The sequence below is a fragment of the Pseudomonas sp. F8002 genome (genome assembly GCF_013385495.1).
Classification (GTDB): Bacteria; Pseudomonadota; Gammaproteobacteria; order Pseudomonadales; family Pseudomonadaceae; genus Aquipseudomonas.
In genome coordinates this window covers 1-213260 of the sequence record NZ_JACAPW010000015.1, presented here as the reverse complement: position 1 = coordinate 213260, position 213260 = coordinate 1, and the positions used below count along the sequence as shown (strand labels likewise).

The window sequence follows — 213260 nt, the reverse complement described above, 5'->3', positions numbered from 1 at the left end:
CAAGCTCCCTCGCCACACAAGCTCCCTGCCACACAAGCTCACTCGCCACACGAATCCCGGGTTATTGGTCTGTCAGGGCAAACTGCGTCAGGCAGAACGTCGCAATGCCCATGTCTTCCAGGCGCTGGGACCCACCCAGCTCCGGCAGGTCAATGATCGCCGCCGCTTCGAAAATCCGTGCGCCCATGCGCCGGGCCAGGTTGGCCGCTGCGATCAGCGTGCCGCCGGTGGCGATCAGGTCATCGAACATCAGTACCGAATCACCTTCACACAGGCTGTCGGCGTGCACTTCCAGGAAGGCTTCGCCGTATTCGGTCTGGTAACTCTCGGCCAGCACGTCAGCCGGCAATTTGCCTTGCTTGCGGAACAGGATCAGCGGTTTGTTCAACTGATAGGCAATGATCGAACCGATCAAGAAGCCCCGGGCATCCATCGCGCCGATGTGGGTGAAGTCGGTTTCGACGTAGCGGTGTACGAAGGTGTCGGCCACCAGGCGCAAGGCCTTGGGCGACTGGAACAGCGGCGTGATATCGCGAAAGATCACCCCAGGCTTGGGGAAGTCGATGACTGGGCGAATCAGGGATTTGATGTCGAACGAATCGAAGACCATCGTCGAGGAGTCCTGGGGAGGAAAGCGGACTCGAAGTATACCTGCGGCCCAGCCGATTGGCTCGGCCGCAAGCGTCTGGATCAACCGTCGAGCGAACCGCCAGCCAATGCGCAGAGCTGGATCGGGTCGAGGATATGCACTTCCTTGCCTTCGGCCGCAATCAACTCGTTCTGCTGGAAGCGGGTGAATACCCGGGACACGGTTTCCACCGCCAGGCCCAGGTAGTTGCCGATTTCGTTGCGCGACATGCTCAGGCGGAACTGGTTGGCCGAGAAACCCCGCGCGCGGAAACGTGCGGAAAGGTTGACCAGGAAAGTGGCAATACGCTCGTCGGCGGTTTTCTTCGACAACAGCAGCATCATCTGTTGGTCGTCGCGGATTTCCCGGCTCATCACGCGCATCAACTGGCGACGCAATTGCGGCAGCTGCAGGGCCAGTTCATCCAGGCGTTCGAACGGGATTTCACACACCGATGTGGTTTCCAGGGCCTGGGCCGACACGGGGTGAATCTCAGTGTCCATGCCCGACAGTCCGACCAGTTCGCTCGGCAGGTGGAAGCCGGTGATCTGTTCTTCGCCGCCATCGCTCAGGCTGAAGGTTTTCAGCGCGCCAGAACGTACTGCATAAACGGAGTCAAACTTGTCGCCCTGGCGAAACAGGAACTCGCCTTTTTTCAGTGGGCGACCGCGTTTAACGATCTCGTCCAGCGCTTCCATGTCTTCCAGATTCAACGAAAGTGGCAGGCACAGGGGGGCCAGGCTGCAATCCTTGCAATGAGCCTGGCTATGAGCGCGCAGTTTAACTGGCTCGGACATTTCTTAAATCCTTGTGGGAAAACACACATAAGACGTAAGGGTACCGCACTGGGGGACGATCAGGCCAGCGTGTACAAAAAAGCAGCAGCGGTATAAAGAATTTTGTATCGAGGTCGATACAAGATTGTCACTCCTAGAGCTGGAGGCTCAGATCATGCTTTCCATTGGCGCAACCAACCCTGCCATTGTTTCTTCGCTAACCGTGCCTGATGCGAAAAAAGACCCCGCTGCAGACGATAAAGACCAAGCGTCTTCGACCGATCGGGCCACTGACACCAAGCCCCAAGGACTGGTGGTGGATATCTCGGGGGCGGGGCTGAAAGCCTCCAAGGCCAGCACCAACTCCAACAAGGACATTGACGACAGCAACCTGAAAGACAACATCAAGCAGCTGTTGAAAATGATTCGCGAGATGAGAAAACAGCTCGCCGAGAAGATGGCTCAGCTCTCAGCTGCCATGTCCGACGCCTCAAAGACACCGCAGGCAAGGCAGGCCAGAGTGGCCGCCTTGCAGAGTGATATCGCGACATTGCAGGCCGGCTTGATGACCGCCCAATCGCAGTTGACCAAGGCCTTGAAGGACGAGTCTCCCGAGTCGCAGCTGGAAGCGATGGCCCTGCTGGCGAAGTAGGACAGGTTCAGATTACCCGCGAAAATCGTTGCCGATTCTGGTGCTCCAGATAGGCATCGAACACCATGCACACCGAGCGTACCAGCAGGCGCCCCGCCGGCAATACGCGGATGCCCTGTGGGTCGAGTTCGATCAGTCCGTCCTCGGTCATCGCCTCCAGTTGCGGCCAGAGCTCGTCGAAATAGCCGCGAAAATCGATGTTGAAGGCCTGTTCGATCTTCTCGAAATTCAGGCTGAACGTGCAGATCAGCTGCTGGATCACTTCCCGTCGCAATCGGTCATCCGTGGTGCATAACAACCCACGGCTGGTGGCCAGTTGCGCGCCGGCGAGGGCGTTCTGGTAGTGGTTCAGGTCGCTGCTGTTCTGGCAGTACAGGTCGCCGATCTGGCTGATCGCCGACACCCCAAGCCCGATCAAATCGCAATGCCCGTGGGTCGTGTAGCCCTGGAAGTTGCGTTGCAGCGTGCCTTCTTCCTGGGCGACGGCCAATTCGTCGTCCGGCAGGGCAAAGTGGTCCATGCCGATGTAGCGGTAGCCCGCCCGGGTCAACTGCTCGATGGTGGTTTGCAGCATCAGCAGTTTTTCCGCCGGGGAGGGCAGGTCGTCGGTGTTGATCCGTCGCTGGGGCATGAACCGTTCCGGCAGGTGTGCGTAGTTGAACACCGAGAGGCGGTCGGGTTGCAGGCTGATGACTTCTTCCACGGTGCGTGCGAAATTCAGCGGTGTCTGCTTGGGCAAACCGTAGATCAGGTCGATATTGATCGAACGAAACTGCAGGGTGCGCGCTGCGTCGATCACTGCGCGGGTTTCTTCCAGGCTTTGCAGGCGGTTCACCGCACGCTGCACTTCGGGGTCCAGGTCCTGCAGGCCGATACTGACGCGGTTGAACCCCAGTTCACGCAGCAGGCCCATGGTCGCCCAGTCGGCTTCCCGCGGGTCGATTTCAATCCCGTAGTCGCCGGAGTCATCGTCCAGCAGGTTGAAGTGCTGGCGCAGGCGGCCCATGACCTGACGCAGCTCGTCATGGCTGAGAAAGGTCGGGGTGCCGCCGCCGAAGTGCAGCTGCTCCACCGGCTGTTTGGGGTCGAGGTGGCACGCCACCAACTGGATTTCCTGCTCCAGGCGTTGCAGATAGGCGTGAGCCCGGCCGCGATCCTTGGTGATGACCTTGTTGCAGGCGCAGTAGTAGCAAATGTTGGCGCAAAACGGCACGTGCACATACAGCGACAGGGGCCGTACGGCCTTGCGGCTGTCGCGCAGGGCGTGGAGCAGGTCGAAGGTGCCGACCTGGCTGTCGAATTGTACGGCGGTGGGGTACGAGGTATAGCGTGGCCCCGCCAGGTCGTAGCGGTGAATCAGATCAGTGTCCCAACGAATGGCGTCGAGCATGCGGGCGTTCCCCCGGATAGGCTAGTGGGCCGAGTCTAGGGGCTGGGTGGGGAAGCCATCTTGATTTGCATCAACGGGGAGCGGCGCTATGCCACATGGCGATCTAGTGGCCCATCAGCCAGTGCTGGTGCGGCCCGGGCAAGGTCCAGATGCCGAACAGCATGACCAGCAGGCCACCGGCCATCCGCACGCTGCGTTTGCGCAATAACGCGGTGACTCGATCAGCGGCTAAGCCCGTGGCCAGCAGTACCGGCCAGGTGCCAAGGCCGAACGCGAGCATCAGCACCGCACTGTCCAGCGCATTGCCCTGGCTGGCCGCCCACAGCAACGTGCTGTAGACCAACCCGCACGGCAACCAGCCCCAGAGCGCACCCAGCAGCAACGCCCGGGGCAGGCTGGACACCGGCAGCAAACGGTTGGCAACCGGCTGGATATGCCGCCACAGGCCGCGCCCGAGGCTTTCGATACGGGTCAGGCCGCTCCACCAGCCGGCCAGGTACAAGCCCATGCAGATCAGCAACAGCCCGGCGAGGATGCGCATGAACATCGCTGCCGGACTGTTGGCCACGGCCCAGCCGGCCAGGCCGATCAGCAAGCCGGCGGTGGCGTAGCTGAGGATGCGCCCCAGGTTGTAGGCCAGCAGCAGGCGAAAGCGCCGACTGCGTTGCTCCTTGGGAATCGCCAGGGTCAGCGCGCCCATCAGGCCGCCACACATACCCAGGCAATGGCCGCCGCCCAGCAGGCCGAGGATCACCGCCGAGACCAGCAGGGGCGCCAGTTCAAGCATGGGGCGGATCTTTCGGCTTGGGCGGTTGTTCAGGGCCGTTGGCTTCATCGACGGCCGCCAGATGGTTCGGGTCCTGGTCATCGAACAGCACGCTGTGGGCCGGGCCATCGAGGTCGTCGTACTGGCCGCTGTCCACCGCCCAGAAGAAGATGTAAATGGCGATGGCCACGATCAACAGCGCCGCCGGGATCATCACGTAAAGAGCTGGCATCTGCACTCCATGCCCGCGCGACTCAAGCCGGCAGCGGGCGGGTTACGGGGGCGGGGCTCACGGCTGGCGTGCTCGGCATGCGAGTCAGGCGCAGGGCATTGAGCACCACGGTCAACGAACTGAGGGACATGCCGATCGCCGCCCAGATGGGAGTGATCCAGCCGAGGGCGGCAAACGGCAACATCAGGCCATTGTACAGCCCGGCCCACAGCAGGTTTTCAATGATTACCCGGCGGGTGCGCCGGGCCAGGGTAAAGGCTTGCACCAGGGCGTCGAGGCGGTTCGACAGCAACACCGCGTCGGCGCTGGTCTTGGCCAGGTCGGTGGCCGAGCCCATGGCCACGCTGATATCGGCGGCGGCCAGCACCGGCACATCGTTGACGCCATCGCCGAGCATCAGCACCTTGCGGCCTTCCTTGTGCAACTGTTGCAGCATTTGCAGCTTGTCATCGGGGCGCAGGCCGCCATGGGCTTCGTCGATGCCCAGCTCGGCGGCGACACTGGCAACCATCGGCGAGCTGTCTCCCGACAGCAGCAACGTGCGCCAGCCGCGTGCCTTGCAGGCGGCGAGCAAGGCGGGCGCGTCGCTGCGCAGGCGGTCATCCAGGACAAACCAGGCCAGGGCGCCGTCGGTGTCGCCCAGCAGCAGCCATTGGCCGGCTTCCTTCGGTGAGGCGGGGAGGGCGCAGCCGCTCAGTTCGCAGACAAAACCCGGCTGGCCAATGCGCAACCGGCGGTCACCGACGCGGCCTTCCAGGCCCAGGCCCGGCGTGCTGAGCACTTCATCCGCCGCCAACGGCGCGCGGCCGAATGCGCGGGCGATCGGATGTTCCGAACGTTGCTCCAGCGCCGCCGCAAGGCTCAGGCACTCGTCGCTGCCCAGCAGGCTCAACGGGCGGATCGCGCGCAACGCCAGGCGACCTTCGGTAAGGGTGCCGGTCTTGTCGAAAATCACCGTGTCGATCTGGTTCAGGCCTTCCAGCACGTGGCCGCGGGTCAGCAGCAGGCCGAGTTTGTGCAGGGTGCCGGTGGCTGCCGTCAGGGCGGTGGGTGTTGCCAGTGAGAGGGCGCAAGGGCAGGTCGCAACCAGCATCGCCAGCACGATCCAGAACGCCCGTGACGAATCCAGCTCCCACCACACCAGGCCGATGACCGCAGCGGCGACCAACGAGCACAACAGGAACCATTGGGCGGCGCGGTCGGCGATCTCCGCCAGCCGGGGTTTCTCCGCCTGGGCCCGCTCCAGCAGGCGCACGATGGCCGACAGGCGCGTGTCGTGGCCCAGGGCGCGGACTTCGACGGTCAGCGCACCTTCGACGTTGAGGGTGCCGGCAGTGACGGCATCGCCGACCTGGCGTGGTTGCGGCAGGTACTCGCCGGTCAGCAGCGATTCGTCGATGCTCGACTGGCCGTCGAGGATGATGCCATCTGCCGGCAGCACCGCCCCCGGATGCACCAGTACCCGGTCGCCCAGGGCCAGTTCGCTGAGCAGGATCCGTTCACTTTGCCCGTCGGCACTCATGCGCAGGCACGAGGCCGGCAACAGGTTGACCAACTGCGCGGTGGCTGCCGCCGTACGTTCCCGGGCGCGACGCTCCAGGTAGCGCCCAGCCAGCAGGAACAGGGCAAACATGCCGACTGCATCGAAATACAGTTCACCGGTGCCGGTGATGGCGGTCCAGATTCCGGCCAGGTAGGCACCGCCAATGGCCAGGGACACCGAAACATCCATGGTCAGGTGGCGGGTGCGCAGGTCGCGCATCGCCCCCTTGAAAAACGGCGCGCAGCTGTAGAACACGATGGGCGTTGTCAGAAACATCGCGACCCAGCGCAGGATCACGTGCAGCTCCGGGCTCAGGTCGATATTGAATTCCGGCCAGGTGGCCATCGTCGCCATCATCGCCTGGAACCACAGCAGCCCGGCCACCCCCAGTTGACGCAGGGCCAGGCGGTTTTCGCTGGCCAGTTGTTCGGCGGCGCGGTCGGCTTGGTACGGGTGGGCGGCGTAGCCGATGTGACGCAACTCGCCGAGCAGTTGGCTCAGGGGCAGTTGCCCATCGGCCCAACGCACGTGCAGGCGGTGGTTGGACAGGTTCAGGCGCGCCTCGGCGACGGCGGGCAGGCTGCGCAGGTGTTTTTCGATCAGCCAGCCACAGGCGGCGCAACTGATGCCTTCCATCAACAGTGTGGCTTCCGACAGGTCACCGTCGTGGCGCACGAAAGGCTTTTGCACATCGGCACGGTCATACAGCGCCAGCTCGTCCACCAGTTGCACCGGCAGCGCCTCGGGGTTGGCCGAGGCTTCGCTGCGGTGCTGGTAATAGCTTTCCAGGCCACCGGCGACAATCGCCTCGGCCACCGCCTGGCAGCCCGGGCAGCACAGCTCGCGGGGCTCGCCGAGGATCACGGCAGTGAACCGGCTGCCGGGCGGCACGGGCAGGGCGCAGTGGTAGCAAGGGGTCGGGGTGGTCATGGCTCAGTTCCGATGATCGTTCCCACGCTCTGCGTGGGAACGCTTCGCTGGACGCTCCGCGTCCGCTCTTGTGACGCGGAGCGTCACGGGATGCATTCCCACGCAGAGCGTGGGAACGATCAAACAGGTGACGCTCTATTTTTTCAGGTCTTCAGCACCCTGCAGCGGCTCGTCGCCCAGCAGCAGGTCCTTGTCATGGCTGACCTGTTCTTCTTCAAACATACGCCAGGTCCGGTCGCCTTCCACCCCCAGCAGCTCGACGAAGCGGCGGCCTTCGACCTTGTCGGTCACCTGGCCGATGTAGCGGCCGGGTTCGCTGTCGCTGCGGGTCAGGATGATCTTGCGATCCTTCTCCGGCTGGGTCGGCGAAATCAGGTTCAGCTCCAGGGTGCCGGGCCCGCTGTTGCCGGTCAGGTGCAATTCGACTTCGCCGGTCAACTCGTCCAGGTGCACCTTGGCCCGCAGTTGCAGAGTCTGGGCCAGCAGTTCGCGGTCCAGGGAACGGTTGATGCCTTTGCCGGCCTCGTAATAGTTGTCGTTGACCAGGTTGTCGGGGTTATTCACCGCGATGGTCACCATGGACAAGGTCAACGTCACCGAGCAGGTCAGGATCCCAATGATGATCCAGGGCCAGAGGTGCTTGTACCAGGGGCTTGCGGCAGTAGCTGCGGGCATTGTTCGGCTCTCTATTAACGGACTTGTGGGCCGATGAATCGGCTCTTGGCTTCAATGTGGACGCTGTCGTCATCGGCATCCCTGAGGATGAATTTCACCTCGTTGGTGCTCGACGGCAGTTGTTCCGGTGCGCTCGACAACTCCACCGGCATGCTGAAGATTTCCCCGGCCGCTACCTTGATCTCGCGCCGGCCTTGCAGCTTGAGGTCTGACAGGCCTGCGGCGTCAAGCACGTAGGTGTGGTCGCGCTGGTCCTTGTTCATGATCTTCAGGCTGTAGACGTTTTCGATCCGGCCCTCGGCGTTTTCGCGGTACAGCACGCGGTCCTTGCTGACGTCGAAACCCACCAGCGAGCGCACGAAGAAGGCGGCCACCAACAGGCTGATCATCGCCAGCAGCACCAGGGCATAACCGATCAGGCGCGGGCGCAGCTTATGGGTTTTCTGCCCGGACAGGTTGTGCTCGGTGGTGTAGCTGATCAGCCCGCGCGGGTATTCCATCTTGTCCATGATGTTGTCGCAGGCGTCGATGCAGGCCGCGCAGCCGATGCATTCAATCTGCAGGCCGTCACGGATGTCGATGCCGGTAGGGCACACCTGCACGCACATCGTGCAATCGATGCAGTCCCCCAAGCCCTGGGCCTTGTAGTCGATACCTTTTTTGCGCGGCCCACGGACCTCGCCACGGCGCGGGTCGTAGGAAACGATCATCGTGTCCTTGTCGAACATCACGCTCTGGAAACGCGCATACGGGCACATGTAGATGCACACCTGCTCGCGTAGCCAGCCGGCGTTGCCGTAGGTGGCGAGGGTGAAGAAGCCGACCCAGAAATACGACCAGCCATCCGCCTGGCCGGTGAAGAAATCGAACACCAGTTCACGGATCGGCGAAAAGTAGCCGACAAAGGTCATGCCGGTGACGAAGCCGATGATCAGCCACAGGCTGTGCTTGCCGAACTTGCGCAGGAACTTGTTGGCGCTCATCGGCGCCTTGTCCAGCTTGATGCGCTGGTTGCGGTCGCCTTCGGTGACCTTTTCGCACCACATGAAGATCCAGGTCCACACGCTTTGCGGGCAGGTGTAGCCGCACCAGACGCGGCCGGCATACACGGTGATGAAGAACAGGCCAAACGCCGCCACGATCAGGATGCCCGACAGCAGGATGAAATCCTGGGGCCAGAAAGTCGCGCCAAAAATGAAGAATTTACGCTCCGGCAGGTTCCACCAGACAGCCTGGTGGCCACCCCAGTTCAGCCACACGGTGCCGAAGTAGAGCAGGAACAAACCGGCCCCCCCGAGCATCCGCAGATTGCGGAACAAACCGGTGAAGGCACGGGTGTAGATTTTCTCCCGCGATGCGTAGAGATCGACGGTGTTATTCGAATTTTTGGCAGGCGGGGTAACGTCATGTACCGGAATCTGGTTGCTCATCATTGCATCCCACGGCAGTGGAGATTTGCCTCGGCCAGTACGTGCCAGCCGGGGTCAAAATAGGGGTGTTGCAGTGGCCTAATGATACGCCCCTGATACCCTTCGACGGGTGCGACCTTTGGTCGCGTTGGGGGAAATCAATTGATGGTGTACGTGATCTGGGTCAATTGACTTGTGAAGTATGGACGGTTTTCGCAGCCTTACCGGTCATTCGTCCCATGGATTGATCAGCGCGACGCCGCTGGATTGAAAGTCGCCAGTGTTGCGCGTGACCACTGTCAGCCCATGAACCAGCGCGGTTGCAGCGATCAGCGCGTCACTTTCGTTGGCCTGGTCTGGCACATGCAAGCTGGCACAGCGCAGGGCAACTGCTGCATCAATCGGCAGGATTCTGGCATCAAACGCCGGCATGACATGGCGCTTGAGCCATGTGCGCAAAACCTTCCCCTGGGCGGGATCACGCCGCTCCATTCGCAGGACCCCTGTTTCCAGTTCCTTCAAGGTAATGGCTGAAATATACATCCGTGGCGCGATGACACTTTTGGCCCAGGCGACGACGTTGGCATCGGCCTGGGGTTTGCGCAGTTCAGAGATGACATTGGTGTCGAGTAGATACATCAAGAGAAGTCCACGGGTCGATGAATGATCACGGCGCGTTCGGTTTCGAACTCGATATCTGCTGCTTCTGGCATCACCAACAGGTCAACGATGTCGGCATTGAGGCCTGTCAGTTTTTGGTAGTCCTCAATGCTTAGCAGTACATGGGCAGGCTTGCCCCGGTCAGTGATAAAAACCGGGCCTTGGCGGGCGGCTTTTTTGGCACCGCTTGTGTCTTGATTGAATTCGCGGCTGGAAATGGTGGTGATGGTCATGGGGGCTAACCTCCTTATGGAGCATGAATGTAGTCACGTTACTACCTACGGTTTTTTTGATCAATCTCAAATGTAGATGCGTTGCTGGCGGTGACGGATTTTTCGACTTGAAAACAAAACGGCTCCGCCAATCTCTACTGGCGGGGCCGTTTTTTATTACCGCTTTTCCTTACACGGCGTCTGGCGGCTTGTCCCCATGGGACAGTCTGTAACCATACGCCGCCAGCAAGTGCACCTTGCCGTTTCCCTTGCAACTCCCTGGTGTTGAGTAAGTAAATCAGGAGAGGTCCACGGGCCGGTGTGTGACGTTTTTAGAGCTGCTTTTTGCTCTGTTAAAAAGCCTACAACGATTGGTTAGGAGGCTGACGCTTCTGCGAGATCAGTTCTTATGCTCAAGAACGCCTTTGTTTACACAGCATGAAACGTTTGTTGTAGGAACGTTAATGGAGTTATTGCCACGCAGGAAATGCCGAGAGATCAACCTGGATCAGCACTCGGCAATGTTTTGTATCTGCGTGCAGCGTTACCGCAACGAAACCTTTGATGAGGCATCGTCATGCGTTATGCATAGGTCCCTTGCACGCCGATAAATTTACTTTGTTTTGACGTTATTTAAATCGAGGAAACCAATGACCATTCAACGTACTAATGACGCGCAAAATGTTGGTGCCTTTCAATCACCGGCTCCGACGCCGCCAGTGTCCTCTGGCATCAGCGTAGAGCAATTCAGTGGTTGGAATGATTATCGGGCGGCCGACCGTCTACTCAGAGACTTTGATAAGTATGCCGACCCTGCGCAACCAGACTACATCACCCGCGACTCACTACGACAGGTGGCGTATTCCTCTGCGCAGAGTAGCTACAGCAGTGACGACATGAATTTTGCCCGTTCGCTGCTGGAAAATCCTGTACTCATGGAGAAACTCGATGGGTACGGAAAGCATAAGCACGATGGGAAAATCGATCGTCAAAGTATCATAACCGTGGGTCAGAATATGGGGTTTCCCCTGGCCACGATGAGTGATAGAGATTTGGCGCAAAAGCTCCTGAATGAATACGACACCTATTATCCAGAGCGCGGTTGGGGTGGGTTTGATCGCAGGACAGGTGTGACATACGGGTCACTGAAAAACATCGCCGATGGGAAACGTCCCGATCGCGGCCCAGATGAAGCGATGGTTGCGCGGGAAATCTTGAGTCGTCCCGAATTGATGGACCAACTAGGTATATCAGATTGGTCTAAATCGGCTGATCGGGGGACGATCAACGCTGCTATTAAAAAAATGGACAAAGTGCATTAAGAACGGTAACGCCTCGTCCTCGGGGTAAGTTGAGTTCCAGCAATATCCCATTACAAAAGCCCCGCGCAGCATTAACTCCGCGGGGCTTTTGGTTTTAATGCTTACTGCTCCTCAGCTGCCTTGTCCCCGTGGGACAGGCTGTAAACATACGCCGCCAGCAAATGCACCTTGTCATTGCCCTGCAATTGCTCCTGCGCAGGCATCTGGCCCTGACGGCCATAACGGATGGTCTGCTGCAGTTGCGCGAAGCTCGAACCGTAGATGAACGCGCCAGGGTGGGTCAGGTCAGGCGCGCCCATGGCGGGTGTACCTTTACCGGCGGGACCGTGGCACGCCACGCAGTTGGCGGCGAAGAGTTTCTCGCCGTTGGCCACGTCTGCCTTCGCGCCTTCCGGCAATTTGCGGCCATCGAGGTTGGTCACCACAAAGCCGGCCACATCGGCCACGCCTTGCTCGCCAATGACTTCGGCCCACGCCGGCATCACCGCGTGGCGGCCCTTCATGATGGTTTCCTTGATGGTGGCCGGGTCGCCGCCCCAGCGCCAGTCGGCGTCGGTCAGGTTGGGGAAGCCGTAGGCACCCTTGGCGTCGGAACCGTGGCACACCGAGCAGTTGGAGGCGAACAGGCGGCCACCCATCTTCAAGGCTTGCGGGTCCTTGGCCACTTCTTCGATCGGCATGGCGGCGAACTTGGCGAAGATCGGCCCGAACCGGGCGTCCGACTTGGCCATTTCCTTTTCCCATTCGTGCACGCCGGTCCAGCCGGTCTGGCCATTGGCAAACGGGGTTTGCTTGTCGTTGTCGAGGTAGTTGTAGCCCGGCAGCAGGCCTTTCCAGTTGCCCAGGCCAGGGTACAGCGCCAGGTAACCGAGGGCGAAGATGATGGTGCCGACGAACAGCATGAACCACCATTTGGGCAGCGGGTTGTCGTACTCCTCGATGCCGTCGAACGAGTGGCCGACGGTTTCATCGGTTTGCTCGGCGCGCTGGCCCTTGCGGGTCGACAGCAGCAGCCAGGTCAGGGCGAAAATGGTACCCAGACTGAGGACTGTGACGTACAGACTCCAGAACGTAGTCATTCTTTGTTACTCCTAGACGCTTCCACGACGTGCTTGATGGCTTCGGGATCATCCGCGAAGGGCAGCAACGTCGCGTCTTCAAACTCCGACTTGCGCTTGGGGCTGAACACCCACAAGGCCAGGCCGATAAAGGCCACCATCACGACAACGGTGCCCAGGCCTCGAATCATCCCGATATCCATTCAGATCACCGTTTGCTTTTGATGATGGTGCCAAGGCCTTGCAAGTAGGCCACCAGTGCGTCCATTTCGGTCTTGCCCTTCACGGCCGCTGCCGCGCCGGCGATGTCTTCGTCGGTGTAGGGCACGCCCAGGGTGCGCAAGACTTCCATCTTCTTGGCGGTGTCCTTGCCGTCGAGTTTGTTTTCGACCAGGAACGGGTACGCCGGCATTTTCGATTCGGGCACCACGTTGCGCGGGTTGTACAAGTGCGCACGCTGCCAGTCATCGGAGTAACGACCGCCGACCCGGGCCAGGTCCGGGCCGGTACGCTTGGAACCCCACAGGAACGGGTGGTCCCACACGCTTTCACCGGCGACCGAGTAGTGGCCGTAGCGTTCGGTTTCGGCACGGAACGGGCGGATCATCTGCGAGTGGCAGCCGACACAACCGTTGGCGATGTAGACGTCGCGGCCTTCCAGTTCAAGGGCGGTGCGCGGCTTCATGCCTTCCACCGGCTTGTTGGTCACGTCCTGGAAAAACAGCGGAACGATCTGGGTCAGGCCGCCGATACTCACGGCGATGACCATGAAGAAGGCCAGCAGGCCGATATTCTTCTCGACTACTTCATGCTTCATCAGTGAGCTCCCACAACGGCGATCTTGGTAGCGGCTTCGGCTTCTACAGGGTCGGAGGCACGCACGGTGCGCCACACGTTGTAGGCCATGAACAGCATGCCGCTGGCAAAGATCGCACCGCCCAGGGCGCGCACGATGTAACCCGGATGGCTGGCTTGCAGCCCTTCGACGAAGGAGTAGGTGAGGGTGCCGTCATCGTTGATTGCACGCCACATCAGGCCTTGGGTGATGCCGTTGACCCACATCGAGGCGATGTAGAGCACGGTACCGATGGTGGCCAGCCAGAAGTGCGTGTTGATCAGGCTGACGCTGTGCATCTGCGCACGGCCGAAGAGTTTCGGGATCATGTGGTACAGCGCGCCGATGGAAATCATCGCTACCCAACCGAGGGCGCCGGCGTGTACGTGGCCGATGGTCCAGTCGGTGTAGTGGGACAGCGAGTTGACCGTCTTGATGGCCATCATCGGGCCTTCGAAGGTCGACATGCCGTAGAACGCCAGGGAGACCACCAGGAACCGCAGGATCGGGTCGGTGCGCAATTTATGCCAGGCGCCCGACAGGGTCATCATGCCGTTGATCATGCCGCCCCAGCTTGGCGCGAGCAGGATGATCGACATCGCCATGCCCAGGGACTGGGCCCAGTCCGGCAATGCGGTGTAGTGCAGGTGGTGCGGACCGGCCCAGATGTACAGGGTGATCAGGGCCCAGAAGTGCACGATGGACAGGCGATAGGAGTAGATCGGACGCTCGGCCTGTTTCGGCACGAAGTAGTACATCATCCCCAGGAAGCCGGTGGTGAGGAAGAAACCTACGGCGTTGTGGCCGTACCACCACTGGATCATTGCGTCCGTCGCACCGGCGTAGGCCGAGTAGGACTTGAAGAAGCTGACCGGCAAGGACGCATGGTTGACGATATGCAGCATCGCCGTCACCAGGATAAATGCCCCGTAGAACCAGTTGCCGACATAGATGTGCTTGGTCTTGCGCTTGACGATGGTGCCGAAGAACACCACTGCGTAGGTCACCCAGACAATCGCCAGCAAAATGGCGATCGGCCATTCCAGCTCGGCGTATTCCTTGGTGGTGGTGTAGCCCAGCGGCAGGGTGACGATCGCGCCCACGATGACCGCTTGCCAACCCCAGAAGGTAAAGGCCGCCAGTGCATCGGAAATCAGTCGCGTTTGGCAGGTTCGCTGCACGACGTAGTAAGAAGTGGCAAACAGTGCACATCCACCGAAGGCGAAAATCACCAGGTTGGTGTGCAACGGGCGCAGGCGTCCAAATGTCGTCCATGGCAGGCCAAAATTCAACTCTGGCCAAACCAGTTGCGAGGCAATGAAAACGCCGAGCCCCATGCCAAGGATCCCCCAGACCACCGTCATGATGGCGAACTGGCGGACTACCTTATAGTTATAAGCAGTCGGACTGATTGCTGTGCTCATTCTAAGGTTCCACGGTTTAGTTTTTTTATAGGGTAAAAATCGGTCGCAAGTATGGAGAAAGCAAGATTCCATTGCAACGCAAGGTGACCTGCGTCAATGCGTTCCAAACCAGATTCTGCGCCCTTTCCATGTTTGGCGTAAGGACAAAATTCAGGGTTAAAAGCTGACGACTTGGACAGGATTTTAAACGGGTCGAAGGTACTTGTAACTGAGTGTGTGTAAACAAGCAGCTCGGGTGACGAATGGCCAGTGGCACGACAGCCGGTAGGTACCAGCCTTTGCGCCTGTCATCGAGCAGAAATGTTTCAACCCATCGAGTGCAAGTCGGCCGTCGACCGGCCAATGCCAGCCCACTGTGCAAACAAGCGTAGACCCGAATGGCAGGAGGGGAAAGTCAGCGATCGGAAGGGTGCGACAATGGGTCGCAAAAAAAGCCGCGCCTGAATCAGGCGCGGCTTTTGGGTGGTGCAGGATTACTCGGGTTGGCTGTCAGGCGTTGCGCCATCAGCATTGTGGGACAGGCTGTAAACATAGGCGGCCAGCAGGTGCACCTTGTCATTGCCTTGCAGTACTTCCTGCGCAGGCATCTGGCCCTGGCGGCCGTGGCGAATGGTCTGCTGCAACTGCGCCAGGCTGGTGCCGTAGATAAAGCCACCTGGCTGCGTCAGGTTCGGTGCGCCCATGGCTTCCACGCCATGGCCTTCCGGCCCGTGGCAGGCGACACAGGTGGTGCTGAATGCCACCTGGCCCGCGGCGACATCCGCGGTGCTGTCCGCCGGCAGCGGCAGGCCTGCCAATTCATGGCGCACATAGGCTGCGACGTTCTTCACACCGTCCTCACCCAGTACTTCACCCCAGGCCGGCATCGCGGCATGACGGCCATTCATGATGGTCATCTTGATTGCATCCGCCGAACCGCCCCAGCGCCAGATGTTGTCTGCAAGGTTCGGGAAGCCGTAGGCGCCCTTGGCGTCCGAGCCATGGCACACCGCGCAGTTGGAGGCGAACAGGCGGCCGCCCATTTTCAGCGCCTGCGGGTCCCTGGCGACTTCTTCCACCGGCATGGCCGCGAATTTGGCGAAGATCGGCCCGAATTTGGCGTCGGCCTTGGCCATTTCCTTGTCCCATTCCTTGGTCTGGGTCCAGCCATCTTCATAGCCCGGCAACACGCCTTTCCAGTTGCCCAGGCCCGGGTAGAGGATCAGGTAGCCGACGGCAAACACCAGGGTGCCGGCGAACAGCATGAACCACCATTGTGGCAGCGGGTTGTCGTACTCCTCGATCCCGTCGAAGGCGTGGCCCATGGTCTGGTCCACGCTGCCCTTGGTCTCGCCCTTGCGGGTGCCGATCAACAGCCAGGTCAGGCCGATCAGGCTGCCGAGGGTCAGTACACAGATCCATGTACTCCAGAAGGTAGTCATGGCCGGTTGCTCCTTGTTGCAGGCTCTTCTTGAGCGTCGGGGGTTGGCGGTAGCGGTTCATCGGCAAACGGCAGCAGGCACGCCTCGGCGAACTCTGCGTTGCGCCGGGAGTTGAACACCCACAGCGACAGGCCGATGAAGGCGATGGCCACGACCAGCGTGCCAAGGCCGCGGATGGTTCCAGCATCGAATTCAAATCCCATGGCTCACCTCTTGCTCTTGATGGCAGTGCCGAGCACTTGCAGGTACGAAACCAGCGCGTCCATCTCGGTCTTGCCCTTGAGGGAGGCCACGGCACCGGCGATGTCGTCGTCGGTGTACGGCACGCCGAGGGTGCGCATCACCTTGAGCTTGGTCTCGGTGTGGCTGCTGTCGACCGGGGCGGTGACCAGCCATGGGTACGCCGGCATCTTCGATTCCGGTACCACGTTGCGCGGGTTGTACAAGTGCGCGCGGTGCCAGTCGTCCGAGTAGCGCGCGCCGACGCGGGCCAGGTCCGGCCCGGTGCGCTTGGAGCCCCACAGGAACGGGTGATCCCACACGCTTTCACCGGCCACCGAGTAGTGGCCATAACGCTCGGTTTCGGCGCGGAACGGGCGGATCATCTGCGAATGGCACTGTACGCAACCTTCGCGGATATAGATGTCGCGACCTTCCAGTTGCAGCGCGGTGTAGGGCTTCATGCCTTCCACCGGCTTGTTGGTCACATCCTGGAAGAACAGCGGCACAATCTGGGTCAGGCCGCCGATACTCACGGCGAGCACCATCAGCAGCATCAGCAGGCCGACGTTCTTTTCAATGGTTTCGTGTTTCATCATCGACTCCTCAGGCCATCTGCGCCGCAGCGGCGACTTCGGCGGGTTGTGCCGAACGCACAGTGCGCCAAGTGTTGTAAGCCATCAGGAACATGCCGCTGAGGAAGATCGCCCCGCCCACCAGTCGCACGATGAAGCCTGGGTGGCTGGCCACCAGGGTTTCGACGAAGGAGTAGGTCAAGGTGCCGTCTTCGTTGACCGCACGCCACATCAGGCCCTGGGCGATGCCGTTGACCCACATCGAGGCGATGTAGAGCACGGTGCCGATGGTGGCCAGCCAGAAGTGCGCGTTGATCAGGCCGAGGCTGTACATCTGCTCGCGACCGAAGATTTTCGGGATCATGTGATACAGCGCGCCGATGGAGATCATCGCTACCCAACCCAGCGCCCCGGCGTGTACGTGGCCGATGGTCCAGTCGGTGTAGTGGGAGAGGGCATTGACCGTCTTGATCGCCATCATCGGCCCTTCGAAGGTCGACATGCCGTAGAAGGCCAGGGAAACCACCAGGAATCGCAGGATCGGGTCGCTGCGCAACTTATGCCAGGCGCCCGACAGGGTCATCATCCCGTTGATCATCCCGCCCCAGCTCGGTGCCAGCAGTACCAGCGACATCACCATGCCCAGGGACTGTGCCCAGTCCGGCAGCGCGGTGTAGTGCAAGTGGTGCGGGCCGGCCCAGATGTACAGGGTGATCAGTGCCCAGAAGTGCACGATGGACAGGCGATAGGAATACACCGGGCGTTCGGCCTGTTTCGGCACGAAGTAGTACATCATCCCCAGGAAGCCGGCGGTGAGGAAAAAGCCTACCGCGTTATGCCCATACCACCACTGCACCATGGCATCCGTCGCACCGCCGTACAGCGAGTAGGACTTGGTCAGGCTGACCGGAATTTCCAGGTTGTTGACGATATGCAGGATGGCCACGGTGATGATGAACGCACCGAAGAACCAGTTACCGACGTAGATGTGCTTGGTGTTGCGCTTCATCACCGTGCCGAAGAACACGATGGCATAGGCCACCCAGACGATGGTGATCAGGATGTCGATCGGCCATTCCAGCTCGGCGTATTCCTTGGAGCTGGTGTAGCCCAGCGGCAAGGTGATCGCGGCCAGCACAATCACCAGCTGCCAGCCCCAGAAGCAGAACTGCGCGATCTTTGGCGCGAACAATTGGGTCTGGCAGGTGCGTTGCACCGAGTAGAAGGAGCTGGCAAACAGCGCGCAACCGCCAAAGGCAAAGATCACCGCGTTGGTGTGCAGCGGGCGCAAGCGGCCGAAACTGGTCCAGGGCAAATTGAAGTTGAGTTCGGGCCATACCAACTGGGCAGCGAGAAAAACCCCGAGCCCCATGCCGACGATGCCCCACACCACCGTCATAATGGCGAATTGGCGGACCACCTTGTAGTTATAGGCGGTACTTAAAGTAGTGTTCATGGTTCCCCATCCACGGTTCAACCCAAGCAAATGCGGCACTTGGGCTGGAGTTATAGGCAGACTAAAAAGCGAGGCAAGCATGGGCAAAGAGCACAAGGCCAGTATTGACGGGGATCAATGGGCGCAGTGTGTGCGGGAACGCGGCTGGTTGTGGAAGGCCGCGACAGGGTCTATCGCGCGTACGCCCGCGACGCTGATCCTGGCCCACGGCGCGGGCGCGCCAATGGACTCGGGCTTTATGGAAGACATGGCTGCACGCCTTGCCAGGCATGGCGTGAACGTATTGCGCTTCGAATTTCCGTACATGGCCCAGCGCCGTGTGGATGGCGGTAAACGTCCGCCGAACCCGGCGCCGAAACTGCTGGAATGCTGGCGTGAGGTGTATGCCGAGGTGCGACGTCATGTCGCTGGGAAACTGGCGGTGGGCGGTAAGTCGATGGGCGGGCGGATGGCCAGTCTATTGGCGGATGAATTGGGCGCGGACGCGCTGGTGTGCCTGGGTTATCCGTTCTATGCGGTGGGCAAGCCGGAGAAGCCACGGACCGAGCACCTGGCCGGGCTGAAGACGCCGACGTTGATTGTGCAGGGTGAGCGGGATGCACTGGGCAATCGGGCGGCGGTGGAGGGGTATGTGTTGTCGCCGAGCATCGAGGTGATGTGGCTGGTGGCGGGGGATCATGATTTGAAGCCGTTGAAGGCTTCGGGGTTCAGTCATGAGCAGCATTTGGAGGCTGCGGCGGTGAAGGTGGCCGGGTTTCTCGGCGCCTGATAGGGCCCTTTCGCGAGCAAGCCCGCTCCCACATTTGAAATGCATTCCAAATGTGGGAGCGGGCTTGCTCGCGAAAGCGGTTTACCGGTTAAAGCGTTCTACCAGCGAATACTGAGTATTGGCGGTATGCGTCAGCTCTTCACTCAACTGCGCCGAATTCAACGCCTGTTCCGACGTCTGGTCCGCCAGCAGCGCAATGGTGCTGATGTTACGGCTGATCTCTTCCGCCACCGAGCTCTGCTCTTCGGTCGCCGCCGCAATCTGCGCCGTCATATCAGTGATGTGCGCCACCGCCTCGCTGATCCCGATCAGCGCCTGATCCGCTTCCATCACCCGTGCCACACCTTCTTCCGCCTGGCGATGCCCGGCGTCCATGGTTTGTACGGCCGCGCTGGCGGTCTGTTGCAGCTTGGCGATCAGCGCATGAATCTGCCCGGTGGACTCGCTGGTGCGCTGGGCCAGTTGCCGCACTTCGTCGGCCACCACCGCAAAGCCGCGACCCATCTCCCCGGCACGGGCCGCTTCGATGGCCGCGTTCAGCGCCAGCAGGTTGGTCTGGTCGGCGATGCCTTTGATCACATCCACCACGCCACCGATTTCGTCACTGTCCTTGGCCAGTTGGGTCACGGTCACGCCGGTCTCGCCCACGGCCACCGACAGGCGCTGAATCGCTTCGCGGGTTTCGCCGGCGATATCACGGCCACGCCCGGTCAGGCGATTGGCTTCCTGGGTGGCATCGGCGGTGCGTTGCACATGGCTGGCGACTTCCTGAGTCGTCGCGGCCATCTGGTTGACCGCGGTGGCCACCTGTTCGGTTTCCACGCGCTGGCGTTCAAGACCGCTGGAGCTGTTATGCGCCAGGGTATTGGACTGCGCCGCCTGGGAGTTGAGGTGTTCAGCCGTGTCCTGCAAACGGGTAAGGCACGTCTTCAGGCGCGCCTCCTGGCTGAGGATCGACATTTCCAGGCGCGCCTGGGCGCCGCGGCTGTCGGTGTACATCTGCGCGATCAGTGGGTCTGAGGTGGTCTGTTCGGCCAGGCGCAGCAAGCGCTTGAGCCCGCGTTGTTGCCAGCTCAGGCCCAACAGGCCCAACGGTACCGACAGCGCCGCTGCCAGGGCAAAGCCCCAGTGGGAATTGAGCCAGACGCCAATCAGGAAGCTCAACTGGCTGACCAGGATAAACGGCAGCCAGTCCTGCAACACCGGCAGCCACTTGTCGCGGCGCGGGATGGCCGGCTTGCCCTGGTTGATGCGCTGGTAAAGCGCTTCGGCACGGCGGATCTGCTCGGCGGTGGGCTTGACCCGCACCGACTCGTAGCCGATCACCTGGTTGCCGTCGAAGACCGGTGTCACATAGGCGTTGACCCAATAGTGATCACCGCTCTTGCAGCGGTTCTTGACGATGCCCATCCATGGCAAGCCTTGTTTGAGCGTGGACCACATGTGTGCGAACACTGCCGCAGGCACATCCGGATGACGAACCAGGTTGTGCGGGGCACGCAGCAGTTCGTCATGGGAAAACCCACTGATCTCGACGAAGGCGTCGTTGCAGTAGGTGATCACGCCTTTGGCATCCGTGGTGGAGATCAACCGTTGCTGAGCGGGGAAGGTACGTTCGCGCTGGGTAACGGGTTGGTTATTACGCATGATTGTTCAATCCGCAAGGCTTTGACAGGTTGTCGACCGTCGCGGGGTTTTATTTAACTTATTTTTTGCAACAATCGGCGCAGCCTCAGCCCGCCAGCATCGGATAGGTAAACAACCCGAAATGCAGCAGGTTCAGCCCGAAGTGCGTAACGATCGCCGCGCCCAATCCGCCAAAGCGATACGCCAGGCCGTAGCCCAGGCCTGCGATGGTCGCCAGCAGGGTCCACTGCCAGCCTGCGCCCAGGTGTACCAGGCCGAACAGCAGGGCGGCCAACAGCAGGGCGAGGTTTTCACCATAGGGCAATTGCTTGAACCGTCGGCTCAGGCCGCCCTGGATATAACCGCGGAACAGCGCTTCCTCCACCAGGGTCACCAGCAGCAGGTTATTCAACACCCACAGCCAGGCCTGCTCCGGCCACTTCGGGGCCCAACTGATGACGCCCAGCAACGCAGCGCCGCCCAGGGCGGCAATCGCCGTCAGTGTCAACGCCAGGGCGGTGGCATAGATCGACAGGCGCAGGGACCGGCGCGCAACAATCCACGGGCAGGCCAGCAGCAGCCAGAAGCCAATCAGCGGCTTGTCCTGGTTCAGGTACATCGAGAAAGGCACGGCGTCGTCCGTAAAGCGCTGCGGCGCGATCCCGCGACCGTTGTAGAACCCGGGCAGCCAATGCATCGCCAGCCCCAGCGCCAGCACGATAAACAGCCCGTGGCCCAGATAGCGTACCCACGGGTTTCGCTGTTGCCGCACGGCAAACCCGGCCAACAGCAGCATGGCGACAGACAGTGCTGCCATTAACCCCAATTGCCCGTAGCTCAAGGCAAGTACATAGCCGATGGAAAGAAGCGCCAGGTACAGCCATGGCAATGCAAGCATGGGGAATCCTTGTGACAGTCAAAATCTGAGGGCGGCAGTATACCGAGCGTCACCGACGGTAAAAATGAAAACACCGCCAGGGAAGGCGGTGTTTTGGGTAGCGCGTGTCAGTTACGAGGCAATCAACTGCCGCAACACGTAGTGCAGGATCCCGCCGGCCTTGAAGTACTCGACCTCATTGAGGGTGTCGATGCGGCACAGCACTTCGACCTTCTCGCTGCTGCCATCCTCACGGGTGATCACCAGCGTCAGGTTCATGCGTGGCTCGATCTCGGCGTGGGTTAGCCCGAGGATGTCGATCTTCTCCTTGCCGGTCAGCTTGAGTGCCTTGCGGTTCTGGTCCAGCTTGAACTGCAGGGGCAGCACGCCCATGCCCACCAGGTTGGAACGGTGAATCCGCTCGAAACTCTCGGCGATCACCGCCTTGACCCCCAGCAGGTTGGTGCCCTTGGCCGCCCAGTCACGGCTTGAGCCGGTGCCGTATTCCTGGCCGGCGATCACCACCAGCGGGGTGCCCGAGGCCTGGTATTTCATGGCGGCGTCATAGATCGGCATTTTCTCGCCGGTAGGGATGTAGATCGTGTTGCCGCCTTCCTCACCGCCGAGCATTTCGTTGCGGATGCGGATGTTGGCGAAGGTGCCGCGCATCATCACTTCATGGTTGCCGCGGCGCGAGCCGTAGGAGTTGAAGTCCCGCGGTTCGACGCCTTGCTCGCGCAGGTATTTGCCGGCCGGGCTGTCGGTCTTGATGTTGCCGGCGGGGGAGATGTGGTCGGTGGTCACCGAGTCCCCCAGCAATGCCAGCACGTTGGCGCCCTTGACGTCTTCGATCACCGGCAGCGGGCCGCCGATGTCGTCGAAGAACGGTGGGTGCTGGATGTAGGTGGAGTCCTTCTGCCACACGTAGGTCGCAGCCTGCGGCACTTCAATGGCCTGCCACTGTTCGTCGCCGGCAAACACTTCGGCGTATTCCTTGTGGAACATCCCGGTGCTGACTTGGGCGACGGCGTCGGCGATTTCCTTGCTGCTGGGCCAGATGTCCCGCAGGTACACCGGTTTTCCGTCAGAGCCGGTGCCCAGTGGTTCGCTGCTGATGTCCATGCGCACGGTGCCGGCCAGGGCATAGGCCACCACGAGGGGCGGGGAGGCCAGCCAGTTGGTTTTCACCAGGGGATGCACCCGGCCTTCGAAGTTACGGTTGCCCGAGAGCACCGAGGCCACGGCCAGGTCGGCTTTCTGGATGGCTTTTTCGATCGGCTCGGGCAGCGGCCCGGAGTTGCCGATACAGGTGGTGCAGCCATAACCCACCAGGTCGAAGCCCAGCTTGTCGAGGTAGTGGGTCAAGCCTGCTGCTTTGTAGTAATCAGTCACGACTTTGGAGCCCGGCGCCAGGGAGGTTTTCACCCAGGGCTTGCTCTTCAGTCCTTTCTCCACGGCCTTTTTCGCCACCAGTCCTGCCGCCATCATCACGCTCGGGTTGGAGGTGTTGGTGCAGGAGGTAATGGCCGCGATCACCACCGCGCCGTTTTTCAGGCGATAGGTCTGGCCTTCGAAGTCGTAGTCGGCTTCACCGATCAGGTCGGCGTTGCCCACCGCAACACCGCCGCCGCCTTCGCTTTCCAGGCGGCCTTCTTCCTTGTTGGTGGGCTTGAATTGCAGGTCGAGGAAATCGCTGAAGGCCTGGCCGACGTTAGGCAGCGAGACACGGTCTTGCGGACGTTTCGGCCCGGCCAGGCTGGCTTCGACGCTGGCCATGTCCAGCGCCAGGCTGTCGGTAAAGATCGGCTCCTGACCTGCATTGCGCCACAGGCCCTGGGCCTTGGTGTAGGCCTCCACCAGTTTGACGGTTTCTGCAGGACGGCCCGACAGGCGCAGGTAGTCCAGGGTTACTTCATCCACCGGGAAGAAGCCACAGGTGGCGCCGTACTCCGGGGCCATGTTGGCGATGGTGGCGCGGTCGGCCAGTGGCAGATCTGCCAGGCCGTCGCCATAGAATTCGACGAATTTGCCGACCACGCCCTTTTTACGCAGCATCTGGGTGACGGTCAGCACCAGGTCAGTGGCGGTGATGCCTTCTTTCAGCTTGCCGGTGAGTTTGAAGCCGATCACTTCCGGGATCAGCATCGAAACGGGCTGCCCGAGCATCGCGGCTTCCGCTTCAATCCCGCCCACACCCCAGCCCAATACGCCGAGGCCGTTGATCATGGTGGTGTGGGAGTCGGTGCCGACCAGGGTGTCGGGGAAGGCATAGGTGCGGCCTTCTTCATCCTTGGTCCACACGGTGCGGCCGAGGTATTCCAGGTTGACCTGGTGGCAGATGCCGGTGCCCGGTGGCACTACGCTGAAGTTGTCGAAGGCGCTCTGGCCCCAGCGCAGGAAGGCGTAGCGTTCGCCGTTGCGCTGCATTTCGATGTCGACGTTTTCCTGGAAGGCGCCGGTGGTGGCGAACTTGTCGACCATCACCGAGTGGTCGATCACCAGGTCCACCGGTGACAGCGGGTTGATGCGTTGCGGGTCACCGCCGGCCTTGGCCACGGCGGCGCGCATGGCGGCCAGGTCGACCACGGCGGGCACGCCGGTAAAGTCTTGCATCAGCACCCGGGCGGGGCGGTACTGGATCTCGCGGTCGGAGCGGCGCTCCTTGAGCCAGGCGGCAATGGCCTTGAGGTCGGCGCCGGTGACGGTCTTTTCGTCTTCCCAGCGCAGCAGGTTTTCCAGCAGCACCTTGAGGGACATCGGCAGCTTGTCCAGATCACCCAGGCTCTTGGCGGCTTCGGGCAGGCTGAAGTAGTGATAGGTCTTGTCGTCGATCTGTAAGGTTTTAAGGGTTCTCAGACTATCAAGGGATGACATTACATGACTCCTTATGGTCCGCACGGCTACGGACCTGACGGGACGAACAGAGCTTACAAATTAGCCCTGTTTTAAGTAGCTGGCTAATTACTGGACTCTATCAATAAGTCCAAGGTTCCGAACTCGGCTATCATGCGCGCGTTTTCATGACAGGCATTGCGCTATAGCAAGCCCGTGATCCAGGAGAGTTGATGAACACCCTTTTTATGCACTGCCGCCCGGGTTTTGAAGGCGAAGTCTGTTCCGAGATCGCGGAACACGCCGCACGCCTGAACGTTTCGGGCTATGCCAAGGCCAAGACCGGCAGCGCCTGCGCCGAATTTGTCTGCACCGAAGAAGACGGCGCCCAGCGCCTGATGCGCGGCCAACGCTTTGCCGAGCTGATCTTCCCGAGGCAGTGGGCGCGCGGGGTGTTCATCGACTTGCCGGAAACCGACCGTATCAGCGTGATCCTCGCGCACCTGCGGGATTTCCCGGTGTGCGGCAGCCTGTGGCTGGAAATGGTCGACACCAATGACGGCAAGGAGCTGTCGAACTTCTGCAAGAAATTCGAAGTTCACTTGCGCAAGGCGCTGATGGCCGCCGGCAAACTGGTGGAAGACGCCAGCAAGCCGCGCCTGCTGTTGACCTTCAAGAGCGGCCGCGAAGTGTTCATGGGCCTGGCCGAGTCGAACAACTCGGCCATGTGGCCGATGGGCATCCCGCGCCTCAAATTCCCGCGGGACGCGCCAAGCCGCTCGACCTTGAAGCTGGAAGAGGCCTGGCACCACTTTATACCCCGAGACCAGTGGGACGAGCGCCTGCACAGCGACATGACCGGCGTCGACCTCGGCGCAGCGCCTGGCGGCTGGACCTGGCAACTGGTCAACCGCGGCATGCTGGTGACCGCCATCGACAACGGCCCGATGGCCGAAAGCCTGATGGACACCGGGCTGGTGCAGCACTTGATGGCCGACGGCTTCATCTACACCCCCAAGCAGCCGGTGGACTGGATGGTCTGCGACATCGTCGAGAAACCGGCGCGCAACGCAGCTTTGCTGGAAACCTGGATTGGCGAGGGACACTGCCGCGAAGCAGTGGTCAACCTGAAGTTGCCGATGAAGCAGCGTTATGCCGAAGTGAAGCGCCTGCTTGAACGCATCGCGGAAGGCTTCAAGGAACGGGGCATCCGGGTGGAGATCGGCTGCAAGCAGCTGTACCACGACCGTGAAGAAGTGACCTGCCATTTGCGCCGGTTGGATGTGAAGAAGCCAAAGGCCCGGTAAACGCTGCTCAATGTAGGAGCGAGCTTGCTCGCGAAAAAACCGAGGGCGCCGCTGGCTACCTGGCGCCCCGCGTTACCGTTAAAATGCCGGCCTGTTTAGGAGTAAACCATGAGCCTGACCCCTGATTTACCCGTCGATGCCGTCCTCGACGCCACCGGCCTCAACTGCCCGGAGCCAGTGATGATGCTGCACCAGCACATCCGCGACCTGGCGCCCGGTGGCTTGCTCAAGGTGATCGCGACCGATCCGTCGACCCGTCGCGACATCCCCAAGTTCTGCGTGTTTCTCGACCATGAACTGGTGGACCAGCAGGAGCAGGCCGGTACCTACCTATACTGGATCCGCAAGAAATCGGCTTAAGCCCGGCGAATCCGCTTGCGTGCGCTGCGCACCAGGCGGATCACCAACATCGCCGCGGCACAGCTCAGGCCCACGATCAGCCCCTGCCACAAGCCGCTCGGGCCGCGGGCGTCGCCCAGCCACTCGGTCAGCCCCAGCGCGTAGCCCACCGGCAAGCCCACGCCCCAATACGCAAACAACGTCAGCACCATGGTCACCCGAGTGTCCTGGTAACCACGTAGTGCGCCGGCGGCCGTGACCTGGATCGCGTCCGAGAACTGAAACAGCGCCGCAAACACAATCAGCATCGCCGCCACCTGGATCACCAGCGGGTCCTGGGTGTAGAGGGTGGCGATCTGTTCGCGAAACAGCAGCATCAGGCTGCAGGACAGGCAGGCATACACCAGCGCCGTGCCCATTCCGACACCTGCGGCAAAGCGCGCCTCACGGGGTTCGCCACTGCCCAGGGCCTGGCCCACGCGCACGGTGACCGCCATGCTCAGGGAGTAGGGGATCATGAACACCAGCGAGCTGAAGTTCAGCGCGATCTGGTGCCCGGCCACCACCGTGGCACCGAGGCTGCCGATCAGCAGCGCGATCACCGCAAAAATGCTCGACTCGGCGAACACCGCGATCCCGATGGGCAAGCCAATGCTCAACACACGCTTGATCACCGACCATTGCGGCCAGTCAAAGCGCTTGAACAGCTCGCTGCTCTGATACACCGGCGCCCAGCGGGTCCAGGCGGCCAGGCCGAGCATCATCACCCACATCACGATCGCCGTGGCCCAGCCGCAACCGATGCCGCCCATGGCCGGCACGCCGAAGTGGCCGTAGATGAACACATAGTTCAGCGGAATATTCAGCGCCAGCCCGCACAGGCCCATGACCATGCTCGGCCGCGTTCGGCCCAGCCCGTCGCTGAAGCAGCGCAGCACGTAATACAACGCAATGGCCGGCATGCCCGAAGCGATGCCGTGCAGGTAGCCCATGCAGGGCTTGATCAACTCGGGATCAACCTTCATCAGGTGCAGGATCGGTTCGGCGCTGATCAGCAACAGCAGCGCGGTAATTCCCACCACCAGTGCCAGCCACATCGACTGGCGCACCAGCGGGCCGATTTCACCGTGGGTGCCGGCGCCAAAGCGCTGGGCGACTTTCGGCGTGGTGGCCAACAGGGTGCCGGTCATCAGCAGGTACACCGGGATCCAGATGGAGTTGCCCAGGGCGACCGCCGCCAGGTCTCGGGAGCTGACACGCCCGGCCATCACGGCATCGACGAACCCCATGGCGGTGGTCGCCAGTTGCCCGATCATGATCGGCAGCGCCAGGGCCAGCAGGTTGCGCACTTCAAGGCTGACGCGGGCGGGGCGAGAAAGGGCGGTGGTGGTTGTGGCAGTGTTCACGTACAGATGTCCGATAGGGGGAGCGCAGGACGGCGCATTCTACGCCTTGACGTGTTGGTCAGGAAAAAACCTGTGTTGTGGATTTGTAAACACATCCCCGCGCAAATGCAGCGTTTTGTGGCGAGGGCGCTTGCTGTGGTGAGGGAGCTTGCTGTGGCGAGGGAGCTTGCTCCCGCGGGGCTGCGCAGCAGCCCCAGAACGGGCAACCGCTGTGTACCTGAAAAAACACGGTGCTGCATTTGGGAGCGCTGCGCACTCCAGCGGGAGCAAGCTCCCTCGCCACAAGGAAAACCGCTGTACACTGCTGATCCGCGAAAGGAGCCTGCCATGCTGATTGTTGCCGACGAAAATATCCCGCTGCTCGATGCATTCTTCGAAGGATTCGGCGAGATTCGCCGGGTTCCGGGCCGGTCCATTGACCGCGCGACGATCGAGCAGGCCGATGTGCTGCTGGTGCGTTCAGTGACCAACGTCAACCGGGCCTTGCTCGAAGGCACGCCGGTGCGGTTTGTCGGCACCTGCACCATCGGCACTGATCACCTCGACCTCGATTACTTCCAGCGCGCCGGCATCCAATGGTCCAGCGCCCCCGGCTGCAATGCCCGTGGCGTGGTCGACTATGTACTGGGCAGCCTGCTGACCCTGGCCGAGATCGAAGGCGCCGACCTGGCCCAGCGCACCTACGGTGTGGTGGGTGCCGGTGAAGTCGGCGGGCGTCTGGTCAAGGTGCTCAAGGCGTTGGGCTGGAACGTACTGGTGTGCGACCCGCCCCGGCAGATCGCCGAGGACGGTGATTACGTCAGCCTGGAGCAGATCGTCGAGCAGTGCGATGTGATCAGCCTGCACACGCCGCTGAACAAATCCGGCAACGGCTCCACCTGGCACTTGTTCGACCGCGAGCGCCTCAACCAGCTCAAGCCCGGTGCCTGGCTGATCAACGCCAGCCGCGGCCCGGTGGTGGACAACGCCGCCCTCAAGGAGGTGCTGCTGGCGCGCGAAGACCTGCAGGCCGTGCTGGATGTGTGGGAAGGCGAGCCCCAGGTGGACGTTGACCTGGCCGACCTGTGTGTGCTGGCCACCCCGCATATCGCCGGCTACAGCCTGGACGGCAAGCAGCGCGGCACGGCGCAGATCTATCAGGCGTTTTGCCAGCATCTTGGTCAGGACCCGACGATTCAATTGAGCGACTTGCTGCCGGAGCCATGGCTGGCCGAAGTCAGCCTCAATGCCAATACCGATCCCGCCTGGGCCCTGGCGACCCTATGCCGCAGCGTGTACGACCCGCGCCGTGATGACGCGGATTTCCGCCGCAGCCTGGTAGGCACAGTGGATGAGCAGCGCAAGGCCTTCGACCTGCTGCGTAAGCACTACCCCGAGCGGCGTGAGATTGACGGCTTGAAAGTGCGGATCAACGGCGAGTCTGCCGCCTTGTCGAGCATCGTGGCAGCATTGGGCGCACAGGCAATCTGAAGGCATAAAAAACCCGGCCATCAAGGCCGGGTTTAAGAGAGCGTGGGCGAATCAGCCTCGCTTGGCAGGCTTGACCAATTTCTGTTCCAGTTCGGCGCACGCGCTCTGGATCATTTCTTCGGTGATTTGCACTTCGCGGCCCTGAGCGTCGATGTACGAGCAAGGCAACTGCTGCGGTTGGCGGATCACTTGAATTTTGGCGTTGCTGCTGTTTTGCAAGGACATGGCCCGTCTCCTCATCAGGTTGTGTACCTACTTTAAAACCCCCGCGTGACCACGTTGTTACAACTCCTTGCGCGGCCCGCAGATCGAATGCCCAGTCCAGCAGAAACCGATACAAATTTCCAGCCGGTCCTTAGACCGATAGCCTCTAGGGCCTAGGTTCGGTGAGCATAATTAACCTGACTCATTGTGATTCGCTCAAGTTCCCCCCATGTAGCAATGCAGGTTCCCGTCTCCAACCTTCAGGTGAAACCCTCCATGCTCTCAGCCCGTCAACGCCGCGCGATTCGCCTGGCCAGTCGCTTCGTCGCTCCCTACCGCTGGCAGGCCCTGGGCGCCTTGTTGGCGCTGATCGTCACCGCCGGCATTACCTTGTCCATGGGCCAGGGTATTCGCCTGCTGGTGGACCAGGGGTTCATGACCCAGTCGCCGCACCTGCTCAACCAGTCCATCGGGCTGTTCATGATCCTGGTGCTGGGCCTGGCGGTGGGCACCTTTGCGCGGTTTTACCTGGTGTCGTGGATCGGCGAGCGGGTGGTGGCGGACATCCGGCGGCAGGTGTTCAACCACTTGATCTACTTGCATCCGGGCTTCTACGAAAACAACCGCAGCTCGGAAATCCAGTCCCGGCTGACCACCGACACCACCTTGCTGCAATCGGTGATCGGCTCCTCGCTGTCGCTGTTCCTGCGCAACGCCTTGATGGTGATCGGCGGGATCGTGCTGCTGTTTGTCACCAACCCCAAGCTCACCAGCATCGTCGTGATAGCGCTGCCACTGGTGCTGGCGCCGATCCTGATCTTCGGCCGCCGGGTGCGCAGCCTGTCGCGCCAGAGCCAGGATCGCATCGCCGATGTCGGCAGCTATGTGTCCGAAACCCTCGGCCAGATCAAGACCGTGCAGGCCTACAACCACCAGGTTCAGGACGAACAGCGCTTCGCGGTGACGGTGGAAGAGGCCTTCACCACCGCCCGCAAACGCATCGTGCAGCGCGCCTGGCTGATTACCCTGGTGATCATGCTGGTGCTGGGCGCCGTGGGCGTGATGCTCTGGGTCGGCGGCATGGACGTGATCGGCGGGCGCATTTCCGGTGGTGAGCTGGCGGCGTTCGTGTTCTACAGCCTGATCGTCGGCAGTGCCGTCGGTACCTTGAGTGAAGTGTTGGGCGAGTTGCAGCGCGCCGCCGGTGCGGCGGAGCGGATTGGCGAATTGCTGCAGTCGAGCAATGAGATCAAGGCGCCCGAAGCCAACGTGATCAAGTTGCCGGAGCGGGTCAGCGGCCGCCTGGAAATCCAGGATTTGCGCTTCTCCTATCCGTCGCGCCCGGATCGTTTTGCCATCGACGGCTTGAGCCTGAGCATCAATGCAGGCGAAACCCTGGCCCTGGTCGGTCCGTCCGGCGCGGGTAAATCGACGATGTTCGATCTGTTGCTGCGTTTCTACGATCCCCAGCAAGGCCGCATCCTGCTTGAAGGCCACCCGCTGACCGAGCTGGATCCGCTGGACCTGCGCCGCTGTTTCGCCCTGGTGTCCCAGAGCCCGGCGCTGTTTTTCGGCAGCGTTGAGGAGAACATCCGCTACGGCAATCCGACGGCCACCTTTACCCAGGTCGAGGAGGCGGCGCGCATCGCCCACGCCCACGACTTCATTTTGCAAATGCCCGACGGCTACCAGACCCACCTGGGCGACGGCGGCATGGGCCTTTCGGGCGGCCAGCGCCAACGCCTGGCCATCGCCCGGGCCTTGTTGGTGGATGCACCGATCCTGCTGCTGGACGAAGCCACCAGCGCGCTGGACGCCCAGAGCGAACACCTGATCCAGCAGGCGCTGCCGCAGTTGATGGAAGGGCGCACCACGCTGGTGATCGCCCACCGGCTGGCCACGGTGAAGAATGCCGACCGGATTGCCGTGATGGACCAGGGCAAGCTGGTGGCGGTGGGGACGCATCAGCAACTGATCGCCAGCAATCCGCTGTATGCACGGCTGGCGGCTTTGCAGTTCAGTGATGGCACTGACGTTGATTGAGGCATTGAGGCTGTGGTGCGAGCGTCCCTTAGGGCATTATGCTGGCTTTCGTTACAGACTTGGATGAGGATATGAGCCGTTATCAACCTCCGTTGACCCTGACTGCCAAGATGTTGAGTCTGGTTGCTGATATCAGTGAGCAGATTGGTCAGCTTTCAGCTGGAGACGACAACCGGCAGACTCCGCAATTGAGGCGTGGCAACCGGATTCGTACGATTCAGGCTTCGCTGGCCATCGAGAACAATACCCTGAGTGTCGAACAGGTGACCGCTGTGCTGGAAGGCAAGCGTGTGCTGGGCTTGCCCCGGGAGATTCAGGAAGTACGCAACGCTTTTTCCGCTTACGAGTCTATGCCGCAGTGGGCACCGGGCGAACGTGCGGACCTGCTACGTGCCCATGAGTTATTGATGTATGGATTGATCGACGATGCGGGTCGGTTTCGTCAGGCGGGCGTAGGGATCTATCGGGGCGAACAGTTGGTGCACATGGCGCCGCCGGCGAGCCGTGTTACGCATTTGGTTGATGATTTACTGAAGTGGCAGTCCGCCTCTGACTGGCATCCACTGATCGTCAGTTGCGTCTTTCACTACGAATTCGAGTTTATCCATCCTTTTGCCGATGGAAACGGGCGCATGGGCCGCTTATGGCAAACCCTGATTCTCAGTCAGTGGCGCCCGGTGCTGGCTTACTTGCCGGTAGAGGCGGTGATTCGGGAGCAGCAGGACGCTTATTACGCCGCATTGTCGGCGGCGGACCAGCAGGCAGAGGCAACTCCCTTTGTCGAGTTCATGCTGCAAGCCTTGAACCTTGCGCTGGCAGAAGCGGTGCAAAGCGAGTCCCCGGCAGTGCCATAAAAAAGCCCGCATCTTTCAATGCGGGCACTTTTCTTTCAGCTTCAAGCTTGTTGCTTGCAGCTGCACCCCTTACTGATCATCAAAATACCGCTCATGCCAGTCCACCAGCGGCTGCGGTGCATTGAGCTTCTGCCCGTAGATCACCGAATAAGACAGCACGTTCTGCACATACTGGCGGGTTTCGTCGAACGGGATGCTTTCCACCCACACATCGAAACTCAGGTGATCGGCGCCGCGCAGCCATTGGCGTACACGGCCCGGGCCGGCGTTGTAGGCGGCGGTGGCGAGCACGCGGTTGCCGTTGAACTGGGCGTGGACCTGGCTCAGGTAGGCGGCGCCGAGCTGGATGTTCTTGTCCGGGTCGAGCACCTGCTGTTGCGAAGCCAGCGGGATGCTGAACTTTCGCGCAGTCTCCTTGGCGGTGCCTGGCATCAGTTGCATCAGGCCGGTGGCGCCGACGCCGGAACGCGCGTCGTCCATGAAGGCGCTTTCCTGGCGGGTGATTGCAAATACCCAGCTGGAATGCACGCCGCGGACCTTGGCTTCGCGCACTAGGGTGTCGCGGTGGGCCATCGGGAAGCGGATGTCCAGGTCGTCCCAGTACTGCGCCTGGCTGATGGTGCGGATCGCCGGGAAGTACCACTTCATGTCGTAGGCCAGCTTGGCCTGGGCGACCATTTCGTCGCGGTTGAAATGCCGGCTGACGTGGTACCACTCGCGGCGGCCATCAACGATCTGGCCACGGGCGTAGAACTCCAGGGCGCGGCGCACGCCCGGTGTGTTGCGTACCTTGTTCATCAGCGCCTGGCTCATCACCAGTGGCTTGTTGTTCAGTTGGTACGGGGACTGGGAGCGATCCGCCGCCAGGAAACCGTAAAAGTCTCGTTCCTTGGCCAGGCCCTTGTACATCACCAGGGCTTGCGGGTTCTTCGGCTCTGCCAGTTCCAGGCTGCGGGCCTGCCAGTAGCGCCAGCGGTTGGTGGTGGCCAAATCCTGGGGCAGCTTGCGGGTCAACTGGTAGGCGTCTTCCCAGCGGGCCAGGCGCAACAGCAGGCGCAGGCGCCATTCGGAAACGGTGTTGTCCCGCAATTCCGGATCGTATTTGGTCATCACGTCGAGGGCACGCGGGTCGTAGCGACGCGCCAGGGTCAGGCCGATTTCCCGGGCGATCGACACTTTTTCGTCACGAGAGAAGTGCATGCTGCTGGCATAACCGTCGAGCAGGGCCATGGCCTTGTCCGGGTCCTGGCGTGCCAGGCGGCGCAGGCCAAGGCCTACGGCATCGGACATGGCTTCGTTGGCCGGCAGGAAGCGCGATGGGTCGCCGAGCATGTCGGGCTTCTGTGCCACGTCCACCATCAGGCGGCCCTGGGCGCCGAGGGTCGGTAGGGTCTTCACCAGGCTGTTGGCCAGCGGATAGTTGCGGGCTTCGGCGGCCAGCTTGGCGCGGTCCCAGATTTTCTGTTCGGTCAGTTGGCCGTCGGCGGCCCACTGGCCAAAGGTGGCATCACAGGCCGCAGGCTGGGATTTACCGGTCAGCCACAGCTTCTCGGTGGTTTTATAGCCTTCGGCTTTTTGGTTGTGGGTCAGCTGGAATTGGCCATGGAGGCAGTCCAGTTCGACGAAATTGAGTTTGGCGTCGTAGTACTTTTCAAAGGTTTGCCAGTCGCCACGGTCGGCCAGCCAGCGCAACCAGCGCAGTTTCATCCAGTTGGCCTGGGGCAGGTCGCCGTTTTTGGCGAGGAATTGTTCGATCTCCTCGTTGCTGGCGGTTTTCAGTCGTGCGGTGAGCTCGTCGTAGGCGAGGTACGGCGTCAACGGGTAGTCGGCCAGGGCCTGGCTGTATTGGAAATACGGGCCGCTGTCGCCTTTGGCGAGGGCTCGTTTGGCTTCATCGTAATATTGACGTTGGGTGGTGAGGTCCACGGCCTGGGCGGATTGAACGGCGGTGGCAGAAAGAAGCAGACAAGATAAAAAGCTGAAAAGGCGACTGCGCATGAGACGTCCGTGCAGAGGAATCTGGACTAGTGCCGACGTCGCCGACACTGATTGCCCCTAGCTTAGCCTTTTGCCCGCAACCGGTGAAAGCTTTGCCGGTCGCTTCGTTCAAGTTCATCTGAAATGTCCAACAGAACGTGTCAGCGGCGAAAATGCCGGCCGCCTCGAGCCCTAAGTCAGGTAGAATGCGCGCCCAGTTTTTGGAGAAGCGTATGACCCTGCTCAAATTCAGCGATGTGTCCCTTGCTTTCGGCGCTATGCCGTTGTTGGACAAGGTGTCCTGGCAGATCGCCCGTGGTGAGCGGGTGTGCATCATCGGCCGCAACGGCACCGGCAAGTCCAGCATGATGAAGCTGGTAAAAGGCGACCAGAAGCCTGATGACGGCTCTGTCTGGCGCGCCCCGGGCCTCAAGATTGGCGAATTGCCGCAAGAATTGCCGGTGGCCGACGGACGGACAGTGTTCGACGTGGTTGCCGAAGGCCTCGATGGCGTGGGCGCACTGCTCGCCGAATACCATCACCTGGCACAGAACTGCGTCACCGAAGAGGACCTGGACAAGTTGATGCACGTCCAGCAAGACCTCGAAGCCCGCGACGGCTGGCGCTTGCAGCAATTGGTCGACAGCACCTTGAGTCGCCTGCAACTGCCCGCCGACAAGACCCTCGCCGAATTGTCCGGCGGCTGGCGTCGCCGCGTCCTGCTGGCCCAGGCCCTGGTTTCCGAACCGGATCTGTTGCTGCTCGACGAACCGACCAACCACCTGGACATCGGCGCAATCGCCTGGCTTGAAGAAGCCCTCAAGGATTTCCAGGGCGCCGTGCTGTTCATCACGCACGACCGTTCCTTCCTGCAGAACCTGGCAACCCGCATCCTCGAGCTGGACCGTGGTGGCCTGATCGACTGGAACGGCGACTACGCCAGTTTCCTGGTGCACAAGGAAGCCGCGCTGTCTGCGGAAGAAACCGCCAATGCCCTGTTCGATAAGAAGCTGGCCCAGGAAGAAGTCTGGATCCGCCAGGGCATCAAGGCCCGCCGCACCCGTAACGAAGGCCGCGTACGTGCCCTCAAAGCCCTGCGCGTCGAGCGCAGCGAGCGCCGTGAACGCACCGGCAAGGCCAATATCCAGCTGGACACCGCCGACAAGTCGGGCAAGCAAGTGATGGTGCTGGAAAACGTCAGCTTCCATCACCCGGACGGCCCGTTCCTGATCAAGGACTTCTCCATGGTCCTGCAGCGCGGCGACCGTATCGGCCTGCTCGGCGCCAACGGTACCGGCAAGACCACCTTGCTCAAGCTGATGCTCAACGGTTTGCAACCGACCAGCGGCACCGTGGAAGAGGGCACCCGCATCGACGTGGCCTACTTCGACCAGTTGCGCCACCAGTTGGACCTGGAAAAAACCGTGATCGACAACGTCGCCGAAGGTCGCGACTTTATCGACATCGACGGCCAGAGCCGCCACGTGCTGAGCTACCTGGGCGACTTCCTGTTCAGCCCGCAGCGTGCACGTACGCCGGTCAAGGCCTTGTCCGGTGGTGAGCGTGCGCGCCTGCTGCTGGCCAAGTTGTTCAGCAAGCCAGCCAACCTGCTGGTACTCGACGAACCGACCAACGACCTCGACGTGGAAACCCTGGAACTGCTGGAAGAGGTCCTGCTGACCTTCAATGGCACCGTGCTGATGGTCAGTCACGACCGGGCATTCCTTGACAACGTGGTCACCAGCACCCTGGTCTTCGAAGGTGAAGGCAAGGTGCGTGAATACGTCGGTGGTTACCAGGACTGGCTGCGCCAGGGCGGCTCGCCGCGCCTGCTGGGCGTGACCGAGAGCAAGTCCGGCAAGGCTGACTTGACCTCGGCCGTGGTTGCTCCAGTGGCTGCTGCTCCGGCACCAGCCCAGGAAGCACCTGCTGCGAAGAAGAAGCTCAGCTACAAGCTGCAACGTGAGCTGGAAGCACTGCCGGGTGATATCGACGCCAAGGAACAGCAGATTGCTGCCGTTGAAGCTGAAATGGCTGACGCGGGTTTCTACCTGCGTCCGGCTGCAGAAACCGCCAAGGTGATTGCATCCCTCGAGCAGCTTAACAGCGAGCTTGAAGCCCTGGTTGAACGCTGGGCCGAGCTGGATGCCTGAGTGATTCAAGCGCAATAAAAAACCCGGCGCTCATTTGTATGAGCGCCGGGTTTTTTGTATGAAACGCGGTTCAGATGTGGGAGCGGGCTTGCTCGCGAATGCGGTGTGTCAGTCCATATATTTGTCGACTGATCCACCGCTTTCGCGAGCAAGCCCGCTCCCACACAAGCCCGCTCCCACATTGGATTGCCGTTGGTCTTACGAGCTCTTGACCAGTTTCACGGCCAGCACATCGCAAGGTGCGCCGTGCAGCACGTCATTGGCGGTGGAGCCCAGCAGCAAGGCCAGGCCGTGACGGCCGTGGCTGCCGACCACGATCAGGTCGCAACCTTGCTCCTTGGCCAGGTGGTGGATTTCCTGGCGCGGCTGGCCGTAGGTCAGGTGGCTCTGGTCTTTTTTCAGGGCAGGGTACTTGTTGATCAGCCGGTCAAGGCGTTCCTTGGCCTGGTCGAACTGCTGCTGTTGCAGTTGGGAAAGGTCCATCGGCACATCGCCGCCAAAGGCCATGGCCATCGGTTCGACGATATGCACCAGGGACAGCTTCACCGAGTCGCCTGCAAGGCCTACGGCCCGCTTGATCACGGGGTCGCATTCTTCGGTCAGGTCCACGGCGACCAGAATATGTTCGTAGGGCATGAGGAGTCCTCCAAGGGAAAGCGATAAGTTCAGTATGGCTGGTTTCAAGCGGATGGGGTTGCGTCAGGTCAAATCCGCTCATCAAGAAATTCGGGAGTACACATATGACGGTCTGGATAGTGGTGTCAATCCTTGCGCTGGTTTTAAGCCCCCTGGCGTGGCTGCGTCCTTCGCGCCATTCGAGCGGGCGCATGGCTTTGCGCATGGAGGCGCGGCGCATTGGCCTGGCCATGCAACTGACGCCCCAGGAATGGCCACACTGGCTCAAGCACGAGCCGCCAAGCCCGTGTGCCCAGTATCACCGGCCACGGCGTGGCACCACGCGGGTGACCTGGAGTTACTGGCAGTTGGAGCCGGGGGTTTGGGTCAATCAGTGGCAGGAAACCTGCGTCGATGAAAAGTTGTTGCCACATTTTGCGACGCTGCCGGCGAACGTCTACAAAGTCGAAGCCGACAAGCAAATGATCACCCTGTACTGGGGCGAGAAGGGCGAGTTGAGCGTGTTGCAGGACATTGACGCGGTGCTCAAGGCGCTGGCCTGAGATTCCTGCGGGCATTAAAAAGCCCGAAAGCATCATCGGGCTGGAGTTGGCCAGGCAGGCCGGTAATTCGTTTTACGTGCCGCTAGCCTAGCCGCATATTCGGTTCTGTACAGCCCTTTAAATCAAAATTCACATTATTGATTTCGCGAATGATTAAGCATTGGCGGGGCGATGCCGGCTGCCCCGGGTTCTGAAATGACTGAAAAGTCGCGTTTTTGCGGCCCTTTCGAGCGATTGACAATTCTTCGGATTTGGCTGAAGGTGACGTACCCAAATCAAACGGGCGTATGAATTGAGCGTTTGTCTTTCAGACCGTTCGTACAGAATCCCGACTATCGCGTTGGCGGGTGTGCCTGGCAAATTGGCGTTAGCATCGACGGAAACGTCAGTGCCTACGCTGAATCCTGCGTCCGACGTGTACTGTTCAGCTTCCATATCGTGGAGATCAGTTGATGATTTACGAAGGTAAAGCCATCACGGTTAAGGCTCTTGAAAGTGGCATCGTCGAATTGAAATTCGACCTCAAGGGTGAGTCCGTCAACAAGTTCAACCGTCTAACCCTGAATGAATTGCGTCAGGCCGTAGACACCATCAAAGCAGATGCTTCGGTCAAGGGCGTGATCGTCTCCAGCGGCAAGGACGTGTTCATCGTCGGCGCTGACATCACCGAATTCGTCGACAACTTCAAGCTGCCTGATGCCGAGCTTGTGGCTGGCAACCTCGAAGCCAACAAGATTTTCAGCGATTTCGAAGACCTCAACGTGCCGACCGTTGCCGCGATCAATGGCATCGCCCTGGGCGGCGGTCTGGAAATGTGCCTGGCCGCCGACTTCCGCGTGATGTCTGCCACCGCGAAAATCGGCCTGCCGGAAGTCAAGCTGGGCATCTACCCAGGCTTCGGCGGTACCGTGCGCCTGCCGCGCATCATCGGTGCCGACAATGCCATCGAGTGGATTGCCGCCGGCAAGGAAAACCGTGCTGAAGACGCGCTGAAAGTCGGCGCCGTGGATGCTGTGGTGACTCCCGACAAGCTGGCAGAAGCCGCGCTGAACCTGATCAAGGGCGCCATCAGCGGCGAATTTGACTACAAGGCCAAGCGTCAGCCAAAGCTGGAAAAACTCAAGCTCAACGCCATCGAACAGATGATGTCGTTCGAAACCGCCAAGGGTTTCGTGGCTGGCCAGGCCGGCCCGAACTACCCGGCGCCGGTTGAAGCGATCAAGACCATCCAGAAGGCCGCGAACTTCGGTCGCGACAAAGCCCTGGAAGTCGAAGCTGCCGGCTTCGTCAAACTGGCCAAGACCTCTGCCGCGCAGAGCTTGATCGGTCTGTTCCTGAACGATCAGGAACTGAAGAAAAAGGCCAAGGCCTACGACGAAATCGCTCGCGACGTGAAACAGGCTGCCGTACTCGGCGCCGGTATCATGGGCGGCGGTATCGCCTATCAGTCGGCGTCCAAAGGCACGCCGATCCTGATGAAAGACATCAACGAGCACGGCATCGAGCAGGGTCTGGCAGAAGCCGCGAAGCTGCTGGTAGGCCGCGTTGATAAAGGCCGCATGACTGCAGCGAAAATGGCTGAAGTGCTTAACGGCATTCGTCCGACCCTGTCCTACGGTGATTTCGGCCACGTCGACCTGGTGGTCGAAGCGGTTGTCGAGAACCCGAAGGTCAAGCAGGCGGTACTGGCTGAAGTTGAAGCCCAGGTGAAAGAAGACACGATCCTGGCGTCCAACACCTCGACCATTTCCATCACCTTGCTGGCCAAGGCCCTCAAGCGTCCGGAAAACTTCGTCGGCATGCACTTCTTCAACCCGGTGCACATGATGCCGCTGGTGGAAGTGATCCGTGGCGAGAAGTCCAGCGAGCTGGCCGTTGCCACCACCGTTGCCTACGCCAAGAAAATGGGCAAGAACCCGATCGTCGTCAATGACTGCCCGGGCTTCCTGGTCAACCGCGTACTGTTCCCGTACTTCGGCGGTTTCGCCAAGCTGGTCAGCGCCGGTGTGGACTTCGTGCGCATCGACAAGGTCATGGAAAAATTCGGCTGGCCAATGGGCCCGGCGTACCTGATGGACGTGGTCGGCATCGACACCGGCCACCACGGTCGCGACGTAATGGCTGAAGGCTTCCCGGACCGCATGAAAGACGACCGCCGCTCGGCGATCGACGCGCTCTACGAAGCCAAGCGCCTGGGCCAGAAGAATGGCAAGGGCTTCTACGCCTACGAGACCGACAAGAAGGGCAAGCAGAAGAAAGTGGCCGACCCATCGGTTCACGAAGTACTCGCGCCGGTCATCTACGAACAGCGTGAAGTGTCCGACGAGGACATCGTCAACTGGATGATGATCGCCCTGTGCCTGGAAACCGTGCGCTGCCTGGAAGACGGCATTGTTGAAACCGCAGCCGAGGCCGACATGGGCCTGGTCTACGGTATTGGTTTCCCTCCATTCCGTGGTGGTGCGCTGCGTTACATCGATTCCATCGGTGTGGCCGAGTTCGTTGCCCTGGCTGATCAATACGCTGATCTGGGCCCGCTGTACCACCCGACTGCGAAGCTGCGCGAGATGGCCAAGAACGGCCAGAGCTTCTTCGGTTAAGTGCCCAGACGACTAGAGCGAGAATATTTATGAGCTTGAATCCAAGAGACGTCGTGATTGTCGACTTCGGTCGTACTCCGATGGGCCGCTCCAAGGGCGGCATGCACCGCAACACCCGTGCCGAAGACATGTCGGCGCACCTGATCAGCAAATTGCTGGAACGCAACGTCAAGGTCGACCCGAACGAAGTCGAAGACGTGATCTGGGGCTGCGTCAACCAGACCCTGGAGCAGGGCTGGAACATCGCCCGCATGGCTTCCCTGATGACGCAGATCCCGCACACCGCTGCCGGCCAGACCGTCAGCCGCCTGTGTGGCTCGTCCATGAGCGCGCTGCACACCGCTGCCCAAGCGATCATGACCGGTAACGGTGATGTGTTCGTGGTCGGCGGCGTGGAGCACATGGGCCACGTCAGCATGATGCACGGTGTCGATCCGAACCCGCACATGTCCCTGTACGCGGCGAAAGCCTCGGGCATGATGGGCCTCACCGCTGAAATGCTCGGCAAAATGCACGGCATTACCCGCGAAGCCCAGGATGCATTCGGCCTGCGTTCCCACCAGTTGGCCCACAAGGCAACCGTGGAAGGCAAGTTCAAGGATGAAATCATCCCGATGAACGGCTACGACGAGAACGGTTTCCTGAAACTGTTCGACTACGACGAAACCATTCGTCCGGACACCACCCTGGAAAGCCTGGCGTCCCTGAAGCCGGCCTTCAATCCAAAGGGCGGCACCGTGACAGCCGGTACTTCGTCGCAGATCACTGACGGTGCTTCGTGCATGATCGTGATGTCGGCCCAGCGTGCCCAGGACCTGGGCATCCAGCCGATGGCCGTGATTCGTTCGATGGCAGTCGCAGGTGTGGACCCGGCAATCATGGGCTATGGTCCAGTACCGGCCACACAAAAAGCATTGAAGCGCGCAGGCTTGACTATCTCCGACATCGACTTCTTCGAGCTCAACGAAGCTTTCGCCGCACAGGCCCTGCCAGTGCTGAAAGATTTGAAAGTGCTCGACAAGATGAACGAGAAGGTTAACCTGCACGGCGGCGCGATTGCCTTGGGTCACCCGTTTGGGTGTTCCGGCGCTCGTATCTCCGGCACGTTGCTGAACGTGATGAAGCAAAATGGCGGCAACCTTGGGGTTGCGACCATGTGCATTGGCCTCGGCCAAGGCATCTCCACCGTCTTCGAACGTATCTAAACGTTTCGTTGACGGAAGCCGGGGCCCAGTGCCCCGGTTTTTGTTTTTTGGAATTTTTTATATTTTTTTTTAACAAATTTTGTAAGAGGGCCAGAGCATGAAAGTCGAACCAGGGCTCTACCAGCATTATAAAGGTCCGCAGTACCGCGTTTTTAATGTGGCGCGGCATTCCGAGACCGAAGAGGAAGTGGTGTTTTACCAAGCACTGTATGGCGATTACGGCTTTTGGGTGCGTCCCTTGAGCATGTTCCTGGAGACCGTCGAAGTTGACGGCGAACAGGTCCCGCGCTTTGCTTTGATCCAGGTCGAACCCAGCCTTTTTTCCGCGCAATAAAGGCAGGCCGCGCAGAATGCTGCGCTTGACCTCACCTTGTTGCCACTATATATAGCGTTGCCGCGTCAGGCGCCAACCGCCTTTCACTTCTCGAATTCAGGAATTTTCCGATCCATGGGCAAATCGCTGGTCATTGTGGAATCCCCGGCTAAGGCCAAGACCATCAACAAGTACTTGGGTAACGAGTACGTGGTGAAGTCGAGTATCGGCCATATCCGAGACCTGCCCACCAGCGGTTCGGCTAGCGCCAGCAAGGAGCCTGCCGCCAAGCGTGGCAAGGCGGCTGCGGGCGAAGGTCCGGTGCTCACGCCTAAAGAGAAAGCGCGCAAGCAGCTGGTCTCGCGCATGGGTGTCGATCCCGATCATGGCTGGAAAGCCAAGTACGAGATCCTCCCGGGCAAGGAAAAGGTCATCGAAGAGCTGCGCCGGCTCGCCAAGGATGCTGACACCATCTATCTCGCAACCGACTTGGACCGCGAAGGGGAGGCTATTGCCTGGCACCTGCGGGAAGCCATCGGGGGTGACGACAGCCGCTACAAGCGCGTGGTGTTCAACGAAATTACCAAGAAGGCGATCCAGGAAGCCTTCTCCAAGCCGGGCGAACTGGACATTGACCGCGTCAATGCCCAACAGGCGCGTCGCTTCCTCGACCGCGTCGTGGGTTACATGGTCTCGCCGCTGCTGTGGGCGAAAATCGCCCGTGGCCTGTCCGCCGGCCGTGTGCAGTCTGTGGCGGTAAAGCTGGTGGTGGAGCGTGAACGCGAGATTCGTGCGTTCAACCCCGAAGAATACTGGGAAGTGCACGCTGACCTGGGCACTGCCAAGGGCAACAACGTGCGCTTTGAAGTGGCCCGCGAGAAAGGCGAGGCCTTCAAGCCGCTCAACGAAGCCCAGGCCATGGCCGCGCTGGAGAAGCTCAAGGCTTCCAGCTACAGCATCGTCAAGCGTGAAGACAAGCCCACCAGCAGCAAGCCGTCGGCGCCGTTCATCACCTCCACCCTGCAACAGGCCGCGAGCAACCGCCTGGGCTTCGGGGTGAAGAAGACCATGATGATGGCCCAGCGCCTGTATGAAGCGGGCTACATCACGTATATGCGTACCGACTCCACCAACCTGTCGCAAGACGCGGTGGCGATGGCGCGTACTTATATTGAAAGCGAGTTCGGCAAGAAGTACCTGCCGGAGAAGCCGAACGTCTATAGCAGCAAGGAAGGCGCACAAGAGGCTCACGAAGCGATTCGTCCCTCCGACGCCAATACCGAGCCAAGCAAGCTGAGCGGCATGGAGCGCGACGCTGAGCGCCTCTACGAGCTGATCTGGCGCCAGTTCCTGGCTTGCCAGATGCTGCCGGCGCAATACCTGTCGACGACTGTCAGCGTGGGTGCTGGTGACTTCGAGCTGCGTGCCAAGGGCCGTATCCTCAAGTTCGACGGTTACACCCGCGTAATGCCGCAAATCGCCAAGCCGGGCGACGACGATGTGCTGCCTGACATGGCTCAGGGCGATGTGTTGAAGCTGATCAAGCTCGACCCGTCCCAGCACTTCACCAAGCCGCCGGCGCGTTATTCGGAAGCGAGCCTGGTCAAGGAGATGGAAAAACGCGGTATCGGTCGTCCTTCGACCTATGCGGCGATCATTTCCACCATCCAGGACCGCGGCTACGTCGCCTTGCACAACCGTCGTTTCTACTCGGAAAAGATGGGCGACATCGTCACCGAGCGCCTGTCCGAGAGCTTCTCCAACCTGATGGACTACGGCTTCACCGCCGGCATGGAAGAGAACCTCGATGACGTGGCCCAGGGCGAACGCGACTGGAAAAACGTGCTCGACGAGTTCTACGGCGACTTCAAGAAGAAACTCGAAGTGGCTGAAAGCGCCGAGAACGGCATGCGGGCCAACCAGCCGGTGATGACGGACATTCCGTGCCTCACTTGCGGCCGCCCGATGCAGATTCGTACCGCCTCCACCGGTGTGTTCCTCGGTTGCTCGGGTTACAGCCTGCCGCCGAAAGAGCGCTGCAAGGCCACCGTCAACCTGGTGCCGGGCGATGAAATCGCGGCCGATGACGAGGGTGAATCCGAGTCTCTGGTATTGCGTGGCAAGCACCGTTGCCCGATCTGCAGCACGGCAATGGATGCCTACCTGCTGGACGAGAAGCACAAGCTGCACATCTGCGGTAACAACCCGGATTGCAACGGCTACGAGATCGAAGAAGGCACTTACCGCATCAAGGGCTACGAAGGCCCGAGCCTGGAATGCGACAAGTGCGGCAGCGAGATGCAGCTCAAGACCGGCCGTTTCGGCAAGTTCTTCGGTTGCACCAACCCGACGTGCAAGAACACCCGCAAACTGCTGAAAAGCGGTGACGCAGCGCCGCCGAAGATGGACCCGGTGAAGATGCCTGAGCTCAAGTGCGAGAAGGTCAACGACACCTACATCCTGCGTGATGGCGCTTCGGGGCTGTTCCTGGCTGCCAGCCAGTTCCCGAAAAACCGTGAGACCCGTGCACCGCTGGTGATGGAGATCGTGCCCCACAAGGACGAGATCGATCCGAAGTACCACTTCCTCTGTGAAGCGCCGAAGAAGGACCCGGACGGTCGCCCGTCCGTAATCCGCTACAGCCGCAAGACCAAGGAGCAGTACGTGCAGACCGAAGTGGAAGGCAAGCCTACCGGCTGGAAAGCGTTCTACGACGGTGGCAAGTGGAAGGTCGAGGACAAGCGCCAGGGCGCTTGATACGATCAGCTACATGCACAAAGGCCGCCTTGATAGGCGGCCTTTTTTTTGCGCTTGCAGTGGCCTTGGCTGATCCGTGACACTGTTCAGCCAGCATCACGCCTTATTCGTTGTGGAGACTGCCTTCATGGCCAACGAACTCTATACCCGTACCAACCAGAAAATTTACTTCGCGGGTTTGTCCCTGGAAGCCCTTGGCCGTGCCGAGGAAGGAAAGGAGATGAACGCTATCGCGCTGGTACAGGCCGGGCGTGAAGCCGCGCTGTTCCACCTGTATGGCGCCTTGCTTGGCTTGTGCCATGAGATTGCCGGGTTCTACCGTCTGCCGCAGGCCGGCTCGCCGCGTGCGGAAATGATCATCCACCGGGATGTGCTGGAGTCCATGGCCATCCCGGAGTTGGCCGAACTGGTGGAGATGGCGCAAAGCCCGGACAGTTGGCTGGCGCGCTTGCTGGTAGCCCACGCGGAGATGTTCCAGCCGCCACGGGTGAAGCACACGCCCAAAGGCGATGTGACCCAGCCGCTGATCGTGGCCGTAAGCCTGGACGAAGAAGGACCCGAGCCGTTGAGCCGGGAAGAGCTGGAAAGCTGGCGGCAGGAGCTGAAGAAGTTGGCCATTCGGTTTCGGGATGGATTGAACGAGTGTTGAAGGCTTCTCGCTGACGCCTACCGCTCTTAGTTGCGAGGGAGCTTGCTCCCGCTGGGTTGCGAAGCAGCCCCAAGGCTTTTCAGGCCTGGCAGTGTCAGCTGTCGGAGGGCCGCGGCTCAGCCCAATGCGGGCAAGCCCGCTCGCCACAAGACTGATATAATGCCGGCCTTTCGTGGAGAACAGACTTTTATGCCAACGTCCTTTCTGGAAATTGTTGAGTTGCCCGACGGCCGAATCGAGCTGCGCCGGGCTGAGGACGAGGGTTCTCTGGTGATCTTGGATTTTTCCGAGGACGCAAAAGCGTTCCTGCAGGGCCAGCACGTGGAAGTGGCAAAAGCCATGTTGAGCGTAGGTGTGCAGATGGCTGGGCGCCTGGCTGAAGGCGAACCGGAAAAGGAAGACGGCCCGCGGATTCTTCACTGAGTCCGTCTGTCGACTTTTTTACAGGCTTCAATTGTGCAGATCGGCTTCTCAATTCTGAAGAAGCCTCGCGTCATGGCGGATCCTGACAGCTGTCAGTTACCCGCGTATCGTTTTATCCCAACCGAATGTTCAAGCTTTGCGCATCACCTGTGCGGGCGGCGCTGATCAGTTGCTGCCTGGCCGCTGTGGTCAGCGGGTTCAGCCAGCTGACCACCGTATGGCTACGGCCCAGGCGCAAGGCTTCGCAGGTCAACTGCTGGGCGCTTTGAGCACCACGGGGTTGCAGCAACAGGATGCGTTCGCGGTTCAGGCCGGCATCCCGCAACCAGGCCTGGGTCAGGCTGGACGGCGGGGCGATCAGCGTCAGCCAGCGGGCGTCCTGTTCCTCGCTCAATTCGCGAAGGATCGGCGCCAACAGGCTCAGGCAGTTCCCGGCAGCACCGCGCAACGACAGTTCACTGAACGCCTCGGGTTCGGCGCTCCAGGGCGCTTCGACCACTTCCTTGAGGATGGGCGCAAGGGGCTGGGCCATAAAGGCCTCAAACAGCGACAGTTGAGTGTGTTGTGGGGTCTGTAGGAACTGCATGATGCCTCCGTTAGCGGCGAATAACGCCGACGCTCAAGCCTTCAATCACCAGGTCCTGATCCTTCAGGTTCACTTCAATCGGCGCGAATTCGGGGTTCTCGGCCAGGAGCCAGACCTTGCTGCCTTCGCGCTTGAAGCGTTTGACCGTCACTTCATCGCCGATACGGGCGACGACGATCTGGCCATTGCGAGCTTCACGTGTGGTGTGGACGGCCAGCAGGTCGCCGTCGAAAATGCCCACGTCCTTCATGCTCATGCCATGGACCCGCAACAGGTAGTCGGCACGGGGATGGAAGAAGGTCGGGTTGATGTTGCAGGATTCCTCGACGTGCTGTTGCGCCAGGATCGGCGCACCGGCTGCGACGCGGCCGATGATCGGCAGTGTCGACTCGTCGGCCTTGGCTTCGAAGCCAGGGATGCGAATACCGCGTGAAGCACCCGGGGTCATCTCGATCGCGCCTTTGCGGGCGAGGGCCTTGAGGTGTTCTTCAGCGGCGTTGGGCGACTTGAATCCCAGTTCCAGCGCAATTTCCGCTCGGGTCGGCGGGTAGCCGTTGTCATCGAGGCAGCGCTTGATAAAAGCCAGAATCTCAGCTTGGCGTGGCGTCAGTTTTAGCATGTTGATCGCTCTGTCTTTTTATACAGTGACTGGGATTATATACAGTGGACTGCGCTTGGCAATCACCGTTTTCAGTCACTCCGCTGGACGGTCGTTTGTCATACGTCCTACAGGCCGAAAACAGCACTGCCTACAGACCTTGGCGAATGTGATTAAATGGCCATGAAATCGGTGACCGACCAGCCGCAAAGCGACCTGCAGGCTTGACAAGACACAGCTTGAAACGTATGTTTCAAACAAGTGTTTGTCAGGCGGAGTAGCCATGGCCCAGTCGGAAACCGTTGAACGCATTCTCGATGCTGCCGAGCAGTTGTTCGCGGAAAAAGGATTTGCTGAAACTTCATTGCGGCTGATTACCAGCAAGGCCGGGGTCAACCTGGCGGCAGTGAACTACCATTTCGGCTCCAAGAAGGCGCTGATCCAGGCCGTGTTCTCACGTTTCCTGGGGCCTTTCTGCATCAGCCTCGACCGTGAGCTGGAACGTCGCCAGGCCAAGCCTGAAAACAAGCCAAGCCTGGAAGACCTGCTGGAGATCCTCGTCGAACAAGCCCTGGTGGTTCAGCCACGCAGCGGCAACGACCTGTCGATCTTCATGCGCCTGTTGGGCCTGGCGTTCAGCCAGAGCCAGGGCCACCTGCGCCGCTATCTGGAAGACATGTACGGCAAGGTGTTCCGCCGCTATATGTTGCTGGTCAACGAAGCCGCCCCGCGTATCCCGCCAATCGAACTGTTCTGGCGCGTGCACTTCATGCTCGGTGCCGCGGCATTCAGCATGTCCGGGATCAAGGCACTGCGTGCGATTGCCGAGACCGACTTCGGCGTCAACACCTCCATCGAGCAGGTCATGCGCCTGATGGTGCCGTTTCTCGCCGCCGGCATGCGTGCCGAAACCGGCGTCACCGACCAGGCCATGGCCGCCGCCCAATTGCGCCCGCGCAGCAAGTCAGCACCGGTCCCGGCCAAGGTTTAACCCCTCCCGGGTGTGCGCGGCCGCTTGCATCCGCTAAGCTAGCCGCCCATGCCGATTTCAGCTATTTATCCACAGCCCGTTGCGCTCGCTGAGCGTCCGTCTCCAGGTTCAATCCTGGCGATGCGATCTCGCGGGGGCTTCGGGCTGCGTGCGTTATTTAAGGAAGCTATATGACCCAAGCCCTGCAAGGCTCTTTGATGGTGGACGTTGCCGGCACCTGGCTGACGGCTGAGGATCGCCACTTGTTGCGTCAGCCCGAGGTGGGCGGCCTGATCATTTTTGCACGCAATATCGAGCATCCTCGGCAGGTGCGTGAATTGAGCGCGGCGATTCGCGCCGTGCGCCCGGACCTGTTGCTGGCGGTCGATCAGGAAGGCGGCCGAGTGCAACGCTTGCGTCAGGGGTTTGTGCGTCTGCCGGCGATGCGTGCCTTGGCCGACAACCCGAATGCGGAGCAACTGGCCGAGCAGTGCGGTTGGATCATGGCAACCGAAGTGCTGGCGGTTGGCCTGGACCTGAGCTTCGCCCCGGTGCTGGACCTCGATTACCAACGCAGCGCCGTTGTGGGCACTCGCGCCTTCGAAGGCGACCCCGAGCGCGCCGCCGTGCTCGCGGGCGCCTTCATCCGTGGCATGAACAGCGCCGGTATGGCGGCCACCGGCAAGCACTTCCCCGGCCACGGCTGGGCCGAAGCCGATTCCCACGTCGCCATTCCCAACGACGAGCGCAGCCTGGAACAGATTCGCACCAATGACCTGGTGCCTTTCGCGCGCCTGAGCAAGCAACTGGCAGCCGTCATGCCGGCCCATGTGATTTATCCACAAGTGGACGCGCAACCGGCCGGCTTCTCCCGGCGCTGGTTGCAGGACATCCTGCGTGGCGAGTTGCAGTTCGACGGGGTGATCTTCAGTGACGACCTGTCGATGGCCGGCGCCCATGTGGTGGGTGATGCCGCCAGCCGTATCGAAGCGGCGCTGACTGCCGGTTGCGACATGGGCCTGGTGTGCAACGACCGCGCGGCCGCCGAGCTGGCCCTGAGTGCTGCCCAGCGCATGAAGGTCACTCCGTCGGCGCGTATCGCGCGGATGCGTGGCCAGGCGGTGGCGTCGACCGAGTACAAGCAGGATCCGCGTTGGTTGGCGGCATTGAGTGCGCTGCGGGATGCTCAGTTGATCGACTGACAACTGCGGTGCGCCCTTCGCGAGCAAGCCCGCTCCCACATCCGACCGCATTCCTCCAGGGTATATGCGGTCAAATGTTGGAGCGGGCTTGCTCGCGAAGGCGATCTAACAGTCAGCGCTTTTCCTGCTTATGAGGCAACGGCGCAAACAACGCCTCGATATCCTCATTCCCCAACTTCCAATCTCCCGTCGTCCGCCCATCCAGAACGCCCGCCGCCAGATCAGACTTTTCCTGCTGCAAATGCTGGATTTTCTCTTCCACGGTGCCCCGGGCAATCATCTTGTACACAAATACCGGCTTCTCCTGGCCGATGCGATACGCACGGTCGGTGGCCTGGTTCTCCGTGGCCGGGTTCCACCACGGGTCGTAGTGAATCACCGTGTCGGCTTCCGTCAGGTTAAGTCCGACGCCGCCTGCCTTCAGGCTGATCAGGAAGATCTGCAGCTTGCCGCTCTGGAAGTCTTTCACCGGCGTGCGCCGATCCCGCGTCTGACCGGTAAGCAGCGCATAAGCCACGCCACGCTTCTTCAACTCGGCCTCGATCAGGCTCAGCATCGAAGTGAACTGGGAAAACAGCAGAATCCTGCGGCCTTCGGCAAACAGCTCTTCGAGCATCTCCATCAAGCTGTCGAGTTTGCCCGAGCTACTGCCCTTTGCCGGCAGGGTTGCATCATTGACCAAGCGTAAATCACAGCACACCTGGCGCAACTTGAGCAGCGCCTCCAGGATGATGATCTGGCTGCGCGCCACACCCTTGCGGGTAATCTCGTCGCGGACTTTCTTGTCCATCGCCAGGCGCATGGTTTCGTACACGTCGCGTTGGGCTTCGTTGAGGTCGACCCAGTGGATGATCTCGGTCTTGGGCGGCAGCTCGGTCGCCACCTGCTCCTTGGTGCGACGCAGCAGGAACGGCTTGATCCGACCATTAAGGTGCTGCAATCGCACATCGCTGCCGCGCTTTTCGATCGGTACGCGGTAATCGCGGTTGAAGCTCTTCACGTCCCCCAGCCAACCCGGCAGCAGGAAGTGGAACAGCGACCACAGCTCGCCCAAGTGGTTTTCCAGCGGTGTACCGCTGAGGCACAGGCGCTGGCGGGCGTTCAGCTCGCGGGCCGCCTGGGCCGCCTTGCTGTTGGGGTTCTTGATGTACTGCGCTTCGTCAAGGATCAGCACGTGCAAGGGCAGGGCGGCCAGTTGCTCGATGTCCTTGGGCAGCAGGGCGTAGGTGGTCAGCAGCAGGTCGTAGTCCTGCAACTGAGGGAAATGTTTCTTGCGCCCCGCGCCGTACAACGCCATGACTTTGAGCTGCGGCGTGAAGTGCGCCGCTTCGTCGAGCCAGTTCGGGATCAGGCTGGTGGGCATCACCACCATGCACGGGCGGTCCAGGCGTCCGGCGATTTTCTCGCTGAGAATATGCGCCAGGGTTTGCAGGGTTTTGCCCAGGCCCATGTCATCCGCGAGAATCCCGCCGACGTCGAGTTGGCGCAGCGACTGCATCCAGCTCAGGCCTTCCAGTTGATAAGGGCGCAACGTTGCGTTCAAGCCTTCCGGCGCTTCGCAGCTGAAATCCTTGATGTCCCGCAGGCGCTGGGCGAAGTTGCGGATCTTTTCGCCGCCTTCCCATTGCAGCGGCAGGTCTTCCAGCGGGTTCAGGCGAATCGCGTCGGCCTTGGCCAGGCGCAGCGCGGTGGTGCCGGGCTCTTGCAGGTAGAACTCGCCCAGGGTCGCCAGTACCGGTTTCAGCCGGCCATAAGGCAGCGCCACTTGCAGCGGGCCGTGGCCGTTGGGCAGGCCGGGAATGTTCACCAGGATCAGTTCGTCATCACGGCGCCGCGCGAGTTTTTCCGGGTTGAGGATCTCGGTGTGAGAGCGCATCAGGTTCAACAGGATCGGCAGCAAACTCAGGCGTTCGCCGTTGACGATGATGCCCAGCTCCAGGTCGAACCAGTCGCGCTCCGGCATCTCATCGACGCTGGCGTACCAGTCGTCGACGGCGCTCAGGTCAAAACCGAAATCTTCGTCGATCTGCAATTCCCAGCCCTGGGCGCGCAGGGTGGGTGACGCATTCAAGGTGAAGTTCAGCCACGCGCTGTCATTGACCATCTCGAACAGCTCGCCGGCGCTTTCCGGCAGGGCCTTGCTCTGGCGGGTGGCGATCTTGAAGCCCAGCAGGCGCAGCTGTTCGCGAAACTGCTGCTCCACCTCGGGGTGGCGCTTGATCCGCAGGCTCTGTTGTTCCTGGCGCACGATAATGTCGGCGTTCTTCTGGCCGCTGACGTAGTTGCCCAAATAGTTGAAGGACAACGCCGCGCGATGCTGGATATAACGCTGCATCTTGCCGTTGCGCGGTTCGAAGGCACTGAACTCGATACTCGCCAGCCACAGGCGCGGCACCGGTTGCACGTCTTCCATCACCACTTGCGGCAACACCACGCGGTTATCCAGCACCGCCTGGAGCTTCTCCAGCAACTCGGCATCCTGGGCCGCCGCCGGGTAGGCCAGGGTTTCCTGGACCTTGAGCAGCACGGCGGCGATGTGTTTGCAGTTGGTGTGCACGGGGCACGTGCAGCGGCTGTCCACCAGGATCAACGTGCCCTTGGCGGATTCGCGCAGCGAAATGGTCTGGCGGTAGACATTGCCACCCGAGCCTTCGCAGCTGGCAATGATGGTGCTGTCGCCGGACTCGACGATACGCACGCGGTTTTCCAGGGCGTAGCGTCGGCCACGCTCGAGGCTTTGCTCTTTAAAGCGATTGGCCCACGAAGGGGCCAGGGGTTTGGTCAACGACGACGTCAGGGGCATGGTGCTGGATCAGTCCTGGACATCGGGCGGTGGAGCGCTGGGCGGCTTGGCGGTCAGCGAAGTGATCTTGATCAGCAGGGCGAGGTGGCCGCCGTCCAGGTAGTTGAGCTGGTTGTTCTTGGTGCGCACGTCTTGCTGGCTGAGGTGTTCGCTGGCGATGACGCTGCCGTTGGCGTCGAACTGGTTGACCCAGAAGTCTGCGTCGATATCGGTAAAGCGTCCAAGCTGCAGGTTCAGGGTACCTTCGATGGGGAACTGGCCGAACTGTTCCTGGCCATCGCTGATGGCCAGCTTCACCGGTTGCTCACCGAGATTCTGTTCCCAGGACTTGTGCAGCAATACGGTGTAGTCGCTGCTGGCTTGCAGCTTCTCGACAATATTGCCCAGTCGTGGCGGGCTCATTTTGTCAGTCCCCAGGCGTGGTGCACCGGCGTCCCAGTTTTCCGGCGCCGCACGGCTGTTGATCACCGGCTCGGCGTTCTGGCGCACCAGGATCATCTCCACCAGGTACGGGCTGTCGGCGAACGCCGAAGGCGCAACGACCACCAACAACAAGCTCAAAATGCGGAACAGGCGCATTGGGGCGTCCTTCAAGCAGATTTCGGGATGAGGCGCTCAAACAGCGCCTCCAGTGTATTAAAGCGTTCTTCGGCGCGTTCCATCGGCACCATGAATTTGAACAGCGTAGCCCCTTCGAACTTGTAGCGATTGGGCTGGCCCTGAATCAGCTTGATCAGCACCAATGGGTCCACCGGCGTCTGCGCTTCGAACTCGATACGCCCGCCTTGCGGGCCGGCGTCGACCTTCTTGATGCCCAGTTGCTCCGCCTGCAATTTGAGCAGGGTCAGGCGCACCAGGTTCTTGGTCGGCTCCGGCAACAGGCCGAAGCGATCGATCATCTCCACTTGAAGGTCCTTGAGACCTTCTTCGTCGGTGGCCGAGGCGATGCGCTTGTACAGGATCAGTCGCGCATGCACATCCGGCAGGTAGTCTTCGGGGATCAGCGCCGGCAGGCGCAGGTTGATCTCCGGGCCGCCACCCAGCGGTTGGTCGAGGTTCGGTTGTTCGCCCTTGCGGATGGACTTCACTGCGCGCTCGAGCATTTCCATATACAGGGTGAAGCCGACGGCCTGGATCTGCCCGCTCTGGCCGTCGCCCAGCAGTTCGCCGGCGCCGCGGATTTCCAGGTCGTTGGTGGCCAGCACAAAGCCGGCGCCGAGGTCCTGGGTGTTGGCGATCGCTTCCAGGCGCTTCTCGGCGTCGGAAGTGATCTGCTGGCGCGGCGGTGTCAGCAGATAGGCATACGCCTGGTGGTGACTGCGCCCGACCCGGCCGCGCAGCTGGTGCAGCTGCGCCAGGCCGAACTTGTCGGCGCGCTCGATGATGATGGTGTTGGCGCTCGGCACGTCGATGCCGGTCTCGATGATGGTCGAGGCGATCAGCACGTTGAAGCGCTTGTGATAGAAGTCGCTCATCACCTGTTCGAGTTCGCGCTCGCGCATCTGCCCGTGGCCGATGGCGATCCGTGCTTCCGGCACCAGTTCGGCGAGGTCGGCGGCGCATTTCTCGATGGTTTTTACATCGTTGTGCAGGTAGTACACCTGGCCGCCGCGCAGCAACTCGCGCAGCAGGGCTTCCTTGACCGTGCTTTTGTTCTGCTCCATGACGAAGGTGCGCACCGACAACCGGCGCGCCGGCGGCGTGGCGATGATCGACAGGTCGCGCATGCCCGACACCGCCATGTTCAGCGTGCGCGGAATCGGCGTGGCGGTGAGCGTCAGGATGTCGACTTCACTGCGCAGGGCCTTGAGCTGTTCTTTCTGGCGAACCCCGAAGCGGTGCTCTTCGTCGATGATCACCAGCCCGAGGTTCTTGATCTTCACGTCATCCGACAGCAGCTTGTGAGTGCCGATGACAATGTCGATCTTGCCTTCCGCCAGGTCGGCGATGGCCGCATTCACTTCCTTGGCCGATTTGAAGCGGCTCATCACCTCCACAGTCACCGGCCAGTCGGCAAAGCGGTCGCGAAAGCTGTTGTAGTGCTGCTGGGCGAGCAGGGTGGTGGGGACGAGGATCGCCACTTGGCGGCCACCGTGCACCGCAATAAACGCTGCGCGCATTGCCACTTCGGTCTTGCCGAAGCCCACGTCGCCGCACACCAGGCGGTCCATCGGCTTGGGCGCCAGCATGTCGGCGCGCACGGCGTCGATGGTGGTTTGCTGGTCCGGGGTTTCTTCGAAGGCGAAGCCGGCGCTGAAGGTGGCGTAGTCGGCTTTTGGGTCGGCAAACGCATAACCTTCGCGGGCGGCGCGGCGGGCGTAGATGTCGAGCAACTCGGCGGCCACATCGCGTACCTGTTCGGCGGCCTTGCGCTTGGCTTTCTGCCAGGTCTCGGAGCCCAGGCGGTGCAGCGGCGCGAGGGCGTCGTCGCTGCCGGTGTAGCGGGCGATCAGGTGCAGGTTGGCCACGGGCACGTAGAGCTTGGCGCCCTCGGCGTATTCCATGGTGAGGAATTCGGCGGCCTGGTTGTCGATCTCCAGGGTCTGCAGGCCCAGGTAACGGCCCACGCCGTGGTCGATATGCACCACCGGCGCGCCTTCGCGCAGCTCGGTGAGGTTCTTGATCACCGCATCGTTGTTGGCATCGGCGCGCTTTTCCCGGCGGCGGCGCTGCATCACCCGCTGACCGAACAGCGGGCTCTCGGCAATCAGTGCCAGGGCCGGGTCGTCCAGCAGCAGCCCTTCGTCCAGCGGTGCGATGGTGATCGCCAGGCGATCCTTGCTCGCGACAAAGTCCGGCCAGCTGTCGACGGTTTTCGGCCGCAGCTTCAGGCGTTCCAGCAACTCCAGCAGCACCTCGCGGCGCCCGGCGGACTCGGCGGTAAACAGCACGCGGCCGGGGAAGTCACCGAGGAAATTCGACAGCGCTTCCAGCGGCTGGTTAGCCTTGGCTTCAATCGCCAGGTTCGGCAGCGCTTGCGCCGGAAAGCGCTCGCGGCCGGCGCCTGCATCCACGTCCTGCTGGCTGGCGACTACCCGCGGCCAGTTTTTCAGGCGGGCGAAGCAGTCTTCCACCGGCAGGAACAGCTCGGCCGGTGGCAATAAAGGACGGGACGGGTCGACGCGGCGTTCTTCATAACGGTTGCGCACGTCATTCCAGAAATTCTCCGCTGCCTGTTCGATGCCTGGCAGCGAGAACACCTGGGTGTCCTGGGGCAGGTAATCGAAGAGCGTGGAGGTTTCGTCGAAGAACAGCGGCAGGTAGTACTCGATACCGGCGGGGGTAATCCCGCTGCTCAAGTCCTGGAAGATCGGGCAGCGACGGAAATCCACGTCGAAGCGCTCGCGGAAACGTGCCTTGAAGCGCGTGACCGCGTCTTTTTGCAGCGGGAACTCCCGGGCCGGCAGCAGCTTGATCGACTGCACCTTGTCGATGGAGCGCTGGTTTTCCGGATCGAAGGTGCGCAGGGTTTCGATTTCGTCGTCGAACAGGTCGATCCGGTAGGGCAGTTTGCTGCCCATCGGGAACAGGTCGATCAACGCGCCACGCACGGCGAACTCACCGTGCTCGTACACCGTGTCGACGCAGCGATAGCCGCTGGCCTCAAGCCGGGTGCGCATTTGCTCCACATCGAGCTTCTGGCCGATATCCAGCACCAGGCTGCTGCCCAGCAGGAACTTGGTCGGTGCCAGGCGGTGCAGGGCCGTGGTGATCGGCACCACCAGCACGCCGTGGGCCAGTTCCGGCAAGCGGTACAGGCTGGCGATGCGCTGGGAAATGATGTCCTGGTGCGGCGAGAACAGATCGTAGGGCAGGGTTTCCCAGTCCGGAAAATGCAGTACCGGCAAATCGGGGGCGAAGAAACTCAGCTCCTGTTCCAGCCGCTCGGCACTTTGGCTGTCGGCGGTGAGCAGCAGGGTAAAGCGCTTGGCAGCGCTGGCAGCCTCGGCGATGGCCAGGCTCAGGGCGGCACCGGGCAGATTGCCCCAGTGCTGTTTACCTGCCGCGGCAGGGAGAAGCGGTAGACGCAGAACGGGCACGGAAGGTTGAGCTCCAAGCGTTGCGACAAAGTCGGTAATTGTAACGGCCCGGAGTGCCGCCTGTCAGTTGCTGACTGAGCCTATTACGGTTTGTAGGAAATGTAGTGGCTAAGACAAACAAAGGTGCCTTTTGACTCATTATGTAGTGCCGAAATCGGTGTATGTTTCGGAGGGTTACGGACACTTTGTCACATTGGTCCAACAGGGGGTGCGCTGGAAGCCGCGTATTTACTGGGCTGCAGAGGGGCGATATTTTTTTGCAAGGGGTTTTGTTGCGGGCCGCGCATTGCTCCGAGGGCGGTCGGGCGGCATAATGTAGCCCCTTTTTTCTGCCCCTACATGTGGAAGGTTCCCGTGACTCAGAAGCCCGACCAGTGTCTTGGTGAATGGATCGACCGTGAAGCACTCGCTGAAGCGATGATTCCGCTTATCGGTCAGCTATACCGCAATAACAACGTGGTGAGCTCGATCTATGGCCGCAGCCTGATCAACCAATCAGTCATCGCGATTCTCAAGGCTCATCGCTTTGCTCGCCATCGTTCTGCCGACGATAGCGAACTCTCCGTCCACGAAACATTCCCTCTGCTTAAAGCCATGAGCGAGCTCAAGCTCGGCGCGGCTTCGGTAGACCTGGGCAAGCTGGCCTATAAATTCCGCAAGGAAGGCGCTGGCCGCACCGCCGAGCAGTTCGTACGTGAAGAAATGGCCGACGTGGTTGGCCAGCAAAACGCCGCAGCCCGCAAAGGCACCGACGTTGTGCTGTACGGTTTCGGTCGTATCGGCCGCCTGCTGGCGCGCATCCTGATCGAAAAAACCGGTGGCGGCGACGGCCTGCGCCTGCGTGCCATCGTGGTGCGTAAAGGTGCTGAAAACGACCTGACCAAGCGCGCGAGCCTGCTGCGTCGTGACTCGGTCCACGGTCCGTTCAACGGCACCATCGTCATCGACGAAGAAAACAACACCATCACCGCCAACGGTAACCTGATCCAGGTGATCTACGCGAAGAACCCGTCTGAGGTGGATTACACCCAGTACGGCATCAAGGACGCACTGCTGGTGGACAACACCGGTGTGTGGCGTGACGCCGAGGGCCTGGGCCAGCACCTGGCGTGCCCGGGTATCGACCGCGTTGTCCTGACTGCGCCTGGCAAGGGCAAGCTGAAGAACATCGTGCACGGCATCAACCACGGTGAAATCACCGCTGACGACAAGATCGTGTCCGCCGCTTCCTGCACCACCAACGCCATCGTGCCGGTGCTGAAGGCTGTGAATGACAAGTTCGGCATCGTTAACGGTCACGTTGAAACCGTTCACTCGTACACCAACGACCAGAACCTGATCGACAACTTCCACAAGGGCGATCGCCGTGGCCGTAGCGCCGCGCTGAACATGGTGATCACCGAGACCGGTGCTGCCACCGCTGCTGCCAAGGCCCTGCCTGAGCTGGCCGGCAAGCTGACCGGTAACGCGATCCGTGTTCCGACGCCGAACGTGTCGATGGCCATTCTCAACCTGAACCTTGAGAAAGCCGCCACCCGTGAAGAGATGAACGAGTACCTGCGCTACATGGCGCTGCACTCCGATCTGCACAAGCAAATCGACTTCGTCAACTCGCAGGAAGTGGTTTCCACCGACTTCGTGGGCTCGCGCCACGCCGGTGTGGTGGACGCTGAAGCGACCATCACTCAAGACAACCGTGTTGTTCTGTACGTCTGGTACGACAACGAATTCGGTTACAGCTGCCAGGTGGTTCGCGTGATGGAAGACATGGCCGGGGTTAACCCGCCAGCATTCCCGCGCTAAGCATCAGCGGTAAATGAAAAAGCCCCGACTGGTTCGGGGCTTTTTTATGTCTGTTGTTTTTGTGTTGTTTGTACCGGCCTCATCGCAGGCAAGCCAGCTCCCACATGTTGATATGTGAATACATTCAAATGTGGGAGCGGGCTTGCTCGCGAAAGCGGCCTATCAAGCGCCGCCGACTATCGAAGCCTGCGCGGTACGCAGTTCATGCCGGTTGCCCTTGAACAGGATCAATGTGGCGATCAAGCCCAGCACCGCCGCGCCGCTGAGCCAGATGCCCGGTGCGGCCTTGTTGTCCAGCACGTGGATCAGGTAGGTACACGCCGCTGGTGTGAAACCACCAAAGGTCGCCGTTGCCAGGCTATAGGCCAGGGAGAAGCCGGTGGTGCGCACTTCTACCGGCATGATCTCGGTCAGCGCTACAACCATCGCGCCGTTGTACGAGCCATACAGGAACGACAGCCAGAGCAGCACGATCAGCAGATGGCTGAAACTCGGGTTGGCCACCAGCCAGGACAGCGCTGGATAAGCGGTGAGGATCGCCAGAATAGTCGCCCCCAGCAGCAGGGGTTTACGCCCGATCTTGTCGGACACCGCCCCCATCACCGGCAGCCAGATGAAGTTCGAGATGCCCACGCACACAGTGACCAGCAGCGCGTCGAAGTCCGACAGGTGCAGTTCGGCCTTGCCGAAGGTCGGGGTGTAGGCGGTGATCAGGTAGAACGACACGGTGGTCATCACCACCAGCGCCATGCCGGCGATGACGATGCCGAAGTTCTGGCCGATCGAGCGGACGATTTCCTGCAGGGTAGGGCGGTGTTTGCGCGCCTGGAATTCCGGGGTTTCTTCCAGGGAGCGACGAATCACGAAGATCACCGGCACGATCAGGCAGCCGATCAGGAACGGCACGCGCCAGCCCCAGTCACCCATTTCTTCCGGGCTGAGCCAGTGGTTCAGGCCTACGCCCAGCAGGCCGGCGAATACCACGGCGGCTTGCTGGCTGGCGGACTGCCAACTGACGAAGAAGCCTTTACGGCCCGCAGTGGCGATTTCCGCCAGGTACACCGACACGCCGCCCAGTTCGACACCGGCGGAGAAGCCTTGCAGCAGGCGGCCGAACAGCACCAGCAACGGCGCCGCGACGCCCAGGGTGGCATACCCGGGAACGCAGGCAATCAGGATGGTACCGGCGGCCATCATCGCCAGGGTGATCACCAGGCCTTTTTTACGGCCGTGACGGTCGATGTAGGCACCGAGGAAAATCGCGCCCAGAGGACGCATCAGGAACCCGGCACCAAAGGTCGCCAGGGACAGCATCAGGGACGCGAACGCGCTGTCGGTGGGGAAAAATGTCTTGGCAATGGCCGTGGCGTAGAAGCCATAGACCATGAAGTCGAACATCTCAAGGAAGTTACCGCTGACAACGCGAAAGATCGCCTTGCCCTTGCCCGTTGTAGTGGACATGTCATGCACTCATTTTGGCTATCTTATTAGTAATCCCTGGTCGCAACCGTCCTTGCTGTTGAAGCTCTGGCACGAGGCTGGCGCTGAACAGTTTTGTAACGATATGTGTATAAGCCACCACAGGCAACAAAAAACCGATAGCAAGCTGGCAAATTGCCGCAGGCCTCCGGGTGATGAAAATCCAATGTGGGAGCGGGCTTGCTCGCGAATGCGGTGTGTCAGTCAGCTTATGAGCCAATGACACACCGCATTCGCGAGCAAGCCCGCTCCCACAGGGTTTTTGCGATCAGTTGAGGAGGGTGTTACGCAGGCTGTCGGACAAGCCTTTTGGTGCCAGCCAGATGCCGAGATAAGCCTTGGCCAGCTCGTCATTGCGACTGCTGAACACCACCGTGCCGTTGATTTCCAGGTTCAGGCCGCGCTGAGGCTGGAAGTCCAGCGCATAACGGTCGCCGCTGCGGATGTTGCGGAAGCTTTTGTGCAATTGATCCAGTTCAGGCTTCAGGCGGGCGAGGGTGGCGGGTGTTTGCTGACGTTCGAGGGTGGCAGTGGCGGCCTTGATCACATCGTTGCGGTCGATATCGCGAAAGTAATACAGCTCCAGGCGCAGGTCTTTTTGCTGATCGAGGGCTTGTTTGGCGCTCAGGTCAGCCGGGGCGAACAATGCCGCCGCATAGACGTCTGCCCACAGGTAGGTCAGGACGGCCTGGTTTTTCAGCACCAGTTGATGAGATTGCGCCGGAAAATCGGCTTGTTTGAGGCGATCAGCCTCATTCGCCAGAACCGGGACCGAAAACATCAGCAATAAACAAATGACGACATGCTTCATAATGGCCAGTCCTGAAAAGGTGCTTGCCTACAGGTTAATTCAATAACGAGCGCCGTGTAGTAAAGGCAAAACTGGCCTACGACGCGACCAAGGGTTAATGTGCGCGACGTTGAGCGTTCTATAGACTGTGCCCCGGCTCACACACTTGAGCCACATTGATCCTTCATGACCGCTGGCCGCGGCATGATTTAGCCAGGCGTCCAACCGTGCGCCCTGGCCTGTTCTGAGGAGTACGCATGGCTGTCTACAACTACGACGTGGTGGTACTGGGTTCCGGCCCAGCTGGAGAAGGTGCGGCGATGAACGCCGCCAAAGCAGGGCGCAAGGTGGCGATGGTCGATAGCCGTCGCCAGGTCGGCGGTAACTGCACCCACCTGGGTACCATCCCGTCCAAGGCCTTGCGTCACTCGGTGCGCCAGATCATGCAGTTCAACACCAACCCGATGTTCCGGGCCATTGGTGAGCCGCGCTGGTTCTCGTTCCCGGACGTGCTCAAGAGCGCTGAAAAAGTCATTTCCAAGCAGGTTGCCTCGCGTACCGGCTTCTATGCCCGTAACCGCGTCGACCTGTTCTTCGGCACCGGCAGCTTCGCCGACGAGCAAACCGTCGAAGTGGTCTGCGCCAACGGCGTGGTCGAGAAGCTGGTAGCCAAGCACATCATCATCGCCACCGGCTCGCGTCCGTATCGCCCGGCGGATATCGATTTCCACCACCCGCGTATCTACGATAGCGACACCATCCTCAGCCTGGGCCACACCCCGCGCAAACTGATCATCTATGGCGCCGGCGTGATCGGCTGTGAATACGCCTCGATCTTCAGCGGCCTGGGTGTATTGGTCGAGCTGGTGGATAACCGCGACCAGTTGCTGAGCTTCCTCGACTCGGAAATTTCCCAGGCGTTGAGTTACCACTTCAGCAACAACAACATCACTGTGCGCCACAACGAAGAGTACGAGCGGGTCGAAGGCCTGGACAACGGTGTGATCCTGCACCTGAAATCCGGCAAGAAGATCAAGGCCGACGCCTTGCTGTGGTGCAACGGCCGTACCGGCAACACCGACAAGCTGGGCATGGAAAACATCGGTGTGAAGGTCAACAGCCGTGGCCAGATCGAAGTCGACGAGAACTACCGCACCTGCGTACCGAACATCTACGGTGCCGGTGACGTGATCGGCTGGCCAAGCCTGGCCAGTGCCGCCCATGACCAGGGCCGCTCGGCCGCTGGCAGCATTGTCGACAACGGCAGCTGGCGCTACGTCAACGACGTGCCGACCGGGATCTACACGATTCCCGAGATCAGCTCGATCGGCAAGAACGAGCACGAACTGACCAAGGCCAAGGTGCCTTATGAAGTCGGCAAGGCGTTCTTCAAGAGCATGGCGCGTGCGCAGATCGCCGGTGAGCCCCAGGGCATGCTGAAGATCCTGTTCCACCGCGAGACTCTGGAAGTGCTGGGCGTGCATTGCTTCGGCTATCAGGCGTCGGAGATCGTGCACATCGGCCAGGCGATCATGAACCAGCCGGGTGAGCTGAATACCCTCAAGTATTTCGTCAACACCACGTTCAACTACCCGACCATGGCTGAAGCCTATCGGGTAGCGGCCTACGACGGCCTCAACCGGCTTTTTTGAGCGGCTCCGGCCGGTGGCCTGAGCCGGCCGGGGAGACCGATTTCAGTAATTCCCGAGGGTGGCAGTGGCCAAACCGGGAAAGTCTGTAATCAGGCTATCTACGCCGAAGTCGGCGAGCCTGCGCATCAGCGCGGGTTCGTTGACGGTCCACACGGACACGTGCAAACCCTGGCGCTGGGCTTTTTCCAGACGCTCAGGGGTGCACAACGTCCAGTTCAACGCCAGAATCTCACAGCCATAGTTGGCCGCGACCTTCAACGGGTCGAGCCAGGCGTATTCGGCTACCAGCCCGCGGGACAGGTCCGGGGTGAGGTCCAGCGCCGCTTTCAACACTTCCCGCGAGCTTGAGGTCACGGTGACCTTGTCCATCAGCCCGAAACGCTGAGCCATTTCCCGGATCGCCAGCACGGTGGTTGCCGCGCGGGTGCGCGATGCGCTTTTGACTTCCAGTTGCCAGTGGTCGAAGTCGCACTGTTCGAACAGCTCTTCCAGGCGCGGGATCGGGCAAGGGTTGACCCAGCCCGGGCCGCCTTTGCGCGCGTCCATCTTGACCAGGTCGGCGGCTGAGTACTCGACGACCTTGCCGCGCCGGTCGGTGGTGCGCTTGAGCGTCGGGTCGTGGATGACCATCAGTTCGCCGTCCATGGACAGGTGCAAATCCAGTTCGCAGCGGCGTACGCCGTGCTTGAGGCATTCCTGGAAGCTGGTCAGGGTGTTTTCCGGTGCTTCGCCTTTGGCACCGCGATGGCCATAAATCAGGGTCACAGTTGCTCCTTTACGCCAGGGTTCCTGGCTGGATGGATGACGCGACGCGCCATTCAATGATCGTATTCAGGTGTCGGATTCGTCGCTTTTTTCCCGCGCCAGGCGCCGTTCCTGGGCCTGTTTCTGCAGGATATAGCGTGCCAGCAACTGGCGTTGGGCATCGGTCATGGCTTCGAATTCCGTGCCGATTTCAAAGCCACCGGTCTTGGCATCGCAATGGGTCACCTTGGCTCGCAGCAACAGCCCGAGGGCTTGCGGCATCAGCACTAGCTTGACCGCCAGGTGGCTGTCGGGCTGGATCGCCGTGGGGTTCAGGAACTCGATGCCGCCTTCGGAAATGACCACGGGCTGCGGCGTACCGATCTCGCCCAGCAGGCTTTGCGCCATGATCTGGCTCAGCAAATCCATGCGTTTGTTCTGCACTTTGAGGAAGGCGGCCAGGGTTCGGTCCCGCTCGCCGATCTGGCGCAGCAGGTGCTGGGATTCGAATTCACTCAGGTGCAACTCGCTGAGCAGATTGAACAGCGGCGAATCATCCAGCAACACTTCCTTGCTCAGCGCTTCTGGGCCCGACAGTGGGGTAATTTCCAGTGCGATCATGTCCTCGATACGGTAGTATTCGCGGCGATCTTCTTCATCTAATGTCGACATGGCGAACCCAAGGCAGCGGTGATGGTCTGAGTGTAAAGCTGCTTACCTGACCCCGCCACAAGGACGTCTTCTTTTCCTCCGAACAAGCCCCGACATGTTCAGACCTCTCTTCGTATTTATTGGCACGCGTTATACCCGTGCAAAACGTCGCAATCATTTTGTGTCGTTCATTTCCCTGACCTCGATGATCGGGCTCGCCCTTGGCGTTGTCGTGATGATTGTGGTGCTGTCGGTGATGAACGGCTTCGATCATGAGATGCGTACCCGCGTGCTGGGCATGGTGCCCCACGCGACCATCGAGTCGGGTGAGCCCATCAGCGACTGGCAAAGCCTGGCCGCGAAGGTCAAGCAGAACCCCAAAGTGCTGGCGGTTGCGCCCTTCACCCAGATGCAGGGCCTGTTGACCAATGACGGCAAGGTGCAGAAAGTCCTGCTCAACGCCATCGACCCGGCGCAGGAACGCAATGTCTCGATCATCGATAACTTCATGCAACAGGGCAAACTGGACGACTTGTCGCCCGGCAGCTTTGGCATCGCTATCGGCGACAAGGCGGCGGCCAAGCTCGGCGTGGGCATCGGCGACAAGCTGACCTTCGTCGCGCCGGAAGTCACCGTGACTCCGGCGGGCATGTTCCCGCGCATGAAGCGCTTTACCGTGGTCGGCATCTTCCATGTCGGCGCCGGTGAGATCGACGGCTACCTGGGCCTGACCAACCTGACCGACCTGGCCCGCCTGCATCGCTGGAAGCCGGACCAGGTCCAGGGCTTGCGCCTGAAATTCAACGACCTGTTCGACGCGCCGCGTACCTCGTGGGAAATCGCCCAGCACCTGGGTGAAAACCAGTACTACGCCCGCGACTGGACCCGTACCCACGGCAACCTGTACCAGGCCATCCGCATGGAAAAAGCCATGATCGGCTTGCTGTTGCTGCTGATCGTCGCCGTCGCCGCCTTCAACATCATCTCCACGCTGGTGATGGTGGTGAACGACAAGAAGGGCGACATCGCGATCCTGCGCACCCTTGGCGCCACGCCGGGGCAGATCATGGCGATCTTCATGGTCCAGGGCACGGTGATCGGCGTCGTCGGCACCTTGATCGGCACCGTGGTGGGGATTCTCGCCGCGCTGAACGTCAGCGCGGCTATCGCCGGGCTGGAAGTGTTGATCGGCCACAAATTCTTGAACTCCGACGTCTACTTCATCGACTACTTGCCGTCCCAGGTGCAGAGCCAGGACGTATTGATGGTCGGCGGCGCCGCGTTGGTCCTGAGTTTCCTTGCCACCCTGTATCCAGCCTGGCGCGCGGCACGTACCCAGCCGGCGCAGGCTTTACGTTATGAGTGAATCGGGCATGAGTGAAAAAGCAATCCTGAGCTGCCGCAACCTGGGCAAATCCTACGAGGAAGGCCCGGAGTCCGTGGTGGTGCTGTCCAACCTGCAGCTGGAACTGCACCCGGGCGAACGCGTGGCGATCGTCGGCAGTTCCGGTTCCGGTAAAAGTACCTTGCTCAACCTGTTGGGCGGCCTTGATACGCCGTCCCAGGGCAGCGTCTGGCTGGCCGGCGAAGAGTTGTCGGCCCTGGGCGAGAAGGCCCGTGGCCAGTTGCGCAACCGTTCGCTGGGTTTTGTGTACCAGTTCCACCACTTGCTGCCCGAGTTCACCGCCCTGGAAAACGTCTGCATGCCGCTGTTGATCGGCAAGACCGCGATCCCGGAAGCACGCCAGCGTGCCCAGGCGTTGCTGGAGCGCGTCGGCCTGGGCCATCGCCTGGAGCACAAACCGGCTGAGTTGTCCGGCGGCGAGCGCCAGCGTGTGGCAATTGCCCGTGCCCTGGTCAACAACCCGGGCCTGGTGATGCTCGACGAGCCGACCGGCAACCTCGACTCCCACACCGCCCAGGGCATCAAGGACTTGATGCTGGAGTTGAGCACCCAGATGCGCACCGCGTTCCTGGTGGTGACCCATGACATGAGCATGGCCCGCCAGATGGACCGTGTGTTGCACCTGCAGGAAGGTCATCTGGTCGCCATCTGACCTGTTTCAAGCCCGGCGCCCGGCGCCGGGTTTTCTATTTTTTCAACGGTGCCCGCGAATGTTCAGACCGTTATCGATTTTCATCGGCACGCGCTATACCCGCGCCAAGCGCCGCAACCGTTTTGTTTCGTTTATCTCGATGACCTCGATGATCGGCCTCGCCCTCGGCGTGCTGGCGATGATCGTGGTGTTGTCGGTAATGAACGGTTTCCAACGGGAAATGAGCTCACGCATCCTCGGCATGGTGCCCCACGCGACCATCGTTGGCGTGAAGCCCATCAGCGACTGGCAGCCGGTAGCAGATGCGGCGATGAAGAATCCGGAAGTCACTGCTGCCGTACCGTTCACACAGATGGACGGCATGCTCTCCTACAAGGGCGCGATGCAGCCGATCGAGATCAGTGGCGTTGATCCGGCCCAGGAAGGCAAGGTGTCGATCGTGGCCCAGCACATCGTCCAGGGCCATCTGGAAGACCTGAAACCGGGCGAGTTCGGTGTGGTGATCGGCGAAATCACCGCCCGGCGTTTTCGCCTGAATGTCGGTGACAAGCTGACCCTGATCGTACCGGAAATCAGCAGTGCGCCCGGTGGCATCACCCCGCGTATGCAGCGTTTGAACGTGGTGGGTGTGTTCAAGGTGGGCGCGGAGCTGGATGGCTCCATGGCCCTGATCCACATGGCCGACGCCGCCGAGATACAGCATTGGGAGCCGAACCAGGTGCAAAGCGTGCGCCTGGCGGTGAAAGACTTGTATGCCGCACCTAAGGTCTCGGCGGATATCGCCGCCAGCCTCGGCGCCGACTACAAGGCCGACGACTGGACCCACACCCAGGGCAGCCTGTTCAGCGCGATGAAGATGGAAAAAACCATGATCGGCCTGCTGTTGCTGATGATCGTCGCGGTGGCGGCGTTCAACATCATCGCGACCTTGATCATGGTGGTGAACGACAAGGGCGCCGACATTGCGATCCTGCGCACCATTGGCGCCACGCCGCGGCAGATCATGGCGATCTTCATGGTGCAGGGGACGGTGATCGGGATCGTCGGTACCTTGATCGGTGGCATCCTCGGCGTGATTGCGGCGCTGAACGTCAGTGAACTGGTGGGTTGGCTGGAGCGGGTCACCGGGCAGCATATCTTCAGTTCGGACGTGTATTTCGTCAGCAACCTGCCTTCGCAATTGCAGGGTGGGGATGTGTTGTTGATTTGCTCGGCGGGGTTTGTGTTGAGCTTTTTGGCGACCATCTATCCGGCGTATCGCGCGGCGAAGATTGAGCCGGCGCATGCCCTCAGGTATTCGTAATTCTTAAGACCGCCTTCGCGAGCAAGCCCGCTCCCACATTTTGACCGCGTTCTTCCTGAATGCACCCGGTCAAAATGTGGGAGCGGGCTTGCTCGCGAAAGGGCCGCTACAGCTTGCATCAATACCCCTGCGGCAACGCCATCACAAACCTCGCCCATCCCGCCCCCGACTCACAGAAAATCCGCCCCCCATGGGCCCGCACAATCGACTGGGTAATCGCCAAACCCAGCCCCGCATGCTCGCTGCTCCCTTCATGACGCGCCGGATCTGCCCGGTAAAAGCGGTCAAACAACCGTGGCAACAATGCCTCGGGAATGCCTTCCCCGGTGTTTTCCACACTCAGCGTCACGCCTTGCATCCCCTCGACAATCCGCACGCTGACTTCGCCACCCGGCGGGGTGAACCGCAACGCGTTATCCAGCAGGTTGGAAATCGCCCGGCGCAACATGCTGCGGTCACCTGAAGTGCTGGCGTTGCCTTCCCGAACCAGCCGCACCTGGACGTCCTCCGCCAGCGGTGCGAAAAACTCCAGCAATGCCTCCACCTCGTCCGCCAGCACCAGGGTTTCGCGCTTGGGCACCAGCAGCCCATGGTCCGCCTTGGCCAGGTACAGCATGTCGTTGACCAACTGCGCCATCCATTGCAGTTCTTCCAGGTTGCTGTGCAGGGCTTCGCGGTAGTCCTCCAGCGCCCGTGGCTGCGTGAGGATGACTTGGGTCTGTGTCAGCAAATTCGACAGTGGCGTGCGCAGTTCATGGGCGATGTCGGCAGAAAACGCCGAAAGGCGCTGGAAGGCATCGTCCAGGCGGCCAAGCATCGCGTTGAAGGACTGGGCGAGTTCCGCCAGTTCGGCGGGCATTTGTTCCTGGGGCAGGCGTTGGGTCAGGGAGTGGGCAGACACGCCGCTGGCGACTTCGCTCATGCGCCTCAGCGGTCGCAACCCGCTGCGGGCGGCCCAGGCGCCGAGCAGGGCGGTGGCCAGGGCGGAAAGGCCGACGGTCAGCCAGATCAGATGCTGCATGCGTTGCAGGAAGTGTTGGTGATGGGTGATGTCGAGCATCAGCGTCAGGCGTGGCGAGTCAGTGTTTCCAGGAATCAGCGGCGCGTTGTACACGCGGTAATCGGTGCCGGCGTTCTGCACGCTGTGCAGGCCAGGCGCCTGGGGCAGGGTGACGCCGGGAGCGCCGTCGAACCAGCGCTGATCGCCGGCGGTGATGCGCAGGGCCAGGTCGGGCTGCCGATTGAGTTCTTCTCGCAGCGTTGTTTCTCGTAAGGCAAATCGTTCTGGCGTGTCGGCACCTTGCAATGTGCTGCGCAGCGCTATCAGCTTGCCGTCGAGCAACTGCTGGTCCAGCTCGATAAAGTGCGCCTCGCTGGCATGGTTGAACAGTACGCCCGCCAGCAGCGAAACCACGGCTGTGCAGCCGGCAAACAACAGCGCCAGGCGGCTGGTCAGGGAAATCCGTTTCATCAACTGAACCGCTCCTCAAGCACGTAGCCCATGCCGCGTACCGTATGGATCAGCTTGTTGGGAAAGTTATCGTCGACCTTCAGGCGCAGGCGGCGGATCGCGACTTCGATGATGTTGGTGTCGCTGTCGAAGTTCATGTCCCACACCTGGGAGGCGATCAGCGACTTGGGCAAGACTTCGCCCTGACGCCGCAGCAGCAGTTCCAGCAGGGAAAACTCCTTGGCCGTCAGGTCGATGCGCTGGCCGTCGCGCTCTACCCGGCGGCGGATCAGGTCCATGCGCAGGTCGGCCAGTTGCAGGCTGGTTTCCTGGGGTGGGCTGCTGCCACGGCGTAACAGGCTGCGCACCCGGGCCAGCAGTTCGGAGAAGGCGAAGGGCTTGACCAGGTAATCGTCGGCGCCCAATTCCAGGCCATGCACCCGGTCTTCCACGGCGTCCCGCGCGGTGAGGAACAGTACCGGCATGTCGAGCCCGGCGTTGCGTACGGCCTGGAGGATCTGCCAGCCATCGCGACCTGGCAGCATCACATCGAGGATCAACAGGTCGTAGTCACCGGTCAGCGCCAGGTGCTGGCCGCTGGTGCCGTCGGCCACCAGCTCGGTGTTGAACCCGGCCTCGGCCAGCCCCTGGCGCAAGTAGTGGCCGGTTTTCGGTTGGTCTTCGACGATCAGCAGTTTCATGGGCGGCTCATGGTTTTACGGGAACACAGACGTTATACCGCGCACATCCGGCAGCAGGCTCAAGCTGACAAAGTTGTAATCTGGCAGTCAGCTGGCTGGCAGCGGCGCGTTCGTAAAGTGTCCCACAGACTGATTCCGAACCTTTGGAGTGTGACCATGTTTTTGCGTAAATCCTGGCTGTTGGCTGGCTGCCTGATGGCGCTGAGTCTTCCGGCGCTGGCTTCCCCGGCTGAAACCTTCGCCTTCGGTGAGGCTGCGCCCGCCGCCAAGGCCACGCGCACGGTGGAAGTGGTGCTGCAGGACATTTCCTTTTCGCCCAAGGCCATCGATGTAAAAGCCGGTGAGACCGTGCGCTTTGTGCTGGTCAACAAAGGCCAGTTGCTCCACGAGTTCAATATTGGCGACGCTGCGATGCACGCCGCGCATCAGCAAGAAATGCTCAAGATGCAGGCCAGCGGCATGCTGACGGCCACCGGCATGGGCAAAATGGACCACAGTGCGATGGGCCACGGCGACATGGGCGGCATGAAACACGACGACCCCAACAGCGTGTTGGTAGAGCCAGGCAAGACCGCCGAGCTGACCTGGACCTTCACCAAGGCCACCGGCTTGGAGTTTGCCTGCAACATTCCGGGGCATTACCAGGCGGGCATGGTCGGCAAGCTGACCGTCAGCCAGTAAGCCATTGACGGGCAAAGGCGGGTAGAATGGCGGCGTTTATTTAGCCAGGTTTCCGCCATGCATCCCGCAGCCGAACATTCGCCGCTGGGCAAGTCCAGTGAATACATCTCCACCTACACCCCGTCGTTGCTGTTCCCGATTCCTCGCGCCGCCAAGTGGGCCGAGCTGGGCCTGAGTGCCGAGACCCTGCCGTATAAAGGCGTGGATTTCTGGAACTGCTTCGAACTGTCCTGGCTGTTGCCATCCGGCAAACCCGTGGTGGCCATCGGTGAATTCAGTATCCCGGCCGACTCGCCGAACATCATCGAGTCGAAGTCGTTCAAGTTGTACCTCAACTCGCTGAACCAGACCGCGTTTGCCGATGTGCAAAGCCTTGAAGCGACGTTGCGCACCGACCTGAGTGCAGCGGCCGGCAAGCCGGTTGGCGTGCGCATCCGCAGCCTGGGCGAGGTTGAAGCCGAAGGCGTGGTCGCGTTGCCGGGTGTGTGCATTGATGACCTGGACATTACCGTCAGCAACTACGAGCACCCGCGCCCGGAACTGTTGCGTTGCGACGATTCGCGCGTGGTGGAGGAGAGCGTCCACAGTCATCTGCTCAAGTCCAACTGCCCGGTGACCAGCCAGCCTGACTGGGGCAGCGTGGCGGTGGAGTACCGCGGCGCGGCGCTGGATCATGCCAGCCTGCTGGAATACCTGGTGAGCTTCCGCCAGCACTCGGACTTCCATGAACAGTGCGTGGAGCGGATCTTTCTCGACCTGCAGCGCTTGCTCAAGCCGCAGAAACTGACGGTGTATGCGCGCTATGTGCGGCGTGGCGGGCTCGATATCAACCCGTACCGCAGCACGGAAGATCTGCAGTTCCAGAACCTGCGCCTGGCTCGACAGTAGCCTTCACCCAAAATAAATGTGGGAGCGGGCTTGCTCGCGAAAGCGGTGTATCAGCCAGCATATGTATCAGCTGACGGACCGCATTCGCGAGCAAGCCCGCTCCCACATTTGTTAGGTGTCGGGCTATTAAATCCCGATGTTACCCAGGGTCACCACAATATTGCGCAAGGTCCCGGCAATGCCCGGGTGCTCCAGTTCGAAGCGTTCTACGGCCAGGTTCACACCGTCGGCGATGCTTGGATCCTGAATGGCACCTTCCAGTGGCTCCTGAACTTCCAGTTCAGCAATCAAATCTCGCAGCTCTTCGCGCTGTTCGAGGGGCATTTCTGGATTCTGATCCAATTGCTCGCGCAAAATTTTGACCTGTTCTTGCAGTTGTTCGCGGGCAGGCATGGCGTTCTTCCTTTTATCGATAGGCACTGACATAGACCGCGGCACGCCGGGAAAGGTCTATGGGCTGACCTGTAGATTAATCCACTGGCGCCGACTGTGCATGATCTCGATCAGGGCTTCTCGCCCTTAAGCTGGCGCAGACTGATGTCGGCCAGGCAGGTCTGCAGTTCGCCCAGGTGGTCAATCACCGAATGCACGCCCAGGCCATAGAGCGCGACAGTGGCTTTTGCGCGCTTATGCTCGCGTTCCTTCTCGGTGAGTGCTTGCCATTGCTGCGGCGAAAGCCCGCACAGTGAGCCACAGGACGCCAGGCCGATGGTCCACAGCCCGGCATTGAGCCCCGATTGCAGCAGGCGTGGCTCGCCGCTGACCAGGACGCAGCCTTCCAGGCGTTCGATATTCAGTTCCATCAGGGCCTGCCAGCAGGCGTGGGGCGCCGGCCAGCGGGTGGAGGAGGGCTTGGCAGCCTTGATCCAGCGGGGTAGCCCGGCGGCCAGCGGTGTGGAAACCGACGCCGGCAACTCGTCCAGCCATGCACAAGGGACGCGCTGTTCTTCGAGGCTGCGCAGGATCTTCAGAGCGCCGACAGTGGCATGGGTATCGCTGGAAGGCGCGGAATCGGCGCGGGCCTGGGAACCAAAGTCCACCAGGCAGCCACTAAGCCCGAACAGTACGGCCGTCAAGGACGGGGTGCTGGCACTAACAATCTCGGCGTGTGGCATTTCGACGTCCCTGAAATAGCAGTGACGCTACCGGACTTGGGTGACAAGCAAGTTACACCCGCAGCAATTGTAGGAATTTTGTGCATTTGCTGAATGACATTTCTGCAAGGCTGCCTAATCTGACACTTCCGTCATATACTGACGGCCTCATTCAGGGCATAGCGCCCATGACAGACCATTCAAGGAGTTCAAGCTATGCGCTGGAGCCAATGTCTAGCTCAGCTGTCCGTATGTGCGAGTATTTTGCTGGTTCCTTTCGTAGCCCAGGCGGCCTCGGAAGATGATCCATGGGAAAGCGTCAACCGCCCGATCTTCACCTTCAACGATACCGTTGATACCTATGCCCTCAAGCCATTGGCTCAAGGCTATCAGTTCGTGACCCCGCAGTTTGTGCAGGACGGGATCCACAACTTCTTCCGCAACATCGGCGACGTCGGCAACTTTGCCAACGATGTGCTGCAACTCAAGCCCCACGCTGCAGGCGTCGACACTGCCCGTTTGCTGATGAACACCACGTTCGGCGTGCTGGGTTTCGTTGATGTCGGCACCAAAATGGGGCTGCAACGCAACGACGAAGACTTCGGCCAGACTCTCGGCTACTGGGGCGTCGACAGCGGTCCTTACGTGATGCTGCCACTGCTGGGCCCAAGCACCCTGCGTGACGCGCCGTCCAAATACGTGGACAGCTACACCCAGCCGTACCGCTACATGAACGATATCGGCTGGCGCAACAGCACCTTCGGCCTGAATATCGTCGACACGCGTGCCAGCCTGCTGTCCTCCGAGAAGCTGATCAGCGGCGACAAATACACCTTCATCCGCAACGCCTACTTGCAGAACCGCGAGTTCAAGGTCAAGGATGGCAAGGTTGTAGACGACTTTTAAGCCTCAGGCTTGAAAGAAGAAGGCGGCCCTCGGGTCGCCTTTTTTGTGGGCGGCATTCGAGGTTTATCCGTGGGTTACGTGCTTACTTTAAGTCGCGGTTTTATGCGTTCTTATAACTACTGGTGATTTGCGATGTAAAGACGCCCGGCGACCATCGCCGTGAGCTTGAAACCCCTGGCGGATGGGAGTACCGTCTGCGCCTTAGAAGGGCACCTCTGCTTTACCTTTGTGCGTCGGCAATAACTCGGCGTTTTGTAGGACAGAGAGGCTAGAAAGCGAATCCAGTAGTAAGCCCGGCCATTGTCGAGCTGCCTACGCCAACCTAATTCTGGCGCCGTTTGCCCACATGCAGAAAACCAGTGCCACGCTGCTGATAATCGATGACGACGAAGTAGTGCGCGCGAGTCTTGCGGCCTATTTGGAAGACAGTGGCTTCAGCGTCCTGCAGGCCAGCAACGGCCTCCAGGGTCTCCAGGTATTCGAGCGCGACAAGCCCGACCTTGTGATCTGCGACCTGCGCATGCCCCAGGTGGGCGGCCTTGAGCTGATCCGCCAGGTAACCGACATCGCCCCGCAGACGCCGGTGATTGTCGTGTCCGGTGCCGGCGTGATGAACGATGCCGTCGAGGCCTTGCGCCTTGGCGCTGCCGACTACCTGATCAAGCCCCTGGAAGACCTGGCTGTGCTGGAGCACTCGGTGCGTCGTGCCCTGGATCGTGCACGGCTGCTGCTGGAAAACCAGCGTTACCGTGAAAAGCTCGAAACCGCCAACCGCGAACTCGAAGCCAGCCTGAACCTGCTCCAGGAAGACCAGAACGCCGGTCGCCAGGTGCAGATGAACATGCTGCCGGTGAGCCCGTGGAGCATCGACGAGTTCAAGTTTGCCCACCAGATCATCCCGTCGCTGTACCTGTCGGGTGATTTCGTCGACTACTTCCGCGTTGATGAGCGGCGTGTCGCGTTCTACCTGGCCGACGTTTCCGGCCACGGCGCCTCCTCTGCATTCGTGACCGTGTTGTTGAAGTTCATGACTACACGGCTGTTGTTCGAGTCCAAGCGCAATGGCACCTTGCCGGAGTTCACCCCTTCGCAAGTGCTGGGCCACATCAACCGGGGCCTGATCAGCTGCAAGCTGGGCAAGCACGTGACGATGGTCGGCGGCGTGATTGATGAAGAAACAGGTCTTTTGACCTACAGCATTGGCGGTCACCTGCCATTGCCGGTTTTATACACTCCAGACAGTGTGCGCTACCTGGAAGGGCGTGGTTTGCCGGTTGGCTTGTTCAATGAAGCCACCTACGAAGACCACATCCTGGAATTGCCGCCGACATTCAGCCTGACGCTGATGTCCGACGGTATCCTGGACCTTTTGCCAGAGCCTACACTCAAAGAGAAAGAAGCCGCCTTGCCCCAACGGGTCAGGTCGGCGGGCGGCAGCCTGGATGGCCTGCGGCAGGTTTTTGGATTGGCCACGCTAGGGGAGATGCCGGATGATATCGCCCTATTGGTGTTGAGCAGGAATCTTTGATGAGTACCGGAAGAATCCAATTCGCCGAGCAAGACGGGACTTTTGTCCTGAAGTTTGTCGGTGAAGTGCGCCTGACCTTGTGTTCGGCGCTGGATGCGACGATTGAGCGGATCTTCACAGCCTTGAATTTCTCGGCGATCGTGATCGATCTGACCGAAACTCGCAGCATCGATAGCACCACCCTTGGGCTGTTGGCCAAGTTGTCCATTCTGTCTCGGCAGAAGGTCGGACTGCTGCCGACCGTCGTCACCACCCACGAAGACATCACCCGTCTGTTGCAGTCCATGGGCTTCGATCAAGTGTTCAACATCGTTGACCGCCCGATCCCGTGCCCGGAATGCCTGACCGACCTGCCGTCCCAGGACCAGTCCGAGGAAGTGGTACGGGTCAAGGTACTGGAAGCCCACAAGATCCTGATGGGCTTGAACGACTCCAACCGCGAGGCGTTCCACGACCTGGTGAATGCGCTGGAGCGGCACTAATTTCCAGCTGAAACACTGTCAAAGTGTGGGAGGGGGCTTGCTCCCGNNCGGGAGCAAGCCCCCTCCCACATTTTTAACTGAGTTCGGCTCGAAATCGGCTAATACAAAAAAAGGGCGGCACCCTCACAGGTGCCGCCCTTTTTGTCGCCGCCGTTTTTAGAGCTTGGCGGTCAACAGCGCTTCGAGTTTTTCCTGGTCGCGGGCGAACTGACGAATGCCCTCGGCCAGTTTCTCGGTGGCCATCGCATCTTCGTTGGATTCCCAACGGAACTGCGCTTCGGTCAAATGCACACGAGCTTCGCCCGCATGGCCTGGCGACAATTTGCGTTCCAGCTTGCCGTTGTCGGCTGCGAGTTTTTCCAGCAGGTCCGGGCTGATGGTCAGGCGGTCACAACCAGCCAGCTCTTCGATCTGGCTCAGGTTACGGAAGCTTGCACCCATTACCACGGTCTTGTAGCCATTGGCCTTGTAGTAGTTGTAGATGCGCGTCACCGACTGCACGCCCGGATCCTCGGAGCCGGTGTAGTCGTTACCGTTGGCCTTCTTGTACCAGTCGTAGATACGGCCCACGAACGGCGAAATCAGGAACACGCCGGCTTCGGCGCAAGCCACGGCCTGGGCGAAGGAGAACAGCAGCGTCAGGTTGGTCTGAATGCCTTCCTTTTCCAGCTGCTCGGCGGCGCGGATGCCTTCCCAGGTGGAAGCGATCTTGATCAGCACGCGGTCACGGCCAATGCCGGCCTTGTCGTACAGGTCGATCAGGCGATGGGCGCGCTTGAGTACCGCGTCAGTGTCGAACGACAGACGGGCATCCACCTCGGTGGAAATGCGGCCGGGCACCACTTTCAGGATTTCCTGGCCGACGGCTACCGCAAAACGGTCGCTGGCCAGGCCTACATCGCCGTTGCAGTCGGCAACAGCCTCATCCAGCAGCTTAGCATAGCCTGGGATCGACGCGGCCTTGAGCAGCAGGGAAGGGTTGGTAGTGGCGTCTTGTGGCTTGAGCTTGGCGAGGGTAGAAAAATCGCCGGTATCGGCTACTACAGTGGTGAATTGCTTGAGTTGTTCCAGCTTGGAAGTCATGGGCGTGCTCTGTCCTGTGGGTCTGATGACATTACCCGAGCGCTGACAGCCGCTCAAGGGCGCAAATGCATTCGATCGTTTGCGAGGGCAACAACCTGAAAACAGCCGTTTGAATCACCGGCCAATGCTCAATAGGAGGCCAAAACAGCCAGCAGGTTCAACCCAACTGCCCGATGACCACCCGATCAAACGGCGGGAGCAGTCTTGCCCCATCTTCCTGACATCCCCCCATCCAAATGTGGGAGCGGGCTTGCTCGCGAAGGCGTCGTGTCAGCCACCCAATAAACCCACTGACACCCAAATCACCGTCCCTCCAGCAACTCCCCAGCCTTATCCAGCAACGCCAACGGATCACTGGCCTTATGAATATCCACCGACAACAACTGCCGAAACTTCCGCGCCCCCGGGAAACCCGTCCCCAGCCCCAGCGCGTGGCGCGTGATGTGATGCATCGAGCCACCTGTCGCCAGGTGTTCGGCAATATAAGGACGCAACTGCGCCAACGCCTCGGCACGGGTGATCACAGGTGCCGTGCTGCCAAACAGCTGCTGATCAACCTCGGCCAGCAAATACGGATTGTGATAAGCCTCGCGGCCCAGCATCACGCCATCGAAGGTCTGCAGATGCTCCTGGCACTGTTCGAGGGTCTTGATGCCGCCGTTGAGGATGATCTCCAGTTCAGGGAAATCCTGCTTCAACTGGGCGGCAACGTCGTAGCGCAAGGGCGGGATGTCCCGATTTTCCTTCGGTGACAGCCCTTCCAGAATGGCGATTCGCGCATGCACGGTAAAACTGGTGCAGCCCGCGTCCTTCACCTGGCCAACGAAATCGCACAGCTCGGCGTAACTGTCCCGGCCGTTGATGCCGATGCGGTGCTTAACCGTTACCGGGATCGAGACGGCGTCCTGCATTGCCTTAACGCAATCCGCCACCAAGGCCGGGTGGGCCATCAAGATCGCGCCGATCATGTTGTTTTGCACCCGGTCGCTGGGGCAGCCGACGTTGAGGTTCACCTCGTCGTAACCGGCGTCCTGGGCCATGCGGGCGCAGGCGGCCAGGTCGGCGGGGACGCTACCGCCCAACTGCAGGGCGAGTGGATGCTCGGCCTCGTTATGGCGCAGGAAGCGTTCGTGGTCGCCGTGGAGGATTGCGCCGGTGGTGACCATCTCGGTGTAGAGGAGGGCGTTTTTGGACAGCAGGCGCAGGAAGAAGCGGCAGTGTCTGTCTGTCCAATCCATCATGGGGGCGACGGAGAAACGACTGGAAAGTGGAGCGGTTTGTAGTGACATTGGGAATCTGAGTCAACGAGGCGAATGGCGCAGTTTATCAGGGATACATCCTGGGTGTGGGGGAGGCGTGTTTCGTGACTTGTACCGCTTGGGGCGGTAATTGCCGTGTGAGGCGCGCGGCCGAGGATCTGTAACACACAGTACGCCAAGCGTAGTAGGGTCTGCCCTCCCCAATATCTCCTGGTTTGCTCAAGGATGGGCCTGGGTCTCCAGCACAGGGTGGTGCTTGAACGCTTCTGAAAACATAGGCACCAAAACATCGCCGCCATGTTCATTCAAGTGATCATCATCCACATAAATAGGTGTGCCGTCGTGGTCGCCAAAGCATCTGCCATCACTGCAAAGATAAGGCAGGGGATCCAGAATTTTCACACCACACTGTTTACTGGCGGCATCCTGTGCTTCCCATACGAAAGCATTGCGTTGCATGTACTCTTCCTGGCTGATGGAAACACGCTTTTCCCCGCCAGGGATGATCGTTCTCCGAACCATGGTTTTCGGTACGTCTATTTTCAGTTCGGGGAACGGACGAACCAGGTAGACAGGTCTGGTTTTCGCAAATTCGCAAGCGGTTGTTATTATCCCCTCTCGCATCTGGGCTAGAAACTCCGGCGTCCTTGAGGTGTATGGTTTGTCGATGTAGAAAACGGGAACGGGCACCTCGGCTTGTCTATCTGGTTCATTTGGACCGAATAGATAAATCGACATTCTGTTGACGATAATAATGGGTACGTTGGCAGGAAGTGTCTTCTGCTTTTCCATCGCCAGCGCTAAAAATTCACTGCACGTGTTGTCTGGATCAGTGATGAGTTTAAGCCCGGTGATTGTTGCGCAGCTATGCAGTTCCCAGTCAAGCACATGCAGATCTTTGCTGGGGAGTGCCCGCTCAACAGCTCTTACTATTGACGCAGCATGACTATCGCCGATAACAATGGCGCCCAACGTGTCGCCACCGTATGTGCATTGAGAGTTGATCACCTTGTTTTTAGTGGCGTTAACGAAGCACTCGGTAAGCCTGGGGTTTCTTAATGCCCCTTCTTGCAGTATTTTTTCAACGCGCTGAGCAAGTTTCCTGGTCGGCACTCCATTATTTTTTTTAATTATGTGGCTCGGGATTATGACCAGAAGTGCCGTGATTAGGATTGCCGCATAAGCGTGGGCGGTTTTTAACTTTTCGAGGTGGAGTTTTGAATTCTTTTCAATTAGTAAATAGGAGATGTGACCCAGTAAAACGGTAATTGTCAGGCCCACTAATGTAGGGATGGCTTCTTTGCGCATCTCAAGAAAAACCAGGGCTGCCACAATCGGCCAATGCCAGAGGTAAAGCGAATAGGAGCGCTCCCCCAGCCACTGGAGGATTTTTAATCGAGTGAATGGCGAGCCTTGGTTGGCGACGGCAATGATAAGCGATGTTCCGATCACCGGGATGAGCGCGTGCCAGCCAGGCCAGGTTACGCTGGGATCCATGAAGGCAATTGAGTAGATGATGAGCGCAAACCCTGCGAGCTCAAGGTATTTAGCAGGTCGTTTGCCGATAGTAATCCGTGTTGCGATCAGAAAAGCGAGTCCGCCTGCGAGCATTTCCCATGCACGCATGGGGAGCAAGTAAAAAGATGCTGATGGATAGGTCGGAGAAAAAATAATGGAGGCAGCCAGTGATGCAGCCATCACTGTGGAAAGCACCACCAAAGTGAAACTGCGTCCGGGACGTAATTTCCATATCGCCAGCAAGAGCAACGGTAGGATGATATAGAACTGCCACTCGACGGATAGCGACCAAGTGTGCAATAGCCATTTGTCGTAGGATGCTACATCGAAGTATCCCGACTCCTGCCAAAACCTGGAATTCGAGCTGAAAGTGAGCGCTGAAATGGTGTGGTAGGCCAAGGTTTTATATTCGCCCTGGACCAAAAAAAACCAACCGAATATGAGCAGCGCAGCACATAGCACTATCAGCGCGGGCAATATTCTCTTCGCACGTGCGAGATAGAATTTAAACAGTGAAAAACCGGTACGGCTTTCTAGCCCCGTCACGATGATGGATGTCATCAAGAAACCGGAGATCACAAAAAAGATGTCAACACCTACGAAGCCGCCGGCAAAGCCTGAAACTCCAAAGTGGTACAGAATAACCGCAACGACGGCCCAGGCTCTCAAACCATTGATATCAGTTCTGAAGCCGCTTGGAGTGGTGGAACGTTGGTTTTTGCTCACTATTGCCCTTCCGAAAGTGGCATGTTGTCTGGCGACTAGCCAAAAAAGGGGGATTTTACCCTGATATCCAGTGGCCGGTAGCGAGACGTTGCGCCATATTTCCAAGGCCGTGAGGCTGCTGCCGCGTGTAAGGACGAGGGGGGCCGCAGTGGATAAGGAGAAGGTTGCACTGTTTAACAGAAATGGCCGCAGGCGCTCGGTGGCCAGTGCCAGAGCTTCAGCCACCCTGGCACGGTTTTCAGCTTATTTCTTCTTTTTGTCGGGCGCCTGAGTCAGCGCCGAAGCCGCCACAGATTTCACATCCGGCGGAGTGGTGGGATCCGCCAGCAGCTTGGCTGCTTTTGAAGCGACGCTTTCACTGGTTTTTTCGTCTTTAGCCATTACTTGAGCTTCCCTCTACGTAGGCCGCAGGTTCATCTGAATTGATGCCTGGTCGGCTTTAATATGTAGGGGCTAACTGTTGATATCGCCAATCAGAATATGTGCCGGGATAATTCGTCGCCAAAACGACATCAACCTGAACCGATCCTGTCCCACGGCAAAGTTTCATAATTCTCACCGGCATTGAGGCCTACGCTCAGCCCATAAGCCCAAAGGGAACTGAAAAATGATCTCCAATTTCGTCAAAGTCGTGATGGTCGCAGGCACGTTGCTCTTGGCCGCTTGTTCGTCTTCGTCGGGTTCATCGGGCATGAGTAGCGACCTGAGCAGCGACCCTTGTTATTCAGGGGGATGCCAGGCGTTTGGCGACCACAGCCCCAGCAAAGCCGCCAAGATGAATTTTGGCGGCAACGCGCTGGGGAGTAGTTACGGGGAGTACGGTTCGGGGTTGATGCATGATGACTGACTGAGCGGGTGGGGCAGTCATTTACTCAGTGACTGACCCACCGCTTTCGCGAGCAAGCCCGCTCCCACATTGGATCGTGGGAGGGCTTTAGTGACCGCCTTTCATACGTCGGGCGATCAAATAGATGCCCAAGCCAACCAGCGCCGTAGCCGCGCCAATGTAGCCCGTGCTGGTCCACCCATACCCCGCCGTAATCGCCATCCCACCGAACCACGGCCCCAGCGCATTCGCCAGGTTGAACGCCGCGTGGTTGGACGCCGCCGCCAGGCTCGGTGCCTCATGCGCAATGTCCATCAAGCGGATTTGCAGCGGCGCGGCCATGGCGATCATGGTGCCGACCAGGCCAATACCCAGCAGTACGCCCCACAGCGAACTCGCGGCGAAGGTGAAGAAAATCAGCACGGCCATCGACCACACCATAATCCAGCCCACTGCGCGAAATTGCAGGCGATCAAACAGCTTGCCGCCGGCGATGTTGCCGATGATGCCGCCTACGCCAAACGCGGCCAGACCGAATGGGATCCACTGCGGCGAGACTTTGGTCACTTCGAGCATGGTCGGCGCCAGGTAGCTGAACACGCAAAACATCCCGGCAAAACCAATAGCGCCAATGGACAGCGCCATCCACACCTGCGGTTTGGTGAAGGCGCGCAGTTCTTTGCGCGGGTCGCTGCGGGGTTCGTCGTGGCGATCCGGTACGAATTGCCAGACCAGCGCGATGGTGCACAGGGCGATGGCACTGACCAGCGCGAACGCCGAGCGCCAGCCAAAGTGTTGACCGAGGAAGGTGGCGATGGGGTTGCCGAGCAGCATGGCCAGGGTCAGGCCCATCATCACGCGGGCGACGGCGCCAGCACGTTTGTCGTTGGGCACCATGCTGGAGGCGACCACGGCGGCGATGCCGAAGTAGGCGCCGTGGGGCAGGCCGCTGATAAAGCGGAAGGCCACCAGCGAACCGAAGGTCGGGGTAAACGCCGTGGCGAGGTTGCCCAGGGCATAAAGGCCCATCAGCAATAGCAGCATGTGTTTGCGCAGCAACTTGGCGCCGAGGATGGCCAGCAGCGGGGCGCCGACCATCACGCCCAGCGCATAGGCGCTGATGGCGTGGCCCACTTGCGGTTCGCTGAGATTGAGGTTGTGGGCGATGTCGGGCATCAGGCCCATGATGGCGAATTCGCCGGTGCCGATCGCAAAGGCGCCCACGGCCATGGCCGCTTCCATTTTGGCGGCGCTGCGCGCGGGCAGCACGTGCCCGGGTGTTTGCTGGATAGTCATGGGTAACTCTGTTTGATGAAGTGCACGAAGGACAGCCGTCGATGCTACGCAAGCAGCGACGAAGGTGTCTAGAACAGCGTGTTGCGCGAGAGTTCCATCGGCGCAAGCAGTGCGGGGCTTTGAGATCCGTCTTATTCAACTACCCTCTCGCCACGCTTACTCTTTTGGCGATGAAGCTCAAACATTTCCTGCAACCACTCGACTCTTCTTTTTCGACGCCCAAGGCCGCGCGCAAGTTGTTGCGGCTGTTTGCCCTGGCATTGGTGCTCGGCGTGTATGTGGGTGCCTACAGCTACTTGCGTGCGGCGTTGAATGAGGAAATTTCGCTACGGCGCAGTTATATGAATGAGGCGATTTCCGATGCGCAGAGTTTTTTTGTCAGCCGCCAGACGCTGCTCAAAAGCCTCGGCCTGTCGACGGTTCGTCATGTCACGCCACCCGTGGGCAACCTCAATAATGTGCCGGCCGAAGAGTTGCACATCACCTTGGGCGAGGCGGGCAATATCTGGAGCCTTTGGCTGACTAGGCGCCTGCTTGATTACCTGCAGGTCAACCAGGTCAACCTGATCTACGTCGCGCAGCGCGCCGAGCCGGTGGTGGAGCGCCTGTTTACCGTTGGGGCGGCCCCGGAGAATGTGCCGCAGCCGGTATTGCAGCGGTTGATGGCGGTGGACACCGGCAAGGTCTCGGTCAGCGATGAGTTGTGGCTGACTGAGCAGAGCCGCCTGGATTCACCGCTATACATCTTCACCCGCCTCGACGACCGTAGCCCCACGTCGGGTTGGCTCGGGCTGGAGGTGGACGGCCCGGACCTGATCAACGCCCTGCAGCATGAAAAAGCCGGGGACTTCATGTTGCTTGACGGCGCCGGGCAGCTGATTTTCAGCAGCACGCCTCATCAACCGTCGGCTGCGCAGGTGCTGCGCCAGTATCACGCCACGGCCAGCTTTGGTTGGGAAGGCAGCCGCTGGCTGCCGGATCGCTTGGCCATTCGCAAGCACCTGGGTTACTCCCAGTGGCAGATCGTCTACAGCCTGGAGCTGAGTTCACTGTTGCCCAGCCTGGCCATGCCGTTGCTGCTGTGCCTGCTGTTGTGCGCAGCGGCCAGCTTGTTGATGGTGCGGTTGGTGCGGCGCATCGATCAGCGTTTGATTATCCCGGCAGCCAATCGCATCGAAGCGCTGGTGGAGAGTGAGGCATTCAGCAGCGCGGTGATTCGTATCGCGCCAGTGGCCTTGTGCGTGCTGCGCCGCAGCGACGGCGAGGTAGTGTTGGAAAACCCCCTGTCCCGGCAATGGCTGGGCAACGGCCACGAGCGCCAGCAACTGTGTCACGGCTGGATTCGCCGCGCGTTCGATGAGTCGGAACAAAGCAGCACCGACGAGCTGCAAATGGCCGACGGTCGTCACCTGTACCTGAGTTTCGCGCCAACCCGTTACCAGCGTGAGGAGGTGCTGATCTGCGCCTTCAGCGACATCACCGAACGCAAGCAGGTGGAGTTGGCCCTGCAGCAGGCGCGCACGCTGGCGGACGCGGCGAATGAGGCCAAGACCCTGTTCCTGGCAACCATGAGCCATGAAATCCGCACGCCATTGTATGGCGTGCTGGGCACCCTGGAATTGCTTGCGCGCACCGACCTTAACAGCCAGCAGCGTGGCTACCTGAATGCCATCGAGGGCTCGTCGGCGAACTTGCTGCAAATGATCTGCGATGTGCTGGACGTGTCGAAAATCGAAGCGGGACAACTGTCCCTAGAGTTCAGCACGTTCTCACCGATCGAGTTGGTGCAGGAAGTGATCCAGGGCTACGCAGGCGCCGCCCAAAGCAAGGGCCTGCAGTTGTTCGCCTGCCTCGACCCGCAGTTGCCCGACCACGTGAGCGGGGATGTCACACGCATCCGCCAGATCCTGAATAACCTGCTGAACAACGCGCTGAAATTCACCGAAAGCGGCCGGATTGTCTTGCGTCTGCGCCTGGAAAGCCGTGAAGGCGAGCGCACGATGTTGCAGTGGCAGGTAGTCGACACCGGCAAGGGCATCGCCGAGGAGGACCAGCGGTACCTGTTCGAGCCGTTCTTCCAGGTCAGCGGCAATGCGAATGTGGTCGCCGGCAGCGGCCTGGGCTTGTCGATCTGCAAGCGCCTGATGCACTTGATGAACGGCACCTTGCGGGTGGTCAGCGAACCGGGCCTGGGCAGCAGCTTTTCCTTCACCTTGCCGCTGGAGCAAGTCAACGACGACGACCAGGCTCCCTGGGCGCAGCCGCTGCTCGGCGAGCGGGTGTATGTGGTGTCGCCGGTGCGTGAGCTGGCGGAAAGTGTTGGCGGCTGGTTGCGTCGCTGGGGCGCGCGCGCGCAACTCGGTGCGCCGGAGTCCGCCGAGGCCGACCCCGGCGCGGTATTGGTCGAGCTGTATCCCGGCCCGACCGAGCCCGACCAGTTGCTGCATTGGTCCGGGCCGCGGGTGATGGCCGCGGTCGACGAGCATGGCGCTTATCCCTGGCAGATCGGCCTGAACAACCTGCAGGCGCTCAACCGCGCGGTCAGCCGCGCCCAGGGCAGCGAAGAGTTGTTGTCGCGGAGGATCAGCGAGAAGCCCACTGAGTTCAGCCTCAACCTGCGCCTGCTGGTGGCCGAAGACAACCTGATCAACCAGTTGATCCTGCGCGACCAGTTGGAAGAGCTCGGCTGCAGCGTGGTGCTGGCCGGCGACGGCATTGAAGCGCTGTCATTGTGGGGTGATACCGCGTTCGACATGATTCTCACCGACGTCAACATGCCACGCATGAACGGCTATGAACTCACCGAACAACTGCGTCGCCTGGGTTGCTCACTGCCGATCATCGGGGCCACCGCCAACGCGATGCTCGACGAAGCCGAGCGCTGCCTGAACGCTGGCATGGATCATTGCCTGGTCAAGCCGTTCACCCTGCGCGCCCTCTACCAGTGCCTGCATCGCTATCAGAGGAGGGTGCTTTGAGCGCCTATCGCGTACTCATCGTGGAAGACCATCCTTTCCAGCATGAGTACTTGATCAACGTCTTCCAGGCCATCGGCGGGTTTGACGTCGATGTGGTCTGGGATGGCGCCACCGCGCTGCAACGCCTGGCCCGACAGCGCTACGATCTGCTGCTCAGCGACTTGATGATGCCGGGGATGGACGGTGTGCAACTGATCCAGCACTTGGCCCGCATGCACGCGCCGCCTGCGCTGGCGCTGATGAGCGTGGCGTCGCGGCGCATGCTGGTGGGCGCCGGGCAGGTGGCCGGGAACCTCGGCCTGACCGTCGCCGGGCTAATCTCCAAGCCGGTGCGCGAACGCGAGGTGCGCACCCTGCGCGATTGCCTCGACAAACTCGCCGAGCAGGCGCGCACGCCGTGTTGCCACCGGGGTGTCAGCCATGCCCGGGAGAACCTTGAGCGCGCCTTGGCCAATGGTGAAATCCAGGCGTGGTTCCAGCCGAAAAAATCCCTGCATGACGGGCGCATCGTGGGCGCCGAAGCCCTGGCACGCTGGGTGCACCCGGTGGAAGGGTTATTGATGCCCGGCGCGTTTCTTGACGACATCGAGCGCCTTGACCTGGAAACCCGCTTGCTCACCTGCATTCTCGGCCAAACCCTCATCGCCCAGGCCCAGTGGGCGCAACTCGGTTACCGGCTGCCGGTGTCGATCAACCTGCCCACGCATTTGCTCGACCAGAGCGACCTGGTCGACCGCCTGCTTGCCCAGGTGCAAAGCCGCGACGCCGAACCCCGGCAAATTACCTTCGAATTGATGGAAAGCTCCACCACACGGCTGCCCAGTAACTACTACGCTGGAGCATGTCGCTTGCGCATGATGGGCTTTGGGTTGGCGCAGGATGACTTCGGCAAGGGGTTCAGTTCCTACTTCAACCTGGTGTCGACGCCGTTCAACGAGGTCAAGATCGACCGGTCACTGGTGCATGGCTGTGCCGAGAACGAAAGCCTGGCGTCGGCCTTGCAAAGCATTGTCGAGCTGGGCCGCAAACTCGGGCTGACCACCATCGCCGAGGGCGCCGAGACCCAGGCGGAGCTGGCGATGTTGCGGCGTATCCGCTGCGATCAGGTGCAGGGTTTCCTGATCTCCCATGCCGTGGCGGCGGAAAAATTCAGCGCCCTGTTAATCGAGGATGGCCCTGCGCCAGCACTTATGTGAGTGGCCAGGGTCACACAGTCAAGAAGCCCGAAGGAAGGGTCGCCCGGTCAGCCGGGCGTTATTGGCCAATGCCGGGATCAAGCATAGGCCCCATATCCTGATTCAGGCTTCTGCGGTACTGACGATGAAACATGCAAGTCTGCGCCTGGACAAGCTGGCGCAAAGCTCTCAACGCTTGAACAAAGCCCTGTTATTGCTCACGGGGCTCGCCTTGTTGCTGTCCAGCAGTTGCTATTGGGCGGTGTCGCGGTTGCTCGACGCTGAACAGGAAAAGGTCGAGTTCCACTTCGCCCGCGTGGTGGAGATCATCCATGAGCACGAGGCGTTCCTGCGCAACGTGGCCAGTGGCTACAGCCGCAGCAACGCGCCGCCGCTGCCGGCCGTGCAGTCGACCTCGGTTGTGGAGTTGCAGCACGAAGGCGGGCAGGTGGTGTTGCAGGCCAAGGGGTTTGCGATGTCGCTACCCTTCACCTTGTCCCACGCCGAGACGTTCTCGGCGGATGACACGCGCCGGGCACTGGCGTTTGGCGTGCAACTGACTGACTACTACGGCGGCTACTGGGCCAGCTCGTTTTACGCCTCGCCGCAGCTGTTCGTGTTCACCCCCAATGCCGTCGCCAGCCTGGCCGTGCCCGGCGTGGGCGGCTTGCGCCAGCACCAGCCATTGTTGCGCGAGCAGTACCGCGACGTGGTGAGCCGCTTGCAGCAACTGCAACAGAGCCAAAGCCTCCTGCTGACCGACAGCCGCGTGCGCTGGATGCGTGCGCCGCCGCAGTTGTACCAGAACAGCCGCAGCGTGGTCGCGATGATCGGCCTCGACGCGCCTGCCGCCGTATTGCCGGCCAATCAGCCTCAGGGCCTGCTCACGCTGGCGGCGGTGGTGGACACCTCGCAGGTCGACGAAATCGAGCGAGTACTGCAACTGTCGGTCTACAACCAGTTCACCCTGATCTCGCCCCAGGGCGACGTGTTGCTCGGCAGCCTCGGCGATGAACACATGGCGCCCCTGGGCCTGAGCTTCAACAGCCAGGGTTTGCGCTTCAAGATGCTCAGCGAGGGTGGCGAGCACTGGACCGGCCTGTACGCCATCAGCTATCAGGATTTCCTGCGCTACGCCAAATGGCCGCTGCTGGGCCTTGGCCTGACGTTTCTGGCGGCCGTGCTGCTGGGCTGGTGGATCAACCATTGGTACAAGACCCGCATCGTCAGCCCGGCGCAACGCGCGCAGGAGCGTCTGTTCGAGAGCGAGGCATTCAACCGCATCATGCTGCACAACGCCCCGGTGGGATTGTGCGTAGTGCGCCGCAGCGATCACCAGTTACTCCTGGAAAACCAGCGCGCGCTGCAATTGCAGGGCACCGCACCGCTGCTCGACGTGCTCAAGGCCAACGATGGCCCGGATACCCCCGGCGAGATGTGCCTGGCGGTGGAGGGGCGGTACTTGCAGGTCGTGGTGGTGGCGGCGCGGTACGAAGGTGAGGACGTGTTCCTCTGCGGCTGCAACGACATCACCCGACACGTGGACGAGGCCCAGTTGCTGACCCAGGCGCGCCAGGAAGCCACCGAAGCCAACGAGGCCAAAACCGTGTTCCTGGCAACCATGAGCCATGAAATCCGCACCCCGCTGTACGGCGTGCTCGGCAACCTGGAACTGATGGCCCTGACCGACATGAGCGAGCGCCAGCGCCACTACCTGGAAATTATCCAGGGTTCGTCCACTGTGCTGTTCCAGTTGATCAGCAACGTACTGGATGTATCGAAAATCGAATCCGGGCAAATGGCCGTGGAAGCGGCGCCGTTCAGCCCGGGCCAGTTGGTGGCGGAATCGGTGTTGGCGTTCAGCGCGACCGCGCGCAATAAAGGCTTGCAGATCGATGCCGAGATCGACCCGCTGCTACCGCCGCAACTGCTTGGCGATGCTGGCCGCATCCGGCAGGTCCTGCATAACCTGCTGGGCAACGCGATCAAGTTCACCGACTCCGGGCGCGTGCGTTTGCGCCTGATGGTGCAGCAACTACTTGACGATAAAGTGACCCTGCAATGGCAGGTCACTGACACCGGCGTGGGCATTCCGGAAAAGGCGCTGGACCAGTTGTTCAAGCCGTTTTATCAGGTAGCGGGCGACCAGGACGGCAATGGCGCCGGCCTGGGCCTGTCTATCTGCTCGCGCTTGAGTGAGTTGATGGGCGGCAGCATGCGCGTGGTCAGCGAGCCAGGGTTGGGCAGCAGTTTTTCGCTGTTCATCACCTTGCCGGTGCTTCAGGAAACCCTGCCCTCTGCGGAACAACCGCCGATGCCGCCGTGCCTGGACGCACCGTGCCTGAACGTGCGCGTGCTGGTCGCCGAAGACAACCCGGTCAGCCAGGCCGTGCTGCAAGAACAGCTCGAGGCCCTTGGCGCCCACCCCACCGTAGCGCGTGACGGCGAGCATGCGCTGCAAATCTGGGGTTCGCAGCCGTTCGACCTGGTGATCACCGACATCAATATGCCGCGCCTCAACGGCTACGACCTGGCCCGCGCGTTGCGTGAACAAGGCGTCCAGGTGCCGATCATCGGCGTCACCGCCAATGCCCTGCGCGAGGAGGGCGAGCGTTGCCTGGCGGTGGGCATGAACGCGTGGGTGGTCAAACCGCTGAGCCTGAGCATGCTGCGCCAGGCGTTAATGGCGCACTGCCGGCGGGCCACGGCCTTGCCGGTGGTGCAGGTGGACCGGGACCGCGAAGGCTGGATCGAGCTTTCCCCGGCCATGCGCCAACTGATGGCCGACACGTTGCTGGTGGATGTGCAGCAGATCGAACAAGGCCTGACGGCCGGCGATGCCACCCTCGTACGTGAGCGTTTGCACAGCCTCAACGGCGCGCTGGCCAGTGTGCGTGCCGGGGAACTGTCCAGCGCTTGTCAGGCATGGGAGAACACCCTGTACGACGCACCGCTGGATACATACGCCACCACGCAGATTCGAGGCGTGTGCGCACGGCTTACAGCGGTTGCGCAGTGCTTGCTGGCAGAGTCGCAAACTTGATGAAAGCCCATTACAAGGAAGATAAAGAATGCGAGAAATGAACGTTGTGATCGCCGATGACCACCCGATCGTACTGGTGGGCGTGCGCGAAATTGTGCAGCGTGATTCACGCTACAGCCTGGTGGGCGAGGCGGTCAGTTCCAGTCAACTGATCGAGCAGTTGCGCAAGCACCGGCCGCAAGTCCTGATCACCGATTTCAACATGCCGGGTGACGACACCTATGGCGATGGGTTGAAGCTGATCGAGTACATCCTGCGTCACTTTCCCGCGACCCAGGTGCTGGTGCTGACCATGATTTCCAACAGCCTGATTCTCACCCGCTTGCAGGAATTGGGTGTGGCCGGGGTGATCCAGAAGAACCACCTGCACGGCGAGATCGAAAAGGCCCTCGGCGCGATCAGTGCCCAGCGCAGTTACCGCGCACCGGAGCCCGCCGCGACTTCGGTCTTGGCCAATGTGACCCAGGTGCAGGCGCGCTTCCAGAGCCTGTCGCCACGGGAGATGGAAGTGCTGCGTTTATTCGTGACGGGCATGAGCGTGAGCGATATCGCGCGGCAGTTGAGCCGCAGCAACAAGACCGTCAGCGCGCAGAAGATTTCGGCCATGCGCAAGCTGGAGGTGGACAGTGACCAGGCGCTGCTGACCTATTGCATCGAAGCCCGGCAGTTTCAGTAATCAGCGGTACGTCATCTGCATCAACAGGGTGGCTTTGTAGCTACCCGCCTCGGGCAGCTCGCCCAGGGACACGGGCTTGACGCGCAGGGTCAGCGCCAACGGTTCGTCTTCTACCGGCCAGGTGCCGGTTTGGCCCAGGCCGATCCCCGGCTTGTCGGTCTTGTCACGCAATTGCACCTGCAACCCCAGGGATGGGAGATTGGTGAGCAGCACCGGGCTGACGGTGAGGGCCCGGGCCATGCCCGCCGACAAACTCAGCTCGACCTGAGCGCCCGCCTGACAGTCGAAGACCAGCGGCACATCGATGGCGACGGTGCTGCCGTCGGCCAACTGGTTGAGGTTGACCTTGCCCAGGTCCACCTGTTGCGTACTCGGAAACCTTGCGGTGCACGGCGGTGCGGTCAGCTTGCCGCTGACGTCGATCTGCGCTTCTTCCGCCGCTTGCGCAAGGGCGGTGCTGGCTACGGCCAGCAGCATCCAGGCGAGCGCTTTCATAGGTAATTGAGGGTCATGACCATCGACGAGGTGAACGCGCCCGGCGCCAGCGTGCCGCGTTCGACCAGTTGCGCCTTGAGGCTGATATCCACGTCGCCGCTGAGGTTGGTGTATTTCTTGACGGTGCCATTGAGGTTTGCCGCCGTGTTGTCCGCCCACAGCAACGACACACCGAGGTTATCCGCCGTGGTCTTGGCCACGGTGGAGGTGTAGGTGCCGTTATTGGACGTGAAGCTGACATTTAGCGAAGAACCCGACGAGCACTTCAAGCGCACCGGCACTTCCACAGTGCCGGTGGTCGCCACCTGGTCAGTACGCACGTCGCCAAATGCGGCGGTCAGGGTTGTGCCGGTACTCAATACGCACGGTGGGCGGGTGAGGGTGCCGCTGACGGTGATATTCACCACGTCGGCAGCGTGAGCGGTGCTGCTGAGCAGCATCAGGGCGAGCAGTGGAGTTTTCATGGCAAGGCCCTCATTGATAGTCGATGTTCAGCGTGTATTGGCTCTGAAACGCACCCGTCGGTGATTGCCCGGCCGCCAGTTGTGGCTTGAAGCTCAGGTTTACGTCATTGCTGCCCACGCGTAACTGCATAAAGCGCGGGGTAGTGAAGTTCACCGGGTTCAGGGTGTCGGTCCACAGCGCCTGCATGTTCAAACCTGCCAGCGAGGTGCGCGTCACACCGGTAGTAGGGCTGACTACCGTCTGGTTTGGAAGCAAGTAGACGTTGGCTCGCATCTGCGCCGAGCATTTAATTGACACTGTGGTCGACTGCATCTGGTTATTGAGGTCGCTGTTGCTGATAGAGCCGAAGCGCAGGTTGACGCTGCCGGGTGAACTCAGGCTGCAGGCAGGCGGGACTACGGTGTATGAAAACCCGGTGTTAAGAAACCACTCGCCATAACCCAGCCAGTTTTCCGAGGTAACGCCCAGCAACACCCCTATCCAACGTGTGCCTGCAGTTTGGGGTGCTGTGCCCACCAGAATGTAGCGGTAAGGCACCACAGTATTAAGGGGTAGAGGCCGGCAGTAGCCGCCCAGGCAATTGCGGCTGTATTGGCCGATATTCAGATCGTATAAATAGATGTTGTTATACGGGTCGGACCATCTCAACGGGGCTTGATTCGGGCCGCTCATGTAGTTGATTCGCGTATTTAAACCGGCTGAATAGGGGAATGCGCGGCGAACGGTGCACGTGCCCTCGAAGACGATCCTGATCGCCTGGCCCGGTGTAAACGTGTAGCCGCCGCTCGGAACGCCTGGCACTGTGCAGTTGAGATTCCCTTCGACCAACGCTTGCGCCTGTTGTGAAAGGCAGCTCAATACTGCGCACAACAGCGCAAGCATCAGCCGTCCACGCACCTTATGTGTTGCTTTAACGATCATGTCAGGAATCCTTGGCACCCGACCCACCGGCCGCGCGCTCACATTGAATATTCATTTGGGTGATGCCGCCGTCGGCAGGCGCTGTTTCGTCCAGCTTCAATTCACGGCTGCACCACGGCTGGCCGTCGACGCTGACCAACAACCGCGCCTCGGGCGGCACGCCGGTCAGGAACGCGCGGCCTTTGTCGGCCACCAGGGTGTTGCCGAGGGCGCGGCCATCCGGGGCAAACAATTCGGCGCGGGCGGCAAACGGCGCTGCTTCGCCAAGGGTGTCGCTGATGCGAAACAGGATGCGTTGGCCGCGCCGGGTGTCGAAGTCGGCCAGTACAAACGCGCCGCGGTTTGGCGTGACTTCCTGCACCGGCTCGGCGATGTCGACGTCAGACGGCATCGACTGGGTGTCCAGCGACACGCGGTTTTTGCGATAGGGCAGGGCCTGCGGCACCACGGTGTAGCCATTGCTGTTGGTGCGCACACCGCGCTTGTTGCTGATGCCCACGTCGGCGGCGCCCGGTGTGGCGACGATCACATTGGTTTCGCCCAATGGCTGGCTGAACATCAGGTTGCTGCCATACGCCACCACCGAACCTTCGACGCCCATGTCCAGTTGGCGGCTGCCGGTGGTCTCGTTATAGGCACCGCGCACAATCGCGTTGGGCGCGTCGTATTGAGCGGCGAAGGTGCCGCCGGTCTGGCGTTGCGCGCCGCTGACTTGCTGCGACACACCCGCGCTGTAGGCCAGCGTATCGTCCTCGAACGCGTTGCCGCTCAGGGTCGCGGTGCGTGATGCCGCGCCCCGCGCACTCTGGTTCATGTTGGCCGTAACGCGCTGGCTGCGCGTGCCGCCCAGGGGCATGCTGATGCTCAGGGACAGGCTGCGGTCGTCGCTGTTGGCGCCTTTGTTCAGGCCCAGCCCAAGGGAGTAGGAAATGTCCCCGACGCTCGCGCTGTATCCCAATTGGATCGAGGTGTCGGCCTTGCTCTTGTCCCAGTAGGCGGTTTTCGACACGTTGGCATAGACCCCGCCGTAGCCGCCCAATTGCTGCGACACGTTGGCGGTGAAGTTGCTTTTCATGTGGCCGCTGCGGTACGTGTCCAGGGTTTGCTCGGTGCTGCGGCTGTTCAGCGCTTCGTTGAACGAGTAGTAGCCGCCGGTGGAGTAGCGGTAGCCGATCAGGCTGAAGTTGGTGTCGGTGGCCGCCAGGGACTTGGAATAGCGAAAGCGAAACGACTGGCCGCTGGACGTGGTTTTCTCCCGGCCCACGGCGTCGCTGCGGGCGTGGGTCACGTCCACCGAGATCGCGCCAAAGCCGGCAAAGTCGTGGGCAAAACCCAGCAGGCCGGCGTTGTATTGATTACTCAGCAGGCTGCCGCCAAACAGCGTGGTGCTGCCGCTCAAACCGCGTCGTAGGGAGGCCTGGATAAATGTTGGGGTTTGCTGCACAAAGGACGATTGCGCCGGGCGGTATTGGCCGGCGAATACCGAATAGCTTTGCTGGCCTTCGCGCAGCATGTAGGGCACCGACGAGAACGACTGGGTGTAGACCTGGCGCTGGCCGTCCGGGCCTTCCACGGTGACTTCGATGTCGCCATTGCTGGCGGTGGGGTACAGGTCGGTCAAGGCGAACGGCCCCGACGGCACCCATTGCTCATGGATCACATAGCCGCGCTGGCGGATGATCACCCGCGAGCGGCCATTGGCAATGCCGCGAATCACCGGGGCGAATTCGCGGGCCTGGTCGGGCAGCATGTCCAGATCAGAGGCGATGCCCAGCCCGCGATAGGGGATCGCGTCAAACAGGTCGCCTTCGGTGGTGGAATCGCCCAGGGTGGCGATCGCCATCATATTGCCCATGTCGCGCTGGGCGTAGGTTTCCAGCGACTCCCAGCGCCCGGGCGTGGTGCTGCCTTTTTGCCAGGTCGAAAAATTGCGCAGGCGCCAGGCCCCGGCATTCACGCCGCTCCTCAGGCTGCCGAACTGGTCCTGGCGGCGGCCGGTATCGGACTCCACGGTGCTGCCGGTGAAGCTGTAGTTGGTGAAGGCCACCTGTTCGCCGTTACTCCATTGCCGACGGCGCACTTCAAAAGGGATGCTGCCCAGGTAGGCCTGTGGGATTTCAATCGACAGGATCTGGCGGTTGAAGTCGTAGTCGTAGCTCACGCCGGCCAGGCCCTGATCGAACGCAATGCAGGTGGGGTCGGCGTCGGTGCGGTTTTGCAGGGCCGTGTCGGCCACGCCCTGGGCGCGGAAGAACTCGACATCCAGGCAGGGGAACAGGCCGGTGCTCGAGCGTTCCTGGGTGCCGGTGGCGCGGATGAAACGCACATCACGCTGTTCGATCGAGCGCTGGTTGAGCTGGATATCCACCCGGTAAATCCCCGGCAACTGGCCGTCGCTCATGGCGCTGACCTGTTGTTTCACAGCGGCCGAACTCTGCCCGCCGCCGATTTCGAGAAACGACGCATCGAACTCGTAGCCGGCGTGTGCGGGGGCCAGGTGCAAGGCGGCGGCGGCCACGAGCGGGCAGCCGAAAGCCTTCACGGCGCAACGGCGCATGACTGGGAATGAACGGAGCATGGTCGTTCCTGAAAAGGCGTTCCGGGGTTGTCGCGTGGGTATCAGTGAATGCGGATGACGGGGGCGGTCACGATGCTGCCGTAGTCATCGATGTAGCTCAGTTGCACTTCATCGCCGGCCTTTGCCTGGATCGGCAGCTCACGCGCTTCGCCTGGGCGCAGCACATCCGGCGCCTGGGTGATCGGCAGGCCGTTGAGCTTCAGTTCGCTGACCACCACGTGCAGCTTGGAGGCGTTATTGACGGCCAATGCACCCGCTTGGGCCTTCCAGTTCACTTGCGCCACCGCGTCCTTGAGCGAACCTTTGAGGCCGGCCGGGCGGTAGAACAGTTTGATCGTGGTCTTGAGCGCGATCTGCAGCACGTTCTTGCCTTTTTGATCGTCGCTCATGGCCGGGATTGCCTTGACGTTCATCAGGAACAGGCTTTCGCGGTCCTGGGGCACTTCTGGGCCACCGGTAAAAATGATGCGCAGGATGTTTTCCTTGTCGGCATCCAGCCGGAACAGCGGCGGCGTGACGATAAAGTTATCGACGCTTTCCTCGTTGCCACTGCCGAAGTGGCTGACCCAGGACTGCACGAGGTAAGGCGAGGTGTCGTCGCGGTTGCTGACGCTCAGGTTGGCTTCGTTGGAAGCGCCGTCGTAGATCAGTCGCGTGGCGCCGACGGTGACGGCGGCGTTGGCGGCGCTGTGCCAGAACGGCAGCAGGGCGAGCAGAAGATAGACTTTCAAACGCATGACAGGGGGACCTCCGGAAGCCCGCGGGCCGGCGCGCGAACGCCTGGCCCACGGTGTTGACGAGCAATTACTTGTAGGTAACGTCGAAGCTGGCCAGCGCGTGCACCTGACCGGTGCTGATGCCGGAGGTGGTCACCGCGTCGTCGCCTTCACCGGTGGTGGTGTCGGCGACGGTGCGCACGTAGGCAGCGGTAAAGTCGAAGGTATTGGACTGTGCACGCAGGTCGTAATCGGCGGTCGGCGTGTTCAGTGGCAGTTTGTTGCCGTTACGGGAGTCGGTGATCTGGATCGCGATGCCGCGCACCTGGTTTTCACCGGTCAGGCCCAGTAATGTCGGGTCGCTGGCGTCTTGCTGGCCGCTGAAGGTGATCGCGACGTTTTTACGGGTCGCGGTGCTGCAGTTGTCCAGGCTGATGGAAAACGGCTTAGCTTTATCGGTGAGCACCGAACCCACGGTGGGCGCGAAGTCAGCGATGCGCACCGGGTCCAGAGTCACCGACTTGTTCACGTCGCCGGTGGTGATGGTGCAGGCGTTATCGGTGACGGAACCGGTGAATTCGATCTGCCCGTCCGCCGCCTGAGCGGTGCCGGCCAGCAACCAGCAAGCGCCGCAGGCGAGGGTGAGTTGGCTCAGTTTGTTCAGCATTGCAGTGCCTCTTTTAAGAGAAGGAAGGTTGTCTGCCTACCCGTCAGGTAAGCCAATCCATAGTGCAATGCTGTGTTTTAGAGGCACATGAGACGGATCTTAAAAACTGGCGAACTGATGGCCGCCCGACCGCTGAGTCCATATAAGGCGCCGAGCGTGATATTCTGCGCGCCATCTTGGTCTAGCCTCTATCGAGTACGTACACCCGTATACGTCCCGGTGGTTAGCTGGCGCCCAGGTAGCTGAAGCCAATAATGATAAGAAGTCAGCGCAGAAGGGACATAAAAGTGAGGTCGATACGTCGGCCTTGTGTGCCCACCCTGCGGTCCCCGAATGAATGTGCACACCCCGCGGTGCGTTGCCTGGCGCAGCGTGATTGAGGGTTGCCCATGATCAGGGGCAGTGGGGCGGATGGCGTTTTATCATAGGTGCTACTGATGTTTAAAAAAGTAAACACTGCCCTGCTGGGGCTGGCTTTGTCGATGGGGATCACTTCCGTTCACGCGGAAGAGGCAAAGAAAGTCGATGTGCTGCTGATCGGCGGCGGCATCATGAGTGCAACCCTGGGTGTGTGGCTCAATGAGCTGCAACCGGATTGGTCGATGGAGATGGTCGAGCGCCTCGATGGCGTGGCCGAAGAAAGCTCCAACGGCTGGAACAACGCCGGTACCGGTCACTCGGCTTTGGCTGAGCTGAACTACACCCCGGAAGACAAGAACGGCAACGTTGAGATCCCGAAAGCGGTCGAGATCAACGAAGCGTTCCAGATCTCCCGTCAGTTCTGGTCCTGGCAGGTTCAGCAGGGCGTCCTGAAGAACCCGCGTTCGTTCATCAACTCCACTCCGCACATGAGCTTCGTGTGGGGCGATGACAACATCAAGTTCCTGAAGAAGCGTTACGAAGCGCTGCAGGCGAGCCCGCTGTTCGCCGGCATGCAGTACTCCGAGGACCCGGCGCAAATCGCCAAATGGGTTCCGCTGATGATGGAAGGGCGTGACCCGAACCAGAAAATCGCGGCCACCTGGACCCCGATCGGTACGGACGTGAACTTCGGCGAGATCACGCGCCAGTTCGTCGCTCACCTGCAAACTACGCCGAAGTTCGACCTGAAACTGTCGAGCGAAGTGCAGGACATCACCAAGAACGCCGATGGCACCTGGCGTGTCAGCTACAAGAACCTGAAAGACGGCACCAAGACTGAAACCGACGCCAAGTTCGTGTTCATCGGCGCGGGCGGCGGTGCACTGCACCTGCTGCAGAAGTCGGGCATTCCTGAAGCCAAGGAATACGCGGGCTTCCCTGTTGGTGGTTCGTTCCTGGTCACCGATAACCCAACGATTGCCGAGCAGCACCTGGCCAAGGCCTACGGTAAAGCTTCCGTTGGCGCACCGCCGATGTCGGTTCCGCACCTGGACACCCGCGTGCTGGATGGCAAGCGCGTGATTCTGTTTGGCCCATTCGCTACCTTCTCGACCAAGTTCCTGAAAGAAGGCTCGTACCTGGACCTGCTGACCAGCACCACCACCCACAACATCTGGCCAATGACCAAAGTCGGTATCCGCGAATACCCACTGGTCGAGTACCTCGCCGGCCAACTGATGCTGTCGGATGACGACCGCTTCAAGGCGCTGCAAGAGTACTTCCCGAACGCCAAGAAAGAAGACTGGCGCCTGTGGCAGGCCGGTCAGCGTGTGCAGATCATCAAGCGTGACGAAGAGCAGGGCGGCGTCCTGAAACTCGGTACCGAAGTGGTCAGCTCCGCCGACAACACCATCGCAGGCCTGTTGGGTGCATCGCCAGGCGCGTCCACCGCGGCTCCGATCATGCTGACCGTGCTGCAGAAAGTGTTCAAGGAACAGGTTGCTTCCCCGGCCTGGCAGGAAAAGCTGCACCAGATCGTGCCTAGCTACGGCACCAAGCTGAACGACAGCCCTGAAGCTGTGGCTAAAGAATGGGCCTACACCGCCAACATTCTGCAGCTGACGCCTCCACCTGCGATTCCGCAGCTGACTGCTCCGAAAGCCACCGAGGCTGCAAAGCCTGCGGCTGAGCCGAGCAAGCCAGCTTCTGACCTCGCGCTGTAAGACGTTGGTGAGGTCCTGATTCAGGGCCTGCGCAACGTAAAAAGCCCGCTGAACCGGTGACGGTCAGCGGGCTTTTTTGCAGGTGTCACCAATGAGCGGGTACTTCGACCTGCCGCTCTGCAGCTGCCAACGCTGCCTTCAGTCCCTCTTTATCCAGAGGTATGCAGTAGGCCGGCTTGGCGCGTTCAAACCGCCAGCTCTCATCCAGCCCACCGGCATCTACTGCGTCGAAGCCGATCTCGTCCAGCAGGGCGATGACTTGCGCCTTGGCTGCCGGGTCATCCGCCGCGACCGGGAGCGCGCGCCGGTCGGGTGCGCCGCGGCTGCGAGCATCCTGGGTCAGGTCCGGCGCCAGGATAGCGTTGAACACTTTCACCACATTTGATTGCGACAGGTGCTCGGCCACCAACCGACTGGTGGTGGTTTCAAAGCGGTCGAGCACGGGAATATGGCCGTCGCGGTTCGGGTAGTAGTTGTTGGCATCCATCACGGTTTTGCCTTCCAGCCACTGCGCCGGCACGCTGCGGTAATGTTCGAACGGAATCGCCAGCAGGACCAGTTCGCCAAATTGCGCGGCGTCTTGCGCAGTACCCACTTGAACCCCACGAATGCCACTCAGCACGCTGCTCATCGACTGCGGGCCGCGGGAGTTGCTCAACATCACTTCATGGCCGGCCGCCAACGCCAACTGCGCAACGGCGCGTCCGATAAAGCCTGCTCCGATAATGCCAATTTTCATGTCGGTGCTCCTGAGTTGAGAGAGACGTTATGATGATTGGCTACTGGATGAGGATAAATGGCCGTTCTGGTCTTGGTGTTGTTACTGGGAGTGGTGAATGATGGACCGCCTTTCAAGCATGAGTGCCTTTGTGATGGCTGCCGAGCTGGGGTCCTACGCCCGTGCTGCCGAACGCCTGGGAATGTCGCCGCAGATGGTAGCCAAGCATGTGGCGGCGCTGGAGCGGCGGCTGGGCGCACGCCTGCTCAACCGCACCACACGCCGGCAAAGCCTGACGGAGTTGGGAAGCGCGTACTACGAGCGCTGCAAACATATCCTGACAGAGGCAGAGGCCGCAGACTCCCTCGCCCAGATCATGAATGACACACCACGGGGCAAGCTCAAGATCAGCGCCCCGGTGACTTTTGGCTCCTACAGCCTGATGCCACTGGTGACCGAATTTTTACGCGACAACCCCGAGGTGGAAATCGACCTGCACCTGACCGACCGGTTTGTCGACCTGGTGGAGGAGGGCTACGAAGTGGCGTTCCGTATCGGCCCGCTGGCGAACAGCAGCCTCACGGCCCGGCCGCTGCAGCCCTACCGCCTGGTGGTCTGTGCGGCACCCAAATACCTGGCCGAGCGCGGCACGCCGCTGACGCCCGCTGACCTTGAACACCACGAGTGCCTGGGATACGCCTACTGGTCACGTCCGGCTGATCGCGAATGGTCGTTCTACCAAGGCGCCGTCCTGCACAAGGCCCAGGTCGCCAGCCGCCTGCACGTGAATGAAAGCCGGGCCTTGATGTCGGCCGCGCGGGATGGTTTCGGGGTTGTGCTGGGGCCTGAGGATTTCTTACGCTCGGCGCTCAAGAGCGGTGAGTTGGTGCGAGTGCTGCCGGACTATGAGGCGCCAAGTCGGCAGATGCATTTGCTCTACACCGCGAATCGCCAGCGCACCGCCAAGCTGCGGCGATTTGTCGATGCGGTGCTGTTGCGTTTCGGACCACCCTAGACGCTGAAGCCGGCCTTGACCTGCTCATACAGATGCAGTGCCAACAGGTTGCTGCTGTCGCCAAGCAGGTACAGGTGATGCAGCGGCAGCGGCGGCAGTTCAGCTCCAGCAATCTGGCGCGTCAATCCCTTACCCATGCGGCTTTCTTCCACCAACCCCACCGCCATGCCACTGCGGATACACGCTTCAACAGCGGGCGAACTCGCGCTTTCCAGCAGCACCCGATAGTAAGTGCCGTGCTCCTTCAGCGCTCGAATCGCTGCAGCGCGATAAGGGCAACCTGTCAGTTGCACGGCAATCGGCAGTGGCGCCTGCGGTGGGCAGCTGAAGTGTTCGGCGGCCACCCACAGCGGCTGGATTTCTCCCAGGCGCTCGCCTTGTTCCAACGGCTGGGCGCTGACAATCAGGGCCAGGTCCAACTGCCTGCTGGCGAACAGCGTGAGCAGTTCGCCACTGGAGCGCGCTTCTACCTCCAGTTCCAGCAGTGGGTTGTCGGCGACCAGGCGGGGCAGGAACTCCTGCATGAAGTCTGGCGCGTAAGAATCAGGCAAACCCAGGCGAATCTTGCCCTGCATGCGTTGCGGCGTGAGGGAGGCCAGCAAGCGGTCGTGGCTCTTGAGGAATTCGGTGGTTTCGCCCAGGAGTTTCTTGCCGTACATCGTCAGTTCAACCCCCTGGTTGCTGCGGCTGAACAGGCGTTGGCCGACCTGGTCTTCGAGCTTCTGGATCTGCGTGGTCACCGTCGAGGCACTGCGATGCACATGATTGGCCGCTTCGTTGAATCGCTGGAAGCGGGCCACCGCGTGGAAAGTGCGCAACAGGTCAATATTCAGTTGTTTGCTCATGATTCCACTTTTAAGGATTAGTGGTACAGATTATTCAAATATACAGAATCATGCGCGGCACTTAGCCTTTTGGTCAATCAAGCGAACCGGAGGCTCAATGAAGCGATCAACCGTGGGGCTGTTGCTGTTACAGGCGGTGTTCGTGCTGTCGTGGAGTTCGGGATTTATCGGCGCGAAACTGGCGACCCGGAGTGATGGCGTGTTCAACGTGCTGTTCTGGCGTTTCTTGCTGGTGTCGTTGTGCCTGGCGCTGTTTTTGAACGTGCGGCTGCTGAAGGTTTCCTGGGCACAGATCCGCCATCACGCGGTGGTGGGTTTCCTCTCGCAGTTTCTCTATTTGACCTGTGTCTACGTGGCGATCCAGAACGGTTTGCCGCCGGGGATTGCGGCGATCATCGCGGCCCTGCAGCCGTTGATGACGGCGGCGCTGTCATCGGGTAGCCACGCCGAACGCAGCGGCGGCTGGCAGTGGCTGGGGTTGATGATCGGTTTTGCCGGCGTGTCGATCGTCATCTTCGGGCAATACCGCAACAGCGGGGCCGAAGTCGGGTGGGTCATGTATGCATTGCCCCTGATGTCGGCACTCGGTCTGACCGTGGCCACGCTGTACGAACGGCGGGCGGCCCGCACTGATTCCGGCGACCTGAGCCTGGCGTTGTTTATCCAGTCGTTGCTGACCTTGATCGGCTTTGCTGCAGCGGTGCTGTACACCGATACGCTGAGCATTCCGCAGACCCCCGACGTATTGATCTCCATCGTTTGGCTGACGGTGTTCTCTACCTTCGTGGCTTACCTGAGCCTGTGGATGTTGTTGCGCGTAATGACGGCTACCCATGTGGCGACATTGGTGTACCTGGAGCCTCCCGTGACACTGGTGTGGGCGGCACTGGTGTTTGGCGATGAGATTCATGCGTCGACGTATGCAGGGATCGCCGTGGTGGTGGCCGGGCTGATTCTGGTGCGACTGAAACAGCCGGTCGCAGTCTGTGCCTCTTGAAAAGGTCAGTTTTTCTTTACCTGCTGTCTGCCCGTGGGTTCAGCAAGCTGACAGTTGGCACCTGTTAAAAAGTCTTATGGCCAAGCAGGAGCGCGGCTGGAACAAGGGGGCATTTTTTTTACCGGTATAAACGCTGGGCGGTCACGCCCGAGGATTCTGTATGTTGTTACGTTATGCGGCATTGGCGGCTTTGGTCGTCGCGGCTTCCGGGTGTGTAGAGGAGCGGGTCGTGCATGATCGACGACCGGTGCAGCGTGAATATGTAGAAGTCGTCGCGCCGCAACCGCCGCCGGTGCAGGTCATCGAGGTCGAGCCCGAAGGGCGGCCAGGTTACCTGTGGTCGCGTGGCTACTGGCGTTGGGAAGGCGGGCGCTATGTGGCGGTTCACGGCCACTGGGAGCCGGTACGGCCAGGTTATCGTTATGTCCACCCGCATTGGGAGCAGCGTAACGACGGCTATCACTGGCAGGGCGGCGGTTGGGTTCGCTGACCGTTATCCGATGGCTTAAATCGGCTTCTTCGTACCCAGAAGCCGAACTTCCCTGAGCAGCGCCGCGCCCAACTGGCCGGTGCCAAGCTCCTTGTAACCTACCGCTTTAACATCGCCATTCTCTTCCGCCTGGATGAGGATCACCGGTGTTTCCTTGCCGGTGCCTTCGTCGACATGCATGGCGTACTGCGGGATATCCAGCTTGATCGGCGTGCCTGCCGCCTTGCCCTTCACATTGATCAGAAACGCCGCACAACCGGTGTCCACATCCTGACTGGTAGCGGAGCGACCGCTGACGAAGCAGGTGTCGGGCAGGTCGGGCCAGGTGATGGCTTCGGCGAGGGTCAATGGGGACGTTAATGCCAGGCCGGCGAGAAAAAGCGTGCGCACGTTGGTCTTGTCTCTGGATAAAGTCAGTAAGGGCATTTTCTACCAAAGCCTTGACGCTTCTGCAACGCGACGCCTCAGGTCAGCCGCTGCATGCCGGTAGCCTTGGCCGCGCTGACATCAAATGTCGCCGTATATTCACAGCCTGCTGCGTGGGCGCAGCGTTCAATCAGGCAGTCGGCGAAATCGGCCCTGGTGCTTGTAAATCGCCGGAGTGCCTGCCAGATAACGTCGGCGTGCTCTACGGTCAGTTCGCGGGTACGCAGCAGCGTCTCCAGGACCGCAACCACTTCACTCTTGGCTGACTGGTAACTGGACTGCAGGACCCACACCAGTTCCACCACTGAAACCAGGCTGACAAAACCCGGCGAGGCAGTGGTGAGCGACTCGATCAGTCTGGATGCCTTTGGCGATTGGACGGGATCATCCTGGGTGACGTAACGCACCAGCACATTGGTATCCAGTCCAATCATCGTGCTTTGGCTCCCTGTGCAGCGATGGCCAGGTTCATTTCTTCGATGCTGACGGGCTTGGCGGGTTTGCGGATCAGCCCTTTGAGGTCCAACACAGTCTTGCTGGCCGCGATGATCGCAAACTTGCCCTCTTCCATTTCGACGAATTCGACCCGGTCGCCAGTGTTCAGCCCAAGTGCGGCCCTGACTTGAACGGGAATGGTTATTTGGCCTTTTGAAGTGAGTGTGGCGGTAGCCATGTTGAAAGCCTCTCTCGTGATACTCCTTACCTTAGGGTAAGGAATAGTGGAGGGCAAGATCCATTGGTCCATAGGTTACTCATCTGGCGTGGGTGGGTCGGAACAGGTAAAACGATAGTCCGAACGTTTCCCGTCGACACGCCTGAAACCAGCCTTAAGAGATACAACATATGACCGACCGCCACCTCATCATCCCCACTTCCATGCACCCCATCGTCGAGCGCGCCGGCTACGTCCCGGCCGTAAAAGTCGGCAAGACCCTGTACTGCGCAGGACAGGTCGGCCGCACGGAAAACCTGGAAGTCATCACCGACCCCGAGGCACAGTTCGTCGCAGCCTGGGAGAGCCTGCGCCTGGTGTTGGAGGAGGGGGGCTGTACGTTTGAAGACGTGGTCGACATGACCACCTACCACGTGAACATGAGCGAGCACATGGCGGTTTTCCGTGAAGTGAAAAACCGCCTGTTCCCTCGCGGGTTGTGCGCCTGGACGGTCATTGGCGTATCAGAACTGGCCAACCCGGGCTTGCTGCTGGAGATCAAGTGCGTAGCGGTTCAGCGCTGACTCACTGCACCACGCGGTAGCACGGCACGTAGGCGGCGCCGCCTGGCAGTTTCATCCGGTGCTGCTCTACGAACGCCTTCAGCAACTCATCCAGCGGTTTCATGATCGCCGGGTCGCCATGAATCTCATACGGCCCGTTCTGCTCGATCAGGCGGATGCCCTTGTCCTTGACGTTGCCCGCCACAATCCCCGAGAACGCCCGGCGCAGGTTGGCCGCCAGTTCATGGGGCGGCAGCGCGTGGCTCAGTTGCAGGCTGGCCATGTTGGCGTGGGTCGGGTCGAACGGGCGCTGGAAGCCCTCGTCGATCTTCAGCAGCCAGTTGAAGTGGAACGCGTCGTTGCGCTCGCGGCGGAACTGTTTGACCGCTTTCAAGCCGGCGGTCATCTGCCGTGCCACCTCAGCCGGGTCGTCAATGATGATCTGGTAGTGAGCCTGGGCCGCTTCGCCCAGGGTCGCGCCGACGAACGCGTGCAACTGTTGCAGGTACGGCGCGGCGTGTTTCGGCCCGGTGAGGATCACCGGGAACGGCACGTCGCGGTTGTCCGGGTGCATCAGGATGCCCAGCAGGTACAGGAACTCTTCGGCGGTGCCGGCGCCGCCCGGGAAGATGATGATGCCGTGGCCGACGCGCACGAAGGCTTCCAGGCGCTTTTCGATGTCCGGCAAAATCACCAGCTCATTGACGATCGGGTTCGGCGCCTCGGCGGCGATGATCCCCGGCTCGGTCAGGCCCAGGTAGCGCCCGCCGGTAATGCGTTGCTTGGCGTGGGAAATGGTTGCGCCCTTCATCGGGCCTTTCATCACGCCGGGGCCGCAGCCGGTGCACACGTCGAGGCTGCGCAGGCCGAGTTCGTGGCCGACTTTCTTGGTGTATTTGTATTCTTCGGTATTGATCGAGTGCCCGCCCCAGCACACCACGATCTTCGGCTCGACGCCCGGGCGCAGGGTGCGGGCGTTGCGCAGCAGGTGGAACACGTAGTCGGTGATGCCCTGGGAGCTGCTCAGGTCGATGCGCTGGCTGTCCAGTTCGTTTTCGGTGTAGACGATGTCACGCAGGGCGCTGAACAGCATTTCCCGGGTGCTGGCGATCATTTCACCATCGACGAACGCGTCAGCCGGGGCATTCAACAGTTCCAGGCGCACGCCACGGTCCTGCTGGTGGATGCGCACTTCGAAATCTTTATAGGCGTCGAGGATGGTCTTGGCGTTGTCGATGTGCGCGCCGGTGTTGAGGATGGCCAGGGCGCATTGACGGAAGAGGGTGTAGATGCTGCCGGTACCGGCTTCGCTCAGTTGCTGGACTTCACGTTGCGACAGCGTTTCAAGGCTGCCTTTAGGGCTTACGGAGGCATTGATGACTTGTCTTTGGGGCATTCTGATTCCCTGAAAGCACAGCCACCGGACCATGCATGGCCAGTGGCTTGAGGATAGTGCGCGCCGTTTTCGGTCGCATTGGACTGGCATTTTCCCCGGCACTGGAGCCGAGCGCAAACACCGTCGCGCACCATCATGCCGCAGAAGTTACTGAATCAGCTTCCAGTTTTTGTAGAAAAACCGACGCAGGGTAAAGACTGCTCCGGCAAAGCCCGCGATCAGGCCGTTGAGCACCGACGGCACCAGGGTTGGCCGCACGATGTCGATGAACAGGCAGTAGCGCTTGGCGTCGTTCTTGTTGAAGGAGGCATGCATCAGCGTGTCATCGAAGATAAACAGCGGATCATCGTGCCAGTAGTGTTTGTGCTTGCCGACCTGAATGTAGACGCCGTCGTGATGGGGCGCCGGCGCCATGTTGTAGAGCACGCGGAACATCATGCGCAGCGGGCCGAAGTGAAACGAGGTGGAACGGTTTTCGTTGAATACCGACACGCCGATGGTTTTCACGTAGGGCAGTTTTTCCCGCAGTTGCGGGATATCCAGGGTGGTCTCGATCGGGCGGCCATACCATTGGAAAAACAGCATGCCGCGTTTTTTCTCGGCCATGCGCTCGTCCAGGTACTGAATGATCTCGTCTTTGTTGGCCATGGCGTCGTCGATCACCTTTTGCAGGTCTTCGCGCCAGGCCGGCGGCAGGTCGTTCATTTTATAAACGTGGCGATTGCGCTGGCTCATCAGGTCAAACAGCGTGTTGAACGGCGCCAGCAACCAGGTATTGCGGCCGTTGCCGATGAAATACTTCTTGATGGTCGCGCCGTCGTACAGGCCATTGCGCAGGAAATCGTACAGGCCGCAGAACACCACCAGCAGCAGAAACACCAGGGTGGTCTTGGGGAAGCAATAAATGAACAGCAAGACGCCAAGGACCCAGGCGGCGGACGCCAGGCGTTTGCGGATGACACTCTTACTCATGAAACTGGGCTCCATCGGGCGGTTTTCGATTGCTTCAAAACCGTCTGCGATTGACTGGCCGGCCAGGCAAAGGAGTCAGTCAACCCGTGGGGCATCATGCCTGAGCTGAAACATATCGAAATAATATGGTCATGATAGGGTGTTATCGCCCTCACGTGGCGTTTTAAATGCTGGAAATTTGTGAAGTCACTGCACAGATTTTTACCGCTGTCCCCCTAAAATGCCTCGGCGGATGGCCAGGCTGGCGGTGTTGCGGATAGCATTTTGTGAACAGAAGATTTGCGACTATCGTGACGCTTCGGTTTTCCGGGCGTCATAGACCCGTACGATTGACGCTGTAATGGCCACCATTGGCCTTCGGCACCTTGGAAGAGGCAGAAATTTTATGATCATCAAACCGCGGGTTCGTGGCTTTATCTGTGTGACCGCTCACCCGGTTGGCTGTGAAGCGAATGTCAAAGAGCAGATCGACTACGTGACCGAACACGGTGCCATTGAAGGCGGCCCGAAAAAGGTGCTGGTCCTCGGGGCTTCCACCGGCTACGGCCTGGCCGCGCGCATCAGCGCTGCCTTTGGCTGCGGCGCCGACACCCTGGGCGTGTTTTTTGAGAAAGAAGGCGAAGAAGGCAAGCTCAGCTCTGCCGGCTGGTACAACAGCGCCGCCTTCGAGAAGTTTGCGCTGGAAAAAGGCCTGTACGCCAAGAGCATCAACGGCGATGCGTTCTCGGACGAGATCAAGCGCCTGACCATCGAAACCATCAAGAAAGACCTCGGCAAGATCGACCTGGTGGTCTACAGCCTGGCCGCGCCACGCCGTACCGACCCGCAAGGCGTGGTGCACAACTCCACCCTGAAGCCGATCGGCAAGGCTGTGACCCTGCGCGGCATCAACACCGACAAGGGCGTCGTGGTCGACACCACCCTCGAGCCGGCCACCCAGGAAGAAATCGACGGCACCGTGAAAGTCATGGGCGGCGAAGACTGGCAGCTGTGGATCGACGCCCTGCGTGACGCCGACGTGTTGGCCGAAGGCGCCAAGACCACTGCGTTCACCTACCTCGGCGAGAAGCTGACCCAGGACATCTACTGGAACGGCTCCATCGGCGAAGCCAAGAAGGACCTGGACAAGAAAGTCTTGACCCTGCGCGAAAACCTCGCGGCGCTGAAAGGCGACGCCCGTGTGTCGGTACTCAAGGCTGTGGTTACCCAGGCCAGCTCGGCGATCCCGATCATGCCGCTGTACCTGTCGTTGCTGTTTAAAGTGATGAAAGAGCAGGGCACCCACGAAGGGTGCATCGAGCAGGTCTACGGCCTGTTCAAGGACAGCCTGTATGGCAAAGAGCCCAAGCTCGACGCCGACGGCCGCCTGCGTGCCGACCTCGCGGAACTTGAGCCTAAGGTCCAGGACGCGGTAGCGGCCCTGTGGGATCAGGTCTCCGATGACAACGTCAACGAGATCAGCGATTTTGCCGGCTACAAGGCGGAATTCCTGCGCCTGTTCGGTTTCGAGATCGACGGCGTGGACTACGACGCTGACGTGAATCCGACCGTGAAGATCAAGGGCCTGATTCAGGCTTAAGCGCTTGCGGTAACGAAGAAGCGGCCTCCAGGGGCCGCTTTTTTGTGCGCGTCATGCCAGACTGCGGCCGTTATCACACCCACGCTAACGGAGGATCTACATGACGATTCGTGCAGTCGTTTTTGATTTCGGCGGTGTCCTGTTCGACTGGAACCCGCACCATCTCTACCGCCAGCTGATTACCGACGACCGGGAGCGCCAACGGTTCCTGGACACCGTCTGCACCCAGGCCTGGAACACCGAGCAGGACGCCGGGCGCAGCCTGGCTGAGGGCACCCGCGCGCTGATCGCCGAACATCCGCAGCATGCACCACTGATCCAGGCGTACTACGACCGCTGGCACGAGATGCTGCGTGGCGCATTGCCGGAGGGCGTGGCGATCCTCGAAGCCTTGCATGAGGTGAAGATGCCGCTGTTCGGCCTGACCAACTGGTCCGCCGAAACCTTTCCCTATGCCCGCGCCCACTATCCCTTCCTGCAGTATTTTCGCGACATCGTGGTGTCCGGCGAAATCAAGCTGATCAAGCCCGATCCTGCGATTTACCACGCCAGCCTGGCGCAGGTGCGCGCCCATTTGCCGGATATCCAGCCGGGTGAAGTGGTGTTTATTGACGATGTAGCCGGCAATACCGAGGCGGCCACTGCGCTGGGTTGGCAGGGGATTCACCACGTGTCTGCCGCGCAGACCCGTGAGCGCTTGATCGAGCTGGGGGTGAGCCTCTAGCGCGCCCATTTCTCCATGACGAAGTCCACGAACGCCCGCAGCTTGGGCAGGCGATAGCGGTCCTGGGCGTACAGCAAATGCATGGGCCGGCTGGGCAGTTGGTAGTCCGTCAGTAATGCCACCAGTTTCCCGGCCCGCAGGTCTGGCTCGACCAGGGCGTCAGGCAGCATCACGATGCCCATGCCTTCCAGGGCAGCCTGGCGCAAGGCCTGCGAACTGTTGATGGTCAATGAGCCGGAAACCGGAATTTCCACTTCGCCCTCTGCGCCGCGCATTCGCCACAACTTGTCGGCGTTGCGCCAATCGTCGGTCGCCGGGTAAGCGAACGCCAGGCAGTCATGTTGCTGCAGATCATCGGGGCGTTGAGGTGTGCCACGGCGCGCCAGGTACTCCGCAGAGGCGCAGAGGGTGATGGTGTAATCCTGCATGGGGCGGGCAATCAGGCTTGGCGCGTCCAGGTCGCCCAAGCGGATGGCCACGTCGAAGCCGCTGTCGACCATGTCCATCCGCTGGTTGCTCAGCACCACGTACAGCTTGATCTGTGGGTAGCGCTGGGAAAATTCGCTGAGCGCCGGTGCCAGGCGTTCGGTGCCAAAGGCCGGTGGTGCGGTGATCCGCAGCAGCCCCTTGGGCACGTCACTGTTGGCTTGTTCGGCCATCTGCTCGGAGTCGGCCACCAGGCCCAGCACCTCTAGGCAACGCTGGTAATAAATCCCGCCAAACTCGGTCAGGCTTTGCTTGCGCGTGGTGCGCTTGAGCAGGCTGACCCCCAGCCTTTGTTCCAGCGCGCGCAGGTGATTGCCGACCATGGTGGTGGACATGCCGCACGCCTGCGCCGCCGCCGTCATGCTGCCGGCTTCCACCACTTTTACGTACACCGTCATCGCCTGGAACAGATCCATTATCAAGCCCTGGTTTAAAGTGATCGCAGTGTTGTGCAGTTTATCCAGCTCGGGTGGCTAACGATACTGGCGCCATCACTACGATGCACTGGAGCCTGATGCCATGACCGCCGCCTGCCTGATGACCACTTATCAACCGTCGCCCCTGAGCTTTACCCGTGGCCTTGGCACGCGCCTGTGGGACCAGCAGGGCCGTGAATACCTGGATGCGGTGGCAGGTGTGGCGGTGACCAACGTCGGTCATTCCCATCCGCGGCTGGTAGCGGCCATCAGTGAGCAGGCCGGTTTGCTGCTGCACACCTCCAACCTCTACAGCATCGACTGGCAGCAGCGCCTGGCCCAGCGCCTCACCCGGCTTTCCGGGCTGGACCAGGCGTTCTTCAACAACTCCGGTGCCGAAGCCAACGAAACGGCGCTGAAGCTGGCCCGGCTGCATGGCTGGAAAAAGGGCATCGAACAGCCGCTGGTGGTGGTGATGGAGAATGCCTTTCATGGGCGCACCCTGGGCACCCTGTCCGCCAGCGACGGGCCTTCCGTGCGGTTGGGATTTCAAAAACTGCCGGGGGACTTTATCAAGGTCGGCTTCGGTGACTTGAAGGCGCTGGAGGCCGTGACCCGGGAGTTTGGCCCGCGCATTGTTGCGGTGCTGCTTGAGCCGATCCAGGGCGAAAGCGGCGTGCAAGTCGCGCCGCCGGGCTATCTGAAAGCCTTGCGCGAGCACTGCAGCCGGCAAGGCTGGTTGTTGATGCTCGATGAGATCCAGACCGGGATCGGCCGCACGGGGCGCTGGTTTGCCTTCCAGCATGAAGGCATCGTGCCGGACGTGATGACTTTGGCCAAAGGCCTCGGCAACGGTGTGCCGATTGGCGCGTGCCTGGCCCGGGCCGCTGTTGCGCAACTGTTTACCCCCGGCAGCCACGGCAGCACCTTCGGCGGCAACCCGCTGGCCTGCCGCGTCGGTTGTACGGTGCTGGAGATCATCGAAGAACAGGGCTTGCTGGACAACGCGGCGCAACAGGGTGAGCGGCTGCTGGCGCGCCTGCGGGTGGAATTGAACGAGCATCCCCAGGTGCTGGCGATTCGCGGGCAGGGGCTGATGATCGGCATCGAACTGGCAACGCCTCACCGCGACCTGGCCCAGCGCGCGGCGCAAGAGCATGGCCTGCTGATCAACGTCACGCGGGGCAAGATCATCCGCCTGCTGCCGCCGCTGACCATCGATGCCAAGGAAGTGGAGATGATCGTGCGCGCACTTTCCCGGCTTCTGGACTAAACACGGATGAGGCTGACGCGGAGCGTCACTGGCTACATTCCCACGCAGAGCGTGGGAACGATCAGTCAAACGGGGTAGCCGGAGCCCACCTGCACCCCGTTCAGCCATTCCTGATTCAGGGTCTCGGTATCCCCCAGGTAATCCAGCAACCAGGCCATGGCCGGCGACAGTTTGTTTTGGGCCCAGGCCACGCACGACGGGCTGGCAGGGAAGGGCCGGGACAGTTGCAGGGCGCTCAGCTCGCCGCGCTCGATCCACGGCTGCACCAGGTGCGCCGGTGCCATGCCGACGCACAGGCCGTCCCGCAGGCAATCAATCGCCGAAGCCCAGTGCGGCACCACCAAACGACGCTGGTTATTCAGGGTCCAGGTGTCGCGCTTGGGCAGGTTGCGCGAGGTGTCGGTCATGCACAGGGAGGCGAAGGGCCGCAATTGGTCATCGCTGAGCAGGCCTTCGACCGCTGCCAGCGGATGCCGGCTGCTGACCACGCACAGCCAGTTCAGCAGGCCCATGTCACGAAACGTGAATTGACTGGCCACCGGCACCGCGCTGGTGGCGCCGATCACGATATCGGTGCGGTCATCGGCCAGGGCATCCCACACCCCGTTGTACACCTCGTAATCCAACAGCAATTCCACCTCCGGGAACTGCCGATAGAAATCCAGTACCAACTGCCGGCAGCGCTGCTGTTTAACGATGGAATCCACCGCGACTTTCAACTGGCCACTCCAGCCATTTGCCACTTGCTGGCACAGCCGGCGGGTGCCGAGCATTTTTTTCATGACGCCGCGGGCTTCGTCGATGAACAATTTACCCGCGGGTGTCAGCTCCACATCCCGATGCCGTCGGACGAACAGCGGCACCGCCAGCCATTCTTCGAGTTGCCGCACGGTGTAGCTGATGGCTGACGGCACGCGATGCAGTTCCTGGGCGGCGGCGCTGAAGCTGCCGTGGCGGGCCACTGCATCCACCACATCCAGGGAATATTCAGACCACATGGGGTTTGCCTTCAAAATTATTGATAAGAGTGTCCAATTATTATCGCTTCACAGGGATTTGCTCAGCTTCATAATAGGCGCCAGTCAGCAAATAGTTTGATGGCAGGTTATACAAGGCTTCAATGAAAAATTCTTTTGGATTCACCTGGTACCTGGCGGGGCTGAGCATGCTCGGCTATCTGGCCATGGATATGTACTTGCCGGCGTTTGGCGCCATGGGCGAGCAACTGCAGATTTCCCCCGGCGCGGTGGGCGCGAGCCTGAGCATTTTCCTCGCCGGCTTTGCCGTCGGGCAGTTGCTGTGGGGGCCGCTGTCCGACCGGTTGGGACGCAAGCCGGTGCTGCTTACGGGCCTTTCACTGTTTGTGCTCGGCTGCCTGGGGATGTTCTGGGTCGAGACCGCACCGCAGCTGTTGGCCTTGCGTTTTGTCCAGGCGATTGGCGTGTGTTCCGCCGCCGTCAGCTGGCAGGCGCTGGTGATCGACCGCTACCCGGCGGACAAGGCCCATCGGGTGTTCGCCGGCATCATGCCGCTGATGTCACTGTCTCCGGCCCTGGCGCCATTGCTGGGAGCGCTGATGCTGAATCACTGGGGCTGGCAGGCGATTTTCGGTGTGTTGTTGGTGGTTTCGCTGCTCCTGCTGCTGCCTACGTTGTTTCTCAGGCCGCTGCCGAAACGCCTGACAACCGACGGCGAACCGTCCCGACTCGGCTATGGGCAATTGCTCAAGTCGCGGGTGTTCACCGGCAACGTGATGATCTTTGCCGCATGCTCGGCCAGTTTCTTCGCCTGGCTTACCGCCTCGCCGTTCATCCTTGGCGGGATGGGCTACAGCCCGAATGACATCGGCTTGAGCTACGTATTGCCAACGCTGTCGTTCCTGATCGGTGGCTACAGTTGCCGCAGTGCGTTGCAGCGGTTCCAGGGCAAGACTTTGTTGCCGTGGCTGCTGCTGGCGTACTGCATCAGCATGGTCGCGCTGTACCTCGTCGCGACCTTGACCGTGCCGACGCTCGCCACCTTGCTGATTCCGTTCTGCCTGATGGCCCTGGTCAATGGCGCCAGCTATCCGATCGTGGTGGCGAATGCACTGATGCCGTTTGCGGAAAATTCCGGCAAGGCGGCGGCATTGCAGAACACCTTGCAGTTGGGGTTGTGCTTCCTGGCGAGCCTGATCGTGTCGTCGATGATCGACCAGCCGCTGTTGATCACTGCGATCGTGATGCTGGCGACCGCGCCATTGGCCGTGTTGGGCTACTGGCTGGCGCGGCCGAAGGTTGACGATGGCGATGCCGACCTGGTGCGCGCCCGCTAGAACGTCACTTCCATGTTCACCGTCGGCGTTGACGTGCGGCTACCCCGGCCGCCGTCCACGCCGAACTTGTTATGCCAATACTCATAGCCGACGCCCAGGTAGAGATTGGGCTTGACGCTTTTGCCCGGGCGCACCGCCACCATCAGCGCGGTGCGCATCAGGGTTTCCGGCGCGGTGTCGCGGCCATGGAAGTCTTCGCCCTTTTCCCCGACGTGATTGATAAACCCCTGAAACTTCGCCCCGTGGGCGCCGATCTCGAAAGGCCGCATCCAGGTCAGGTTGAGCATGTAGGTATCGTCGAAGGTGTGATCGGGTTCTTTCGCGCCAGGGATGCCGGAATGGTTTCTTTCCTTGTAGTACATCAGGCTCAGGTCCAGCACGCCGACGGTGTTGAACTTCAAGGTCGGGCCAATTACCAGCGCACGTTTTTTCGCCGACGCCAGGTTGTTGTTGCGGTTGGCATCGAAGCCGAAGGTCAGTGCGTAATCCTTGATCGCCCCGGTGCCGAGCGGTACATCGAATACTCGTGAGGCATACAGCTGATGCCGGTACACGGCATACACTTCGCTGCCGCCGTGGTCGGTGCCCTTGCGCGGGTCGCGGCTGTCGGACAGGAACACATCGAGGTTCAGGTAGTTGCTGCCGTACTGGTAGCCGCTGGCGTGGGTGAAGCTGTAGATGCGCTTGCTGAATTCATCCGGGTTGTTCGGGTTGGTGAACTGCTGGCCGTAGCGAAATCCCAGGCTGTTGTTCATCCATTCCAGCGCGACAGCCTCCCCGCCGCCGAACAATGTGAGTAATACGGTTGCGCCGTGCAGTGCCTTTTTCATTGTTTTAATTCCTTTGGCGTTTTGGCTCATGGTGACCGCGCAAGGGTCGCCGGGCGCAGTATCGGCACATCCGTTGTAGGTTCCAAAGAACAGAATCTCGCCTGGGCCGATGCCAAAACGGCAGCACTGAAACTGGCCTGAGAGTCAGGAAATACGCGGCGCCCAGGGTGTTTCCTGATGTTCGCGCAAACTGATTTCTTCACTGAGCAGATGGGCCATGGCTTGCACCGCCATCGGCAAGTCCCGGTCTTTGCGGGCGTATAAGCCGAGGTCGCTGAAGATCCCGCCCTGGTCGCTGAGCGGAATGTGCAGCAGTTCGCCGCGGGCTAAATCTACCTCCACGCCAATGCGCGTCTGGAACGCGATGCCCAGTTGCTGGCGCGCCAGTTGCCGGGCCAGCTCCATCGAGTTGCTGTGCAGCAGTGGCTTGTTCGTCGCCGCCGAACGCTTGTGCAGCGGTGCGATCAGGTGGTGAACCGAGAGCTCGCTCTTGGCCTGGATCACCCCGTGTTCACAGCAGCGCGCGTAACTCACGCTGCTTTCACCGGCCAACGGATGCCCCGGTGCCATCAACGCCCCCAGGCGGAAATGGCCGACACACACCTGGATGGTTTCGCTGCTACGCGGTAAGGCAAAGGCCAACCCCAGGTCAGCCTGGCCGTTGACCACCGCACCGGGAATCGATTGCGAACCTTGTACCGTGACGCCAATGGTCACTTTCGGATAACGCTCACGCATGCGCTTGAGGGCGGCGGGCAGCAGCTCCACAGTGGCGCCTTCCACCGTGGCGATTTCCACGTGGCCGGTCTGCACACCGTTCAAGCCATCCAGTTCACCGCGCACGCGCTCCACGTCCTGCAACAGGAAACTCACGTGGCGGGTCAGGATTTCCCCGGCCGCCGTCAGGCGCAGGCCGCCGGGCAGGCGCTCGAACAGCGCCGCGCCCACCTCGTCTTCCAGCTTGAGGATCTGCCGGTTCACCGCCGAAGACGCCACGTTCAGGCGGCGCGCGGCTTCGCGGATCGAGTGGCAGCGGCGAACCATGTCGAAGTAGTAAATCGCCGGGGCGTGGATGCGCAGCTTGCGGTTGAGCATTTTTTTCAAGTCCTTGTGCGCAGCGCTTCGAGCCACGGGGCAGGGCGGCTGAATGGATTTTTGTAACGGCGTTCAGGGTGTTCTTGTGAAAATGATTGTATACAACTCTATGGACATCCAATCTTTCTATTGCATACAGTGAGTGCACAACAAAAACAGAGAACCCCTCACCATGACTATCCCGAAGGCGTCACCGCAGCGGCCAGAAGATGAGAATCTCGGCGTCGCGGCCAACATGGCTTACGGCCTGCAGCATGTGCTCACCATGTACGGCGGCATCGTGGCTGTACCGTTGATCGTCGGCCAGGCGGCCGGGTTGTCGCCGGCCGATATTGGCCTGCTGATCGCTGCCTCGCTGTTTGCCGGAGGCCTGGCTACGCTGTTGCAAACCCTGGGCCTGCCGTTTTTCGGCTGCCAGTTGCCGCTGGTGCAAGGGGTGTCCTTTGCCGGGGTGGCGACCATGGTGGCGATTGTTGGCAGCGACGGTGCGGGTGGCATCCCGGCGATTCTCGGGGCGGTGATGGCCGCCTCCCTGATAGGCCTGCTGATCACCCCGGTGTTCTCGCGAATCACCAAATTCTTCCCGCCGCTGGTCACCGGGATTGTGATCACTACCATCGGCCTGACGTTGATGCCCGTCGCCGCCCGCTGGGCCATGGGCGGCAACAGCCGCGCCGCAGATTTCGGCAGCATGCCGAACATCGGCCTGGCGGCGCTGACCCTGGTGCTGGTATTGCTGCTGAGCAAGATCGGCAGCGCGACCATCTCGCGACTGTCGATCCTGCTGGCGATGGTGATCGGCACGGTCATCGCGGTGTTCCTCGGCATGGCTGACTTTTCCAGCGTGACCCAGGGCCCGATGTTCGGCTTTCCCACACCCTTCCATTTCGGCATGCCAACCTTCCATCTCGCGGCGATCATTTCCATGTGCATCGTGGTCATGGTGACGCTGGTGGAAACCTCGGCGGACATTCTGGCGGTGGGTGAAATCATCGACACCAAAGTCGACTCCAAGCGCCTCGGCAATGGCCTGCGTGCGGATATGCTGTCGAGCATGTTTGCGCCGATCTTCGGCTCGTTCACCCAGAGCGCGTTTGCACAAAACGTCGGACTGGTGGCGGTTACCGGGGTCAAGAGCCGTTATGTGGTCGCCACCGGCGGGATATTCCTGGTGATCCTCGGCCTTCTGCCGTTCATGGGCCGGGTGATTGCGGCAGTGCCGACTTCAGTGTTGGGCGGTGCCGGAATCGTATTGTTCGGCACCGTGGCTGCCAGTGGTATCCGGACCTTGTCCAAGGTCGATTACCGCAACAACATGAACCTGATCATTGTCGCCACTTCCATCGGTTTTGGCATGATCCCGATTGCGGCCCCGAGTTTCTACGATCACTTCCCGAGCTGGTTCGCGACCATTTTCCACTCGGGGATCAGTTCGTCGGCGATCATGGCGATCCTGTTGAACCTGGCGTTCAACCACTTCACCGCGGGCAACTCGGACCAGCAGTCGGTATTCGTTGCCGGGACGGAACGCAGCCTGTGCTTCCAGGACGTGGCGGCGTTGCGGGACGGGGATTACTTCAGCGGCGGCAAGCTGTTTGATGCCGAGGGCAAGGAGATTCCGTTGCTGGAGGAAGTGCCGAAGAAAGCGGCGGTGCACGGCAGGGCGCAGACCAGCGAGGTGTAACAGCCACAAAGAGTCCAATGTGGGAGCGGGCTTGCTCGCGAAGGCGGTGTGTCAGTCGCTAAATATGCTGACTGATCCACCGCCTTCGCGAGCAAGCCCGCTCCCACATTTTGATCTCAGCCAGTCTTGAGCGTTCTGTGGGGCACCGAACAAGCCTCATCCAGAAACTGCACCACTGTCCCCATGCACGCCTGTCGCTCTTCAACATGCGGCATGTGGCTGGAGTCTTCGAACAGCGCCCAGCGCACATCGGCGATCTCATCCAGGAACGGCTTGACCACCAGCGGCGTGGCCTCGTCATGGCGACCGGAAATCACCAGGGTCGGCACATTGACCTTCGACAGCCGGCCGATCACGTTCCAGTCTTTCAAGCTGCCAATCACATGGAATTCCGTCGGGCCGCTCATGGCGTGATACACCGTCGGGTCCGAATCCACCTGGGCGAATGTGCGGGCGACTTCTTCCGGCCACGGATTGACCCGGCACACGTGCTGGTCATAGAAAATCCGCGAGGCGGCCAGGTATTCAGGGTCCTGGTAGGTGCCGGCCTGTTCATGCTTGAGCAAGGTCTCGTGCACGCCTTCAGGCAGTAGCTTGCGCAGGCGGTTGGCCTCGGCAACCCAGGTCCGCATGCAGGTCGGCGAGTTGGCCGGAATAAATGCACGCAGGCCCTTGGGTTGCAGGATGGCGTGTTCGCTGCCGAGCATGCCGCCCCAGGATTGACCCAGGATCGCGTAGTTGTTGCTGATCTGCAGGTGGTCCAGCAGGTTGTCCAGTTCTTCGAGGAACAAGCCGACGGTCCAGAATGAAGGGTCTTTGTCAGGCAGGTGGGTGGAGCGGCCGTTGCCCAGTTGGTCGTAGTGAATGACCGCGTGGCCACTGGCGGCTACGTCCTTGTAGGCATCGACATAATCATGGGTACAACCCGGGCCACCATGGAGGATGACCAGCGGTGTGAGGCCGCTGTCCAGGTCGCCGGTTACCCGATACCAGGTCTGGTAGTCGCGAAAGGCCGCATAGCCTTCGCGGATTGTTTCGATGAATTCCATTTCGTGCCCTGCCCTGAGAAAAAGTGATCAGGTACACGATAGTCGGCACAGAAAGTTTAAGTAACTAGCAAAACAGCTAGGTTTTTCCTTCGGATCAGTCTTCCAGCAGCCGGTAATGAGTGGCCCGTACCACCGCTTGCACCCGGTTCTTGGCCCCCAGTTTGTGCATGGCCGACGCCAGGTGCAGGGTAACCACTGCCAGGGAGCGGCTCAATTGCGTGGCGATTTCGGCGGCGGTCAGGCCGTCGGCGGCCCATTTCAGGCATTCGCGCTCACGCTTGGTCAGGCGGATATGCGGGTAGGAGCGCAGTTCCTTGCTGAAAAGCGGGTAGGCCGCTTCCTGCAAGGCGTGGGTAATCAGGCTGAATTCCGACAGCGTCTGGCGGGCGTCCTGCAACACGGCGCTGGCCTTGCCGGTGCGCAGGCCGGTCAGCGAGGCGAAGCCGCCACGGGGCAAATGGATCGGCACGCTGACGCCGCAGGTCATCTGCCGGTCGTGCAGGTAGCTGGAAACCGGGGCGTGGCAAGGGTCGATGATTTTTTGCAGAGCGGTATCGGCCTTGGCCTCGTAGGACCACACAAACGGTGAAACCGTCGACAGCGCGAGGTGTTGCACCGGATCGATCTGATAAAAACCGGAGCTGCACCACAGGTTGTACCAGTCGGGCGGGGTATTGCGCAGTTGCAGCACAGAAGGGGTGATCAGTGCACCATTATGGTCAATGGGCACGGGGGTGTAGTCGTAGACCAACGCATCAAAACCCAGGTCCTGGGCCAATACGAGGGTGTTGTCCATCTGTTCATCCAGGCTCCTGCCGGGGATGAGACGGTCATTAAACGCAGTTAGCCTGGCCAGCATCCGTTCTGCTCCCGATTTCATTTGAATCTCGTCTTGCTGCAAGTAGAATGCCACGCCCCGGCGAAGGACTGCCAGACCAAACCTATAAGAATTACCAGGTTATGGACACGCGGCATCCTCGGTAGTGTTGGCCTCTAAACGGCCACTCTCCACAGGGCCGACACACAACAAGGAATGTATGCATGTGGCGTGAAATTGCCCCCGACCAGCGGTACAACGTGCAGGTCGATGGCCACAACCTCGTGGCCTATAGCTTTGGCGAAGGCGATGAGGTGTTGCTGTGCCTCAATGGCGGCCCCGGGCTGCCTTGCGACTACTTGCGCGACGCCCATGGCTGGCTCAAGGACAATGGCCTGCGAGTGGTTGCATTCGACCAGCTTGGCACGGGCGCTTCAGCCAGACCGACCGATGTTTCGCTGTGGGAAATCAGCCGTTATGTCGAAGAAGTCGAAACCGTGCGCCAGGCCCTTGGCCTTGGCCGCGTGCACTTGCTGGGGCATTCCTGGGGCGGATGGTTGGGCATCGAGTACGCCATTCACTACCCCGATGCGCTGAAAAGCCTGATCCTGGAAAACACCGTCGGCGACATTCCGCACCTGTCCCTCGAGCTGGAACGCCTGCGCGGCGCCCTGGGCAGCGAAACCGTGGCGATGATGCAACGCCATGAAGCCATGGGCACCCTCGATCACCCGCAGTACCAGGCCGCGATTACCTTGCTCAACTACCGCCACGTCTGCCGCCTGGACGAATGGCCGGCGCCGGTCCAGCGTTCCCTCGGCGACTGGAACATGGGCCCCTACGAAACCATGCAGGGCCCCAACGAATTTCTCTACATCGGCAACCTCAAGGACTGGAACCGCATCCCCGAGATGGCCGAGTTCAAGATGCCGATACTGATCACCACCGGCCAGCACGACGAACTGACCCCGGCCTGCGCCATGCGCATGAAAAGCGCCGCCCGGCACGCCGAGCTGCACGTGTTCCCCAACAGCAGCCATATGCCATTTTACGAAGAACCCCAGGCATACTTCCCGGTGTTGCTGGACTTCCTCGCTCGCCATCGAGGCTGACGGATGAACCTGGCGCGTTACCGTTTTGTGCTGTCCCGGCCGCTGCAATTGCTGCCGGTGCTGTTTGGCATCAGCCTGATCACCTTTGTGCTGGTGCGCTCGATTCCCGGCGACCCGGCGCGGGCCCTGCTGGGTTCGCGCAGCACCCCGGACGCGTTGCTGAAGATCCGCGCCCAGTACGGCCTCGACCAGCCGCTGTGGCTGCAATATTTCTACTTCCTGAAAAACCTGCTCAAGGGCGACCTCGGCCAGTCACTGCTGTACAAGGTCGACGCGCTGAAACTGATCGTCACCCGCATCGAGCCGACCCTGTTCCTGGTGCTCGGCAGTGTGCTGCTGGCGCTGTTGATCGCCGTGCCGCTGGCCACCGTGGCCGCGCGTAATAAAGGTGGCTGGGCGGATAACCTGATCCGGCTGTTCACCACGGTGGGCCTGGGCATGCCGGCGTTCTGGCTGGGCTTGATGCTGATCCTGTTGCTCAGCGTGCAATGGGGCCTGTTTCCGGTCTCCGGGTATGGGCGCACCTGGCTGGACAAGGCGCACCACATGGTTCTGCCGTGCCTGACCATCGCCCTGGCGCTGTCGGCGGTGCTGGTGCGCAACCTGCGGGCGAGCATGTTGATGGAATTGCAGGCTGACCACGTCACCGCCGCCCGGGCGCGCGGGTTGTCGGAGGCGGCGGTGTTTCGTCGTCATGTGCTGCCCAATTCCCTGGTGCCGGCGGTGAACCTGCTGGCGGTGAACATTGGCTGGCTGATCAGCGGCACGGTGGTGATCGAAAGCCTGTTTGCGATTCCCGGCATCGGCCAATTGCTGGTGCGCGGCATCTTCACCCGCGACTACATGGTGGTGCAGGGCGTGGCGATGGTGCTGGCCTGTGCCACCGTGCTGGTCAACTTTGTTGCCGATGTGGTGACGGTCACGCTGGACCCGCGAGTGAAGATGCAATGAGCAGCCGCCCATTGATCGCCCCATGGCGCCTGCGCCTGCGCTTTGGTTTTCGCAATGGCCGGCTGACGGCGGCCTGGGGCCTGTTGATTCTGCTGACATGGCTGGCGCTGGCCGTGTTCGCCCCCTGGATCGCACCCTTTGACCCGATTGCGCAAAACACCGACATCAGTTTGCTGGGTCCCAGCCAGGCCCATCCATTTGGCACGGACAACTACGGGCGAGACATCCTTTCGAGGGTAATCTGGGGTGCACGCATCGACCTGCAACTGGCGGTGGTCGGGGTGATCTTTCCGTTCCTGATCGGCACCTTCGTCGGTGCGGTGTCCGGCTACATCGGCGGGCGTTTCGACAGCTTCTGCATGCGGGTGATCGACGTGATCCTCGCGTTCCCTTTCCTGGTGCTGATGCTGGCGATCATGGCCATTCTCGGCCCGGGTTTGAAAAGCTTTTATATCGCCATGGCACTGGTGGGCTGGGTGTCCTATGCGCGGCTGATCCGCTCGCAGATCCTGGTGCTCAAGGAAAGCGACTTCGCCCTGGCCGCCAAAAGCCTGGGCTTTGGCCATGGGCGCATTCTGTTCCGGCATTTGTTGCCCAACGCGATGTTCGGCTCGATTGTGTTCTCGATGTCTGACGCAGTGCTGGTGCTGCTCAACGGCGCAGCGGTCAGCTACCTCGGCCTGGGCGTACAACCGCCGACCGCCGAGTGGGGCACCATGGTTGCCGAAGGCCAGGCGTTCATCACCACCGCCTGGTGGATTTGCACCTTCCCGGGCCTGGCCATCGTGACCCTGGCCATGGGCTTCAGCCTGCTGGCCGATGGTGTGGCGCAAGTGCTGGGGGATCGCTCATGAGCCTGTTGCAGGTGCAGGACCTGAGCGTCATCGCCAATAACACCGGGCGCGACGTAACGTTGGTGGACCGGGTGTCGTTCGACCTGGCCGAAGGTGAAATCCTCGGCCTGGTGGGCGAAAGCGGTTCGGGCAAGACCATGGCCTGTCGCGGGCTGATGCGCTTGCTGCCGTCCCCGAGCCTGCGGGTGCAGGGCGGTTCGGTGCGCCTGGCGGGCCAGGACCTTCTGCAGCTGGATGACGTCGGCATGCGCGCGGTACGCGGTGGGCAACTTGGGATGATCTTCCAGAACCCCAGCAGCCACCTCGACCCGTTGATGCGCATCGGCGAGCAGATCGCCGAAGGCATCCGACTGCACCAGGGCGCGTCGAAAAAGGAGGCGCGCTTGCAGGCTATCGAAGTGCTGCGCCAGGTCGGCATTCCCGATCCCCAGGCGCGGATCGACAATTACCCCCACGAGTTTTCCGGCGGCATGCGCCAGCGGGCAATGATCGCGGTGGCCCTTGGCTGCAATCCCAAGGTGCTGATTGCCGACGAACCGACCACCGCCCTCGACGTGACCGTGCAAGCCCAGATTCTGCGGCTGTTGCTGGACCTGCGGGACCAGCGTGGCCTGTCGATCATCATGATCACTCACGACCTGGGCGTGGTGGCGCAAACCTGCGACTCCATCGCCGTGATGTACGCCGGGCGCCTGTGCGAACACGGCAGCAAATACGAGCTGCTGGCACACCCGCAACACCCTTACACCGCCGGCCTGATCGAGTGCCAGCCCGCCACCAGCAGCGGCCACGCCCTGTTGCGCACCATCGCCGGCCAACCGCCATTGCTCGACGCATTGCCCAAGGGCTGCCGGTTCAACCCGCGCTGCCCGCAAGTCGGCACCTTGTGCACCGAGCTGCTGCCGGAAGGCGCGCGGGTGGCCTGTCACTATCCCCTGGGAGTTCGCCCATGACGTTGTTGCAGGTGAATGACCTTGAGGTGCGTTTTGCCGCCGCCGGCAGCGGCCTGTTCGGCCTGAATAAACAGTGGGTGAGGGCGGTCAACGGGGTGTCGTTGACCCTGGCCGCCGGTGAAACACTGGGTTTGGTGGGCGAGTCCGGCAGCGGCAAAAGCACCTTGGGGAGGGCGATCCTGCACCTCAACCCCATCAGCGCCGGGCAGGTGGTGTTTGACGGCATCGACATGGCCCACGCCGGGCCGGTCGATATCGCCCGTTTGCGGCACGAGACGGCGATGATCTTCCAGGATCCCTACGCGGCCCTGAACCCGCGTCTGACCATCGGCGAAACCATTGCCGAAGTCCTGCGGGTGCAGCGCAAAGTGGCGTCGGAAAACATCCCACGCCGGGTCGACGAATTACTCGATCTGGTAGGCCTGCGCCCCGAACTCGCCAGCCGCAAGCCCGGCTCCCTGAGCGGCGGCCAGTGCCAGCGCGTCGGCATTGCCCGGGCGCTGGCGGTGGAGCCGCGGCTGATCATCGCCGACGAATGCGTGGCTGCCCTGGATGTGTCGATCCAGGGCCAGATCATCAACCTGCTGCTGGAACTGCAACAGCGCATGAACCTGGCGATCCTGTTTATCGCCCACGACCTGGCCATCGTCCGCCGCCTGTGTGACCGGGTGGCAGTGATGTACCTGGGGAAAATCGTCGAGGAAGGCCCGGTGGAGGCGGTGTTTACCACGCCCCGTCACCCCTACACGGCGGCGTTGATCCAGGCGATCCCGGAGATTGATCCGTACCGCCCGTTGCCCAGCGAACCCTTGCCGGGCGAGCCGCCGAGCCCGCTGAAGCTGCCTAATGGTTGCGCCTTTCACCCGCGTTGCCGACATGCACGAGCCGTGTGTGCCGAGGTATTGCCGCCGACTCACGTTGTGCAAACGCATCGGTACAGTTGCGTGCTTGAAGAACCTTTGCTTTGAACCCTTCCTGCCGATCATGAACAACCGCCGTTATAGACAAGGAGTTATGACATGCAATCCCGTCACTTGAAGTTGCTCGCCGCCGCCACACTCACCGCCTGGTCGCTGACCGCCGGTATCGCCCACGCGGCGGGTGTGCTGACCATCGGCTGCCGCGAAGACAGCACCACGTTTGACCCGATCAAAAGCGCGCAGAACCGCGACACCTGGGTGTTCGCCAACGTCTATGACACCCTGGTACGCGTGGACAACCTGGGCACCAAGATGGAACCGGGGCTGGCCGAAAGCTGGGACATTTCCAAGGACGGCCTGACGTACACCTTCAAGCTGCGTGCCGCGAAGTTCTCGGATGGCTCGCCGATCACCGCCGACGACGCTGCCTTCAGCCTGTTGCGCATCCGCGACAACAAGGCCTCGCTGTGGAGCGACCCGTTCAGCCTGATCAACACCGCCAAGGCCAGCGACCCGCAAACCCTGGTAGTGACCTTGAAAACCCCGGCGGTGGCCTTCCTCTCGCAACTAGCTTCGCCGACGGTGTCGATCCTGTCGGAAAAAGCCATGACCAAGATGGGCGAAGACGCCTACTCGGAAAACCCGGTGACCTCCGGCGCGTTTACCGTGGACGAGTGGCGCAAGGGCGATCGGGTGATCCTGAAGAAGAACCCGAACTTCTGGCAGGCCAGCAACGTGAGCCTGGATGGCGTGGAGTGGGTCTCCGTCACCGACGACAACACCCGCATGCGCATGGTGCAGAACAACGAGCTGGACACGGCGATCTTCGTCCCGTTTTCCCGGGTTGAAGAGCTGAAAAAAGACAAGAACGTGGTGGTCCACTCCGACCCGTCCACCCGTGAAGATCACCTGTTGATCAACCACGCCCACGGCCTGCTGGCCAAGCCGGAAGTGCGCCAGGCGCTGGATATGGCCATCGATAAACAATCGCTGGTGAAAACCGCCACCTTCGGCCAGGGCACCGTGGCCTATTCCTACATTCCAAAAGGCTCGCTGTACCACTACGCCAACAACCTGCAACGCCCGTATGACCCGACCGAAGCCAAGAAGCTGCTGGCGGCTGCCGGCGCCCAGGACTTGAAGCTCAACTACGTGGTCAACGCCGGCAACGAAGCCGACGAGCAGATTGCGGTGATGATCAAGGATCAACTGGCCAAGGTCGGTGTGACGGCCAACCTGCAAAAGGTCGACCCGACCCAAAGCTGGCAGATGCTGGTGGACGGTGATTACGATATTTCGGTGATGTACTGGACCAACGACATCCTCGACCCGGACCAGAAGACCACCTTCGTGCTGGGCCACGACACCAATCAGAACTACATGACTCGCTACAAGAACGACAAGGTCAAGGACCTGGTGGCCGCGGCGCGGATCGAGGCGGACCCGGTCAAGCGTGAGCAGATGTACGTCGACCTGCAGAAAATGGCGAAACAGGATGTGAACTGGATCGACTTGTACTACAGCCCGTACATCAACATCTCACGCAAGAACGTGAGCAACTTCCTGCAAAACCCGTTGGGGCGCTTCACGCTTGAGGAAGTGGTGAAGAACTAAGTTCTAGAGATCACCGCAATACAAATGTGGGAGCGGGCTTGCTCGCGAAGGCGGTGGATCAGTCGATATCTCTGTTGACTGACACTCCGCCTTCGCGAGCAAGCCCGCTCCCACATTAGGTTGTACTGTGTTCCAGATAGTTATTGCGCGTCAAACGCCTGCCCATTGATGCCGGTACTGTCCGGCCCCATCAGGTACAGGTACACCGGCATGATTTCCTCCGGTGTCGGGTTATCGGTCGGGTTCTCCCCTGGATACGCCTGGGCCCGCATGCTGGTGCGGGTGGCGCCTGGGTTGATGCTGTTGGCGCGCACCGGTGCGACATTATCCAGCTCGTCCGCCAGGGTTTGCATCAGGCCTTCGGTGGCAAACTTCGACACCCCGTAAGCCCCCCAATAAGCCCGGCCCTTGCGGCCCACGCTGCTGGAAGTGAACACCACCGACGCATCCTGGGACAGCTTGAGCAGCGGCAACAGCGTGCTGGTCAGCATGAACATCGCGTTGACGTTCACATGCATCACCCGCATGAAGTTCTCGCCGGACAACTGCTCGATCGGTGTGCGCGGGCCGATGATCGAGGCGTTGTGCAGCAGGCCGTCAAGGTGGCCGAACTCCTTTTCGATCATCGCTGCCAGCTCGTCGTATTGATGGGGCAGGGCGGTCTCCAGGTTGAACGGGATCACCACCGGCTGCGGCTGGCCGGCGGCTTCGATTTCGTCGTAGACCTGGGCCAGGTTGGCTTCGGTCTTGCCCAGCAGCAACACGGTGGCGCCGTGGGCCGCATAGGTTTTGGCCGCCGCTGCGCCAATCCCGCGACCGGCGCCGGTGACCAGGATGACCCGGCCCTTGAGCAGTTCTGGACGTGCGGAGTAATCAAACATAAACAACCTCGACAAAGTTCACAGAAAATCCATGTGATTGATTGCGGCTAAGGCTGGCCAAGGCTTCTGTGGCGAGGGAGCTTGCTCCCGTTGGGTTGCGAAGCAGCCCCAGCTTTCGCGACTGCTGCGCAGTCGAACGGGAGCAAGCTCCCTCTCCACAAAATTGCAGCAACCTCAGGCAGTCCCGATCAGCAGCTGCACAGCGCGCTGTCCAGCACTTTGCGCAATTCCAGCGGGTGATCCACCACCACATCGGCACCCCAGTTGCGCGGGTTGTCGTCCGGGTGGATATAGCCGTAGGTGACCGCCGCAGTACGAGTGCCGGCGTCGCGGCCCGACTCGATGTCCCGCAGGTCATCCCCCACGAACAGCACGCTGGCCGGGTCCAGGTCGAGCATCTTGCACGCCAGGATCAACGGTTCCGGGTCCGGCTTGCTGTTCTTCACGTGGTCCGGGCAGATCAGCAGCGCGGAGCGCTCGGCCAGGCCCAGCTGCTGCATGATCGGTTCGGCAAAGCGCAGTGGCTTGTTGGTGACCACGCCCCAGATCAGCCTGGATTTCTCGATATCCACCAGCAGCTCTTCCATGCCCTCGAACAGCTTGCTGTGGATCGCGCAGCCCTTGAGGTAACGCTCGAGGAATTCCTGGCGCAGCTCTTCAAAGCCCGGGGACTCGGGGTCCATGGAAAAGGTCACGGCGACCATCGCCCGGGCGCCGCCGGAGATTTCATCGCGGATGTGCTGGTCGTTGATCGGTGCCAGGCCGCGGTCAGCGCGCATGGCCTGGCAGATGGCGATAAAGTCTGGCGCGGTGTCCAGCAGGGTACCGTCCATGTCGAAAAGAACCGCTCGCAACTTCACAGGCTTACTCCTCGCGCAGGGTCTGGATCATGTAGTTGACGTCAACGTCGCTGGCCAGCTTGTAGTGCTTGGTCAGCGGGTTGTAGGTCAAGCCGATGATGTCCTTGACGGTCAGCCCGGCCTGACGGCTCCAGGCGCCCAGCTCGGAAGGGCGGATGAATTTCTTGAAGTCATGGGTGCCGCGGGGCAGCAGCTTCATGATGTATTCGGCACCGATGATCGCGAACAGGTACGCCTTCGGATTGCGGTTGATGGTGGAGAAGAACACCTGGCCACCGGGCTTGACCATGCGGAAGCAGGCGCGGATCACCGAGGACGGGTCCGGCACGTGCTCGAGCATTTCCAGGCAAGTGACCACGTCGAACTGCCCGGGCATCTCTTCGGCCAGCTCTTCGGCGGTGATCTGCCGGTATTCGACGTTCACGCCCGACTCCAGTTGGTGCAACTGGGCCACGGCCAATGGCGCTTCGCCCATGTCGATACCCATCACGGTGGCGCCGCGCTGGGCCATGGACTCACTGAGGATCCCGCCGCCGCAACCCACATCCAGCACCTTCTTGCCGGCCAGGTTGACGCGCTCGTCAATCCAGTTGACCCGCAGCGGGTTGATGTCGTGCAGGGGTTTGAACTCGCTTTCGCGGTCCCACCAGCGATGGGCGAGGGCTTCGAATTTGGCGATTTCAGCGTGGTCGACGTTGCTCATGGGGAATCCTCTAAATCTGATAAAACGTTTTGCCGGCCCTGGCATGCGTTGCCAGGGCGGGTGTTATTCGCTGTGTCCGCTGATGCGCTGGCCCCAGGCGATGGCCGTGGCGCACAACTGTTGTTCATCCAGGCGGGTCAGTTGCCGGTCGTCGAGCAATTGCTTGCCGCCGACCCAAAGGTGTTTCACACAATCGCGTCCGGTGGCATATATAAGCTGTGAGACCGGATCGTAGATCGGTTGTTGCGCCAGGCCCGACAGGTCGAAGGCCACGATGTCAGCGGCCTTGCCGACTTCCAGCGAGCCGATTTGACTTTCCAGGCCCATGGCCCGGGCGCCGTTGAGGGTGGCCATGCGCAGGGCGCGGTGGGCATCCAGGGCGGTGGCCGAGCCGGCGACGGCCTTGGCCAGCAGCGCGGCGGTGCGGGTCTCGCCCAGCAGGTCGAGGTCATTGTTGCTGGCCGCGCCGTCGGTGCCTACTGCCACATTGACGCCGGCTTGCCACAGGCGTTCCACCGGGCAGAAGCCGCTGGCCAGTTTCAGGTTGGATTCCGGGCAATGGATCACGCTGGTGTTACTTTCTACCAGCAAAGTCAGGTCGTCATCGCTGATTTGGGTCATGTGAACGGCCTGGAAGCGCGGCCCCAGCAAACCCAGGCGGCCAAGCCGTGCCAGCGGGCGTTCACCACGCTGTTCAACGGACTGCTGCACTTCGAAGGCGGTTTCATGCACGTGCATGTGGATCGAGGCGTCCAGTTCCTCGGCGATCACCCGGATTTTTTCCAGGTTTTCATCGCAGACGGTGTACGGCGCGTGCGGGCCGAAGGTGATTTTGATCCGTGGGTGATGCTTGAGGTCGCCGAACAGCTCGACGCCCTGGCGAATCGCCTCATCGGCGTCAGCAGCGCCGGGAATCGGGAAATCCAGGATCGGGATGGCGATTTGCGCACGCATGCCGCTGTTGTGCACGCGTTCGCTGGCGACTTTCGGGAAGAAGTACATGTCCGAGAAACACGTGATGCCGCCCTTGATCTGCTCGGCGATGGCCAGGTCAGTGCCGTCGCGGACGAAGGCTTCGTCGACCCACTTGGCCTCGGCGGGCCAGATGTGGTTTTCCAGCCAGGTCATCAGCGGCAGGTCGTCGGCCAGGCCGCGAAACAGCGTCATGGCCGCGTGGCCGTGGGCGTTGATCAGGCCGGGGCTGAGCAGCATGCCCGGCAGTTCACGCACTTCGCTCGCTGCGAGCTTCAAGGCCGCGGCGCGTGGGCCGATAAACGCAATGCACCCGTCACGAATGCCCAGGGCGTGCTCCTTGAGCACTACGCCGGCAGGCTCGACAGGTACCAGCCAGGTGGGCAGCAGCAATAAGTCGAGCGGGGCGGCAGTCGGTGTCATCGAGGGCAGTTTCCCAGGCATCTATAAAGAACGGCGAAGTATACCCGAGCGTCCTGGCTGGCGGATCGCTATAATCGGCGGCTTTTGTTCATGAGTGCGGGGTGAGGGATGCGCGATCGACTGTTGGCTGCGGAGAAAGTGAAGGCCATCGACTGGCGTGATGGCGCACTGTACCTGCTCGATCAGCGTATTTTGCCGTCTGCAGAAACCTGGGTCGCCTGCACCAGTGCTGCCGAGGTGGCCGAGGCCATTCGCACAATGGTGGTGCGCGGTGCGCCGGCCATTGGCATCAGTGCGGCGTATGGCCTGGTGCTGGCCGCTCGTGCCCACATCGCCGAGGGCGATGACTGGCAGGCCGCCTGGGAAGAGGACTACGCGCTGCTGGCGGATACCCGCCCGACCGCGTCGAATCTTTTCTGGGCCATGAAGCGCATGCGCGATTGCCTCGATCGCCTCAAGAAACACGCCGATCCGTTGAAGGTGCTGGAGGCCGAGGCGGTGGCGATTCACCAAAGTGATCGTGAAGCCAACCTGACCATGGCGCAGCTGGGTGTAGAGCTGATCCGCAAGCACCAGGGCAATGTCCAGGCGATCCTGACCCATGGCAATGCGGGTGCGTTGGCTACCGGCGGCGTCGGTACCGCGCTCGGGGTGATTCGCGGAGCGTTCCTGGAAGGCATGGTGGAGCGCGTCTACGCCAACGAAACCCGGCCCTGGCTGCAAGGCTCGCGGCTGACGGCCTGGGAATTGGCCAATGAAGGCATTCCGGTCACCGTGAATGCCGATTCGGCGGGTGCGCATATCCTCAAGACCAAAGGCGTGACCTGGGTGATCGTCGGTGCCGACTGCATTGCGGCCAATGGCGATGTGGTCAGCAAGATCGGCACCTATCAGCTGGCGGTGTGCGCCATGCATCACGGCGTGCGTTTCATGGTGGTGGCGCCCAGCTCAACCATCGACCTGATGGCGGCCAGCGGTGATGACGTGCCGCTTGAAGAGCGCGACGCCCGTGAACTGCTGGAAGTCGGCGGCACCCGCGTAGCCGCTGATGTAGACGCCTTCAACCCGGTGTTCGACGTGACGCCGGCGGACCTGATTGATGTGATCGTCACTGAAAAAGGCATCGTCGAACGCCCCGACACGGCGAAGTTGGCGCAGCTGATGTGTCGTAAACGCCTGCATTGAGGCAATTTGCCCGCAAAAATCCCCTTGGATCCAGCTCTAAGGCCCTCTCGTCGCCGTCAAGCCTGTCATCCGTCAACTTACTATGCTCCATGCGCATCAGGGGGATAGGTGCGTGGCGGCGATTGTGATAACATCCGGCGGTTTCCAGGGTCACCCCAAGGGGTAACCTTTAATGCGCAGATCCGTGTCATAACTCGTTGATTTGTCGTAAGTCGTTGCCAGGCATCATGCCGGCAGCGGCGAGCTTCGTTCGTCCCATAGGATGTGACGAGGTTTCACCCGAAAAAGGAATCAGGCTTCTCATGGGCGAACTGGCCAAAGAAATCCTCCCGGTCAATATCGAAGACGAGCTGAAACAGTCCTACCTCGACTACGCGATGAGCGTAATTGTCGGTCGGGCACTGCCTGATGCGCGCGATGGCTTGAAGCCCGTGCACAGGCGTGTGCTGTTCGCGATGAGCGAGCTGGGTAACGACTGGAACAAGCCGTACAAGAAATCTGCCCGTGTTGTCGGTGACGTGATCGGTAAGTATCACCCTCACGGCGACACTGCGGTGTACGACACCATCGTTCGGATGGCCCAGCCGTTTTCCCTGCGCTACCTGCTGGTAGACGGCCAGGGCAACTTCGGTTCGGTCGACGGCGACAACGCTGCGGCCATGCGATACACCGAAGTGCGCATGACCAAGCTGGCGCACGAGCTGCTGGCTGACCTGCACAAGGAAACCGTGGACTGGGTGCCGAACTACGACGGCACCGAAATGATCCCGGCGGTCATGCCGACCCGTATTCCCAACCTGTTGGTCAACGGCTCCAGCGGTATCGCCGTGGGCATGGCCACCAACATCCCGCCACACAACCTCGGTGAAGTCATCGACGGTTGCCTGGCCCTCATCGACAACCCCGAGCTGACCGTCGATGAGCTGATGCAGTACATCCCGGGTCCGGACTTCCCGACCGCCGCGATCATCAACGGTCGCGCCGGCATCATCGAAGCCTACCGTACCGGTCGCGGCCGCATTTACATGCGTGCCCGCTCGATCATCGAAGACATCGACAAGGTCGGTGGCCGTCAGCAGATCGTCATCACCGAACTCCCTTACCAGTTGAACAAGGCGCGTCTGATCGAGAAGATCGCCGAGCTGGTTAAAGAGAAGAAGCTGGAAGGCATCACCGAGCTGCGCGACGAGTCTGACAAGGACGGTATGCGCGTGGTGATCGAGCTGCGTCGTGGCGAAGTGCCTGAGGTGATCCTCAACAACCTCTACGCCCAGACCCAGCTGCAAAGCGTATTCGGTATCAACGTGGTAGCGCTGATCGACGGCCGCCCGCGCATCCTGAACCTCAAGGATCTGCTGGAAGCCTTCGTGCGTCACCGCCGCGAAGTGGTAACCCGCCGTACCGTATTCGAACTGCGCAAGGCCCGTGAACGCGGCCACATCCTGGAAGGCCAGGCTGTTGCGCTGTCGAACATCGACCCGGTCATCGCCCTGATCAAGGCTTCGCCGACGCCGTCGGAAGCCAAGGAAGCGCTGATCAAGATGCCGTGGGAATCCAGCGCCGTAGTAGCGATGGTGGAACGTGCCGGTGCCGATTCGTGCCGTCCGGAGACCCTGGACCCACAATACGGCCTGCGCGACGGCAAGTATTTCCTGTCCCCGGAACAGGCCCAGGCCATTCTGGAACTGCGTCTGCACCGTCTGACCGGCCTGGAACACGAGAAACTGCTGGCCGAGTACCAGGAGATCCTCAACCAGATCGGCGAGCTGATCCGCATCCTCAACAGCGCGGTGCGCCTGATGGAAGTGATCCGCGAAGAACTGGAAGTGATCCGCGCCGAATACGGCGACGTGCGCCGCACCGAGATTCTCGACGCCCGTCTCGACCTGACCCTGGGTGACATGATCCCGGAAGAAGATCGCGTCGTGACCATTTCCCACGGTGGCTATGCCAAGACCCAGCCTCTGGCTGCGTACCAGGCCCAGCGTCGTGGCGGTAAAGGCAAATCGGCTACCGGCGTCAAGGATGAGGACTACATCGCTCACCTGCTGGTTGCCAACAGCCACACCACGCTGCTGCTGTTCTCCAGCAAGGGCAAGGTGTACTGGCTGAAAACCTACGAAATCCCGGAAGCGTCCCGCGCTGCCCGTGGTCGTCCGCTGGTCAACCTGCTGCCGCTGGACAGTGATGAATACATCACCACCATGCTGCCGGTAGACGAGTACACCGAAGGTCACTTCATCTTCATGGCCACTGCGAAAGGCACCGTGAAGAAGACCCCGCTGGAATCCTTCAGCCGTCAACGCAGCGTGGGCCTGATCGCCCTCGAACTGGACGAAGGCGACGTATTGATCAGCGCGGCCATCACCGACGGCGAGCGTGAAGTCATGCTGTTCTCCGACGGCGGCAAGGTTACGCGCTTCAAGGAATCCGACGTTCGTGCCATGGGCCGTACCGCCCGCGGTGTGCGCGGCATGCGCCTGCCGGAAGGGCAGAAGCTGATTTCGATGCTGATCCCGGAAGAAGGCAGCGAGATCCTCACGGCATCGGCCCGCGGCTACGGCAAGCGTACGGCCATCAGCGAGTTCCCCGAGTACAAGCGTGGCGGCCAGGGCGTTATCGCCATGGTCAGCAACGATCGCAACGGCCGCCTGGTCGGCGCGGTCCAGGTGCTGGATGGTGAGGAAATCATGCTGATTTCCGACCAGGGCACCCTGGTACGTACCCGGGTTGATGAAGTGTCGAGCCTGGGGCGTAACACCCAGGGCGTGACCTTGATCAAGCTGGCCAGCGACGAAACGTTGGTTGGCCTGGAGCGTGTCCAGGAGCCATCGGAAGTCGAAGGCGAGGAGCTGGAAGGTGAAGAGGGGATTGCACTCGAGGGGCAAGTGATCGGCGATGCCGATGACGGCGTCGACGAGCCAACACTCGACGCTGCCGCAGACGAAGAAGAACCGCAGGAATAAGCGGACACACAGGGGGCGGATGAAGATTCGCCCCCTTGTTGTTTGTCCCGTTTGAAATATTGAAACCCCGATTTATTGCACCACCCCACCAGATCAGAGTGAGATTGGATGTGAGCAAGAGAGCCTATAACTTCTGTGCCGGTCCCGCGGCGCTTCCTGAAGCAGTCCTGCAGCGCGCGCAGGGTGAACTCCTCGACTGGCATGGAAAAGGCCTCTCCGTGATGGAAATGAGCCATCGCAGCGATGAGTTCGTGTCCATTGCCACCAAGGCCGAGCAGGATATGCGCGACTTGCTGGACATCCCGTCCGATTACAAAGTGCTGTTCCTGCAGGGTGGTGCGAGCCAGCAGTTCGCCCAGATCCCGCTGAACCTGCTGCCGGAAGACGGCACTGCGGACTATATCGACACCGGTATCTGGGGGCAGAAGGCCATTGAAGAGGCCTCCCGTTACGGTCACGTCAATGTGGCAGGCACGGCCAAGCCCTACGACTACTTCGCCATCCCCGGTCAGAACGAGTGGAAACTGTCGAAAGACGCGGCCTATGTTCACTACGTGGCGAACGAAACCATCGGCGGCCTGGAGTTCGACTGGGTGCCGGAAGTGGGTGATGTCCCGCTGGTCTGCGACATGTCCTCGGACATCCTCTCGCGCCCGATCGATGTGTCCAAGTACGGCATGATCTACGCCGGTGCACAGAAGAACATCGGCCCGAGCGGCATCCTGGTCAACATCGTCCGTGAAGACCTGTTGGGTCGTGCGCGTTCGCTGTGCCCGACCATGCTCAACTACAAGGTCGCGGCCGATAACGGCTCGATGTACAACACCCCGCCGGCCTTCGCCTGGTACCTGTCGGGCCTGGTGTTCGAATGGCTGAAGGAGCAGGGCGGCGTGGCTGCCATGGGCAAGCTCAACGAAGAGAAGAAACGTACCCTGTACGACTTCATCGACGCCAGCGGCCTGTACAGCAACCCGATCAACCTGACCGACCGTTCGTGGATGAACGTGCCGTTCCGCCTGGCGGATGACCGCCTGGACAAGCCTTTCCTCGCCGGCGCCGACGAGCGCGGCCTGTTGAACCTCAAGGGCCACCGTTCGGTAGGTGGCATGCGCGCCTCCATCTATAACGCTGTCGATATCCACGCCGTCAAGGCGTTGGTGGCTTACATGGCAGAGTTCGAAAAGGAACACGGCTAATGTCTGAGCAAGAACTCAAGGCCCTGCGCGTACGCATTGACAGTCTGGACGAGAAAGTCCTGGAACTGATCAGTGAGCGCGCGCGGTGCGCCCAGGAAGTTGCACGGGTGAAGATGGCTTCCCTGGCTGAAGGCGAAGTGCCGGTATTCTACCGTCCGGAGCGTGAAGCCCAGGTGCTCAAGCGCGTGATGGAACGCAACAAGGGCCCGTTGGGCAACGAAGAGATGGCGCGGTTGTTCCGTGAAATCATGTCTTCGTGCCTGGCACTGGAGCAGCCGCTGAAAGTGGCTTACCTGGGCCCGGAAGGCACCTTCACTCAAGCCGCGGCCATGAAGCACTTCGGTCACGCGGTGATCAGCAAGCCGATGGCTGCGATCGACGAAGTGTTCCGTGAAGTGGCCGCCGGGGCGGTGAATTTTGGCGTGGTGCCGGTGGAAAACTCCACCGAAGGTGCCGTCAACCACACCCTCGACAGCTTCCTTGAGCACGACATGGTGATCTGCGGCGAAGTCGAGTTGCGTATTCACCACCACTTGCTGGTGGGCGAAAACACCAAGACCGACAGCATCAGCCGCATCTACTCCCACGCACAGTCCCTGGCCCAGTGCCGCAAGTGGCTGGACGCGCACTACCCGAATGTGGAGCGCGTGGCGGTGTCCAGCAACGCCGAAGCGGCGAAGCGGGTCAAGGGTGAGTGGAACTCGGCGGCGATTGCCGGCGACATGGCTGCCGGCCTGTATGGGCTGACGCGCCTGGCCGAGAAAATCGAGGATCGCCCGGATAACTCCACGCGCTTCCTGATGATCGGCAGCCAGGAAGTGCCGCCGACCGGCGACGACAAGACGTCGATCATCGTCTCCATGAGCAACAAGCCCGGCGCGCTGCATGAGCTGCTGGTGCCGTTCCACGACAACGGGATTGACCTGACGCGAATCGAGACTCGTCCTTCGCGCAGCGGTAAATGGACTTATGTGTTCTTTATCGACTTCGTCGGCCATCACCGCGACCCTTTGGTCAAGGGTGTGCTCGAGAAAATCAGTCAGGAAGCCGTGGCACTCAAGGTGCTGGGCTCTTACCCGAAAGCGGTTTTGTGAGGCTTTAACATGAGTGGCAACTTCCTCGCCCTGGCGCAGCCGGGCGTGCAACAACTGTCGCCTTACGTTCCGGGCAAGCCTGTGGACGAGCTGGCGCGTGAGTTGAATCTGGATCCGTCGAAGATCGTAAAGCTGGCCAGTAACGAAAACCCGATGGGCCCAAGCCCCAAGGTACTGGCTGCGATTCGTGAGGCGCTGGCCGAACTGACCCGTTATCCCGATGGTAACGGCTTTGAACTCAAGTCCCTGCTGGCGAAAAACTGCCGCGTTGATATCAACCAGGTAACCCTGGGTAACGGCTCCAACGATATTCTGGAGCTGGTCGGCCGTGCCTATCTGGCGCCGGGCCTGAACGCGGTATTCAGCGAGCACGCGTTTGCGGTCTATCCGATCGTCACTCAGGCCGTTGGCGCCGAGGCGCGTGTGATTCCTGCGAAAGACTGGGGTCATGACCTGCCAGCCATGCTGGCGGCCATCGATGACAATACTCGTGTCGTGTTTATCGCCAACCCGAACAACCCGACCGGCACCTGGTTCAGCGCCGAGGTGCTGGATAACTTCCTGCAGGACGTGCCGGAGCATGTACTGGTGGTGCTGGACGAGGCGTACATCGAGTACGCCGAAGGCAGCGACTTGCCGGACGGCCTGGACTTCCTCGCGGCTTATCCGAACCTGCTGGTCTCGCGCACGTTCTCCAAGGCTTATGGCCTGGCGTCGCTGCGGGTTGGCTACGGCTTGTCCACTGCGGTGGTGGCCGATGTGTTGAACCGTGTGCGCCAGCCATTCAACGTCAACAGCCTCGCGCTGGCGGCGGCTTGCGCTGCGGTGCAGGACGCCGAGTACCTGGAAGAAGGCCGTCGCCTCAACGAAAGCGGCATGCTGCAATTGCAGGAAGGCTTCCGTGAGCTGGGCCTGGGCTGGATTCCGTCCAAGGGCAACTTCATCTGCGTCGACCTCGGCCAAGTGGCGGCTCCTGTGTTCCAGGGCTTGCTGCGCGAGGGGGTGATCGTGCGTCCGGTGGCCAATTACGGCATGCCGAACCACCTGCGCATTACCATCGGTCTGCCTGCTGAAAACAGCCGCTTCCTCGAAGCGCTGGCCAAGGTTCTGGCTCGTGGTTGATGTCACTGCATTGCAACCTGCTGTACCTATGATCGGTCGCCTGGTGGTGGTCGGTCTGGGATTGATCGGCGGCTCCTTTGCGAAGGGCCTGCGGGAAAGCGGCCTGTGTGGCGAAGTGGTCGGTGTGGACCTGGACCCGCAATCGCGCAAGTTGGCGGTGGAGTTGGGTGTGGTGGACCGTTGCGAGGCTGATCTCGCTGTAGCCTGCCAGGGCGCGGATGTCATTCAGCTGGCGGTGCCGATCCTGGCCATGGAGAAGTTGCTGGCGCTGTTGGCCGGCATGGATCTGGGCCAGGCAATCCTGACCGATGTCGGCAGTGCCAAGGGCAATGTGGTGCGTGCGGCGCGGCTGGCCTTTGGTGGCATGCCTGCGCGGTTTGTGCCCGGGCATCCGATTGCCGGGTCCGAGCAGAGCGGGGTGGAGGCGTCCAATGCGCAGCTGTTCCGTCGCCATAAAGTGATTCTGACACCGCTGGATGAAACCGATCCTGCGGCACTGGCCGTGGTGGATCGGCTCTGGCGCGAGCTGGGGGCGGATGTCGAGCATATGCAGGTCGAGCGCCACGATGAAGTGCTGGCAGCGACCAGCCATCTGCCGCATTTGCTCGCATTTGGCCTGGTGGATTCGCTGGCCAAGCGCAACGAGAACCTCGAGATTTTCCGCTACGCCGCCGGTGGTTTCCGCGACTTTACCCGGATCGCCGGTAGTGATCCGGTGATGTGGCACGACATCTTCCTTGCCAACCGCGATGCGGTGTTGCGCACCCTGGACACGTTCCGCAGCGACCTCGACGCCTTGCGCGACGCGGTCGATGCTGGCGACGGGCACCAGTTGTTGGGCGTGTTCACCCGTGCGCGGGTGGCGCGGGAGCATTTCAGCAAGATTCTGGCGCGTCGGGCCTATATGGATGCTGCAGTAAACGCGGATGACCTGGTGTTTCTCGCCAGTCCCGGTGGCCGCTTGAGCGGGCAGATCCGCGTGCCTGGGGATAAGTCGATCTCCCATCGCTCGATCATGCTCGGTTCTCTGGCGGACGGTGTCACTGAAGTCGAAGGTTTTCTGGAGGGTGAGGACGCCCTGGCGACTTTGCAGGCGTTCCGCGACATGGGCGTGGTGATTGAAGGCCCGCACCATGGGCGCGTCACCATCCACGGGGTTGGCCTGCATGGCTTGAAGCCGGCGCCAGGTCCGATCTATCTGGGTAACTCCGGCACCTCCATGCGGTTGTTGTCCGGTTTGCTGGCGGCCCAGCGCTTCGACAGTGTGTTGACGGGTGACGCCTCGCTGTCCAAGCGCCCGATGAATCGCGTGGCCAAGCCATTGCGCGCAATGGGTGCGGTGATCGAGACCGGGCCGGAAGGGCGCCCGCCGCTGACCATTCGCGGTGGCCAGGCACTCAAGGGGCTGACCTACGCATTGCCGATGGCCAGCGCTCAGGTCAAGTCCTGCCTGTTGTTGGCCGGGTTGTATGCCGAGGGTAAAACCTCGATTACCGAACCGGCACCGACCCGCGACCATACCGAGCGGATGTTGCGTGGTTTTGGGTATCCGGTGGACGTGGCGGGCGCTACGGCGTCGGTTGAGTCAGGTCACTCACTGACCGCGACGTATATTGAGGTCCCGGGGGATATTTCCTCCTCGGCGTTCTTTCTGGTGGCGGCTTCAATCGCCGAAGGCTCCGAGCTGTTGCTTGAGCATGTGGGTATCAATCCGACCCGTACCGGCGTGATCGATATCCTGCGACTGATGGGCGCGGACATCACCCTGGAAAACCAACGGGAAGTGGGTGGTGAGCCGGTCGCTGATTTGCGTGTTCGTGCGGCGCCGTTGAAGGGGATCGAGATTCCTGAAGCCCTGGTCCCGCTGGCTATCGATGAGTTCCCGGTGTTGTTCGTGGCTGCGGCGTGCGCCGAAGGCCGGACGGTATTGCGTGGGGCAGAGGAGCTGCGGGTCAAGGAGTCCGACCGGATCCAGGTCATGGCCGACGGTCTGCTTGCGCTGGGCGTGAAGTGTGAACCGACACCTGATGGGATTATTATCGATGGTGGCGTGATCGGCGGTGGTGAGGTCCACGCCCATGGCGATCACCGGATTGCCATGGCCTTCAGCGTGGCTTCCCTGCGAGCGGCTGCGCCGATTCGTATCCATGACTGTGCCAACGTGGCTACGTCTTTTCCGAATTTTCTTACACTGTGTGCCCACGTCGGCATCCGTGTTGCCCAAGAGGCTCAATTGTGAATATCAAAGCACCGGTGATTACCATCGACGGGCCAAGTGGCTCGGGCAAAGGCACGATCGCCGGCATCCTGGCCAAGCGCCTGGGCTGGTGCCTGCTGGATTCCGGGGCGCTGTACCGCTTGCTGGCCTTTGCCGCCCGCAACCATGGCGTCGACCTGACCAACGAAGAATCGCTGAAGCTGCTGGCTGCGCATCTTGACGTGCAGTTCGTCGGGGCGACCGAAGGTCATCCCCAGCGCATCATCCTGGAAGGGGACGATGTGACCGACGACCTGCGCAACGAGCAGGTCGGCTCCTGGGCTTCCCAGGTCGCCGCATTGCCGGCGGTGCGCGATGCTTTGCTGCAGCGCCAGCGGGCTTTCCAGGAACCGCCGGGTCTGGTGGCCGATGGCCGCGACATGGGCACGGTGGTCTTCCCCGAGGCGCCGCTGAAGATTTTCCTCACGGCCAGCGCCGAGGAGCGGGCCCGTCGCCGTTACTTGCAGTTGAAGGGCAAAGTCGATGGTGTTAGTCTGTCGAGTCTGCTAGATGAGATCCGTGCACGCGATGAGCGTGATACCCAGCGTGCGGTAGCCCCGCTCAAGCCGGCGGCTGACGCCATACAGCTGGATTCCACGGAGTTGTCCATCGAGCAGGTGCTGGAACGCATCTTGAGTGAGATCGCCATTCGCGATATCGCCGGGTGACCAAGAAGGCCGCAGGGGACCAGTCATAGTCCTGTGGTGCTTCTTTTAATTGAAACTGACCCACACCGTCTGGGGTGTGGAGATGGGCGTATTCTTCGCCCTTATCAACAGGAATTAAAATGAGCGAAAGCTTTGCGGAACTCTTTGAAGAAAGCCTAAAAACCCTGAACCTTCAGGCAGGCTCCATCATCACCGGTGTTATCGTTGATATCGATTACCAAGCTCGCTGGGTAACCGTTCACGCTGGTCTGAAGTCTGAAGCTCTGATCCCGCTGGAACAGTTCTACAACGATGCTGGTGACCTGACTATCAATGTCGGTGACGAAGTTCACGTTGCTCTGGACTCGGTTGAAGACGGTTTCGGTGAAACCAAGCTGTCCCGTGAAAAAGCCAAGCGCGCTGAATGCTGGATTGTTCTCGAAGCAGCCTTCGCAGCTGAAGAAGTGGTCAAGGGCGTTATCAACGGTAAGGTTAAAGGCGGCTTCACTGTCGACGTTAACGGCATCCGTGCGTTCCTGCCAGGTTCTTTGGTCGACGTTCGTCCTGTGCGCGACACCACGCACCTGGAAGGCAAGGAACTCGAATTCAAGGTCATCAAGCTCGACCAGAAGCGCAACAACGTTGTCGTTTCCCGTCGCAGCGTCCTGGAAGCAGAGAACTCCGCCGAGCGTGAAGCTCTGCTGGAATCCCTGCAGGAAGGCCAACAAGTCAAAGGTATCGTCAAGAACCTCACCGATTACGGCGCATTCGTCGATCTGGGTGGCGTCGATGGCCTGCTGCACATTACCGACATGGCTTGGAAGCGTATCAAGCATCCATCGGAAATCGTCAACGTTGGCGACGAGATCGATGTCAAGGTTCTGAAGTACGATCGTGAGCGCAACCGTGTCTCCCTGGGCTTGAAGCAGCTGGGCGAAGATCCATGGGTCGCTATCAAGGCTCGTTACCCAGAAAGCACTCGCGTCACCGCGCGTGTTACCAACCTGACCGACTACGGCTGCTTCGCAGAGCTGGAAGAAGGCGTGGAAGGCCTGGTACACGTTTCCGAAATGGACTGGACCAACAAGAACATCCACCCTTCGAAAGTCGTACAAGTCGGCGACGAAGTGGAAGTTATGGTTCTGGACATCGACGAAGAGCGTCGTCGTATCTCCCTCGGCATCAAGCAGTGCAAATCTAACCCATGGGAAGATTTCTCTGGCCAGTTCAACAAGGGCGATAAAATCTCCGGCACCATCAAGTCGATCACCGATTTCGGTATCTTCATTGGTCTGGACGGCGGCATCGACGGTCTGGTTCACCTGTCCGACATCTCCTGGAACGAAGTTGGCGAAGAAGCTGTTCGTCGTTTCAAGAAGGGCGACGAGCTGGACACCGTTATCCTGTCGGTTGACCCAGAGCGCGAGCGCATCTCCCTGGGTATCAAGCAACTGGAAAGCGATCCGTTCTCCGAGTACGTTCAAGAGAACGACAAAGGCGCAATCGTTAAAGGCATCGTGAAGGAAGTTGACGCTAAAGGCGCCATCATCACTCTGGCCGACGATATCGAAGCGACTCTGAAAGCCTCCGAAATCAGCCGTGACCGCGTTGAAGACGCGCGCAACGTTCTGAAAGAAGGCGAAGAAGTAGAAGCCAAGATCATCAGCGTTGACCGCAAGAGCCGCGTAATCCAGCTCTCCATCAAGTCGAAAGACGATGCTGAAGAGAAAGAAGCCATCCAGAGCCTGCGCGACAAGCCAGCTACCTCTGAGCCTTCTGCTGGTCCTACCACTCTGGGCGACCTGCTGCGTGCACAAATGGAAAAGCAGAACTAAGTTCTGTCAGACCATAGAAAAAGGGCGACTTCGGTCGCCCTTTTTTGTGCCTGGGATTTGGTGTTGTGCGCAACGTCGCCTTGGTGTTCTGCAGGTGGAACGCTATGGTCACGCTGGCAGCGCATCGGCTCCTGCAGGCTCTATCTGGCAGTGATCGTCGTGGAGTGGCTTCAGTGAGGCTGAGCGGCGGCTGGCGGCCGTGCGGCGAAATGCCAACTCTCATCGACTTACGCCCCAACTCTTTGAATATAAGTCAATACTTGGGCTGTTCAAATTCCTCCGGTCATGCTAAAACCTTCGAAGCGCTTTTCCTAGCTGCTTGAAAAAGAAGGGAAAAATATGACGAAGTCGGAGTTGATCGAACGAATTGTCACCCATCAAGGGCTGCTCTCATCCAAGGATGTGGAGCTGGCCATCAAGACCATGCTTGAGCAGATGTCCCAATGTCTGGCTACCGGCGATCGGATTGAAATTCGTGGGTTTGGTAGCTTCTCGCTGCACTATCGTGCGCCTCGTGTGGGTCGCAACCCAAAAACCGGGCAGTCCGTCAGCCTTGACGGCAAGTTCGTGCCTCATTTCAAGCCGGGCAAGGAATTGCGCGATCGGGTGAACGAAGACGAAGAAGAAGGCGTCTGAGGGTTTTTGGGTAGGAGAAGTTTATGCGTGGGGTCAAGCGCGTTGTGTCGGTGCTGATTACTTTGCTCGTTATGGTTGGGGTGCTGGCGTTTGTGCTGGAGAATCAACAGAGCGCCGCTTTGTCATTCCTGGGGTGGACCACTCCCCAGGCACCGATTTCCATCTTCATTACATTGGCTTTGCTTGTAGGAATGACCGTTGGTCCATTGGTGGGTTTGGCGTTTAGGCTGAATCGCTCCCCTCGGTCGAAGAGGCTGGCGCCCTGATTGATAGCTCGGTGCGCACGGGGTATCGCATAAGCTTTTGTAGCATTTTTCAAGAAGTTTGGCTTTTTCGGAACAGTCCTACAGATTGTCAAGACTTGTAATATGGCAATTAGATGGCAAAATGCTTGCTGTTCTCGAGAATAGGCAATTTTTGTGGCTCATCCCAGCAGCGACGCCGGGGGCGAGCCAGATGTTTATAATTCTAAAAAACCATGAATTGTCTGCATAACGAGCCCGCAGTTTCTCTTTGAAGGCAGGTTTTTGTTGTGAGTAGTAGTTTTAATGCCCCTCCGGTACCACCATCCGATGAAATTGATCTTGTCGCGCTTTTTCAGGCGGTATGGCAGCAAAAGGTCCTCATAGTCATAGTCACCGCGCTTGTTGGCGCGATGGCTGCCGCTTATGCCTTTTTTGCGACTCCAGAATATCAAGTCAGTAGCGTTTTGCGCCCCGCGGCGATCAACGAATTGGATGCGTTGAATCGATCTGAAATTTACGGTCTTCCTCCTGGAGAGGCGCTGATCAGGGTCGGAGCGTCTCTTGAGTCGTATGACACCCGCCTGAGTTTTTTTCGGAGTCATCAAAATCTATTTAAGGCATTTGAGCGTCCAGGAAGAACTCTCGAGCAGAGTTTTGAGGAGTTCAATCGTAACTCGATCAATCTGGTTCTGCCTGATCCTAAAAAAGCCGACTCCCTGAGTGCCTATATCAAACTTGAGATGAACTATCCCAAGGGAATTGATGGTGTCTCGATTTTGAACGGGTTTATTCAGTTCGCGATTGATACCGAGCGTCAGCAGATCGGCGCTGATTTGAACGTAATCGTGAAAAACCGACTGAACGAGATTGAAGGTAAGCTGAAGGCTGCTCGCTCAAGCTATGAGATCGATAAAGAGGCAAAAATTGCCACTCTGACTGAAGCTGATGTGCTTCGGCGTGCCCAGTTGCAGGATGAGCTCAAAGCGCTCAGGGCCCAATTGAAAATCATCCGTGGTGATCGGCTTGTACTGCTGAACGAGGCAATTGGCATCGCCAAGTCGCTGGGTATTAAAAAGCCAGCTACTCCCTCGTCGCTCGGCGATGAAAACCGCGCTGGGACGCCAGGCATGATGCGTACCGAAATCAATAACCAGCAGATCCCCCTATATTTTATGGGCGTAGATGCACTGGAGGCAGAGCGAAATGCCCTGCAACGGCGCACGTCTGATGACTTCACTGAAGGTCGTATCGCGCAAATTGCCAAAGAGCTTCAACTGCTGCGGGCCAATCGTCAGATTGAGGTCTTGAATCGTCGTGAGAATGAAGACCTGTTTCTAATCAATGTGGAGCCCCTGCGTGCAGAGGAGGCTCGGCTACGTAAACTGAATATCGATATGAGTCGGTTGAAACTGGTGACTATTGACAAGCAGGCGCTCGAGCCGCTGAGTCCAATTAAGCCGAAGAAAGCTCTCGTGCTCGCAATGGGGCTGTTTCTGGGTGGGATTCTTGGCGTTCTGATTGCCCTGGCTCGAACACTACTGGCAAGCAGGAAAAGAATGGCGACACGTCAAGTGCCCGTTCTCGGCTCTGAACTGCTTGGAGAGGGAAAAGCTCAGGCTCAGACGCGAGTGTGTTAACTGCGTCCAGTAGGGTTGTGTCGCTCGATTGTGTGCAAACAACCCGATCTCCAATTCTTCTCTCGGTATAGGGACTGCTCCTATACCCAACCAAATCACCTTCAGGTGTTCAAAAAATGACTCTCCGGCATGCCATGAGCCTTCAGGCTCTTGGCGTTGCATGTCTGACGTCGGGATCCTGATGCCGCGAGTTCTGATTTATATTGGTATCGCGTAGTATGATTATCTAGCTGTCATGGAACTCTTCTAATTGAGAATCATCGAAGCATGATGGCATTGCGCTATGCTTTGCGGTCTCCTGATTATCCGATTCCGAGTGCAACTGAGGGCGATATTCTTCATGGTGTTCAGCGGGTTGTGGTGTTTAAACTATTCGGCGCTGATGGGCCAGGAGCGATACGTACCCTATTCGACAGGGGAGGCTGCGGCAGTGCCAGAAACAAACCTGAATTGTTCGCTGATGGAATATGCTGCTGACGAATAATATAGGTGGTGGAATGCCTCAAAAAGCATCACTGAGGGATTAGTTGGATGTGCGAGCCATGACTGTACCAGGAGAGAGTACTGAATCGGCGTCGCGCTTGAAGCACTTCATACTGAAATTAATTCAGTAAATATTATGGATTCTCTGATTATTTAGGCTTTGATTATGCAAAAACTGGAAGATATTAAGCTCGCCATTATCGGCCTTGGATATGTGGGCCTGCCCCTCGCAGTGGAGTTTGGTAAGCATCGGACGGTGGTCGGGTTTGACATTAACCAGCCGCGTATCCAAGCCTTGAAAGAAGGACATGATTCAACTCTCGAAGTCAGTGACGAGGAGCTGAAGCAGGCGGGCTATTTGAGTTATAGCTGTGAGCTGAATGAGCTGGCTGCCTGCAACACTTTTGTCGTTACCGTTCCGACCCCTATCGACGAATACAACCAGCCAGACCTGACGCCTCTGATCAAGGCTTCTGAAAGCATCGGGAAGGTGCTGAAGAAGGGCGATCTGGTAATTTACGAGTCAACCGTATACCCAGGCGCTACAGAAGAAGACTGCGTCCCGGTTCTTGAGCGGGTCTCTGGTCTCAAGTTCAACGTCGATTTCTTCGCTGGCTACAGTCCTGAGCGGATCAACCCGGGCGACAAAGAGCACCGGGTTACTACGATCAAAAAAGTCACTTCCGGCTCCACGCCTGAAATCGCTGACCTGGTCGACGCACTTTACAATCAGATCATTGTCGCGGGCACTCACAAGGCTAGCAGCATCAAGGTTGCCGAGGCTGCCAAGGTTATCGAGAACACTCAGCGCGACTTGAATATTGCGCTTATCAACGAGCTGGCGATTATCTTCAACAAGATGGGCATTGATACGGAAGCGGTGCTTGAGGCAGCGGGTACGAAGTGGAACTTCCTTCCGTTCCGTCCAGGGTTGGTCGGCGGGCATTGCATCGGTGTTGACCCCTACTACCTTACCCATAAAGCCCAGTCAATCGGCTACCACCCGGAAATCATCCTGGCCGGCCGTCGTTTGAATGATGGCATGGGCGCTTACGTTGTTTCACAGTTGGTAAAAGCGATGTTGAAAGAGCGCATCCATGTAGATGGTGCTCGCGTATTGATCATGGGCCTGACTTTCAAGGAAAACTGCCCGGACCTGCGTAATACTCGTATCGTCGATATCGTGAGTGAACTGGCAGAGTACAACATTGCTGTGGATGTTTATGATCCATGGGTGAGTGTTGCCGAAGCGGAGCATGAGTATGGGATCACTCCTGTTTCCGAGCCGGGAGTAAATGCATACGACGGTATCGTTCTGGCGGTCGCTCACAATGAGTTCCGTGCCTTGGGTGCAGAAAATATCCGTCGGTTTGGTAAGGCGGAGCACGTTCTTTATGATCTTAAATACCTTCTGAGTCGTGAAGAATCGGACATTCGCCTGTAAGCCCCAGGTTTCTGAAGTCGTTAACCTAAATCAAATTACGAGCTAATATCGATGACCCGCTACGAAACTCTGATAGAAACACTTCCAGCTTCGCCGAAAACCTGGTTAGTCACCGGAGTTGCGGGTTTTATTGGCTCTAATTTGTTGGAAACACTGCTTGGCTTGAATCAGACGGTTGTCGGGTTGGATAATTTCGCTACCGGTCACCAAAGAAACCTCGACGAAGTAAAAAATACAGTTCTCCCTGAGCAGTGGGCACGTTTTCGATTTGTCGAAGGTGACATTCGAGAGCTGAAGGATTGTCATCAGGCCTGCGAAGGTGTGGATTATGTACTGCATCAGGCCGCGTTGGGGTCTGTTCCTCGTTCCCTTAACGACCCGATCACAACAAACGGTACCAACATTGATGGCTTCCTCAACATGTTGGTCGCGGCACGGGATGCCAAGGTAAAGAGCTTTACTTACGCGGCAAGCAGTTCGACTTATGGCGATCATCCCGGTCTGCCAAAAGTTGAAGACGTGATCGGTAAGCCGCTGTCCCCCTACGCGGTCACCAAGTACGTCAATGAACTGTATGCCGACGTTTTCGCCAGATGCTATGGTTTTGAAACAATCGGTTTGCGTTACTTTAATGTTTTTGGCAAGCGCCAGGATCCTGATGGTGCTTACGCGGCTGTTATCCCAAAATGGGCGGCTGCAATGATAAAAAACGAGGAAGTTTTCATCAATGGTGATGGTGAAACCAGTCGGGATTTCTGCTTCATCGAGAATACAGTTCAAGCCAATATTTTAGCCGCGACTGCAAGCGATTCTTCCGCGCGCAATCAGGTTTATAATGTGGCGGTCAGTGGGCGCACTGATCTCAATATGTTGTTTTCGGCGTTGCGCGAATCCCTGGCGGAAAACGGCATCACTTATGATAAAGAGCCTGTGTATCGAGACTTTCGCGCGGGTGATGTGCGCCATTCACAGGCAGATATTGGCAAGATACAAACGCTTTTGGGATATGCACCCAAGTTTAATATTGGGCAAGGCATCGCAAAGGCCATGCCTTGGTATGCGGAATTCTTGAAGTAAGAATAGCGCGAGATATGGATTCTCTCTATCTCGCTATATGACTTACTAATAAGTACTCAGCTACGAGGCGCGGTTGAGTGATTAAGATTAGCGCAAGGAAGTTTTATGAGCGATAAGCCTGTTTATGTAACTCAGCCCTACCTTCCGCCACTAGAAGAGTTTGTTCCCTATCTTGAAAAAATATGGGAGAGCAAGACACTGACCAATGGCGGCCCAATGCACCAGCAGCTTGAAAAGGAGCTCTGTGAGTACCTGGGGGTGGAGCACATTGCGCTTTTTAATAACGGTACAATCGCGTTATTGACTGCGTTGCAGGCGCTCAGAGTTACAGGCGAAGTCATTACGACACCTTACTCATTCGTTGCGACTGCTCACTCTTTGTTGTGGAATGGGCTGCAGCCTGTTTTCGTGGATATCGATCCTGTTACTTTTAATTTGGATCCGAAAAAAGTCGAGGCGGCAATTACGTCGAAAACCACAGCTATCATGCCAGTGCATTGCTATGGTTATTCCTGCGATACCGACGCTATTCAGAATATCGCTGATAATTACAATCTGAAAATTATCTATGATGCCGCTCATGCGTTCGGCGTTAACGATGCAGGGGGAAGTATTCTTCGTCATGGCGACTTGAGCATTTTGAGCTTCCATGCCACTAAGGTATTCAATACCTTTGAGGGCGGCGCCATCGTCTGCCCCGACGCGAAGACAAAAAAACGCATAGAACAATTGAAGAACTTTGGCTTTGTAGATGAAGTCACCGTGGTCGCACCAGGGATAAATGGGAAATTAAGCGAGATTAACGCGGCGTTTGGGTTGCTTCAGCTGAAGCATATCGACAGTGCGATGAATCTGCGTAAAGAAATTGGTCAACGCTACAGTTCCGGATTAAAAAGTGTTGAAGGTATCAGCCTGAGCCACATCAGTGCAGGCCTTGAGTCGAATTATTCGTACTACCCCATTCTGGTTGAAGATGATTACCCGCTCTCGCGAGACGAGCTTTACGAAGTGTTAAAGGAGCAAAACGTATTCGGTAGACGGTACTTTTTTCCTTTAATCAGCGAGTTTTCCATGTATAGAAGCATGCCTTCAGCGGACAGTCGGAACCTGCCTGTGGCTCATAATATTTCATCGAAAGTTCTTTGCCTTCCTATCTATCCGGCGCTGGAGATGTCTGCCGTTGATAAGGTTGTCGAAATAATTCGTAATGTGAGAAAAGCGTCGTAATGAAGCTCGCAATAATGCAGCCTTACTTTTTTCCGTATGTCGGATATTTTAAGCTGATAGAGTCCGTGGATAAGTTCGTTTTCTATGATGATGTCGATTTCATTAAAAATGGATGGATAAACAGGAATCGGATATTTGTATCCGGCAAAGTCGGTTATATGACTATTCCGCTCCTTGGGGCGAGCTCTAATCAAAAAATTTGTGACGTGCAAACCCAGAAAAAATCACTCTGGGTCCGTAAGCTGACCGAGGCAGTCAAACAGAACTATTCGAAAGCACCAAACTTTAAAGCGTGTTTCGAGTTGTTCAGCGCCGTTCTCGAGCAAGAACAAGACTCAATTTCTGATTATGCAAAATCCAGTGTTTTGTTAACGGTCGAGGCATTGGGTATCGATGCTGAGATGGTAATGAGCTCGAAGGTTTACGCAAACGAGCAATTGAAAAGCGAAGACCGAATTCTGGATATTTGCAATAAAGAGCAGGCCGACGAGTACTGGAATTTACCAGGTGGTGCGCTTCTCTATGAGAAAGAGAGTTTTGCTTCGCGAGGCATTGATCTGAAGTTTGTCAAGCCGGCGCTAGTTGAGTATCCACAGGCGGGACGAGATTTCGAGCCCGGCCTCTCTATTTTGGATGTGATGATGTTTAACTCTTTTGATGAAGCTCGCCAGCTTGTCACTAATAAATAAACGATGGGTTATTTATGCTGCCCCCAGAGCTGAAAGATTTAATACACATTGAGCAGCGTCTTCAAAAAGGAGAGTTTATTCGCGGTATCTCTGCAGAAGACTACATTCTGAAAATTGAAGACCAGGCAGAGATTTTCATCCATCACTCTGGTGGGTCGTATAACGGGTTTGTGGCATTTTACTGCAATAATGATGTATCCAGGGAGGGATACATAGCGTTGCTTTTGATCGCTGCAAGTGGCCGAGGCAAAGGGCTTGGGGGCGAGCTCCTGAGCAGCGCACTCATGGTGATGAAGAGTCGCGGTTTCACTGCATGCAGCCTGGAGGTACGCGCAGGGAACAGTTCAGCGATAAAGCTTTACACGCGGTATGGATTCAAGATAGTAGCAGACGGCGACACGAACATAAAAATGCAGGTTCGGCTATAAATATTCGGGATATAAACAATTGTCGCTTCAGAAGAACATAGCCGCTAACTACGTAAGCCAAATATATGTGACGTTGATTGGCATCGTGATGCTGCCTGTCTATATAAAATACATGGGCGCGGAAGCCTATGGCCTGGTTGGATTTTTCTCCATGCTGCAGGCCTGGTTCAGCTTGCTTGATCTTGGCTTGACACCTACGATCGGCAGGGAAACTGCACGTTTCAAGGCCGGTGCGGTATCGGCATTGGACTTTCGGCGGTTGTTCCGGGCGCTCCATGTTTTATTTCTGGGCATTGGCATTCTCGGCTTTATTACGTTGTATCTGTTTGCCCCGCTTGTTGTAAAACATTGGCTGAAACTTGATGCGTTGAGTGTCGAACAGGCGAGTTTTGCTATACAGATAATGGCCGCATGTATCGCAATCCGCTGGATATGTGGCTTGTATCGAGGCGTCATCACCGGTGGCGAACATCTGGTTTGGTTGAGTGGCTATACTTCAATCATTGCGACACTCAGATTTATATTTGTTTTGCCCGTGATGTGGTTTTATGGATATACGCCGATTGTATTTTTCTTTTATCAATTAATTATTGCGGTTGTGGAAATCCTCGGGTTGTACATTAAGTCGTATGGCGTACTCCCAAAGGTAGTCAGCGCGTCGATGGGGTGGTCGCTCAAACCCATTAGAAGTGTCTTGGCTTTTTCCCTCACCGTGGCGTTTACTGCCTCAATTTGGGTAATGGTCACGCAGACAGATAAGTTGATACTTTCGAGCATATTGCCGCTAAGCCAGTACGGATACTTCACTCTGGCGGTGCTGATTGCTGGCGGGGTAATGGTTATAACCGGACCGATCAGCAGCGCGATTATGCCGCGAATGGCCCGCTTACATGCCGAAAACAAGGAAGCTGATGTGATTACGATTTATCGTAACTCTACTCAACTTGTTTCCATTATTGCCGGTGCTGCATCGATTACCCTTGCAATTTGTGCGCGTCCTTTGCTGTGGGCATGGACAGGTGACGCGACCGTTGTCGAAAACGTTGCCCCGACAATGGTGTTGTATGCGATTGGAAACGGGTGCTTGGCGGTTTCAGCATTCCCTTACTATCTTCAGTATGCTCGCGGAAACCTGAGGCTTCATTTTCTGGGTAACCTGATTTTGTTATGCGTCATGGTCCCCGCTATCTATTTTTCGTCGACCTATTACGGAAGCATCGGTGCTGGCTACAGTTGGATGATGGTCAACCTGACATTCTTGATCTTTTGGGTTTGGTTCGTTCATTCGAGGCTTGAGCCTGGGCTCCACAAGAAGTGGCTGACTCATGATATAGGTTTGATTGTTTTACCCGCAGCCGCAGTCGGACTGCTTGTTAATTGGGTAGATGTGCGAAGTGAAAGCAGGATTTTAAGCGTGCTCATAGTGTTTGTTTCAGGTGGGTTAATTATGTTGACCGCGGTGGCTTTTTCAAGCGCTGCCCGGGCAATGGTAGCTAACAAGATTGTTGGGCGGAGAGGCGTGTGAGTATTGTTTCCGAGGGAGAAGATATAAAGGTTTCAGTATGTGTGCTGACTTATAATCAGGTTGGTTATATCAGCGAGTGCTTGTTGAGCTTGATTAATCAGGTCACGGATTTCAAGTTTGAGGTGATCGTCGGTGATGACTGTTCGACAGATGGCACCAGCGACGTAGTACGTAGTTTGGCGGAGCAATACCCCGATATTGTCAAGCCGCTTATACATGAAAAGAATGTTGGTATCACGGCAAATTACCTTGAAGTGCACGCTTTGGCATGCGGCAAGTACATTGCTCATCTCGATGGTGATGATTACGCTCTTCCAGGGAAACTACAGGCTCAAAGTGACTTTCTGGACGAGCACCCGAACTATAATATCGTCTGGCACAGGATGCTCGTCGAGAATCCTGGCACCAAGGTTGTTGTAGAAGACCTCATTGACTTATCTCGCGTGAGTAACTCGTTCACCAGAAAGGACATTTTTCAATATATAACGATTGGAATGAACAGTTCTAAAATGTATCGGGCCACGGCAAGGGACATTGAACTGCCAGATTTTCCTTTGCTGGATTACTTTGCAAACGTCGAGCAGGTTGGACAAGGCTATGCAGGGTTCGTCAGCGCCAAGCCTTTGGGTGTTTATCGTACAGGTATCGGTATTGCCTCCTCGGGAAACAAGACAAAAGTTTTGCTGGTGAAGTCGTTTGATTACTTTTTGGAAAAGTACAAAGGTAGTGCCGCAGATATATCGGTGTCTATCAGCTTCTTGTTTATTGCCGCACTGAAAAACAGGCGTTTTGAAGACTGTAAACTGTTTTTCCCAATATTCGTTCGCGCTTTTAGACTGACGACTATACCAAAAGTATGGCGTGCCAGTAAGATGCTTTCAATGCTCAGAATCCCCGATGCGGTCAAGAGTAAATGAGGTTTTTATGTCGTTAACCTATTTGATCCAGGACCTACGCTCAATCGCAGGTAGTGAGCGGGCGTCCAGAGTGCTCAAGAGCGTAGTGTTTGATCACACCGCTCATTTGACCATCATGTTGCGACTGGGCCAAAGCCTGTTAAAAATTCCCGTTATCGGGCGTGTATTGAGCTTTCTGGTTGAGTATTTTATTCGCATTGTCTTTGGTAGCGATATCTCTTGCAGGGCACAAATTGGCCCAGGTCTCTGCATCATGCACGGTCATGACATAGTGATAGGTGCCGACGTAGTAATGGGGTCGAACTGCAAAATTTTTAATGGTGTGACTTTTGGGAACCAGGACCTATCGAAAACCAGCAAGGGCAATCAACCGACACTGGCAAATAATGTGGTTATTTGTACGGGCGCAAAAGTCCTCGGGCCGATTTTTCTGGGTGACAATGTGGTTGTGGGTGCGAACAGCGTTGTTGTTAAAAGCTTTCCACAGGATACGGTTGTTGTAGGTGTTCCTGGCAAGGCGCTCGTGAGAACGTAACTTCAACTTCGGTGGCAGGGTGAGCAAGGTGCGGTCGTTTTTTTTGGTGTTGGTTGTTTTTTTCTACGTGTTCAATTTTACGCTCAGCTTTCTGGGCGTGCCCTCTGTCGCGCTTCTCATTCCTGGGGCTTTGCTTCTGATTCTTGCTGATCCGTTGCTCCGCGGTTTTGTTGGTTATGCATTTGTCACCTGCCGCTTTGCCATCGTGGCGCTGTTGCTCGCGGGTTCCTTGGGCGTGATGCTGAGTGTTCTCTGGGGTAACGCTGAGACAATATTTCTGGAGATTTTCATAAAGTTTATTGTCGTTCTGCTGTTGGCGTTGGTTATAACTTATTATGCGGTTGGCCGGCGTGCGAATTCAGATGATGCACTCTATGGATTTCATCGATGCTTCGAGTTGATCTATTGGGCGACTGTTCTTCAGGCGTTTTTCATTATGCTGTCGTTCGTGGAGCCCTCTTTTAGGGATTTGTTATCCGCGTCGTTGGCTAACCGTGGAAATATTGAAGTTGATAGTGTTCTGCGCTTTCGCGGTATTCACGATAGCGGCGGTTTTAACCTCAGCGCTATTCTTGCGCTGGCCGCTGTATACGGTGTTTACTCAGTATATTCCCGGGCCAATAATGCGACCATTTGGCGATTTCTAAGCATCTCCGTGATTGCTCTTTCAATTACACTGGTTGCACGTACCGGTGTGGTCGTATTCCTTCTTGGCGTGGGGCTTCTCGCGATTCGATGGCCTCTGAAGTCCCTCATCGTAGGGGTGGCTTTTAGCGCCTTTGCTGCGCTGGCAATTTTGTTATTCCAGTATTTTTTTCCGGAAAGGTTCGAATTTTTTTCAACCTACGTTTTTGATTATGCGTTCGAGATTTTCATCAACTATTCGAAAGGTCAGGGCCTCACCTCTGCCTCTACGGATGATCTGAAAAGTATGCTTTTCGTCCCGGATCTGTTGAATATTATTGCAGGTAGTGGCTCGTTTGATGATCAAAGTGGTGGCGTCGCGCGGTCTGACTCCGGTTATCTGAAAACGCTGCTTGCCAGTGGCATCGTGGGATTTGTGCTGGTTTACGCGTCTTATGGTTGGATGTTCTTGAAAATCTGGACAGGGATGCGGCGATTTGCCGATGCGGGCTATTTTGTTTTGGTACTGTTGTGCCTGATTTTAGTTTTGGAAGTAAAGGCTCCTGTGTTTTATCAGAATGACGTGTCTCGCTTGTTTATATTGATATTTTCAAGCGCGCTATTGCACCGGTTTTATAATCGCTATGCGAGCGTGAACCCGAGTGCTCATCTGGCTTGACTCAGGCGGGCGAGAACGGCCCGACCAGTAAATTAATTGCGAGCTTTCCTGATGTGTGGTTTTTCCGGATATTTTACGAACAAGAAGTTTTCTACCGATGAGTCTTCGCTGCTTGAGGCAATGGGCCGCTCAATCATCAACCGTGGCCCGGACGGCGGCGGTTATTGGTTTGATTCAGCCGCTGGTATAGGCCTGTCCCACAGGAGGCTCGCGATTGTCGACCTGACTGCTGCCGGCCACCAGCCAATGCATTCATCGAGTGGGCGCTTCGTAATTGCGTTCAATGGCGAGATCTACAACCATGGCGAACTGCGTGCTCTTCTTGAGGAGAGCGGGCTTTCGCCTACCTGGAACGGGCACTCAGACACAGAAACGCTGCTTGAGTGCTTTGAGCACTGGGGAATCGCAAAGACCCTGCAGGCAACGGTTGGGATGTTCGCCATCGCGCTGTGGGATACCCGGCAAAATGAACTGGTATTGGCTCGGGATCGTCTTGGGGAGAAGCCGCTTTATTGGGGGTGGCAGAATGACGTGCTGTTGTTCGGTTCTGAACTCAAGGCGCTCAAGATCCATCCCGCGTTTTGCGCTGATATCGACCGTGACGCCTTGGCCCTTTATCTGCGCCACAACTACGTTCCCGCGCCCTACAGCATCTATCAAGGGATCGAGAAGCTGAAGCCGGGGCATTATGTAAGGATCGCGATAGACCAGCGCCGATCGGATGTAAAAGCGTTTCCTTTTTGGTCTTTCAATCGGGCGGTTGAGGCGGGGCTTGCGTCTCCGCTGCAATCTGATGCCAACGCCGTAGTTGATACGCTTGAAGCACAGCTTAGCGAAAGCATCGGCATGCAAATGCTCGCGGACGTGCCCCTGGGCGCGTTTCTAAGTGGTGGCGTGGACAGCAGTCTTGTGGTTGGCCTGATGCAGAAGCAAAGCCCGCGACCGGTCAAGACGTTCACCATTGGCTTCAGTGAGGCAGGGTTCAATGAAGCTGAACATGCTCTGGCCGTATCCCGCCATTTAGGTACTGAACATACTGAGATCTATGTTCAATCCAAAGACGCGTTGGACGTTATCCCGGATCTACCGAACATCTACTGCGAACCCTTTGCCGATAGTTCACAGATCCCGACCTTCCTGGTCAGTCGCCTTGCGCGACAACAAGTCACCGTCACGTTAAGCGGTGATGCGGGAGATGAGCTGTTTGGCGGCTACAACCCTTACCAATTTGCCCCACGTATCTGGGGGAAGATCAGCCAGGTGCCGTTACCCCTGCGACGTTTTGCATCCGCAACGCTCAAGGCATTGCCGATAAAAGGCAAGGTCGAGAAGTTGGTGGATATTCTTGATACTCCGAGTCGGGAGGACTTTTATCGGCAACTTGTCAGTCACTGGAAAACACCTTCCAGTGTCGTTATCGGCGCGAAAGAGCCGATTACGGTGCTTGACACCTCTTCAGCGTGGCCCGCTACGCAGCGGTATGAAGAGTGGATGATGGCGATGGATGCACAGACCTATATGGCTGACGACATCCTGGTAAAGGTCGACCGTGCGGCGATGGCCAGCAGCCTGGAAACTCGTGTGCCAATGCTCGATCACCGGGTTGTTGAATTGGCCTGGCGCATCCCGTTGGATATGAAGATTCGAGGTGGTGTTGGCAAGTGGGTATTGAGGGAAGTGCTTTATCGTCATGTTCCTCGCGAGTTAATCGAGCGACCAAAAAAGGGCTTTTCCATACCTATCGCGACGTGGTTGCGCGGGCCCCTGCGCGATTGGTCGGAAAGCTTGCTGGATGAAGGCCGGTTGCGCCGGGAGGGTTTCTTCCATCCTGCACCGATCCGCCGTGCCTGGGAACAACACCTCAGTGGTCGGGCTGATCATTCAAGCAAGTTATGGGGTGTCCTGATGTTCCAGGCGTGGTTGGAGGAGCAAGGCCGTTGAAAGTTACCCATATTATTGTCGGTCTGCATATCGGCGGCGCGGAGTTGATGCTGCTTCGGCTCTGTGAGTCATTCAACTCAAGCGGCGATGATGAACACAGTGTTATCTCATTGACGGATTTGGGTGAAGTGGGCGCTCGGCTGCGTGCCTGCGGGGTGACTGTTGACACGTTGGGTATGCGGGGGGCCTGGGATGTCATGCCAACGTTTGCAAAGTTGGTTCGCCATCTTCGGCTGAACAAGCCTGATATCGTTCAGACCTGGATGTATCACTCTGACTTGTTGGGTGGCTTGGCAGCGCGTTGGGTGGGGATCAGGGGCGTGATCTGGGGGGTCAGGACCACTGACGTCAGCCGAGGCGGCGCAAAGGCCACAATTATTGTTCGCAAACTGTGTGCCTGGCTGTCGGCGACTGTCCCCAGCGTTATCGTGTGCGCTGCCCAGGCGTCACGAAAGACGCATGTGGCTGCGGGTTATTCCCCGAGCAGAATGGCTGTCATTCCCAACGGGTTTGATCTTGAGCGTCTGGTTGCATCGCCGCAAGAGCGTGAGGCCATAAGGTCGGCGCAAGGAATAAGCGCAGATGACTTCGTTGTAGGAAGCCTGGGGCGTTTTAACGAAGTCAAGGATCACGCCAGTTTTGTCGAGGCTGCCGGGCTCGTCGCTCCCAGGTTCCCGCACGTCAAGTTCCTGATGGTGGGACGTGATGTCGATGAGGCGAATAGCGTATTGATGGCGCAGATTGCATCAACCGGATTCGCTGATCGATTTGTGTTGCTGGGTGAACGAAAAGATGTGCCCGCCTGCTTTAAGGCGATGGACATGTTTTGCCTGCATTCATTTACCGAAGGTTTTCCTAATGTGCTGGGCGAGGCGATGAGCCTGGCGTTGCCTTGTGTGACGACCGATGCAGGAGACGCGGCATTCCTGCTGGGTGAAAATGGGTTTGTCGTACCCGTACAGGATCCACTCGCGTTGGCTGAAGCGCTGGCGAAGATGATTGCAGCGTCTCCTGCCGAGCGATCAATGATGGGGCAGGGTGCCTATACACGTATCGTCGAAAATTTCACGATGAAATGTACCGAGCATAAATTCAAAGAAATCTATGACCGGCTTTACTTAAATCAGGACGTTCATTGATGTGTGGTTTCAGCGGAATTTTCCAGGCCCGTAATAGTGATCTGGCATCGATCATTACCCGGATGAACGATGCCCTCGTGCACCGTGGCCCCGATGATCGTGGTGTATGGGTTGACGAAAATGCAGGCCTCGCGCTCGGGCATCGACGGTTGGCAATTGTCGATCTGTCGGAGGCCGGTCATCAGCCGATGCATTCCAGTTGTGGGCGATTTTTAATCGTCTTCAACGGTGAGATCTATAACCATACCGAACTCAGGCAGAAGCTGGACAATGAAGGATTGTCGCCACCCGCATGGCGAGGCCATTCTGATACCGAAGTCCTGCTCGCAGGTCTTGCAGGCTGGGGTGTCGAAAAGACCTTGCAAACATCGGTTGGTATGTTTGCCTTCGCGCTGTGGGACAGGCAAGAGCAGGTATTGACGCTTGCACGCGATCGGATGGGCGAGAAGCCTTTGTATTACGGTTGGCAGGAAGACACGCTGCTGCTGGGGTCTGAGCTCAAGGCTATCAAGGCTTTCCCGCAGTTCACTGGCGAAGTGGATCGCAACGCGTTGACGCTATTGCTTCGGCACAACTGCATTCCTGCGCCTTACAGCATTTATAAAGGCATCGCCAAGCTCGAGCCCGGCCACTACGTAACGCTTGCGCTGAAGAATCTGCCCGCTGCAAAGGCCGCCGTCCCACAGGCTTACTGGCGTCTCAACGACGCAGTAGCAAAAGGCATTGCCGACCCCTTCAAGGGCACTCCCGCCCAAGCGACGGATTTGCTGGAGACTCAACTGAGCTCAAGCATTGGTCAGCAAATGCTCGCAGATGTGCCTTTGGGTGCATTCCTGAGCGGCGGCGTGGATAGCAGCACTATCGTGGCCTTGATGCAGGCCCAGAGCGCCCAGCCAATCCGCACATTCACCATCGGCTTCGACGAAGGCGGCTATGACGAGGCTGTTCATGCCAAGGCGGTTTCCAAGCATCTTGGCACGCAACACACCGAGTTGTACGTGCGCCCGGACGATGCCCTGGCTGTTATCCCGCGTCTACCGTCGATGTATTGTGAGCCGTTCAGCGACAGCTCGCAGATTCCCACATTCCTTGTCAGCCAATTGGCCAGCCAACAGCTCAAGGTTGTGTTGAGTGGTGACGGCGGCGACGAGCTCTTCGGCGGTTATAACCGCTACCTCAGCGCCAAGAAAGTCTGGTCAAAAATGCAGCAACTGCCGCCGTTTGCCCGGCAGGCGAGCGCCGGGCTTTTACGCTCACTTTCACCGTCCACCTGGGACAGCCTGTTCCGTCTCTCCAAACCTTTGCTGCCCAAGCGGCTTCATCTCAGCACGCCTGGGGAAAAGGCTCATAAATTGGCTAGCGTCCTGGCGCTTGCGGATGGGCATGAGTTCTACCTGCAGCTCAACAGTCATTGGACTGACCCTGCCAGTGTCGTGATCGGTGGCAAGGAACCCGAAACCATTTTCACTGACCCTTCGCGCTGGCCCCAGACCGATAGTTTCGAACACTGGATGATGGCGATGGACGCCCAGACCTATATGTCGGATGACATCATGGTGAAACTGGATCGCGCTGCGATGGCCGCAAGCATTGAGGGTCGGGTCCCTATGCTTGACCACAGGATTGTCGAACTGGCCTGGCGCATGCCTCTGGACCTGAAGATTCGTAACGGCCAGGGCAAATGGCTGTTGCGAGAAGTGCTTTATCGTCATGTTCCCAAGGAGTTGATCGAAAGGCCCAAGCAAGGTTTTGGTATCCCGCTTGGGGCGTGGCTACGCGGTCCTTTACGGGAGTGGGCAGAGTCTTTGTTGGATGAAGCGCGCTTGCGCCAGGAGGGATACTTCCACCCTGAACGCATCAGGCACATGTGGCAGGAACATCTTGAGGGCCGGGGAAACTGGCAGCCTCACTTGTGGACCATCCTCATGTTCCAGGCATGGTTGGAAGAGCAGGCATGAGTAAAGTACTTTTGTTTATCGTCAACGACCCGGGTTTTTTTCTTTCGCACCGGCTGGCAGTTGCCAAGGGCGCGCAGGCGGAGGGCTATAGGGTTCATGTGGCGTGCATGCCTGGTCCGGCTGTTGCGGCTATTGCCGCTGAAGGTTTCGAGTTTCACCCGTTGCCGCTTTCACGTAGCGGCCGTAACCCCTTGGCCGAACTGGGACTGATGTTCGCGATCTGGCGGCTGCTCTGGCAATTGAAGCCGGACGTCTTGCACCTGGTGACCATCAAGCCGGTTTTGTATGGTGGCGTTGCCGCTCGGCTGGCACCGGTCAAAGGTGTGGTTACCGCTATTTCCGGACTGGGCTTTGTATTTCTCTCCAAGGGACTCAAGGCCACTATCACGCGAAAGGTTGTCAGCACCTTTTATCGGTTGGCATTGGGCAAGCGTAATCTGCGCTCGATTTTTCAGAACCCCGATGATCGTGACCTGCTCTTGAGCATGGGTGGACTTACCCAATCCAAGGTCGTGATGATTCGTGGTTCAGGCGTCGACCTGTCTCGTTACACCGCGTTGCCAGAACCGGAAGGGATCCCAGTGGTGTGCCTGGCGGCTCGACTGCTGCTGGACAAGGGCGTTGTCGAGTTCGTTGAGGCGGCAAAAATATTGACCGCGCGCGGTGTTAACGCGCGCTTTCAGTTAATTGGTGACATTGATCCCGGTAACCCGGCGACAGTTACCACCTCACAGTTGCAGCAGTGGCGAGAGGAAGGGGTGATTGAGCTGCTCGGTTACCGCGACGACATCGCGAATGTGTTCGCTGCGGCGAATATTGTGACCCTTCCTTCCTATCGTGAAGGCTTGCCCAAGGTACTGGTCGAAGCCGCAGCGTGCGGCCGCGCAGTGGTCACCACCGATGTGCCAGGTTGCCGGGACGCGATTGATGCCGATGTAACAGGGTTTCTGGTACCTGTTCGTGATGCACAGGCCCTGGCGAATCAATTGCAGGTGTTGATTGAGGCTCCTGCCTTGCGTGCCCGGATGGGGGCGGCTGGCCGTGAACTGGCTTTACGCGCATTTGCGATCGAGAAGATCGTGCAGCAGCATTTGGATGTGTACAGAGAGTTGGAGCGCGCGCTTTGAATCAGCACAAAACTATCTTCGTCACTGGAGCCAGTGGCTTTGTGGGGGGAGCACTGGTCAACCGGTTGGCATCCGCAGGGGACTGTCGGGTGTTGGCGCTGGTACGTCGCGAGGGTGTGACACTGCCTGCGTCTGCTGTACCTGTGCGGGTCGGTGCCGATTATCTTGCGGGTGAGTCGCTTGCTCTTGAAGGGGTTGATGTTCTGGTTCACTGCGCCGCGCGCGTTCATGTGATGTCAGACGCCTCCAGTGATCCGTTAACCGAGTATCGCAAGGTCAACGTCGAAGGCACGTTGAAGCTGGCGGAGCAGGCAGCTCAGGCGGGCGTCAGGCGTTTCATCTTTATCAGCTCGATCAAGGTCAACGGTGAGGGAACCCGAATGGGCGCCCCTTACACGGCAGATGACGTGCCGGCGCCGTGCGACCCCTATGGTGTTTCCAAAATGGAGGCCGAGCAGCAACTCTTGTCGCTGGCGCAAAGAAGCGGGATGGAAGTTGTTATTATTCGTCCCGTCCTGGTGTACGGCCCTGGGGTCAAGGCAAACTTTCGCAGCATGATGAATTGGCTCAACAAAGGTGCTGTACTGCCGTTGGGCGCTATTCGTAACCAGCGCAGCCTGGTCGCGCTGGACAACCTCGTTGACTTGATTGTGACGTGCCTGGATCACCCGGCGGCGGCCAATCAGACGTTTCTGGCCAGCGATGGTGATGACATGTCGACCACTGATTTGTTGAGACGCATGGGGATTGCCTTGGGTAAACCGGCCCGGTTGATCCCCGTACCGGCAGCCCTACTGCAATTGGGCGCGACCGTGCTAGGCCGCAAGGCTATTGGCCAGCGCCTGTGTGGTTCGTTGCAGGTTGATATTGGCAAGACTCGCCAATTGCTGGGCTGGAATCCTCCATTGACGGTGGCCAGCGCATTACGCAAGACGGCTGAAAGTTTTCAGGGAAGCTTGAAGTAAATAGTGGTGCCCCATGAGGGACCTTAATTGGAGCTGTAGATGAATCGTTTACTGTGGCTGGCGCCTGCTGTTGCAGCCCTTGCTCTTCTTCTGACCTGGTGCCTGCGCCGTTATGCGCTGGCCCGAAGTCTGATTGATGTTCCCAATGCGCGCAGTTCTCATACTGTTCCGACGCCTCGTGGAGGCGGAGTGGCGATAGTCTTGAGCTTCTTGATTGCGTTGCCAGTATTGTTTATCGGTGATGAGATAACACGCTCGGTTACATGGGCGTTGCTGGGGGCTGGTGCGGCTGTGGCGGTGCTTGGGTTTCTCGACGACCATGGCCATATCGCCGCGCGCTGGCGTTTGCTGGGGCACTTCAGTGCCGCGGCCTGGGCTCTTTTCTGGTTGGGCGGCTTGCCCGCAATAACGCTGCCCTGGGTGGTCCTCGACCTGAGCTGGGCGGGGCACATCCTTGCCGCGTTTTATCTGGTGTGGATGCTTAATCTGTACAACTTCATGGATGGTATCGATGGCTTGGCCAGCGTCGAAGCGCTCTGTGCATGCCTTGGCGCCTGTCTGATTTATTGGTTGGTTGGTTATCAGGCGCTTATCTGGGCGCCACTGTTATTAAGCATGGCGGTGCTGGGGTTTCTCTATTGGAACTTTCCCCCGGCACGAATCTTCATGGGGGATGCCGGTAGCGGTTTTCTCGGTATCGTCCTGGGCGTGCTATCCCTGCAGGCCGCCTGGCAGAACGCCGACTTGCTGTGGGTATGGTTGATCCTGCTCGGTGTCTTTATCGTCGATGCGACGTTTACTCTGGTCCGCCGCCTGATGAGGGGCGACAAGGTTTACGAAGCCCATCGCAGTCATGGCTATCAGTTCGCATCGCGCAAAGTTGGTGGCCACTTGCCAGTAACGCTTGCGGTGCTTGCGATCAACGTGATCTGGCTGCTGCCGATCGCACTTTGCGTTGCATTACTGGGTCTAAACGGCGTGCTGGGCGTTGTAATAGCGTACATCCCGCTGGTGATGCTGGCAGTCAAGTACAAGGCGGGTGAGCTGGAAAGGGCCGCGTGATTGTGTTTTAGAGTCATTTCAGCGGTGATTGACTGGCCTAAAGTGTTTAAATTCGCAGAGCAGCAGCCGTATCAGGAGCAACAGAGGTGTTTAAAGGGTTTATGAGCATAATTCGATCATATTTGTTGGGTCTCCCTCGCCGACAGAAGCGCATCCTGCAGGTTATTGCGGACATTCTTCTTGTTTGGCTCGCCCTGTGGATGGCGTTTGTCGTTCGATTGGGGGTGGACGATATGATCAACCCTGCGTCTGTGCATCGCTGGCTGTTTCTGAGTGCTCCGGTCGTCGCTATTCCGCTGTTCATCCGTTTTGGCATGTACCGTGCTGTCATGCGCTATTTTGGCAATGACGCGCTTATCGCGATTATCAAGGCCGTCAGCCTTTCATCGTTGATTCTGGGCGTGGTGGTCTATTGGTACAGCGATCATCAAAACGTGGTACCTCGTTCCATCATTTTCAACTATTGGTGGTTAAGCCTCATCATGGTTGGCGGCCTACGCCTTGCCATGCGTCAATATTTCCTTGGCGACTGGTTTGCCGCCGCCCAGCACGTACCGTTCACCAATCGCGAAGATGGCTTGCCGCGCGTCGCCATCTACGGCGCGGGCGCTGCAGGCAATCAGTTGGTCGCTGCCCTGCGTATGGGTCGGGTCATGCGGCCTGTAGCCTTCATTGATGATGATGACAGTATTTCTGATCGGGTAATTTCCGGACTTCAGGTGTACAAGCCACGGCACATTCAGCGCATGATCGATGCCACCGGAGCCCAGGAAATCCTGCTGGCGATACCGTCTTCGAACCGTGCCCGGCGTCGTGAAATCCTGGGCTACCTTGAAGGGTTTCCTCTGCATGTGCGCAGTGTTCCAGGATTTATGGACCTGGCCAGTGGCCGGGTCAAGGTCGACGATATTCAGGAAGTGGATATCGCGGACTTGCTGGGACGTGACGCGGTGCCTGCCCAGGGCGAACTGCTGGAGCATTGCATCAAGGGGCGCAGCGTTCTGGTAACGGGGGCCGGTGGTTCCATTGGTTCAGAGCTGTGTCGTCAGATCCTTGCTTTGCGACCGACCATACTGCTGTTGTTTGAACACAGCGAATTCAACCTCTACAGCATTTTGTCGGAGCTTGAACAACGAATTACCCGAGAGTCTCTGCCAGTAAGGCTGCTGCCCATCCTCGGCTCAGTGCGCAATCAGAGCAAATTGCTGGGTGTCATGAAAACCTGGGGCGTCGACACGGTTTATCACGCCGCCGCTTATAAGCATGTGCCCATGGTTGAGCACAATATTGCGGAAGGCGTGCTGAATAACGTTATTGGTACGCTTAACACGGCCCAAGCGGCATTGCAGTCGGGGGTAGCCAACTTCGTGTTGATCTCTACCGATAAGGCTGTACGGCCCACCAATGTGATGGGAAGCACCAAGCGTCTCGCCGAGTTGACCCTCCAGGCGCTCAGTCGTGAGTTGGCACCTGTGCTGTTCGGTGACAAATCGAATGTCTCGCGGGTCAATAAAACCCGCTTCACGATGGTTCGCTTTGGCAATGTATTAGGCTCCTCCGGCTCGGTGATTCCGCTTTTTCACAAGCAGATCAAATCCGGTGGGCCTCTCACGGTTACCCACCCGAAAATCACCCGGTACTTCATGACGATTCCCGAGGCCGCCCAATTGGTGATTCAGGCGGGCTCCATGGGCCTTGGCGGTGACGTATTCGTGCTGGACATGGGTGAGCCGGTGAAGATTGTCGAGTTGGCCGAGAAGATGATTCACCTGTCTGGGCTGAGTGTCAGGTCGGATAAAAATCCTCATGGCGATATTGCAATCGAATTCTCTGGCCTGCGCCCGGGGGAGAAGCTTTACGAAGAGTTGCTGATTGGTGACAACGTAGTCGCCACGCAGCACCCGATGATCATGAGTGCCAATGAAGATTACCTGTCGTGGGATGTGTTGAAGGACAAGCTGGCAGAGTTGCTAGCAGCAGTAGAACAGGACGATTACACGCGTGTTCGCCAGCTTTTGCGCGAAACCGTCAGTGGCTACACGCCTGATGGCGAGATCGTCGACTGGATCTACCAACAGCGTCGTCTCGAGCCCTGACTCATACCCTGTAACTCACCTGTTTTTGACACCCTCCAAACATCACCTAAGTTTGAAAAGCAGCTTCGGAAAAGCTGCTTTTCTCTTACAGATGTCATGGAGCGTCACCTATGAATAAAACATGTTTCTCGTCCCTCATTTTCGCCTTCCTCTCCAGCATTTCACTGGCTACCACCGCAGCGCCGTCTACCAAGCCTGAAACGCCCACGCCGATAGCTGTGCAAATGACCAAGGCCGAGCAATCCAGCAAGGTCAGCCTCAACTCCGCCGACGCTGAAACCTTGCGCCGCGATCTGTTCGGAATAGGAGCAGCCAAAGCCAAGGCGATCATTGCCTATCGCGAAAGCAACGGGCCATTTACCGCAGTCGATGAGTTGTTGGAGGTGAAAGGGATCGGTAAAGCGCTGTTGGAGAAAAACCGCGATCGGCTGGAGCTCAATTAAGGAATAACGAAGTAAGCCAGGAGGCCGGTCATTGACCGGCCTCTTCAATTTTGTGCGATCTGTTTTTTCAGATTGCCACGTACTACCTCCAGGATCTGCGCTGCCAGCTCGGCGCTCTCCACGCTGCGCGCCAGCACCAGTGCTCCCACCAGCGTCGACATCATCAGCAGGCCTTGCTCATTGGCATCCGGCCGCCCCAGTGCGGCTTGCACCTGCTTCAACCGTGCGCCAAGTACTGCATCAGTGGTCGGGCTTTGCTGACCCCGCAGTCCTAGCTCAGGGCACATGGTTGTCAACGGGCACCCTTCATGCGGTGAGGTCTGGTGCCACTGCGAAAGATAGTTGTCGATGAACGCTTCAAGGGGGCGTTCCTGGCTGAACAGCTGTTCGCAGTGTTCATCCAGTTGAGCGGCCGCAGCTTGCAGGGCCTTTTCCACCAGCTCATCTTTGGATTTGAAATGCGCATAGAATCCGCCATGCGTCAGACTCAAGGCTTTCATCAGCGGTTGCAGGCCGGTAGCCCCGATACCATCGCGGCGAAAACGTACGGAAGCCTCCTTGATGATGCGCTGATGGGTTTGAGCTTTGTGATTTGCCGAGTAGCGCATAGAACAGCCTCCGAAACATTGCGCCATATTAGCCAAGCTCATGCAGGCAAAGGGGCATCTCGTTACAAAATTGCTGACTGGCTGATCGAATGTCTTGGAGTCGTGCGCCGATATCGTCGGCAGTTATCTGCACCCTGGCATGTCGTTGATCGAAAAGTTCGACGCGCTGATTCGTACCGTGCATGCCTGGAAGGTCCAGGCTGGCCTGTTCGGTGTGGGATTTAGTGATTGCCACAGGCGTTGCTAGAATGCTGGAGCCAGCGTGAGCGTGCTGTCTATAGGGGAAAATACTGCTGCATATCGCCAAGGCGGGTTGGAAATAAAAAAGCCCTTCAGTGAAGGGCTTTCCTTGATCAGATCACGCTGAAAACTGCGCCACTCGCCAGTTTGTAGAGGTCTCCCGCCACCAAACCTGCGGCTTTTGCAGCCGTATTATCGTTGAATGTACGCAATGTCATGTTGACTTGGCCAGGCATCGCTACCGGCGTAGTGAACTCGACACGAGCGCCTGATTCGTTACCCAACAGTTGCAGCTTTTTCTGAGACGGCAGCCATTGGATGAAGAAGGAACCGGAACGATTACCGGATGCCGAGTGGAATGCCACTACAGAGCCCGTCGTATCGGCACTGATAAGCGCCATGATTGCAGTGCTGGCCTCTACCACTGCGGTGCAGTCGGACAAGCTCGAATAGTCGGTCCGCAACTTGCGCCCGCGTGCCCAGACCTTGACTTGACTGATGGTATTGGTCGGCTCGACACCGAACGTCGCATTGGTCGCGCGGAACGAACCGCCCAGTACGGTATTCCCGACAGCGACGTTACCGCCTACCGAGGAAGTTTCCGAGTTAAAAAGCTTGTTCAGTTGGGCACTGTTGTCGTTGCAGTCCACCAGAACGTTGTTACTGATCACGACACCTTCGAGCGGCGGAAACAGTCCCCAGAACAGTGCCTTGAAGCTCGTGGCAATGTTATCGCTGAAAATGATCCACTTATCCGGCATTGCTTCGCCGGAGGAAGGGCCAAAGCCCCCCAGCACGCTCTCATTGCCGTTCCTGAATTCGTTACCGGTGACAATCAGGCGCCCGGCGCCCCATGAAAACGTTACTGCACCCTCGGAGTGACCATTTGCCAAGTTACCCGCCAGGCACACGCTCTCAACATAGTTGTTGATGAACCAGGAGGCACTTCCAACTGCGTCTGTATCGTCGTGGCGGCTTGTATGAAAGGCCGAGCCCGAGAGGTTGCGAAACTCGCAACTTTCTACCCGCAGGCCATGACCGACGATGCATTCGCCTGTGGTGTTGGCAAACCGTACGCCACGGATCCCCGAAGAACGGCCGTTGATATAGATCTCCATGGCGAAGCGCCAGGAGTTGTTGAGTTGATTGGCGCTGTTGCCATCGACGGAGCCGTTGATGATCTGCACGTTGTAGTTGATGCCCGGGCGCAGCTTGCCGCCTTCTTCGGTAGACGGACGGCCGAGGAAGCATTGGAAGCTTTTACCAACCCACGATCCAGCAGGGATGGTTTGGGTCGTGTTACCGAAGGGACCAAAGCCGGCAGCCAGGGTCACTGTATTCGTATTCGGGTCGATTGCAGTGATACGCATGGGGTTTCGGCTGGTGTCTTGATCCCCTGAGCCGACAAACGCTGTCACGGTATCGTTGACGTACCAACTGTCGGGCACGGCATCCAGCACGATTGTATTGCTGCTTACGCTGGTGTCTGTGGCCAGTCTGGCGGTGGTGACCGATGCATCTGCGCGCATGAGAGTCGCGCCGTTCAGATCGATAACCAGATTGTTGATGTAGTCAATTTCAGCCGTGCGGTCGTAAATATAGGTACGGCCGGTTTCGAAATACAAACGCGAACCCTGGCCGTCCGGCACATTGGCGCTGATCCATGCGAGTGCTGCGCGGATAGTGCTCGAATCAGTACCGGTGTCATCGTCCTGGCGGAAGTCCTCCACAGCAACGTCGAAGCCTGAGTCGCTCGAATAGATGAGATTGGTTGCGGTTGCAGCTAGGTCGTTCATGTCAGTCATCGTGTCCCTCGATAGAAAAAAAACCGCGGAGTGCGGATTGTTTTGGGCAGCTATCCCCAAGCATTTGGTATGCCAATGGATTTCTGCATGCTCCATGCAGGTCATTCGCCGCAGAAAGCGCTTGGTTTCAAGCGCGAGGAAACGATAACAATACACTGTATGAATAACCAGTACTTTTTTTGAGAAATTAAACTCTTTGTTGATTGTTTTGCTTCGCGCGCGGTTTTTCCAGACGTGATTGCCAGTCATGAAACGGGGTTTTCCAGTGCGCGCGGAGGTGCCGCGACGCCGTCTATTCAGCTTGAAAAGACGGGCGGCGTGAAGGGAGGGGGAAAGCGAAACAGAGGGTTTTTAAGCAGGCTGAGCGAATATTTACACGAAAGTGATCAGCGATCCTGCGCATCCTTGGCGTCCGCCTGGGCATTGCGTTCTGCCACGCGCTTACGTTGTTCATCAGTCAATTCAACCTTGTTGGCGCTGTCTCGCAGCATCAACAAACCACCGACGATCGAACCGATCGCGACCACTAAAATCAACCAGGCATACCACGGCATAGGGCTCTCCTTGAGGCAGCAAACCGTGGGGAGATTTCCCACGGTAATGACTGCTTTGAGTAACGGGCTTTCTTAGTAGTTCATTGTAGGCCCGTTCTGCCCCGGTAGCCTTACAGCCCGGTCAACATAGCGTCCGCCGGTGCATCGGCGCGGTCTTGCGCGGTCAGTTGGAAGTACACAAAACCCACCACCATGAAGCCCAGGAAGATCAGCCCGATCAGCGCGTTGAACCACGCCATGGCCACCAGGCAGACCACGGCCAGTACCAGCGCAATCCCCGGCACGATTGGATAGCCCGGGGCGCGGAAGGTCCGCTCCAGCAGTGGCTCGGTCTTGCGCAGTTTGAACAGGCTGAGCATGCTCATGATGTACATGACGATGGCACCGAACACCGCCATGGTGATCATCGCGGCGGTCAGGGTCATGCCGCCCAGGTTGATCAGCCCGTCGCTGTAGATGGCGGCGATGCCGATGATGCCGCCGGCGATGATTGCCCGGTGCGGCGTCTGGAAGCGCGACAGTTTGGCGAGGAAGGAGGGCAGGTAGCCCGCGCGCGCCAGGGCGAAGAATTGGCGGGAGTAACCCAGGATGATCCCGTGGAAGCTGGCCACCAGGCCGAACAGGCCGATCCACACCAGCATGTGCAGCCAGCCCGAGCTGTCGCCGACCACGGTTTTCATCGCCTGGGGCAGCGGGTCGTTGATGTTCGACAGGGTGCGCCAGTCACCCACGCCACCGGCAAAGAACATCACGCCCATGGCCAGAATCACCAGGGTGAGGATGCCGCTGATGTAGGCCTTTGGAATAGTGCGCTTGGGATCTTTCGCCTCTTCGGCAGCCATGGCGGCGCCTTCGATGGCGAGGAAGAACCAGATGGCAAAGGGTATGGCCGCAAACATTCCGGCGATCGCCGGTGCGCCGAAGGTGTCGGAGCCGGCCCAGCCGTTGAGGGCGAAGTTGCTGAAGCTGAAGGCCGGGGCGACCACGCCCATGAACACCAGCAGCTCGGCGACGGCGAGCACGCAGACCACCAATTCAAAGGTGGCGGCGAGCTTCACCCCGAGGATGTTCAGGCCCATGAACACAATGTAGGCGCCGACGGCCGCATGTTTCGGATCGAGGGCCGGAAACTGCACGTTCAGGTATGCGCCGATGGCCAGGGCGATCGCGGGTGGGGCGAAGACGAACTCGATCAGCGTCGCCAACCCGGCAATCAAGCCACCTTTCTCGCCGAACGCCCGGCGGCTGTAGGCAAAAGGGCCGCCAGCATGAGGAATCGCGGTGGTCAGCTCGGTGAAACTGAATATAAAGCAGGTGTACATGGCGGCGACCATCAACGAGGTCACCAGGAAGCCCAATGTTCCCGCCACGCCCCAGCCATAGCTCCAGCCGAAATACTCTCCGGAAATCACCAGCCCGACTGCGATGCCCCACAAATGCAGAGTGCCCAAGGTGGGTTTGAGTTGTGTGTTCATCGTGTAGCTCTCCCTGAACGGTTTGGAATGTTTCAGGGCATTGCAGCGGACATGCCATTAACCAAAGCCGTGTCGTAAAGGCGCCGAACTGTCGCCGAGGGAACGGTTTGGCGTTTGAATCATTTCAAGCGCTGCACCAGATAAGGGCGTTGGTGTCTGGTCTGACGCTATCGCGGGCAAGCCCGGCTCCCACATTTGAAGTGCATACCCCCCGTAAACCCCGCATAAACCCACTCTTTACGCCGTCTTTACGCCCCACCCATACCGTCGCTCTCGTTCCTTTACGCCACTCCTGCGGACAATCCTCCTACACGCGGCAGTCGCCGCACGACGGAGAAACTTCCATGAGCGTTCTGGACGGGGTGTCACTGCTGTTGGCTGTGGCGCTGTTCATTTATCTGCTGGTTGCGCTGTTACGCGCGGATCGGAACTAGGAGCAGGCTATGCACAGTTATGACTATTGGCTGATCATCGCCTTCTTTGCCTTGGTGCTGATTCCGGCACCGGCCCTGGGGCGGTTCTACTACAAGGTAATGGAAGGGCAGCGAACCTGGCTCACGCCGGTGTTCGGCCCGGTCGAGCGCGTGTGCTATCGCCTTTCGGGTGTCGATGCAGATCAGGAACAGAGCTGGCAGAAATACGCGCTGGCGTTGCTGGCGTTCAACCTTGCCGGTTTCGTGCTGCTGTTCGCGATCCTGCTGTTCCAGGAATACCTGCCGCTGAACCCGCAGAAATTGCCGGGTCAGGAATGGACCCTGGCGTTCAACACCGCCATCAGTTTCATGACCAACACCAACTGGCAGAACTATAGCGGTGAAGCGTCCCTGAGCTACCTCAGTCAGATGGTCGGCCTCACCGTGCAGAACTTCGTCAGTGCCGCCACCGGCCTCGCCGTACTGGTCGCGTTGTGCCGTGGCATCGGTCGCAAGTCCACCAAGACTTTGGGCAACTTCTGGGTCGACATGACTCGCGCCACGCTCTACGGCCTGTTGCCGTTGTGCCTGGTGTTTGCGTTGTTCCTGGTGTGGCAGGGCGTGCCGCAAACCTTCGCTCACTACGTTAACGCAGTCACCATGCAGGGCGTTGACCAGGTCATCCCACTGGGCCCGGCTGCCAGCCAGATTGCGATCAAGCAACTGGGCACCAACGGTGGTGGCTTCTTCGGCGTCAACTCGGCGCATCCGTTCGAAGACCCGACTGCCTGGGCCAACCTGTTTGAGCTGGGCGCGATCATCCTGATTCCTGTGGCGCTGGTGTTCACCTTTGGCCACTACGTGAAAGACCTGCGTCAGAGCCGGGCGATCCTCGGTTGCATGCTGGCCCTGTTCATCATCGGCGGTGCTACCGCGATGTGGGCCGAGTACCAACCCAACCCGGCGCTGAACAACCCGGCGGTTGAGCAGGCCGCGCCGCAGGAAGGTAAGGAAGCGCGCTTCGGCACCACTGGCACCGTGTTGTGGTCGGTGGCGACCACCGCCGCGTCCAACGGTTCGGTCAACGGTATGCAAGACAGCCTCAACCCCCTGAGCGGGATGGTGTCGCTGGTCAACATGATGGTCGGCGAAGTGATCTTCGGCGGCGTCGGCGCCGGCATGTACGGCATGTTGCTCAACGTGTTGATTGCGGTGTTCCTCGCCGGTTTGATGATTGGCCGTACACCGGAATACCTCGGCAAGAAACTCCAGGCCAAGGAAGTGCAGTTGCTGGTCGTGACCTTGCTGGTGATGCCGGTCGGCACCCTCGTACTCGGTGCCATCGCCGCCAGCCTGCCTGGCCCGGCCGGTGCCATCAGTAACCCTGGCCCCCACGGTTTCAGCCAGTTGCTGTACGCCTACACCTCGGCCAGTGCCAACAACGGTTCGGCGTTCGGCGGCTTCAGTGCCAACACCGCGTTCCACAACCTGATGTTGAGCCTGTCGATGTTGCTCGGTCGCTTCGGTTACATCCTCCCGGTACTGGCCCTGGCCGGCAGCCTGGCGATGAAGAAGACCGCACCGATTGGCCAGAACAGCTTCCCGACCCACGGCCCGCTGTTCGTGACCCTGTTGACCGTGACCATTTTGCTGGTGGGCGGCCTGACCTTCCTGCCGACGCTGGCACTTGGGCCTATCGCTGAACATCTGAGCATGGGCTTCTAAGGGGATATGAAAATGAATATGCCTGCAAAAAACGCGGCTCCGGTGAAAACCCAGGAGCCGGCCAAAACCGCAATGTCGGCCCTTTGGCGCCCAGCGCTGGTCCAGGCCTTCATCAAGCTGGACCCGCGCCAACTGCAACGCTCGCCAGTGATGCTGGTGGTGGAGCTGACCGCGATCCTCACCACGATCCTGTGCTTCGTGCCGGAGGTGGCCGTACCGACCTACGTCGCCGTGCAAATCGCGGTATGGCTGTGGTTCACCGTGCTGTTCGCCAACTTCGCCGAAGCCTTGGCTGAAGGCCGCGGCAAGGCCCGCGCCGACAGCCTCAAGGCCGGCAGCGAGGGCCTCAGCGCCCGCCGCAAGGAAACCGACGGCAGCTTCAAGGTCGTGCCGGCCACCAGCCTGCGCAAAGGCGATGTGGTACGTGTGGTCGCCGGGGAAATGATCCCCGGTGACGGCGAAGTCATTGAAGGGATTGCCGCCGTTAACGAGGCGGCAATCACCGGCGAGTCGGCCCCGGTTATCCGTGAATCCGGCGGCGACCGCTCGGCCGTCACCGGCAACACCCGCCTGGTCTCGGACTGGTTGATGATCCGCATCACCGCCAACCCGGGCGAGTCGACCCTGGACCGCATGATCGCTCTGGTGGAAGGCGCCAAGCGCCAGAAAACCCCGAACGAAATCGCGCTGGATATCCTGCTGATCGGTCTGACGCTGATCTTCCTGCTGGTGGTGGTGACCCTGCAGCCGTTCGCCCACTTCGCCAATGGCAACCTGCCGCTGGTGTTCCTGGTGGCGCTGCTGGTGACGCTGATCCCGACCACCATCGGCGGCCTGTTGTCGGCCATTGGTATTGCCGGTATGGACCGCCTGGTGCGGCTCAACGTGATCGCCAAGTCCGGTCGCGCGGTGGAAGCGGCGGGGGACGTGCACGTACTGCTGCTGGACAAGACCGGCACCATCACCTTCGGTAACCGTCGTTGCACCAACGTGATCGCCGCGCCGGGTGTCAGCGGCAAGGAACTGGCCGAGGGCGCGCTGCTGGCATCCCTGGCGGACGACACGGCCGAAGGTAAGTCCATCGTCGAATACCTGCGCGGCCAGCACCCACAAGCCGAGCCGTCGACGGATGAGCTGACCTCGGTACCGTTCAGCGCGGAAACCCGCCTGTCCGGCGTCGACTACCAGGGCCGTGTGTTCCGTAAGGGTGCCGTGGATTCGCTGCTGGCGTTCATTGGCCTGCAACGCCGCGACCTGCAACCGGCGCTGTCGCGGGAAATCGACAAGATCGCCCAGAGCGGCGGCACGCCATTGCTGGTGTGTGCCGACGGCAAGTTGCTCGGCGCGATTCACCTCAAGGACGTGGTCAAGCCCGGCATCCGCGAACGGTTTGCCGAGCTGCGCAAGCTGGGGATTCGCACCGTGATGGTGACTGGCGACAACCCGCTGACCGCCGCCGCGATTGCTGCTGAAGCCGGTGTGGATGACGTGCTCGCCGAAGCCACCCCAGAGAAAAAACTCGCGCGCATTCGTCACGAACAGAACGATGGTCGCCTGGTTGCGATGTGCGGCGACGGCGCCAACGACGCCCCGGCGCTGGCCCAGGCTGACGTCGGCATGGCAATGAACGACGGCACGCAAGCCGCCCGTGAAGCGGCCAACATGGTCGACCTCGACAGCGACCCGACCAAGCTGCTGGACGTGGTGCAGATCGGCAAGGAATTGCTGGTGACCCGTGGTGCGCTGACCACCTTTTCCATCGCCAACGACGTGGCCAAGTACTTCGCGATCCTGCCGGCGCTATTCGCCTCGATTTACCCGCAACTGGGTGTGCTCAACGTGATGCACCTGCAAAGCCCGCAGAGCGCGATCCTCTCGGCGATCGTGTTCAACGCGCTGATCATCGTGGTGCTTATCCCCCTGGCGCTGCGCGGTGTACGTGTACAGGCGGCGAGTGCGGCGGCGTTGCTGCGTCGCAACCTGCTGATCTACGGCCTGGGCGGGATCGTGGTGCCGTTCGTGGGCATCAAGGCGATCGACATGCTGTTGACCGCGCTGCACCTGGTTTGACTCGATGCCCGCAGGTACCGGCAAACCGGTGCCTGCAGGTTGCAATAACCGAATTGAGGAATTTGAAATGTCCAACATTATCCGCCCGGCCCTGAGCCTGCTGGTGTTGATGAGCCTGATCACCGGCGTGGCCTATCCCCTGGTTGTCACCGGCGTGGCGCAAGTCGCATTCCCTGTCCAGGCCAACGGCAGCCTGGTACACGATGCCAGCGGCAAGGTTCGCGGTTCGAGCCTGATTGCCCAGGATTTCACCGGTGACGGCTGGTTCCACCCACGGCCATCTGCCGGTGCGTTTGCTACGGTTTCCAGCAGCGCCAGCAACCTCGGCCCAAGCAACCCCGCACTGGCCACTCGTGTATTTGACGATGCCAGGAAAATGCTGGTGCCAGACCAGGGACCGGTGCCGATGGCATTGCTGACTACCTCCGGCAGCGGTCTTGATCCACACTTGCCACCGCAGGCAATTGCCTATCAACTGGCCCGGGTAGCGGCCGCACGTAATCTGCCGGTGGCGACCCTGCAGCGCTTGATGGACGAGCACATCGAAAGCCCGCTGGTGGGGCCGCCGGTGGTGAACGTGCTGGCGTTGAACATGGCCTTGGAAAAACTGTAAGCCGTGGTGCCGTCAATCGCGGGCAAGCCCGCTCCCACAGTTGATCTTTGTTGAACACAAAGTCTGGATTCACTGAAGATCAAATGTGGGAGCCGGGCTTGCCCGCGATGACGGCATCACTATCACCACATCAACACCTGAAGGAAGACCGCCCGCATGAGCGACTCCGGCCGCGCCGATGCCCTGTTAGCCGATCTGCCCCGGGACGGCCGTGGCCGGCTCAAAGTCTTCCTCGGCGCCGCCCCGGGCGTGGGCAAGACCTACGCCATGCTCCAGGCTGCCCACACCCAACTGCGCCAGGGTGTGCGGCTGATCGCCGGCGTAGTGGAAACCCACGGCCGCGCCGAGACCGAAGCCTTGCTCAGCGGCTTGCCACAACAGCCGCTGCTGCGTTCCGAATACCGCGGCGTGATGCTGGAGGAAATGGACCTCGACGGCCTGCTCGCCGCCAAGCCCAAACTGGTGCTGGTGGACGAACTGGCGCACAGCAACGCCCCCGGCAGCCGCCACGAAAAACGCTGGCAAGACATCCAGGAATTGCTCTCGGCGGGCATCAACGTCTTCACCACGGTCAACGTCCAGCACCTGGAAAGCCTCAACGACCAGGTGCGCGGCATTACCGGCGTGCAAGTGCGCGAGACCTTGCCCGACTGGGTCTTGCAGGAAGCCGATGAACTGCTGCTGATCGACCTGCCATCCCGGGAACTGCTGGAGCGCCTGCGGGACGGCAAGGTCTACGTGCCGGAACAGGCCCGTGCTGCCATCGATGCCTTCTTCACCCAGACCAACCTCATGGCCCTGCGCGAGCTGGCGATGCAGACCGCCGCGGCCCATGTCGACGATGACCTGGCCCAGGGTTATCGCCAATTGGGCCAGGCCGCACCGGCTGTGCGTGGCCGCTTGCTGGTGGGCGTGGACGGCGATGCCCAGGCCGAACGCCTGGTGCGTCATGCCAGCCGCGTAGCCCAGCGTCGGCATTTGCCGTGGAGCCTGGTGCATGTGGATAACGGCCGGGTGCGCGATGAACAATCGCGCCTGCGTCTGCAAAACGCCCAGCAACTGGCCGAGCGTCTTGGCGGTGAAGTGGTGTTGCTGCGAGCGGGGGAGGTGGCCAAGACCCTGATCCAGCACGCCGCCGAGCGTCGCGCCAGCTTGATTCTGGTGGGGCAGTCCCGGCCGCGCTGGCGGCGCAATCTGTTTGGTGGCGGCTTGGCGGCACGCCTGCTGCGCAATGCACGGGGCCTGGAAATCAACGTCCTCGACAGCGACGAAGTTCCGGCTCCGCCACGCCTGCCGGATGTGCGTGGGCTGGTGTGGTTTGACTATGCCCTGGCGGTGGTGGCGACCGTGATCGCGGCCGCAGTCGCATGGGGTGTCGCCAGTGCCTTGCCGTTGCCGAATATCTCGCTGGTGTTCCTCGCCGCCGTATTGCTGGTGGCAGTGCGCAGTAGCCTGGGGCCAGCGCTGGCGTGTGCGGCGCTGTCATTCCTGAGCTACGACTTCCTGTTCATCCCGCCGAATTTCTCCTTCGCGATCCAGCGTGAAGAAGACGTGCTGACGCTGTTGTTCTTCCTGCTGATGGCGGCGCTCACCGGTAATCTCGCTGCACGCCAGCGCCGGCAGTTGCAGGCGCTGCGCGATACCCAGGAAGAAACCACCGAGCTGCTCGACCTGTCCCGCAAACTCACCGCCGCCACCGATCGCCAGGCAGTGATCAGTGCCGCCGCGCATCACCTGGAAGGCTGGAGCGACCTGCAATTGTGCCTGCTCAACCGCGACGGGCAGGGCGACTGGAAGGTCGAGACCGGTGGCCCGATCACCTTTACCGAAGCCGAACGCGCCGCCGCCGACTGGGCCTGGCAGCACGATCAGCCGGCCGGCATGGGCACCGGCACCTTGCCGTTCGGGCGCTGGTGGTGGTGGCCGTTGTCCGGCGAAGAAGGCCCGTTGGGTCTGCTGGGGGTCAGCCCGAAGGCCGGGCTTGAACTGAGCGGCCAGCGCCGTCGCCTGCTCACGGCCTTGAGCCAGCCCTTGGCCCAGGCCCTGGCCCGTGCACAACTCGGCCAGGAGCTGGAAGCCGCGCGCCTGCACGGCGAAACCGAGCAATTGCGCAGCGCCTTGCTGGCTTCGGTGTCTCACGATTTGCGCACACCGCTGACCTCCATGCGTGGCAGCATCGACAGCCTGCTGGCCCTCGGCGAGGCGATTCCGCTGGAAGATCGCCGGGAGCTGCTGGAAGGCACTCGCGATGAGGCTGAGCGCCTGGATCGCTACATCCAGAACCTGCTGGACATGACTCGCCTGGGTCACGGCGCCCTGAAGCTGGCGCGGGACTGGGTGTCACCCGGCGATATCGTCGGCAGCTCCCTGGGCCGCTTGCGTGCGGTATTGGCGCCGCTGCAGGTGATCACCGACGTGCCGCCCGAGCTGCCGCTGCTCTACGTGCATGCCGCGTTGATCGAGCAAGCACTGGTCAACGTACTGGAAAATGCCGCACGCTTCTCGCCGCCACAAGGCCGGCTGAAACTCAGCGCGGGCGTGCAGGATAACCAGTTGTTTTTTGCTGTTGCCGATGAAGGTCCGGGGATTCCCGAGGAGGAGCGGGCGAAGATTTTCGATATGTTCTACACCGCCGCGAGGGGGGATCGCGGCGGACAGGGCACCGGGCTCGGCCTGGCGATCTGCCAGGGCATGGTCGGCGCCCACGGCGGGCATATCAGCGTGGCCGACGGCATTGACGGCCGTGGCACCTGCATCACTTTATTCCTGCCATTGCAGGCCCAGCCTGGCCTGGAAAGCGAACCTTGAGCTACCCTCTTTTCTTCACGGATTTTGATTGGACACCATGAGCCAGACTGCGACGATTTTGGTCATTGACGACGAACCGCAGATCCGCAAGTTCTTGCGTATCAGCCTGGCCTCCCAGGGCTACAAAGTGATCGAGGCCGGCACCGGCAACGAAGGCCTGGCGCAGGCCGCCTTGAGTAAACCGGACCTGCTGGTGCTTGACCTCGGCCTGCCGGACATGGACGGCCAGCAGGTGCTGCGCGAGTTTCGTGAGTGGTCCACGGTACCGGTACTGGTGTTGTCGGTGCGAGCCAGTGAAGTGCAAAAAGTCGAGGCGCTGGACAACGGCGCCAATGACTATGTGACCAAGCCATTTGGCATCCAGGAGTTTCTTGCACGGGTGCGGGCGCTGTTGCGCCAGGCGCCGGCGGGGGAGGCCCAGGAAGCGGCGTTGCGCTTTGGCCCGCTGACGGTAGACCTGGCTTATCGGCGGGTGCTGCTGGACGGTGTCGAAGTGGCGCTGACCCGCAAGGAATACGCGGTGCTGGCGCAACTGGCGCGGCATCCCGGGCGGGTGATCACCCAGCAGCAACTGCTCAAGGATATCTGGGGCCCGACCCATACCGAAGACAGCCATTACCTGCGGATTGTGGTGGGGCATCTGCGCCAGAAACTGGCGGATGATCCGACCCAACCACGGTTTATCGTGACTGAGGCCGGTGTTGGGTATCGGCTATTGAACACCGAAGCCTGAAGCGTTAGCTCACCTGTGGCGAGGGAGCTTGCTCCCGCTGGGCTGCGCAGCAGCCCCAGAATCCTGGGAGCGCTTCGCACTCCAGCGGGAGCAAGCTCCCTCGCCACACAAGCCCTGCTTATCAAACCTCAGTGTTGCTCGCTCTCGTAACGATCCAGCGTATCGCTCGCGATCTCCCGCCCCAGCGCGATCAACTCCGGCGCTTTGTAAAACTCGAAAAACCGGCACACGCGCTTCGGCACGTTGATCAGAATATCCGGCGGATACCCGGCGATCTTGTACTGCGCCAATGACGTCTGCATCACCTCAAAGCTCTGGTTGATCAAATCCAGCAGCGATGCAGGCCCCACGTTATCGATGATGAACGAGCCGGTCGCCGACTTTGGCGCCCCGGCCTTTTCCGGTGCCGCCGCCGGTTGTTGCGCCTCGGGTTCGGCAGAGTCCAGCCACGGGTTGATGTCGGCAGCCTGGGCCAGCAGCGCTTCCTGCTCCAGCATCAACAACTGCTCGGCCTGCTTGCGCCGAAACGGCAAGTGCGAACCCAGTGAACGCACCAGGTTGTCGAAGCGGCTCCTGAACGCCGGCGGACGCTGGATCACCGGAAGCTTGTAGTGCTTCTGGTTGGTGGAGTTGAGGTTGACCGCAATGATCAGGTCGCAGTGGCTCGACACCACCGGCACGATCGGCAGAGGGTTCAGCAAGCCGCCGTCCACCAGCATGCGGTTGCCCTGCATCACCGGGGTGAACAGGCTGGGAATCGCCGCCGAGGCCCGCATGGCCTGGTGCAGGCAGCCTTCCTGGAACCAGATTTCCTGCTGGTTGGTCAGGTCCGTGGCCACGGCGGTGTAGGGAATGCGCAGGTCTTCGATATTGATCTCGCCGACGATCTTGCGGATCTGCCCGAACACCTTCTCGCCACGGATCGCCCCCAGGCGAAAGCTCACGTCTACCAGGCGCAGTACGTCCAGGTAGTCGAGGCTTTCGATCCAGTTACGGTACTCTTCCAGCTTGCCCGCGGCATAGATCCCGCCCACCACGGCGCCCATGGAGCAACCGGCAATGCAGGCGATGTCGTAGCCGCGTTTTTCGATTTCCTCGATCACGCCGATATGGGCGTAGCCCCGGGCGCCACCGGAGCCCAGCACCAATGCAACACGTTTCTTCATGACCTGATCCTTCGCAAAACAGGTGACCACAATGCACCCATCGAGGGGCGCGCTTCAATCATCACTGTCACAACCGATTATTTTCGCGAGCGGGTCACCACGCTCGGGTATGCTCTGGCAATCGGGACTGCGGATTCAGGCAGTCGGATAAGGCACTTTTCGGTGTAGGCAACGTCTACACCTGTGACTGTTTTTTCTTTTCTTGAGGTGTCATTTGATGAAAGCCTGGATGTGTGTGCCTGTGATCGTGTTGGCCCTGGCCGGTTGTGCCGGGAAAACCGCTTATCGCGACAGCTGCGGCACGCAACTGGACGCTGCGTGGCACGAGCTGGACCTGGCCAAGGCCGAAGGTTTCGCCGGCACCGTGAGTTACTCCAAGGCTCTGTCGTTGTTGACTGGCGCCAAGACCCAGCAGCAGTTCGAAGCCTTCGAAGGCTGCTCGACCAAGGCCGAGAAAGCCCGCTTCTATATTCGTGAGTCGCGCGCCGGGCGCTAACCCCGCGTAGCAGTTGTCGAGTGCAACGAGGTTGCGTCGGCGGCCTCAAGCCCGAAGGTTTAATCATTGAGGAGGAAAGGATGTCAGCCTTGGTCGATCAGCTAGTCGCGCAGGTCATCGGCCTGGAAGTTGGGTTACTGAGCTGCCAGGCGCGCCTCGCCGCCGTCACGGACGACGAGGCCCTGCATGATCTGCGCACCACGGTGCGGCGCTTGCGCAGCCTGTTGCGGCCATTGCGCGGGTTGCCCGGTGTCGAGCAGCTCGAGGCGGCCGCCAGTGCCGTCGGCCAACTGACCACGCCATTTCGCGACCGCGAAGTGCTGGCGGCGTACCTCCACCAACACGGCCATCATGAGGCGGCCGAGCGGCGTATGCGGCAGCAGCCGGCCACCTACCGCTCGGTTGCACAAGGGCCTGAGCTGGCGCAACTGCTGTTGATCCTCGAAGCATTCCCCCGCTTTATCCGCGCCTCCCAACGGCAGAAATTGCTCAAGGGCCTGCGCGCGCGCATTGAAAAACGCCTGGCCAAGCAATGGAAGAAGCTCGGCGAAGCGCTGCACGACCCCAACCACGACCGTCATCGCCTGCGCCTGTTGATCAAGCGCGTGCGTTATGCGGCCGAGGCTTATCCCGAGCTGGACAAGCTACCGCCCAAAGCCACATCGCGTCTCAAGGCGGCCCAGGGCGCCCTGGGTGATTGGCACGATTGCTGGCAATGGCTGGCGCAAGCCGGGCACGAGCCCGATTTGCAGCCGTGCGTGCCTGGTTGGCACCGCACCATGGCCGAGGCGGAAGGGCAGGCGGATCGGGTTTTGGACAAGTTGAACGCCGACTGCTTTGCTTGACCCAGCGACCTATCTGTCCGGGATTTTGGCCGGAATAGGCGCTGCATGGTGTAGGCCGGCTGGTTAAGATCCCTCAACTCCTTTTTCAAGTTGAGACCGCCATGCGCTTTAGTGATTTGCTCGACGCTGCCCGCAGCCACCCGTTGGACGTTTCGATCCCGGCCGAATGGGCCCAGGGCCGCGCCAGCTTTGGCGGGCTGGTTGCGGCGTTGGAGTACGAGGCCTTGCGGGCGAAGGTCCCGGCGGATCGCCCGTTGCGCTCACTGGCGATCACCTTTGTGGGCCCGGTGGCGCCGGACGTGCCGGCCCGCTACGAAGTCGAAGTGCTGCGCGAAGGCAAGGCCGTCAGCCAAGTGCTGGGACGTGTGGTGCAGAACGGTGAAACGATGACCCTGGTGCAGGCCAGTTTTGGCGCATCACGGCCTTCGCAGATTGACGTCGCCGCCGAACCGGCGCCCACCTTCAAGCATTGGGATGAATGCCAGGAGTTGCCCTACATCAAAGGCGTGACGCCGGAGTTCATGCGCCACCTGGCGATGCGCTGGAGCGTCGGTGGCCTGCCGTTCACCGGCAATACATCCCGGGAGATGGGCGGCTGGGTGCGCTTGCGTGGCGATGTAAAAGAAGAGCCGCTGACCGAAGCGCACATCCTCGCGCTGGTGGATGCGTGGCCACCGTCGGTGTTGCCGCACCTGAAACAACCGGCGGCCGGCAGCACCCTGACCTGGACCATCGAGTTTGTCCAACCGCTGCAAAACCTGAGCACCCTGGACTGGTGCCAATACCTGGTCCACATCGAGCACGCCCGCGATGGCTATGGCCATGCGGCTGCGCAGTTGTGGAGCCCCGACGGCCAGTTGATCGCTATCAGCCGCCAGTCGGTGGTGGTGTTCGCCTGAGTCCTCAGACCAGCAAGTGTTGATCGCCGGAGGCGTCGCTGCCGCGTGCCTCCAGGCGACGACCGTGATGCTGCAATGCAAGGGCTGCCAGAATGCCGACGATACCGATGGCGGCACTCGCCAGGTTCTCGCTGAACACGCCCGATGCCATCAACAGAAAACCGATGACCAGGAGTGGCAGCGCAATCAGCTGCAACACTTGATTGGTCCCGTGCTGGTGATTTTGCGGGTGGGTGCGCCATTGCCAGGCGGGGATATTCGGATGACGTTTGCCCATGATCGTGATTCCTCTGTCCGTTGAAACATCTTGAGCAGAGTTTAGGTCGGGCAGGGTGGGGCCGCGAATCAAGGATGGCTATGGGGGCCATAGCCATCCCTTCAGGGGTTAGAGCCGCAACTGGCCGATGGCCTTGCTCAGTTCCCCGGCCAGGGTTGCCAGCTCATTGCTGGTGGTTGCCGAGTCTACTGTCTGCTGCACGGTGTTTTCGGTGACGTCCCGAATGCTCACCACCGCTCGGTTCATTTCCTCGGCCACATGGCTTTGCTGCTCGGCAGCCACGGCAATCTGCGTGTTGCTCTCGCGCATCTGCGCCACCGCGCCGGTGATCTCGGCGAGGGCAATCCCGGCTTCTTGAGCCTGTTGCACACAGTCGTCGGCCTTGAACGAGCTTTCCTGCATGAAGTCCACCGCGTCCCGGGTGCCGGCTTGCAGGGCGGACACCATGCGGGTGATTTCATCGGTGGAGCTTTGCACCCGCTTGGCCAGGTTGCGCACTTCGTCGGCGACCACGGCAAAACCCCGGCCCATTTCGCCGGCGCGGGCGGCTTCGATGGCGGCGTTGAGGGCCAGCAGGTTGGTCTGTTCGGCAATGCTGTGAATCACCCCGACCACGCCGTTGATTTTCTGGCTGTCCTCGGCCAGCTTCTGGATCATTTCGGCGGTCTGCTGCACGCCGGTGGACAGCCCGGCAATCGAGCGCTGTACCCGGCTGACCACTTCCTGGCCGCTGCCGGCGAGAGTGTCGGCCGTCTGGGACAGGTCGCGGGTGGCGCCAGCGTGCTGGGCGATGTGGTAGACGGTGGCGGTCATCTCGTTGATCGCCGTGGCGGCCTGGTCGGTTTCGCTTTGCTGGCCGAGCATGCCGTGCTGCACCTCGTTCATGCTGCTGGCCAGGCGTGCGGCGCCGTCGTCCAGTTGCCTGGCGGTGCGCGCAACCGTGTTGACCACCCGTTGATAACCCGCCTGCATCGCGTTGAAGGCGCTGGCCATCTGCCCGACTTCATCCTTGCAGGCCAGGGGGACGCGGGCCGAGAGGTCGCCGGTTTTCTCGACGTGCAGCATCACGTCTTTCAAGGTGTTGAGCTGGCTGAGGAGAAAGCGGATCAGCAGCTGTGAGGCGCCGAGCATGGCCAGCATCAGAATCATCACCGCTACGGCGTAGTTGGCGAAGCGTTCTTCGAACACTTGGCTCAAGCTGGGCCCGTAGGCCAGCACGGCGACCTGTTGACCGTCGGCACGGCTGATTACTTCGGCGCCCATCAGCGGGTTTTCGCCGAGCAGTGGCATGTGATTGAAATCCACCCAGCCACTGGCGTTGGCCAGGGCTGACAGATCTTCGTCGCCCAGTTGTGGGACTTTGCCCCTGGCAAACGTCAGCCAGTGCTCGCCCTTGGGCAGTGGCTGGCCGGCGGGCCAGGCACCGAGCAAGCGCCCCTGGGCTTGCGCCGACGCCTGCGCGGCCTGGCTGCGGGCCTGTTGTTCGAGCTGCACGGCGTACAACACCAGCAGCAGGGTGGTGATGAAGGCGACCGCGTTCACGGCCCAGAATTTGTACTTCAGCGAGATGTTGCTAAGCCAGGCACCCATGGAAGGTTTTCTCTGATAGCGGAAACAGCATTGGCAAGGTGCCATTATTGTGCCGCTATCGGGATGCTGGGTTTTGATATGGGTCAATGCGCCGCGTCAATCCGGCACAGGCAATCCAAAAAAGGCGCGGGCACAGGCGGTGCTGTGTTGCGCCAGGTCTTCCGCGGTTTCTTCGCGGTGCAACGCGACCTCCCGCAGGACTTCCGGCAAATAGGCGGGTTCGTTGCGACCGTTTTTCGGCTTGGGCCGCAGGGTGCGAGGCAGCAGGTAGGGCGCGTCGCTTTCCAGCATCAGACGGCCCCGGGGAATTTCCCTGACCAGCGGATGCAGGTGAGTCCCACGGCGTTCGTCGCAGATCCAGCCGGTGATGCCGATATGCAGGTCCAGGTCGAGGTAGCTGAACAGCGCCCGCTGCTCGCCGGTGAAGCAGTGCACCACGGCGGCCGACAGGTGATCGCGGTATTCCCGCAGGATTTCCAGCAGGCGCTGGTTGGCGTCACGTTCGTGGAGGAATACCGGGAGCTTCAACTCCACGGCCAGCGCCAGGTGTTCTTCGAGGACTTTTTCCTGCTGGGGGCGCGGTGAGAAATCCCGGTTGAAATCCAGCCCGCATTCACCCACCGCACGCACGCGACTTTCCTTGAGCAGGCCGCGCAGGCGCCTGGCGCTTTCGGCGTTCCAGTCACTGGCAGAGTGGGGGTGAATGCCGGCGGTGGCGAACAGGCGTTGGCCACTTTCGTCCAGTTGCTGGCACAGCTCCAGGACCTGTTCGCTGCCGTCGACACTGGTACCGGTGAGCACCAATTGGCTCACCCCGGCGGCGTAGGCACGGTCGAGAACGGCCTGGTGCTTTTCGTCGAAACTTGGGTTGGTCAGGTTGACGCCGATATCAATGAGTTGCATGGTGCTACCTCCGCCTGCGGTCGGAAAGCATATCAGAGCTGTAGATTTATAAGAAAAGCCAAGAACTACAACGAGTTAAAGCTGTCTTTGAAAGTCGCAAGTAACACCGTGTTTGGTTTGTCGCCATCTGCCGTGCCACCCTTGCGCCCAAAGCCTGCGCTCATGGCGCTCTGTTTCTGTCCCCCAACGCCTCGTTTTTCGCGAAGCAATGGGCAGTATTCTTTCTTCCGGAGAGCGGATGATCCGACCCTCGGCGTTGCTTGTGTTGTGCCTGACGTTACTGCTGCCCATGGCGGCGGTTGCGCGTCTGGACGGGCCGCTGGAAGTGACCCGGCCCGGCAAGGTCCGCGACCTTGCGGAAATCCGCAGCAGCCGCACCTTGCGGGTATTGGTCAACCAGAGCCGCAACAGTTCCGGCGAAGTCCAGGGCCAGGCCATCGGTGTTGAATACCATCGCCTGCGCGCTTTCGAGCAATACCTCAACGGTCACGCCCGTGACGGCGAGGAAATCAACCTCAAGATTATTCCCAAGGCCAAGGATCAGTTGATCGGCGCATTGGCCCGTGGCGAGGGCGACCTGGTGGCACCCGGCGAATTGCTGGATGTGAAGGCCGCCCACAAGATTGCCACCAGCGACCCGATCGCCAGCGACGTGCCGTTATGGCTGGTGGGGCTGAAGGGCGAGCGGCGGTTTACCCGGCTGGAGCAACTGTCCGGGCGCACGCTGGCCTTGACCACGGGCAGTGCTGCGTCGGATGCGATCAGCCAGGTCAACCAGAAGCTGGCGCTGCACAAATTGCCGCCGGTGAAGGTGGAATGGGTGGATCCGAGCCTCGCGGTAGAGGACGTGCTGGAGATGGTACAGGCCGGGATTTTCCACCTGACCATTGTCGAGCGGCCGATTGCCGAACGCTGGGCGAAGATCCTGCCCAAGCTGCGTTTCGACCGGCAAGTGACCATCAGCGAGCCGGGCGAAGAGTATTGGTTTGTGCGCCAGGATGCCTCAATGCTGCGGGCCAGTATTGATCGCTTCCTCAAGACCTACCGCACGCCGTCCGATCAGGATGTGGCGTTCCAGCGCATCTACCGCCGCCTCTACCAGGTACGTTATCCACTGGCTCGCGTCGACCGCCAGCGCCTGGAAAAACTGCGCCCGGTGCTGCAAAAGCATGCCCGCGAGCAGGGCATGGACTGGCTGAACCTGGCCGCGCTGGCGTTCAAGGAGTCTGCCCTGGACCCTGGCGCTCGCAGCAGCGGCGGCCCCACCGGGCTGATGCAGATCACGCCATCGGCGGCGCAGCGGGTCGGGGTGAACAACATCGAAAGCCTGGACAACAATGTGCAGGCGGGCGCGCGGTACCTGGCGATGATCCGGCGCAAGTTCTTCTCAAGCCCCAAGCTCAACGAGCGCGAGCGCATGGCGTTTGTGCTGGCGGCCTACAACATGGGGCCCGAGCGGGTCCAGGGAATGCGTGCCGAGGCGCGGCGGCGGGGGCTTAACCCAAACCAATGGTTTTTCCAGGTCGAGCGCATTGCCATGGAGCAGGTGGGAATGAGCGGCGTCAGCTATGTTAATAGCGTGAACAAGTATTACCTGGCGTTTGATCGTGAGCGGGAGTCGTTGGAGCCGGCAGCGCCACGGGTTGCCTCACGTAAATAATCTATTAGTTCGATAATTATGAGCCGCTTTATCGGCTTTTATCATTGTTTAAACTGATTAATATAGCGGCCAACCCAACCCCTACCTTGAAAAGGATTATCAGCATGAGCCCATTGATCACCCGCATCCTCTCCACCCGCGCCGGCTACGGCCTGACTGTCCTGCGGATTTTTGTCGGGATCATCTTCGCCGCCCACGGTTCGCAAAAGCTCTTTGGCTGGTTTGGCGGCGGCGGCCTGGCGGGCACTGCCCAGTGGATGGAAAGTATCGGCCTGGCCCCGGGTACCCTGATGGCGGTGTTGTCCGGTGGTACCGAGTTCTTCGCCGGGCTGGCGCTGATCATTGGTTTGCTGGCGCGGCCGGCGGCACTGGGCCTGTCGATCATTTCCCTGGTGGCGATTTTCTCGGTGCATATCCATAACGGTTTGTTCATGGCCAACAACGGCTACGAGTTCGCCCTGGCGCTGCTGGGCGGTACGCTGGCCGTGTTGTTGGAAGGTGCGGGCAAATTGTCCGCAGACCGCGCCATCACTCACTGATACCGCGAACCCCCCTTAAAAGGCCCGCCCAGTGCGGGCCTTTTCGTTGCTCGGGATTCTTGACACCGCCCTACAGGCTTCTCTAGGATGTTGCCCATGCGCCGATTTAAACAGCTAATTGCGGGGCGCCACCGGTGACTGATCACAGTCCCGACAGAAGCCAGAGCCATGGGCCAGCTTCGAAATTCCGCTAAAGCGCTGGTTCGGTGTTGCCTCTCACCTGCCCGCAGACTTTTGAGGCAGAGACACGACACAATGAATGCACTACGCCCCCTCATACGCCTGGCCCCGATCACCGCGGACCTGACCCAACGCAATCCTAAAATCCTCTTGGGCGGCAAGCATCAGCCGACGTTGCTGCGCTATCTGGATGGCTGGCCGCGCCGCACGGGGCGGCCTTCGGCCTTTCTGATCCAGTTTGTCGAAGACGGCGACTCCCTTGCGCGCTTTGCGTCCAACAGCTTCGACCTGGCCGTCATTCAGGCGCCCAGTGCCAGCGACGCGGACGAAGTGATACGCCAACTGACCCGCATTGCCCGGCAAGGGCTGATCGCCCGGCGTTGAGCCCTCAGTAGAATGCTGCTGAAGGCAGGTGCCGGCGACGGCGACGCAACAGGAAAATACCCCCCGCAATCAGGCACAGTATCAGCGGTACAGGCACGATATTGAGCAGCTTCACTTTGCGTTCCAGGGCGTGAACCTCGGCGTATGACTGGACCTTCAGCGCGTGAATTTCCATGGGGATTCGCAACCGCTCCTTGTTGAGCGCTTGCAGCAGTGTGTTGGAGGTTGCAGCCTGGGGGCCCGGGGAAATTGTCGGGGGGTTGAGCAGTTGCCATTCCCTTTCCGTTTGTTCCAGGCGTTGCGCCAGTTCGGCGGACTTCTCACCGTAGGCCAGTGCCGCGTCTTCGCGCATTGCCTGCAGCACCTGCAGTGATCGAGCGCCGCCTGCGCGGGGGCGAATGTTCATCAGTGCATCGGGCGCCGCCAGGTTGTCCAGGGTGTTCAATACAAACATCGCGTTATCTGACAACGGGCCACCCGCTGCGCGATGCTTCTGAAGCATTCCAGACACGCGATCGCTGAGCAGGTCAGTGTCGGCGACCACGACTACATGGATGTTCGCAGCCTTTTGCAAGCCGGTGTTACGCCCACTGATGCCGTCAGGAAAGGCGGAATAGGCGGGCCCTTCGACGCGGGCGGCGATCACCTGTTGTTGAGCGCGAGTGGCTGTCTCATTGATCAGTGAATTGAGCTGCGCAGGCAGGGCAAAGCGCTCTGCCTCAAACAGCGCGGCGTGCGCGGAGCTTTGCAGCAGCGGGGTGAAGGTCATGCGGCTTCTCTTGGCAGGGGCCAGGGCGCCACTGCTCAAGACGTTGACGTTGTGAAGTTTCCAGGCGCTGATGTCATCCTGTGCCATCGCCTGGCGGGGCAAGGTCAGTGCCGCGGGATGGCGCACAGGCGGCTGGCCTGTGGTCAGGATCACCGAAGTGGCATAGTCGCGATCGGCAATCACCTTGTTCGCGGGCATCTGGATGCCCCACGCGGACAGCAATGCTTCCAGCCTGGGGGTTTCCGGGGCCGTGACGCTGGTGTCCAGCCCGACAAGCGGGTCGATAAACATCATCAACTTGCCTGCGCCCAATACAAACTGGTCTATTGCGTAGAGGGTTTGGTCAGGCAGGTTGCCGGGATGAACCACCATCAGGGTTTTGACGTGTTCAGGAATTTGCGCGATACCCGGCTCCAGGGTCACCACGTTGAACTGGCGACGGATCTCCTGCAACACCTGCCAGGGAGGCGTGTTAACGCCGTTGCGTTCATCCCTCTCACCGTTTATTGGCAGCCGGGAGATCACGCCCACGATGGGTTGCTCGGGGTGGATCACCTTATGAATCAAATGGCTGATTTCATACTCCAGCAGTGACTCCCGGTCCGGGCTGAATGACGGGATGCTATGGGGCGCATGGCCCGCGCTGGTACCCACCAGGCCGAAGAACCCGTGTTGTTCGTCAAGTCCCAGTAACCTGGCTTTGTATTCATCTTCAGAAAAAGGGGTGGGGTCGATGAGGTGCAGGTTGATTTTGCCCTTTGCCGCTTTTTCATATTCCTTGAGCAACAGCTCTACCCGTTTAGCGTAGCTTTCAACGGCGTTGGCTTTGTGTGCAGGGTTGCTTGAATTGAAGAAGTACAGATCGACCGGTCTTTCCAATGAACCGAGCATAGTCTGTACAGGATCGGAAAGTGTATGGATGTTCTGTTCCGAAAAATCCAGCCGTGGATTTGGAAGTTTCAGTGCCCAGACCAGGTTAAAAGCGAGAAACAGTAACAGGAGCGTGACAATTGTGAGGCTGGCACTTAGGCGCGTTTTCATCGTGATGTGTCCTTCTCAACCGTTTCTTACATTCAGGGCAATGACCGTCGCGCCAAGAAAGGCGATGATCATACTGATGAAGTACAAACTGTCTTGAAGAGCCAGTACCCCCTGGTCAATGGCGTCAAAACGCGCAGACGGGCTCAGGGAAAGAAGGCGGTCAATCAGCCATATCGGTACTTGATGTTCAATCGCATCAAGAATGGATGACAGGCCACTGGCGGTCAGCAGCAAGCACAGGGTTACGGTGAATATAACCGCGCGATGGTGTGTCAGTGCGCAGATAAAACAACCCACGGATAGATAACATCCGGCCAATACCCAACTTCCCAGGTATTGTGACGCAATGACTGTATTGTCCGGACTGCCAAAATAGTTGACGGTGATAACTATCGGGAAGGTCAACAGCAGGGCCGCGCCAGAAACAATCCAGGCCGCCAGAAACTTTCCGACCACTATCTCGAAACGTGTGACGGGCAGGGTTTTCAGGAACTCCATGGAACCGGTGGTGGGCTCGTCGGCCCAAAGCCGAGTGCATAGGACAGGTGTCAACAGTAAGTAGAGCCAGGGGTGCAACTGGAAGAAGCCCTGCAAGTCGGCACTGCCGACTTCCAGTAACCGGGTTGCATGGAAGCCAAATACAGCAGCGGCGGTCAGGAAAACCGCAGTGCTCAGGTAAGTGAGGGGAGCCGAAAGATAACTAACCAGTTGACGCTTGAATATGACCGGGAGAAGTTTCAAATCGATGCCTCCTGGCTCATATGGTGCACAACGTCATCCAGGCGCCCGGCTTCCAGGTTCAGGGCATTGAGCTTCCAGCGGCGCTGGGTGACCAGTGCATTGATGTGGGGGTAGATGATTTGCCCCGGCAGGGCGAGTACGGTCACTGTGCCGGGAGTCTCGCGGTCTTCCTCAATGCCGGCGACCCCGGGCAATACCGCCAGGGCCAACAGGTCCAGCGGTGTGTCGGCTGCAAGGGTGACCGCCTGGTGATGACGGGAGCTGCGCTGCAGTTCGGGCACCGAAGTGTCTGCCACCAATCGGCCGTCGGCTATCACCAGTGCGCGGGTACAAATACCGGTCAGCTCTTCCGGCGCACGGGACGCGACAATGACCGTCATCTCGTCGCTGAGCGACTTGATGAGCATTCTGACTTTGTGTTTCTGGTCGGCATTCAGACCTTCTGTTGGCTCATCGAGCAACAGCAGGCTGGGGTCATGCAGGATTGCCTGGGCGATGGCTACCTTGCGCTTCAACCCGTCCGTGAGGGTTTCCACCGGGCTTTTGAGTATCCGCCACAACTCAAGCCGTGCAACTGCCCGGTCAATCATCTTGCGTTTTTCCGCGCCGCGGAATCCGCGTATTTCGGCAATGAAACCAAGAAAGGCCTTTACACTCATTGCACCATGGCTCAAGAGTCGCTCTGGCTGGTAGCCGGTGACTTTCTTTGCCTGGAATGCGTTCAGGGCGATATCGTTACCGAATATTTTTATATGGCCTGAAGAGGGTGTAGTCGAGCCTGAGATCATTTTGATAATAGTTGTTTTTCCCGCACCATCATTTCCAAACAGCCCGAGGCATTCCTGGGGTTGAGCGTTGAATGAGAAGTCATGAATAATGTTTTTTCCGCCCATGGTTTTTGTCAGGCTCGTTATCTCGATCATTATGCTTTTCTACTGAATGGATATGGCAAGGCTGGATTAACCTGGGTGAACAGCAGGTTGTGAATGTTCGAATTTCAATGCTTGAAATCTTTTTATGTTGAAGCTTTTCCGACGTCGCACTGTTAAAAAATGGTACGTTCAATAAACGCTCTTGGAAATGCTGAGGGGGCTGAATAAGATAAGTCCTACATGCCAGACTATGACTCGCTGAAACAATTGTTTTGCTTTTGGTGATTTAATTACAGTCGTTGTTTATTTGGTGTTTATTTAAAGTTTATGCCAATTTGAAATGGAGCCTGATGTCATGCTGCTTCTACGTACCCTTGTTCTTGAACAGTCCGGGCATGATGCGCCGGTCAATGGTGCACTGCTTTGTGGTTTTGCGGTGGCGCAGATCTCTTCAAACTTTCTTGCCTACAGTCTGGATGAAGAAACAGAGCCCGGTAGTTCACGGGTGTACATCGCAGCGTTGCGCAAAAAGTCCGAACGTTACTTTCTGGGGGCGATAGACTCCAAGGAAGACCTGCAAATAGCGACCCATGTCTTCAAGCAAATCCTGACGCTCGCGGCTGCTCCCGGGGCAAAATCTGCAAGCAGCGGCGAAACTCAGATTCCCTTTCATTTTGTTGATTTGAAAGGCTGCAAATTGCCCCCGGCCAGGCCTGAAGATCATCACTCGTTGACGATCAAGAAATCCCTGGTGATGAAGGTGATTACCCTGGGGACGTCGGCGCCCGGTTTGCCCGCCATTGAAAGCAACACGTTGATCGTGCCGTCGATTCGTTTCTCCTCAAGAATGGTGTCTGCTCCCAGGTCCCCCGATCCTTCAGAGCCTGCGCGGTCATTGCCCGAGCCGGTGGCGCAGGCGCCCGAGGCTGAGCTCGAGATATCCGAGCCGCTCATTGAGGCGCCACTACAGGCATCGATCGAGGCGCCTGCTGTCGCTGCGCCAGTGCCGGCGCCCATAGTCCAGCAACCTGAACCGGTCCCCCAGGCGCCGCCGCCCATGCCTGCCCGGAATGAGTCAGCCTCGTTGTTTGAAGTGGACGATACGCTGGCCAATCTTTCCCGATTGTCACAGGAGCTGACGCAGCAAAAGCTCAGCGTGCTCAAGCAGGAAGAGGCGCTTGCTCAGTTGCGTCTCGAACTGCGCCAGGAAAGGGCTGACCTTGAGCAGGAGAGTCAGCGGAGTGCCGACAGGATTGCCGAAAAGGAAACGTCCCTGGAACAGTTGGCCCGCACGCTGGCCCTCCGGGAGGAGCATCTGGCTGGCAGCTCGGCGCTGAACCAGACAGAGCAGCGTCGAATGGACGAGCGTGCGCGCTACCTGGAGAGCCAGGAAGCCCAGTTGCATGACCGTGACCTTGCGGTGCGCCTCAAGGAGCAACAGCTGACAGCTGCGCTGTTCCAGTTGCCTGTCCTGCGGGACAACCTGAGGGTTACGCTTCAATCCCTGGATGAGTCACTTGCATGGCTTGGCGAGAACGGGCGCGGCCAGCCTGAATGCGGCCCGACCCAGCCGGAGGCTGACTGATACGCGTCGTTGCCGGAATCCGCCGGTGGGTCTGGCTACTTTCCCGAGTTCATTTATCATCGACCCCCACAGCCGACATCGGGCGTTAAATGCGTTGTGCCTGATGCGGCAGCGGGTCTGAAAAACGCAAACTTCCAGGGGATGTAGAGCTTTTGAGCACCAAGCTGATTACCAAAGAAGGTCATGAAGCCCTGAAAAAGGAGCTTGATTACCTGTGGCGAGAAAAGCGCCCTGATACCACCCGCAAAGTGACGTGGGCGGCCTCCCTGGGGGACAGGAGCGAAAACGCCGACTACCAGTACAACAAGAAGCTGCTGAGGGAAATTGATCGTCGGGTGCGTTATTTACGCAAGCGCCTGGAAGACATGCGCGTGGTCGAGTACATGCCCGAGCAGGAAGGGAAGGTGTTTTTCGGCGCCTGGGTGGAGATTGAAAACGAACAGGGCGAGACCAAGCGGTTTCGCATCGTGGGGTACGACGAGATCTATGAGCGTATGGACTACATCTCCATCGACTCACCCATGGCCCGGGCACTGTTGCGCAAGGAAGTGGATGACGAGGCGCTCGTGCAGACCCCCAGTGGCGAAGTGTGCTGGTGGATCACCGCTATCGAATATGTGAAGTGACAACGGATGGCCCGTACGCATGAACGCGTGCGGGCCATCTGCGTTTTCAGCCCTCGCGCAGCACCGTCAACGGGCTGGCATTCAGTGCACGGCGGGTGCCGAATACGCCAGCACCGCCGATCAGCACGGCGCCGATCACCGGCAGCAGCAATAGCCACGGATGTGGGTGCCAGGTCAGGTCGAACGCGTAGCGATACAGCACCAGTGTCACCAGTTCCGTACCCAACGCTGCCAACAGCCCGCTGACTGCGCCCAACAACCCGAACTCGATACGCCGGGCCTTGACCAGCAACTTGCGCTCAGCCCCCAGCGCCCGCAGCAGGGCGCCCTGGCGAATCCGCTCATCGAGGGTTGCCTGGAGCCCGGAGAACAACACGGCCATCCCCGCTGCCAGGACAAACAACAGCACGTACTCCACCGCCAGGGTGACCTGGGCCAGGATGCTGCGCAGTTGTTCCAGCAGTGCCTCCACCTGCAGGATGGTCACCGCCGGGAAGGCCCGGGACAGGTCGACGATCTGCTGGTCATGGCCGGGTGCGAGGTAGAAACTGGTCAGGTAGGTGGCCGGCAGGTCCTTCAGGGTGCCGGGCTGGAAGATCATGAAGAAGTTGGGCTGGAAGTTGTCCCAGTTGATTTCCCGCAGGCTGGTGACCCGCGCTTCGCGGTTTTCCCCGCCGACGGTAAACACCAGGTGATCGTTGAGCTTGAGTTTCAGGCTGTCGGCGACCTTGGCCTCCACCGAGACGCCTGGAATCTCGTCGGTCGGTTGCGCCGTCCACCAGGAGCCCGCCGTCAGCTTGTTGCCCGGTGGCAGGTCGGCGGCCCAGGTCAGGCTCAAGTCTCGCTGTACTGCACGATCGCCGCTGGAGTCCTTGCTGACAATCTCCTGCACTGGCGAGCCATTGATGCTGATCAGTCGTCCCGGTACCACCGGATACAGCGGAGCCGATTGCGCCTGTAATTCCAGCAGGCGTGCGCCGAAGGCGTCTTTGTCGGCGGGCAGGATGTTCAGGGCGAAATAGTTGGGGGCGTCCTTGGGCAACTGGTTCTGCCAGGTGTCCAGCAATTCGCCGCGCAACAACGCGATCAAGCCCATGGATAACAGGATCAGCCCGAACGCCAGTGACTGCCCCGCGGCGGCCAGGGGATGACGCAGCAACTGGCCCAACCCCAGGCGCCAGGGCAGGGAAGCCCGGGCCAGCAGGCGCCGCAGGCTTTGCAACAGCAGCAGGAGCAGGCCGCCGAGAACCAGTGCAGCAATCACGCCGCCACCCAGCAGGGCGAAGGTCAGCACCAGGTCGAGGCTCAAGCGCCACATGATCAGGCCCAAGGCGAAGAGTGCGGCGCCGTAGACCATCCAGGTGCTGGAAGGGATTGGCAGCAAGTCGCGGCGCAATACCCGTAGTGGCGGCACCCGCCCCAGGGCGGCCAGCGGCGGCAGGGCGAAACCGGCGAGGGCTACCAGCCCGGTGCCAATCCCGGCAACGGCCGGCAGCAGCCCGCCGGGTGGAACGTCCGCCGGCAGCAGGTCATGCAACAGCGCAAACAGGCCCAATTGCGCCAGCCAGCCGAGCAGGGCGCCGGTCAGGCTGGCCAGCAACCCCAGCACGGCCAATTGCAGGCTGAACAGCAACATGGTTTCGCGTCGCGACAACCCGAGGCAGCGCAGCAAGGCGCTGGCATCAAAGCGTCGGCTGGCGAAGCGATTGGCCGAGAGCGCCACGGCCACGCCGGAGAGCAGCACCGCCACCAGGCTGGCCATGTTCAAGTAACGTTCGGCCTTGCCCAGCGCGCCGCCGATCTGCTGGTTGCCGTCGCGCGCATCCTGCAGCCGCTGGTTGGCCGCCAGGCCGGGCTTGACCAGGTCGCGATAGGTTTGCAGCACGGTGCCGCCCTGTGGCGCTCGCCACAGGTCGCGATAACTCACGCGACTGCCGGGCTGCACCACGCCGGTGGCGTCAAGGTCGGCCAGGTTGATCATCACCCTGGGCGTCAGGCTATAGAAGTTGCCGGCGCGATCCGGCTCATAGGTCAGCACGCGGGAAAGGCGCAGGGTCTTCATGCCGACGTCGATGCTGTCGCCGATTTTCAGGTTCAGTGCCGTCAACAGCCGTGCTTCCACCCAGGCTTCACCGGGTTTGGGGCCACCTCCGGCAGTTTCTTCGGCGAAGGGTTCGGCGGCGCTCTTCAGCTCGCCGCGCAACGGATACGCCTCGTTGACCGCCTTGATGCTGGACAGCTGGATGCCGGCGTCAGTGGCAATCACGCTGGAGAATTCCACCACCCTGGCGTGCTGCAGGCCCAGCTCGGTGCCACTCTGGATTTGCTCGGTGCGGGCGGGTGAACTGCCTTCCAGCACCAGGTCGGCCGCCAGGAACTCGGTGGCGCGCAACATCATCGCGCCGTTCAGGCGGGCACCGAAGTAACCGATGGCGGTGCTGGCGGCCACGGCCACCAGCAGGGCGAAGAACAGCACACGCAGTTCGCCGGCGCGGGCATCGCGCAGCAACTGGCGAAGGGCAAGGCTGAACAGGCGCAACAAGGGCAAGCGTGCCATCAAGGCTCCAGGGGCGCGACCATCAGGCCGGCTTCAAGACGGATCAGGCGACGGCAACGGTGGGCCAGGCGCTCGTCATGGGTCACCAGCACCAGGGTCGTGCCGCTCTCTTTGTTGAGTTCGAACAGCAGGTCGCTGATGCGCTCGCCGGTATGGCTGTCGAGGTTGCCGGTGGGTTCATCGGCAAACAGCACGTCCGGTTCGGCAGCAAACGCCCGGGCAATCGCTACCCGTTGCTGCTCACCCCCCGAGAGTTGGCGCGGCGAGTGGGTGAGACGCTGGCCCAGGCCGACACGCTCCAGCAGGTGTTTGGCGCGCTCGCGGGCGTCCTTGCGACCGTCCAGCTCCAGGGGCAGCATCACGTTTTCCAGCGCGTTGAGGCTGTCGAGCAACTGGAAGGACTGGAACACAAACCCCACGTGCTCGGCGCGGATGCGTGCACGCTGGTCTTCGTCGAGGGTACTCAGGGCCTGGCCGGCGAGGGTGACTTCGCCACTGCTGGGCAGGTCGAGGCCGGCCAGCAGGCCGAGGAGGGTGGATTTGCCGGAACCGGAGGCGCCGACGATAGCCAGGCTATCGCCCTTGTTCAGTTCCAGGCTCAGTTCGTGCAGGATAGTCAGTTCACCTTCCGCGCTGGGAACCACTTTGCTAAGGTTTCGCGCGGTGAGAATGCTTGCGCCCATGGAGAATCCAATGCGAATGTGGTTTTTGAGTGCTGGCCTGGCCTTGATGTGCATGGCCCAGAACGCAGCGGCGGGTACAGTCCTGATCGTTGGCGATAGTATCAGTGCCGGTTTCGGGCTGGATACCAGCAAAGGGTGGGTAGCGTTGTTGGGACAACGGCTCAAGAGCGAAGGTTTCGACGATAAAGTGGTCAACGCCTCTATCAGCGGCGACACCAGTGCCGGAGGCCGGGCGCGGCTGCCGGCGGCGCTTGCAGAGCATAAGCCGGACCTGGTGATCATTGAGCTGGGCGGCAATGACGGCCTGCGTGGGCAGCCCCCCGAGCAATTGAAACAAAATCTTGCATCGATGATTGAACAGTCCAAGGACAGCGGTGCCAAGGTGCTGCTGCTGGGCATGCAGTTGCCGCCTAATTACGGGCCGAAATACACCACCGCGTTTGCTAATGTCTACCCGGCCCTGGCCAAGGAAAAAAGCGTCCCGCTGGTGCCGTTTTTCCTTGAAGGCGTCGGTGGTCATCCGGACCTGATGCAGGCTGACCAATTGCACCCGGCGGTTGGCGCGCAGGGCAAGTTGCTGGAAAATGTCTGGCCAACGCTAAAACCACTGCTATGACGCTTTTCTAGCAGCGGTCTTTCGGCTAAGGTGGCGCCCCCCCGATTTGGAGCCCCCGATGTCGCGTCCTGCCTGGTCACTGTTTGCCTACCAACTGATCGAGCCTGACGAACAGCTGGATCTGTTCGCCTGCCAGGAAGTCCGGGTGCATCTGGTGACGCGTCAATTGGAGTTGGGCGGGTCCATCGACCGCACCCTCTGCGGCACGTTGTTGCCTGCCCAGCCGCGCTGGTCATCGGTGGATCGCTCGATCTTCCAGGACCAGCGTTTGTGCCCCCTGTGCCGGGCGATCCTCGAGTCGCAAAAACGCGGCACACCGCCGATCTGGCCAGAGCTGCGCTTCGAGCTTTGAATATGGGTGCCCGCCGGGCAGCCGTGTACAATCCATTTTCTACTACCCGTCGATCTGCGAAGGAATTCCCGGATGTTGTCGCGCCTTTCCGCCGTCACCTGCTGCCTGTCTCTCGCTGCGCTCTGCGCGGCCGGTCCTGCTGCAGCCTTGCAGTTGCCTTTGCCGCCACCGGGTGAAGATATCGTTGGCCAGGTCCAGGTGATCAAGGCCAAGTACGAAGATACCTTCGCGGACCTCGGCACCACCTACGACCTGGGTTATTCGGAGATGGTCGCGGCCAACCCGGGCGTGGATGCCTGGCTGCCGGGAGCGGGTACCGAGATCGTGTTGCCGACGCGCTTCATCTTGCCGCCCGGCCCGCGTGAAGGCATCGTGATCAACCTGGCGGAGTACCGGCTCTACTACTACCCCAAGGGCCAGAACGTGGTGTACACGTTCCCGTTGGGGATTGGCCGTGAAGGCTGGGGCTCGCCAGTGGCCCACACCACCATCACGGGCAAGATCCCGAACCCGACCTGGACCCCGCCAGCCTCGATCAAGGCAGAACACGCCGCCAATGGCGACCCGTTGCCCAACGTCGTGCCGGCCGGCCCGGACAACCCGCTGGGGCCGTTCAAGTTCACCCTCGGCACGCCGGGCTACCTGATCCACGGTTCCAACATGAAGTTCGGCATCGGTACCCGTACCAGCCACGGTTGCTTCCGCATGTTCAACAACAACGTGCTGGAAATGGCCGACATGGTGCCGGTGGGCACGTCGGTGCGGATTATCAACGACGCCTACAAGTTCGGCGCGGCCGGGGGCAAGGTCTACCTGGAAGCCCATACGCCGCTGAACGACGATGGCACCCCATCGGTCGTCGACAAGCACACCGCCGTCATCAACGCCTTGCTCAAGCGTGAAGACCTGTCCAGCAACCTGCGGGTCAACTGGGACCAGGTGCGTGACGTGGTTGCGGCTGAAGACGGTTTGCCGACGGAAATCGGTGTACCCGGCGGGGCGCCGATGGTGTCGAGTACGCCGGTCGATCTGCAGCAGTAAGCCTGCACGATCCATAACCCGTTATCGCCTCGCGCGGTGACGGGTTTTTTATTGTCTGGAATCCAGCCAAATCACAGGCAAAAAAAAGCCGATCCAAGAATGGATCGGCTTGATAACAACCCCGGAGGATTATTACTTGCGGCTTGCTTTTTCAAGCATGCGCAGAGCGCGCTCGTTAGCTTCGTCAGCAGTCTGTTGTGCTTTTTGAGCAGCAGCCAGAGCTTCATCAGCTTTACGGTAGGCTTCGTCTGCACGAGCCTGGGAGCGTGCTGCTGCGTCTTCAGTTGCAGTCAGACGAGCTTCGGTTTCTTTGGAGACGCTGCTGCAACCGGTAGCCAGAACTGCGGCCAGAGCCAGAGCAGAGAATTTCAGAACGTTGTTCATCGTGTTCCCCTTCAAGGACTTTCTATTAAATGGCTACTTTCTCAGAGTGAGCTAATAGCCGGCGTACATACTACCCATTACTTGTAGTAAGTAAACTGACGTAGCGCAAGAAGCAAAAAAAATTCTCGCGCCCAATCTATTTTGGCTAATCTTTCGAGAGTCTGTATAAAAAATATCCAGATTTTTGCACTCGGCCGAGGATTGGATCCAGCCTGAAAGGGCCGGCTGGCATGTGTTAAGCCATGTAAACATAAGTCATTTTATATATCGTCCCTGACACTATTGTTCAGATTGTCTTTTCACCATTCGGTATCTTTTGTGCATGTTGAGGTGACTTTAAGAGCGCGTGTTCGTCTCAAGCTTCAACTGCCGGCAATGTTCAGGCCATCGACGTAAGGAATCTCGATTGGCCCTTTCTATGTCCGCCAGCGCAACGGAAGACGAGCGCGTCTTGAGCAATTGTGCGATTGGCGCCTACTATTTCCCTGTGCTGGTTGTGAGCGCTAGTGCAAGGCACTGGCCGCTTTTCTCGTTGTCGAAACCGGCACCGGGTGGCGTAGATGTTCCTTCGCCGGAAAAACATCGGTAAGGTAGGGGTCAGAAACCAAGACCCGCGAGGAGTAGTGATGAGCGAGGCGTTGTCCATCCACCATGACCAGGCTGGTCATCAGTTCGAGACCAATGTGGACGGTCATCGTGCCTATCTGACCTATATGGATCTCGGGAAGCAGACCCTGGATATCTATCGCACCTTCGTGCCCAACGCATTGCGCGGCCGTGGCATTGCTGCCGCGCTGACCGAGGAAGCATTGAAGTTCGCCGAAGAGGCAGGTTATACGGTGATCCCGTCCTGCTCCTACGTTGAGCGCTACATGGAGCGCCACCAGCGCCATGCCGCGAAGCTTTGAGCATTGAGTAGGGCGGTACGCAGAGCATCCCAGGATGCATTCCCACGCAGAGCGGGGGAACGATCAAAAAAACGCCGGGTTTAGCCCGGCGTTTTTGTGTCCGCAGTCTGTGCTCAGCCGCGCTGGCGCTTGGGCAAGACGTCCTTGAGCTTGGCGTGCATGCTGCGCAAGGTGGTCTCGGTGGCAGACCAGTCGATGCACGCATCGGTGATCGACACGCCGTATTGCAGGTCGGCCAGGTCCTTTGGAATCGCCTGGCAGCCCCAGTTCAGGTGGCTTTCGACCATCAGGCCGATGATCGACTGGTTGCCTTCCAGAATCTGGTTGGCCACGTTCTCCATCACCAGCGGTTGCAGGGCCGGGTCCTTGTTGGAGTTGGCGTGGCTGCAATCGACCATGATGTTCGGCTTGATCTTCGCCTTGTTCAGCGCCTGTTCGCACAGGGCCACGCTGACCGAATCATAGTTGGGCTTGCCATTGCCGCCACGCAGTACCACGTGACCGTAGGCGTTGCCCTTGGTGGTGACGATGGACACGCCACCTTCCTGGTTGATGCCCAGGAAGCGGTGCGGGCTGGAGACCGACTGCAGGGCGTTGATCGCCACGGTCAGGCCGCCATCGGTACCGTTCTTGAAACCCACGGCCGAGGACAGGCCGGAAGCCATTTCGCGGTGAGTCTGGGATTCGGTGGTGCGTGCACCAATTGCCGACCAGCTGATCAGGTCTTGCAGGTACTGCGGGGAAATCGGGTCCAGGGCTTCGGTTGCCGTCGGCAGGCCCATTTCCGCCAGGTCCAGCAGCAATTGACGACCGATGTGCAGGCCGTCCTGGATCTTGAACGAGTCGTCCAGGTACGGGTCGTTGATCAAGCCTTTCCAGCCGACGGTGGTACGCGGCTTCTCGAAATAGACACGCATCACCAGGTACAAGGTGTCGGACACTTCCGCCGCCAGCACCTTCAGGCGCTCGGCGTATTCGTGGGCAGCCTTGAGGTCATGGATCGAGCACGGCCCGATGACCACGAACAGGCGGTGGTCGGTGCCGTCGAGAATCTCACGGATGACTTCGCGGCCCTTGGTGACGGTCTGCAGGGCAGCGTCGCTCAGGGGGATTTCGCGCTTGAGCTGATCAGGCGTGATCAGGGTCTCGTTGGATTCGACGTTAAGGTCGTTGATCGGTAAATCAGCCATCGTGTTACTCGTCAGGGTCACGGGTGCCGGCCGCCAGCGATCCCCGTGCGGCGGAGCACAGCATGATTTAAGTGCAGCGGGGAGCGGAACCTTAGCGCGTTACAAGGCTGCGAGACAATGGGCAACGCCCGCTTTAATCCAGCGCTGGCAGCACAAAAGCCTCATGGGAGAACTCGCCGGCATGGCGCGTGACCCATTCCCGGGCCAGCGCTTCGCTCTGCCCGGGTGTGGGCTCGGCGCCTTCGTGGAGGCGGCAGTACCGTTCGATCTGGCACACTTGCTCACCCATCCGCGCACCGAACAAGGCCTGCTCATCGGTAAAGGCAATGTCGACGCGGTAGCCGTTTTCGGCCTTGCGGCACCATGCCACATAGCCCGGATAGCGGGCCGTCTGGCCCAGTGAGGGGATGTGCAACTCGATGGCCGCGCCCTGGCGCCAGGCCCGCGGGCAATTGCATGCGACGCCGCCCAGGCCGATAGTGTGCAGCCGTTGGCGGGAAATGCCGGAAATGGGGCGTTGGGTTATTTCGACAGCGACATCATCAGGGTGAGGAAAGAAACGACCCATGCACACGGACTCCGAGCACCGTCCAGTTGACGGCGGTGGCAGCAGTATAGTGAAAGAACTGCAACTTACCGACCTGGATATCGACCAGCAATTACTGGGGCTTCCCGGCACGTCCCTGGTGGTGTTTACCGGTGACGGCTGCTCGCGTTGCCGCTTCCTGCACCAGCAACTGCCGGGTTGGGACTTGCCGGTGGACCGGGTGTGCTGGGTGGATGCGGGTCACAATGGCGGGGCAGTGGAGCGCTACGAGATCTTTCACCTGCCGGCGTTGTTTGTGGTGTGCGACGGGAAATTCCATGGAATATTAGCGTCACTGACGCGTCTGACCGCCAGCGACCTGACTCAAGGTGTGCAGCAGGCGCTCAAACGAATACCAGAGGAGTTGCCATGACCGAAGTAACAAAACAGTCGCCACGGATCGGGATCATCGGCACCGGGGCCATTGGTGGCTACTACGGTGTGATGCTCGCGCGCGCCGGCTTCGATGTGCATTTCCTGCTGCGCAGCGAGTACGCGGCGGTCAGCGAGCGCGGCCTGCAACTCAACAGCACGATCCACGGAACCGTGCACCTTCACCCGGTACAGGCTTATGCCCGCGCCGCCGACATGCCGCCGTGCGACTGGCTGCTGGTGGGCACCAAATCGACCGGGAATGTCGAGCTGGCCCCGACCATCGCTCAGGTTGCCGCCCCGGACGCCAGGATAATCCTGTTGCAAAATGGCCTCGACGTAGAGGACAGCCTGCGTGAACACCTGCCGCCGTCGCTGCACCTGCTGGGTGGCCTGTGCTACATCGGCGTGCACCGTTCCGGTCCCGGGATCGTCGAGCATCAGGCGCTGGGCCGGGTCAACCTGGGTTACCACAGTGGCCCCGCGGCCAACGATGACAACGGTCGGCAAGCCATCGTCGAAGAAGGCGCCGCGCTGTTTCACCAGGCCGGTATCGATTCCCAGGCCATGGCCAATGTGCACCAGGCGCGCTGGCATAAACTGGTGTGGAACGTGCCTTACAACGGTCTCTCGGTAGTGTTCGGCACGGGCACCACGGCGATGATGGCGGATGAGTCCAGCCGCGAACTGATCCAGGCGCTGATGGCCGAAGTGGTGCAGGGCGCCCACGCCTGCGGGCATGAGATTCCCGCCAGTTACGCCGGGCAGATGTTCACCATGACCGAGAGCATGGATGACTACTTGCCCAGCATGTATCACGATTACGTGCACAAGCGCCCGCTGGAACTGGCGGCGATCTACGCGCGCCCCTTGGCCGCGGCCAACGCGGCGGGTTGTGAATTGCCACGCATGCAGGCGCTGTATCAGGCCTTGAGTTTTATGGATCGGCATAACCGCTGATTGGGGGGAACACCATGGCGAAGGGATTGGGCGACAAACTGGTGCTGGCGATTTCCTCGCGAGCGCTGTTCGACCTGAGCGAGAGCCACAAGGTCTACCTGGCCCAAGGCGTCGAGGCGTACCGCAAGTACCAGATCGACCACGAGGAAGAAACCCTCGAGCCCGGTGACGCCTTCCCGCTGGTGAAGAAACTCCTGAGCCTCAACGCCAGCCTCGGCCGCGCCCGGGTCGAGGTGGTGCTGGTGTCGCGCAACAGTGCCGACACCGGCTTGCGTGTATTCAATTCGATCCAGCATTACGGGCTCGACATCTCCCGCGCGGCGTTTGTCGGCGGGCGCAGCCCTTATCCTTATCTGGCGGCGTTTGGCTGCCACCTGTTTCTGTCCACCCATGCCGAGGATGTGCGCAGCGCCCTGGATGCCGGGTTTGCCGCAGCGACGATTCTGTCGGGCGGCGCAGGTCGGGCCTCCAGTGCCGAATTGCGGATTGCCTTCGATGGCGACGCGGTGCTGTTTTCCGACGAGTCCGAGCGCGTTTATCAGTCGGGCGGCCTTGAAGCCTTCCAGGCCAGCGAGCGCGAATCCGCCCGCGAGCCGTTGCGCGGCGGCCCATTCAAGGGCTTCCTGGCGGCACTCAACCTGTTGCAGCGCGAGTTCCCCGACGAGTCCTGCCCCATCCGCACTGCGCTGGTGACCGCCCGTTCGGCGCCTTCCCACGAGCGGGTGATTCGCACGCTGCGCGAGTGGGATATCCGTCTCGACGAGTCGCTGTTTCTTGGTGGCCTGGAGAAGTCGGCGTTCCTCGAAGCCTTCGCCGCCGATGTGTTTTTCGATGACCAGGAAGGGCATTGCGAGAAGGCCCGGGAGTTCGTGGCTACCGGCCACGTACCCCATGGCATCAGTAACGAGTTGAAAATTCAGACCGAGGGCTGAGCACTGCCAAAGGCGCTGCTAAGCTGAATCAATCCCCGCCATCCTGGCTGCCCAGGAGGTTCTATGATTCGTTCGATGCTGTACGCCACTGACCTCGGTCTGTATGCCCCCTATGTGATGCAACATGCCCTGGCGCTGGCGCGAACGTTCAAGGCTGATCTGTATGTGATTCACGTGGTCGAGCCCATCGGGCTGTTCGCCGAATCGGTGTTGCAGAGCTACCTTGATGAGAAGGCCTTGAGTGAATGGCAAAGCCAGGGCCTGACGACGGTGATGGCGACCATCGAACAACGGGTGCTCGACAGTTTTCGCGAGGAGCTGGGGGACGGGGAGCAGGACCTCAAGTTGATCCGTTCGGTGCGGGTGATCCAGGGTGATCCTTGTGAAGTGATTCTCGACCAGTCGCAGAAACTCTCTGTGGATTTGTTGATCGTAGGTAGTCACAGCCAGGCGGTCGGGGTGGCAACACCCCTGGGGAGAACCGCCGCACGGGTGCTGCAGCTGTCCCAGGTGCCGGTGTACCTGGTACCGCTGTTACAGCGTCGACGCAGTGACGACGTGTGATTGGTAGAAAACGATAAAAAGTTCTAGATTTATCCGTCTAACCTTTAATATAGTTATATACCGTCGCTGATACCCGTGGCGTCTATCCGCTTTGAGGGACACATATGAAGCTTCAACAACTGCGCTACATCTGGGAAGTGGCGCACCACGACCTCAACGTTTCCGCTACTGCTCAAAGCCTTTACACCTCGCAACCCGGTATCAGCAAGCAGATCCGCCTGCTCGAAGATGAGTTGGGCGTTGAAGTGTTCGCGCGCAGCGGCAAACACCTGACCCGCGTCACCCCGGCCGGTGAGCGCATCATCACCACCGCCGGCGAGATCCTGCGCAAGGTCGAAAGCATCAAGCAGATCGCCCAGGAATTCTCCAACGAGAAAAAGGGCACCCTGTCGATCGCCACCACCCACACCCAGGCGCGTTATGCGCTGCCGCCGGTGATCAGCAGCTTTATCAAGCAGTACCCGGACGTGGCCTTGCACATGCACCAGGGCTCGCCGATGCAGATCGCCGAGATGGCCGCCGACGGCACCGTCGATTTCGCGATTGCCACCGAAGCGCTGGAATTGTTCGGCGACCTGGTGATGATGCCGTGCTACCGCTGGAACCGTTGCGTCGTGGTCCCACAAGGTCACCCATTGGCCAAGCTGCCGAAGCTGACCCTGGAAGCCCTGGCTGAATACCCGATCGTGACTTACGTGTTCGGTTTTACCGGCCGTTCGAAACTCGACGAAGCCTTCAGCCATCGTGGCCTGACGCCGAAAGTGGTGTTCACCGCGGCTGATGCCGACGTCATCAAGACTTATGTGCGCCTGGGCCTGGGTGTCGGTATCGTCGCCAAGATGGCGGTCGACACCAAGCTCGACAACGACCTGGTGGTGCTCGATGCCAGCGAGCTGTTCGAGTCCAGCGTGACCAAGATCGGTTTTCGTCGTGGCACCTTCCTGCGTGGTTTCATGTGCGACTTCATCGAAAAGTTCGCGCCGCACCTGACGCGCGAAGTGATGGCCAAGGCCATCCAGTGCCACAACAAGCAGGAACTGGAAGAGCTGTTCGACGGCGTTGAACTACCGGTTCACTGATCGGCTTACGTCACCTCGGTAACAGCAAACTGTTGCCGAGCGCCCCCCACCAGAATCTCCACCTCATCCCCTTCGAACTTGCCCAGCAGGCTTTTGCCCAGGGGCGAGCGTGGGGTGATGACGGTCACCGGTTGCCCCACCACATCGACCTTCAACCCTGCGCCGTCCGGCGCCAGGAATAGCCACTGCTGGCGATCGTTCTCATCCACCAGTCCCAGCAATGCGCCCACTTCGATCCCGCGCTGGTCATCGTAGGCACGCAGTTGCATGTTCTGGCAGAGCGTCAGCGCCTGCTTGATCTCCTCGACGCGCCGGGCCTGACCGGCGGCCAGGTAGGAAGCCTCCAGGCCCAGGGTGTCGTACTTGTTCTCGGCGATGTTTTCTTCGTGGGTCGCGGTTTCGTACGCGGTTTGCGCGGCGCGCTGGGCGACATCGAGATCGACCGCGAGCTTGTCCAAAACCAACTGGTGAACGGCGTGTTTATTCATGGGCGGCTTTCGTGATCAATCGCAAAATTGCAGGACGTTGGCCCGGCTCTTGTCGTTGGGGGCGTTCTGGTCCTGTTGCAGCCAGAACTGGCATTTGGGGTTGGACAGGTTGCGCGGGTTGTTACGGGCCTGGTCCAGGGTTTGCTGTTGCTCCTGCTTGCGCAGGTTCTCCTGGTACTGCTCGAACATCCGGTTCGGCGGCTCCGGTGCAACCACCTCCGGCTTGCCCAGTTGCTGCACCACTCGGGCCACCGGCGCCACGGTTTGCTCGGGCAGGTAGCGGGAAGCCAGCCACACGCTCAGCACAATGGCGATAAACCCCAGCCACAGGCCGAAGGCCACGGCGATACTGAGTTTGAACAGCGAGAACGAACGATCAGACATGGTGGCCTCCTGGCAGGCACGTGCGGCATGGCGCCGATTGTCCCACAGCCGCGCGCAGAATAATCGCGATCAACCCTTCTGTATCGAGGCATTTATACGGACAATCGAGCCTTTGAGCGTTGGAGCCCGGAATGAAAGCCCGCTGGGATATTTTTTGCAGCGTCGTCGATAACTACGGCGACATCGGCGTGACCTGGCGCCTGGCCCGGCAATTGGTGGCGGAACAAGGGTGTGCGGTGCGCTTGTGGGTCGATGACCTGCGGGCGTTCGAACGCATGTGCCCCGAGATTGATGTGCAGGTGCACCAGCAATGGCAAGAGGGCGTCGACGTGCGCTACTGGCCCTCCGACTGGCCGGCGACCGACGCGGCAGACGTGGTGATCGCTGCGTTCGCCTGTCAAGTGCCGCCTGACTACATGGAAGCGATGGCCGCACGCGACCGCACGCCGCTGTGGATGAACCTGGATTACCTGAGCGCCGAAGACTGGGTGGTCGGCTGCCACGGTTTGCCCTCGGTGAAATTCAAGGGCGTGCAAAAGTACTTCTTCTTTCCCGGATTCCGTCCCGGCACCGGCGGCTTATTGCGTGAGGCGGGGCTGCTGGAACAGCGCGATGCCTTCCAGCAAGACGCCGCCGCCCGGCAGCAGTTTCTGCAGGCGCTTGGGGTTTTCCCGGTGGACGGTGCGCGGATGATGTCGTTGTTCGCCTATGAAAACGCCGGGCTGGCCAGTTGGCTCGACGTGCTGGCGGCCGATGGGCGCGCCACTCATCTGCTGGTGCCGGAAGGGCGGATCCTCGGAGATGTGCAGGGCTGGCTGGGGGTCGAGTCATTGGAAGTAGGTGATGTGCACCGGCGCGACGGGTTGACCGTGCAAGTGCTGCCGTTTGTGCGCCAGGAGCAATACGACCGGCTGTTGTGGTGCTGCGACTTCAACGCCGTGCGCGGCGAAGACTCGTTCGTGCGGGCGCAATGGGCCGGGCGGCCACTGTTGTGGCATATCTATCGCCAGGACGAAGACATTCACCTGGACAAGCTCGATGCGTTCCTTGAGCTGTATACCGAAGGTCTGTCTCCGGCTGCGAAAGTCGCATTGGTCGGCCTTTGGCAGGCCTGGAACGCTGATGGCGATATGGCACTTTGCTGGAAAATGCTGCTGGAACACTGGCCGGAAGTGACCGCGAACGCCGAGAAATGGGCTCTGGAACAAGGCTCGCGGACCGATCTTGCGACGGCGCTGGTACAGTTTTATGTAAATTGGATATGATACGCGACCTTGATTTTTGTAAATCCCATCCAAATTTCGGATATTCGCAATGAAAACTGGTAAAGAACTGAAACCCGGTACAGTGATCCGTCTCGAAAACGACCCTTGGCTGGTTCAGAAAGCTGAGTTCACCAAGTCTGGTCGTAACAGCGCAATCATGAAGACCAAGCTGAAGAACCTGCTGACCGGTTACAAGACCGAGATCGTCTACAGCGCCGATGACAAACTGGACGACGTGATCCTCGACCGCAAAGAAGCGACCCTGTCCTTCATCAGCGGCGACACCTACACGTTCATGGACACCACCGACTACACCATGTACGAGCTGAACGCTGAAGACATCGAAGCCGTTCTGCCGTTCGTGGAAGAAGGCATGGAAGACGTCTGCGAAGCTATCTTCTTCGAAGACCGTCTGGTTTCCGTAGAGCTGCCGACCACTATCGTGCGTAAGGTTGCCTACACCGAAGGTTCCGCTCGCGGCGACACTTCGGGCAAGGTGATGAAGCCTGCCAAGCTGGCTAACGGTACCGAACTGCAAGTAGCCGATTTCATCGAAATCGACGACCTGATCGAGATCGACACCCGTGAAGGTGGTTCGTACAAAGGTCGCGCCAAGAAGTAATTCCTGCGCCACCGGTACGATAAAAAAAGCCCGACCATGCGTCGGGCTTTTTTGTGGGTGCCGGTTTTTACTTCAGGTGTTGCTTCAGCTCCTCGGACGCCTGCAGCAGCGCCGAACGAACCTCCGGTACCTGGCTGACGACATTCAGCAAACCGTAGTCATGGATCATGCCGTTGTAGCGCACGGCGGTCACCGGTACACCGGCTTCATCCAGTTTGCGGGCATAGGCTTCGCCTTCGTCACGCAGCACGTCCGAGCCTGCGGTCTGAATCAACGCAGGTGGCAAACCCTTGAGCTGCGCGGTGCTTGCCCGCAGGGGCGACGCATAGATCTCGGCGCGCTGGTTGGTGTCGGTGGTGTAGTTGTCCCAGAACCACTTCATCATGTTACGGGTCAGGAAGTGGCCTTCGGCAAACTGGTTGTAGGACCCGGTGTCGAAGTTGGCGTCGGTCACCGGCCACAACAGCAGTTGGAACTTGATTGACGGAGTGCCCCTGTCCTTAGCCATCAGGCTGACCACCGCTGCCATGTTGCCGCCGACGCTGTTGCCGGCGACGGCCAGGCGTTTGCCATCGACGTTGATCTCGCTGCCGTGTTCGGCCACCCACTTGGTTGCCCCGTACGCCTGGTTGATCGCCACCGGGTAGTGCGCTTCAGGTGATGGCGTGTAGTTGACGAACACCGCCGCCGCTCCCGACCCCACCACCAGGTCACGCACCAGGCGCTCGTGGGTCGGGAAATCCCCGAGTACCCAGCCACCGCCGTGGAAGAACATGAACACCGGCAATGTGCCCTTGACCCCGGCCGGACGCACGATGGTCAGGCTCAGCGGCTGGCCATCGACTTGAATGGTCTTCTGGCTCACGTCGGCCTTGGGCAGCGTCAGTTTCACGCCTGACTGTGCACCTGTCAGCACCGCACGGGCTTCCCTGGGCGTCAGTTGCTCCATCGGTTTGCCGGTGCCGGCGTTCAGTACATCGAGAAACGCCTGGGTGTTGTGTTCCACGTCACCGCTGGCCGCAAAGGCATTGGTGATCGAGAAGGCGAGCAGGGTGCCGGTGAGTACTTTGCCAAATGTGTTCATGTTCTTCTCCAAAAAACCGCGTGGGTCAGACGGTTACGTGCAGGCGTACATCGACGTTGCCACGGGTGGCGTTGGAGTAAGGGCAAACCTGGTGCGCAGCGTCGACCAGGCTTTGCGCGTCGTCCTGGGCCAGGCCGGGCAAGCTGACGTGCAGGTCGATGTCCAGGCCGAAACCGCCGGGGATTTGACCGATGCCGACGTGGGCAGTGATCGAAGCGTCATCCGGGATTTTGCGTTTGGTCTGGCTGGCGACGAATTTCAGGGCACCGATGAAGCAGGCGGAGTAACCGGCGGCGAACAGTTGTTCCGGGTTGGTGGCCTGGCCACCCGCGCCGCCCAGTTCTTTTGGCGTGGAGAGTTTTACATCGAGGATGTTGTCGCTGGAAACAGCACGACCATCACGGCCGCCGGTGGCGGTGGCTACTGCGGTGTAGAGAGCTTGCATGGTGATTTCCTCGTCAGTATCTGCGCTAAATGTTTGCGCGCTAAGTAAGTGGCGAGGTGAATGTATCGCGCTAATAGTTAGTGCGCAAGATATATTTGGAAAATATTTTGCGTGCTTTGATAGCCAGGCATTGCACAAACAAATGTGGGAGCGGGCTTGCTCGCGAATGCGGTGTGACAGTCACTAGATGCATTGACTGATCCACCGCATTCGCGAGCAAGCCCGCTCCCACATTTTTTGATGCGTGGTGCCTTTAGAGGGAGACTTGCAGGTTTTTTCGCAGTGCCAGTAAATCGCCCTGCAGCTTGCGCAACTGCTCGATGTCCAGCCCGCTGGCGCCCAGGATGCACTGTGGAATATCCATGGCTTTGTCCCGCAGGGCGCGCCCGGCCTCGGTCAATTCAACCACCACCACGCGCTCGTCTTCGCGGCTGCGGGTGCGGCTGAGCAGGCCTTCGGCTTCCAGGCGCTTGAGCAGCGGCGTCAGGGAGCCGGGATCCGTCAGCAGGCGATTGCTGATTTCGCCTACGGTCAAGCCATCCTCTTCCCACAGCACCATCATGGCCAGGTACTGCGGATAGGTCAGGCCGAGGGCTTGCAGCAGCGGTTTGTAGACCTTGGTCATCAACAACGAGGTGGAATGCAGGGCAAAACACAGCTGGTTGTCGAGCAACAAGGATTCGCAGGTATCGAGGGGCTTGGTCATGGCAGTGCCTTAAAACGTGTCTGGTTTCGAATCTAGCGGGCAAATCTTTAACGCGCCAGACAATTCTGTCCGGCCGGTCAACCCAGGCCGCTTTGCAGTGCCAGGTCCCAGGGCGGCACAGGGCTGAAGCGCGCCTTGAGGTATTCCAGCAACAAGCGGCTGCGGGCGTTGGCGTGTTGCTCCAGGCGTAGCGCATAGATGCCCGCGGTTTCAGGCGTCGGCAGGCCGTTCTCGCAGAACAGCGGGACCAGTTCACCGCGCACCAGGTATTCGCTGGCGAGCCAGGTGGGCAGATGCGCAACACCCAGCCCGGCCAGCGCGCCTGAAAGCAGGGCTTCGGCGTTATTGGCGCTCATGCGAATGCGCTGCGGGCGGTAGGTGGATTTGCGCCCATCGAGCTCAAAACGCCAAGCGAACATCGGTGCCAGGCCTTCCCAGTCCAGGCCGTCATGCTCGCTTAACTGGCTGGGATGGGTCGGCGTGCCACGGCTTTTCAGGTAGGCCGGGCTTGCGCAAGCGATGCGCACGATGCTGGCCAGTGGCGTGGCAATCAGCCGGGTGTCGACGATATGCCCGGCCCGCAGCACCAGGTCGACCTTGCCCAGATGCTCGCCCTGCATGTCGACAAAGCTGTCGATCAAGTGCAGGTGCACGTCCAGTCCCGGATAGACATTGAGAAAGTCAGCGATGGCAGGCGCCAAATGCCGCCTGCCGAAAGCCGCCGGTGCGTCCACGCGGATCAAGCCTTCAGGCGCATGACTCAGCGACACCGCTTCGGCCCGCGCCAGTTGCAGCTCGCTGACAATCCGCCGGGCGCGCTCGGCAAACGCCAGGCCGGCGGGCGTCGGCACCACCGCATGGGTGCTGCGTTGAAACAGCCGGCTACCCACCGAGCTTTCCAGGCTGTCGATGCGCCGCGCCACGGCCGAGGGCGTGAGCGGGTGACGGCGCGCGGCTGCGGAAAAGCTGCCGGCTTCCAGTACGTCGAGAAACAGGCTCAGTTGATCGGTCAATGTATTGGGGTTCATCAGCGTCTGCTTGTGCGAGATTGGCACAGCCATTGTGCGTTGCTGTGCGTTTCCGCACCAGAGCGGACTGCGTAGCATGGAAGGCCTGGGAACAGCAGGAGCGAGCGGGTGGCAGATTTAACGTTGTATTTAATGCTGGGCGTAGCGTTGGGCACGGTCGGTGGCTTGTTCGGCATCGGCGGCGGGCTGATTGCCATTCCCGTGCTGGGGGTATTTTTCGGCCTCGACCAGCAGATCGCCCAAGGCACGGCCCTGGTGATGGTGGTGCCGAATGTGATGCTGGCGTTGTGGCGTTATCACCAGCGCAACCGGATTGAATTGCGTCATGCACTGCCGTTGGGCGTGATGGGTTTTTCCTTCGCCTGGCTGGGCTCGATCTGGGCGGTGGGGATCGATGCTGACGTGATGCGGGTGGGTTTTATCGCGTTTCTGCTGGTATTGGCGTCCTACAACCTGCTGCGAATGTTTACCCACAATGCACCGCCGTCAGCGCAGATGCGTTATTCCTGGCCGTGGCTTGGGGTGTTGGGCGCGGCGTCAGGCTCCATGGGTGGCTTGTTCGGGGTGGGCGGTGCAGTGGTTGCCACGCCGGTGCTGACCAGCATCTTCGGCACCAGCCAGGTGGTGGCCCAAGGGCTGTCGCTGGCCCTGGCTTTGCCGAGCACCAGCGTGACCCTGGTGACCTACGCCTGGCACCACGAAGTGGACTGGCTGATCGGCTTGCCTTTGGCCGTCGGCGGTTTGCTCAGTATCAGTTGGGGCGTGAAAGTCGCCCACGCTATGCCGGAGCGCATGTTACGCGGGCTGTTCTGCGGGTTCCTGGCGGTGTGTGCGGTGATGCTGACGTTTAAAGTTTGAAGCCTTCGAGGATGTATTCGGCGAGGCATTCGGTAATCGGCGAGGTGGTGCGCGGGTTGCGCAACAGCCGCAGGTTGACCGACGGCAGCGGCGGAAAACCGTCCGCTGTGCCCAATATGCGCAGGTCTTCGGTCACCAGGCTTTCCATATTGATCGTGACGGCCAGGCCGGCACCCACCACTGCGAGGATCGCGGCCCCGTTGGAGCTGTGATACGCCAGTCGGTATTCCTGCCCCTGGGCGTCCAGCGCGGCGCGTGCCCACTGCGTGCAAAAACTGTCGAGGCCGGAAATGGCCAGGGGCAGGGCGCTGTGCTCATCCATACAGAAGCAGGGCGCCGCCACCCACACCATGCGTTCATGGCGCAGCAGTTCGCCGATTTCATTTCCCGGTTCGCGGCTGATAACGGTCAGGTCGAGGTCCCGGCGCTGCATCAGCACCGGCGACGACTCGCAGTGCATTTCAATCTGGATCAGCGGGTAAGCCTTGGAGAAGCGCTTGAGAATCCCCGGCAAGTAGCGCATCACGTAATCGTCCGGGGTGCCGATGCGCACCAACCCGACCATGTGCGGCTCGCGCAGGGTGTTGAACACCTCGCTGTGCAGCTTCAGGATCCTGCGGGCATAGCCCAATAGCACCTGGCCTTCCGGAGTCAGCCGCACCTGGCGACCATCGCGCTCGAACAACTTGCGCTGCAACACATCTTCTTCCAGGCGTTTCATCTGCATGCTCACCGCCGACTGGGTGCGGTTGACCTGCTCGCCGGCGCGGGTAAAGCCCCCTTGATCAGCGATGGCGACGAAGGTGCGCAGCACCTCGGTGTCGATACTCGGGTAGCTGGACAATTGATCAATCTCCGAGATGTATTGCATAAGAAACATTCGTTGGATTGATCATAGCGCCAGGCACAGACTTCAGTCATCCCCACTGGAGGGCGAGATGATGAAAGGTCAAAGAGGCTTTGTACTGATGGCGAAGCGGCCGTTTTCCGGGCTGCTTCAACTGGGTTCCCGGTGGATGGCCGTGCACCGTGAGCGTCAGCTGTTGATGAGCATGAGCGATGAGGCGCTCAAGGACATCGGGCTCAACCGTGGCGATGTCGAGCAGGAAAGCCGCCGGCATTTTTGGGAAGACCCGCTGCGAAAATGACTCGGGATGCAGTAGGGTGGTTCGCGAGCACACAAGGAGATGCCCATGCCCGCAGAACTGTCCTTTTCCCTCAAGCAGGCGCGACGCCTGGCGCTGGCCGCCCAGGGTTTTTCCGGGCGCCAGCCGCCGGCGTTGATCAAGGCGGCGCAGGTCAATCGCCTGGTTGAGCGTTTGGGCGTGTTGCAGATTGATTCGGTAAATGCGGTGGTGCGTTCGCACTACCTGCCGCTGTTTTCCCGTCTGGGGCATTACTCTCCGTTGATTCTAGAGCAGGCCGCCTGGAGTTCGGGGCGGCGCCGCTCGCTGTTCGAATATTGGGGCCATGAGGCGTCGTTGTTGCCAATGGCGTTGTACCCATTGATGCGCTGGCGCATGGAACGGGCGGCCCGGGGGCAGGGGATCTATCAGCAAATGGCGCGTTTTGGTCGCGAGCAGCAGGCCACCATCGCCCGGGTGCTGGGCATCGTCGAACAACAAGGCGCCCTGGGTGCGGGCAGTTTGTCGACCCGCGAGGAGCGCGCCGGCCCGTGGTGGGACTGGAGCGATGAAAAGCATGCGCTGGAATGGTTGTTCGCCGCCGGCCAGGTGACCGTCGCCGGGAGGCGGGGTTTTGAGCGTTTGTATGACCTGCCGGAGCGTGTGATCCCGGCCGACATTCTCCAGCAACCCCCCTTGGACGAGGCTGAGGCGCAACGCGGTTTGCTGCTGCACAGCGCCACGGCGCTGGGGGTGGGCACTGAAAAAGACCTGCGCGACTACTTCCGTCTGGACCCGGCCGACAGCCGTGGGCGCCTGGCGGAGCTGGTCGAGGATGGGCAATTGATCACCTGCGAGGTCCAGGGCTGGAAACAGCCGGCTTATTGCCTGCCCGAGCCGAAAGTCCCGCGCAAGGTGCCTGCCAGCGCACTGTTATCGCCTTTTGATTCGCTGATCTGGGAGCGCAGCCGTACCGAGCGGTTGTTCGATTTCCGCTATCGGCTGGAGATCTACACGCCGCAGGACAAGCGGGTATATGGCTACTACGTGCTGCCGTTCCTGCACAACGAGCGGATTGCCGCGCGCGTGGATCTGCGGGCGGAGCGGGCGGCCGGACGCCTGGCGGTGCATGCCGTTCACGAGGAAGAGCCGGGGCTGGACGAGGAGGGCATGCGCGCGCTGGCCCTGAATCTGCGGCAGATGGCCGACTGGCTCGGGCTTGAGCAGATACAGCTCAATTGCCAGCGGGCCAGTGCGGCACGGTTGCGGGTAGAGCTTTTAACGCTTGACCTGTTTTAGCGTCTCGGCAATCAGGAATGCCAATTCCAGCGACTGATCGGCATTCATCCGTGGGTCGCAGTGGGTGTGGTAGCGGTCCGACAACCCGTCTTCGGTAATCGGCCGTGCGCCACCGATGCACTCGGTGACGTTCTGCCCGGTCATCTCGATATGAATCCCGCCGGCGTAAGTGCCTTCGGCTTCATGCACCTGGAAGAACTCCTTCACCTCACTGAGAATCTGCGCGAAGTCCCGGGTCTTGTAGCCGCTGCTGGCCTTGATGGTGTTGCCGTGCATCGGGTCGGAACTCCACAGCACCTGCTTGCCCTCGCGCTGTACCGCGCGGATCAGGTTCGGCAGATGGTCGCCGACCTTGTTGGCACCCATGCGCGCAATCAGGTTCAGGCGGCCCGGGTCGTTGTCCGGGTTGAGGATGTCGATCAGGCGGATCAGGTCGTCGGGGTTCATGCTCGGGCCGACCTTGACCCCGATCGGGTTGTTCACCCCGCGCAGGAATTCGACGTGGGCACCGTCCAGTTGGCGGGTGCGATCACCGATCCAGAGCATGTGTGCCGAGCAGTCGTAATAGTCGTTGGTCAGGCTGTCGCGGCGCACGAAGGCTTGTTCGTAGTTGAGCAGCAGCGCTTCGTGGGCGGTGAAGAAACTGGTCTCGCGCAGTTGCGGCGAGCTGTCCATGCCACAGGCACGCATGAAGGCCAGGGTTTCGTCGATGCGGTCGGCCAGTTGGCTGTACTTCTCGGCCAGGGCGGAGTTGGCGATGAAGTCCAGGTTCCACTTGTGCACCTGGTGCAGGTCGGCAAAACCGCCCTGGGCAAACGCCCGCAGCAGATTCAGGGTGGCGGTGGACTGGTGGTAGGACTGCAGCAGGCGGTCCGGATCGGGCACGCGGCTTTTTTCGTCGAAGCCGATACCGTTGACGATATCGCCGCGGTAGGCGGGCAGGGTGATGCCGTCGATGGTTTCATCGTTGGAAGAGCGCGGCTTGGCGAACTGGCCCGCCATACGCCCGACCTTGACCACCGGGCAGCCGGCAGCGAAGGTCATCACAATCGCCATCTGCAGCAGCACCTTGAAGGTGTCGCGGATTTTTGCCGCCGAGAACTCGGCAAAACTCTCGGCGCAATCGCCGCCTTGCAACAGGAAGGCGCGACCCTGGGTCACCTCGGCAAACTGACGGCGCAACTCACGGGCTTCACCGGCAAACACCAGCGGCGGATAGCTCGCCAGGTTTTGCTCGACCTGCGACAAATGCGCGGCGTCAGGGTACTGGGGTTGTTGCTGGATCGGCAGGGCGCGCCAGCTGTCGGGGCTCCAGGGTTGGCTCATCATGAACTCGAGTGATTTGCGGTCGGGCCGTCATGTTATCAGCAATTAGTACGTGACCTGCTGCCGCCGGTTCGCCCACAATCCCGGCTTTCCCGTTGGCACGCCGTTAGGAGTTGCAATGTCTGAGGAGCGCGTCGAGCGCCTGCTGGCCGAGGTCCATGATGACTTCGGCATGATCCGCGTGCTGGAAGTGGCCGATTACCGCTTTCTCGAGTTTGGCGATGCCATCGAGCAGAGTTGTGTGTTTACTGCTGACCCGAGCTGGTTGGAGTATGACTACACCCGCGCGATGCTGATTGGTGCGTTGTGCCATGAGCAGCCGGAGAGTGCGTTGTTCCTGGGCTTGGGCGCTGGGACGTTGACCCAGGCTTGCCTGAAGTTTCTGCCTTTGGATGATGTGGAAGCCATCGAACTGCGGCCTGATGTGCCGCGTCTGGCCATTGAGTACTTGGGGCTGGATGATGATCCTCGGTTGTATATCCGCGTTGGGGATGCGTTGGAATTGCTGCCTTCGGCTGAGTCGGCGGACCTGATTTTTGTCGACCTGTATACGGATGTTGGCCCTGGGGTTGGGCACCTGGCCTGGACGTTTCTGGAGAATTGCCAGAAGAAGCTGAACCGGGGGGGGTGGTTGGTGATTAATCAGTGGGCTACGGATGATGGGAAGCCTTTGGGGGCGGCGTTGTTGCGTGGGTTGTATCACCGGCATTATTGGGAGTTGCCGGTGAAGGAGGGGAATGTGATTTTGCTGGTGCCGGCGGATCTGGATCAGGTGCTCGATGTGGCGGCGTTGTCGGCGCGGGCTGAGGGGTTGGCGTCGCGGTTGGGGTATTCGTTGCAGTCGCTGATCAAGGCGATTCGGCCGGCTACGTAGGGGTTTGATTGTGTACATATCCGTTGCTGCGGTAACGGCGGCTTATGGTTCCGCTCTTACAGCGGGTCACTTTT

General features: G+C 59.9%; 194 protein-coding genes and 2 pseudogenes. 106 read left to right on the top strand and 90 right to left on the bottom strand.

Going from position 1 to position 213260, the window contains the following annotated elements:
• Positions 1-61: 61 nt before the first annotated feature.
• Together HX811_RS12705 and fnr are read right to left on the bottom strand one after the other, a co-directional pair.
• Entirely contained in the window at positions 62-610 is a 549-nt protein-coding gene (locus HX811_RS12705) for an adenine phosphoribosyltransferase (protein ID WP_177046103.1), read from the bottom strand.
• A gap of 80 nt (positions 611-690) precedes the next feature.
• Positions 691-1425 (bottom strand): fumarate/nitrate reduction transcriptional regulator Fnr, encoded by a 735-nt coding sequence (gene fnr / locus HX811_RS12700; RefSeq protein WP_003219044.1) that lies wholly within the window; start codon positions 1423-1425, stop codon positions 691-693.
• 154 nt (positions 1426-1579) lie between these two features.
• Here fnr and HX811_RS12695 point away from each other — a divergent pair, with 154 nt between their 5' ends.
• A complete protein-coding gene (locus HX811_RS12695) occupies positions 1580-2056 on the top strand; it encodes a hypothetical protein (RefSeq protein WP_003219041.1) in 477 nt (158 codons plus the stop codon).
• 7 nt (positions 2057-2063) lie between these two features.
• Here the strand turns inward: HX811_RS12695 and hemN are convergent, their stop codons facing one another.
• The 8 genes from hemN to HX811_RS12655 all read right to left on the bottom strand — a co-directional run bounded on the left by hemN (position 2064) and on the right by HX811_RS12655 (position 9894).
• Positions 2064-3446 (bottom strand): oxygen-independent coproporphyrinogen III oxidase, encoded by a 1383-nt coding sequence (hemN, locus tag HX811_RS12690; RefSeq protein WP_003219038.1) that lies wholly within the window; start codon positions 3444-3446, stop codon positions 2064-2066.
• Positions 3447-3549: 103 nt separating this feature from the next.
• Entirely contained in the window at positions 3550-4233 is a 684-nt protein-coding gene (locus HX811_RS12685) for a sulfite exporter TauE/SafE family protein (protein ID WP_003219035.1), read from the bottom strand.
• Positions 4226-4444 carry a cbb3-type cytochrome oxidase assembly protein CcoS gene (gene ccoS, locus HX811_RS12680; RefSeq protein WP_003219033.1) on the bottom strand — a complete coding sequence of 73 codons (219 nt, stop codon included), beginning with the start codon at positions 4442-4444 and terminating at the stop codon, positions 4226-4228. Before ccoS ends, HX811_RS12685 begins: the two co-directional genes overlap by 8 nt.
• 22 nt (positions 4445-4466) lie before the next feature.
• The gene (locus HX811_RS12675) at positions 4467-6917 is read right to left on the bottom strand and encodes a heavy metal translocating P-type ATPase (RefSeq protein WP_134325954.1); all 2451 of its coding nucleotides are present in this window, start codon (positions 6915-6917) and stop codon (positions 4467-4469) included.
• 135 nt (positions 6918-7052) lie between these two features.
• Positions 7053-7592 carry a FixH family protein gene (locus HX811_RS12670; RefSeq protein ID WP_008437568.1) on the bottom strand — a complete coding sequence of 180 codons (540 nt, stop codon included), beginning with the start codon at positions 7590-7592 and terminating at the stop codon, positions 7053-7055.
• A gap of 14 nt (positions 7593-7606) precedes the next feature.
• Complete coding sequence (ccoG, locus tag HX811_RS12665) at positions 7607-9022, bottom strand: cytochrome c oxidase accessory protein CcoG (protein WP_177046101.1); 1416 nt, start codon at positions 9020-9022, stop codon at positions 7607-7609.
• Between the two features lie 207 nt (positions 9023-9229).
• Positions 9230-9640, bottom strand: coding sequence for a type II toxin-antitoxin system VapC family toxin (locus tag HX811_RS12660; protein ID WP_177046099.1), 411 nt, complete (start codon positions 9638-9640; stop codon positions 9230-9232).
• A complete protein-coding gene (locus tag HX811_RS12655; RefSeq protein WP_010176379.1) occupies positions 9640-9894 on the bottom strand; it encodes a type II toxin-antitoxin system Phd/YefM family antitoxin in 255 nt (84 codons plus the stop codon). The genes HX811_RS12660 and HX811_RS12655 overlap by 1 nt, the downstream gene beginning before the upstream one ends.
• A 629-nt stretch (positions 9895-10523) precedes the next feature.
• Between HX811_RS12655 and HX811_RS12650 the strand changes: the two genes are divergently transcribed.
• Entirely contained in the window at positions 10524-11195 is a 672-nt protein-coding gene (locus HX811_RS12650; RefSeq protein ID WP_177046097.1) for a hypothetical protein, read from the top strand.
• A 101-nt stretch (positions 11196-11296) separates the two neighbouring features.
• Here the strand turns inward: HX811_RS12650 and ccoP (HX811_RS12645) are convergent, their stop codons facing one another.
• From ccoP (HX811_RS12645) to ccoN (HX811_RS12610), 8 genes are all read right to left on the bottom strand, one after another.
• The gene (ccoP, locus tag HX811_RS12645) at positions 11297-12274 is read right to left on the bottom strand and encodes a cytochrome-c oxidase, cbb3-type subunit III (RefSeq protein WP_003219020.1); all 978 of its coding nucleotides are present in this window, start codon (positions 12272-12274) and stop codon (positions 11297-11299) included.
• Positions 12271-12456: a CcoQ/FixQ family Cbb3-type cytochrome c oxidase assembly chaperone gene (locus tag HX811_RS12640; protein ID WP_008437575.1), complete on the bottom strand. Its 186-nt coding sequence runs from the start codon at positions 12454-12456 to the stop codon at positions 12271-12273. The genes ccoP (HX811_RS12645) and HX811_RS12640 overlap by 4 nt, the downstream gene beginning before the upstream one ends.
• Before the next feature lie 5 nt (positions 12457-12461).
• A complete protein-coding gene (gene ccoO / locus HX811_RS12635) occupies positions 12462-13070 on the bottom strand; it encodes a cytochrome-c oxidase, cbb3-type subunit II (protein ID WP_003193167.1) in 609 nt (202 codons plus the stop codon).
• The gene (gene ccoN, locus HX811_RS12630) at positions 13070-14512 is read right to left on the bottom strand and encodes a cytochrome-c oxidase, cbb3-type subunit I (RefSeq protein WP_003219015.1); all 1443 of its coding nucleotides are present in this window, start codon (positions 14510-14512) and stop codon (positions 13070-13072) included. The genes ccoO (HX811_RS12635) and ccoN (HX811_RS12630) overlap by 1 nt, the downstream gene beginning before the upstream one ends.
• Positions 14513-14985: 473 nt before the next feature.
• Complete coding sequence (ccoP, locus tag HX811_RS12625; RefSeq protein WP_177046095.1) at positions 14986-15933, bottom strand: cytochrome-c oxidase, cbb3-type subunit III; 948 nt, start codon at positions 15931-15933, stop codon at positions 14986-14988.
• Positions 15930-16136, bottom strand: a complete 207-nt coding sequence (locus HX811_RS12620) for a cbb3-type cytochrome c oxidase subunit 3 (protein WP_003219012.1) — start codon at positions 16134-16136, stop codon at positions 15930-15932. Before HX811_RS12620 ends, ccoP (HX811_RS12625) begins: the two co-directional genes overlap by 4 nt.
• A gap of 3 nt (positions 16137-16139) precedes the next feature.
• Positions 16140-16748: a cytochrome-c oxidase, cbb3-type subunit II gene (gene ccoO, locus HX811_RS12615; RefSeq protein WP_003219010.1), complete on the bottom strand. Its 609-nt coding sequence runs from the start codon at positions 16746-16748 to the stop codon at positions 16140-16142.
• Positions 16749-16758: 10 nt separating this feature from the next.
• Positions 16759-18183: a cytochrome-c oxidase, cbb3-type subunit I gene (gene ccoN / locus HX811_RS12610; RefSeq protein ID WP_003219009.1), complete on the bottom strand. Its 1425-nt coding sequence runs from the start codon at positions 18181-18183 to the stop codon at positions 16759-16761.
• Between the two features lie 79 nt (positions 18184-18262).
• Between ccoN (HX811_RS12610) and HX811_RS12605 the strand changes: the two genes are divergently transcribed.
• On the top strand, positions 18263-18952 hold the full coding sequence (locus HX811_RS12605; protein WP_177046093.1) for an alpha/beta family hydrolase: 690 nt from the start codon (positions 18263-18265) through the stop codon (positions 18950-18952).
• An 81-nt stretch (positions 18953-19033) separates the two neighbouring features.
• On the opposite strand, the gene HX811_RS12600 is transcribed toward HX811_RS12605, so the two are convergent.
• The 3 genes from HX811_RS12600 to acnA all read right to left on the bottom strand — a co-directional run bounded on the left by HX811_RS12600 (position 19034) and on the right by acnA (position 24329).
• Positions 19034-20599: a PAS domain-containing methyl-accepting chemotaxis protein gene (locus HX811_RS12600; protein WP_003219005.1), complete on the bottom strand. Its 1566-nt coding sequence runs from the start codon at positions 20597-20599 to the stop codon at positions 19034-19036.
• Positions 20600-20684: 85 nt separating this feature from the next.
• Positions 20685-21476, bottom strand: a complete 792-nt coding sequence (locus HX811_RS12595) for a CPBP family intramembrane glutamic endopeptidase (RefSeq protein WP_003219003.1) — start codon at positions 21474-21476, stop codon at positions 20685-20687.
• 111 nt (positions 21477-21587) lie between these two features.
• On the bottom strand, positions 21588-24329 hold the full coding sequence (gene acnA / locus HX811_RS12590; protein WP_177046091.1) for an aconitate hydratase AcnA: 2742 nt from the start codon (positions 24327-24329) through the stop codon (positions 21588-21590).
• A gap of 191 nt (positions 24330-24520) precedes the next feature.
• Here acnA and rlmM point away from each other — a divergent pair, with 191 nt between their 5' ends.
• Positions 24521-25594 carry a 23S rRNA (cytidine(2498)-2'-O)-methyltransferase RlmM gene (gene rlmM, locus HX811_RS12585; protein WP_003219000.1) on the top strand — a complete coding sequence of 358 codons (1074 nt, stop codon included), beginning with the start codon at positions 24521-24523 and terminating at the stop codon, positions 25592-25594.
• A gap of 108 nt (positions 25595-25702) precedes the next feature.
• Positions 25703-25954, top strand: coding sequence for a sulfurtransferase TusA (gene tusA / locus HX811_RS12580; protein WP_003218998.1), 252 nt, complete (start codon positions 25703-25705; stop codon positions 25952-25954).
• Here tusA and HX811_RS12575 read toward each other — a convergent pair.
• A complete protein-coding gene (locus tag HX811_RS12575; RefSeq protein ID WP_177046089.1) occupies positions 25951-27339 on the bottom strand; it encodes an MATE family efflux transporter in 1389 nt (462 codons plus the stop codon). The genes tusA and HX811_RS12575 overlap by 4 nt on opposite strands.
• A gap of 327 nt (positions 27340-27666) precedes the next feature.
• Between HX811_RS12575 and pdxB the strand changes: the two genes are divergently transcribed.
• On the top strand, positions 27667-28809 hold the full coding sequence (gene pdxB / locus HX811_RS12570; protein ID WP_177046087.1) for a 4-phosphoerythronate dehydrogenase PdxB: 1143 nt from the start codon (positions 27667-27669) through the stop codon (positions 28807-28809).
• A gap of 51 nt (positions 28810-28860) precedes the next feature.
• Here the strand turns inward: pdxB and HX811_RS12565 are convergent, their stop codons facing one another.
• Entirely contained in the window at positions 28861-29034 is a 174-nt protein-coding gene (locus HX811_RS12565) for a PA1571 family protein (protein ID WP_003218992.1), read from the bottom strand.
• A 216-nt stretch (positions 29035-29250) separates the two neighbouring features.
• Here HX811_RS12565 and HX811_RS12560 point away from each other — a divergent pair, with 216 nt between their 5' ends.
• A complete protein-coding gene (locus HX811_RS12560; protein ID WP_177046085.1) occupies positions 29251-31056 on the top strand; it encodes an ABC transporter transmembrane domain-containing protein in 1806 nt (601 codons plus the stop codon).
• 71 nt (positions 31057-31127) lie between these two features.
• Positions 31128-31892 (top strand): annotated as a pseudogene (locus HX811_RS12555) (Fic family protein); the annotation flags it as partial.
• 87 nt (positions 31893-31979) lie between these two features.
• Here HX811_RS12555 and HX811_RS12550 read toward each other — a convergent pair.
• The gene (locus tag HX811_RS12550) at positions 31980-33908 is read right to left on the bottom strand and encodes a transglycosylase SLT domain-containing protein (protein ID WP_008437594.1); all 1929 of its coding nucleotides are present in this window, start codon (positions 33906-33908) and stop codon (positions 31980-31982) included.
• 212 nt (positions 33909-34120) lie between these two features.
• Here HX811_RS12550 and HX811_RS12545 point away from each other — a divergent pair, with 212 nt between their 5' ends.
• The gene (locus HX811_RS12545; RefSeq protein WP_063032268.1) at positions 34121-36040 is read left to right on the top strand and encodes an ATP-binding cassette domain-containing protein; all 1920 of its coding nucleotides are present in this window, start codon (positions 34121-34123) and stop codon (positions 36038-36040) included.
• Positions 36041-36238: 198 nt separating this feature from the next.
• Here the strand turns inward: HX811_RS12545 and HX811_RS12540 are convergent, their stop codons facing one another.
• The gene (locus HX811_RS12540) at positions 36239-36676 is read right to left on the bottom strand and encodes a universal stress protein (RefSeq protein ID WP_003218985.1); all 438 of its coding nucleotides are present in this window, start codon (positions 36674-36676) and stop codon (positions 36239-36241) included.
• A 104-nt stretch (positions 36677-36780) separates the two neighbouring features.
• Between HX811_RS12540 and HX811_RS12535 the strand changes: the two genes are divergently transcribed.
• The 7 genes from HX811_RS12535 (at position 36781) to HX811_RS12505 (ending at position 45165) form a co-directional block, all read left to right on the top strand.
• Positions 36781-37218, top strand: coding sequence for a hypothetical protein (locus tag HX811_RS12535; protein ID WP_003218981.1), 438 nt, complete (start codon positions 36781-36783; stop codon positions 37216-37218).
• A 452-nt stretch (positions 37219-37670) separates the two neighbouring features.
• Complete coding sequence (gene fadB, locus HX811_RS12530; RefSeq protein ID WP_177046083.1) at positions 37671-39818, top strand: fatty acid oxidation complex subunit alpha FadB; 2148 nt, start codon at positions 37671-37673, stop codon at positions 39816-39818.
• Between the two features lie 29 nt (positions 39819-39847).
• Complete coding sequence (gene fadA, locus HX811_RS12525; RefSeq protein ID WP_177046081.1) at positions 39848-41023, top strand: acetyl-CoA C-acyltransferase FadA; 1176 nt, start codon at positions 39848-39850, stop codon at positions 41021-41023.
• A gap of 97 nt (positions 41024-41120) precedes the next feature.
• The gene (locus tag HX811_RS12520; RefSeq protein ID WP_010176359.1) at positions 41121-41357 is read left to right on the top strand and encodes a DUF1653 domain-containing protein; all 237 of its coding nucleotides are present in this window, start codon (positions 41121-41123) and stop codon (positions 41355-41357) included.
• Between the two features lie 114 nt (positions 41358-41471).
• A complete protein-coding gene (topA, locus tag HX811_RS12515; RefSeq protein ID WP_003218973.1) occupies positions 41472-44093 on the top strand; it encodes a type I DNA topoisomerase in 2622 nt (873 codons plus the stop codon).
• Positions 44094-44220: 127 nt separating this feature from the next.
• The gene (locus HX811_RS12510) at positions 44221-44742 is read left to right on the top strand and encodes a DUF6586 family protein (RefSeq protein ID WP_003218971.1); all 522 of its coding nucleotides are present in this window, start codon (positions 44221-44223) and stop codon (positions 44740-44742) included.
• A gap of 189 nt (positions 44743-44931) precedes the next feature.
• A complete protein-coding gene (locus HX811_RS12505; protein WP_003218969.1) occupies positions 44932-45165 on the top strand; it encodes a hypothetical protein in 234 nt (77 codons plus the stop codon).
• A 112-nt stretch (positions 45166-45277) separates the two neighbouring features.
• Here the strand turns inward: HX811_RS12505 and sulA are convergent, their stop codons facing one another.
• Positions 45278-45751 carry an SOS-induced cell division inhibitor SulA gene (gene sulA, locus HX811_RS12500; RefSeq protein WP_003218967.1) on the bottom strand — a complete coding sequence of 158 codons (474 nt, stop codon included), beginning with the start codon at positions 45749-45751 and terminating at the stop codon, positions 45278-45280.
• Between the two features lie 10 nt (positions 45752-45761).
• Positions 45762-46370, bottom strand: a complete 609-nt coding sequence (lexA, locus tag HX811_RS12495; protein WP_003172575.1) for a transcriptional repressor LexA — start codon at positions 46368-46370, stop codon at positions 45762-45764.
• A 262-nt stretch (positions 46371-46632) separates the two neighbouring features.
• Between lexA and psrA the strand changes: the two genes are divergently transcribed.
• Positions 46633-47340 (top strand): transcriptional regulator PsrA, encoded by a 708-nt coding sequence (gene psrA / locus HX811_RS12490; protein WP_087693656.1) that lies wholly within the window; start codon positions 46633-46635, stop codon positions 47338-47340.
• Positions 47341-47522: 182 nt separating this feature from the next.
• The gene (nagZ, locus tag HX811_RS12485; RefSeq protein WP_177046291.1) at positions 47523-48521 is read left to right on the top strand and encodes a beta-N-acetylhexosaminidase; all 999 of its coding nucleotides are present in this window, start codon (positions 47523-47525) and stop codon (positions 48519-48521) included.
• Between the two features lie 112 nt (positions 48522-48633).
• Here nagZ and HX811_RS12480 read toward each other — a convergent pair whose 3' ends face one another.
• Genes HX811_RS12480 through mfd form a run of 3 tightly spaced genes read right to left on the bottom strand, consistent with a single transcriptional unit; the run spans position 48634 to position 55364 of the window.
• Positions 48634-51324, bottom strand: coding sequence for a DEAD/DEAH box helicase (locus HX811_RS12480; RefSeq protein ID WP_177046079.1), 2691 nt, complete (start codon positions 51322-51324; stop codon positions 48634-48636).
• A 9-nt stretch (positions 51325-51333) separates the two neighbouring features.
• A complete protein-coding gene (locus HX811_RS12475; protein ID WP_003218957.1) occupies positions 51334-51903 on the bottom strand; it encodes a CsiV family protein in 570 nt (189 codons plus the stop codon).
• 11 nt (positions 51904-51914) lie between these two features.
• Positions 51915-55364: a transcription-repair coupling factor gene (mfd, locus tag HX811_RS12470; protein ID WP_087693658.1), complete on the bottom strand. Its 3450-nt coding sequence runs from the start codon at positions 55362-55364 to the stop codon at positions 51915-51917.
• A gap of 339 nt (positions 55365-55703) precedes the next feature.
• Here mfd and HX811_RS12465 point away from each other — a divergent pair, with 339 nt between their 5' ends.
• The gene (locus HX811_RS12465) at positions 55704-57167 is read left to right on the top strand and encodes a glyceraldehyde-3-phosphate dehydrogenase (protein ID WP_023659083.1); all 1464 of its coding nucleotides are present in this window, start codon (positions 55704-55706) and stop codon (positions 57165-57167) included.
• A 162-nt stretch (positions 57168-57329) separates the two neighbouring features.
• On the opposite strand, the gene HX811_RS12460 is transcribed toward HX811_RS12465, so the two are convergent.
• Together HX811_RS12460 and HX811_RS12455 are read right to left on the bottom strand one after the other, a co-directional pair.
• The gene (locus HX811_RS12460) at positions 57330-58628 is read right to left on the bottom strand and encodes an MFS transporter (RefSeq protein WP_177008117.1); all 1299 of its coding nucleotides are present in this window, start codon (positions 58626-58628) and stop codon (positions 57330-57332) included.
• 286 nt (positions 58629-58914) lie between these two features.
• On the bottom strand, positions 58915-59457 hold the full coding sequence (locus HX811_RS12455) for a chalcone isomerase family protein (protein WP_003218949.1): 543 nt from the start codon (positions 59455-59457) through the stop codon (positions 58915-58917).
• Between the two features lie 236 nt (positions 59458-59693).
• On the opposite strand from HX811_RS12455, the gene sthA reads away from it, so the two are divergent.
• On the top strand, positions 59694-61088 hold the full coding sequence (gene sthA / locus HX811_RS12450; RefSeq protein WP_003218947.1) for a Si-specific NAD(P)(+) transhydrogenase: 1395 nt from the start codon (positions 59694-59696) through the stop codon (positions 61086-61088).
• A 42-nt stretch (positions 61089-61130) separates the two neighbouring features.
• On the opposite strand, the gene HX811_RS12445 is transcribed toward sthA, so the two are convergent.
• Together HX811_RS12445 and HX811_RS12440 are read right to left on the bottom strand one after the other, a co-directional pair.
• On the bottom strand, positions 61131-61853 hold the full coding sequence (locus tag HX811_RS12445) for a glycerophosphodiester phosphodiesterase family protein (RefSeq protein WP_003218946.1): 723 nt from the start codon (positions 61851-61853) through the stop codon (positions 61131-61133).
• A gap of 66 nt (positions 61854-61919) precedes the next feature.
• Positions 61920-62504: a PilZ domain-containing protein gene (locus tag HX811_RS12440; RefSeq protein ID WP_003218944.1), complete on the bottom strand. Its 585-nt coding sequence runs from the start codon at positions 62502-62504 to the stop codon at positions 61920-61922.
• 94 nt (positions 62505-62598) lie between these two features.
• Here HX811_RS12440 and HX811_RS12435 point away from each other — a divergent pair, with 94 nt between their 5' ends.
• From HX811_RS12435 to HX811_RS12425, 3 genes are read left to right on the top strand one after another with little or no spacing between them, the layout of a single operon-like run.
• Positions 62599-63849: a lipoprotein-releasing ABC transporter permease subunit gene (locus tag HX811_RS12435; RefSeq protein ID WP_003218943.1), complete on the top strand. Its 1251-nt coding sequence runs from the start codon at positions 62599-62601 to the stop codon at positions 63847-63849.
• A 7-nt stretch (positions 63850-63856) separates the two neighbouring features.
• Positions 63857-64540, top strand: a complete 684-nt coding sequence (gene lolD / locus HX811_RS12430; protein WP_003218941.1) for a lipoprotein-releasing ABC transporter ATP-binding protein LolD — start codon at positions 63857-63859, stop codon at positions 64538-64540.
• Between the two features lie 58 nt (positions 64541-64598).
• Complete coding sequence (locus HX811_RS12425) at positions 64599-65843, top strand: lipoprotein-releasing ABC transporter permease subunit (protein WP_003218940.1); 1245 nt, start codon at positions 64599-64601, stop codon at positions 65841-65843.
• Between the two features lie 118 nt (positions 65844-65961).
• Here the strand turns inward: HX811_RS12425 and HX811_RS12420 are convergent, their stop codons facing one another.
• Positions 65962-67314, bottom strand: coding sequence for a heavy metal sensor histidine kinase (locus HX811_RS12420; RefSeq protein ID WP_177046077.1), 1353 nt, complete (start codon positions 67312-67314; stop codon positions 65962-65964).
• Entirely contained in the window at positions 67314-67994 is a 681-nt protein-coding gene (locus HX811_RS12415) for a heavy metal response regulator transcription factor (protein WP_003218936.1), read from the bottom strand. The genes HX811_RS12420 and HX811_RS12415 overlap by 1 nt, the downstream gene beginning before the upstream one ends.
• A 156-nt stretch (positions 67995-68150) precedes the next feature.
• Here HX811_RS12415 and HX811_RS12410 point away from each other — a divergent pair, with 156 nt between their 5' ends.
• Entirely contained in the window at positions 68151-68675 is a 525-nt protein-coding gene (locus tag HX811_RS12410; RefSeq protein WP_102368395.1) for a plastocyanin/azurin family copper-binding protein, read from the top strand.
• Between the two features lie 57 nt (positions 68676-68732).
• Entirely contained in the window at positions 68733-69563 is an 831-nt protein-coding gene (gene queF, locus HX811_RS12405; RefSeq protein WP_102368396.1) for an NADPH-dependent 7-cyano-7-deazaguanine reductase QueF, read from the top strand.
• A gap of 126 nt (positions 69564-69689) precedes the next feature.
• Here queF and HX811_RS12400 read toward each other — a convergent pair whose 3' ends face one another.
• The gene (locus tag HX811_RS12400; RefSeq protein WP_008437612.1) at positions 69690-69956 is read right to left on the bottom strand and encodes a DUF4404 family protein; all 267 of its coding nucleotides are present in this window, start codon (positions 69954-69956) and stop codon (positions 69690-69692) included.
• Between the two features lie 110 nt (positions 69957-70066).
• Positions 70067-70678: a hypothetical protein gene (locus HX811_RS12395; RefSeq protein WP_008437613.1), complete on the bottom strand. Its 612-nt coding sequence runs from the start codon at positions 70676-70678 to the stop codon at positions 70067-70069.
• 195 nt (positions 70679-70873) lie between these two features.
• Between HX811_RS12395 and HX811_RS12390 the strand changes: the two genes are divergently transcribed.
• The 3 genes from HX811_RS12390 (at position 70874) to rssC (ending at position 73573) form a co-directional block, all read left to right on the top strand.
• A complete protein-coding gene (locus HX811_RS12390) occupies positions 70874-71563 on the top strand; it encodes a VacJ family lipoprotein (protein ID WP_008437615.1) in 690 nt (229 codons plus the stop codon).
• 346 nt (positions 71564-71909) lie between these two features.
• A complete protein-coding gene (gene rssB, locus HX811_RS12385) occupies positions 71910-73091 on the top strand; it encodes a two-component system response regulator RssB (RefSeq protein ID WP_003218921.1) in 1182 nt (393 codons plus the stop codon).
• On the top strand, positions 73091-73573 hold the full coding sequence (gene rssC, locus HX811_RS12380; protein ID WP_003218919.1) for an anti-sigma factor antagonist RssC: 483 nt from the start codon (positions 73091-73093) through the stop codon (positions 73571-73573). Before rssB ends, rssC begins: the two co-directional genes overlap by 1 nt.
• 156 nt (positions 73574-73729) lie before the next feature.
• On the opposite strand, the gene tal is transcribed toward rssC, so the two are convergent.
• The 4 genes from tal to HX811_RS12360 form a co-directional block, all read right to left on the bottom strand.
• The gene (gene tal, locus HX811_RS12375; RefSeq protein ID WP_008437618.1) at positions 73730-74656 is read right to left on the bottom strand and encodes a transaldolase; all 927 of its coding nucleotides are present in this window, start codon (positions 74654-74656) and stop codon (positions 73730-73732) included.
• A 302-nt stretch (positions 74657-74958) separates the two neighbouring features.
• Positions 74959-75945 (bottom strand): tRNA dihydrouridine(20/20a) synthase DusA, encoded by a 987-nt coding sequence (gene dusA, locus HX811_RS12370; RefSeq protein ID WP_177046075.1) that lies wholly within the window; start codon positions 75943-75945, stop codon positions 74959-74961.
• Positions 75946-76134: 189 nt separating this feature from the next.
• The gene (locus HX811_RS12365; protein ID WP_177046073.1) at positions 76135-78159 is read right to left on the bottom strand and encodes an acyltransferase family protein; all 2025 of its coding nucleotides are present in this window, start codon (positions 78157-78159) and stop codon (positions 76135-76137) included.
• 243 nt (positions 78160-78402) lie between these two features.
• On the bottom strand, positions 78403-78540 hold the full coding sequence (locus tag HX811_RS12360; RefSeq protein WP_167410166.1) for a hypothetical protein: 138 nt from the start codon (positions 78538-78540) through the stop codon (positions 78403-78405).
• A 226-nt stretch (positions 78541-78766) separates the two neighbouring features.
• Between HX811_RS12360 and HX811_RS12355 the strand changes: the two genes are divergently transcribed.
• Positions 78767-79006: a hypothetical protein gene (locus HX811_RS12355; protein WP_177046070.1), complete on the top strand. Its 240-nt coding sequence runs from the start codon at positions 78767-78769 to the stop codon at positions 79004-79006.
• A gap of 87 nt (positions 79007-79093) precedes the next feature.
• Here HX811_RS12355 and HX811_RS12350 read toward each other — a convergent pair whose 3' ends face one another.
• Entirely contained in the window at positions 79094-80281 is a 1188-nt protein-coding gene (locus HX811_RS12350) for an MFS transporter (RefSeq protein ID WP_003218910.1), read from the bottom strand.
• A 170-nt stretch (positions 80282-80451) separates the two neighbouring features.
• Between HX811_RS12350 and HX811_RS12345 the strand changes: the two genes are divergently transcribed.
• The 4 genes from HX811_RS12345 (at position 80452) to HX811_RS12330 (ending at position 88153) form a co-directional block, all read left to right on the top strand.
• A complete protein-coding gene (locus HX811_RS12345) occupies positions 80452-83259 on the top strand; it encodes an ATP-binding protein (protein ID WP_177046068.1) in 2808 nt (935 codons plus the stop codon).
• Positions 83256-84455: an EAL domain-containing protein gene (locus HX811_RS12340; protein ID WP_102368407.1), complete on the top strand. Its 1200-nt coding sequence runs from the start codon at positions 83256-83258 to the stop codon at positions 84453-84455. Before HX811_RS12345 ends, HX811_RS12340 begins: the two co-directional genes overlap by 4 nt.
• A 124-nt stretch (positions 84456-84579) precedes the next feature.
• Positions 84580-87477, top strand: a complete 2898-nt coding sequence (locus HX811_RS12335) for an ATP-binding protein (protein ID WP_087693699.1) — start codon at positions 84580-84582, stop codon at positions 87475-87477.
• Between the two features lie 28 nt (positions 87478-87505).
• Entirely contained in the window at positions 87506-88153 is a 648-nt protein-coding gene (locus HX811_RS12330) for a response regulator (RefSeq protein WP_017477281.1), read from the top strand.
• On the opposite strand, the gene HX811_RS12325 is transcribed toward HX811_RS12330, so the two are convergent.
• The 6 genes from HX811_RS12325 to HX811_RS12300 form a co-directional block, all read right to left on the bottom strand.
• The gene (locus HX811_RS12325) at positions 88154-88648 is read right to left on the bottom strand and encodes a fimbrial protein (RefSeq protein WP_177008106.1); all 495 of its coding nucleotides are present in this window, start codon (positions 88646-88648) and stop codon (positions 88154-88156) included.
• Positions 88645-89112 carry a fimbrial protein gene (locus HX811_RS12320; RefSeq protein WP_003218898.1) on the bottom strand — a complete coding sequence of 156 codons (468 nt, stop codon included), beginning with the start codon at positions 89110-89112 and terminating at the stop codon, positions 88645-88647. Before HX811_RS12320 ends, HX811_RS12325 begins: the two co-directional genes overlap by 4 nt.
• A gap of 10 nt (positions 89113-89122) precedes the next feature.
• Positions 89123-90034 carry a fimbrial protein gene (locus HX811_RS12315; protein ID WP_236260813.1) on the bottom strand — a complete coding sequence of 304 codons (912 nt, stop codon included), beginning with the start codon at positions 90032-90034 and terminating at the stop codon, positions 89123-89125.
• Between the two features lies 1 nt (position 90035).
• Complete coding sequence (locus HX811_RS12310) at positions 90036-92612, bottom strand: fimbria/pilus outer membrane usher protein (protein ID WP_177046066.1); 2577 nt, start codon at positions 92610-92612, stop codon at positions 90036-90038.
• A 41-nt stretch (positions 92613-92653) separates the two neighbouring features.
• Complete coding sequence (locus HX811_RS12305; protein ID WP_177019508.1) at positions 92654-93349, bottom strand: molecular chaperone; 696 nt, start codon at positions 93347-93349, stop codon at positions 92654-92656.
• Between the two features lie 67 nt (positions 93350-93416).
• Positions 93417-93995, bottom strand: a complete 579-nt coding sequence (locus tag HX811_RS12300) for a fimbrial protein (protein ID WP_003218890.1) — start codon at positions 93993-93995, stop codon at positions 93417-93419.
• Between the two features lie 437 nt (positions 93996-94432).
• Between HX811_RS12300 and mqo the strand changes: the two genes are divergently transcribed.
• Positions 94433-96079 (top strand): malate dehydrogenase (quinone), encoded by a 1647-nt coding sequence (gene mqo, locus HX811_RS12295; RefSeq protein WP_003218888.1) that lies wholly within the window; start codon positions 94433-94435, stop codon positions 96077-96079.
• 85 nt (positions 96080-96164) lie between these two features.
• Here mqo and HX811_RS12290 read toward each other — a convergent pair whose 3' ends face one another.
• Complete coding sequence (locus tag HX811_RS12290; protein WP_008437644.1) at positions 96165-96818, bottom strand: NADPH-dependent F420 reductase; 654 nt, start codon at positions 96816-96818, stop codon at positions 96165-96167.
• Between the two features lie 97 nt (positions 96819-96915).
• On the opposite strand from HX811_RS12290, the gene HX811_RS12285 reads away from it, so the two are divergent.
• Positions 96916-97812, top strand: coding sequence for a LysR family transcriptional regulator (locus HX811_RS12285; RefSeq protein WP_173406091.1), 897 nt, complete (start codon positions 96916-96918; stop codon positions 97810-97812).
• Here the strand turns inward: HX811_RS12285 and HX811_RS12280 are convergent.
• Complete coding sequence (locus HX811_RS12280) at positions 97809-98657, bottom strand: LysR substrate-binding domain-containing protein (RefSeq protein WP_134325972.1); 849 nt, start codon at positions 98655-98657, stop codon at positions 97809-97811. The genes HX811_RS12285 and HX811_RS12280 overlap by 4 nt on opposite strands.
• Positions 98658-98754: 97 nt before the next feature.
• Between HX811_RS12280 and HX811_RS12275 the strand changes: the two genes are divergently transcribed.
• Positions 98755-99654: a DMT family transporter gene (locus HX811_RS12275; RefSeq protein WP_177046064.1), complete on the top strand. Its 900-nt coding sequence runs from the start codon at positions 98755-98757 to the stop codon at positions 99652-99654.
• A gap of 160 nt (positions 99655-99814) precedes the next feature.
• Complete coding sequence (locus tag HX811_RS12270; protein WP_023659079.1) at positions 99815-100144, top strand: YXWGXW repeat-containing protein; 330 nt, start codon at positions 99815-99817, stop codon at positions 100142-100144.
• Positions 100145-100159: 15 nt separating this feature from the next.
• Here the strand turns inward: HX811_RS12270 and HX811_RS12265 are convergent, their stop codons facing one another.
• The 3 genes from HX811_RS12265 to HX811_RS12255 all read right to left on the bottom strand — a co-directional run bounded on the left by HX811_RS12265 (position 100160) and on the right by HX811_RS12255 (position 101315).
• Positions 100160-100534: a hypothetical protein gene (locus HX811_RS12265; protein WP_168197525.1), complete on the bottom strand. Its 375-nt coding sequence runs from the start codon at positions 100532-100534 to the stop codon at positions 100160-100162.
• A gap of 74 nt (positions 100535-100608) precedes the next feature.
• Positions 100609-101004, bottom strand: coding sequence for a PIN domain-containing protein (locus HX811_RS12260; protein ID WP_177040083.1), 396 nt, complete (start codon positions 101002-101004; stop codon positions 100609-100611).
• Positions 101001-101315 carry an AbrB/MazE/SpoVT family DNA-binding domain-containing protein gene (locus HX811_RS12255; protein ID WP_003218872.1) on the bottom strand — a complete coding sequence of 105 codons (315 nt, stop codon included), beginning with the start codon at positions 101313-101315 and terminating at the stop codon, positions 101001-101003. The genes HX811_RS12260 and HX811_RS12255 overlap by 4 nt, the downstream gene beginning before the upstream one ends.
• 98 nt (positions 101316-101413) lie before the next feature.
• Between HX811_RS12255 and HX811_RS12250 the strand changes: the two genes are divergently transcribed.
• A complete protein-coding gene (locus tag HX811_RS12250) occupies positions 101414-101806 on the top strand; it encodes a RidA family protein (RefSeq protein WP_177019502.1) in 393 nt (130 codons plus the stop codon).
• A 1-nt stretch (position 101807) separates the two neighbouring features.
• Here HX811_RS12250 and ppnN read toward each other — a convergent pair whose 3' ends face one another.
• Together ppnN and HX811_RS12240 are read right to left on the bottom strand one after the other, a co-directional pair.
• Complete coding sequence (gene ppnN, locus HX811_RS12245; protein ID WP_088424477.1) at positions 101808-103181, bottom strand: nucleotide 5'-monophosphate nucleosidase PpnN; 1374 nt, start codon at positions 103179-103181, stop codon at positions 101808-101810.
• 147 nt (positions 103182-103328) lie between these two features.
• Complete coding sequence (locus HX811_RS12240) at positions 103329-104153, bottom strand: aspartyl/asparaginyl beta-hydroxylase domain-containing protein (protein ID WP_177046062.1); 825 nt, start codon at positions 104151-104153, stop codon at positions 103329-103331.
• A gap of 385 nt (positions 104154-104538) precedes the next feature.
• Between HX811_RS12240 and fabV the strand changes: the two genes are divergently transcribed.
• Both fabV and HX811_RS12230 read left to right on the top strand, forming a co-directional pair.
• Positions 104539-105732, top strand: coding sequence for an enoyl-ACP reductase FabV (gene fabV / locus HX811_RS12235; protein ID WP_008437660.1), 1194 nt, complete (start codon positions 104539-104541; stop codon positions 105730-105732).
• A 100-nt stretch (positions 105733-105832) separates the two neighbouring features.
• Entirely contained in the window at positions 105833-106456 is a 624-nt protein-coding gene (locus HX811_RS12230) for an HAD family phosphatase (protein ID WP_177046060.1), read from the top strand.
• On the opposite strand, the gene HX811_RS12225 is transcribed toward HX811_RS12230, so the two are convergent.
• Entirely contained in the window at positions 106453-107358 is a 906-nt protein-coding gene (locus HX811_RS12225) for a LysR family transcriptional regulator (protein ID WP_102368413.1), read from the bottom strand. The two genes, HX811_RS12230 and HX811_RS12225, sit on opposite strands and share 4 nt — an antisense overlap.
• Before the next feature lie 103 nt (positions 107359-107461).
• Here HX811_RS12225 and HX811_RS12220 point away from each other — a divergent pair, with 103 nt between their 5' ends.
• Positions 107462-108631 (top strand): aspartate aminotransferase family protein, encoded by a 1170-nt coding sequence (locus HX811_RS12220; RefSeq protein ID WP_102605620.1) that lies wholly within the window; start codon positions 107462-107464, stop codon positions 108629-108631.
• 65 nt (positions 108632-108696) lie between these two features.
• On the opposite strand, the gene punR is transcribed toward HX811_RS12220, so the two are convergent.
• A complete protein-coding gene (punR, locus tag HX811_RS12215) occupies positions 108697-109629 on the bottom strand; it encodes a DNA-binding transcriptional activator PunR (protein WP_177046059.1) in 933 nt (310 codons plus the stop codon).
• A 122-nt stretch (positions 109630-109751) separates the two neighbouring features.
• Between punR and punC the strand changes: the two genes are divergently transcribed.
• A complete protein-coding gene (gene punC, locus HX811_RS12210) occupies positions 109752-110945 on the top strand; it encodes a purine nucleoside transporter PunC (protein WP_008437667.1) in 1194 nt (397 codons plus the stop codon).
• On the opposite strand, the gene HX811_RS12205 is transcribed toward punC, so the two are convergent.
• Positions 110942-111775: a nucleoside-binding protein gene (locus HX811_RS12205; protein WP_177046058.1), complete on the bottom strand. Its 834-nt coding sequence runs from the start codon at positions 111773-111775 to the stop codon at positions 110942-110944. The two genes, punC and HX811_RS12205, sit on opposite strands and share 4 nt — an antisense overlap.
• A 144-nt stretch (positions 111776-111919) precedes the next feature.
• Positions 111920-112870: a LysR family transcriptional regulator gene (locus HX811_RS12200; RefSeq protein ID WP_177040078.1), complete on the bottom strand. Its 951-nt coding sequence runs from the start codon at positions 112868-112870 to the stop codon at positions 111920-111922.
• Between the two features lie 172 nt (positions 112871-113042).
• On the opposite strand from HX811_RS12200, the gene HX811_RS12195 reads away from it, so the two are divergent.
• A complete protein-coding gene (locus HX811_RS12195) occupies positions 113043-114554 on the top strand; it encodes a nucleobase:cation symporter-2 family protein (RefSeq protein ID WP_010176247.1) in 1512 nt (503 codons plus the stop codon).
• Positions 114555-114670: 116 nt separating this feature from the next.
• On the opposite strand, the gene HX811_RS12190 is transcribed toward HX811_RS12195, so the two are convergent.
• A complete protein-coding gene (locus tag HX811_RS12190) occupies positions 114671-115603 on the bottom strand; it encodes a proline iminopeptidase-family hydrolase (protein ID WP_003218843.1) in 933 nt (310 codons plus the stop codon).
• A gap of 94 nt (positions 115604-115697) precedes the next feature.
• Positions 115698-116462: a LuxR family transcriptional regulator gene (locus tag HX811_RS12185; protein ID WP_008437673.1), complete on the bottom strand. Its 765-nt coding sequence runs from the start codon at positions 116460-116462 to the stop codon at positions 115698-115700.
• 182 nt (positions 116463-116644) lie between these two features.
• On the opposite strand from HX811_RS12185, the gene HX811_RS12180 reads away from it, so the two are divergent.
• From HX811_RS12180 to HX811_RS12155, 6 genes are read left to right on the top strand one after another with little or no spacing between them, the layout of a single operon-like run.
• Complete coding sequence (locus tag HX811_RS12180; RefSeq protein WP_008437674.1) at positions 116645-117532, top strand: proline iminopeptidase-family hydrolase; 888 nt, start codon at positions 116645-116647, stop codon at positions 117530-117532.
• Positions 117533-117535: 3 nt separating this feature from the next.
• Positions 117536-118483 carry an ABC transporter permease gene (locus HX811_RS12175; protein WP_003218838.1) on the top strand — a complete coding sequence of 316 codons (948 nt, stop codon included), beginning with the start codon at positions 117536-117538 and terminating at the stop codon, positions 118481-118483.
• A complete protein-coding gene (locus HX811_RS12170; RefSeq protein ID WP_003218837.1) occupies positions 118480-119337 on the top strand; it encodes an ABC transporter permease in 858 nt (285 codons plus the stop codon). Before HX811_RS12175 ends, HX811_RS12170 begins: the two co-directional genes overlap by 4 nt.
• Positions 119334-120290, top strand: coding sequence for an ABC transporter ATP-binding protein (locus HX811_RS12165; protein ID WP_177046057.1), 957 nt, complete (start codon positions 119334-119336; stop codon positions 120288-120290). The genes HX811_RS12170 and HX811_RS12165 overlap by 4 nt, the downstream gene beginning before the upstream one ends.
• The gene (locus HX811_RS12160) at positions 120287-121258 is read left to right on the top strand and encodes an ABC transporter ATP-binding protein (protein WP_177046056.1); all 972 of its coding nucleotides are present in this window, start codon (positions 120287-120289) and stop codon (positions 121256-121258) included. Before HX811_RS12165 ends, HX811_RS12160 begins: the two co-directional genes overlap by 4 nt.
• Positions 121259-121309: 51 nt before the next feature.
• Complete coding sequence (locus tag HX811_RS12155; protein ID WP_102368422.1) at positions 121310-122824, top strand: ABC transporter substrate-binding protein; 1515 nt, start codon at positions 121310-121312, stop codon at positions 122822-122824.
• 140 nt (positions 122825-122964) lie between these two features.
• Here HX811_RS12155 and HX811_RS12150 read toward each other — a convergent pair whose 3' ends face one another.
• The 4 genes from HX811_RS12150 to HX811_RS12135 all read right to left on the bottom strand — a co-directional run bounded on the left by HX811_RS12150 (position 122965) and on the right by HX811_RS12135 (position 126663).
• The gene (locus HX811_RS12150) at positions 122965-123705 is read right to left on the bottom strand and encodes a YciK family oxidoreductase (protein ID WP_003218829.1); all 741 of its coding nucleotides are present in this window, start codon (positions 123703-123705) and stop codon (positions 122965-122967) included.
• A gap of 188 nt (positions 123706-123893) precedes the next feature.
• Positions 123894-124565 carry an N-acetylmuramic acid 6-phosphate phosphatase MupP gene (mupP, locus tag HX811_RS12145; RefSeq protein ID WP_003218827.1) on the bottom strand — a complete coding sequence of 224 codons (672 nt, stop codon included), beginning with the start codon at positions 124563-124565 and terminating at the stop codon, positions 123894-123896.
• Positions 124566-124569: 4 nt separating this feature from the next.
• On the bottom strand, positions 124570-125268 hold the full coding sequence (ubiG, locus tag HX811_RS12140) for a bifunctional 2-polyprenyl-6-hydroxyphenol methylase/3-demethylubiquinol 3-O-methyltransferase UbiG (RefSeq protein WP_003218825.1): 699 nt from the start codon (positions 125266-125268) through the stop codon (positions 124570-124572).
• Between the two features lie 63 nt (positions 125269-125331).
• Positions 125332-126663, bottom strand: a complete 1332-nt coding sequence (locus HX811_RS12135) for a TRZ/ATZ family hydrolase (protein WP_003218823.1) — start codon at positions 126661-126663, stop codon at positions 125332-125334.
• 108 nt (positions 126664-126771) lie between these two features.
• Between HX811_RS12135 and mtnA the strand changes: the two genes are divergently transcribed.
• The 28 genes from mtnA to HX811_RS11995 all read left to right on the top strand — a co-directional run bounded on the left by mtnA (position 126772) and on the right by HX811_RS11995 (position 161842).
• Positions 126772-127848, top strand: a complete 1077-nt coding sequence (gene mtnA / locus HX811_RS12130; RefSeq protein WP_003218821.1) for an S-methyl-5-thioribose-1-phosphate isomerase — start codon at positions 126772-126774, stop codon at positions 127846-127848.
• 302 nt (positions 127849-128150) lie between these two features.
• Positions 128151-130814 carry a DNA gyrase subunit A gene (gene gyrA, locus HX811_RS12125; RefSeq protein ID WP_003218817.1) on the top strand — a complete coding sequence of 888 codons (2664 nt, stop codon included), beginning with the start codon at positions 128151-128153 and terminating at the stop codon, positions 130812-130814.
• Between the two features lie 110 nt (positions 130815-130924).
• The gene (gene serC / locus HX811_RS12120; RefSeq protein ID WP_003218814.1) at positions 130925-132010 is read left to right on the top strand and encodes a 3-phosphoserine/phosphohydroxythreonine transaminase; all 1086 of its coding nucleotides are present in this window, start codon (positions 130925-130927) and stop codon (positions 132008-132010) included.
• On the top strand, positions 132010-133104 hold the full coding sequence (gene pheA / locus HX811_RS12115) for a prephenate dehydratase (protein WP_003218812.1): 1095 nt from the start codon (positions 132010-132012) through the stop codon (positions 133102-133104). Before serC ends, pheA begins: the two co-directional genes overlap by 1 nt.
• Positions 133105-133113: 9 nt before the next feature.
• Positions 133114-134226, top strand: coding sequence for a histidinol-phosphate transaminase (hisC, locus tag HX811_RS12110; protein WP_177046055.1), 1113 nt, complete (start codon positions 133114-133116; stop codon positions 134224-134226).
• 28 nt (positions 134227-134254) lie between these two features.
• A complete protein-coding gene (locus tag HX811_RS12105; RefSeq protein WP_256344428.1) occupies positions 134255-136465 on the top strand; it encodes a bifunctional prephenate dehydrogenase/3-phosphoshikimate 1-carboxyvinyltransferase in 2211 nt (736 codons plus the stop codon).
• Complete coding sequence (gene cmk / locus HX811_RS12100) at positions 136462-137151, top strand: (d)CMP kinase (RefSeq protein WP_003172653.1); 690 nt, start codon at positions 136462-136464, stop codon at positions 137149-137151. The genes HX811_RS12105 and cmk overlap by 4 nt, the downstream gene beginning before the upstream one ends.
• 119 nt (positions 137152-137270) lie before the next feature.
• A complete protein-coding gene (rpsA, locus tag HX811_RS12095; RefSeq protein WP_003218806.1) occupies positions 137271-138965 on the top strand; it encodes a 30S ribosomal protein S1 in 1695 nt (564 codons plus the stop codon).
• A gap of 339 nt (positions 138966-139304) precedes the next feature.
• Positions 139305-139601 (top strand): integration host factor subunit beta, encoded by a 297-nt coding sequence (ihfB, locus tag HX811_RS12090; RefSeq protein WP_003218804.1) that lies wholly within the window; start codon positions 139305-139307, stop codon positions 139599-139601.
• Between the two features lie 23 nt (positions 139602-139624).
• Positions 139625-139867 carry a lipopolysaccharide assembly protein LapA domain-containing protein gene (locus HX811_RS12085; protein WP_177046053.1) on the top strand — a complete coding sequence of 81 codons (243 nt, stop codon included), beginning with the start codon at positions 139625-139627 and terminating at the stop codon, positions 139865-139867.
• A gap of 266 nt (positions 139868-140133) precedes the next feature.
• Complete coding sequence (locus HX811_RS12080; RefSeq protein WP_177046051.1) at positions 140134-141483, top strand: Wzz/FepE/Etk N-terminal domain-containing protein; 1350 nt, start codon at positions 140134-140136, stop codon at positions 141481-141483.
• A gap of 649 nt (positions 141484-142132) precedes the next feature.
• A complete protein-coding gene (gene tviB / locus HX811_RS12075) occupies positions 142133-143410 on the top strand; it encodes a Vi polysaccharide biosynthesis UDP-N-acetylglucosamine C-6 dehydrogenase TviB (protein ID WP_102606086.1) in 1278 nt (425 codons plus the stop codon).
• Positions 143411-143461: 51 nt separating this feature from the next.
• Positions 143462-144487 (top strand): NAD-dependent epimerase/dehydratase family protein, encoded by a 1026-nt coding sequence (locus HX811_RS12070; RefSeq protein ID WP_023659073.1) that lies wholly within the window; start codon positions 143462-143464, stop codon positions 144485-144487.
• Between the two features lie 105 nt (positions 144488-144592).
• Positions 144593-145714: a DegT/DnrJ/EryC1/StrS aminotransferase family protein gene (locus HX811_RS12065; RefSeq protein WP_177046049.1), complete on the top strand. Its 1122-nt coding sequence runs from the start codon at positions 144593-144595 to the stop codon at positions 145712-145714.
• Complete coding sequence (locus HX811_RS12060; RefSeq protein WP_177046047.1) at positions 145714-146403, top strand: WbqC family protein; 690 nt, start codon at positions 145714-145716, stop codon at positions 146401-146403. The genes HX811_RS12065 and HX811_RS12060 overlap by 1 nt, the downstream gene beginning before the upstream one ends.
• A 14-nt stretch (positions 146404-146417) precedes the next feature.
• Positions 146418-146831, top strand: a complete 414-nt coding sequence (locus tag HX811_RS12055; RefSeq protein WP_177046045.1) for an N-acetyltransferase — start codon at positions 146418-146420, stop codon at positions 146829-146831.
• 19 nt (positions 146832-146850) lie between these two features.
• Positions 146851-148356 (top strand): oligosaccharide flippase family protein, encoded by a 1506-nt coding sequence (locus tag HX811_RS12050; protein WP_177046043.1) that lies wholly within the window; start codon positions 146851-146853, stop codon positions 148354-148356.
• Positions 148353-149273 carry a glycosyltransferase family A protein gene (locus HX811_RS12045; RefSeq protein ID WP_177046042.1) on the top strand — a complete coding sequence of 307 codons (921 nt, stop codon included), beginning with the start codon at positions 148353-148355 and terminating at the stop codon, positions 149271-149273. The genes HX811_RS12050 and HX811_RS12045 overlap by 4 nt, the downstream gene beginning before the upstream one ends.
• 7 nt (positions 149274-149280) lie before the next feature.
• Positions 149281-149808, top strand: a complete 528-nt coding sequence (locus HX811_RS12040; RefSeq protein ID WP_003218783.1) for a serine O-acetyltransferase — start codon at positions 149281-149283, stop codon at positions 149806-149808.
• A 19-nt stretch (positions 149809-149827) separates the two neighbouring features.
• Positions 149828-151111, top strand: coding sequence for a hypothetical protein (locus HX811_RS12035; protein ID WP_173406090.1), 1284 nt, complete (start codon positions 149828-149830; stop codon positions 151109-151111).
• Between the two features lie 51 nt (positions 151112-151162).
• Positions 151163-153052: an asparagine synthase (glutamine-hydrolyzing) gene (asnB, locus tag HX811_RS12030; protein ID WP_177046041.1), complete on the top strand. Its 1890-nt coding sequence runs from the start codon at positions 151163-151165 to the stop codon at positions 153050-153052.
• Positions 153049-154191 (top strand): glycosyltransferase, encoded by a 1143-nt coding sequence (locus HX811_RS12025; protein WP_102605092.1) that lies wholly within the window; start codon positions 153049-153051, stop codon positions 154189-154191. Before asnB (HX811_RS12030) ends, HX811_RS12025 begins: the two co-directional genes overlap by 4 nt.
• On the top strand, positions 154191-156149 hold the full coding sequence (asnB, locus tag HX811_RS12020; RefSeq protein ID WP_177046040.1) for an asparagine synthase (glutamine-hydrolyzing): 1959 nt from the start codon (positions 154191-154193) through the stop codon (positions 156147-156149). The genes HX811_RS12025 and asnB (HX811_RS12020) overlap by 1 nt, the downstream gene beginning before the upstream one ends.
• Positions 156146-157276, top strand: coding sequence for a glycosyltransferase family 4 protein (locus HX811_RS12015; RefSeq protein WP_177046039.1), 1131 nt, complete (start codon positions 156146-156148; stop codon positions 157274-157276). The genes asnB (HX811_RS12020) and HX811_RS12015 overlap by 4 nt, the downstream gene beginning before the upstream one ends.
• A complete protein-coding gene (locus tag HX811_RS12010) occupies positions 157273-158241 on the top strand; it encodes an SDR family oxidoreductase (protein ID WP_177046038.1) in 969 nt (322 codons plus the stop codon). Before HX811_RS12015 ends, HX811_RS12010 begins: the two co-directional genes overlap by 4 nt.
• A 39-nt stretch (positions 158242-158280) precedes the next feature.
• Entirely contained in the window at positions 158281-159303 is a 1023-nt protein-coding gene (locus HX811_RS12005) for a glycosyltransferase family 4 protein (protein WP_043225458.1), read from the top strand.
• A 101-nt stretch (positions 159304-159404) separates the two neighbouring features.
• Positions 159405-161399: a nucleoside-diphosphate sugar epimerase/dehydratase gene (locus tag HX811_RS12000; RefSeq protein ID WP_177046289.1), complete on the top strand. Its 1995-nt coding sequence runs from the start codon at positions 159405-159407 to the stop codon at positions 161397-161399.
• Between the two features lie 110 nt (positions 161400-161509).
• Entirely contained in the window at positions 161510-161842 is a 333-nt protein-coding gene (locus HX811_RS11995; protein WP_003218764.1) for a helix-hairpin-helix domain-containing protein, read from the top strand.
• Between the two features lie 44 nt (positions 161843-161886).
• On the opposite strand, the gene HX811_RS11990 is transcribed toward HX811_RS11995, so the two are convergent.
• The 4 genes from HX811_RS11990 to eat all read right to left on the bottom strand — a co-directional run bounded on the left by HX811_RS11990 (position 161887) and on the right by eat (position 166524).
• Positions 161887-162450 carry a TetR/AcrR family transcriptional regulator gene (locus HX811_RS11990; RefSeq protein ID WP_003218762.1) on the bottom strand — a complete coding sequence of 188 codons (564 nt, stop codon included), beginning with the start codon at positions 162448-162450 and terminating at the stop codon, positions 161887-161889.
• A 353-nt stretch (positions 162451-162803) separates the two neighbouring features.
• The gene (locus tag HX811_RS11985) at positions 162804-164744 is read right to left on the bottom strand and encodes a hypothetical protein (protein ID WP_256344425.1); all 1941 of its coding nucleotides are present in this window, start codon (positions 164742-164744) and stop codon (positions 162804-162806) included.
• Between the two features lie 137 nt (positions 164745-164881).
• Positions 164882-165049, bottom strand: a complete 168-nt coding sequence (locus HX811_RS11980) for a DUF2897 family protein (RefSeq protein ID WP_008437727.1) — start codon at positions 165047-165049, stop codon at positions 164882-164884.
• Between the two features lie 110 nt (positions 165050-165159).
• Positions 165160-166524, bottom strand: a complete 1365-nt coding sequence (gene eat / locus HX811_RS11975; protein WP_177046037.1) for an ethanolamine permease — start codon at positions 166522-166524, stop codon at positions 165160-165162.
• Between the two features lie 344 nt (positions 166525-166868).
• Here eat and kdpF point away from each other — a divergent pair, with 344 nt between their 5' ends.
• The 6 genes from kdpF (at position 166869) to HX811_RS11945 (ending at position 174886) form a co-directional block, all read left to right on the top strand.
• Positions 166869-166958 carry a K(+)-transporting ATPase subunit F gene (kdpF, locus tag HX811_RS11970; protein ID WP_003218754.1) on the top strand — a complete coding sequence of 30 codons (90 nt, stop codon included), beginning with the start codon at positions 166869-166871 and terminating at the stop codon, positions 166956-166958.
• Between the two features lie 9 nt (positions 166959-166967).
• A complete protein-coding gene (kdpA, locus tag HX811_RS11965; RefSeq protein WP_003218753.1) occupies positions 166968-168662 on the top strand; it encodes a potassium-transporting ATPase subunit KdpA in 1695 nt (564 codons plus the stop codon).
• 12 nt (positions 168663-168674) lie between these two features.
• Positions 168675-170732: a potassium-transporting ATPase subunit KdpB gene (gene kdpB, locus HX811_RS11960; protein WP_177046035.1), complete on the top strand. Its 2058-nt coding sequence runs from the start codon at positions 168675-168677 to the stop codon at positions 170730-170732.
• Positions 170733-170799: 67 nt separating this feature from the next.
• The gene (gene kdpC / locus HX811_RS11955) at positions 170800-171345 is read left to right on the top strand and encodes a potassium-transporting ATPase subunit KdpC (protein ID WP_177028749.1); all 546 of its coding nucleotides are present in this window, start codon (positions 170800-170802) and stop codon (positions 171343-171345) included.
• 156 nt (positions 171346-171501) lie between these two features.
• Positions 171502-174153: a sensor histidine kinase KdpD gene (locus HX811_RS11950; protein ID WP_177008080.1), complete on the top strand. Its 2652-nt coding sequence runs from the start codon at positions 171502-171504 to the stop codon at positions 174151-174153.
• A gap of 37 nt (positions 174154-174190) precedes the next feature.
• The gene (locus HX811_RS11945; RefSeq protein WP_003218747.1) at positions 174191-174886 is read left to right on the top strand and encodes a response regulator; all 696 of its coding nucleotides are present in this window, start codon (positions 174191-174193) and stop codon (positions 174884-174886) included.
• A 128-nt stretch (positions 174887-175014) separates the two neighbouring features.
• Here the strand turns inward: HX811_RS11945 and HX811_RS11940 are convergent, their stop codons facing one another.
• The gene (locus HX811_RS11940) at positions 175015-176052 is read right to left on the bottom strand and encodes a patatin-like phospholipase family protein (RefSeq protein WP_087693690.1); all 1038 of its coding nucleotides are present in this window, start codon (positions 176050-176052) and stop codon (positions 175015-175017) included.
• A 217-nt stretch (positions 176053-176269) separates the two neighbouring features.
• Between HX811_RS11940 and HX811_RS11935 the strand changes: the two genes are divergently transcribed.
• The 3 genes from HX811_RS11935 to HX811_RS11925 all read left to right on the top strand — a co-directional run bounded on the left by HX811_RS11935 (position 176270) and on the right by HX811_RS11925 (position 178292).
• Positions 176270-176548, top strand: coding sequence for a hypothetical protein (locus tag HX811_RS11935; RefSeq protein WP_003218744.1), 279 nt, complete (start codon positions 176270-176272; stop codon positions 176546-176548).
• A gap of 80 nt (positions 176549-176628) precedes the next feature.
• Positions 176629-177393, top strand: a complete 765-nt coding sequence (locus tag HX811_RS11930; protein WP_177046033.1) for a CHAD domain-containing protein — start codon at positions 176629-176631, stop codon at positions 177391-177393.
• A gap of 101 nt (positions 177394-177494) precedes the next feature.
• Positions 177495-178292: an acyl-CoA thioesterase II gene (locus tag HX811_RS11925; RefSeq protein ID WP_008437738.1), complete on the top strand. Its 798-nt coding sequence runs from the start codon at positions 177495-177497 to the stop codon at positions 178290-178292.
• A 19-nt stretch (positions 178293-178311) separates the two neighbouring features.
• On the opposite strand, the pseudogene HX811_RS11920 reads toward HX811_RS11925, so the two are convergent.
• The 3 genes and pseudogenes from HX811_RS11920 to HX811_RS11910 form a co-directional block, all read right to left on the bottom strand.
• Positions 178312-178569: pseudogene (locus HX811_RS11920) on the bottom strand (terminase); the annotation flags it as partial.
• A gap of 108 nt (positions 178570-178677) precedes the next feature.
• Entirely contained in the window at positions 178678-180159 is a 1482-nt protein-coding gene (locus HX811_RS11915; protein ID WP_003218740.1) for a methyl-accepting chemotaxis protein, read from the bottom strand.
• A 96-nt stretch (positions 180160-180255) separates the two neighbouring features.
• A complete protein-coding gene (locus tag HX811_RS11910; protein ID WP_177046031.1) occupies positions 180256-181062 on the bottom strand; it encodes a TatD family hydrolase in 807 nt (268 codons plus the stop codon).
• A 238-nt stretch (positions 181063-181300) separates the two neighbouring features.
• Between HX811_RS11910 and HX811_RS11905 the strand changes: the two genes are divergently transcribed.
• The 3 genes from HX811_RS11905 to HX811_RS11895 all read left to right on the top strand — a co-directional run bounded on the left by HX811_RS11905 (position 181301) and on the right by HX811_RS11895 (position 183825).
• Positions 181301-182722 (top strand): transglycosylase SLT domain-containing protein, encoded by a 1422-nt coding sequence (locus HX811_RS11905; protein WP_102368437.1) that lies wholly within the window; start codon positions 181301-181303, stop codon positions 182720-182722.
• 104 nt (positions 182723-182826) lie between these two features.
• Positions 182827-183261 carry a DoxX family protein gene (locus HX811_RS11900; protein ID WP_003218737.1) on the top strand — a complete coding sequence of 145 codons (435 nt, stop codon included), beginning with the start codon at positions 182827-182829 and terminating at the stop codon, positions 183259-183261.
• Between the two features lie 255 nt (positions 183262-183516).
• Positions 183517-183825: a hypothetical protein gene (locus HX811_RS11895; RefSeq protein WP_010211889.1), complete on the top strand. Its 309-nt coding sequence runs from the start codon at positions 183517-183519 to the stop codon at positions 183823-183825.
• 4 nt (positions 183826-183829) lie between these two features.
• Here the strand turns inward: HX811_RS11895 and HX811_RS11890 are convergent, their stop codons facing one another.
• Genes HX811_RS11890 through HX811_RS11880 form a run of 3 tightly spaced genes read right to left on the bottom strand, consistent with a single transcriptional unit; the run spans position 183830 to position 187299 of the window.
• The gene (locus HX811_RS11890; RefSeq protein WP_177046028.1) at positions 183830-185635 is read right to left on the bottom strand and encodes a Gldg family protein; all 1806 of its coding nucleotides are present in this window, start codon (positions 185633-185635) and stop codon (positions 183830-183832) included.
• A 15-nt stretch (positions 185636-185650) separates the two neighbouring features.
• Entirely contained in the window at positions 185651-186376 is a 726-nt protein-coding gene (locus HX811_RS11885; RefSeq protein ID WP_177046027.1) for an ABC transporter permease, read from the bottom strand.
• Positions 186373-187299, bottom strand: a complete 927-nt coding sequence (locus tag HX811_RS11880; protein ID WP_023659064.1) for an ABC transporter ATP-binding protein — start codon at positions 187297-187299, stop codon at positions 186373-186375. Before HX811_RS11880 ends, HX811_RS11885 begins: the two co-directional genes overlap by 4 nt.
• Positions 187300-187603: 304 nt before the next feature.
• Between HX811_RS11880 and HX811_RS11875 the strand changes: the two genes are divergently transcribed.
• Together HX811_RS11875 and greB are read left to right on the top strand one after the other, a co-directional pair.
• The gene (locus tag HX811_RS11875; RefSeq protein WP_177046025.1) at positions 187604-188833 is read left to right on the top strand and encodes a hypothetical protein; all 1230 of its coding nucleotides are present in this window, start codon (positions 187604-187606) and stop codon (positions 188831-188833) included.
• A gap of 152 nt (positions 188834-188985) precedes the next feature.
• Entirely contained in the window at positions 188986-189459 is a 474-nt protein-coding gene (greB, locus tag HX811_RS11870) for a transcription elongation factor GreB (RefSeq protein WP_008437752.1), read from the top strand.
• A gap of 46 nt (positions 189460-189505) precedes the next feature.
• Here greB and HX811_RS11865 read toward each other — a convergent pair whose 3' ends face one another.
• The gene (locus HX811_RS11865; protein ID WP_177046023.1) at positions 189506-192016 is read right to left on the bottom strand and encodes an ABC transporter permease; all 2511 of its coding nucleotides are present in this window, start codon (positions 192014-192016) and stop codon (positions 189506-189508) included.
• Positions 192016-192699: an ABC transporter ATP-binding protein gene (locus HX811_RS11860; protein WP_003218726.1), complete on the bottom strand. Its 684-nt coding sequence runs from the start codon at positions 192697-192699 to the stop codon at positions 192016-192018. The genes HX811_RS11865 and HX811_RS11860 overlap by 1 nt, the downstream gene beginning before the upstream one ends.
• Positions 192700-192709: 10 nt before the next feature.
• Between HX811_RS11860 and HX811_RS11855 the strand changes: the two genes are divergently transcribed.
• From HX811_RS11855 to HX811_RS11845, 3 genes are all read left to right on the top strand, one after another.
• Positions 192710-193315 (top strand): arylesterase, encoded by a 606-nt coding sequence (locus HX811_RS11855; protein ID WP_177046021.1) that lies wholly within the window; start codon positions 192710-192712, stop codon positions 193313-193315.
• 58 nt (positions 193316-193373) lie between these two features.
• Positions 193374-193667, top strand: coding sequence for a hypothetical protein (locus HX811_RS11850; protein ID WP_003218723.1), 294 nt, complete (start codon positions 193374-193376; stop codon positions 193665-193667).
• A 72-nt stretch (positions 193668-193739) separates the two neighbouring features.
• A complete protein-coding gene (locus HX811_RS11845) occupies positions 193740-194708 on the top strand; it encodes a L,D-transpeptidase family protein (RefSeq protein ID WP_008437756.1) in 969 nt (322 codons plus the stop codon).
• A 132-nt stretch (positions 194709-194840) separates the two neighbouring features.
• On the opposite strand, the gene oprI is transcribed toward HX811_RS11845, so the two are convergent.
• The gene (gene oprI / locus HX811_RS11840) at positions 194841-195092 is read right to left on the bottom strand and encodes an outer membrane lipoprotei OprI (protein WP_003172710.1); all 252 of its coding nucleotides are present in this window, start codon (positions 195090-195092) and stop codon (positions 194841-194843) included.
• 626 nt (positions 195093-195718) lie between these two features.
• Here oprI and HX811_RS11835 point away from each other — a divergent pair.
• Positions 195719-196000: a GNAT family N-acetyltransferase gene (locus tag HX811_RS11835; RefSeq protein ID WP_003189869.1), complete on the top strand. Its 282-nt coding sequence runs from the start codon at positions 195719-195721 to the stop codon at positions 195998-196000.
• Between the two features lie 113 nt (positions 196001-196113).
• On the opposite strand, the gene HX811_RS11830 is transcribed toward HX811_RS11835, so the two are convergent.
• Positions 196114-197190: a 3-deoxy-7-phosphoheptulonate synthase gene (locus HX811_RS11830; protein WP_003218719.1), complete on the bottom strand. Its 1077-nt coding sequence runs from the start codon at positions 197188-197190 to the stop codon at positions 196114-196116.
• Between the two features lie 133 nt (positions 197191-197323).
• A complete protein-coding gene (locus tag HX811_RS11825; RefSeq protein ID WP_177040064.1) occupies positions 197324-197758 on the bottom strand; it encodes a PilZ domain-containing protein in 435 nt (144 codons plus the stop codon).
• Between HX811_RS11825 and HX811_RS11820 the strand changes: the two genes are divergently transcribed.
• The 5 genes from HX811_RS11820 to cysB all read left to right on the top strand — a co-directional run bounded on the left by HX811_RS11820 (position 197757) and on the right by cysB (position 201683).
• A complete protein-coding gene (locus HX811_RS11820) occupies positions 197757-198149 on the top strand; it encodes a hypothetical protein (protein ID WP_003218715.1) in 393 nt (130 codons plus the stop codon). The genes HX811_RS11825 and HX811_RS11820 overlap by 2 nt on opposite strands.
• Positions 198146-199108: a putative 2-dehydropantoate 2-reductase gene (locus tag HX811_RS11815; RefSeq protein ID WP_102368441.1), complete on the top strand. Its 963-nt coding sequence runs from the start codon at positions 198146-198148 to the stop codon at positions 199106-199108. Before HX811_RS11820 ends, HX811_RS11815 begins: the two co-directional genes overlap by 4 nt.
• 14 nt (positions 199109-199122) lie before the next feature.
• A complete protein-coding gene (locus tag HX811_RS11810) occupies positions 199123-200040 on the top strand; it encodes a 5'-nucleotidase (protein WP_003218711.1) in 918 nt (305 codons plus the stop codon).
• Positions 200041-200103: 63 nt separating this feature from the next.
• A complete protein-coding gene (locus HX811_RS11805; protein WP_003218709.1) occupies positions 200104-200604 on the top strand; it encodes a universal stress protein in 501 nt (166 codons plus the stop codon).
• 104 nt (positions 200605-200708) lie between these two features.
• Entirely contained in the window at positions 200709-201683 is a 975-nt protein-coding gene (gene cysB, locus HX811_RS11800) for an HTH-type transcriptional regulator CysB (protein ID WP_003218707.1), read from the top strand.
• A 5-nt stretch (positions 201684-201688) separates the two neighbouring features.
• On the opposite strand, the gene HX811_RS11795 is transcribed toward cysB, so the two are convergent.
• Both HX811_RS11795 and HX811_RS11790 read right to left on the bottom strand, forming a co-directional pair.
• Entirely contained in the window at positions 201689-202171 is a 483-nt protein-coding gene (locus tag HX811_RS11795) for a GreA/GreB family elongation factor (RefSeq protein WP_177046019.1), read from the bottom strand.
• Between the two features lie 15 nt (positions 202172-202186).
• Entirely contained in the window at positions 202187-202555 is a 369-nt protein-coding gene (locus tag HX811_RS11790) for a hypothetical protein (RefSeq protein ID WP_003218702.1), read from the bottom strand.
• 131 nt (positions 202556-202686) lie between these two features.
• Here HX811_RS11790 and earP point away from each other — a divergent pair, with 131 nt between their 5' ends.
• Both earP and HX811_RS11780 read left to right on the top strand, forming a co-directional pair.
• Complete coding sequence (earP, locus tag HX811_RS11785; RefSeq protein WP_177046017.1) at positions 202687-203820, top strand: elongation factor P maturation arginine rhamnosyltransferase EarP; 1134 nt, start codon at positions 202687-202689, stop codon at positions 203818-203820.
• A 49-nt stretch (positions 203821-203869) separates the two neighbouring features.
• Positions 203870-204442 (top strand): elongation factor P, encoded by a 573-nt coding sequence (locus HX811_RS11780; protein WP_003218698.1) that lies wholly within the window; start codon positions 203870-203872, stop codon positions 204440-204442.
• Between the two features lie 67 nt (positions 204443-204509).
• Here the strand turns inward: HX811_RS11780 and HX811_RS11775 are convergent, their stop codons facing one another.
• The 4 genes from HX811_RS11775 to HX811_RS11760 all read right to left on the bottom strand — a co-directional run bounded on the left by HX811_RS11775 (position 204510) and on the right by HX811_RS11760 (position 207705).
• Positions 204510-205526, bottom strand: coding sequence for an alpha/beta hydrolase (locus tag HX811_RS11775; protein WP_102368442.1), 1017 nt, complete (start codon positions 205524-205526; stop codon positions 204510-204512).
• A 25-nt stretch (positions 205527-205551) separates the two neighbouring features.
• The gene (locus HX811_RS11770) at positions 205552-205971 is read right to left on the bottom strand and encodes an organic hydroperoxide resistance protein (protein WP_003218695.1); all 420 of its coding nucleotides are present in this window, start codon (positions 205969-205971) and stop codon (positions 205552-205554) included.
• Between the two features lie 253 nt (positions 205972-206224).
• Positions 206225-206677, bottom strand: coding sequence for a MarR family winged helix-turn-helix transcriptional regulator (locus tag HX811_RS11765; RefSeq protein WP_003218693.1), 453 nt, complete (start codon positions 206675-206677; stop codon positions 206225-206227).
• Between the two features lie 77 nt (positions 206678-206754).
• Positions 206755-207705: a LysR family transcriptional regulator gene (locus tag HX811_RS11760; RefSeq protein WP_008437773.1), complete on the bottom strand. Its 951-nt coding sequence runs from the start codon at positions 207703-207705 to the stop codon at positions 206755-206757.
• 108 nt (positions 207706-207813) lie between these two features.
• Between HX811_RS11760 and HX811_RS11755 the strand changes: the two genes are divergently transcribed.
• Positions 207814-208563 (top strand): sulfite exporter TauE/SafE family protein, encoded by a 750-nt coding sequence (locus HX811_RS11755; RefSeq protein WP_023659061.1) that lies wholly within the window; start codon positions 207814-207816, stop codon positions 208561-208563.
• Here HX811_RS11755 and HX811_RS11750 read toward each other — a convergent pair.
• Entirely contained in the window at positions 208553-209434 is an 882-nt protein-coding gene (locus HX811_RS11750; protein WP_023659060.1) for a LysR family transcriptional regulator, read from the bottom strand. The genes HX811_RS11755 and HX811_RS11750 overlap by 11 nt on opposite strands.
• Positions 209435-209504: 70 nt before the next feature.
• Between HX811_RS11750 and HX811_RS11745 the strand changes: the two genes are divergently transcribed.
• On the top strand, positions 209505-209711 hold the full coding sequence (locus tag HX811_RS11745) for a DUF1127 domain-containing protein (protein WP_003218685.1): 207 nt from the start codon (positions 209505-209507) through the stop codon (positions 209709-209711).
• 45 nt (positions 209712-209756) lie between these two features.
• Positions 209757-210986, top strand: a complete 1230-nt coding sequence (locus HX811_RS11740; RefSeq protein WP_008437776.1) for a winged helix-turn-helix domain-containing protein — start codon at positions 209757-209759, stop codon at positions 210984-210986.
• Here the strand turns inward: HX811_RS11740 and HX811_RS11735 are convergent.
• Positions 210966-212312, bottom strand: a complete 1347-nt coding sequence (locus HX811_RS11735) for a class II 3-deoxy-7-phosphoheptulonate synthase (protein ID WP_003218681.1) — start codon at positions 212310-212312, stop codon at positions 210966-210968. The two genes, HX811_RS11740 and HX811_RS11735, sit on opposite strands and share 21 nt — an antisense overlap.
• A 118-nt stretch (positions 212313-212430) precedes the next feature.
• Here HX811_RS11735 and HX811_RS11730 point away from each other — a divergent pair, with 118 nt between their 5' ends.
• Positions 212431-213186: a spermidine synthase gene (locus HX811_RS11730; RefSeq protein WP_177046016.1), complete on the top strand. Its 756-nt coding sequence runs from the start codon at positions 212431-212433 to the stop codon at positions 213184-213186.
• Positions 213187-213260: the final 74 nt, after the last annotated feature.

What these genes read in the sequence shown, in the direction of transcription:
- HX811_RS12280 (WP_134325972.1), bottom strand. Translation starts at nt 98,657, where the DNA reads ATGAGCAAACAACTGAATATTGACCTGTTGCGCACTTTCCACGCGGTG.
- HX811_RS12655 (WP_010176379.1), bottom strand. Translation starts at nt 9,894, where the DNA reads ATGACCATCACCACCATTTCCAGCCGCGAATTCAATCAAGACACAAGC.
- HX811_RS12250 (WP_177019502.1), top strand. Translation starts at nt 101,414, where the DNA reads ATGACCGACCGCCACCTCATCATCCCCACTTCCATGCACCCCATCGTC.
- HX811_RS12170 (WP_003218837.1), top strand. Translation starts at nt 118,480, where the DNA reads ATGAGCAGCCGCCCATTGATCGCCCCATGGCGCCTGCGCCTGCGCTTT.
- ccoP (WP_003219020.1), bottom strand. Translation starts at nt 12,274, where the DNA reads ATGACTACGTTCTGGAGTCTGTACGTCACAGTCCTCAGTCTGGGTACC.
- HX811_RS12060 (WP_177046047.1), top strand. Translation starts at nt 145,714, where the DNA reads ATGAAGCTCGCAATAATGCAGCCTTACTTTTTTCCGTATGTCGGATAT.
- HX811_RS12650 (WP_177046097.1), top strand. Translation starts at nt 10,524, where the DNA reads ATGACCATTCAACGTACTAATGACGCGCAAAATGTTGGTGCCTTTCAA.
- HX811_RS11845 (WP_008437756.1), top strand. Translation starts at nt 193,740, where the DNA reads ATGTTGTCGCGCCTTTCCGCCGTCACCTGCTGCCTGTCTCTCGCTGCG.
- HX811_RS12270 (WP_023659079.1), top strand. Translation starts at nt 99,815, where the DNA reads ATGTTGTTACGTTATGCGGCATTGGCGGCTTTGGTCGTCGCGGCTTCC.
- HX811_RS12335 (WP_087693699.1), top strand. Translation starts at nt 84,580, where the DNA reads ATGAAACATGCAAGTCTGCGCCTGGACAAGCTGGCGCAAAGCTCTCAA.
- HX811_RS12415 (WP_003218936.1), bottom strand. Translation starts at nt 67,994, where the DNA reads ATGAAACTGCTGATCGTCGAAGACCAACCGAAAACCGGCCACTACTTG.
- pheA (WP_003218812.1), top strand. Translation starts at nt 132,010, where the DNA reads ATGTCTGAGCAAGAACTCAAGGCCCTGCGCGTACGCATTGACAGTCTG.
- HX811_RS12150 (WP_003218829.1), bottom strand. Translation starts at nt 123,705, where the DNA reads ATGTTTGATTACTCCGCACGTCCAGAACTGCTCAAGGGCCGGGTCATC.
- HX811_RS12440 (WP_003218944.1), bottom strand. Translation starts at nt 62,504, where the DNA reads ATGTCGACATTAGATGAAGAAGATCGCCGCGAATACTACCGTATCGAG.
- HX811_RS12425 (WP_003218940.1), top strand. Translation starts at nt 64,599, where the DNA reads ATGTTCAGACCGTTATCGATTTTCATCGGCACGCGCTATACCCGCGCC.
- HX811_RS12660 (WP_177046099.1), bottom strand. Translation starts at nt 9,640, where the DNA reads ATGTATCTACTCGACACCAATGTCATCTCTGAACTGCGCAAACCCCAG.
- HX811_RS12475 (WP_003218957.1), bottom strand. Translation starts at nt 51,903, where the DNA reads ATGCGCCTGTTCCGCATTTTGAGCTTGTTGTTGGTGGTCGTTGCGCCT.
- pdxB (WP_177046087.1), top strand. Translation starts at nt 27,667, where the DNA reads ATGCTGATTGTTGCCGACGAAAATATCCCGCTGCTCGATGCATTCTTC.
- ccoG (WP_177046101.1), bottom strand. Translation starts at nt 9,022, where the DNA reads ATGAGCAACCAGATTCCGGTACATGACGTTACCCCGCCTGCCAAAAAT.
- fabV (WP_008437660.1), top strand. Translation starts at nt 104,539, where the DNA reads ATGATCATCAAACCGCGGGTTCGTGGCTTTATCTGTGTGACCGCTCAC.
- HX811_RS12330 (WP_017477281.1), top strand. Translation starts at nt 87,506, where the DNA reads ATGCGAGAAATGAACGTTGTGATCGCCGATGACCACCCGATCGTACTG.
- HX811_RS12055 (WP_177046045.1), top strand. Translation starts at nt 146,418, where the DNA reads ATGCTGCCCCCAGAGCTGAAAGATTTAATACACATTGAGCAGCGTCTT.
- ppnN (WP_088424477.1), bottom strand. Translation starts at nt 103,181, where the DNA reads ATGCCCCAAAGACAAGTCATCAATGCCTCCGTAAGCCCTAAAGGCAGC.
- HX811_RS12225 (WP_102368413.1), bottom strand. Translation starts at nt 107,358, where the DNA reads ATGGATCTGTTCCAGGCGATGACGGTGTACGTAAAAGTGGTGGAAGCC.
- gyrA (WP_003218817.1), top strand. Translation starts at nt 128,151, where the DNA reads ATGGGCGAACTGGCCAAAGAAATCCTCCCGGTCAATATCGAAGACGAG.
- earP (WP_177046017.1), top strand. Translation starts at nt 202,687, where the DNA reads ATGAAAGCCCGCTGGGATATTTTTTGCAGCGTCGTCGATAACTACGGC.
- HX811_RS11765 (WP_003218693.1), bottom strand. Translation starts at nt 206,677, where the DNA reads ATGACCAAGCCCCTCGATACCTGCGAATCCTTGTTGCTCGACAACCAG.
- HX811_RS12350 (WP_003218910.1), bottom strand. Translation starts at nt 80,281, where the DNA reads ATGACTATCCAGCAAACACCCGGGCACGTGCTGCCCGCGCGCAGCGCC.
- kdpA (WP_003218753.1), top strand. Translation starts at nt 166,968, where the DNA reads ATGCACAGTTATGACTATTGGCTGATCATCGCCTTCTTTGCCTTGGTG.
- HX811_RS12290 (WP_008437644.1), bottom strand. Translation starts at nt 96,818, where the DNA reads ATGAAAATTGGCATTATCGGAGCAGGCTTTATCGGACGCGCCGTTGCG.
- HX811_RS12480 (WP_177046079.1), bottom strand. Translation starts at nt 51,324, where the DNA reads ATGCCCCTGACGTCGTCGTTGACCAAACCCCTGGCCCCTTCGTGGGCC.
- HX811_RS11895 (WP_010211889.1), top strand. Translation starts at nt 183,517, where the DNA reads ATGAATGCACTACGCCCCCTCATACGCCTGGCCCCGATCACCGCGGAC.
- rssB (WP_003218921.1), top strand. Translation starts at nt 71,910, where the DNA reads ATGCAGAAAACCAGTGCCACGCTGCTGATAATCGATGACGACGAAGTA.
- HX811_RS12000 (WP_177046289.1), top strand. Translation starts at nt 159,405, where the DNA reads ATGAGCATAATTCGATCATATTTGTTGGGTCTCCCTCGCCGACAGAAG.
- HX811_RS11995 (WP_003218764.1), top strand. Translation starts at nt 161,510, where the DNA reads ATGAATAAAACATGTTTCTCGTCCCTCATTTTCGCCTTCCTCTCCAGC.
- hisC (WP_177046055.1), top strand. Translation starts at nt 133,114, where the DNA reads ATGAGTGGCAACTTCCTCGCCCTGGCGCAGCCGGGCGTGCAACAACTG.
- HX811_RS12195 (WP_010176247.1), top strand. Translation starts at nt 113,043, where the DNA reads ATGACTATCCCGAAGGCGTCACCGCAGCGGCCAGAAGATGAGAATCTC.
- HX811_RS12085 (WP_177046053.1), top strand. Translation starts at nt 139,625, where the DNA reads ATGCGTGGGGTCAAGCGCGTTGTGTCGGTGCTGATTACTTTGCTCGTT.
- HX811_RS12565 (WP_003218992.1), bottom strand. Translation starts at nt 29,034, where the DNA reads ATGTCCTTGCAAAACAGCAGCAACGCCAAAATTCAAGTGATCCGCCAA.
- HX811_RS12220 (WP_102605620.1), top strand. Translation starts at nt 107,462, where the DNA reads ATGACCGCCGCCTGCCTGATGACCACTTATCAACCGTCGCCCCTGAGC.
- HX811_RS12705 (WP_177046103.1), bottom strand. Translation starts at nt 610, where the DNA reads ATGGTCTTCGATTCGTTCGACATCAAATCCCTGATTCGCCCAGTCATC.
- HX811_RS11735 (WP_003218681.1), bottom strand. Translation starts at nt 212,312, where the DNA reads ATGAGCCAACCCTGGAGCCCCGACAGCTGGCGCGCCCTGCCGATCCAG.
- HX811_RS12135 (WP_003218823.1), bottom strand. Translation starts at nt 126,663, where the DNA reads ATGACACCGACTGCCGCCCCGCTCGACTTATTGCTGCTGCCCACCTGG.
- HX811_RS12175 (WP_003218838.1), top strand. Translation starts at nt 117,536, where the DNA reads ATGAACCTGGCGCGTTACCGTTTTGTGCTGTCCCGGCCGCTGCAATTG.
- HX811_RS11815 (WP_102368441.1), top strand. Translation starts at nt 198,146, where the DNA reads ATGACCGAAGTAACAAAACAGTCGCCACGGATCGGGATCATCGGCACC.
- tusA (WP_003218998.1), top strand. Translation starts at nt 25,703, where the DNA reads ATGAGCCTGACCCCTGATTTACCCGTCGATGCCGTCCTCGACGCCACC.
- sthA (WP_003218947.1), top strand. Translation starts at nt 59,694, where the DNA reads ATGGCTGTCTACAACTACGACGTGGTGGTACTGGGTTCCGGCCCAGCT.
- HX811_RS12165 (WP_177046057.1), top strand. Translation starts at nt 119,334, where the DNA reads ATGAGCCTGTTGCAGGTGCAGGACCTGAGCGTCATCGCCAATAACACC.
- HX811_RS11730 (WP_177046016.1), top strand. Translation starts at nt 212,431, where the DNA reads ATGTCTGAGGAGCGCGTCGAGCGCCTGCTGGCCGAGGTCCATGATGAC.
- eat (WP_177046037.1), bottom strand. Translation starts at nt 166,524, where the DNA reads ATGAACACACAACTCAAACCCACCTTGGGCACTCTGCATTTGTGGGGC.
- HX811_RS12545 (WP_063032268.1), top strand. Translation starts at nt 34,121, where the DNA reads ATGACCCTGCTCAAATTCAGCGATGTGTCCCTTGCTTTCGGCGCTATG.
- mqo (WP_003218888.1), top strand. Translation starts at nt 94,433, where the DNA reads ATGTTTAAAAAAGTAAACACTGCCCTGCTGGGGCTGGCTTTGTCGATG.
- lolD (WP_003218941.1), top strand. Translation starts at nt 63,857, where the DNA reads ATGAGTGAAAAAGCAATCCTGAGCTGCCGCAACCTGGGCAAATCCTAC.
- HX811_RS12685 (WP_003219035.1), bottom strand. Translation starts at nt 4,233, where the DNA reads ATGCTTGAACTGGCGCCCCTGCTGGTCTCGGCGGTGATCCTCGGCCTG.
- HX811_RS11925 (WP_008437738.1), top strand. Translation starts at nt 177,495, where the DNA reads ATGCGCTTTAGTGATTTGCTCGACGCTGCCCGCAGCCACCCGTTGGAC.
- HX811_RS11985 (WP_256344425.1), bottom strand. Translation starts at nt 164,744, where the DNA reads ATGACTGGCAATCACGTCTGGAAAAACCGCGCGCGAAGCAAAACAATC.
- psrA (WP_087693656.1), top strand. Translation starts at nt 46,633, where the DNA reads ATGGCCCAGTCGGAAACCGTTGAACGCATTCTCGATGCTGCCGAGCAG.
- HX811_RS12540 (WP_003218985.1), bottom strand. Translation starts at nt 36,676, where the DNA reads ATGCCCTACGAACATATTCTGGTCGCCGTGGACCTGACCGAAGAATGC.
- HX811_RS12510 (WP_003218971.1), top strand. Translation starts at nt 44,221, where the DNA reads ATGGCCAACGAACTCTATACCCGTACCAACCAGAAAATTTACTTCGCG.
- HX811_RS11990 (WP_003218762.1), bottom strand. Translation starts at nt 162,450, where the DNA reads ATGCGCTACTCGGCAAATCACAAAGCTCAAACCCATCAGCGCATCATC.
- fadA (WP_177046081.1), top strand. Translation starts at nt 39,848, where the DNA reads ATGAGCTTGAATCCAAGAGACGTCGTGATTGTCGACTTCGGTCGTACT.
- HX811_RS12670 (WP_008437568.1), bottom strand. Translation starts at nt 7,592, where the DNA reads ATGCCCGCAGCTACTGCCGCAAGCCCCTGGTACAAGCACCTCTGGCCC.
- HX811_RS12550 (WP_008437594.1), bottom strand. Translation starts at nt 33,908, where the DNA reads ATGCGCAGTCGCCTTTTCAGCTTTTTATCTTGTCTGCTTCTTTCTGCC.
- punR (WP_177046059.1), bottom strand. Translation starts at nt 109,629, where the DNA reads ATGTGGTCTGAATATTCCCTGGATGTGGTGGATGCAGTGGCCCGCCAC.
- HX811_RS11750 (WP_023659060.1), bottom strand. Translation starts at nt 209,434, where the DNA reads ATGCAATACATCTCGGAGATTGATCAATTGTCCAGCTACCCGAGTATC.
- ccoS (WP_003219033.1), bottom strand. Translation starts at nt 4,444, where the DNA reads ATGCCAGCTCTTTACGTGATGATCCCGGCGGCGCTGTTGATCGTGGCC.
- HX811_RS11905 (WP_102368437.1), top strand. Translation starts at nt 181,301, where the DNA reads ATGATCCGACCCTCGGCGTTGCTTGTGTTGTGCCTGACGTTACTGCTG.
- HX811_RS11830 (WP_003218719.1), bottom strand. Translation starts at nt 197,190, where the DNA reads ATGGCTGATTTACCGATCAACGACCTTAACGTCGAATCCAACGAGACC.
- fadB (WP_177046083.1), top strand. Translation starts at nt 37,671, where the DNA reads ATGATTTACGAAGGTAAAGCCATCACGGTTAAGGCTCTTGAAAGTGGC.
- HX811_RS11945 (WP_003218747.1), top strand. Translation starts at nt 174,191, where the DNA reads ATGAGCCAGACTGCGACGATTTTGGTCATTGACGACGAACCGCAGATC.
- punC (WP_008437667.1), top strand. Translation starts at nt 109,752, where the DNA reads ATGAAAAATTCTTTTGGATTCACCTGGTACCTGGCGGGGCTGAGCATG.
- ubiG (WP_003218825.1), bottom strand. Translation starts at nt 125,268, where the DNA reads ATGAGCAACGTCGACCACGCTGAAATCGCCAAATTCGAAGCCCTCGCC.
- HX811_RS12560 (WP_177046085.1), top strand. Translation starts at nt 29,251, where the DNA reads ATGCAGGTTCCCGTCTCCAACCTTCAGGTGAAACCCTCCATGCTCTCA.
- HX811_RS12640 (WP_008437575.1), bottom strand. Translation starts at nt 12,456, where the DNA reads ATGGATATCGGGATGATTCGAGGCCTGGGCACCGTTGTCGTGATGGTG.
- HX811_RS12620 (WP_003219012.1), bottom strand. Translation starts at nt 16,136, where the DNA reads ATGGGATTTGAATTCGATGCTGGAACCATCCGCGGCCTTGGCACGCTG.
- HX811_RS12360 (WP_167410166.1), bottom strand. Translation starts at nt 78,540, where the DNA reads ATGGCTAAAGACGAAAAAACCAGTGAAAGCGTCGCTTCAAAAGCAGCC.
- HX811_RS12005 (WP_043225458.1), top strand. Translation starts at nt 158,281, where the DNA reads ATGAATCGTTTACTGTGGCTGGCGCCTGCTGTTGCAGCCCTTGCTCTT.
- HX811_RS11855 (WP_177046021.1), top strand. Translation starts at nt 192,710, where the DNA reads ATGCGAATGTGGTTTTTGAGTGCTGGCCTGGCCTTGATGTGCATGGCC.
- HX811_RS11915 (WP_003218740.1), bottom strand. Translation starts at nt 180,159, where the DNA reads ATGGGTGCCTGGCTTAGCAACATCTCGCTGAAGTACAAATTCTGGGCC.
- HX811_RS11805 (WP_003218709.1), top strand. Translation starts at nt 200,104, where the DNA reads ATGATTCGTTCGATGCTGTACGCCACTGACCTCGGTCTGTATGCCCCC.
- acnA (WP_177046091.1), bottom strand. Translation starts at nt 24,329, where the DNA reads ATGTCATCCCTTGATAGTCTGAGAACCCTTAAAACCTTACAGATCGAC.
- HX811_RS12675 (WP_134325954.1), bottom strand. Translation starts at nt 6,917, where the DNA reads ATGACCACCCCGACCCCTTGCTACCACTGCGCCCTGCCCGTGCCGCCC.
- HX811_RS11810 (WP_003218711.1), top strand. Translation starts at nt 199,123, where the DNA reads ATGGCGAAGGGATTGGGCGACAAACTGGTGCTGGCGATTTCCTCGCGA.
- topA (WP_003218973.1), top strand. Translation starts at nt 41,472, where the DNA reads ATGGGCAAATCGCTGGTCATTGTGGAATCCCCGGCTAAGGCCAAGACC.
- HX811_RS11770 (WP_003218695.1), bottom strand. Translation starts at nt 205,971, where the DNA reads ATGCAAGCTCTCTACACCGCAGTAGCCACCGCCACCGGCGGCCGTGAT.
- queF (WP_102368396.1), top strand. Translation starts at nt 68,733, where the DNA reads ATGCATCCCGCAGCCGAACATTCGCCGCTGGGCAAGTCCAGTGAATAC.
- HX811_RS12535 (WP_003218981.1), top strand. Translation starts at nt 36,781, where the DNA reads ATGACGGTCTGGATAGTGGTGTCAATCCTTGCGCTGGTTTTAAGCCCC.
- HX811_RS11910 (WP_177046031.1), bottom strand. Translation starts at nt 181,062, where the DNA reads ATGCAACTCATTGATATCGGCGTCAACCTGACCAACCCAAGTTTCGAC.
- tviB (WP_102606086.1), top strand. Translation starts at nt 142,133, where the DNA reads ATGCAAAAACTGGAAGATATTAAGCTCGCCATTATCGGCCTTGGATAT.
- HX811_RS12300 (WP_003218890.1), bottom strand. Translation starts at nt 93,995, where the DNA reads ATGCTGAACAAACTGAGCCAACTCACCCTCGCCTGCGGCGCTTGCTGG.
- HX811_RS11950 (WP_177008080.1), top strand. Translation starts at nt 171,502, where the DNA reads ATGAGCGACTCCGGCCGCGCCGATGCCCTGTTAGCCGATCTGCCCCGG.
- HX811_RS12155 (WP_102368422.1), top strand. Translation starts at nt 121,310, where the DNA reads ATGCAATCCCGTCACTTGAAGTTGCTCGCCGCCGCCACACTCACCGCC.
- HX811_RS12400 (WP_008437612.1), bottom strand. Translation starts at nt 69,956, where the DNA reads ATGCCTGCCCGCGAACAACTGCAAGAACAGGTCAAAATTTTGCGCGAG.
- HX811_RS12260 (WP_177040083.1), bottom strand. Translation starts at nt 101,004, where the DNA reads ATGATTGGACTGGATACCAATGTGCTGGTGCGTTACGTCACCCAGGAT.
- HX811_RS12320 (WP_003218898.1), bottom strand. Translation starts at nt 89,112, where the DNA reads ATGAAAACTCCACTGCTCGCCCTGATGCTGCTCAGCAGCACCGCTCAC.
- HX811_RS12310 (WP_177046066.1), bottom strand. Translation starts at nt 92,612, where the DNA reads ATGCTCCGTTCATTCCCAGTCATGCGCCGTTGCGCCGTGAAGGCTTTC.
- HX811_RS12390 (WP_008437615.1), top strand. Translation starts at nt 70,874, where the DNA reads ATGCGCTGGAGCCAATGTCTAGCTCAGCTGTCCGTATGTGCGAGTATT.
- HX811_RS11760 (WP_008437773.1), bottom strand. Translation starts at nt 207,705, where the DNA reads ATGAACCCCAATACATTGACCGATCAACTGAGCCTGTTTCTCGACGTA.
- asnB (WP_177046041.1), top strand. Translation starts at nt 151,163, where the DNA reads ATGTGTGGTTTTTCCGGATATTTTACGAACAAGAAGTTTTCTACCGAT.
- HX811_RS11865 (WP_177046023.1), bottom strand. Translation starts at nt 192,016, where the DNA reads ATGGCACGCTTGCCCTTGTTGCGCCTGTTCAGCCTTGCCCTTCGCCAG.
- fnr (WP_003219044.1), bottom strand. Translation starts at nt 1,425, where the DNA reads ATGTCCGAGCCAGTTAAACTGCGCGCTCATAGCCAGGCTCATTGCAAG.
- mtnA (WP_003218821.1), top strand. Translation starts at nt 126,772, where the DNA reads ATGCGCGATCGACTGTTGGCTGCGGAGAAAGTGAAGGCCATCGACTGG.
- HX811_RS11775 (WP_102368442.1), bottom strand. Translation starts at nt 205,526, where the DNA reads ATGAACACATTTGGCAAAGTACTCACCGGCACCCTGCTCGCCTTCTCG.
- kdpC (WP_177028749.1), top strand. Translation starts at nt 170,800, where the DNA reads ATGTCCAACATTATCCGCCCGGCCCTGAGCCTGCTGGTGTTGATGAGC.
- HX811_RS12160 (WP_177046056.1), top strand. Translation starts at nt 120,287, where the DNA reads ATGACGTTGTTGCAGGTGAATGACCTTGAGGTGCGTTTTGCCGCCGCC.
- HX811_RS11880 (WP_023659064.1), bottom strand. Translation starts at nt 187,299, where the DNA reads ATGATCGAGATAACGAGCCTGACAAAAACCATGGGCGGAAAAAACATT.
- HX811_RS12200 (WP_177040078.1), bottom strand. Translation starts at nt 112,870, where the DNA reads ATGCTCAACCGCAAGCTGCGCATCCACGCCCCGGCGATTTACTACTTC.
- lexA (WP_003172575.1), bottom strand. Translation starts at nt 46,370, where the DNA reads ATGCTAAAACTGACGCCACGCCAAGCTGAGATTCTGGCTTTTATCAAG.
- ccoN (WP_003219015.1), bottom strand. Translation starts at nt 14,512, where the DNA reads ATGAGCACAGCAATCAGTCCGACTGCTTATAACTATAAGGTAGTCCGC.
- ccoO (WP_003219010.1), bottom strand. Translation starts at nt 16,748, where the DNA reads ATGAAACACGAAACCATTGAAAAGAACGTCGGCCTGCTGATGCTGCTG.
- HX811_RS12255 (WP_003218872.1), bottom strand. Translation starts at nt 101,315, where the DNA reads ATGGACCAATGGATCTTGCCCTCCACTATTCCTTACCCTAAGGTAAGG.
- HX811_RS12345 (WP_177046068.1), top strand. Translation starts at nt 80,452, where the DNA reads ATGAAGCTCAAACATTTCCTGCAACCACTCGACTCTTCTTTTTCGACG.
- tal (WP_008437618.1), bottom strand. Translation starts at nt 74,656, where the DNA reads ATGACTTCCAAGCTGGAACAACTCAAGCAATTCACCACTGTAGTAGCC.
- HX811_RS12600 (WP_003219005.1), bottom strand. Translation starts at nt 20,599, where the DNA reads ATGCGTAATAACCAACCCGTTACCCAGCGCGAACGTACCTTCCCCGCT.
- HX811_RS11850 (WP_003218723.1), top strand. Translation starts at nt 193,374, where the DNA reads ATGTCGCGTCCTGCCTGGTCACTGTTTGCCTACCAACTGATCGAGCCT.
- HX811_RS12325 (WP_177008106.1), bottom strand. Translation starts at nt 88,648, where the DNA reads ATGAAAGCGCTCGCCTGGATGCTGCTGGCCGTAGCCAGCACCGCCCTT.
- HX811_RS11890 (WP_177046028.1), bottom strand. Translation starts at nt 185,635, where the DNA reads ATGAAAACGCGCCTAAGTGCCAGCCTCACAATTGTCACGCTCCTGTTA.
- HX811_RS11740 (WP_008437776.1), top strand. Translation starts at nt 209,757, where the DNA reads ATGCCCGCAGAACTGTCCTTTTCCCTCAAGCAGGCGCGACGCCTGGCG.
- dusA (WP_177046075.1), bottom strand. Translation starts at nt 75,945, where the DNA reads ATGTCACTACAAACCGCTCCACTTTCCAGTCGTTTCTCCGTCGCCCCC.
- rlmM (WP_003219000.1), top strand. Translation starts at nt 24,521, where the DNA reads ATGAACACCCTTTTTATGCACTGCCGCCCGGGTTTTGAAGGCGAAGTC.
- HX811_RS11795 (WP_177046019.1), bottom strand. Translation starts at nt 202,171, where the DNA reads ATGAATAAACACGCCGTTCACCAGTTGGTTTTGGACAAGCTCGCGGTC.
- asnB (WP_177046040.1), top strand. Translation starts at nt 154,191, where the DNA reads ATGTGTGGTTTCAGCGGAATTTTCCAGGCCCGTAATAGTGATCTGGCA.
- rssC (WP_003218919.1), top strand. Translation starts at nt 73,091, where the DNA reads ATGAGTACCGGAAGAATCCAATTCGCCGAGCAAGACGGGACTTTTGTC.
- HX811_RS12190 (WP_003218843.1), bottom strand. Translation starts at nt 115,603, where the DNA reads ATGGAATTCATCGAAACAATCCGCGAAGGCTATGCGGCCTTTCGCGAC.
- HX811_RS11790 (WP_003218702.1), bottom strand. Translation starts at nt 202,555, where the DNA reads ATGTCTGATCGTTCGTTCTCGCTGTTCAAACTCAGTATCGCCGTGGCC.
- HX811_RS12355 (WP_177046070.1), top strand. Translation starts at nt 78,767, where the DNA reads ATGATCTCCAATTTCGTCAAAGTCGTGATGGTCGCAGGCACGTTGCTC.
- kdpF (WP_003218754.1), top strand. Translation starts at nt 166,869, where the DNA reads ATGAGCGTTCTGGACGGGGTGTCACTGCTGTTGGCTGTGGCGCTGTTC.
- HX811_RS12205 (WP_177046058.1), bottom strand. Translation starts at nt 111,775, where the DNA reads ATGAAAAAGGCACTGCACGGCGCAACCGTATTACTCACATTGTTCGGC.
- HX811_RS12105 (WP_256344428.1), top strand. Translation starts at nt 134,255, where the DNA reads ATGATCGGTCGCCTGGTGGTGGTCGGTCTGGGATTGATCGGCGGCTCC.
- sulA (WP_003218967.1), bottom strand. Translation starts at nt 45,751, where the DNA reads ATGCAGTTCCTACAGACCCCACAACACACTCAACTGTCGCTGTTTGAG.
- HX811_RS12595 (WP_003219003.1), bottom strand. Translation starts at nt 21,476, where the DNA reads ATGCTTGCATTGCCATGGCTGTACCTGGCGCTTCTTTCCATCGGCTAT.
- ccoP (WP_177046095.1), bottom strand. Translation starts at nt 15,933, where the DNA reads ATGACTACCTTCTGGAGTACATGGATCTGTGTACTGACCCTCGGCAGC.
- HX811_RS12605 (WP_177046093.1), top strand. Translation starts at nt 18,263, where the DNA reads ATGGGCAAAGAGCACAAGGCCAGTATTGACGGGGATCAATGGGCGCAG.
- HX811_RS12520 (WP_010176359.1), top strand. Translation starts at nt 41,121, where the DNA reads ATGAAAGTCGAACCAGGGCTCTACCAGCATTATAAAGGTCCGCAGTAC.
- HX811_RS11875 (WP_177046025.1), top strand. Translation starts at nt 187,604, where the DNA reads ATGCTGCTTCTACGTACCCTTGTTCTTGAACAGTCCGGGCATGATGCG.
- HX811_RS12305 (WP_177019508.1), bottom strand. Translation starts at nt 93,349, where the DNA reads ATGCGTTTGAAAGTCTATCTTCTGCTCGCCCTGCTGCCGTTCTGGCAC.
- HX811_RS12695 (WP_003219041.1), top strand. Translation starts at nt 1,580, where the DNA reads ATGCTTTCCATTGGCGCAACCAACCCTGCCATTGTTTCTTCGCTAACC.
- HX811_RS12230 (WP_177046060.1), top strand. Translation starts at nt 105,833, where the DNA reads ATGACGATTCGTGCAGTCGTTTTTGATTTCGGCGGTGTCCTGTTCGAC.
- HX811_RS11900 (WP_003218737.1), top strand. Translation starts at nt 182,827, where the DNA reads ATGAGCCCATTGATCACCCGCATCCTCTCCACCCGCGCCGGCTACGGC.
- HX811_RS12455 (WP_003218949.1), bottom strand. Translation starts at nt 59,457, where the DNA reads ATGAAGCATGTCGTCATTTGTTTATTGCTGATGTTTTCGGTCCCGGTT.
- HX811_RS12065 (WP_177046049.1), top strand. Translation starts at nt 144,593, where the DNA reads ATGAGCGATAAGCCTGTTTATGTAACTCAGCCCTACCTTCCGCCACTA.
- HX811_RS12285 (WP_173406091.1), top strand. Translation starts at nt 96,916, where the DNA reads ATGATGGACCGCCTTTCAAGCATGAGTGCCTTTGTGATGGCTGCCGAG.
- HX811_RS11980 (WP_008437727.1), bottom strand. Translation starts at nt 165,049, where the DNA reads ATGCCGTGGTATGCCTGGTTGATTTTAGTGGTCGCGATCGGTTCGATC.
- HX811_RS12420 (WP_177046077.1), bottom strand. Translation starts at nt 67,314, where the DNA reads ATGAAACGGATTTCCCTGACCAGCCGCCTGGCGCTGTTGTTTGCCGGC.
- HX811_RS11935 (WP_003218744.1), top strand. Translation starts at nt 176,270, where the DNA reads ATGAAAGCCTGGATGTGTGTGCCTGTGATCGTGTTGGCCCTGGCCGGT.
- HX811_RS11780 (WP_003218698.1), top strand. Translation starts at nt 203,870, where the DNA reads ATGAAAACTGGTAAAGAACTGAAACCCGGTACAGTGATCCGTCTCGAA.
- HX811_RS11860 (WP_003218726.1), bottom strand. Translation starts at nt 192,699, where the DNA reads ATGGGCGCAAGCATTCTCACCGCGCGAAACCTTAGCAAAGTGGTTCCC.
- HX811_RS11835 (WP_003189869.1), top strand. Translation starts at nt 195,719, where the DNA reads ATGAGCGAGGCGTTGTCCATCCACCATGACCAGGCTGGTCATCAGTTC.
- HX811_RS11930 (WP_177046033.1), top strand. Translation starts at nt 176,629, where the DNA reads ATGTCAGCCTTGGTCGATCAGCTAGTCGCGCAGGTCATCGGCCTGGAA.
- kdpB (WP_177046035.1), top strand. Translation starts at nt 168,675, where the DNA reads ATGAATATGCCTGCAAAAAACGCGGCTCCGGTGAAAACCCAGGAGCCG.
- HX811_RS12185 (WP_008437673.1), bottom strand. Translation starts at nt 116,462, where the DNA reads ATGCTGGCCAGGCTAACTGCGTTTAATGACCGTCTCATCCCCGGCAGG.
- oprI (WP_003172710.1), bottom strand. Translation starts at nt 195,092, where the DNA reads ATGAACAACGTTCTGAAATTCTCTGCTCTGGCTCTGGCCGCAGTTCTG.
- ccoO (WP_003193167.1), bottom strand. Translation starts at nt 13,070, where the DNA reads ATGAAGCATGAAGTAGTCGAGAAGAATATCGGCCTGCTGGCCTTCTTC.
- ccoN (WP_003219009.1), bottom strand. Translation starts at nt 18,183, where the DNA reads ATGAACACTACTTTAAGTACCGCCTATAACTACAAGGTGGTCCGCCAA.
- HX811_RS11825 (WP_177040064.1), bottom strand. Translation starts at nt 197,758, where the DNA reads ATGGGTCGTTTCTTTCCTCACCCTGATGATGTCGCTGTCGAAATAACC.
- HX811_RS12015 (WP_177046039.1), top strand. Translation starts at nt 156,146, where the DNA reads ATGAGTAAAGTACTTTTGTTTATCGTCAACGACCCGGGTTTTTTTCTT.
- HX811_RS12315 (WP_236260813.1), bottom strand. Translation starts at nt 90,034, where the DNA reads ATGATCGTTAAAGCAACACATAAGGTGCGTGGACGGCTGATGCTTGCG.
- HX811_RS12040 (WP_003218783.1), top strand. Translation starts at nt 149,281, where the DNA reads ATGTCGTTAACCTATTTGATCCAGGACCTACGCTCAATCGCAGGTAGT.
- HX811_RS12410 (WP_102368395.1), top strand. Translation starts at nt 68,151, where the DNA reads ATGTTTTTGCGTAAATCCTGGCTGTTGGCTGGCTGCCTGATGGCGCTG.
- HX811_RS12465 (WP_023659083.1), top strand. Translation starts at nt 55,704, where the DNA reads ATGTGGAAGGTTCCCGTGACTCAGAAGCCCGACCAGTGTCTTGGTGAA.
- HX811_RS12180 (WP_008437674.1), top strand. Translation starts at nt 116,645, where the DNA reads ATGTGGCGTGAAATTGCCCCCGACCAGCGGTACAACGTGCAGGTCGAT.
- ihfB (WP_003218804.1), top strand. Translation starts at nt 139,305, where the DNA reads ATGACGAAGTCGGAGTTGATCGAACGAATTGTCACCCATCAAGGGCTG.
- cysB (WP_003218707.1), top strand. Translation starts at nt 200,709, where the DNA reads ATGAAGCTTCAACAACTGCGCTACATCTGGGAAGTGGCGCACCACGAC.
- hemN (WP_003219038.1), bottom strand. Translation starts at nt 3,446, where the DNA reads ATGCTCGACGCCATTCGTTGGGACACTGATCTGATTCACCGCTACGAC.
- HX811_RS11940 (WP_087693690.1), bottom strand. Translation starts at nt 176,052, where the DNA reads ATGAAGAAACGTGTTGCATTGGTGCTGGGCTCCGGTGGCGCCCGGGGC.
- HX811_RS12460 (WP_177008117.1), bottom strand. Translation starts at nt 58,628, where the DNA reads ATGTCCACTACAACGGGCAAGGGCAAGGCGATCTTTCGCGTTGTCAGC.
- HX811_RS12275 (WP_177046064.1), top strand. Translation starts at nt 98,755, where the DNA reads ATGAAGCGATCAACCGTGGGGCTGTTGCTGTTACAGGCGGTGTTCGTG.
- HX811_RS12070 (WP_023659073.1), top strand. Translation starts at nt 143,462, where the DNA reads ATGACCCGCTACGAAACTCTGATAGAAACACTTCCAGCTTCGCCGAAA.
- HX811_RS11820 (WP_003218715.1), top strand. Translation starts at nt 197,757, where the DNA reads ATGCACACGGACTCCGAGCACCGTCCAGTTGACGGCGGTGGCAGCAGT.
- HX811_RS12240 (WP_177046062.1), bottom strand. Translation starts at nt 104,153, where the DNA reads ATGAGTAAGAGTGTCATCCGCAAACGCCTGGCGTCCGCCGCCTGGGTC.
- HX811_RS11745 (WP_003218685.1), top strand. Translation starts at nt 209,505, where the DNA reads ATGAAAGGTCAAAGAGGCTTTGTACTGATGGCGAAGCGGCCGTTTTCC.
- HX811_RS12435 (WP_003218943.1), top strand. Translation starts at nt 62,599, where the DNA reads ATGTTCAGACCTCTCTTCGTATTTATTGGCACGCGTTATACCCGTGCA.
- HX811_RS12395 (WP_008437613.1), bottom strand. Translation starts at nt 70,678, where the DNA reads ATGCCACACGCCGAGATTGTTAGTGCCAGCACCCCGTCCTTGACGGCC.
- HX811_RS12505 (WP_003218969.1), top strand. Translation starts at nt 44,932, where the DNA reads ATGCCAACGTCCTTTCTGGAAATTGTTGAGTTGCCCGACGGCCGAATC.
- rpsA (WP_003218806.1), top strand. Translation starts at nt 137,271, where the DNA reads ATGAGCGAAAGCTTTGCGGAACTCTTTGAAGAAAGCCTAAAAACCCTG.